Origin of the sequence: Prevotella sp. oral taxon 475 (assembly GCF_018127805.1) — a bacterium.
Lineage (GTDB): Bacteria > Bacteroidota > Bacteroidia > Bacteroidales > Bacteroidaceae > Prevotella.
Map to the genome: position 1 here is coordinate 346,028 of NZ_CP072334.1, position 230,686 is coordinate 576,713.

Genomic DNA, 230,686 nt, shown 5'->3' on the forward strand with positions numbered 1-230,686 from the left:
TTCTTTTCATACGTTGGGTTGTTTACTGTTCTTAGATGGTTATTGCCAGTCGAAACGAGAATGATAATATGAATATTCTCCCTCAATCTCTTCATCCTCTTCCCATTCTTCTTCGGTGGAATTCTCGGCGCGATGACGGATGGTGGCACAAATAAAGCCCTCGCTCTCATACGGAATCACGTTGCACTGCGGCGGGATGTAGGGCAGCGTCGTCCATTCGGCGACTGTCCGTTGTTGTTCTTGTCTGTTCATAAATCTCTAATATTTAAAAGGTGAAAAATCGGCGTTGTTGCTCTTTCCGTCCCTTGGCTCATGGGCACGAAAAAAGAAGCAAAGGCCACTCCGAAGAGCCCTTTGCTAATGGGGGTTGCGCCCGCTTCGCGCGCGCGTAAGAGAAAGTGAAAAAGTCTTACACTACAATAGGTGCGAACATTGTGTGTGTGTGTGTGTGTGTGTGTGTGTGTGTGTGTTTAAGGTAGTCATTTTCTGGGAGACTACCAAAGAAAAGGCGTTAAAAGATGCAGAAAAGTTCGCCCTTTTCTGCCCTTCGTTCTGCCGATATGTCAACACATTTTGTTTCACGGGGGCAAAGGTAAGGGTTTTATTTGAAACCTGCAAGACCATGGCGGGAAGTTTAGTCTTGGAAGTAAACACGGTTGACCCGATTGCTGATGCCTGTGAGCACTTCGTAGGGGATGGTGTCAAGGGCGGCAGAGAGGGTGGTCACGGGCAGCGCGTCGCCGAAAATTTCTACGCGGTCGCCCTCGCGGCAGGCAATGTCGGTGACGTCGATCATCGCTACATCCATGCAGATGTTGCCCACGTAGGGAGCAGGAAGCCCGTTCACCAAGCAGTGGCAGCGGCGATTGCCCAGATGGCGGTTCAGTCCGTCGGCATAACCAATGGGGATGGCGGCGATGAGACTGTCGCGCTCGAGGCGTTCGCGGCGACTGTAACCCACGGTCTCGCCGGCCTTGACGCGACGCAACTGGAGAATGGTGGTGCGCAGAGTGCAGACGTTGTGAAGGGTTTTTCCCGTGCGAGGGTCGATGCCATAGAGGCCTAAGCCCAGACGGCACATGTCGAGCTGGCGTTGGGGAAAGTGCTCGATGCCGGCGGAATTGTCGATGTGGCGGAGAATGCGGTGCTCGAAGGCCGACTGGATGAGCCGACTGGCGCGGTCGAATCGGCTGAACTGGAGATCGGAAAAGGCATCGAAAGCATCGTCGTCGGCTCCGACGAAGTGTGAGAAGACCGACCGCGGGATGAGCGCGTTCTGATTGTGGAGCCGAGCAATGAGCCGGTCGATGTCGTCTTCGGGATGAAAGCCCAGCCGATGCATGCCGGTGTCGAGCTTAATGTGCACGGGAAAGCCGGTGATACCTTCGCGTTCGGCAGCGCGGATGAGGGCTTCGAGGAGGCGGAAGCTGTAAACTTCGGGCTCGAGGTCGTGGTCGAAGAGCGTTTTGAAGGCCGTCATCTCGGGGTTCATCACGATAATGTTGCTGGTGATGCCGTTTCGGCGCAGGGTGGCCCCTTCGTCGGCCACGGCCACGGCGAGATAATCTACGCGGTGGTCTTGCAAAGTCTTGGCAATCTCAACGGCTCCGGCACCATATCCGTCGGCCTTGATCATGCAGACGAGCTTCGTGCGGGGTTTCATCAGAGAACGATAGTGGTTGAGATTGTCGACAAGAGCCGTGAGATTCACCTCGAGCGTGGTTTCATGCACCTTGCGAACAAGCAGTTCAGCCAGTCGGTCGAAACCGAAACTGCGCGCACCCTTCAGCAGAATCACCTCGTCGTGCAGATCGTGGAAGGCCTCGCTGCGGATGAAGTCGTCGACACTGCGGAAGAAATGAGCCTCTTTCACGTCGATATGCTTGCGGGCGGCGGTGATGGCCGTGCCGATACCGATGATTTTCTCTACGCCGCGCTTCTGCGCCAAAGCCGAAACCTCGGTGTAGAGCCGGGCAGCGGGGATGCCGCTCTGCTGGATGTCGCTGAGGATGAGTGTGCGGAGGCGACCTTGATGGTCGGGGCGGCGATTCATGAAGTCGAGCGCAATGTCGAGCGAATTGATGTCCGAGTTGTACGAATCGTTGATGAGTGTGCATCCCTTCTGTCCTTCTTTCACCTCGAGTCGCATGGCTACGGGCTCGAGTCGGGCCATTCGCTGGGCCAGGACGTCGGCCTCCAGTCCCAGATGCAGGCAGATAGCGGCGCAGACAAAGGAATTGACCGTTGACGCTTCGTCGATGAAAGGCAACTCGTAGCTTCCGGCTTCACCTTTATATATATAGGAGACGCGCGTGCGAGTTTCGCCTTTCTCGGTCTGCTCGATGAAGAAAGCCGCGCTTGGGTCTTTCCTCGACCAGGCCAGCGTCTCGCCCTTGAAGTGTTGTTCGCCCATCACGGCGGTCACCGTTTCATCGTCGGCGTTGTACACCATCACGTCGGCATCCTTGAAGAGCCGCAGCTTTTCGCGGCATTTCTCTTCCTGCGAAGCGAAATTTTCCTGATGGGCCGTCCCCAGATTGGTGAGCACGGCGATGGTGGGTTGAATGATGTCGCGCAGGGTTCGCATCTCGCCTTTCTGACTGATGCCCGCCTCGAACACGCCGATCTCCGAGTGACGATTGAGCAGCCACACCGAGAGCGGTACGCCGATCTGCGAATTGTAACTGCGCGGACTGCGGGTCACCACCATCCCCGGCGAGAGAAGCTGATAGAGCCACTCCTTGACCATCGTCTTACCGTTGCTCCCGGTGATGCCCACCACGGGGATGGTGAATTCGTCTCGATGACGTTCGGCCAATCGTTGCAGAGCTTTCCGCGTGGAGAGCACCTGGAGAAAGTTGGCCTCCGGGTAGCGTTCCGCAGTCTCCTCGGGCACACGTTCCACCACGAAGTTGCGCACGCCGCGGGCATAAAGCTCGGGGATGTAGCGGTGACCATCGTTCCGGGCCGACCGCAATGCGAAAAAAAGCGTCTCTTCCGGGAAACACAACGAACGACTGTCTGTGAGAATAAACCTCACCTCGGTTTCGCAACCGCCAAATCGATGAGCCCCCATCAACGTGGCCACTCTTTCAATAGAATACGTCATCTTTGTCTTGATTGTTCTTTCCTGCAAAGGTAGTGCAACTTGTGAGAACTGCAAAATAAATGTCTCCCTCAAAAAAGAGTTCTTTTCTTGTTTCTCGACAAGTGCGTTTTTCGTCCTGGAAATGCTCAAGCGAGCTTGGCATGGCTCATTGGGCTTTACAAAAGAGTTGCAGAATCCCTCGGGGTTCCTGCAACTCTCTTGTCTGTTCTGCGCCGCGACCGTTAGACCAACGGACCGGCGGGACTGTAACTGCGCGCTCCCAGCTCTTTGTCGAGCATGTAGATGCCGTAGCCGTTGTCTTTAATCATCTTGAGATTGTCGATGATGGTTTTTACGTTTTCCTCTTCTTCCACCTGCTCGTCGATAAACCACTTGAGCATGCTCTGCGTGGCATAATCGTTCTCGGCGGAGGTCAAGGCGAATAGTTTGTTAATGCTTTCGGTGATGCTCTGCTCGTGGCGTAGGGAATTTTCAAACACCTCGACCACCGATTTCCACTCCGTGGGAACGGCCTCTATCGGGCGCAGATCTACCTTCCCGTTGCGTGAAATCACGTAGTTGAAGAGTATCTTGGCGTGGTCTTGTTCCTCCTTGAATTGCACTTCGAACCATTTTCCCATACCGGGTTGACCCTGTGCATGGCAGTAAGCCGCCATCGATAAATACAAATAAGCCGACCACATCTCGGCATTGATCTGGGCATTGAGAGCCTCTTCGATTTTCTTTTTCAACATAATGTTTTGTTTTTGTGTGTAAATATGTTCTCTGTGAGCACGTCTTCGTCGGGCAGGATGCCCTCTTCGGTCTTTCCACCGGTTGTTTTTTCTTCCTGATGCCTACCTTATTCCATCGGCACCTCCAGCTGCATACCGGCTCGAAGTCCCTCGAACTTCGCCACAGGTCTGAGCTGCATCTTCCAGTGCCGCGGCTCTTTCTGTCGGCCCCTGCCGGCGTTTGTCGCTGCCGCCGCACCGAAATAGGGCCTAATGGCCGACACCCGCATGGGGATGCGCAAACCGAACGCCCGGCAATACACCTGTAAGGTGTCGCCCTCTGCAAAATAAGAGCGTTGCTTCTCATTGAGCCTGAATGTGCCCCAAAGGTTGTCGAGCAGGGCAATGGTCATCAATGGAGCGCAGGGCGCGAGCTGTTCGCCCTTCTTGGCCATGATCTCACTCACCTCGCCCTCCACTTTTGTGATGACGGCCACGATCTGTGGCCCCTTCAGACCACTCCTTCCGGAATGCTGATGACACCGCATCTCGTCGTAAACGAGCTTGGTGGCGATGGCTTGCGCCTGAAAAGTCTTGTAGTCGGCAAAGGCCCTGTCGCGCAATTGAGCCGGAACCCGCCCCCGGAGAAACTGTCGTTGCACCTCCCGATAAGCCTTCTGTGCCTGCTCCTCGGCCGCTTTTGCCTGTTGCCAGCGTCCGTAGGCCCGGTCGAGGGCCCGGTTTCCCGTGCGATGCGGATGCAGCGTGGCAGCCAAAAGCTCCAATGTCTCGTCCTCGGGCATGGGCGTATCGTCGGTTTTGAAGAGCAACAGCGTGTCGCCCACTTCTACATAGTCGCCCTCTTTCACCCGAACCTCGATCACTCCTCCGCTCTGCTGCGTTCGAACGGCGTATTGCAGCACCTCGATTTGACCCTGCACCGTCCGCTCTCGGGGCCAAAACGCGAAGCAGACGGCAACGCAGCCTCCCGCCAAAGCCGCTGCAACGGCCATTGCCGCCACCGCTTTCCTTGCCGAATGTCTGCCTTTCGTCTTCATTCTTGTGGTCTGTTCGTCTGCCGTTCTCCCAGTTTCCATGGGTTCGCGTCCCTCGGAAAGAGAGCCCTTTTCGTTACGAAAAAGCTCTGTCTCCTTCGTCTTTGCAGAGGAGGACAGGCGAAGATACCTTATTTATATATACCAACTGATTATTTAAACGTGAAACTTCTTGAACCAATCATGTTGCCATCCACGAAGATACTCACCTGATAGGTTCCGCCCACCAAGGCCTGCGACACGTTCCAAAACAGAGTTACGGGCGTTTCCTCGCCGTTGTACTCCACGCTTTTCTTCATCGAATATTGCAGATTACGGTTCTCATAGGCAAACGAGCCGCCACCGTTGAGCAGTCCGCCCGTAGGTGTTTGGATGCGCACGAAGACCTCTTTCATGCCGCTGGCTGCCGTCACGTTGCGGGTGATGCTGAAGCTCACCTGTATGGCAGTGGCCTTATCGATGCGGTCGGTGTTTTTGCCGCGTTTGTTTTTGGCCGTCATCGTGATGCCCGTAGCGTCCAACTGCGCTGCGATGGCCACCTTCTCCGAGAGCGATTTCTTCTCGGTGCTGAGTCCCTCTATCTGCCGTGTGGCCTCCTCGTATTGCCCTTTCACACGCGTGTTTTCTTGTGTGAGAGAAGCATTGAGGCGATTGAGCGAGTCGATCTCCAAAACATAGCTTCGCAATACCGCCCTGACCGTAGCCAGTTCGCGCTTCAAGCGAGTGATTTCGCGGGCATCCGTGCTCTTTACCCGTCGTAGTTCGTCCAACAGTCGTTGTGTTTTCTCCTGCTCGGCTGTGATTTGTGCCACGATAGAGTCGTTGTTGATTTGCGTCTTCATCTCGCTGTATTGATTGGCAAACTGCTGGTATTCGTTTTCCATTTCTTTTTTGTCCAGCTCTGCCAACTCTTTCATGGCGGCGTTTTCCTCTTTTTGCTTGTTCAGACTCACGGTGAGATAGGCCACCCCACCCGCCAAAACGAGCAGCAGGATGATGCCGGGAATCCATATTTTTTTGTTCATAAATCGGTCTGATTTTTAGTGTTCGACTTCGCAAAGTTAAAGACTTTCAAGAAGACGGCAAAGAAAAACCCTGGCGTCAAACATTTAATAACTTAATTTTTTCATGTTTACGCCCGTTCAGAATCATCCATCCTTCTATCAGGATGGAGCTATTTCGCACGTGAAAACGAAGAGGAGATGAGCCGAAAGTTGTAAACAACCCTATCGGGATTGGTTTGTTGCCAGCCTTTCCCTACCAACCGGTTAACCACCATGTAGTTGTTAGCACAAAAATAAGAAAGGCTTGCTTTGAGCTGCGGTAAATATTTGATTGTGAGTAGGTTACGAAGCATGTTTCAAAAGCTAAGAAAACGCATGGCGAAAGCTAAGAAAACGCCCTGCAAAAACTAAGAGAATGGAGTGCGAAAGCTAAGAGATGGAAATTCCGTCTCTTCATGCAAATGAAATCGATGATGTCGAAACGATTTTCTGAACCTTATTCATATAGGTGAGTTCGGGAGAATTGTAGGAAGGCTACAAAGAAGACATCGTGTCTGAATTCTCCCATTTTAGTATTTTTCCTCTTTTCATTGGCAGAAAACAATCTTGTTTTCAACGATTTAAAGGGAAAAGAGGTGAAAATCGATAAGAAACTTCTGAGTTTGGATAGGTTTTGCTATTTTTGTCCTATATTTTCATTACAAAACAACAAGGAAATGGCAAAAACGGAGGTAAAACCGGCAAACGGTAAGCTGGGCATCATGGTTGTGGGCTGTGGTGCCGTGTCGACCACTTTTATAACAGGTGTCTTGATGGCCCGAAAAGGACTGGCTAAGCCCGTGGGCTCGATGACTCAGTATGACAAAATACGAGTGGGTAGGGGCGCAGACAAGAAATATCTGCGCTATGGAGACATCGTTCCGCTGGCCCAACTCGACGATATCGTCTTCGGCACATGGGATGTCTATCCGCAAAACGCTTATCAGGCAGCGATATATGCCGAGGTGCTGCAAGAAAAAGATATCGAGCCCGTGCGCGACGAACTGGAAAACATCGTGCCGATGAAGGCCGCCTTCGATAAAAACTTTGCCAAACGCCTTGACGGAGATAACGTGAAGCAAGGCTTGACACGATGGGAGATGGTGGAAGAGCTGCGCCGCGACATCCGGAACTTTAAACAAGAGAACGATTGCCAACGTGTGGTGGTGGTGTGGGCAGCTTCTACCGAGATTTTCGTTCCTTACGAAGAGCCGGTGCATGGCACGCTCGATGCACTGGAAAAGGCCATGAAGGCTGATGATCGGGAACACATCGCGCCCTCGATGTGCTATGCCTATGCCGCGCTGTCGGAGGAAGCCCCGTTTGTGATGGGGGCTCCTAACACCACGGTAGACATTCCTGCCATGTGGCAATTGGCCGAGAAAACGCGCATGCCGATTGCCGGAAAGGATTTTAAAACGGGGCAGACGCTGGTGAAGAGTGGCTTCGCTCCTATCATCGGAACGCGCTGTTTGGGACTGAATGGATGGTTCTCGACCAATATTCTGGGCAATCGCGATGGGTTAGTGCTCGACGAACCGGCCAACTTCCGCACCAAAGAGGTGAGCAAACTCTCTACCTTGGAAACCATTCTACAGGCCGACCATCAACCCGATCTGTACGGAGAGGTCTATCATAAAGTGCGCATCAACTATTATCCGCCCCGCAACGACAACAAAGAGGGCTGGGATAATATCGATATTTTCGGATGGATGGGCTACCCCATGCAAATCAAAATCAACTTCCTTTGTCGCGACTCGATCCTCGCTGCGCCGCTGGTGCTCGACCTGGCACTCCTGTCCGACCTGGCTGCACGTGCCGGTCGGTTCGGCATTCAACGCTTCTTGAGCTTCTTTCTCAAAAGTCCGATGCACGATTTCACCCAAAACGAGGAGCCCGTCAACCATCTCTTCCAGCAGTATACCCTGCTGAAGAATGCCATTAGAGAGATGGGCGGCTACGAGCCCGACGAGGAAATGGACTGAATCTCCGCTGCGAACGCTCTGCCACAACCAGCCTTATACTCTCTGAAAACAGGGGGATAGAAAAACAGAAGATACGAGAAAACGTCTTTTGCAACGCATCAAGGAAGAATCGTTTTGGGGATATTGAAAGGCCAAAACGATTCTTTCATCCTGTCGTTTCTATGGCGTTGATTTCATATCAGGGTATGCATGTTTGTTAATTGTTTGCGTGTTCAGTATAAAAATATTAATTTTGCACGGAAACAAAAGGGCGAAAGCCTGCTGCAATACTACCTGCCCGTTTCTCCACGACAGAGAGAAGGAGCGGGCCGAACAATAAAGATGAACTGATAAAACATGTCTGAAAGAAAAGTAAGAGTGCGCTTTGCACCCAGTCCTACAGGGGCTTTGCATATCGGAGGCGTAAGAACCGCCCTCTACAACTATCTCTTTGCCCGTCAGCACGGTGGCGATTTGGTGTTCCGTATCGAAGATACCGATTCTCAGCGCTTCGTGCCCGGAGCGGAAGAATATATCATCGAAGCCTTCAGATGGTTGGGCATCAAGTTTGACGAAGGTGTGAGTTTCGGCGGAGAATACGGTCCGTATCGACAGAGCGAACGCAAGCATATCTATAAAAAATATGTAGACCAACTGTTGAACGACGGGAAAGCTTACATCGCTTTCGATACGCCCGAGGAGCTGGAAGCCAAGCGCAGCGAGATACAAAACTTTCAATACGACGCACAGACACGCGGCAAGATGCGCAATTCGCTCACGATGACGCGCGAAGAGGTGGAGAGCTTGATGGCCGACGGTACGCAATATGTGGTGCGTTTCAAGGTGGAGCCGGGAGAAGATGTGCATGTCAACGACCTGATTCGCGGAGAGGTTGTCATCAAGAGCGACATCTTAGACGACAAGGTGCTCTACAAAAGTGCCGACCATCTGCCTACCTATCACCTTGCCAACATTGTGGACGACCATCTGATGTGCATCTCCCACGTCATCCGCGGCGAAGAATGGCTGCCCAGTGCGCCGCTGCATGTGTTGCTCTACGAGGCCTTTGGCTGGGCCGATACGATGCCGCAGTTTGCTCATCTGCCGCTTTTGCTGAAGCCGGAAGGCAAGGGCAAACTCTCGAAACGCGATGGCGATCGACTCGGATTCCCCGTCTTCCCCTTGGAATGGCACGACCCCAAGACGGGCGAAGTGTCGTCGGGCTATCGCGAAAGCGGCTATTTTCCCGAGGCGGTGGTCAACTTCCTGGCCCTGTTGGGCTGGAATCCGGGAACGGAGCAGGAGCTTTTCTCGCTCGACGAGTTGGTGAAAGCCTTCGATATCAGTCGCTGTTCGAAGGCCGGAGCCAAGTTCGACTATCAGAAAGGCATCTGGTTCAACCACGAATACATTCTGCACAAGAGCAACGAAGAGATCGCCCACCTGTTTGCACCGGTGGTGGCCAACAATGGCATTGACGAGCCCATGGAGCGCATCATCCAGGTGGTGGGCCTCATGAAAGATCGTGTGAACTTCGTAAAAGAACTGTGGCCGCTGTGCTCGTTCTTCTTCATTGCACCGCTCTCTTACGACGAGAAGACGGTGAAGAAGCGTTGGAAGGAGAACTCGGCGCAGGTGATGGCCGAACTGGGGGATGTGTTGGAGCGTCTGACCGACTTCTCTCTCGAGCATCAAGAGCACGAGGTGCTGGCCTGGGTGGAGAGCAAAGGTTATCGACTGGGCGATGTGATGAATGCCTTCCGTCTGGCTTTGGTGGGCGAGGGGAAAGGTCCCGGCATGTTCGACATCAGTGCTTTCCTGGGCAAAGAAGAAACGTTGCGCCGCTTGAGAAGAGCCATCGAAATTTTGAAATAACCCGTTTCAATCCACACAAGCCCAAACAACGTGTACCATCTTGTTATCTATCTCTATCTATGGGGCGTGGCCGTGGCATCGCTCTTTAGTGCCAAGGTGCGGAAAATGTGGCGCGGAGAGCGGCAGGCGTTCGGCATTCTTCGAGAGAAAGTAGACCCCGAGGCCAGCTATCTTTGGTTTCATGCCGCCTCGTTGGGCGAGTTTGAACAGGGCCGACCACTCATCGAGCGTCTTCGGAAACAATATCCCGACTATAAAATCCTGCTCACCTTCTTCTCGCCCTCGGGTTACGAAGTGCGGAAAGACTATCCCGGGGCCGACATCATTTGCTATCTGCCTCTTGATACGCCCCTCAACGCCCGGAAGTTTCTTCGGCTGGTGCATCCCAAGGCCGCGTTTTTCATTAAATACGAGTTCTGGTACAATTATCTGCACATTCTTCAATGGCACGGCATTCCTGCTTATAGCGTGAGTAGTATTTTCCGCGCAGAGCAGGTGTTTTTTAAGTGGTATGGTCGGAGTTACGCCCGCGTGCTGAACTGTTTCACCCATTTTTTTGTACAGAACGAGCAGAGTCGACAACTTCTTCGTGAGAAATTCGGCTTCGATCATATCACGGTGACGGGCGACACGCGCTTCGATCGTGTGTTGCAAATCAAGGAAGCCAGTCGGCAGTTGCCCCTTATCGAAGCCTTTTGTCAGGGCCGACCTACCTTCGTGGCCGGCAGTAGCTGGGGTCCCGACGAAGAGGTGTTGATCCCTTATTTCAACCGTTCCTCCCGTTGGAAGCTCATCATCGCGCCCCATGTGATAGACGAGAGGCATCTGCAAGAAATCTCCTCGCGCGTAAAAGGTCGTGTGGTGCGTTATACACAGACCACGACCGAGGAGGCTGCGCAGGCCGATTGTCTCGTGATCGATTGCTTCGGACTGCTTTCTTCCATCTATCGCTATGGTCGAGTGGCCTATGTCGGCGGCGGATTCGGCACCGGTATCCACAACGTTCTCGAAGCCGCGGTGTGGGGCGTGCCCGTGATTTTTGGGCCCAACAACGGTCGGTTCCAAGAGGCACAAGGACTGATGGCGGCGCAAGGGGGATTCGAAATCAAGACGAAAACCGATTTTGAAACATTGATGAAGACGTGGGAGAACGACGAGAACCTGCTCGCCGAGGCCGGGAAACACGCCGCAACCTTTGTCCATTCTTTGGCCGGAGCCACCGAAAAGATTCTCCAGGAATTGACCTTAGAGAATGGATCATTGAGAATAAAGACTTAAGAAAAGGTGAACCGGCGAGGCTTCCAACTACTTGGAAACCTCAAACGGGAGAGAAAATAACGTTTCCAACTACTTGGAAACCCAGAATGGACGAAAAATGAGCTTTCCAACTACTTGGAAAACTCAAAAACGACAGAAAATGATGTTCTAACTACTCGGAAGCCTCAAAAATGAGAAGAACAAAGCTTCCAACTACTTGGAAGCCTCGGAAAGCCGGAAAAAATGTCGTCGCCCCGGAGCGACGGCTCTAAAATGAGAAAAATAACGTTTCGCCCCGAGCGACCACTCATGATTGAATCCGTTTGGCGTTTCGCCCCGGAGCGATGGCCCAAAAATAAGAAAAACAAGGCTTCGCTTCCGAGCGACGGTTCATTTCAGTGCCGTTTTTGCGTTTCGCCCCGGGCGAAGCCTCGGAATGAGACCGGAGAATACTTCGAAATAAAAAGAAACAAAATAGAAAAGTCATGCTCACAAAAGAAGTAAACGGACGAAAACCCTCATGGGGCAGCGATTGTTATTTTGCCGAGAACGCCACGTTGGCCGGCGATGTCACGCTGGGCAACGACTGTTCGGTGTGGTTCTGCGCCGTGTTGCGCGCCGATGTGGCTGGGATTCGTATCGGAAACCGGGTGAATGTGCAGGACGGAGCCTGCATCCACGAGTCGCACAACACACCGGTGATCATCGAAGACGATGTTTCCATCGGTCATAACGCTACCGTCCACGGCTGTACCCTGCGCCGCGGCAGTCTCATCGGTATGGGAGCCGTGGTGCTCGACGGAGCTGACGTCGGTCCGGGAGCCATCATCGCCGCTGGAGCCGTTGTGTTGCAAGGCACCCGAGTGGGAGCCGGCGAACTCTGGGCAGGCGTTCCGGCAAGATTCGTCAAGCAGGTAGTCGAGGGGCAGGCCGAAGAGTTCGCTCTGCATTACCAGGAGATCAAACAATGGTATGAAACGAGATGAATCGGCGAGAATCCTCGCCCCACATCTTCGAAGGGGGACGATGCACTCCTTAAAATATCCTTACTTTCAAGTCTTCGCTGCGGTTTTTCAGAATTAAGGCGTATCTTTGCAATGTCCGCTCACGGATCATTCTAAACGATTCAATAAGATGGAAATACAAGATTTGGAAAAAATGATTAGAGAAAAAGAGGGCGCACTCTCTCTGGCCTTTCCGGCTCTGATGCGCAAAGTATATGTATGGATGACACTTGCGTTGGTCATCACAGGCATCGTAGCCTATGGCGTGGCCAGTTCTCCGGTGCTGATGAGCACGATTTTCAGTAGCCGTGCGGTGCCGCTCGTGTTGCTTTTCAGCGAGCTGGCTCTGGTTTTCGGCATCAGTCGCTGGATAGGTCGGCTCTCGCTCACCCAAGCCACGTTGCTCTTCATCCTCTATTCGGCCCTCAACGGAGCTACGCTCTCGGTGATCTTCTACTTTTATCATCCGCTGATCATCACGAAAGTGTTCTTCATCACTGCCGCCACGTTCGGCGCGATGGCTACTTTCGGCTATTTTACCAAGGCCGATCTCTCGGGCATTGGCAAGATGCTGTTCATGGCTCTGATAGGGCTCATCATCGCTTCAGTGGTGAACCTCTTCCTCCAAAGCGACGGTATGGGTTACATTCTGAGCTATGTTGGCGTGTTGGTGTTCGTCGGTCTCACAGCGTGGGACTCGCAAAAAATCAAGACGATGTTGGCTCAGTGCGAGGATATGAACGAAGAAGCCCAGAAGATAGCTCTGCTTGGCTCGCTCACACTCTATCTCGATTTTATCAACCTCTTCCTCTATCTCCTTCGCATCTTCGGTCGAGAAAGATAAGCTCTATCATGAAAAGAGGACCCGTTGGATAGGAAAGAAAAGAACAAAAAGGAGAAAGAGAAACGGCATTCCTCGCTTTTTTATTAACTTTGCATCATTGTAAGTACAACGCTCTGCGCAACAAAGAGACACGGATTTTCTAACAACAAAATAACAAACATAGCTATGGAATTTTTAACTGATGAGAAACTCGTCATTGTCGGTGCAGCCGGCATGATTGGTTCAAACATGGCACAAACGGCTGCCATGCTCGGTTTAACCCCCAACATCTGCCTCTACGACGTGTACGAACCGGGATTGGCCGGCGTCACCGAGGAGATGCGCCACTGCGGTTTCGAGGGTGTCGACTTCACTTACACCACCGATGTGAAAGAAGCGTTCAAGGATGCAAAGTACATCATCTCGTCGGGCGGTGCTCCTCGAAAGGAAGGTATGACACGCGAAGACCTGCTCAAAGGCAACGCCGGCGTAGCAGAACAGTTGGGTAAAGACATCAAAGCCTACTGTCCGGACGTGAAACACGTAGTGATTATCTTCAATCCGGCCGACATTACAGGCTTGGTAACACTCATTTGGTCGGGTTTGAAGCCCTCGCAGGTATCGACTTTGGCCGCACTCGACTCTATTCGTCTGCAAAGCGAACTGGCTAAGCACTTCGGTGTAGCACAAAGCGACGTGACGGGATGCCGCACCTACGGTGGTCATGGAGAAGCAATGGCCGTGTTTGCCTCCACCGCTCGGGTGCAGGGAACACCGTTACTCGACCTCATTGGTACACCGAAACTCACGCAGGAGCAGTGGGCCGAAATCAAACACAAGACCGTTCAGGGTGGTTCGAACATCATTAAGTTGCGCGGTCGCAGTTCGTTCCAAAGCCCGGCTTACGTCTCGGTGAAGATGATTGAAGCTGCTATGGGCGGCGAAGAGTTTGCTTGGCCCGCAGGACGTTACGTTTCTTTCGCCGGCATCGACCACATTATGATGGCCATGGAAGTAAGCATCACCGAGAAAGGTTCGGCTTATGAAGAGGTGATAGGCACCGCAGAGGAAATGGCCGACCTCAAGAAGAGCTACGAACATCTCGTCAAGATGCGTGAGGAGGTGATCTCCTTGGGTGTACTTCCTCCCGTTGAGAAGTGGGGCGAAATCAATCCCAATTTGAAATAAGCCTTCCGTAGGTTTCAAACAAACAAAGAGCCACAAGAAGAAATCCTTTCTTCGTGTGACTCTTTTTAGTCACTCAGCAAACATCCCATCCCTATTCTCTCTTCCTATGAAACCATTCTGCTTTGTCATTGCCCTGCTCATGACCTCTATCTGTCAGCCTCTGCAAGCACAGGAACAAAATTTCTTTACGCAAAAGAATGAAGAACGTGTTAAGAGACAAAAGAAAGAGAAGACCCGTGACTGGGGTATTGCCTTGAATACGGGTCAAATTGAAATCTTTCCCGACGAGACACCGACAATGGAAGGCAATGGGGCCAACATGGCTATCGAGTTTTCGGTGGATTATTATCTCACCCGCCATCTATCCGTCTCGGGCGGACTGTATTACGAACCCATGAAGATATTTACGGGTTACAACCACGGCGACGGACTGCTTAAGCGCAATACGGCAGGTCTTCGAGTAGGAGTGAAGTACTATCCGCTCCACCCACGATGGATTGTTCAACCCTTTATCGGTGGTGCCCTCTACACCAACGTTCTCAATATTGACACCCGAGAGCGGCGCAGCAATCTCGAATTGCCGCCTTACGGACGGGCAATACTCGACTATCGCGTTAAAGCCTCCGCCCTGTCTGTGGCTCCGCAGATCGGTTGCGAACTGCGTTTCTTAAGCAGTATCTCGTTCTTCGTGACCTGGGACTACCGTTTCGGACTCTACGGTTACAATCGAGCCGACCTGCGTTTCACTGAAGGCTTGTGGGCAGGGCGACACGAACAATCTGCATTTAACAACGACCGAACGATTCTTAGTTTCGGTTTGAAGATAGATTCCCCCACGCGAGACATCACCAAGACCGGTGCTTCGCTTCTCGAATCCTTATTCAAACTCTTCACACCCGCCGAACAGTCGATGTTCAAACAGCGTCGACCACCCGTCGACCTCTAATCTCCTTCGCGGTTGTGGTTATACCTTTCAGGCCAGATATGCAAGGCATAGGTGTAGCCATAACGGTCGTAGAGACGCGAAAGGCGGGTGACGCGCCCCACAAAGGCAGCATAGTCCTTACGCGAAGCAGGCATCCATTGCACCTCGGCAAGAGCCGCCATACGTGGCAACACCATGTATTCGGCTTGCGCAGTGGTGGGAACATACTCGGTCCAGAGGTTTCCTTGCACGCCGATGATGTGGTTGGTGATGTCGGCCGACACCGTATCGGGGCGCGGATTGAAGCTATACACTTGCTCCACGGGTAGGTAACCGCCGATTGCTTGCGGCTCGTGGAGCGTGTTTTTCGTCTGATAATAATCGAAATAAGCATATCTACCCGGGCAAGTGATCACATTGTGCCCCGCCTTTGCCGCCTTGGTCCACGTTGATAGGTAACGTCGACTGAGCACGATGGTCGACTTGGCCAGTTCGCCTTCCAGTATTTCGTCCCAACCAATCATCGTTTTACCTTTTTGGTTGATGTATTGTTCCATGCGCTTGGTGAAGTATTGTTGCAAGTGTTTGGTGTCGATGCCTTGTTCTTTAGCTTTGTCTTGGCAGCGTTTGCACTGTTGCCATCGTGTAGAAGGCGCCTCGTCGCCCCCGATGTTGAAGTAGGCCGAGGGGAAGATCTGTCCCAATTCGTCGATGATGTCTTGCAAAACGGTATAGACGCGCTCGTTGCCCACACAGAGCACATCGTGATGAACGCCCCAGTTATGACTTACTCTATAAGGTCCGCCGGTGCATCCCAGTTCGGGATAAGCGGCCAGCAGTGCCCGGGTATGCCCAGGAATGTCAATCTCGGGTATCACTTCGATGTGTCTTTGTCGGGCATATTCCACGATTTGCCGCATCTCTTCTTGAGTATAAAAGCCACCATGCGGTTGATGATCGTCCACATCCGAGTTGTGCCCCACAACCGTTCCGCTTCGCCAAGCACCAACTTCCATCAGCTTAGGATACTTCTTGATTTCAATACGCCAACCTTGATCCTCGCTCAGATGCCAATGAAAGACGTTCATGTTGTGTAAGGCCATCAGGTCGATAAAGCGCTTAACAAAGGTTACGGGAAAGAAATGTCGACCGCAATCGAGCATCATACCGCGATAGGGCAGCAAGGGAGCATCGACAATTTGCACAGCAGGCAGCTCCACCTGTGATGCCGATACGGGTTCACCCTTGTCGTTAACGGTTACGGGTAAGGCCTTGCGTAGGGTCTGTATGCCATAGAAAACGCCTGCCGAAGTACTTCCTGCAATGGTTATTTGCTGATGGTTCACCACTATGCGGTAGGCCTCTTTGCCCACCATCTTACGATCTATCATCAGCACAATGCGGTTTTCAGCTTTGGGCATAGTGGTGGTGCAAGAGGTTTTTAGGCCAATAGCGTCTTGAATATATTCAGCCAAGAAATGAGCGTTGTGCTGCATCAGTTCGTCGGTCGATGTGCAGACGATGGCAGTTTTCTCGTTGAACACGAAGGGCTTACCTTTCATTGTTGTGATAGACTGAGGCAAAGGCACTACGTTATAATCGACCGTTGCCGAATGAGCAGTGATGGACAACAGTCCAAGAACTGCAATAAGGAAGAAATGTTTGCGTATCATCAGTTGATGGTTAATTTTTTTTGATGGGATGAGTTTTCTCCGCACTCATCTTGAATTCTATTTTTGCACCTTTCATCAGCTCGCTATGCTTGATGAATGAGCCACTGTATGGTTTCCCATTCAGCAAGAATTGCGATACATAGACATGTGTGGAGCTGTTTTGCGGGGCGGCAATGTGGATGGTTTTTCCATTGGGAAGGTGCAAGGTGGCTTGCCTAAACAGCGGACTGCCCACAGCATATTCGCCACTAATGGGTGATAAAGGATAGAAACCCAAAGCAGAGAATACGTACCAAGCAGACATCTGTCCATTGTCTTCGTCGCCACAATAGCCGTCGGGGCGTGGCGCATAAAGTCGCGACATGATGGTTCGCACAAGGCGTTGCGTCTTCCACGGCTGACAGAAGGCGTAGAGATAGGGCACGTGATGCATAGGTTCGTTCAGATGGGCGTATTGTCCCATGTCGGCATTCTGCATCTCGCGGATGAGATGAATGATGCCACGCTTATAATAAGAAATGTCGTAACGCTGGGTTTGCGAGAACACCGAGTCGAGTTTTTCCACAAACTTTGCCTCTCCGCCCATCAGCTTTTGCAATCCGGGGATGTCGTGCGGAACAAACCAAGTGTATTGCCAGCTGTTGCCTTCGGTAAAGTGTTCGCCCCAACGATAGGGATCGAAGGGAGTCAAGAAACGCCCTTTGCTGTCTTTGGGGCGCATCAATCCGATGCTCTTGTCGAACAAGTGGCGATAGTTGAGGCTTCTTTGACGAAAGGTTTCTTGCTCTTTCTTGGGGCGGTTCAGTGCATGGGCCAGACGATAGATGCAAAAGTCGTCGTAGGCATACTCCAACGTGCGCGACACGTTTTGGTTAATGTCCACATCGCAAGGCACATATCCCAGTGTATTGTATTGGGCAAACCCCTTCCTGCCAACCGAACTAACCGGTCCAACGCTGTTGGTGCTTTTGCAGATGGCCTCGTAAAGCAGATCGATGTCGAACCCGCGAATGCCTTTGAGGTAAGCATCGGCGATGACCGATGCCGAATGTTGACCAATCATACAGTCGCGATGACCAGGGCTGAACCATTCAGGCAGCCATCCGCTTTCCTTATAGACGTTTTCCAACCCGCGTAAAATCTCGGTCACGATGTTGGGATACATCAGGTTGAGAAAAGGGAATTGCGCCCTGAATGTGTCCCAAAAGCCATTGTCGGCATACAGGATGCCAGGCATGATGCGCCCATTATAGGGACTGTAATGCAGGGTGTCGCCCTTAGCATCTATCTCGTAGAACTTGCGCGGGAAGATCAACATGCGATAAAGACAGGTATAGAAGGTGCGCATCTCATCGTCGGTGCCGCCCCTCACGCTAACTTTGGCCAATTCCGCGTCCCAGGTTTGTTCGGCCTTTGCCTTCACTTCATCGAAGCTTTTATTGCCAATCTCTTGCAAATTCACCTCTGCTTGTTTCTCGCTTATGTACGAAGTGGCGATGTGCATCTCTACGGTTTCGCCCCGTTTCAGGTCGAAACCCACCACGGCTCCCACGTGTGGCCCCTGCTGTTCGCGCTCGCCATCCAGCAGTTGCTTGTCTTTCCAGATGATGGCATTGAGGAAAGGGCGGTTGAAGGTGATCACGAAGAAGTTTTTAAACCCCGTGCCTACGCCGCCATTGTTCTTAGTAGAATAGCCCACGATACGCCTTTCTTCCGGTATCAGCCTGACATACGACCCACCATCGCAGGCATCTATCACCACGTATGCACTGTCGCCGCCGTTAAACTGCATCCTGAATGCCGCTGCACGCTCGGTGGGTGTCAGCTCCACATGGGCTTGCGCATCGCCCAGATAGGCGTGATAATAGTGCGGAAGGGCAATTTCTGTTTTGTGTGAGAACCAACTGCGGCGGCGTTCTTCGGTAAAGTTGTCGCGCCGCGTTATGGGCATGACCGATAGCTGACCGTAATCGTTGATCCAGAGGCTGGCTTGATGGGTCTGCTTAAAGCCGTAGAGGTAGTTGTCTTGGTAGGTATACAGAAAGCCATTGCCCAGTTTTCCCGTGTGTGGTGCCCAGTTGTTCATGCCGAAAGGCAGGCAAACGGTTGGGTAGGTGTTGCCATTAGAGAGTTCCATGCTCGAATGTGTGCCCATCAATGGGTTGACATAGCGGGTGAATCCCTCGGCATGACACCATGCCGTGACAGCAGAGGCCAAGAGAAAGGAGAAGAGTTTTTTGCGTAAATGAATCATATATTGAGTGGTTAATGGGACGAATGGAACGAGATGACCAACAGCTTAGCATACATCCTCATCTCGGGCAGCTGTCATCTCTTAGCTTTTGCATCGCGTTTTCTTAGCTTTCGCATGGCATTTTCTTAGCTTTTGCCATTCGTTTTCTTAGCTTTCGCCATTTGTTTTCTTAGCGTTGGGTATATCAACTGTTTTGGGGCAGACAACCGCTTGCCACGTTGCGGGTTGTCTCGAACACGAGGAAGGGCTGTTTAGTCTTCTTTTCCTATCTGCGTCCAGCTTTTCACCCGATACCGTATGCCCTTCAACTTGCCTGTACGTTTGAGGCTTCCGCGGCCGTTCCAGCCGAGCGACACCTTATTATATATACCGTTTTCGAAGGCATAGCTCACGCCATCGTCTTCGAACAGCAACGTGTTGCGGGGTTGCTTGCCATAAACGCGGCAGTGCAAGATGAATGTCGTTTGGGGCGTTAGGCAGTCTACGGGTTCGGATAGGGGCAGAATGGTGCCTTCGCGCACAAAGAGCGGCAGTTCGTCGAGGCCGAAACGCACGGTGTGCGTTCGTCCGCCTTCGAGTCTTTCGTTGGTGTTGAAGTTATACCAGCGGCCCTCGGGCAGGTAGACGGTTCGCTCGTTGCCTTTGGTCACAATGGGACAGGCCAGCAAATCATCGCCAATAAGAAACTGGTTGTCTATCTCCGCCACCGCCTTGTCTGTTGGATAGTTCAGCACCAAGGGCTTGAAAGGAGGCGTACCCTCCATGCGATAGCGAGCGAATTGGGCGTAGAGGTAGGGCACAAGCGACATGCGGAAGTTGAGTAAGCGGCGCACAGTGTCTTCGTTCTTTGTGGCCGTAGACAAGAATTGGCCTTCATTGTTCAGCTGTTTGTCGAATTGCAGCCATGCAGGATAGCGCAAATACCAGCCGTTGAAGAGGGTTTGGGCAGATAGTACGGCCACTTGCACACGGCGGAAGAAGTCTTCTTCGTCGGCCGACTCGCGCACTTCGGGCGACCACAGCAGGCCTGTCAGTCCGGCGTTGCACACCATGCGTACGTAGTCTTCCAAGTCGTAGGTGTCGCTATAAACCGAGACGGGATAGGGAGCGGCCAACGCTCCCGAGGCGCGAACGTCTAAACAGGTTCGCATGCCGTGTTTGCGAAAAACGCCATAAAGGGTTTTCTGATACAGCAAACCAAAGAGCTGGTGCATCTGTTCGCCGTCGATGCCCGAGGGGAAGGTTGTCAATTCGGGGAAACTCCAGTTGAGGTCGCCCCGCGTGATGTTAGAATTGTCGCACTCGTCCATCTTAAATGCGGCGATGCCTTTTTGTACAAAGCAAGTGTCGTGGTAGGCGGCGAAGATGCGTTGGGCGGTAGAGTCGGCAAAGTCGGGCACCAATCCGTTCCACACCAAATGGCTCCCCGACTTGGATCGAAGCCGTGGATGCAGGGGCGATGATGGGTGAACAAAGGCGTGTTCCCACAAGTTGAGCTTGTAACCCATGGCGCGTGTGCGACTGATGAGTTCGCTGGGGTTGGGAAACATCTCGTTGTTCCACACGTACGAACACGAGTAGGCTCGTGTCTGCCACTTGGGTTCTAATCCAATTACGTCGCAGGGGATGTGCTTGTCTCTTAAATAATGGGCTATGCGGTAGGCATCTTCCTGTTTCGAATCGGTTTTCAAACGAAACTTCATGCCCAGTCCCCAAAGTGCAGGCAGGCTTCCTCCACCGGCAAAAAGGTTGTATCGGCGAAGCGCCGAGTTCATGTCGGGACCGGCAAACACCAGTACGCTAACCCCCTTTGCGCCTGGAATATCTACCTGTACGCGTGGCTTTGAACCGCTTTGTGCCGACGAACGGTACAGCTCGTCGGTAGAGAACTTTGCCTTTTGGTTGTCTGGCAGGGGTGTATAGTCGGTGTTTTTTCGGTTTGTGCCGATATAGAAAGTTGTATATCTTGCCGTGTTAATCAGTACGGCATACCCCTTGTTGGAGATATAGAACGGCTGTGGCGCATGGGTATAGCCCAGGTCTTTCAGGGGATGATCGTTCACCAAGGGACGCTTTTTCTTGTTGTTCTGCACAAACGAGCCCATCTGTAACCCGAAGCCATAGATGTTTTCGTCGGCCGAAAGCGGAAGGTCTACTACGCATCCGCGAGCATTCACCTCGATGTGCACACTCTCTTTGGCAAAGGGATTGGCCTCAGCGGGCATCTCGCGCAGTTGTTTTGCCACGGGTTCTTTATATCGTAGAGGCGTATGGGCGTCTTCTTGCCCGGCGGTAACGATATAGATGCCCGGCTCTATCTGCCGGAAGGTCTGCCCCGAAGCAGCCAAACCCAGCATCCAAGTCCATACAAGGATGATTTTTCTCATAGCCATTGGTTCGATGTATATAGTTGGTTGATTCGTTTTCTTATTGCTTTTCTCGGAAAGAAAGTGCTCTCGACGAGTGCGGAACAACCGCAGTGCATCATGGGAGGTCGTCAGTCGGAGGATGGGAAACTCTTAGACGATATGCGGGAAGCCATCAGACGCAGCCCGAGAGATGGCCTCCCGCATACGAAAACACTCATACGTCTATTCCCATCCGGGGTTTTGCACCAGATTGGCATTGGCCTCCCTGTCGCGTTTGGGTATGGGATACCATATCTTATAGCTTTGGAAGTTGTCTTTAACGGCTTGTGCGTGCTTGGTGTTGTAGTGAAATACATTAGGTTTCACATTGCCTTCATTGCTGGTTTTGAGGCTTTGCACCACGCTTTGCAGGCGTCCCCAACGAATAAGGTCCATTCTTCGCCAGCCTTCGGCGCACAGTTCACGCGAGCGTTCGTCCTTCAATTCGTCCATGAAGTTGCCTTTGTGGTAGGCCGTTGCCAAGTTTGCTGCCACCGAAGCGTTGTTGCCGGCGGCACGTAGACGGATGGGTTCGAGCAGTTTTCGGGCTCCGGCTTCATCGCCAGTCTTGTAGGTTGCCTCGGCATACATTAATAAAATGTCGGCAAAACGGATGATGGGGAAGTTGAGTACGCTCGATGCCGCAGGTATGCCGGCGGCCAAACGCGCGGCGGGCGAACTCTGTCGGAACTTCGTGAGGAAGGTGTTGGTGCCGGCTTGGTAAAGACCCGACGGCACATAATATTCTACGCCCAAGATGTTTACCTTGTTTTTGGTGTTTGCTCCGCCTATGTTTTGCTTGTAGCGCACATCCGTTTTGCTGTAAAGGCTTATTAGTTCGCCCATAGCGGGGAACCAACCTGCACCGCCACCGTCTTGTGTGATGTTGCCCACGGTGCCCGTAAGGTGGGCAAACACGAAATACTTGGGTGCTTCCTTGCCGAAGGTAGCCACCATGATGGCCTCTTTAGCCTGCTCGGCTTTCAGCACGGGACGGTCGGCAATGAAGTTATAGGCATATTCAGGGTTCAGGATATACTTGCCATGTGCGTAGATGTCGGCACAAAGCGTCTTGGCTTCTGCATACAGCGCGGGACTGTCCACCCAGTCGAAGGAGTTGAGCGGGAAGTCGAGGTCGGCCCCAACGTTGTTCTCTTTGCAGGCCGCTAAATAGAGATACACTTTGGCCAGCATAGCAGCGGCAGTGTATTTGTTGGCGCGCGAGTCGTATGTGTTGCGTTCGGGCAATCCCTCGTAAGCGCTCTTTAAGTCGTTGATGATAAGTTCATACACGTCTTTTAAACTCGAGCGGGGTGTCAATTCGCTGTCGTTCACCGACTTTTGCAAAGGAACACCGCCCCAGAACCATGCCAAGTAGGTGTAGTAGAATCCGCGAAGGAAACGTGCTTCCAACACAACCTCTTTGCGGCGAGCTTCACTCATGTCTGCCACGTTGGGTGCATTCTCTATCACACCGTTGGCTCTGTATATGCCAGCGTAAAGCGCAAACCATGCATCGGCCAGGAAACGCGACTCTGAATTGTACGTATAGTTGCAGAAGGGCTTAATATCTGCAATGCCGATAAAGTCGGTTCGACCAATCATTTCGTCGCATCCCAGTTGTGTCAGTAAGTGGATGTTGCGCGAGAACAGGGCGTGCGGTGCCTGGTTTTGTATGGCATTGGCGTTCAGCGCATCGTAAGCACCCGTCAATGCTTTCTCGGTGTTGCTGGCGTTGGCAAAGAGCGTGTTGCCCTCGGCAAACGAATATACTTTCTCGTCAAGGAAATCGCCGCAGCTGCACAGCAGCGTGAGCGACAGGCATACTGCCATTATCTTAGTATTCATGATGCTATATGTGTTTAGAAGTTGATGTTAATACCGAATGCGAACGAACGACTACGAGGATAGGTAACGTTGTCTAAGCCTGTGATGAGCTTGTTGTGGTAAGACACTTCGGGGTCGAAACCGGTGTATTTGGTCAGCACAAACAGGTTATCGGCTGAGAACGAGAGCTGGCAAGCCGTTATTTTTAGGGGCTTCAGCAGGCTTTGAGGTAAGCTGTAAGCAAAGGTAAGGTTTTGTAAGCGCAAGAAAGAAGCATCTTCAACGTAGTAAGACGACACGTCGTTCTTTCTCGGCGAGTTGATGGCGGGATAGCGATTGGTAGGGTTCGTCTCGGTCCAGCGGTTGTGGTAGTATTCGGCCGCCACGTTGTAGTGAGCCGAATAGCCTTCGAATTTCCAACGGGAGATGTTGAGCACCTCGTTGCCATAGCTGTAATTGAAGAAGAATGAGAGCGAGAAGTTCTTATATTCGAAGCTGTTGAGCAGTCCGCCAAAGAACTTAGGCTCGCCGCGCGAGATGAAAGTCTTGTCGTTGACGGGGTCCACTTCGTTGTCGCCGTTCAGACTTTTGTATTTCAAGTCGCCAGGTTTCACCTTGATGCCTTTGATGCTCACCACACCGGGCTTGAGGTTGCCATGATCGTCGAAGTCTTCTTTTTGGTAAACACCATCCCAAACATAGCCCCATGCGCCTCCAATGGGTGAACCTACCTTCAGTCGCGACACTTCGTTGATGGTGCCGTCGTTGATGTTCACGGGTATGGTCGACACTTTGCCAAGCGAAAGTATCTTGTTGCGGTTGGTGCTGATGTTAAAGGTGGTGCGCCATTTAAAGTTGCGGGCGTTGATGTTGAGTGAATTGATGGAGAGCTCCACGCCTTTGTTTTCCACCTCGCCGATGTTCTGCCACTGCTTGTAAGACCCGCTTTGACCGGGTACGTCGCCTTGGAGCAACATGTCGGAGGTGCGCTTATAATAGATGTCGAATGCCAAACTGAGACGATGTTTCAACAGACTTACGTCCAATCCCAGGTCGTATTGGGCGGTAGATTCCCATTTCAGGTTGGGGTTGGCTCGTTCGGAAGGAGCCAATCCCAGAATGGCGGCATCGTTCAGGTTGAGATAGTAGGTGTTGTCTAATCGTTGAAGGGAGCGATAGGGCGTGATGCGGTCGTTGCCCGAAACACCCGCGCTGAGGCGAAGCTTCAACTCGTCGATGGTCTTCACACCTTTAAGGAATGACTCGTTGTGGGCTTTCCAGGCCAAGGCTATCGATGGGAAAGTGGCGTACTTGTTGTCGGCACCGAACTTCGACGATCCATCGCGACGCAGAGTGACGGTGGTGAGGTAGCGATCTTTAAACGAATAGAATAATCGACCAAACTCCGACATACGCGTTTGACGATACTTGTTGGTAGAGGGTTTGCGCATAGCGGCACCTCCTTGCTGCAAGTCGAACACGGGATTGTAGGTTTGCACAGGGAAATTCTCGGCCGTTACGTTCAGGTTGGCCCACACATAACTGCTGGTTTCAAAGCCCAGCATGGCTGTTAGACTGTGTCCGGAAAAACTCTTAACATAGGTGGCTGTCGTGGTGCTTTGCCACTGCTCGGTGGTTGTTTCCAACACGTTGGCCAGTCCGTTGCGGGCATATCCCCACGATGTGCTTGAAGGGTACCACTCTTCTGATTTAGAGAAGGTTAGACCTGTATTGAGATCTGTACGTAGAGTAAGGCCTGACAAAGGTTTATATTGCACAAAACCATTGGCAAGGATGCGCGTGAGAGGCGTTTTCTTGTACGAGTCGAATAGTGTTTGTGCAGGGTTTGAGACGTTGCCATTATCGGGATCGCCTGGATCTACTTTAAAGTTGAAGGGCTTGTAAACGAACATCGCTTCCAACCAGCCATTGTATTGGAGTCCGCCTCCCATGCTCACCGGGCCATAGAGTTCGGTGCGAGCAATGGTAGCGTTTCCGCCTATGCGTAGCTTGTCGGTAGGAGCGTATTCCACCTTAAAGCGTCCCGTATAGCGCGTGAAGCTGTTGTTGCGGGCAATGGCGTTCTGTTTAAGGTATTCTCCACTGAGCGAATAAAGCAACGAGTTGGACTTACTGCTGCCGTTAATGCTGAGGTTGTAGTTCTGTGAGAAGCCCGTATGCAGGAGCTCGCGTTGCCAATCGTGCGAGGTATTGTCTTCAAATTCCTTTCCAAAGATGCGTGCGCGGTCGGGTTTGCCGTCGCCATTGGTGTCCACTCCCCATTCAAGACTATTGGGGAAGCGCGAGAAACGATAGTCGGCAAACTCTTGTCCTTGCAGCATCTCAACGTGTTTTGTGGCCTTGCTAAGACCAAAACGTGCATCGAAATTCACCTCGGTCTTATTATATTGCCCTTTCTTCGTGGTGATAACGATTACTCCGTTTGCTCCTGCCGAACCATAAATGGCCGTAGCCGACGCGTCTTTAAGCACTTGAACAGACTCGATGTCGGCTGGATTGAGGCCTGCAAGTGGGTTAAATGTGGCGCGACCCGATATGGAGGAGGTTGCCACTTCGCCGTTGTTCACGTCGATCAATGTGCCGTCTATCACATAAAGCGGTTGCGTTCCGGCATTGATGGAGTTGTTTCCGCGGATAACCACGTTTACATCACCACCCAATTCGCCCGACGAAGCCGTTACGTTAACACCTGCTACCTTACCCGCCATCGAGTTAAGCAACGATGCCGAATTAGATTTGCGCAGGTCTTGCATGTCTATCGACCCCACAGAGCCTGTTAGATCTTTCTTCAACATCGAGCCATAGCCGATAACCACCACCTGTCCTAGGTCTTTAGCATCGGGTTCTAACACGATGTACATGCTTTTGGCCTTGCCCACCTGTTGGTGAACGGCCTTCATTCCAATACTCGAGAACACCAGTACGGCCTTCTGTCCTGATACCGAAAGGCTGAAATGGCCATCCTGGTTGGTGACAGTTCCGTTGGATGTGTTCTCTTCCATCACGGTTACACCCAGTAAAGGTGTTCGCGTGTCGTCTACCACTGTACCCTCAATCGTGTGTTGGGCAAGTGCGTTTAAACTAGTAGTAACGAATACTACCCATGCTAAAAGAATTTTTTTCATATAGATTGCTACTTAGTAATTACATTGTTATCTGCTTGGTGATGATAGTCTTGCGCTCGTTGCCAATCTTCATCGTGATGTTAAGGGGCATGATTGTGGGCAAGTGGGTTATGCTCCATTCGTAGGGAAAGGCCATGCGCTTGTCCATCTGCGCCTTCGCGCTACCTGCTTGGCAGGTTAAACTTGCCGTGTACCCTTTTGTTAATGGCGTGTTGATGTATCCATAGAGCGAATCCCAGCCAAAAGGCGACCGTATGCGGAAGAGGTATAGCCTGTGGTTTGGATCTAGTTGCACCGTCTTAAACCCATTGCTAATGGGCGAAAAGGTGTAAGTTGGTAGCGATTTAGCTAAGGGCAACGACACGAACGTTATGCCCTTGGGTGCGATAGTGGCGGTAAGTGCGTTTTGGTTCAGGGCACGTTCTTCGCTCACAACCGAGTTGGTTTGTGCAAAGTAGTGCTCGGTAGCCATGCCGTTAGGCGATACCAGCGGTGTGTTTAAGCGCAAGCTTACGTTCAGCGCGCTATCTTTCTCGTTCATCAGAATGAGCCAAAGGTTGTTGGCAGACACTGCCGAGAGCCAGTTTACGTGGGTGGACGATAGCTTTAACAGGTTTTGTGGCATATAAAGTTGTACGTCGCGGTCGTGCAGGATGTAGCCTTTCTCGCCGCCATACACCCTGTTGTTGAACCACACAAAACCTTCTTGCTTCCCATAGGGAAAGCCAATGGCTCCCTTAGAGCGTTGTGTTGCCTCGGTAAGTAGGTAATCTAGCACGAAGGCGAGGTGCGAGGGGATGTGGTGATAATAGAGAGAAGTGACGTCGGGACCCTTGTAAGGATAAACCGAATCCAGCGGGAGGTCGGTGTAGCCTGCGGCATAATAACCCGGATAAGAGGCGAAACGACCAATAACGGCGTTGCGCGCATACGTCTCGAACAGCCTGTTGCCACACAAACCGCTAAGCCGCAAAAGCGAAGGAGCCCATGTAGACATGAATGTGTGGTTGATATTGCCCTCGCGGTTAAAGAAGGTCATGGGCTGTTCAAAACCCAGTCCTACGGGCGAAAGTGCTTGTTGACTTACCTTTTTCTCGCTTACGTCGCCCACTTTGCGCGGATAGCCCAGCTTGTAAGGCTTGTCTTTCTTCCAAAACACATTGGCATTGCCCACATATTTGCCTCCTTGATGGATGAGGATGGTGTCGTTGCCGATAGGGGGATAAGTGCGGATGCCCGCGATAGTGAAGTGTGCGGCGTAGGCAGAGGCCGCAAGTAAGGCCTTGTCTTTGCATACATCATAGAGGTCGAGCAGGTCGAACCACTGTGGATAAGCCTGCGCATGGTAGAACATCCAGGGCAAAATGGGCTTCGCGGGGTTGTTGTATAGTGCCGTCTGCAGCTCGTGGTTGGCCCCGATGGTGGCTTTCACCAACCATTTGTCTTCTTTAGTGAGTCGGAAGGCGGCCAAGTCGTCTGCCCAAGTCTGGTCTACGCCATAGCCTTTGCTGTATCTGGGTTTGCCTTCGGGCATGGCAATGTCGGCCAGCCACGGGTTATTATGGCCCAAAAGTCGGTGTAGTGCCTCGAAGTGAGCCGTGTTGTATTGCGACCCAAACGGCGAGAATGTGTTTATTGAGGTTTGTGTTTGCGGGTCGTTTGTATGGGGATAGCCCCATCTGAACCCCTTTCGCGAGAGCATGTACTCGATGGCAGGTAGGGCGCGTGTGGTGTATAGTTGTTCGTCTTGGGTAATGACGGCGGCCGAAACCAGTGCCAAAGGTGCGGCCTGAACCACTTCCGTGCGTACGTTTGGGTTGCTTTCGATGTCTAGGAATCCCCTCATGGCGGCATCCCAGCCTGCTGCCTCATCGTTCTTTATTAAGTTGATGGTGTGGAAAACGGCATCGGTGAGCGGTGTTGTTTGTACTCTGTAATCGCGAACGGCAAACACACTGTCCGACAAGTATTGCAGGGTGTTGTGCCATTGCAGCGGCAATAGCCCCAGTTTGAAGTGGGTTGTAAGTTTTTCGCCTTTCTTCTTGTACGAGTCTTTTTCGCCCAGTATGGGCGAAAAGGCCACGGGTTGCACCTGGTTGGCTGCGTTTTTAAGCGATAAGCCCATATCGTATATACCCCAATTGCGTTTCAGATGCTGGGGGTTGGGTGCCAAGAAACAGCTTAGGTTGCCTGTCTCGATGATGCTAACGGGCTGTGGCGTGAGGGTTATAGGCAAGAGATTGGGGGTGGCTGGCAGACGTTTGAACTGGTAAAGGGGCGAAAGCAGAACATTCGTCACTGCATTTTCTGCTTGTGGCTGAAAGGCTTCGAAAGCTAAACTGTAATATTGTGGCGTGCGTGCAACATATTCTAAATGCACGTCCACTACGTGGCTGTTGGCATGTAAAGTCCATGTAGAGGCTATTGTGTCGTTATCGGTCGACACATACCATACGCGTAGCGTGTTTTGGCCAGCCTTTTCGTGGCGGAAGATGTGCATTGGACAAACCTTACCTGCTAGAAATGGGTTTTGCAAGTGGGCCTGCTCAAATACGGGATAGGTGTTGTTGCCCACGCGAAGCAATGGTGCTTGCCCGCCCGACCATAGTGGAAAGATGGAGTTGTAGCCCAATTGGGGCCGTGCCGACTTAATGATGTACAAGCGGTTGTGAGGTTGGGGGCTGTCCCAGCAGCGCCATTGCCCCTTTGTGTGTACCGATATGTGTTGCACCAATTGGTTGTTTGCCGTATGAATACGGAGCCTTAACAGGCCGTTTGAGATTTCATCAGCCACAGGCGAACTTGTGTTGAGCAACGCAAGGGCGTTTTGTGCCATTGTTGTTGACGGCTTTTCCAGGGGCGTGGGGATGGGTTGTATCTCGTATTTCGTAAGCTGTTTGTAGGTCATTTGGTTGGGGTCGAGGCCTTCGTCACGTGTAAACAGCACGGCATCAACACGCGCATAGTTGGCCGCCACATCGCAAGCCCGCAATACATGTAGCCCTTCGCCCAGTTCAATGGTGCCTACTTGTTCCCAGCGATAGCCTTCCATGCCGTGTCGGCCTTGGAGAGAGAGTTGTATGGTGTCTACCATCAGACGCGAAATGCGGGTTCGTGGTGCCTTGGTATGGAAATCTTTCGTGCGACTCCAAAACACATAACGTCCGCTTTGAGGCACTTCGAATACGGTTGTGGCATGCGCAGCACCGCTACCGCCCGCCGTAACGATGAGCACGGCCTTATTGAAAGCTTCGACATCTTTCTCTACTTTCCAGCCACCCACATACTGAAAGCGTTCTGCTTCCAGCATATAGGTTTGCCCTTTTAGTGGTAAGGCCAACCATATAGCCAATAAACAAGCTGCTGTTTTTAGCATAATTACACCTTATTATATATGTCTTAGTTTCACTATCTCGATGCCAAAGGGGGCTACAACGCCTGTTTTCAAACACTGCCCACGGGCGTTTGTTAGGCGCATTTGTGTGGGGCGGTTGGTGCTGTTCATAACGATGGCATAGCCATGACTGCCTTTTGTGGAACGTGCAACAAGCAATTCGAGGTTGGCATTATGGCACGAAAGGCTATCGTTGCCAATGGTTAGCTCCACGTTTTCGCCGTCGATAGTGCCCGCAGAGAAACCCAGAACCTTGTGTGGCCCAACCTTTGGCGTTACGAAACCTCGCGGAAAGGATATGCGCCCCTTGCTGCGTAGTTCGGCTTCGGCCACAAGATAGTCGGTTAGCCAGCCCAATTGCCACCATGCGTGTTGCGGATAGGGTAAGGCAACCTTGTTGAAATGTGCCCAATAATAGGCTGCAATGCCCGATTCGGGTTCAACAAAGCGGTCGCGGCCATTGGCCGAGGCGCGTGCCATGTCGAGGAAAAGCATATCGCCCGTTTGCTGATAAAGCCTGACGAACATGCCTGCGAAGCTTGAAAGGAGGATTGGTCCTTGCGGATTGGCCGACCCAATAACGCCGATATGTTCGCATGCCAGTCCTGCTTGGGTGTATTGTAGAGGGTTGAGGCTGTGCCCTTCTTTATCTTTAATGGGAGTTACGTCGGCCGGATGGGTGTATATATAGGTGGTGAAATAGCGTGCCATGTCAAGAGCAGCATCTTTATAGCGCACATCGCCCGTTAGTTGGTGCATGTCGAGCAGAGCCTGAACCGACATGGCCGTGGCAAAATCGGGTGCAAAGCGCGTGTCGCCGCATACGCCAACCAAGGCTGTTGGGCGCACGGCATGCGCTATAAACCAGTTGGCACCCCGCATGGCGGCTTGCAAGTACTTGTCGTCGCCCAGCATTTTATAGGCCACATACAGGCCGTAGAACGTGGGACGAAGGTCTTTTAGGTCGGGCAAGATGTCGGTTTCGTCTTTTAAGCTTACGCCCAAAGGCCAGCTGCCGTCTTGCCTTTGCATAGCCAGCAATAGGTTGGCCGATGTACGCAGACTTACTTGCAGAGCGGTGTCGTGGGGCTCGAACAGCAACATGTTTGCCACATCAATGAGCGAATAATAGGTAATGGCGATGGGTTCGATGTGTTCGCCCCATTCTTCCACCCAACGCTTACTCTTCCACAAGAAGTATTGCCCTTGCGGTGCACCTGCGTATTTGCCTGTGGCAAACTGTTGTTTTAGTTTGAAGTTACGCACGTAGGGTAGCAGGTTGTTAGCCAATACCGTGTCGTTGGCCATGCGCACCGTCATCCACATGGCCCCGTAGTCGGCGTTTTTCATGGCATCGCTGTTTGCGCCATGCACGCCTCCACGATAATCTTGTGCGCTAATTGACACGCCTTCGCACTCTGCCTTTCGGAAAAGCTTTGCCGATTGGGTACGCATATAGTGGTAAATCTTGTTTATGCGGGCTGTGAGTGGTTGCTCGTTGGTGGCCTTACGCATAGCATCGAAGCTGTACATGCCATAAACCACTTGCTTATAAACGTCGTACCAGCCCTTGTTAGAGAGGATGATACGATAGGCAAAATGCAGCTTCTGCCCTTTCTTTAAGGTTGATTTTGGTGTTCCTAGCACAGGATAATATAACTGGGGACTAAGTTTTCCCTCGGCATCCATAGCACCATAGCCCACGTTCCATTGGGCATGTGTGTTCTCTCCGTTGAGGTAAGGCTTGCGTGGAAATTGTTTTTCGGGTGCAATGCCTATGGTTAAGCCTTGTGTTTGCATGATAGACACGGGCGTTGTGGCGCACTTGTCTTGGTATACAACGGGCTTGTTGGGCATTCCGTGTTCGTAAACGTAGGCCGAAACGAAGTCGGGATTTACCCATTCGGCATGCACGTAACCGGGTATTACGGCCTTAAACCCCATTTGGGGCTTGGCGATGGGTAGGCTTGGGGTGGACAACGAGTAGCAGCCATCTTGTTTTGGCACGAGGGTTTGGTTTACGAAGAGGGAGTTTCCGTTGACCGAGAAACGCAGATACACATCGGCCCATTGGCTTTCGGCCTTTAATGTGAGCGGTTGGCGCGACAGAACATGATATGTTTGCAGCTTAACGTGCGTGCCGGCCGTGAGCAGCGACACGTTGGTGATGTTGTTTAGCCATGCCCGCCGTGGGTAAATAAAGTTGTCTTCGATGAAATGTATGTTGTGCGTAGTTTTGAAAGTGTCGATTACTTGCGGCTTAAAATCCGTGCCGGCAACGAACAGATGCTGCCCGCTAAGGGGCAAGCGCACCTGGCCGTGCGTGGTGGGCACAACCAGGGTGTTGTCGGTTGGGCGATAAACAATTTGCTTTGGCGTGCGTGCATGGAGCAAAGCACATGCAGAAAGCAACAGGCCTAGGGCTAGGGTAATGCTTCTTTGCGTCATGATTATATGAATTGAATGCCCATCAAGGCCACAGCCGCATTGGGCGAAGCGTTAGATAGGCGTATTTCCAAACGGTTGGTGGTGATGCCTTGCCCCTCGAACAGCACATCTATCATGGCCTGATAGTTATTGGTAATGGTGATATGCGTGTTGGGCGAGGCAATCATCTCAATACCGTCTGCACATTGGGGCATGCGGTTGTCGGCGTGTCCCCATTGAACGGTTTCCATCGGATGGTCGTAATCCACATCGGTAAACAGCTTAATGCCCTTTATCTGCCGTTCGTTTTCCCACGTAAAGGTTAGCGTGGGCTGCTTATCGTGCAAGGCTGCAACCCATGCGTTGGGCTTGTTTACGGGCCGATAGGGCGGCGCAAGCAGGTTTTCGGGAGCGAAACAACGCAAACCGGGCGTTATTTTCATGGCGATGTTGTAGGCCTTTTCGCGCCTTTCGGGACACCAGAACTCAAAACGCTCTACGCCGATGTGGGCAGGCGGTTCTTGTTTGCCCCAGTTGGACACGGCCGGAAGGCACTTGTTGAAGGTTGCCATTACGCCGCTAACGATGCTGTTGCATGCTTGCAGTGCCACATTTTCGTTCTTTATGAAGCACACAAAGGCGTAGCAGTCTGAGGGGATGTGGCATTTAAAGGCTAATGTAACCTCTTGTTCGCCCGCATGCAATGGCAGCTCAAAGGTTTCTAACGTTTGGTCGGGGGTGTGATTAAAGGTCTTGCTGCTGATGCGTAGCTCCACTTGCAGGCTTGTTTCTTGGCCGGCTCGGAGCCAAAGGCTGATGTTGGGCATTGCACCTTTGCTTATCGGGAGCATCTGTGCTGTCGAATGCACCAGTGTTTTCCACTCGCCACTGGGTGGCAGTTGGTCTAAAACCAATGTCGACGATGCCTTGATGGTGGCTGTTTGCAGGGCGTTGTTGGCTATCTGCACATCGGTTTGAGGCAGGTAAACGCCATTGCGCGTGAGCAAGGTTTGCAATTTGGCCATGTGTTGCTCGTCCATCAGCTCGTCTGGCGCGCAATGATGGTGTATGCAATATGCTGCGGCTGTTCCCACGGCTTCGCCACCAGCGGCACAAGTGGCCATCACGCGTGTTGAGGCAAAGGCCACGTGGGTGGCGCTAATGATGCGCCCAGCCAGGAAAAGGTTGTCTAAATGAGGTGTGATGTAACAACGGTAGGGAATGGGGTAGATACCCTTGGCATGCCATTGCGTACAGGCTTTCTTCTCTTTGCTAAACACGCCGTCGGCCGGATGTAGGTCGAGCGACCATCCACCAAAAGCCACAGTATCGGGTTGCATGCGTTGCTCAATGATGTCTTGTTGGGTAAGCATGTAATAGCCCACGAACCGCCTGCTCTCGCGTTTGCCTGGAATGGTGCCGGCCCATTCTAAGGTAAGGTTGCGCGATTCGGGAAAGCGGCCGGAGTTCTTGATGTAGTTCCAAATGCCGTACACCACACTGAGCAGCCGATATTTCACCTCTTCGGTATCTTTAATGGTGTCTAGTCGGCCTCCATATTCAATCCACCAGTATTTGCAGCCTGCTTCTTTGGTTGAGAAATACTCGGGATTGTGTATCTTGTTGATGCTGCTTTCCACTTCGTTGATGCTAAGTGCAAAATGTGGGGGAACGTATTGCACGGGCTTTCCTGCATCTTTAGTGTAGAAGAAGATGGTATGTCCCAGTTTTTCGCCATACGTCTCTTTATTGGGGGCAAACTTCTCGCCAAACTCTTCGGCGTCTTCTGCGCCTTGCCGATAGTGTGCCCCGGCCATGTAGGCCAACAGCCCGTCGCCCGTTGCATCACAAAACAGTTTTGCATGAAAGTGGTAGCGAGTTTCGTTCTGCGGGTTATAGGCCGTTACGCGGGCAATGTTTCGCGGGCCTTTTTTCTCCATGTCGTAGACCACCGTGTTGAGAAACAACGATATGTTCTTTTCGGCTAGTACCTTATCTAATAATACGGTATCGAAGATAACGGGGTTTCCCTCCTTGTTGCGGTAGGTGTTTTCAACCAACAATTCGTTTAGTAGTCCACCTTCTCTTGCCCAACGGTTGTTGTTGCCCATGTGTGATGTTGCGCCTAATACCCATAGGCGTACTTCGCTCGATGCGTTTCCGCCCAGCACAGGTCGGTCTTGCACCAAGGCAACGTGCAGTCCTTGTCGGGCAGCGGCTATGGCGGCGCATACGCCAGCCATGCCGCCACCGGCTACAAGCAGGTCGGCGGCCACGTGTTGCGTGTGTTGTGTGCGCTTATTGTTTTCAAATAGTTCTTCAATCATTGCTAGTTCTTGTTTTCATTGTTTTTTAATGCTCCATGTTAAGGCCGCTCCAATGAGCATAAAGCAAGCCCCAGTGCCTGCAACAAGCATGGTATGTCCCTCGGAGAGCAGTCCTAGCAGAGCGATGGCAAGGCCGATAAAGAATATTCCCAGGCCTATGATGCGCTTGCTGTATGTGTTTTCGCTTTTGGCTTCGGCTTGTGCCTGTGCCGTTAGGGTGTTGCGCTTGGCGTTGTTGGCTTGTTCCCATGCGGCATATTCGGCGTAGCGGTTACTGGTTTTACCGGTCAGTATAAAATAAATCTCGAAGGCTGCGAGCATGATGATGGGCAAGGCGCAGCCGAAAACCATTTCGCCTGTGCGACTAAATGTAAAGCCCGTTAGGGCTGGCACCGCGAACTTGAACAGCGCATTAACCACCAATGTGGTGATGGTGGTGGCCAATATCGTTGAACCCGTTTGCCGGCGCGAGAACAAAGTCCATATAACGGGCAGGTAAAGTGGAACGCCCGTGAGGGCTGCAAGGCTGATTACCACGTTGACAACGCCGCCCATGTGCTGTATGAGCAGGGCTATGAGTATGCTTATAACCCCAAAGGCCACGGTGGAAAGGCGCGCCACAAGCATAAGTCGCCGCTGCGAACTGTGCGGATACAGGCGTTTGTAAAGGTCGTTGGTTACTACGCCCGACGCAATGTTGAGTTTGGAGTTCATCGCACTGGTGGTGGCGAATATCATTCCGCCTATCATCAGCCCTAATATGCCCTTTGGCAACACTTCTTTGCACATCATGAGATAAGCACCTTCGCTCTCCATTACGCCCAAAGAGGGATTAAGCAGGTAGTAGACCATTGGTGGAAGCATCCACAATATGGGGCTAACAAAGTATAAAGCAGCGAAAAACCAACCCACACGCTTGGCATCGGTGGTGGTGCGAACGCAAGTGAAGCGTTGCACGTAGGCCCAGTTTCCGCCAAGGAAGATGGCGTTGTAAAGTCCGAATGCGAGGATGAAAAGTAGTGGATATTCGTTGGCGGTGAGTTGGAAGTATCGCTCGGGCAGTTGCGAGAGGAGTGCATGTAGGCCATCAACGCGTTCGAGCGACAGCGGAACCACAATGATGATGGCTGCCATGAGGATGATGAACTGCAAGACATCGGTGGAAACAACGGCCCAAAGTCCGCCTGCCGACACGTAGAGTATGCAGAATGCGCCCAAGAGAATGATGCAGAGGTTGAGGTCGAGGCCAGTAGATACCTCTACAATCTTGGCTACGGGATAGAGAAAAGACGCCGTAAGGAAGAGTGAGATGAAGAGAAACAGAAAGGTATAGGTTTTCTGAACATGTACGCCTAAACGTTTGTCGATGTATTCGGCCACGGTGAGCGAGCCTGTTCGGTGCCAACGGGGGGCAATACACGTGCCCACGAGCAGTCCTGCCAAGGCCATTGTCCATTGTATGCTGATCGCAACCCAGCCATGCAGGTAGGCAACAGAGCCCCAAACGACAAAAGTGCCGGCCGAGAAAAAGCTCATGAAGAGCGACAGACCACTGGTTTGCCAAGGAACGGCACCGCCTGCGGCAAAGAAAGAGGTCATGTTCTTGCCTTGTTTGGCAAAGGCCATGCCTGCCGAAAGTACGCCGATGGTGAGCAAAGCCACCATAATGAAGTCGAGTAGGGTCATAACGATAGGTTGAATCGTTTTAGGTTTGAAAATTACAAAGACAAAGTTACGGCAGGACGTCAACAAATGTTCTGCCGTGATGAAATATCACCGCAAACGTTTGCGGCGTTCCGATGGAAATGTCTGTGTCATGGTGAGCGTTGTCAAGAATACAGTCTAAGAAGTTATCCTGAACTGATGTTTTCAGAAGGGATGATGATTTCCTGCTGTGTGGGTGAGCACCTCTTACGTTGTGGGAGATGCTCTCCGAATCCTCGGGAGATGACCTCCGGACCCTCGGGAGATGATCTCCCGCACATCTTGAGATGGTCAGCCTCTATTCCGCACTGGGTAGAGCACTTTATTTTCCTTCTTTCCTCTTGTCGACCGGAAGTGTCGAATGTCTCACGTTGAGTTTGCCCTCGAGCACGATGGTCTCTACCGGTATGCCAGGCTCTCTCATCTGCTGCAGGAGGCGTAAGGCTGCCGTTCTGCCCAACTCGAAGGTAGGCTGCGACACACTGGTCAGTTCCATAATCCGCCCGATGGGCGATTCGGAGAATCCTGCTACTGCAACATCTTCGGGAATGCGTATTCCACGACGACGCAACTCGAGCATACAGCCGATGGCAATCGGGTCGTTCACGGTAAAAATGGCATCGGGCCGTTGTCGCAGACTCATCAAATAGTCTATTCCGGCCTTGGCTCTGTCTTGCTGAATGCCGACGTGCATCACCAGACTGTCACGAACGGGAAGATGATAGGTCTCGAGTGCGTCGAGATAGCCCTGCAATCGTTCTTTTGTCACAGCGAGATGCTCGTTCCCGGCCAAGTGGGCGATATGGCGGTATCCACATTTTATGAGGTGTTCTACCACCTTGAAGGCCCACTTCCTGTCGTCGAGAATCACCTGTGTGGCCCGGAGATCGGGCAAAACGCGGTTCACAAAGACGATGGGCATGCCTTCCGCTATCAAACGCGTGTAGAGATCGATGTTGCGGGCGTCCTTAGTCACCGACACAATCAGCCCCTCTACCATGCTCGACTCGAGCATCTCGATGTTGCGACGCTCAAGTGTGGACGATTCATTCGACTGACAAATCAACACCTGATAGCCCTGCGCGTTGAACACTTCTTGGATACCGATGATGATTTCGGGGAAGAAAAACGTGATGAACTCAGGCACCACGACACCAATCATATTGTTGCGCCGTTTCAGCAGATTGCGAGCGTGAATGTTGGGCTTATAATTCAGTTCGCGAGCCTTGTTCATCACCAAGTTGCGCGTATGCTCACTGATCTCGTGGCTACCATTGAGCGAACGCGATACCGTGGCAACCGAGATGCCGAGTGCCTGAGCTATATCTTTGATGGTGGGTTTGCGGACCGACATAAGCGTAAGAATTTCCGAATTTATAGATGACCTTGAAGGCAGGTTTTCAACTGTTCGTAGGAGCGTTGGGGGTCGAACGATTGGATGAACCGGTGTCCGGTATGCGCAATACGGTGGCGTAGCGCATCGTCTTCGATCAACCGACAAACGTTGACAGCCAGCGCATCAGCATCGCCAACCGGAGAGATGAGAGCCGTTTTGCCCTGTCGGGCCATCTCGAGATAGCCCCGATTGTCGGTACAAGCCACGGCACAACCGCACAACATGGCTTCTCCCAGGGTCAATCCCCAGCCTTCCACCTTACTGGCTCCCACGTAAATGGCGGCAGAATTATAAAGTTGGTTGAGCAATGCCCGCTCCGGACAGCGATGATAGGTGCATCCCGGTGGCAGAGCGGGTGGTGGATAAACGCCGAAGAAGCTCACCTGGAGTGTTGGAACATGTTCGCGCACGCGCTGAAGAGCGGCAAAGAGTGTGGGCAAGTCTTTGCGTGGATCTTCGTGATAAAGGCAAACCAGATGCTGTGCCGTGCGTTCTTCTACGGGTATCGATAGGCGAAACGCTTCCGCATCGAACCCATTGGGCACGTAAATAGCCTTCTCGCCGCAATCTTCCACGATCTTTTGGAGCCAGCGAGAAATGACAAACTTCTTCATCGGGAGATGATAACTCTCGATGACCTGTGCGTCGGTGTAAGCCCAGTTCTCAAAATCCTGAATCAAATAGAAAAGGTTTTCTCCTTTCTTTGCCCGTTTGTTGCGGTGCAAAGAGAGAGCCGTCTCGATGGCGGTAGCCACTACCGCAGCTTTTTTGTCCAATCGACAGGCATCCAACCGCCACACCCAGCGTTCGCGGATGCGACTATCCAGTGGAAACCAGCGGGTTTTATACTGCCTCGTCAGGCGTTTATAAAAGAAGTTGAGCCCATAGAGCAGCGTGTGTACGAGGTCGAAACGACGATGGTCGTTGATTCGCGGATAGACCAGTTCGACGGAAATGCCGTCGGCAGCGAGCTTGTTGGCATACTCGAAAACCACTTTAAAGCCACCCACGGGCACTGTTCCGCGTCCGGGCAGCAGGAAAATCACTTTCTTCAAGATGTTGATGTTGAATGTATTACTTGCAAAGATACGCAATCTCCCTCACAGTTCCGACCGATGATATACAAAAAGGCCCATATCCTTTTGTCCTCGCGGATGAAGATATGGGCAGAGAATTAGAGAGTTAGATAAAGTATTAAGTTAAATGTCTATATCCAAACCCACTCCCAACACTTTGTTGGTGCGTGTGAAGCGGTCGGTATTTTGTAGTTCGGTTTGCACGAGCGGCTGTTTTCGAGTGACGATCTGCTGAGTGTAAGCCTTGTCGAAATGCTCGTAGTTGGTCCAGAAATAAGCAACGTTCAGTTTCATATTCTTGGCCAAACGCACTTGTGCTCCGAAGCCGATAGAGTAGCTACTGGTGACGAAACTCATGTCCGTGAGATACGAGCCATCACCTAAGCTGTAGTGCGTTCTTTGTCCTCCCGCGCTCAACATGATGTTCGGTGTGACATCCCATTCCACTCCGGCGAGAAATTCCTGTGTGTTTCCACCGAGAAGTTTCTGTTTGTCGTTGGCCATTCGGGCACTTTTGTCGAAGTAATAGTGGTAAGAACCCATCACGCGCAGATTGTCGAGAATGGAGTATTGCGTTCCGACGGTCCAAAGTCCGGGCAGATCGCTGGGCGTATTCACGCCATGCTTGAACAGGCCGGTATCGTCTACTTTCGTATCGTTCTCGATATTGAGGTGCGTATTGAACTCAACGCGTGTGCCAAAATTCCATTTCCCCACCTTATAATCCAGTCCGACGATGGGCGTTACGCCCCATCCCGTTTGGGTGCATTCCAAGTGCCGATCTTTCACCTGTCCTTGTTGCGCTGTCATAGCCTGAGCACCAGCGGTGGCCTGAGCAGCTCCGGCTTGATATCGGGCTTTCAATGTGGCATTGGTTTCTTTCTCGGCGAGAGCCGTTAAGGCAGCAGCCTGCGTATTAAGTTGTGCTGCACGCGCGCCGAAATAGTCGAAGAGCACCTCATTTCGCCCTGCGATGTTCGCCGTGATGCCGGTGATGCTTCCCGTGTACTTATTATATACGTAGTTGAAACGCATTCCGGCGTAGGCGGCCAGATGGTCGTTGAACCGATAGGTAGTTCCGAGTTGCAGTCCGAAGATATACTGCTGACCTTTGAGATAGCTGTTCACCGAGTAGGCTGGTGTAGAACTGGTCAGTCCAGCAGTAGCCAACGAAGCAGGGATGAGGGCGATTTGCCGTTCGAAAGATCCGAGTCCGTCGTTGAAACTGGCCTTTCCGCCGCCTCCAATCAAGCCGAATCCTACTTGGAATCCCCATTTCTCGTAGTTCAGCGCGCCTTGGAACGAAGGCAGAATGGGCACCGATGCTTTTCCCACAAAGGTTTTTACTCCATTGGCATCGCCGCCATTGAGTTTGAACGGTTCGTAGAACGGTGTGGCATTAGCTGCCGGAACCTTCACACCGCTCTCAATGGTGCGGGTTTGATAGGCATTTTGGAAGTTGAACGACAGATGCCATCCTTTCTCCAAAAACGCCACTCCGGCAGGGTTGCTATACACACCATCGATGGCAATCACACCGTCGCGGGCGAAGTTGCGGTTAAAGGCGATGTTCTGATTTGTGTTGGTCAGCAATCCGCCAGCGAAGGCAGGACTGCACGTTAAGCCTAACACTGCGGTCGTGATGACCGTTTTCAAAGAGCGATTTTTAAAATTGCGATTCATTTTGTTGGTTGCAAAGTTATTATAATTGTTCTATTGTTCAGTAAAAGTCTATCTGTATTTAACGTAAATTAGAGATAGACACCTTATAAAAGGTGTCATCGTGGCACTCATCCTTTCTTCAGTTCCGGATAAGAAATGCGGGTGTGATAGATGGATTTGAGTCTTTCCAGCATCACGGCCTTGGCCACGGCAATATCGCGGAACGTGATGGGGCATTCTTTAAAGTGGCCTTCCTCGAGCTGAGTGTTCACCAATTTCTCGATGAGTGCACTGATGTTCTCTTCCGTATACTCGGAAAGCGAACGCGAAGCAGCCTCGACCGTGTCGGCCATCATCAAGATGGCCTGTTCGCGGGTGAAGGGATCGGGACCAGGATAAGAGAAATCGCGGATGTCTACGTCCTCGTCGGGATGTTCGTTTTTATAGTTGATGTAGAAATACTTGGCTACGCCCGTGCCATGATGGGTGAGAATGAACTCGCGGATGATAGGAGGTAAATTTTCTTTCTCGGCCATTTTCACGCCCTCGGTCACGTGTTCGATGATGATGCGTGCGCTTTCTTTGTAGGGCAAGCCCTTGTGTGGGTTGACGCCGGCTTGGTTTTCGGTGAAGAACACGGGGTTTTTCATCTTGCCGATGTCGTGATAGAGCGCGCCGGTGCGTACCAAAAGACTATCTGCCCCGATGCGATTGGCAATCTCGGCGGCCAGATTTCCCACCATAATTGAGTGTTGAAAGGTGCCCGGAGCCACTTCGCTCATTTTTCTGAGCAGTCCCTTGTTGGTGTTAGAGAGTTCGAAGAGCGTCACATTAGACGTAAAACCGAAAGTGCGTTCGATGACATACATCAGCGGATAGGCCAGCAACAGCAGCACGCCGTTCACCGCAAAATGAGTGTACATACTGGCATCGAAGTTGTCGATGTCGCCCGTCTGCATGAGCTGCAACGAGAAGAACACCAGAGCATTGGCCAGTGTTACGAAGAGGGCGGTCTTGAAAAGCTGCGCCCGCCCGCTCAGATCGCTCAGCGAATAGATCGCCACCAGTCCGCTTACCAGTTGAATAATGATGAACTCGTACTGATATTTCACGGCGATGGCACAGATCAACATCGTCACCACATGAGTGGTGAAAGCCGTTCGCGAGTCCATAAACACGCGGATAAACATCGGTCCGATGGCAAAGGGGATGATATACACGCTGAGAATGCTGTGTTCCATGAAGAGCGAAACCAGCAACGGATAGACCGTGATCATGACATAGAGCATCACCGCGCTGCGCCATTTATAGAAATAATGTGGACGGAACAGCACCACATAGCAGGTAAAGAGCAAGAGCAGAGTCAGCACAAAGATGGTTTGACCCAGGATGGTGAGTTTCATTTCGCCTTTCGACACATTGCGCCGGGCCAGTTCCTTCTCTAAGGAAGAGAGCACACGATAGGTGTAATCGCTGACAATCTCGCCCCGGTCGACGATTTTTTGTCCCGTAAGCACCATTCCGCTGGCCAACGGAATACTGCCCAAGAGGTCGTTGAGTTCGGTGTTGCTTCGATCCCTGTCATAGGTCATGTTAGGCTGAATGTAGCCCACCACGTCCGTTTGTTGAAGGAGTATGCGATATTCGGCCAGCACCTCGTCTTTCAACAGTTGTTCGTAGGCCCCCATCGTGCTGTAGATGCAGTTGATGGGGATGCTTTGCACTCGCTTTCCGCTGATCACCCGCACCATATTAGCCGAGTCTTTGGCCATCTTGTTGTACTGCGGCGTGCTGATGATTCCGGCCTGATAGAGCCGGTGCAACCGATCTATCAGGGTGTGCATGCCCCCCTTTGACAGACCAGGAATGCCGTTGGGAAAATCTTTCCTGAGCTGTTCGATCTGTTGCTTCTCCACTTCCTTGTCGTAGTTGTAGTAGGGTTGGAAGAGCTGCAACATCGAGTCCTGCTCCTTTTTGATCACCTCGTCGGTTTTATACACCGGAAAGTCGAACTTCGCTATCAGTGAGCCATACATCCAAGGCTTATCCACATCGTAGCGCATCTGTGGTGCACTGTTGCGCGGAAGTCCGCCCACCACCACAAACAGAGATACCAAGACAAACCCCACCAACCACAAACTGCGGTGCAGGGTGCGTCCTTTGGCGATACTGATTTTATCCATTCCTTTCCCGATTAACGTTATTTATCGGGCGCGAAAATACGAAAAAAGAGGCAGACACCGAAGAAAACCCCTCACTTTTACCCCCTTTCTCTTTGAGGAGAGCAGGGTAGGAGTAGAGGAATAGGGAGAGAAACAGCAAACCGTGAGCAGAAGAGTCGTGCGTGAGTTCAAGCAACCCGGCAAGCCCTATGCGGTTGTTTGTGCAAAAATAGTCGAGGCTTATCTCGAGCGTCGTCAACGTCTGATTGCTAAGAGGTTACGAAGAACGTTTTAAAAGCTAAGAAAACGAGGTGCAAAAGCTAAGAGATGACACTTCAAAAACTAAGGAAATGGAGCGTAAAAGCTAAGAGATCGGAATGAGGTGGTGTAACAAGCTCATGATCAAGCATAAACGAAGGTGGAGCGGAAGATGAGAAAAAGAGAGGGAAAGGACTTCTGATTGTCGATTTTTATGTATACTTTTGTCGATGAAACCAATATTTATACACAGATGAAAGAAAGAGACAGTCGAATTGAAACGCTGAAAATGTTGATTTCGAGCAAAGAGATGAGCAGTCAGGAGGAACTTTTGAAGGCTCTCTCCGCCGAGGGGTTCCACATCACGCAGGCCACGCTGAGCCGAGATTTAAAGCAACTCAAAGTGGCAAAGGCAGCCACGATGAATGGCAAATACATTTATGTGTTGCCCAATGAAACGATGTATCGACGCGTGCCTTCGCCCCGCACGGCACGCGAGATGCTGCAGACGTCGGGTTTTCTCTCGGTGAATTTTTCGGGAAACATGGGAGTGATCAAAACCAAACCCGGCTATGCCAGTTCGATAGCCTACAACATAGATAACGGAAACATCGATGCCATTCTGGGAACCATCGCCGGTAACGATACCATTCTCATCGTTACGCGCGAGAATTGCACCCGAGAGGAGATTTTTCAGGGGTTACAAGAGGTGATTGCCAAGATGTAATGGCGCGGGATGCGCTGAAAAAAGGGAAAACACAAAGCGGGCTTGCACACATCGGGATGGGCTGTGCGGTAAATTTGTTAATAACGCTAAAACCCACTTAACACGAAAGCCTAAATAGAGAATACAGAGGATTTTTGCATATTTTTGTGACGATTTTTAAATTTAGCAATACAATTATGGAAGAATCAATAAAGGCTATCGGGCAGCGACTCAAGGGGCTGCGCGAGGTGTTGAACATCCCGGCAGAGGAGGTGGCCGACCTTTGCGGCATCTCTTTGGAGCATTATCTGAAGATGGAAGACGGCACGGCCGACCCTTCTGTCTACCGACTGGCCAAGATTTCGAAACGTTATGGCATCGACCTCGACGTGCTGCTCTTCGGCGAGGAGCCGCGCATGAGTGCCTATTATCTCACCCGAAAGGGCAGCGGACTGGGCGTGGAACGGGGCAATGACTATAAATATGAGAGTCTGGCCAGCGGCTTTCGCGGTCGGAAAGTAGAGCCGTTCCTGGCCTATGTAGACCCGTTGCCCGACGGAAAGAAGTATAGCAAAAACACGCACAGCGGGCAGGAATTCGACTATATCTTAGAGGGCGAGCTGGAATTGACGCTCGGCGAGAAGGTGCTCGTGCTGAAAGCAGGCGATAGCATTTACTTCGATGCCTCGCAACCCCACCGCATGCAGGCCCTGGGAGGTAAGACGGTGAAGTTTTTATGTGTAATCGTTTGAAAGGGAAAACACGCATGATAGAAAGGTTTTTAAAGCAGACGTCGTTCGTTTCGACGGAAGATTATCGAGATAATTTAGAGTTTATTGTTCCCGAAAACTTCAATTTCGCCTACGACGTGATGGATGTCTGGGCAGCGGAAAAACCCGAGAAGACGGCCCTGATCTGGACCAACGACGAGGGAGAGGAGCGTTTTTTCTCTTTCGCCGACCTCAAAGCGGAAACCGACCGGGCCGCGGCCTACTTTCTCTCACTGGGCATTGGGCGGGGCGACTGTGTGATGCTGATTCTCAAAAGGCGATATGAGTGGTGGATTTCGATGCTGGCTCTGCATAAGATCGGGGCCGTTGCGATTCCTGCTACGCACATGCTCACTACGCACGACATCGTCTATCGCAACACGAGTGCCGGCATCAAGGCCATTGTCTGCGTGGGCGAGGAGTATGTTTTGACGCAGGTGCAGGGGGCTATGCCCGAGAGTAAGACGGTGGAAGTGCTGGTGAGCATCGGTCCGATGGTGCCCGAGGGTTTTCACGACTGGCACAAAGAGATAGCTGCCGCACCGCCTTTTGTGCGGCCCGAGCCTACGAGCAACGACGATATGATGCTGATGTACTTCACCAGCGGTACGAGCGGAGAACCCAAAATGGTGGCACACGATTTTCTTTATCCCATCGGACATATTCCTACAGGCGTTTTCTGGCACAATCTCAACGAGGAGAGCATCCATCTCACCGTGGCCGACACGGGCTGGGGGAAGGCTGTTTGGGGGAAACTCTATGGGCAGTGGTTTGCCGGGGCGGCCGTGTTTGTGTTTGATCACGAAAAGTTTGCGGCCGATAAAATCCTCCGATGCATCGAGAAATACCGCATCACGTCGTTCTGCGCACCGCCGACGGTTTATCGGTTTCTCATCCACGAAGATTTCAATCGTTACGATCTTTCCTCGCTACAATATTGCACCACGGCCGGAGAAGCACTCAATGCTGCCGTGTATCGCAAATTTTTCGAGCGCACAGGCATCCGACTCATGGAAGGTTTCGGGCAGACCGAGACTTGTATGACCCTCGGAACGATGCCCTGGATGGAACCTAAACCAGGGTCGATGGGTATGCCCAATGCACAGTATGACATCGATTTGGTACGCCCGGATGGCACCTCTTGCGAGGACGGAGAGAAGGGGCAGATTGTTGTTCGCATCGGTAAGAGCAAACCTTTGGGACTCTTCAAGGAGTATTATCGCGACGAAGCACTCACCCGTCAGGCCTGGCACGACGGCGTGTATTATACCGGCGACATCGCCTGGCGCGACGAAGATGGATATTACTGGTTTGTGGGAAGAGCCGACGATGTGATCAAAAGCAGTGGCTATCGCATCGGTCCGTTTGAAGTGGAGAGTGCGCTCATGACACATCCCGCCGTGGTGGAATGTGCCATTACGGGTGTTCCCGACGATATTCGCGGCATGGTGGTGAAGGCAACCGTGGTGCTGCACGACCAATGGAAGCCTCAAGCGGGCGACCAATTGGTACGCGAGCTCCAGGAACACGTCAAACACGAGACGGCTCCCTATAAGTATCCACGCATCGTTGAGTTTGTCGACGAATTGCCCAAAACCATCAGCGGGAAAATCAGACGCGTCGAAATCAGAGAAAAAGATAGAAAGAATTGATTCCTAAGAATAGGGAATGGATCATTAAGAATTGCGTATCGACCATTATCATGGTCAATTCTCATAGATCAATTAAAAAAAAGCGGGCTCCGGTTTTCACAAACCAGAGCCCGCTATCTTCTATGAGAAGTCGAATAGATGAAATGATTTTTTTACTTAACAGTGGCAAATTCCACTACTTAACAGTGACAAAACTTGTTACTTAACAGTGACGGTGATAACACCGGTTTTCTTGTCTTTGTCGGTCACGGTGATGGTCGTTGTTCCCGCTTTCACGCCGGTGATAGTGACGATCTTATCTTTCACTGTGGCTGTGGCAGTTTTGGCATCTTTAGAAACAACGGTATAAGGAGCCGTTCCGCTCTTCACTTCTACGTTAACGGTTTTCTTTGTGTCTACAGAAACCGCCTCCTTGTCGAACGAGAGAACCGATGCAGCATCTTTGACCACGATACTCAGGCTCGCCATCTTTTTGTTCTTGTCGGTGACGGTCAGCGTAGCTTGTCCTTTTTTCACGCCCGTCACAGTGACAACATCCTTGGTTACAACAGCCGTTGCTGTCTTTGCGTCGGAGGTTTGGGCAGTGTAGGGAGCCACTCCGCCACCTACTCTCACATCCGTTTTCTTGCCTTCAACCACCTCAATGCTGCTTTTGTCGAACTTGAGCTGGCTTACCACCGGCTTGTTGTCGTCTTTACTGCACGAGAAAAACATCATTGAAGAAAGGCAACATAGGCCCATTGTCATAGATTTAAACAGAGTTACTGTCTTCATTTTGTTGATTTTTGAGTTAAACTTATTGTTGATATTCACCCCTATAAACGCAGAATCACAGGAACTTGCACGGTAGTGGTGTTAAAAAAAGTAATATTCGGAGAGTCGCTATATAATTAATGTATAGAGAAAAGTTTTGAAGATGCACTTTCGATGCCTTTGAGAAAGTATTTTCTATCTTCGCCGTAGAAACCCAATCGTAAGAAACAGATATGAAAACCATCGACCAACGGCTCGACGCCCTTCGCGAACGGATGCGCCGAGAACATCTCGCGGCATTCATCTTTCCCAGTACCGACCCACACAGCGGCGAATATGTGCCCGACCATTGGAAAGGGCGCGAGTGGATTTCGGGCTTCAGTGGATCGGCAGGCACGGCTGTCGTCACGCAGACTGCCGCCGCTCTGTGGACAGACTCTCGCTATTTCATTGCCGCCGAAGAACAATTGACCGGCACAGAGTTTCGCCTCATGAAGCAGCGAATGGCCGGTACGCCCTCCATTGCCCAGTGGCTGGCAGAAGAACTGCGCGAGAGCGACAGCACCGAAGTGGGACTCGATGGAATGACCAACACCTACCAGGAGGTGTGCGAACTGAAACAGGATCTTCGGAAGCGGGGCGGATTCACTGTCAGAACCAACTTCGACCCTCTCGAAACACTATGGAAAGACCGCCCCGAGATTCCTACCCGGCCTGTAGAAATGCAACCGATAGAACTCTCCGGCGAAGAAACACGTTCCAAACTCAAGAGAATTCGTCAAGCCTTGCGCAGCCTTCATGCCGATGGAACCCTCCTTTCTACTCTCGACGACATTGCCTGGACTCTCAATCTGCGAGGTTGCGACGTGCATTGTAATCCTGTCTTCGTGGCCTATCTGCTCATTTCATCCCATCGCACGACGTTATATATAAATAAGGTGAAGCTCTCGGCCGAGATCTTGTCTTATCTAACGGAGCAAGGAGTGGATGTCGACGATTACGAAAATGTGGCCGACGGACTTCGGCATTATAGCGAATATAACATCCTGATCGATCCCACCGCCACCTGTTATACCCTTGCTCGGCAAGTGGCTTGTCAGGAAGTGATATTCGAAACATCACCCGTGGCCGAGATGAAAGCTGTGAAAAACGAGGCCGAGATACGTGGCTTCCGCCAGGCGATGCTTAAAGATGGCATTGCGATGGTTAAGTTTCTGCGGTGGCTTCAGCCGGCAGTTAAGGCTGGAGGACAGACCGAAAGGACACTCGACGAGAAACTCACGTCGCTGCGTGCCAGTCAACCGCTCTTCCGAGGGGTCTCATTTGACACCATCGTGGGCTACGAAGCCCATGGTGCTATCGTGCATTACGAAGCTACTGCCGAGACGGATGCGGTTGTAGAGCCTCGCGGATGGGTGCTCATCGACAGCGGAGCACAGTATGAAGACGGTACGACCGACATCACACGGACCATCGCCTTGGGCCCGATTACCGATGAGCAGCGGCGTGTCTATACGCTGGTTCTGAAAGGATTTCTGCAATTGGCGATGTGCAAATTTCCAGACGGTACCACCGGAACGCAACTCGACATCCTGGCAAGGCAGGCTTTGTGGCGCGAGGGTTTGAACTATTTTCATGGTACCGGCCATGGTGTCGGTGCCTATCTCAACGTGCATGAAGGACCGCAACAGGTGCGAATGGAGTGGCGACCGGCTGCTTTTCATGCCGGTATGACCATCACGGACGAACCCGGCGTTTATCTTCCGGGGCGTTTCGGCGTGCGTATCGAAAACACATTGCTCACCATTCCCGGGAAGACAACCGAGTTTGGTGCATTCCTTGAGTTCGATTCGCTTACCCTGTGTCCCATCGACACCACGCCCATTATCGTCTCTCTGCTCAGCGACGACGAATTGGCGTTCTTCAATCACTATCATCGCCGAGTGGAGGAGGTTCTTTCTCCACACCTCGAACCGGAAGAACAAGTCTGGCTAAAAGAAGCCACGAAGCCGTTGACGCGATGAGAGCGGGAAGTAGAGGCAGATGGTGCCGTTGATAAAAGCAAGCTGCCACGACCACATCTTCTTGGTGGAAAATCGATTCTTAAAGAGAACTTGAAACGCATTTTCCTTACTTTTGTAAGGTAGAGTGCGTTTTTCTGTTGACTTTTTATTACTTTTGCACTTTATGAAAAAATGAGTTCTGTCGGTATCTGGGACAGACTCTGGTTGAACAGTAATAACTGTCGTTATAGAAAATGAAGAAGAAAGAAACGCTTTTGGTTGCCTTCCTGGTTGCGGGTATTTCCATTCCCGCCTTGTCAAGTACGTTCGGATTGCTCGAGCAGTCGTGGTTCTTGCGTAAGAAGAAGAGAGAGGTTCCGGCTCCGTCGGCCTATCATAAGCTCACGGGCCGTGACACACTGGCTTTGCAAGGACTGATGAACGTCATCAAGAAAGACGATCAATATTATCTTGAGATACCGAAACAACTGCTCGGCAGGCAGTTCTTGGTATCGAATAAACTGCTCCAGGTGCCGGCCGAACTGAACGAAGCTGGTGTGAACAAAGGTATTAACTACGAGAATAAAACTATTGTCTTGGAATGGGAACGCCAACTCGGTCGGCTCAATATTCGCGAACAACGCCCCACGCCCGAAGTGATGGAAGGACAGGCGATGGCTCTTTCGGTGCGCGATAATTATATTAATCCGCTCATAGCCAGTCTGAAAGTGGAGGGAGTGAGTCGAGATTCGGCTTCGGTGGTGGTGAAAGTCACCGACCTCTTCAACGGTAAGGACAATAGTCTGAACGATGTTTTTAATCTCATCAACCTCGGTACAAGTGCCAATAGCGAACTCTCGCGCATCCTGAGTATGAAGGCTTACGAGGGAAACGTGGCGGCCACGTCGGAGCTGACCACAGTAGTACACGAGGGAAAGAGTAAGACTCATATTACGGTGGTGGTGAGCTCGTCGCTCATTCTGCTGCCCGAGCATCCCATGGCGGGTAGAGTAGAGAGTCAGCGAGTGGGCTATTTCACTACGCCTCGTTTGCAGTATGGCGACGATCAGCCCGAGGTGACCACTCGAAACTACATCACCCGTTGGCGATTGGAGCCTATCGACACCGCGGCCTATCTGCGTGGCGAACTGGTTGAGCCACGTCAGCCCATCACTTTTTATATCGACCGCACTGTTCCTCGCAATCTGCGTCCCTATATTGAACGTGGTATTCTGGATTGGAACCGCGCCTTCGAGCGGGCCGGCTTTAAGAATGCCGTTCAGGTGAAGGCGTATACCGACAGTATGGCGGCCGAGGGTGACGACGTGAAATACTCCGTCCTGACGTACGATGCCTCTGAGAAAGCCAACGCCATGGGGCCTTCTGTTATCGATCCGCGTACGGGTGAGATTCTCAAAGCTGATGTTATCTGGTGGCATAACGTGCGGTCGTTGCTCAAGGAGTGGTTGATGGTGCAGACCTCTGCCTACGACCCGGCCGCGCGCCAACCCGTTCTACCCGACAGTCTCATCGGAGCCGCCGCGCGTTTTGTGGCCTGCCACGAGGTGGGACACTCGCTGGGACTGCGGCACAACATGCGTGCCTCTGACGCTTACCCCACTGATTCGCTGCGTTCTCCCCACTTCACCCGTCGCATGGGTGGGACCTCGGCCTCTATCATGGATTATGCGCGTTTCAACTACGTGGCACAACCCGGTGACGGCGTGAAGGTTACGACTCCTGCCATTGGCCCTTACGACCTCATGGCCATAGAATGGGGTTATCGTTGGTTCCCCAATGAAGAGCAAGCCGATCAACCTCTCTTTACATTTTTGCAAAAACATCAGAGTAGAGAATATCGCTACAGTGAGGCGCAAAACCAGCGGACGGCCATCGATCCACGCGCCTTGAGCGAGGACTTGGGTGATGATGCGATGCGATCGGCCCGATATGGTATCGCTAACCTTAAACGTATCGTGCCCAACATCGTGAAATGGACGACGACGGGCCGACCGGGTCAAACCTATGATGATGCCTCGCGTCTCTACGCCGCCATCATCTTCCAATGGAGTCTCTACGCTTATCACGTGCTGGCCAACGTGGGTGGCATGTACATCGAGAACACTACTGTGGGTGATGGGCAGCGAACCTTCAGCTTCGTGCCCCGCGAACGGCAGGAACGAGCTGTGCAATTCCTGATGGATGAGGTGCTCAGTGCTCAACCCTGGCTCTTCGCCGCGCCCCTCACGCAATATACCTACATCAATCGTCGCACTCCGGTGGGTGTGCAAGAGATGTCGCCAGCCTATTCGCTCACCAATCAGCAGAGCTACATTCTGTGGGATTTGTTGGATAACAACCGACTGGTACGCATGCTCGAGAACGAGCGACAGAATGGTTCTGCACAGGCCTTCACCGCCATCGAACTCGTCGACCGGCTCCACCGTCACATCTTCCGCTCCACTATCGCCGGTCGTAACCCCGACATTGCCGAACGCAGTTTGCAGAAAAACTTTGTCGATGCCCTCATCACCGCAGCTGCTGAGCAAGAGGGTGTCAAGCTAAATAAAAAACTTGCTGCCGGGTCTGTCTCACGATACGGCACCTCAGCCAACGAGCCCTGCACGCTGTTCCATCCCCGCGAGCTGAGCAGTGCGTCGCGCATCATCGAGCTTACCGGCAGTCAGGCTACCCGTGTGAGCGATGCCATTAGCGTAAAACGCGGCGAACTACTTCGCATTCTCCAACTGCTGCGCTCGCGTCTGACCACAGCCAATACCGCTGCCCGCCTGCACTACGAAGATGTGTCGCTTCGCATCCAAACCGCTCTGGGGTTGCGCAAGTAAAGAAAGGGAACGTAGGCTCATAGAATAAAGAATGGGCAACACGGCCTACGAGACGACTAAAACCGGCAAAAGAAATGGATAAAACGGTCTATGAGATGGGAAAATGAGTCTGAAATAAGTTCTCCAACCTCCGGGATAAAAAATCTTACCCCGCATCATTCAAACAAACAGCATAAACGATATGAAACAACTGACGATTCTTCTCCTTCTGGCCCTTGCGCCGAATCTGTGGGCGCAACGTGTCATCACAGGCGTGGTGGTGGAAGCTAACGCCAATAACGACCCGCTGCCTGGTGCCACCATCTCAGTAGCTGTGCCCGGCGCGAAGGTCCAAACAGGAGCCGTGACCGATTATGAAGGTCGGTTTACCCTCTCCGTGGATGCGAAAGTGAACCGTTTCACCGTGCGCTACTTAGGCTACGAAACCCAGGAAGTACTCCTCGTCGACGGACAGAATCACTATCGCATACAACTAAAATCCGATGCCCGAACTGTGAACGAAGTGGTTGTGACGGGCTATCAGAAAATCGACCGCCGCAAACTCACCGCCGCCGTCACCTCGGTAGACATCTCCACCGAGAAAGTAGGTGCCGTGAAAAGTATCGACCAAGCCCTGTCGGGACAAATCGCCGGGCTGACGGCAGTCACTGCTTCGGGCGCACCGGGTGCACCGGTGAAGATTCGCATCCGCGGAACAGCCTCGCTCAACGGATCGCAGGAGCCTCTTTGGGTGCTCGACGGAATGCCCCTTGAAGGAACTGATATTCCCACCATGGAAGACCTTAAAGACATCGACAACATCTACCAAACCTCAGTGGCTGGCATCAACCCTGCCGACATAGAGAATATCACTGTGCTGAAAGATGCTGCTGCAACGGCCATCTACGGTGCGCGAGCCGCTAATGGCGTGATTGTGATCACTACTAAACGCGGGCGAGATGGACGGCCGGCAGTCACCTACTCAGCCAAGCTCACCCACTCGCCCCGAACGAGTCTCGACCGGCTCAACCTGCTCACGGCCGACGAGAAAGTGAACCTCGAACTCGAACTCCTTCGCAGTCCTTACACCTATCGCGAGGGCAAGGGCGGCGTGGCCCAGATTCTTTCCGCCCTTGGCGAAACGGCAGCTTACAAAGGGGGAGGATGGGCCGCACTGAGCTCCACGGCACAACAGCAAATCAATGCTCTGCGTGGTATTGACACCCCATGGAATGAGATTCTCTTCCGTCCTGTGACGAATCAGGAACACCACGTAAGCCTATCGGGTGGTAGCGAGCGAGCCGACTACTATACCTCGTTGGGCTACTACGACGAAATGGGCACTGTGCGTGGCGTGAGCAACGACCGGTTCAACCTGACGCTCAAAACCAATTACCGCGTCAACCGGATGCTTCGACTCGGTGCCTCCGTCTTTGCCAACCGTCGTAAGCAACGCAGTTACCTCACCGACACGAACGGTTTTACCAATCCCGTGTACTACTCGCGACAGGCCAATCCCTACTTTCAGCCCTTCGATGCCGCCGGCAACTACCGTTACGACACCAATATTCAAGGTCGTGAAGATTCTTCGCTCGACTTCAATATCTTTGAAGAACGAGCCAACACCTCGAACCGCCGCACCGACCGCTCGCTGATGCTCATTCTTGACGCTGAACTCAAGCTGAACAGCAGCCTCAAGTTTACCACGCAGCTGGGTTATCAGCAGGACGGCTACTCGCTCGAACGCTATGCCGGCGAGAACAGCTACGCCATGCGCAAGGAAAAACTCTTCGCCACCTACGCCTATCCCGACGGCAAGCGCACCTTTCTACCTACGGGTGGCATGCACAAGCAGACGGAGGGACATAGTCGGCAGTGGACCTGGAAGGCGATGGCCGAGTTTGCCCGTCGGTTTGACACCGTGCACGACCTCGAATTGATGGCCGGAACAGAGGTGCGCCGCCTGAAAAGCTCGTCGCTCTACTCGGCCGCCTACGGCTATGATGCTCGCACACTCACCACGCAACCCGTGCTTTTCCCCACCGAAGATCTGGCTCGGCAATATCCCCTCCACCGCGAAACCTATCAGGAAAACGCCTATGTTTCGTGGTTTGCCACGGGCTCGTACACGTTGTTGGCGCGTTACACCCTGGGCGGAAGCATTCGATGGGACGGCTCAGACGTATTCGGAGTGGCCAAGAAATATCGCTTTCTGCCGCTCTACTCTGTGAGCGGACTGTGGCGCATCTCCAACGAACCCTTCTTACGCAAGACCCGCGCCACGAAGTGGATCGACAATCTTGCCCTGCGTCTCTCCTACGGTTTGCAAGGCAACATCGACAAGAACACCTCGCCCTATCTTATCGGCACGTTCAGTCGCACAGCCGTTCTGCCCGGCTATATCGAGACCAATATCACCGCTGAGACGGCTCCCAACCCCAATCTGCGTTGGGAGAAGACGAGCAATATCAACCTCGGACTCGACCTCAGTCTGCTGGACAACGCCGTAAATCTGACGCTCGACTATTATTATCGAAAGAGTACCGACCTTATCGGAACGCGTATGTTACCGCTCGAAACGGGCTTTTCCTCTACGATTATCAACTGGGCCAGCATGAAGAATGAGGGTCTCGAAGTAGCTCTTTCCACACGTCCGCTCCGCACAAAGCACTTCACCTGGCACGCCAGTGTGAATTTGGGCTTCAACACCAACCGTGTATTGCGTGAGACGGTGGCTCAGAACGCCACCTATCCCGGGCGTGAAGGCTATCCTGTGGGAGCCATTTTCGCCTACCGAACGGCCGGTCTCGATGCCGATGGCTACCCCCTTTTCCTTACCGCCGATGGGCAAAAGGTAACAGCTCAACAGCTACTCAAACTCAACGCCCACGGAGCCAGCACGCTCACCGCCGAACAGCAACGCGCTCAATATCAATATATGGGTACGGCCGACCCGAAAGTTTCCGGCGGACTGACCCAGACCTTTGATTACCGCGACTGGCAGTTGGGCCTGAACTTCATCTTCAATCTTGGTATGAAGGTACGCGTGCAACCTACCTATTCGCCGGCCAACTACGACCGTGGGCTCAACACCAACCGCGACATTCTCCGCCGTTGGACCTCCGCTCATTCCACCGGCACCTTCCCCGCGCTGATGACTGCCGGTGCACGCGCGGCCGAATACATCCGCTACTCCGAGTTCAACCTATATAGTATGCTCGACACCTGGGTACGCAACAACAGCTACGGTCGTCTGCAAAGTCTGCGTCTGGGTTACAAGCTGCCCCGAGTTTGGCTCTCGAAGGTGGGCATCCGCAGTGCGTCGCTCTCGGTCGAAGCTCGCAATCTGTTCGTCATTGCCAGCAATTACGACAACTATCTCGACCCCGAGACGATGGGAAACCCCTTTGCTCAGCCGTTATCCAAGAGTTTTATCTTTGGGGTGAACGTGCAGTTCTGATACCGAGTGGCGGAGACTCCCTGATACTTCTGTCAGTGACAGAACGGCTGCGGAGATTCCCTAATGGATGCTGTCAACGACAGAACCCTCCCTCCAAGAAAATGAATGATCAATTGTCAATTATCCATTCTCCATTATGAAAAGTTTTCGATTAGTCCTTTTCCTTTGTCTCGTGGGTGTGATGAGCTCGTGCGACAAGTTTCTCGACATTCGTCCTACGGGCAGAGTCATCGCCGAAACCGGCGAAGAATATCGGGCATTGCTCACCACCGAGTATAAGAACTTTCCCGAAGACCGAGGCCTGGTCTCCTTTCGCAGTGACGAGATGACGCTCGATGCCTCCACCACCAGCAGCGAAGATCTCAGTGCCTTCTTCGATCTTTGGGCTTGGAACGACCAAGCCCCGCAGGCCACCACCGTCTCCCTGGGTTGGCGTCGATACTATCACGCCATCTACATTGCCAACACCCTCATCGCCAACCGCTACACCATGACGCAGATTTCCGAGCCCGACCGTCGGCAACTCGTTGGTGAAGCCTACATGATGCGTGCCTATTGCCACTTCCTATTGGCCAATCTTTACGCCCCGCCCTACACTACGGTGCGTCCCGACACAGCCCGAGCCGTTCCGCTCATGCTCTCGGCAGACGTGAATCTGGTGCCCAAGAGCAGCTCGTTGGCCGAAGTCTACACCCAGGTAGAACGCGATATAGACAGTGCTGCCATACTGATGAACAAAGTAGAGTGGCCCACAGGTCTCAATTACCGTTTCAACACCATCTCGGCAAAGGCCCTCAAAGCTCGGCTCGCCCTGTATCAAGCCGACTGGACGGGAGCACTCGCCGCTGCGCAACAAGTGATCGCCGCCCATCCTGCCCTGGAAGATCTCACCCTCTCTTCGGCTCTGCTGCCCACCAGTTATAAGTCGGCCGAGAATATTGTAGCCCTCGAACAAGTGATGACACCCACCTACGCCCGTGCCGGTCGCGTTTCAGACGAGTTGTTGGCCCTCTATCGGTCGGGCGACCGCCGCAAAGCCCATTACTTCAACGCCGTCTCCTCCACCACCACTCTGCTGCGGAAAGGCGGTGGAGGCGAACAGCACAGCACTTTCCGATCGGCCGAGTTCTATCTCATCGCTGCAGAAGCCGCTGCCCAACTCGGATCGCTCGCCCAGGCCCGCGATTACCTCAAGACCCTGATGAAGAAACGTTACACAGCCGCCTTCTACACCCTCCACGCCACCGCTGTAGACGCTCTCTCGCAGGCCGACCTCATCAACTACATCTACGACGAACGCGCTCGCGAACTCGCCTTCGAAGGCCATCGATGGTTCGACTTGCGCCGCACTACCCGTCCGCTCTTGCAAAAGACCTACGGCACCAACACCTACACCCTTGCCCCCAACGACCGGCGCTACACCCTACGATTCCCCACCGAAGCCCTCGAGGCCAACCCCGGAATCGAAAAGCTTGAACACTGACATCAACGCCAAACGTCGCACCTCGCGACGCTGGGCGTATACAATTATTATATTTCACAAACCATCAATTGAAGGAGAACAGAGTATGAAAAGAATCCTACTGAGTTTAAGTCTTGCCCTTGTGGCATCCGCCCTGCAAGCCACATCGTTCGGAACCCTGAAGTGGACGAAAATCGTCGAAGCCTTCGACCTGTCCAGTAAGGCCGTCCGTACAGCCCCCGTAGCCGTCTCCAGCGACGGAAGCACCTACGTAGCCGGAGCCTTCAACACCGAGATCCTCTTCGGAGGGAAGGAGTTGGAGAACATCGCCACCAGTGCTTTCATCGGCAAACTCGATGCCGCCGGCAACGAATGCTGGGCTGTCGCCCTCAAAGGAGCCGCCCGCATCACCGCCATCACCGCCGATGGCGACGGCAATGTCTATGCCGTGGGTACCTTTGCCAAAGCGGTGAAGCTCACCAATGCGGTCAACAACACCGAAGTAACCATCAATGGGAAAACCGATGACGATAACCGCACATCGTTCTTCCTTGTCAAATACGACAAAGACGGCAAGCTTCTGGCCCACAAAACCGTCGTTCCGGCCGTGAAAAGCGACATCGCCAACTCGGGCATGTACTACGAAGACGCCGAAGCCACCTACTTCCTATCCAATAAAGTGATGTGGGCCAACAACCGTCTTTACTTCTCTGCCGAGTACACCGGCCAGAGCACGCTCGACGGCAAAAACCTCGAAGGCAGCTATTTTCTCTATGCCGGCTTCATGTACGTCAGCATTCCCCGCATGGGCGTCTACTCGGTAGATGCTGCCACCTTGAGGAATCTCAAAGAAGAGCTGGCCCTCACCTTCGACAACGCCGGTGCAGAGAACATGACACGCCCCGAAAGCGTTAACTTCACTGTGGCCGACAGCAAACTCTACGCCGCTTTCGTGGCTACGGGAAAGGTAAAACTCACCTCGCCCAACAAAACCGAATCCTTCTCTTTCGGCGAGACCAGCGGAAAAAGAGAGCACGGTTTTATCTTCTCCGAAGTCTCTGCTGCTACGACCTTCAACACCGCTTTCCACTCCACCTTCACCGACGTGGAAACCAACTACAACCTCCTGAGCGCCATGACTGCCGACAACGACAATGTCTACGTGGGCGGAACGTTCAACCAACCCGCTGTTTTCGGTATGAACAAAACCTTTAAAGGCGGGTCGGACATCTTCGTGGCAGCCATCAGCCGCAGCACCAATGCCGTGCGTTGGGTAGCCACCAGCAACTTCGACGACGGCGATGCCAAGAAAAATCGCGAAGTGCTCACCAGTCTGGTAGCCGTAGACGGCAAACTGCTCGCAGCCGCTTATGCCGAAGAAACCACCCATCACACACCCTCTATCGCCCTGGTTTACGCCGTGAAAGCTGACGGAACCTTGCGCAAAGGTGATGACTCCTTCGTTTATGCCCTGGCCAATAACCACAACCAAATTGTCTCAGCAACGCAAAACAGCACAATGATCACCTACTCGGCTTTCGATGTCGACGAGACCACCGGCGTGCGTACCGTCACCGACGATGCTGCTGTGACGCGTCAGGGACAGCTCTTCAGCTTCTCACGTCCCCTTGATGCGCAGGTATACGACCTGCAAGGCACCCTTCTACTCAGTGAGAAAGCCACGCGCAGCCTCTCTGTTGCCACGTTGCCTCAAGGCGTATACGTGCTGAAAACCGGCACAGCCAATCTCAAATTCGCCAAATAAGCCAATGAAGTGACAATCGAGACTGAACAATGGCCCATTGAGCAGAGAACCTGAAACTCATAAAGGCTCAACCCAAAAAGAACTGATACGCCGTGTGCGTGATCAGTTCTTTTTTTGTTGCAGTTGCTCTTCTCCATCCATTCTTGATGGTCAATGCTCAGATCTCCATTCCCATCGCTTTCCCAACTCTTAGCTTTTGAGTGGCAAAAGCTAAGAAAACGCGATGCGAAAGCTAAGTAAATGGCGTGTAAAAGCTAAGCGTTTGAAAACGGTTTTATAAACTATTGGTTTTCAAACAATTGTAGAATGTTCGAAAAACAGCCCCCATCTCTGTGGCGATGAAGCAGAGATCCACTTTCGATGAAAAACGACAGCCTGTAAAAATTAGCCTAAAAACTTGTTCGTTAAGAAAATAAGATGTAATTTTGCACCCGCGTTTTATAACGTCAACCCAAGAAATCGAAAAAGTTAAACATTAAAAAATAAAAAGACAAAACATGATTATTGTACCCGTAAAAGATGGCGAGAACATCGAGAGAGCTTTGAAAAAGTTCAAGAGAAAGTTTGAAAAAACAGGCGTAGTGAAAGAGCTTCGTGCTCGTCAGCAGTTCGACAAACCCTCTGTACTTAAAAGACTCAAGATGGAACGGGCTGTCTACGTGCAGAAGCTCCGTACAATGGAAGACTAATTTGTCGCTGAAAAATTTGGAAGTCTGAACGCTTTTTCGTAAATTCGTTGCCGAAATACTTTTATTCCCTCGGCAATGCGTATGATGATAGATGCGTTTTTAGACTATTTGCAGTTTGAACTGAACCGCTCTGCACTCACCGTATTGAGTTACGGAGACGATTTGCGTGCGTTCGAAACGCATTTCAAGAACAAAGATACACAGCTCTCCTGGGAGACGGTAGACGCCGACATCATTCGTGATTGGATGGAGAGCATGATGGACAAAGGATGCAATGCCACCTCGGTCAACAGACGACTGAGCGCATTGCGTTCTTTTTATCGTTTTGCTCTGATGCGAGGATGGGTAGAGAAAAGCCCGATGCAGAAAGTGGTAGGGCCGAAACGAGCGCGCCCGCTGCCGCAGTTTGTGCGCGAAAAAGAGATGAACCGGTTGCTCGACGACATCCCCTGCGGCGAGAGCTTCAAAGAAGTGTTGGCCTATACCATGATTCTCACCTTTTATACTACAGGCATACGACTGGCAGAATTGGTGGGACTCGACAATCCCGATGTGGATTTCGTTAATCAAGTGATGAAGGTGACGGGCAAACGCAGCAAACAACGGCTCATCCCCTTTGGCGAAGAACTGGCAAACGGGTTGAAACGCTACATCGCATTGCGCGACAAGATCGCACCCAGGCAGAGTAGTGCCCTCTTCGTTACAGAAGATGGAGCGCGGGTGACAAGAAGCCTGGTGCAACGAAAGGTGCAAGAGGGACTTTCGAAAGTAACCACGTTGAAGAAAAAATCGCCGCATGTGCTGCGTCATACCTTTGCCACGGCGATGCTGAACCATGAAGCCGGACTGGAGAGCGTTAAGAAACTGCTGGGGCACGAGAGTCTCTCTACCACCGAAATCTATACGCACACCACCTTCGAGCAGTTGAAGAAAGTTTACAATCAAGCCCATCCACGGGCATAACCTTTAAAAATAGGAGGACATATGATGGAAATCAAAATTCAAGCGATCCATTTTGATGCTACGGAACAGTTGCAGGCCTTTATCGAAAAGAAAGTGATGAAACTGGAAAAAGCCTACGAGCAGATACAGAAAGTGGAGGTTTCACTGAAAGTAGTCAAGCCCGCTACGGCCATGAATAAACAGGCGAGCGTCTCGGTGGTGCTTCCCGGTAATAACGTCTTTGTGGAAAAAATCTGCGACACCTTTGAAGAAAGCATCGATCAGTGTGTCGACTCGCTGAAAGTGCAGCTCACTAAAATAAAGGAAAAACAGCGCGAGCACTAAAAAAACATTCGAAAAGTTTTGGCGAGTAAAAAATATTCTCTACCTTTGCAGCCGTCTTTAGAACATGTCCTACGTGCTTTGCCAGACGGCTGCAAGGGATTTGCCTCTTTAGCTCAGTTGGCCAGAGCACGTGATTTGTAATCTCGGGGTCGTTGGTTCGAATCCGACAAGAGGCTCAAGGTCGCGAAACGCGTTCTGACACATTATTAATAAAATAACGGGTGGTTACCAGAGTGGCCAAATGGGGCAGACTGTAAATCTGCTGTCTTTCGACTTCGGTGGTTCGAATCCATCACCACCCACTTCAGTAGAAGTTTCAAAAAAGCTTCTTTTCATTCTGAATGCAGACCGTTGCCTGTATGTCGTGAGGAGAGATGCTAAAATGCGGAAATAGCTCAGTTGATAGAGCACTAGCCTTCCAAGCTGGGGGTCGCGGGTTTGAGCCCCGTTTTCCGCTCTAACCAATGCTGTAATAGCTCAGTGGTAGAGCACTTCCTTGGTAAGGAAGAGGTCCTGAGTTCAACTCTCAGTTACAGCTCTATCACGGGTTCTTTTTGCATTGGAAAACCATTTGATAAATCAATTCATAAATAAAAAACAAAAGCTATGGCTAAAGAGACATTTGTGCGTACCAAACCGCATGTAAACATTGGTACTATTGGTCACGTAGACCACGGTAAGACCACCTTGACCGCTGCCATTTCTAAGGTTCTCCATGAGAAGGGCTTCGGTTCTGAAGAGATTAAGTCTTTCGACCAGATTGACAACGCCCCCGAAGAAAAAGAGCGTGGTATCACCATCAACACCGCTCACATCGAGTACGAAACGGCTAACCGCCACTATGCACACGTTGACTGTCCGGGTCACGCCGACTATGTGAAGAACATGGTAACGGGTGCTGCTCAGATGGACGGTGCCATTATCGTAGTTGCTGCCACTGACGGTCCTATGCCTCAGACTCGCGAACACGTGTTGCTCGCTCGTCAGGTAAACGTTCCGAAGTTGGTTGTTTTCCTGAACAAGTGCGATATGGTGGAAGACGAAGAAATGTTGGAACTCGTTGAGATGGAAATGCGCGAGCTGCTCGATCAGTACGAGTACGATGGCGACAATACTCCTATCATCCGTGGTTCTGCCCTTGGTGCACTAAACGGTGTTGACAAGTGGGTTGATTCGGTAATGCAATTGATGGATGCCGTTGATACTTGGATTCCTCTGCCTCCTCGTGAAGTGGACAAACCTTTCTTGATGCCTGTTGAAGACGTGTTCTCGATCACTGGTCGTGGTACCGTTGCTACGGGTCGTATCGAAACGGGTAAAGTGAAAGTGGGCGACGAAGTTGAGTTGCTCGGTCTCGGTGAAGACAAGAAGTGCGTTGTAACAGGTGTTGAAATGTTCCGCAAGCTGCTCGAAGAGGGTGAAGCTGGTGACAACGTAGGTCTGTTGCTCCGTGGTATCGATAAGAATGAAATCAAGCGCGGTATGGTGCTTTGCCATCCGGGTCAGATCAAACCTCACAAGAAGTTCAAGGCTTCTGTATACGTTCTGAAGAAAGAAGAAGGTGGTCGTCATACACCATTCGGTAACAAGTATCGTCCTCAGTTCTATCTGCGTACGATGGACTGTACCGGTGAAATCACTCTTCCCGAAGGCGTAGAGATGGTAATGCCTGGCGATAACGTAGAGATCACAGTAGATCTTATCTACGCAGTTGCCCTGAATGTAGGTCTCCGTTTCGCTATCCGCGAAGGTGGACGTACGGTAGGTGCAGGCCAGATTACCGAAATTATTGAATAATCATAGCTTCGGCTATATTCAATATCGGGATTCCCGTAACTCGGGTTGCGGGAATCTTTTTACGGGAATAGCTCAGTTGGTAGAGCATCGGTCTCCAAAACCGAGGGTCGTGGGTTCGAGTCCTCCTTCCCGTGCAAACAAGAAGATAATATGTTTAAAAAGATAGTAAACTATAGCAAGGCTTGTTACAGCGAGCTTGCGCATAATACTACTTGGCCTACGCGTGCCGAACTTACTCACAGTGCAATGGTTGTATTATCTGCTTCCCTTGTCATTGCAGTTGTGGTGTTCATTATGGATAGCGCGTTTAGGTTTGTTATGGGTACGGTCTATCCACATTAATCGCTTAGAGGAAAGATGGCAGAGACATTGAAAAATTGGTATGTGCTTCGTGCTGTTAGTGGAAAAGAAGCCAAGGTGAAAGAATACATCGAGGCGGAAATGAAACATAACCCGTTGCTCCAGTCGCGTGTTTTTCAGGTTTTGATACCTATGGAGAAGCAGGCGTCGTTGCGTAATGGCAAACGTGTTGAGAAAGAGAAGATCAGTCTTCCCGGATACGTGTTTGTCGAAGCCGACTTAAAAGGAGAGGTGGCACATGCTTTGAGATTCATGCCGAATGTTCTGGGTTTCCTTGGCGGTTTGGATTCGCCCTCACCCGTACCACAATCTGATATCAACCGTATGCTTGGAGCTGCAGAGAACACGGAGTTGGAAAATGGTATTGCCATTCCTTACGTCGTGGACGAAACAGTGAAAGTGGTAGATGGACCTTTTAGCGGTTTCTCTGGTATCATCGAAGAGGTGAACGCCGAGAAGCATAAGCTGAAAGTGATGGTCAAGATCTTTGGACGTAAAACGCCCTTGGAGTTAGGTTTTATGCAAGTTGAAAAAGAAGGCTGACGTGCAGTTACGGGCACAGAGAGTCTTCAAAAATCCAAATTTTAATATCAACAAAAATGGCTAAAGAAGTTGCTGGATTAATCAAATTACAGATTAAAGGTGGCGCTGCGAATCCTTCACCTCCCGTAGGTCCCGCTTTGGGTTCTAAGGGTATCAACATTATGGGATTCTGCAAAGAGTTCAACGCCAGAACCCAGGATAAGGCGGGAAAGGTTATTCCGGTCGTTATCACTTACTATACGGATAAGTCATTCAGCTTTGAGCTTAAAACTCCTCCCGCAGCAGTGCAGTTGAAAGAAATTGCTAAGGTGAAGAGTGGCTCTGCTCAGCCAAATCGTCAGAAGGTAGCTTCTGTGACATGGGAGCAGATCAAGGTGATCGCTGAAGATAAAATGAAAGACTTGAACTGTTTTACGGTGGAGTCTGCCATGAAGCTTATCGCTGGAACAGCAAGAAGTATGGGTATCACTGTCAACGGGGAGTTCCCTGGTAAATAATTAAACTTCAATTAAGAAAATGAGTAAACTGACAAAAAAGCAAAAATCAGTAGCTGATAAGATTGAAGCAGGGAAGGCCTATACGTTGAAAGAGGCTGCAGAGTTGGTCAAAGAAGTTACGACAACTCAGTTTGATGCTTCTGTCGATATCGACGTTCGTTTAGGCGTTGACCCGCGTAAGGCCAATCAGATGGTTCGCGGTGTGGTGACGTTGCCCAATGGAACCGGTAAGGTTACTCGTGTTCTCTGCTTGTGTACGCCGGACGCTGAGGCTGCAGCCAAGGAGGCCGGAGCCGACTATGTAGGTCTTGACGAGTATATCGAAAAGATCAAAGGCGGTTGGACCGACATCGATGTCATTATTACTATGCCTTCTTGTATGGGTAAGGTCGGCTCTGTAGGTCGTATTCTCGGTCCTCGCGGACTCATGCCTAACCCCAAGAGCGGTACGGTAACAATGGATGTAGCTAAGGCAGTAAAAGATATTAAGGCCGGTAAGATCGATTTTAAAGTTGACAAGGCGGGTATCATCCATACGTCAATCGGTAAAGTGTCTTTCACACCTGAGCAGATCTATCAGAATGCAAAGGAATTCGTTTCTACTGTAGTCAAACTGAAGCCTGCTGCTGCTAAAGGTACATATCTCAAGAGTATCTTTATTTCAAGCACAATGAGTAAGGGTATCAAGATTGATCCGAAATCAGTTGAATAACTCTAAAAGTTTTGTAAAATGAAGAAAGAAGTAAAAGATACTATCATTGTAGAACTTGGTAAGAAGCTGAAAGAGTATCCTCATTTCTATCTTGTAGATCTTGCCGGGCTTAACGCTGAGGCAACAACCAAGTTGCGCGCAACTTGCTTCAAGAGGGAAATTAAGCTTTCTGTTGTGAAGAATACCCTTCTGCACAAAGCTTTTGAGGCTTCAGATATTGATTTCGAACCTTTGTACGGCACCTTGAAAGGAACGACTGCAATCATGTTCACCACGGTTGCTAACGAACCTGCAAAACTGCTGAAGGACTATAAGAAAGAGGGGATTCCCGCTCTCAAGGCAGCATACGCTGAAGAAAGCTTCTACGTAGGAGCCGACAAACTTGACGAGCTGGTAGCTCTTAAGAGCAAGAACGAAGTTATCGCCGATATTGTGGCCTTGCTGCAATCACCCGCAAAGAACGTTATCTCTGCTCTTCAATCAGGTGGCAATACCATTCATGGTGTGCTTAAAACCTTGGGCGAACGTCCTGAATAATTCGTTGAACCTTCCTCTTGTGGCATAGATGAAACAGTGTTCCTGAGGGAGTTCAATTAAAAGTCAATCAACAATACTTATATTAAAAACAATTAAAACTTAGAATAAAATGGCAGATATTAAAGCTATCGCTGAAGAATTGGTAAATTTGACAGTAAAGGAAGTAAACGAGTTGGCAACAGTCCTCAAGGACGAGTATGGTATTGAGCCCGCCGCTGCAGCTGTTGCTGTTGCTGCTGGTCCCGCAGCTGGTGGTGCAGCAGGTGGCGCAGAAGAGAAATCGTCGTTCGACGTAGTTCTCGTTGATGCTGGTGCTGCTAAACTTCAGGTAGTAAAGGCTGTTAAAGAAGCTTGCGGTTTGGGTCTGAAGGAAGCCAAAGAGCTTGTAGACGGAGTTCCCTCTACCTTGAAGGAAGGTATGTCTAAGGACGAGGCTGAGAACCTGAAGAAGGCTATTGAGGAAGCTGGTGCCAAGGTTGAGCTGAAATAAGCTGAGCCACAACGCTAAATACGGTTAGGATTTGCCCGGTAGGTGAGTCCTAACCTTTTTGTGTCTTTTCTATTGTTGAATGGCACTTCTTATTCCTACCACACATTATATAATATAATATTGAATGGCTTCAAAAATTGTTGATAACAGAGTAAATTTCGCCAGCGTTCACAATCCGATGCCCTATCCGGATTTCCTCGATGTGCAGTTAAAGTCTTTCAAGGACTTCTTACAGTTAGACACGCCCCCCGAGGAACGCAAGAACGACGGTTTGTATAAGGTTTTCGCAGAGAACTTCCCCATAACCGACACACGGAACAATTTCGTTCTTGAGTTCCTTGACTACTATATCGACCCGCCGCGTTACACCATCGACGAGTGTCTCGAACGCGGCCTTACGTATAGCGTGCCTTTGAAGGCTAAGATGAAGCTATACTGCACCGACCCCGATCACGAAGACTTCGGCACCTTTATCCAAGACGTTTTCTTGGGTACGATTCCCTATATGACCTCAAACGGCACCTTTGTTATCAACGGTGCCGAGCGTGTAGTGGTGTCGCAGCTGCACCGTTCGCCCGGTGTTTTCTTCGGTCAAGGCGTGCATGCCAACGGAACAATGCTCTATTCGGCGCGTATCATCCCCTTCAAGGGTTCGTGGATTGAGTTCGCTACCGACATCAACAACGTGATGTATGCCTACATCGACCGTAAGAAAAAGTTGCCCGTAACGACGCTTTTGCGTGCCATCGGCTACGAAAACGACCGCGACATCCTGCAAATCTTCGACCTTGCCGAAGAGGTTAAGGTGAATAAGAAGAACATGAAGGAGGCTCTTGGCAAACGCCTTGCTGCTCGTGTGCTGAAGAGTTGGAATGAAGACTTCGTTGACGAAGATACTGGCGAAGTTGTATCCATTGAGCGAAACGAGGTGATTATGGAGCGCGAAACGGAAATTACCGAAGAAAACGTTGGCGAGATTCTCGACAGCGGCGTTTCTACCGTGCTACTTCACAAGGACGCCGACGCAGCCAACAAGTTCTCGATCATCTTCAACACGTTGGCCAAAGACCCCAGCAACTCTGAAAAAGAGGCTGTGCTGTACATCTATCGTCAGCTCCGCAATGCCGATCCTGCCGACGATGCCAGTGCAAGGGAAGTATTCCAAAACCTCTTCTTCTCCGACAAGCGATACGACTTGGGCGAAGTAGGACGCTACCGCATCAACAAAAAGCTGGGGCTTGACACTGATATGGACACCCGCGTGCTGACCAAAGACGATATTATTGAGATTATCAAGTATCTCATTCAGTTGGTTAACTCTAACGCTACAGTTGACGATATCGACCACTTGAGCAACCGTCGTGTACGTACCGTGGGCGAACAGCTGGCCAACCAATTCTCTATAGGATTGGCTCGTATGAGCCGTACCATTCGCGAACGCATGAATGTACGCGACAATGAGGTGTTCACACCCACCGATTTGATTAACGCCAAAACCATTTCTAGCGTTATCAACTCGTTCTTCGGCACCAACCCCCTCTCGCAATTCATGGACCAAACCAACCCCCTAGCCGAGGTTACGCACAAGCGCCGCCTTTCGGCTCTCGGTCCTGGTGGTCTTTCTCGCGAACGTGCAGGTTTCGAAGTGCGCGACGTCCACTATACGCACTATGGACGCCTTTGTCCCATCGAGAGTCCTGAAGGTCCCAACATCGGACTTATTTCTTCACTTTGCGTATACGCCAACATCAACGAACTTGGTTTTATCGAAACGCCTTATCGTAATGTTAACAATGGCGTCGTAGATCTCGACAATAAGAATCTGGTATATCTCACCGCCGAGGAGGAAGAAGATCACATCATCGGACAGGGGAACGCACCGTTGAACGAAGACGGAACCTTTATCCGCGAGGTGGTTAAATGCCGCCAGGATGCCGACTTCCCAGTAGCTGCACCCTCCGAGGTAGACCTCATGGACGTGTCGCCTCAGCAGATTGCATCTGTATCTGCAAGCCTCATCCCCTTCTTGGAGCACGACGACGGTCACCGCGCATTGATGGGATGTAACATGATGCGCCAGGCAGTACCCCTACTCCACAACGATGCGCCCATCGTAGGTACAGGCTTAGAGAAGCAAGTTTGCGAAGACTCGCGTACCATGATTACAGCCGAAGGCGATGGTGTTATCGACTATGTTGACGCCACCACCATCCGTATTCTATACGATCGCACCGAAGACGAAGAGTATGTAAGCTTCGAACCCGCATTGAAAGAATACCGAGTGCCCAAGTTCCGCCGTACAAACCAAAACATGACCATCGATCTTCGCCCCATCTGCGTGAAGGGGCAACGTGTTAAGGCTGGCGATATACTTACCGAAGGCTATGCCACCGAGAATGGAGAACTGGCCCTTGGCCGTAACCTTCTCGTGGCTTACATGCCGTGGAAGGGTTACAACTACGAAGACGCCATCGTGCTTTCCGAGCGCTTGGTACGCGACGACGTGCTCACTTCGGTTCACGTTGACGAATATTCACTCGACGTTCGCGAAACCAAACGTGGTGTAGAAGAGTTTACTAGCGACATCCCCAACGTGAGCGAAGAGGCCACAAAAGACCTCGACGACAATGGTGTGGTACGTGTTGGTGCACGTATTGAGCCAGGCGACATCCTCATTGGTAAGATTTCGCCAAAGGGAGAAAGCGATCCTTCACCCGAAGAAAAGCTGCTTCGTGCCATCTTCGGCGATAAGGCTGGCGACGTTAAAGACTCGTCACTCAAGGCTAACCCCTCGCTCAGTGGTGTAGTTATCGACAAGAAATTGTTCTCGCGTGCCATTAAGACCCGCGAATCGAAGAAGCAAGACAAGGTTATTCTTGCCAAGATAGACGAAGAATACGAGGCTAAGAACGAAGACCTCAAGGACATTCTGGTAGACAAACTCCTCGAACTCACCGAAGACAAGGTGTCGCAGGGCGTTAAAGACTATACAGGTGCCGAAATTATCAATAAGGGTAGCAAGTTCACCGCGGCAACGCTCAAGAACTTGGAATACGATGGCATTCAGTCTAGCGACTGGACCGACGATGCCCATACGAACGATTTGATACAAAAGCTCATCATGAACTACATCCGCAAGTACAAGCTGTTGGATGCAGAGCTTAAGCGTCGCAAGTTCGCCATCACCATTGGCGACGAACTGCCCTCGGGTATTCTCCAAATGGCCAAGGTGTATGTTGCCAAGAAACGCAAGATTGGCGTGGGTGATAAGCTGGCCGGACGACATGGTAACAAGGGTATCGTTTCTAAGGTAGTGCGCATGGAAGACATGCCATTCCTCGAAGACGGACGTCCAGTCGACCTCGTACTCAACCCCTTGGGTGTGCCTTCGCGTATGAACTTGGGACAGATTTTCGAGGCCATTCTCGGTGCTGCCGGTAAAAACTTGGGCGTGAAATTCGCTACACCCATCTTCGACGGTGCCAAACTTGAAGACCTTTCCGAGTGGACCGACAAGGCAGGATTGCCACGTCTCTGCTCCACTTACCTCTATGACGGCGAGACGGGTGAGAAGTTCGACCAGCCTGCTACCGTGGGCGTAACCTACTTCTTGAAACTTGGCCACATGGTTGAAGACAAGATGCACGCCCGCTCCATCGGTCCATATTCGCTCATCACGCAGCAACCGCTTGGTGGTAAAGCGCAGTTTGGTGGACAGCGTTTCGGAGAAATGGAGGTTTGGGCCATCGAGGCCTTCGGTGCAAGTCACATCCTTCAAGAAATCCTCACCATCAAGTCCGACGACGTTGTTGGCCGTTCCAAGGCTTACGAGGCAATCGTCAAAGGCGAGCCGATGCCCACACCAGGCATCCCCGAGTCGCTCAACGTGCTGCTGCACGAGCTTCGCGGTCTGGGATTGAGCATCAAGATGGATTAATTCACACCCTTAATTGAAAAAGTAAAATGGCTTTTAAGAAAGATACAAAGGTAAAGAACAATTTCACGAAGATTACCATCGGATTGGCTTCGCCCGAAGAAATCTTGGAAAATTCGTATGGTGAGGTTACCAAACCCGAAACCATTAACTACCGTACATACAAGCCCGAGCGCGATGGTCTTTTCTGCGAACGCATCTTCGGTCCTACAAAGGATTACGAATGTGCCTGCGGAAAATACAAGCGCATACGTTACAAGGGCATCGTCTGTGACCGTTGCGGCGTTGAAGTGACCGAGAAAAAGGTGCGCCGCGAACGTTCAGGACATATCGAACTCGTAGTACCCGTGGCTCATATCTGGTACTTCCGTTCGCTTCCTAACAAAATTGGCTACCTCTTGGGCCTACCCACGAAGAAGCTCGATACCGTGGTGTACTACGAAAAGTACATCGTTATCAAGCCTGGTGTGCTAGAAGGACGCAAAGATAGCGAAGGAGAAGACCTTAACGGATCGCATCAAATGGACTTGCTTTCCGAAGACGAGTACCTCAACATACTCGAAACTCAGGTAGACCCCAACAACGAATTCCTCGACGATTCCGATCCCAATAAATTCATTGCTAAGATGGGTGCCGAGGCCGTTTACGACCTCTTGGCCGGCTTAGACCTCGATGCACTGTCTTACGAACTGCGCGATCGCGCCAATAACGACTCCAGCCAACAACGCAAGACCGAGGCTCTGAAGCGTTTGCAGGTGGTAGAAGCTTTCCGTTCTAGCACCGAAATCAACCGCCCAGAGTGGATGATCCTCAAGATTATTCCCGTTATTCCGCCCGAATTGCGCCCACTCGTGCCGCTGGATGGTGGCCGTTTCGCCACATCCGACCTCAACGACCTCTATCGCCGCGTTATCATTCGTAACAACCGTTTGAAGCGTTTGGTTGAGATTAAGGCTCCCGAGGTGATCCTCCGCAACGAGAAGCGTATGCTGCAAGAGGCTGTCGACAGTCTGTTCGACAACTCGCGCAAGAGCTCAGCCGTGAAGAGCGAGAGCAACAGACCGCTTAAGTCGCTCTCCGATTCACTCAAAGGTAAGGCCGGACGTTTCCGCCAAAACCTCTTGGGTAAGCGTGTAGACTATTCAGCACGTTCGGTTATCGTCGTTGGTCCCGAATTGAAGATGGGCGAATGCGGTCTGCCCAAACTCATGGCAGCCGAACTTTACAAGCCGTTTATCATCCGCAAGCTTATCGAGCGCGGAATTGTTAAGACGGTGAAGAGTGCCAAGAAGATTGTAGACCGCCGCGAACCCGTTATCTGGGACATCCTAGAAAACGTGATGAAGGGCCACCCTGTGCTCCTCAACCGTGCCCCTACACTTCACCGCCTTGGTATTCAGGCCTTCCAACCCAAGCTTATCGAGGGTAAGGCCATTCAGCTTCACCCCTTGGCTTGTACTGCGTTCAACGCCGACTTTGACGGCGACCAGATGGCCGTTCACCTTCCGTTGAGCAACGAGGCCATTCTCGAGGCACAGGTGCTGATGCTGCAAAGCCACAACATTCTTAACCCCGCCAATGGTGCGCCTATCACTGTGCCTTCGCAAGACATGGTGCTCGGACTCTATTATATCACCAAGATACGCCCAGGCGCAAAGGGTTCGGGACTCACTTTCTACGGTCCCGAAGAGGCCATCATCGCCAACAACGAAGGCCGATGCGACCTGCACGCCCCCGTTAAGGTAGTGGTGACCGATCTTGTTGACGGAAAACTACAGCCCCGAATGGTAGAAACCTCCGTAGGGCGCGTTATCGTAAACGGCATTATCCCCGAGGAGGTAGGTTATTTCAACGACATCATCTCGAAGAAAACCCTGCGTGGCATCATCGCCGATGTTATTAAGAGTGTGGGTATGGCCCGCGCTTGCGAGTTCCTCGATGGCATCAAGAACTTGGGTTACCGCATGGCATACGTTGCCGGACTGTCGTTCAACCTCGACGACATCATCATCCCGAGCGAGAAAGAAGAGATTGTTAAGCGTGGTAACGAAGAGGTACGCCAGATTACCGAGAACTATAACATGGGTTTCATCACCGATACCGAACGCTATAACCAGGTTATCGACACGTGGACGCACGTAAACAACGACTTGGGTAACGTACTCATGAAGCAGATGACCGAGGCCGACCAAGGCTTTAACGCCGTGTTCATGATGCTCGACTCGGGTGCCCGTGGTTCGAAAGACCAGATTAAGCAGCTCTCAGGTATGCGTGGTCTGATGGCCAAGCCACAAAAGGCGGGCGCCGAAGGACAACAGATTATCGAAAACCCCATCCTCTCCAACTTTAAAGAGGGTATGTCGGTGCTAGAATACTTTATTTCTTCGCACGGTGCACGTAAGGGTCTTGCCGACACGGCTATGAAAACGGCCGACGCCGGATACCTCACGCGCCGTCTGGTTGACGTTTCGCACGACGTGATTATCAACGAAGAAGACTGCGGAACGCTGCGCGGACTGGTTTGCACCGCCCTTAAAAACGGCGACGAGATCATCTCTACGCTCTACGAACGCATCCTCGGGCGCGTTTCTGTGCACGATATCATCCATCCCACAACGGGCGAATTGATCGTTTCCGCTGGCGAAGAGATAACCGAACCCATTGCACGCATCATCGACGAGTCGCCTATCGAGAGCGTTGAAATTCGCTCGGTGCTCACTTGCGAAAGCAAGCATGGCGTCTGCATGAAGTGCTACGGCCGCAACTTGGCCACTAGCCGAATGGTGCAAATGGGCGAAGCCGTGGGTGTTATCGCTGCCCAAGCTATCGGTGAGCCGGGTACGCAGCTAACCCTTCGTACGTTCCACGCGGGTGGTGTGGCTGGTAACGCAGCCGCCAACGCCTCTATCGTGGCTAAGAACGACTCGCGTATCGAGTTCGACGAATTGCGTACCGTACCCTTCGTAGAAGATACCGACGAGGGCGAGCGCAACTGCGAGATGGTAGTAAGCCGTCTGGCCGAAATCCGTTTCGTAGATCCTAACACCTCTATCGTACTCTCTACGCTCAACGTTCCTTATGGTGCGTCGCTCTACAACAAGCACGGCGAAGTAGTTAAGAAAGGTACGCTCATCGCCAAGTGGGACCCCTTCAACGCTGTTATCGTGTCCGAGTATGCGGGTACGTTGAAGTTCCACGATGTTGTGGAAGGTGTGACCTTCCGTGCAGAAACCGACGAGACCACGGGACTTACCGAAAAGATTATCACCGACGCCAAAGACCGTTCGAAGGTGCCTACTTGCGACATCGTGGCGGCCAATGGCGAAGTGCTCGGCACATACAACTTCCCTGTGGGTGGCCACGTGGTAGTTGAAGACGGAGCCAAGATCAAGACGGGTACAACCCTCGTTAAGATTCCTCGTGCCGTAGGTGGTGCCGGCGATATCACGGGTGGTTTGCCCCGTGTTACCGAGCTTTTTGAAGCACGCAACCCCTCCAACCCCGCCGTTGTGTCCGAAATCGATGGTGAAGTTACTATGGGTAAGGTGAAACGTGGTAATCGCGAAATCATTGTCACTTCTAAGACGGGCGACCAAAAGAAATACCTCGTCAGCCTCTCGAAGCAAATCCTGGTGCAAGAACACGATGCCGTTCGCGCTGGCACACCACTCTCCGACGGTGTGATAACGCCCAACGACATTCTGGCCATCAAGGGTCCCACGGCTGTGCAAGAGTATATCGTCAACGAGGTGCAAGACGTTTACCGCCTGCAAGGTGTGAAGATCAACGACAAGCACTTCGAGATTATCGTACGTCAGATGATGCGCAAGGTGCAAATCAACGACCCAGGCGACACCACTTTCCTCGAACAGGAATTGGTAGACAAGCTCGACTTCTCGGAAGAGAACGACCGCATCTGGGGTAAGAAGGTGGTAACCGATGCCGGCGACAGCGAAACCATGCGCGCAGGACAAATCGTTACGGCTCGTCGTTTGCGCGATGAGAACTCTCTCCTCAAGCGTCGCGACCTCCGTCCCGTGCAAGTTCGTGATGCCGTACCTGCTACTTCAACTCAGATTTTGCAAGGTATCACCCGTGCGGCTCTACAAACGAAGAGTTTCATGAGTGCCGCATCGTTCCAGGAAACCACCAAGGTACTCAACGAAGCCGCCATCCGTGGAAAGGTAGACCGCCTCGAAGGAATGAAAGAAAACGTTATTTGCGGACACCTCGTACCTGCCGGAACGGGGCTTCGTCAATGGGACCGCATCATCGTCGGCTCAAAAGAAGAGTACGACCGTATGCAGGCTAACCGCAAGAACGTGATCGATTATTCCGAGAAAGAAGCAACAGCGCAAGAGTAAACCTGCGGTATCCATCATTCAATTCCGCCTTTCAAGGCGCGTATGATCAAAAGAAGGCCATCGGCAATATTGCCGATGGCCTTCTTTTGATCATACCACTCTTGCAGACAGTTGAAGAAGGGTTAGCGGATTTCGTTAAGTGGCTTCATCACGAATTCGCGTTCGTGCATCAACGGGTGTGGAATTTTCAGGTCAGGCTCATCGATACACAGGTCGTCATAAAGAAGAATGTCGATGTCGATAGGTCGGTCGTGATACGAACCGTCTGTGCTTTTTTGGCGACGCCCCAGCAAGAGCTCTATCTTTTGTGTGACGCAGAGCACCTGTCGGGGCGTAAGTGTTGTGCTGCAACATACGGCAGCGTTGAGAAAAGGATGTGGGGAGGAAAATCCCCAGGGAGCAGTTTCGTGGTAGGAAGACTGCCGTTCGACGGGGCCGACGAGTTTTGCGAGCCACTCAATGGCCCGACCGAGAGTTTGTTCGCGGTTTCCCAGGTTGGCCCCCAAGCTGAAATAGACGCGGTGGAGCATCAATCGTCGAGGATGAGCAGAGCGTCGCCGAAGCAACCGAATCGATAACCGTTCTCCACAGCCTGCCGATAAGCCTCCATCACGAGGTCATAGCCGCCGAAAGCAGCAGTAGCCATGAGCAAGGTGGAGAAGGGATGATAGAAGTTAGCAATCATCGTGTCGGCCAATCCAAAGTCGTAGGGAGGGAAGATAAATCGATTGGTCCATCCGTTATATTCTTTGAGCATATTGTCGGTGCCCACAGCCGTTTCGGTAGCTTTCAAGACACTTGTACCGACGGCGCAGATGTGCCGACCATTAGCCTTAGCACGATTAACGATGGAACAGGCATCAGCATCGATACGCATCGCTTCGGAGTCCACTTTGTGCTTGGTAAGGTCTTCCACTTCAATGTCATGGAAGTTGCCCAGTCCGCAATGCAGCGTAATGAAAGCAGCTTCGATGCCTTTGATTTCCAATCGTTTCATGAGTTCTCGACTGAAGTGCAGTCCCGTAGCGGGGGCTGTAACGGCTCCTTCCCGCTGGGCGTAGATCGTTTGGAAGTCCTCCATATCTTCTTCAGTGCCATGGTGATTGTTGCGCGCATCGATGATATAGCGTGGCAGAGGCGACTCGCCCAGGGCGAAAAGCGAGCGTTTAAACTCGTCGTGCGGGCAATCATAGAGGAAGCGAAGGGTGCGTCCGCGACTGGTTGTATTGTCGATCACCTCGGCCACCATCGTACTACTGTCGTCGAAGAAGAGCTTATTGCCGATTCTAATCTTCCTGGCCGGCTCCACCAATACATCCCAAAGACGCATCTCTTCGTTGAGTTCGCGCAGGAGGAAGACCTCAATCTTCGAGTCAGTCTTCTCTTTCATGCCGTAGAGTCGGGCGGGGAACACCTTCGTGTCATTGAAGATAAAGGTATCACCTTCGCTAAAATAGTTGATGACATCACGAAACTGTATGAACTCTCCCTGGATGGGTTTTCCTTTTTTATCCTTTCTAAAGAGGTCGATCTTACCGCTTTTTCTGTGCAATACCATCAAGCGGCACTCGTCGCGACGGGTCATGCGCAGAGTTTCTTTCTTCCCTTTCTCATTTTCTACCTCGTGATAGATGCTGTGTGGGTATAGGGCGATTTGCTCTTCGGGCAGTTCGAACTTGAATTGTGAGAGTTTCATATCTTTAATGTGTTTTGAGGGGTGAGTGTTCTATGGGTTGAGCATCGAGCCATTCCTGAAAGGCATCGAGAGAGATACAGTGGTCCACGCCTATCTCTCCCACTCGTGTGCGGCGCAAGGCGGTGAGATAGGCACCGCTATGGAGAGCCTTTCCCACATCGCGTGCCAAGGCTCGAATATAGGTACCCTTACCGCAGACGATGCGAAGAGAGAGCAGCATGCTATCGGCATCGAAGTCGAGAATTTCTATTTCGTCTATTTGCAGCGTCTTGGCGGCGAGTTCCACGTCTTTTCCTTTTCGTTTTAGGTCGTAGGCCCGGTTGCCGTTCACTTTACAAGCACTGTAGGAAGGCGGCACCTGTTGTATCTCGCCAATAAAATTTTTCAGCACTTCGGCGATAGCCTCGCGGGTAATGTGTGCCGTTTCGAAGGTAGCATCAACGGGATGTTCCAGGTCATAGCTCGGCGTGGTAGCCCCCAGTTGCAGTGTTGCTACATACTCCTTGGTGTGCGCCTGCAGTTCGGCAATGCGTTTGGTCGCCTTTCCCGTGCACAGAATGAGCACGCCTGTAGCCAGCGGATCGAGTGTCCCGGCGTGCCCGATTTTCACCCGTTTCACGCCCAGTTTGCGCGAAAGGAGATAACGCACCCGAGCCAAGGCACCGAAACTGGTCATCTCGTAGGGCTTGTCGATAGCAATAATTTCTCCTGCGTTGAAGTCCATCAGTCGATCATGGTAAGCGTATGACCCGAGAGAAGCCACGCGATGATGGCCCCTCCGACGATAATGCGGTAGACGCCAAAGGCGCGGAAACCATATTTTGTGAGGTAAGCAATGAATCCCTTGATGGCCAGCAACGCCACCAAAAAGGCCACTCCGCAGCCCAGGAGCAACGTGCCGGCATGTGAAGCCAGAATGCTATAGTCGCCGTTTTCGTGCATTTGCAGAAACAACTTAAGCAGTTCCAAGCACGTTGCGGCAAACATTGTAGGAACAGCCAGGAAGAACGAAAACTCGGCCGCATCCTTACGGGTAAGCTTTTGGGCCATTCCGCCCACGATGGTTGCCATCGAACGCGACACGCCGGGTATCATCGCCAGGCACTGAAACAGGCCGATGGCAAAGGCGCGGCGCGTAGTCAGTCGAGCACTTGCCGACCCCTGGCCGAACAGCCCATCGCAGAACAGCATAAAAACACCGCCTACCACCAACATCACCGCCACCACCATGACGTTGCCCAGAAGTACATCGATATATTTGTTGCAGAGCCCGCCAATCACCACCGCCGGGATAAAAGCCACCAGCAGCTTATGATAAAAATTCCATTTGTGCAACAGTTGTTGTACGGGCGTGCTGCCTTCGGGTGCCGGAGAAGTATCCAACCGGAAGAAACGCTGCCAATAAAGCACCACCACCGCTAAGATAGCACCAAACTGAATGATCACATCGAACGCCTTGACAAAGGCGTCGCTCTCGATGCCCAACAAGGCTTGAGCGATGATCATGTGTCCTGTAGACGACACGGGGAGGAACTCTGTCAGTCCCTCCACCACTGCAATGATAATGGTTTGAAGAATGTCCATGCGCCGTTAGTCTTCCGTCTCGTTGTCTTTAGGTTTGCGGATAACGGCATAGATGATGGAGACGAAGCCCACCAAGCAGACCATCGGAGCCACCGTGATGCGCTTGAAGCTGAAGATGTCGGGGTTGAATGCCGCATCGGTAGAGCCTGCTCCACCCATCAAAATGAAGCCCAAGACGATGATGAGCACGCCTATGGCCAACAAGATAAAGTTTGTTTTGTCGAAAGCGAAATTTCTTTTATCCATTTCTTATTACGTTGATGTTGTACGAAAACCGTTTTCCGGCCGTTCTCCCGCAGACTTGTTCCCTTTACAGAGAGGCCTTTTCTGAGACGAGAAGCGTAGGAGTCTTGCCCCTTGATGACGCTTTATTAGATAGAGAGGCTCATCTCATGCAGCAACGATGCAGCCGATCTGTCAGATTTTATACAGCTCGCCCGCCTTCATCCGCAAGAATTTGTTTACCGAGATGCCGGCGCAGAGAGCGGTGATGAGTACGCCAAAGAGCAGAATAGAGCCGCCGGTCACTGCCAAAACGTCCCACGTAACGACGTTGAACAAGCCCTCTTCGTAGCGCGACAGGGCATAGATGCAACTGCCCAAGATGCCGATAGCCAGCAAGGCGGCCACCACACCGATGCCCACGGCCTGCATGACGAATGGCCTACGGATGAATCCCCACGACGCTCCCACCAGTTTCATGGTGTGGATAGAGAACCTGCGGGCGTAGATGCTGAGCCGAACCGTGTTGTTGATGAGTGAGAACGACACGAAAGTGAGCAGTCCAGCCAGCACCAATAAGACTAAGCTCACCTTCCCCAGGGTGTTGTTCACACTCTCGATGAGGTCTTGCTGATAAGTGATTTCCGAGACCTTGGGATAGGCTTTCAGCTCTTTCGAAATCCATTTCAGCGAGTCGTTATTCGCATAATCGCCCCTGAGCGTTAGGTCAATAGAAGAGAGAAAAGGGTTATCTCCCCCGATAAACTCGGAGGGATCGCTGCCCATGGCGGCTGTTTGCTCTTTGAGGGCCTGCTCTTTACTGATGAAAGATAGGTTTTTGATGTAAGGGCGCGTCTTCAAGCGGGTGCAGAGCAAGCGTGCTTCAGGGTTGGTCATGTCTTGCTCCAGCATCATAGTGACAACCAGATTCTCCTTTACATAATTGGTAAGATGGCGTGTTGTGAACACAGACAGCACAACAACACCCAACAGGATCAGCACCAACGACGTACTGATGCACAGCGTAATCACCTGCAATCCGTAGCGGTTGCGAGCCTTGTTTGGTTTCTTTTTCATTTTAAAAAGGCACTATTACACCTAATTTCCTTGCAAAGGAACAAAAAAAACTCTGACGATTCGAGAGATTAACAACGATTAACCACCCCGCCTGATGAGTTCTATGGATCCTTCTTCATTTTCAAACCCTCTGACTCGGGAGGTAAAACAGCCCCCATCCCCTTCAATGAGGACTCCCGGACAAGACTAACCCCAATGAGGTTGAGGGAGCTTACCTCTCAAAAGCTAAGCTTTCGCCATGCGTTTTCTTAGCTTTTGCATCCCATTTTCTTAGCTTTTAGATGGCATTTTCTTAGCTTTTGCAAACTGTTTGCTAAGAGCCTGATTCTCAATAGATTGAAAAGGTGTTCGAATAGCCTTGGTTGCTACGCTGAAGGGCGTTGCGTTGAGGTGGCGTATGGGGGCGGAGAATGGGGTGGGGGATGAAAAAAGAGAGGAAGGATGATTTTTTCAAGCATTTAATTTCTACTTTTGCACAGATAAGTTTTTGAATTAAAAAAATGCGAATGATGAAAACAATAGGTATATTTCGAGCCACCATGGCTCTTTGGGCCTTCTTTTCACTCGGTTCTGTCACCGTCGGTGCACAACCGAAAGACGAGGGCGACCCCGACCTGCAATATGCTACCACGCTGCTGAAGCCCGGCACGCAGGCCCCAGACTTTACGCTGCCGACGGCCGATGGTGGGAGTTTTAGTTTGCACAGTTTGAGAGGCCAATACGTCGTGCTGGACTTTTGGGCCTCGTGGTGTCCTGATTGCCGCAAAGATGCACCGCAGGTTGTGGCGATGTATCACAAGTTGAAAAGTAAAGGAGTGGCTTTTGTGGGCATCTCTTTCGATGTAGATGCCGCGCAATGGAAGGCTGCCATCGAGAAATATGGTATGACCTACACGCATGTGAGCGAACTCAAGAAGATGCGTGAGGCCGACATCGCTAAGGCTTACGGCGTGAAGTGGATTCCGTCTCTTTATCTCATCGACCCGCAAGGACGAGTGGTGATGGGCACAGTGATGTCGGAGAAGTTGGAAAAAAGGCTTGATGCGGTTGTGAAAAAATCTCGGCGATGAATCAGAACGTTAGAAAAGTAATCTTTGTGCTTATGTCATTTTGGAGTAGTATCTTCGGAGCCACGGCTCAAACGGCGTTCACCAATGTGAATGCAGAGGACTTTGAGCAGGCGTTGAAAAAAGATTCGGTGCAGCTGTTGGATGTGCGCACGCAGGAAGAGTTTGACGAAGGCCATCTGAAAGGAGCCTTGTTGCTGGATGTTTTCAGAACCGACTTCCTGGCAGAGGCCACTGCCCGGCTCAGAAAAGACTGGCCCGTGGCGGTGTATTGCCGAAGTGGTAAGCGCAGTGCGTCGGCCGCACAACTGTTGACGACGAAGGGTTATCGGGTGATGAACCTCAAAGGGGGCATCATGGCTTGGATTTCCGAGGGTAAACCGCTGGTGCGTTGAAATAAAAATGGTGGAGTGAGAACGGCTCGTTACTGAGGCGTAAGAGAAGAATGGGGAGGCGTGGAGGTGTCGGCCACAAGGCTCCTGCCTGCCACATAGCCCGTGGTCCAGGCGGCTTGGAGGTTGAATCCGCCGGTAATGGCATCGATGTCTAACACTTCTCCGGCAAAAAACAAATGTCGACACACCTTGCTCTCGAGCGTGTTGAGATGGAGATGGCTGAGGGCAATGCCGCCACAGGTGACGAATTCGTCGCGAAAGGTGCCCTTGCCCGTCACCTCATAACGGTCATTGGTGAGCGTTTCTACCAGTCGGTGCAGGTTTTTCTTGCCCAGTTCGTCGCAACGGCGGTCGGGCTCCAGTCCCAGTTTGTCTAACAGATAAAGCCACAAACGTGTGGCAAGACCGTAAGGACGTAAGCCCGAGAGTTGCTTTTGAGGGTGAGAAAGGAGGAGGCGTTGCAGCGTTTCTGTTGCAGTCGGCGTATGGGTTTGCCCGATCCAGTTGATGGAAAGCGGAAAGCGATAGTTCTGCTCGCTGACGTAGCGCGCGGCGTAGGACGAGAGTTTGAGGATGGCCGGACCGCTGACACCCCAGTGAGTGATGAGCAACGAGCCCGTGGCACGCAGTTTTGTGCCGGGAATAGAGGCTGTTGCACCCTCTGCCACCAAACCCATGAGCGAGCGAAAGGCGGCACTGGCGATGTTGAACGTGAAGAGCGAGGGGACGGGAGGAATAATGGCATGGCCCAGGTGAGCCAGGTATTGCAGGCTCTCCGCCCGTGGCGAACCGCCCGTTGTGATGGCTACTCGATGAAAAACACGCCTCTGCCCATTTGTGAAAGATAGTTGGAGCAGACCGTCTTCCTGCGGCTGCAACGCACAAAGGCTCTGCCTTGTTTGCACTTTTACGCCCAATCGGTGGGCTGTTTGCACCAGACAATCGATGATGCTTTGCGAGGATTGCGACTGCGGAAAGACGCATTCGTCGGTCTGTGTGACGAGTTTCACACCATGCGTCTCAAACCATCTGTGGGCGTCTTCGTGATTAAAGACGTTGAAAAGTCGCTTCATGAGTTTGTCGCCGCGAGGGTAGGCATTTTTCAAATCTTTGATTTGGGCGAACGAATTGGTGAGGTTGCATCGGCCGCCACCCGAGAGACCCACCTTCGCCAGCACTTTCTGGCTTTTCTCGAAGATCGTGACGTGGGCCGCCGGATGGGCTTCTTTTGCGGCAATGGCGGCGAAAAAACCCGCTGCTCCGCCACCGACGATAGCCATCTTCAGGGGCGATGGGTGCATGTTGGGTTGAATTGTCATCTTCTTTTTCTTTTCTTTGCGGAGGGCGAAGATACGAAGAAACAGACGGGCTGACAAGCAAACGATGCGTTTTTCCGTTCTTTTTCCTAACTTTGCAAGGGCTCTTTCCCTCTCTCTTGACAGGCGTATGCCTATCGAAAAGCAGAGTGGGGGAGCGCGGAAAAGGGCCTTTGTGCAATGACAAGACAAGAAAGCTGATGATCGACCAGGCTACCATAGAAAAGATTAAAGAGGCTGCCAACATCGTGGATGTGGTGTCCGAATTCGTAACGCTTCGAAAAGCCGGAGCCAACTATAAGGGGTTGTGCCCCTTTCACAACGAAAAGACGCCCTCGTTCATGGTGTCGCCAGCGCGGGGGATGTGCCATTGCTTCGGCTGCGGCAAGGGAGGCACGCCCGTGAGCTTCATCATGGAGCACGAACAGATGACTTATCCCGAGGCACTGAGATGGTTGGCGGCTAAATATCACATCGAGATTCGGGAGCGCGAACTCACCGACGAGGAACGACGGGAGCAAAGCGAACGAGAGAGTATGCTGATTGTGAACAGTTGGGCGGCAGACTTTTTCGAGCAAACGCTGCACCATCATGTGGACGGAGTGGCCATTGGGTTGGCCTATTTTCGCAGTCGGGGATTCAGAGACGACATCATCCGGCGGTTTCGGCTGGGTTATGACCTGCCCGACCGCGAACTCTTGGCTCGCACGGCCACGGATAAGGGCTATCGCGAGGAGTTTCTCGTGAAGACCGGACTGTGTTATCGCCGCGACAGCGATGGGCGGGCGATCGATCGTTTCGCCGGGCGCGTCGTCTTTCCCTGGTTGGGTGTGAGCGGAAAGGTGGTGGGCTTCGGCGGTAGACTGCTCGACGCGCGTACCAAAGGCGTGCAACAGAAATACGTCAACTCGCCCGACTCGGAGATCTATCACAAAGACCATGAACTATATGGCATCTTTCAAGCTAAGAAAGCAATCGCCAAGCACGACTGTGTCTACATGGTGGAGGGCTATACCGATGTGATCTCGATGCATCAGTGCGGCATTGAGAATGTAGTGGCTAACTCGGGCACGGCTCTTAGCATTCATCAGATTCACACGCTGCACCGCTTCACTTCGAACATCGTTCTGCTCTACGACGGCGATGAGGCGGGCATCCACGCTGCTATGCGCGGAACAGACATGCTGCTGGCCGAGGGAATGAACGTCAAAGTGCTGCTCTTCCCCGACGGAGACGATCCCGATAGCTTCGCCCGAAAACACACCGCCGAGGAGTTTATACGATATATCGCCGAGCATCAAACCGATTTTATCGAATACAAAACGAAACTGCTTCTGAATGAAGTGACCGACCCCACGAAGCAATCGGAAGCGATCGCCTCGATTGTGAAGAGTATCTCTCTCGTCACCGACCACGTGTTGCGTTCCAAGTACTTGCACGAATGCGCCATCACGCAAGGACTTCCTGAGGGAACGCTCATCAATACGATGAACGAATTTATCAGCGAAGCCCGAGGCCGGCAGTCTTCTGAGAATCGACAGCGCAGAGAACAGGCGCTCGTGGCCAACCTGCAAGAGTCTCTCGTCTCGGCCACGCCTTTGGGTCAAGCCAGTAAAGTGGAGCGGATGTTGGTGCAACTCATCATTCGGCACGGCGAAAAAATCATCCTCCGTAACGTGGAAGACGAGGCCGGCAACCGCCATAACCTCACCGTGGCCCAATATATTCAATACGATTTGAGTTCCGACGGGCTCAGCTTTCAAGACCCCGTCTTCAATCGTATCCTCTCTCAGGCCGTGGAACGGTGTGCCTATCCCGGATTCGAAGCCGAACCCTACTTCGTGCATCACGACGATGTGGACATCAGTCGCCTGGCCACCCAGCTCTCTGTAGATCCTTATCAGCTCTCCGTCCCCCAAAAAGAGACTCCTGATGACCTCGACGAAGATGCCCGTGTCTTGGCCGAGAAGACCCGAGAAGAGGAACTCCGCCAGCAAACGCTCCACCTGGTGCTCGACTTTCGCATGGACTATGTAGAACATCATCTCAAGGCTCTACAGGCTGCCATCGCCCAATCTGCCAGTCAGCCCGAACGATTGATGCAGCTGATGACTGAATATAAAGACATGCAGCTCATCCGAAATCAATTAGCTAAACGCTTAGGCAACGAAATCATCACCTGAACGGTTCGTCCTTATCACAGAAACGACTGCGGAGAATCAAGCAATGCTTTCTCTTCGTGAGGAACAACTCGCAGGCATTCTTCCTCGTCAACTGGTCAACTTGTCACCTCGTCAACTCGTTAACTCATCACCTCGTCAACGAAACATGCACTACTTCCACACCATCTTTCTCATCGTCTATATCGGCACTACCCTCGGCGTGATGACGAAAGTGCTGATGGACCACCGGCAGCCCGCCAAGACCATGGCCTGGCTTCTGGTGCTCACGTTTGTGCCGATCGTGGGCATCGTGCTCTACTTCTTCTTCGGACAAAACACCCGACGAGAGCGACTCGTGAGTCAACGCAGCATGGATCGACTCACCAAACGCAGCATGCTCGAATACGCCGGACAAGGGCAACTCCAACTGCCACAGGCGCATCGCGAAATCATCAACCTCTTTACCAATCTCAATCTCGCCCTACCTTATAAAGATAACGACGTAGAGGTGTTTACCAACGGGCACGACTTCTTTCTCGATCTGCTCAGAGAGATCGGGCGCGCTCGGCACCATATCCACCTCGGCACCTACATTATCGAAGACGATGCCTTGGGAAGACTCGTGGCCGATGCGCTCATCGACAAAGCCCGACAGGGCGTAGAAGTGCGCCTTCTCTACGACGACGTAGGCTGTTGGAGCGTGCGCAACGCCTTCTTCGAGCGAATGATGCGCGAGGGAATTCAGGTGCAGGCATTCATGCCCGTGAGATTCCCCATGTTTACCAGTAAGATGAACTACCGCAACCACCGCAAACTCTGTATCATCGACGGGCGAACCGGATACATCGGCGGGATGAACATCGCCTTGCGATACGTCAAAGGCACGCGGCGGCAGGAGTGGCGCGACACGCATCTCCGATTGCGCGGCGGAGCGGTCTACGGCATTCAGCGTGCCTTCCTGGTAGATTGGTATTTCATGGCTCGAACGCTCATCACCGATCAAGCCTATTATCCCGAACTCTCGCCCCACATTCGCAACCACTGCATCGCACAGGTGGTGACGAGTAGTCCCGTCTCGCCCTGGCCCGACATCATGCAGGGCTACATGCGTATCTTGCTCGAGGCGAAGGAATATGTCTACATGGAGTCGCCCTACTTTCTGCCCACCGAACCCATTCTTTTCGCCATGCGCACCGCCAGTCAGGCAGGTGTAGACATCCGACTGATGCTTCCGGCCCGGAGCGATTCGCGCATCATCGAGTGGGCCGGCCGATCGTACACCCAAGCCGCTCTCGAAGCCGGAGTAAAAGTGTGCTTCTATTGCGCCGGATTCAATCACAGCAAATTGCTCGTCTGCGACGATTCGCTTTGTACCTGCGGCTCGACCAACGTCGACTTCCGTAGCTTTGAAAACAACTTCGAGGCCAACGTCTTCTTCTACGACCGCGACATGGCTCTGCGCCTCAAAAAAGTCTACCTCGACGACGAAGCCGAATGCATCGTCCTCGACAACCCCGACATCTTCGCCCATCGCCCCTTCCTGGCTCGGCTCTGGGAGTCGCTCATCCGTCTACTCTCCCCCCTGCTCTGAATTCAACCCCGAAAAGAGCAAAGAAAAAAGCGAGCGTATCATTATTTTTGATGATACACTCGCTTTTTCTTTTTGTATCTCCTACAATGCGGCAGTTTGGGAAGCGAAAAAGATTTTGGTACCGAAAATCTCGGATTTTCGAGCAGAAAAAGGATTTTGGTGCACAGAATCTCGGATTTTCGAGCAGAAAAAAGATTTTGGTGCACAGAATCTCGGATTTTCGAGCAAAAAAAGATTTTGATGCACAGAATCTCGGATTTTCGAGCAAAAAAAGATTTTGATGCACAGAATCTCGGATTTTCGAGCAAAAAAAAGATTTTGATGCACAGAATCTCGGATTTTGGAGCAGAAAAAGGATTTTGGTGCACAGAATCTCAGATTTTCGAGCAGAAAAAAGATTTTGATGCACAGAATCTCGGATTCTGAGTAGCAAAAAAGATTTTTATGCACAAAAGGCCGCCGTTTGGGAAGGAAATGAAGGTTGGGCGAACCATCGGATCAAAAAAAAGAGAGCGTATCAGAATTCCGATACGCTCTCTTCTTCTTGATGGTTACTTCTCTTGATGCGCCTGAAGGATGTCGTTGCACAAGAGATGGGATTGAATCATCATCCGCGGAATGTGGAACGGACCTTTGAAGAGATTGCCTTTGGCGGGCTGCGCCACCGTTCCGTCGCGATGCAGATAGCCATACCACTCGCCGTATTCCGGGTCGGGGAAGTGGGCGTAGGTCCACTCGCTGACTAATTGGTGCCGTTCCCGGTATTTCTCCTCGCCCGTGGCCAGATAGGCATAGAGCATGGCGATGATGGTTTCGGTTTGCGGCCACCAGAACTTCATGTCCTGCGAGTAATCCTGCGGCGGAAGATGGCGGCAGTCGCGGAAGTTGATGATGCCGCCATACTGCTCATCCCAGCCCCAGGCCCACGACCAGTCGAGAATTTGCAGTCCGAGTTGTTTGAGTTGTTCGTCCCAGCCTCTGTGTCGAGCCTCTTCCAAGATGAACCATGCCGTCTCGATGCAGTGGCCGGGGTTAATGGTGCGGCCCATTCCGGTGTCGATAAATTCGCCGTTGGGGCCTACGGTTTCGAGTAGGGCTTTGAACTCGGGATGGAGAAAATGGGTTTGCAGGGTGTTGATCGAACGGTCGATTTGTGCCGTGAGTATCTCGCTGTCGATCGCCTTACGCAGGCGGGCTGCGGTGTTGATGAGAATCATCGTGAGCGAATGTCCCTGACAGGCCAAGGCGGGCAGATATTTGGGCGCGAGCAGACCTGGAGTGTTGGCATAACGTTGCACGAGCGAGAAGAGTTCGAGGGCGCGCTCGGCATACGTCCTCTCACCCGAGGCGATGGCGTATTCGGCCATGGCGATGATGGCGAAGCACTCTGAGAAGAGGTAGCGGCGGAGGCGCAGCGGCGTTCCGTCGGCTGTTACTTCGAAATACATTCGCCCGTCGGGTGCGGTGCAATGGTCGAGAAGGAAGTCGATACAGCTTTTCGAGGCCTCGAGCCATTCCTCGTTTGGCTGGATGTGGTTGTAGGCTGCGGCGGCGATGAATCCGAATCGGCCTTGAAACCACACGCTTTTGGTGGGGTCGATCAGACTTCCGTCGCGATCGACGCAGGTGTAGAGGCCGCCGTGTTCGCGGTCCATTCCGTGTTGCATCCAAAAGGGCATGATGTCGTTCACCAGGTCGTCGCGGTAACGTTGTGCCCATTGCTTGAAGTAATTCATCCTGAATAATTGAGCGTTGAGAATTAAATGGTGTTGCATCGTTCGAAGAAGCCGATGGCTTCGAGTTCGCGTCGCATCTGGGCTTCTTCTTCGTCGGTAAGGTTGCGGAAGGGTTTGCGGTTGGGACCGAGGTCAAATCCGATGAGTTTCATGATGCGTTTGCCGCCGACGATGTTTCCACGATAGCGACAGATCACATTGATCACGGCCTGAGCAAAGTTTTGGTGTTGGCGTGCGGCCTCGAGGTCGCCTTGGTTCCAGGCCTCGATGATGGCTACGAGTTCGCGTCCGTTATAGTTGGTCGTTCCGCCGATGCCGCCCTGCGCGCCACCTTGTGCCAGGGAGGGTAGGATGGTTTCGTCTTGTCCGTGAAGCAGGTCGAATTTTCCGCCTCCGTACATCCGGCATTGGTTATACTCGTAGAGGCTTTCGTAGGTATATTTGATGCCGGCAAAGTTGGGGATGCGCCCGTCTACGGCCTCGAGCAGTTCGGTCATGGGCAGAAAAGCTCCGTTGAAGGCAGGGATATGGTAGTAGTAGAACGGTAGGTGCGGGGCGGATGCGGCGATGGTCTCGCAATATTTCACGAGTTCTTCCACTCGTGCGATTTTAGGGAACGGCGGAGCCATGGCTCCCACACCCCAGGCTCCTATCTCCTGGGCATGCCGTGCCAGGGTGGCACTTTCTTTGAGACAACAGCTGCCCACGTGGACGATGACTTTAAAATCTTTGGGGGCTGCACCGATCCATCGTTCGGCCAGTTGCATGCGTTCGTCGGTGGTCAGCATGTAGCCCTCGCCCGACGAGCCGTTGATAAATACTCCCTTCAATCCATTCTTCACCAACATGGTGGCGTAACGGTCGATGGGTTCGAAATTCACTTCGCCGTTGGCGTGAAAGGGGGTGAACGGCGCGTCGATTAAACCAATAATTTTTTCCATCCTTTTTCTAATTGAGCATTGGCAATGGAACATTGACAATGTTATGGTGAATAACTATTTTTCTTTTTCTTCGTTTGAGTTCTTCCAAGTGATCGGAAACTGAAGAGCCTTCTCAATGAGGGGCTGTTGAATGATCCGAGACCTCGGATCGTTTGTTCTTCTCCTTTTTTAAGCTTTCCGAGTAGTTGGAAGCTTCGTTCTTTCCATTGAAGGATCATTTAGCCGTTTCCTCTTTAAGAGGCAGACGCATCCATAGAACCTTCAATCTCTTGTAGGCCGCAGGAGGGCGAGTTGAAGGATGAGGGCGAGCGACACGATGGCTCCGAGACAGGCAAACCCCAAACCGAGATGACCTCCGTCGGTCCAACGTCCCAAGAGTTGCGTCACGGCGGCTCCGGCAAACACGCCCGTCATATTCATGATGCCATAAGCCGTGGCGCGATGGGCCGGCGAGACAAATTGGCAGAGGATGGGCATGTTGTTGGCATCGAAAATGCCATAGCCCAAACCGAAAAGGAGTCCGGCTCCTACCACGCTTACCACGCTATGCCCCAAACCCAGGAGCAGCAACGAGGGGATGGTGAGCCCCAAACCGATGGCACTGGTGTAGATTCGACCTCGCAAATGGCGTTGCACCCATCGGTCGGAAAGGATTCCGCCGAGAATCACACCCACAAATGAGGAAAGGGAAATGGTGATCGTCGAGAGCGGACCGGCTTGCGTCATGTCGAGCGATAGATTCTCGGCGAAGAGCGTAGGCAGCCAGTTCTTTGTGGCCCAACCCGGCAAACTGGGCACGGCGAAGTAGAAAAGAATTACCCAAAAGGCCCAGTTGGAGAGCACCACGCTGAGTCCGCCCCACAAGCTTTGCCGCTCCTGACCCTCTTGGCGCGTCTGTACGCTGCATGCAGGGTTTTCGTTGAGGAGGAAGGTCAGCACCAACGAGTAGAGCACGCCCACGAGTCCGAGCGAGAAGAACGTCTGATTCCACGAGAAATGATGGGCCAGGTTGGCTCCGAATCCGCCCAATCCCTGCCCCACGTAGAGTCCGGTCATGTGCACACCGATGGCCAATGAGCGCGAACGACCCGTGTGCCAGTCGGCTATCAGAGCCAAAGCCGATGGAATGTACAGAGCTTCGCTCACACCCATCAAGGCGCGTAGCACGTAAAGCTGCTCAAAACTGGTGGCGAATCCCATCGAGAGAGTCACTGCCGACCAGACAAACAAACTGCCCACCACAAGCCACTTCCGACTGACTTTGTCGGCGATCACGCCGGCAAACGGACTGAAACAGCCATACACCCACATAAACACGGCCATCAATGCGCCGAAGGTCTCGGCCTTGTTCAGTTCGACGATGTCGGCTTTTATGGCACCTTGCATCGTGGAGAGCATTTGTCGGTCCATGTAGTTCAACAAGGCCACCACCCAAAGCAGGGCTACGACCAACCAAGGATAATATTTTCGATGTGTCATTTTTTTAAGTTGACGAGTTGAGGAGTTGACGAGTTAATAAGTTGAGGAGTTGACGAGTTAATGAGTTGAGAAGTTGACGAGTTAATGAGTTGAGAAGTTGACAAGGATATATCTTTTACTAACTACTTATTCCTTCTCTACTTACTCCTCACCCGCACAATCTCCGGTGTGCGGATGCCGGGCTTCAGTTCGCCACCCACAACATACACCCAGCCATCGTGATAGGCCAAGGCACAGCCGGCGCGCGCCAAGCAAGGGTCTTGCAGCAGTTCGTGCCAGGAACCATTCTTGTAGAGTAATGCACGACGATTGAACCGATACCACTCGGGAGCGTGTGTGAGATAGCCCTCAGGCAGCCGATTCAATGCCGCCAGAAACACCTCCTTGTTCACGCCGCCCACTGCCAGCACGTCGCCCGAAGGCAGACCGATGGCCGCTGCTCCACCCAGGAACACCTCCTCGTTCTGCTCATCAACGGGTGCCGCAAGAGGGCTCCATTCCCCTTTCTCCGTCAGCAAGAGTCCGCCCAAAGCCAACTCTGCCGCATGCGTTTCCGTCTTAGGAGCGAATCCACCCCAAACGGCCAGCCCACCATTTTCCAGCTGAGCCGCCACCGGTTGCACCCGAGCGATACCCGGCATCTCGGTCTCCTCCGTCCAACCGTTCTCGAGACAAGTCATGTCCAACGACCAAACCCGCCGCGAAGCCTTCCCGTCGCAGTTTCCGCCCAGCACAAACACCTTCTGGCCTACAGCCACTCCGGCCATATTATCTAAAGCATGGGGCAGCGAAGGCAGCGAGTCTATCGTCACGTCGGCAGCATCCGCCTCGTTGTTCGTTCCGTTTTTCAGTTCGCCTCGGAGTCTGATCACCGTCGTCAAGCTCCCCTTGGCATTGTTTCCGCCGATAAAAAGCAGCGAATTCTCATACACCACACTTACGCCATAGGCCGCCGGAGCAGGCAGCTCGCCCACCTTTCGCCACGCAAGTCGAGGCTTCTGGCCCAGTCTTGCCGCATAAATGGCTTGGTAATATCGTTTCTCTCCGCCCTCGGCCACAGGTTTCTCGGGGAAATTACAGCCGCCCGATACATACAGCCAGCCATTCATAACCCCACAGAAACACGCCGACACGCCTTTCTCATACCCCTGTTCGGTGCAGGGAAAGCCTTCCATCTTTTGGAGCGCCATCGTTGTTTGTGCCATTGTTTTTATTGAAAAAGGATTGATCAAGAGAGATAAAATAACAATAAATTTCAGTTGCATCGGTCTATCTTTTAATCGTATCTTGTTTAATCCTCGGTAAATAATAATAATTTTTAGTTATATCGACCACAAAGATACTCTAAAATACATAAACCAACAAGGCCTTTCTGCTTTTTCGCATGTCTTTTTTTCTTCTGTTGAATAAGCAACCTCGATTTTCAAACGGACCGAACAGGGTACAAACACGAAAAAAGCCCCTTGTGATAAGGAGCTTTTCTCGTGCGCATACCTCTTTGATCGGTATAGCGATAGGGTTGGTTTTATTGCGAAACGAATTCGATTCTCTTGTTGAGTTGGTCGAGTTGGTTTTGCGTTTTCGACATTTTCTCTTCCAGTTTCTTCAACTTTTTCCTTTGGTTATCCAGTCTTTTATTGGCCTTTGTCACCTTTTTCAGTTGTTTGGCCCGTTCTTTGGCCGCCTTGGCCACAGCCGCAGCGTTCTCGGTGGAGTAGGTAATCACCTGTGTCGCGTCAGCATTGGCATTCACTTCAGTAGCCTCAGCCTGATACTTATCAAGCTTAGCCAGCTCTTTTTCGTAACAGATTTTCAGCGCGTTCAACTTAGTTGTCAGCTTCAACACCTCCTGCCGGGCTTTCAGATTCTTGATTTCCGAATCGTTTGCTGCCCGACCTGTCATCCCCAAACAAAGCATCATGAGCGATGCAAATATCCATTTCTTCATTTTCTTGAACTTGTTTAATGATACACTCTCGTCTTTTATACGTTGCAAAATTACAATAATTTCATGACATTCACCACCTTATTTTATATAAGATATAAGATGCAGTTCCTTTTTTGACGTAGAACAAGGTCTGTGCCCTCCGTCTATTCCACCGGAACCAGTCCCTCGATGTAGCGGCAAAGGATAGAGATGCCCTTCTCGTTCTCGCCTCCTTGCGGGATAATGAGGTCTGCATAGCGTTTGGTAGGCTCGATAAACTGCTCATGCATGGGCTTGAGCACCTCGAGATAGCGTTCCACCACCATCGAAACCGTTCGTCCGCGATCGATCGTGTCTCGCTGAATGTTGCGTATCAGACGCTCGTCCGGATCGGCGTCGACAAAGATTTTCAGATCCATAATATCCCGTAGCCGTTTGTTGAGCAGCGTCATGATGCCCTCAATGATAATCACCGGCTTCGGTTCGATGTGGATCGTCTCCTTCAGACGGTTGCACAGCAGATACGAATAGGTGGGTTGTTCTACGGCCATTCCGTTGCGAAGGTCGTTCACCTGTTTGGTCAGCAGTTTCCAGTCGAAGGCATCGGGATGGTCGAAATTGATGGCATGGCGTTCTTCCTCGGTCATGTCCGAAGTGTCGTTGTAGTAAGAATCGAGTGGAACCACGGCCACATAATGCGGTGGAAGGGCCTCGGCAATCTTTTTTACAACGGTTGTTTTGCCCGAACCGGTTCCTCCGGCGATGCCGATAATGGTTGTCTTGTGCATAAGTTGGGGGATTAATGAGTGGTTTCTAAAGCACCTCTTTGAACATCTTCTCGTATCTCTCGGCTTTCGCTTCCAGCTTCATCGGATAGGCACGCGAACTGCTGGGCATGCGATAGAGCCGCATCTCGCGCCCGTCGTCTTCGAATGTGAACGGCACATACTGTCCCACGGCCGGCAGTTGGGAGATGTTGAATCGGGTCATCAGCACGTTGGTGGCCAACTGTCCCGTAGTGACTACCGCTCGGCATTGGGGGATTCGCCTGAGCAATGCGGCCAAATCGGTAGCCTCCACCACCTCCAAATCTTTGTCGGCAGCCGTCCCTGTGGTGCGTCTCACAGCCGTAGCCGTGTCGAAAATGCCCACCCCGAGGCGCTCTAAGAAAGGTTTCAGCTCGTCTAATCGGAACGTCTTGCGCTCCTTATCCACAAAATATTCCTTATCGTGGAAGAACACCTGTCCGTAGATACGCCACATATCGTTGATGAAGTTGGGGTAGTAGAAGTGCATGCACCACCGCTTTTGTGCCGGCGGAAAACTGCCGAGCATCAGCAGTTTGCATCCTTCGGGCAGAAACGGACTGAGTGGATGGCGTTCGACGGGCAGTGTGTGTTGCGGTTCTTGCAGAGTGTGTTGTGTCATCTCTTCGTACTTTTGCTTGGAGAGAGCATCACTTTTGCTCTTTCACCAAATAGACCGCCACGGGCAAATGGTCGCTGAATCCGTCGAGCCACACGCCACCCGCCGTGGTGCGCTTGGGCGAACCCTTATACTTCCCTTCGGTTTGGAAGAGATAGTCGCGCTTGAAGATTTGGTGTTTCCAATATTTCAGTGTCGCAAAATCTTTCGTTCCGTGTCGGTTCAACAAGTTGGGCGAGAGCAGAATCTGGTCGAACAGGTTCCACGCCCCCTGATAGAGCAACGTGCCCACGCCCTCTTTCACCAAGATGTTATACCAAGGGTTGTACATCTCGTCGTTCCCCACCTCGTCGATCTGGCCCTTTCCGCCCAGAGCCTCGCAGATACTTTTGTCGATAGGATCGTCGTTCATATCGCCCATCACCAGCACTTTGCAGGCAGAGTCTTCGCGCAGCAGCGAGTCTTTGATAGCTCTGATTTGCCGTGCACCCTGTTCGCGATAGAAGCTATCGCTGAATCTACTGGGCAAATGGCACACTACCACCGCCACAGGCTCGCCGGCCAGCGTGCCGCAGATGGTGAGAAAGCCACGCGTCAAGAAGTCGCTGTCTTTTGCCAGCGTTTGAATATAAGGCACCAGTTTCACCGTACGCACGGAGAACAGCGAGGGGTTATAGAGCAGGGCGCAGTCGATGCCGCGGCGGTCGGGCCCCTCTACGTGCACATATCGGTAGCCGCGTTGTGCCAGTTGAGGCTGAGCGGTGAGGTCGTCGAGCACCTTGTGGTTCTCCACCTCAGCCAGTCCGACGAACGCGCAACCCACGTTCGGTAGCACATCCGTACCCAAATCGGCCAGTGCGCGCGCCATATTGTGCAACTTGTGCGTATATTTCATCCCGTTCCATCGATACGATCCGGTGGGCAGAAACTCATAATCCCGTTTCCCCTCGTCGTGACACGTGTCGAAAAGGTTCTCCATATTGTAAAAGCCCACACCGTAGACAGAAAACTTTTTCTGTGCCGACAGCGCCGAGACGGCCAACAGAGCCACCGTCAAGACCCATACTCGTTTGATTGTTCTCATCTTCTTTCTGATTCGTTTTTCGGTCGATGCCTCTCTCGTTGCTCAGTTTGCAGAAGGCAGCATCTATCCCGGCAGTGCGGGCCTTCCCATTTTCTGCGTGTGAGAGAAAGCGTTTGTCGTATGCAAATATCGTCAATTAATTTGAGAAATCAAGGTCGAACCACAAGAATTTCATTCGCTTCGAACATCAGGTAAAAGAGCGTTGCTTCTGCAAAAGCTAAGAAAACGTTGTGCGAAAACTAAGAAAATGGAGGTCAAAAGCTAAGAAAACGCAAGGCAAAAGCTAAGAAAATGCAGCCGGCTTTCTATGCTTCTGATTTTCAATGTTTTATGAAATACTTCCGGAAGACTCGGACGGTCCTTTCGCAAAGGGCCGCAAGCAGAACCTTTCCACTCTTAGAAAGAGATGTCGAGACCGGCATCGACGGTGGTGTAATTCTTGCGGACGGGCACGATGGGAGCCGTGTCGTAGATGAGGCGATAGGTGCCACGAACGCCGATCTTTGGCGTAATGCGATAGAGTAGGTCGGCGGCACCACCCCATCGGGCACTCTTGAGATAGCCGTCGGGCTTGCCTTGATGAATGGCTGTGGTAGTGAGCTCCCACCGGTCTCCGAGCGAATGTCTGAAACTCAGCGATAAATGACTTTTCACGCTGCGGCTATAGGCATGCGGGTTGGTGCCTGTGGGCGGATCGGGATAGGCCCATTTCTCAAACTCATAGAAAAATCCTACGGCTGCAAAGAGCAGACAATGGGTGGAGTTCACGATTCGGTAGCGCGATTGTAAACCGGTAGAAACCTTGAACGTCATCCCTCTACTGCCTGCCCATTGCGACTCTACGTAAGGATAAACCTCAAAGGCATGGTGCAGCAAATAGCGATATTCGGCGTGAACATGCCCGCCGCTCACGGTGATTTGCTTGCCATAGGTGGCAAATTCGAGTTTGTTGATGAGATTCACCACGCGGTTTCGTCCTATCAATAGGTTGAGATTGGCCGTGTTTTTAAGGGTGAGCACATTCTCTTTCTCGGTTTTGAAATCGAGAACGGGCTGCAAGGAGCCCTGAATCGTTTTCGTACTGTCGATGTTCATCGTTAAATTCTCCGAGAAAAGCATCTGTGCTTGTGCCGGAAATGATGCGACAAGACCGAATAAGAGATAAAGACATCGTTGCCTGATGGTCGACTTTTGCTTACCTGTTGTTCCGAATCGTCTTGCCAAACGGTTGTTAAGACGACGGCTTTCTGGCTTCTTGGGGGCTCTCAACCCTGTTGCTTGTTCCTGAATCATTCTTTTTTTGCTTTCTGTTATTATTCGTTTTTGTTGATTTTCGCTGCAAAGATAAGGGTATTTCGTTGGATAAACGGACGTTGGTGGCGATATGACCAAGTGTCGTTGTTTCGTCTCTCCGCACTCCTGTACAGGAGGCAGATGCCAAGTTGTCAAGTTCTCTGCGAGAGATTCTTCCCCCTTTTCTCTTCTCCTCCACTACCTTTTTGCGTCAAGAACTTAACATTCTTTATATATTTTCTTTTCCCTCTTGACGCAAGTTTTCCTAAACTTGCCATTTAAAAGGCAAACATAACTTAACGAGACGAGATATGAAAAGAAAACAACTCTGGCTCATAGCCTTGGCAATGATCGTTGCGGGAACGGGATTTCAATCCTGCCGCGATGAGAACAATGACGATAGCCTGTCTTATCCTACAGCTCTCGTCACCGTAAAGCCCAATACGACCAACTCGTCGTTTACGATGCAACTCAACGACTCGGTGGTGTTGCTGCCCGCTAACATCAAAGAGGCACCCTTCGGAAGTAAAGAGGTGAGGGCACTGGTCAACTATACTCTTGCCGAAGAGAATACGGCCCACAGCGGAAAGATGGTGAACATCAACTGGATCGATAGCATCCGCACCAAGAATATGGCTCCGACGCTGGGCGATAAGAATACGGCTACCTATGGAACCGACCCTCTCGAGGTGGTGAACGACTGGGTGAGCATTGCCGAAGACGGATACCTCACCCTGCGCTTTAGAACGAGATGGGGAGTGGGGGTTCGGCATTTGGTGAATCTTGTGCCCACCGGCGATCAGAAAGATCCCTACCAAGTGACGTTCTTTCACAACGCACAGAAAGATCTCTACGGACGAGTGGGAGATGGTATCGTGGCTTTCCGGCTCGATCGATTGCCCGATACGAAAGGTAAAACCGTGTGGCTCACCTTGAAATGGAACTCTTATAGTGGAATGAAAATGGCCAAATTCAAATACTGCACCCGAAAGGAGACCCACGCTTCTCACACCCACATGGCGGCAATGACGGCACCGGTGCAGACCAACAGAATAGACTGAAAGTGCATTTTTTCATCGGAGACAAAGAAAAACAGTTGGTAAAACGTATGCATGACGGCGAAAACGCGGCCATGAAGGAGTTCTACACGCTGTATATCGACTATCTCACAGGGGTTTGTGCACGCTATATCGATCAGGATGACGACCTGAAAGATGTCCTTCAAGATGGCATTGTTAAGATCATTACACGCATCCGGGAGTTTAACTACAGAGGACCTGGTTCGCTACAGGCCTGGGCCACGCGGATTGTGGTGAATCAATCGCTCTCGTTTCTGAAGAATCGACAACGCAACGGCTTTGCTTCGCTCGTGGCAGATGTGCCCGACGAGAAAGAAATAGACGATCCGCCCATACGCGATGTGCCCGCAGAGGTGATTCATCAAATGGTGAGAGAACTGCCCGAAGGCTATCGAATGGTGTTCAACCTCTTCGTCTTCGAGAACAAAAGTCACCAGGAGATTGCCCAGCTTCTGGGCATTAAGAAAGATAGTTCGGCCTCCCAGCTGCACAGAGCTAAGAATCTGCTGGCCCGAAAAATAGAAATGTATAACCATTCAATGGAACCACGATGAAAGAACAATGGAGAAAAGAGTTGCAAGAGAAGCTGGCCGACTATCGACAGACGGCCCCCTTGCTGTCGTGGGAAGAGATAGAAGAAAGGATAACACCCGCGTTGGGTCAGCCAAAGCCGCGCCGAGGGCTCGCTAACAGATGGGCGGCAGCGGCAGTGGCTCTGCTGGTGGGCGGCGCAACAGTGCTGCTCTTGCATCGCAACGGTGAAAACTTGAACGCTTATCAAGGTGCATCGACGTCGCAGATGGGCCTCAACGTACCGCAAACAGAAATCAATCATCTGCCGGGAGGGCAGATCGCAGCGGCAGAAAAAACGCAACGACCGAACATAGAGAGTAACATTAGGACACAAACCGCTATCGATGAAGACGCTTGGGCAGAGGTTCCGGTCGAGGAAACAGGGGCAAACACCGCTGCCATAACCCGTACCGAGACAACCGAATCTGCCGAAACCTCCAAAAACAGTACTGACAATCGGGGGCAGACTCCCCCCAAATGCAACGCCGAGGCTCACGTTTCGCCCGGCAATCCTTTCCTCTCTAAACACCAACAGAGAGGAACCGCCTCTTCGCTCACCGCTAAAGTGTATGTCTCGGGGGCGATGATGGCATCCAATGGAAGCAATGCCGTGAGGCATGCGCTGGGACAGGCCAATGCCATCGGTGTGGTTTATGATTCGGAAATGAATGAACCCGCCGACCGAGAACTGAAAAATCAATCCGCACAATCTTCTCAAGAGGTGCACCATCGGCAGCCCGTTCGCTTCGGAATGTCGGTTCGCTACGCCTTGAACCGCAGATGGAGCGTGGAGGGAGGTCTGACTTATAGCAGGCATTACTCTGAGATAACGAAGAAATCGGGGCAATATGCCAGTGAAACTCAACAAACACTCCACTTCATCGGTATTCCGCTGAACGCCAACTACCGGATATGGGGCAACAAACGCTTCCAAATCTATGCCTCGGCAGGGGCAATGGGCGAGAAGATGGTGAGCGGAAAGACCCGCACAAAGGCTCGATATGCTGACACATCGGCCGAAAACGAGACTACCGAAAAGGTGAAAATGCCAGAGATACAGCTCTCGGTGAACGCCGGTATCGGGGCCGAATGCCAACTCGATAAGGTCTTCAGTGTGTACGTAGAGCCGGGTGTGAGCCACCATTTCAAGAACGGCAACAATCTGGCCACTATCTATAAAGATCGTCCTACCAACTTCAATCTCAACATCGGCTTAAGATGTTCGCTGAGATAAATGGCTTTACCGCATTCAGCTTGTTTCGGACTGACTTTATTTTCGTACCTTTGCAGCCGAGACTTAATCAGGTAAAGATATGATATTACTGAGTTTTGATACCGAGGAGTTCGACGTTCCGCGCGAACATGGCATAGATATTTCGCTGGAAGAGGGAGTATGCGTCTCGGTAGAAGGTACCCGTCGCATTCTGGATTGTTTGAAAGCGAACGGCGTAAAGGCCACTTTCTTCTGCACAGGCAACTTTGCTCAGCAGGCTCCAGCCACACTTCGCCGCATTATTGACGAGGGACACGAAGTGGCTTGCCACGGAGTGGACCATTGGAGACCTAAGACTGACGACGTGTTGCAGTCGAAACAGATTCTCGAAGACGTGACTGGCCTACCGATGAAAGGCTATCGGCAGCCCCGTATGTTCCCTGTGAGTGACGAAGATATTCAAAATGCCGGCTTCTTATACAACTCTTCGCTCAATCCGGCTTTTATTCCAGGACGTTATATGCACCTCACCACACCCCGAACATGGTTTATGCAGGGCGATGTGATGCAGATTCCGGCCTCGGTGACTCCCCTTTTACGCTTCCCCCTCTTTTGGTTGTCCTTGCATAATCTGCCCCAATGGCTCTATCATGCCATGGTTCGGCGTGTATTACGGCACGATGGCTACTTCGTTACCTATTTCCATCCCTGGGAATTTTACGACCTTCAGGCACATTCCGAGTACAGAATGCCATTTATTATCCGCCATCACAGCGGGTGGGAGATGGTAAACAGGCTCGACCGACTCGTAAAAATGCTGAAGAATCGAGGCGAAGAGTTCATCACCTACGCTGAATTTGTTCAACGAAAACACCCTGTACGATGACGAAATTGGCTCTTGTTCTGCCTTGTTACAATGAGGAGGAAGTGCTTGAGACATCCGTTGCACGTCTCACCGAGTTGCTTCGCGGTTTGATTTCCGACGGAACACTCCACCCGGACAGTATGATGGTGTTCGTCAACGATGGTAGTCGCGATCGCACTTGGCAACTCATTGTGCGCGCCAGCAGGTCGAATCGTCTCGTTCGAGGCATTCATCTGACACGAAACGTGGGGCATCAGAACGCCATCATGGCCGGAATGCTCACCGCACGGACGTGGGCTGACGTGGTGATTACCATCGATGCCGACCTGCAAGACGATCTCTCGGCCATCCCTCGCATGCTGGAACACTATCGCGAAGGTAGCGATATTGTCTACGGCGTGAAGGTTTCGCGTCGTGCCGACCCTGTTTTCAAACGGCTATCGGCCATGGCTTTCTACCGATTACAACAGAAAATGGGGGTAGACAGCGTGTTTAATCATGCCGACTTCCGACTGATGAGTCGCCGAGCACTTGACATATTGGCCGACTATGGTGAGCGAAACCTCTATCTACGCGGACTGATCCCGTTGATAGGACTCCCGTCTGCCACCGTAGACGACGTGATTAGCGAGCGCACGGCAGGCACATCCAAATACACGCTCAAACGAATGCTCTCGCTGGCACTTGACGGAATCACCTCGTTTTCAGTTCGTCCCATTTACGGCATCCTCTATTTGGGGTGTTTCTTTCTGTTGCTCAGTCTGTTCATCGGTTTCTATGTACTGCACGCTCTCATTGTTCACACAGCCTATCCGGGCTGGGCTTCGCTCATGCTCAGCATGTGGTTCATCGGTGGTATTGTGCTTCTTTCCATCGGTGTGGTGGGTGTTTACGTGGGAAAAATCTACACCGAGGCGAAGCATCGTCCGTTGTTCAACATCCAAGAGATCGTGGGTGGAGAAGAAGATTCCGAACTTTAAGGAAAAAGCTTTTTCGTAGTAAGGAGTGAAAGAATAAGGAGAAAAAGAGTAAGTAGCAAGAAAGAAAAGAGTAAGGAGGGAAGTCATCAGAAGTAAGGAGATCGTCATAAAAAGACATTCTCTTGCTCTTGATGACTTCTCTCTTTCCTCTTTATCACTTCCTCCTCTTCTTCTTACAACCGACTCCTCCCCTCCTTACACGTAAAGATGATTTCTAAAACGTATCTAATTGAGAAAGAAGAAGTTACCTTATGATACAAACTAAACAGGTAACAATTTGGAAACGAGCGAAGTGCTTTCTGTCGCATGTTTCTACATCAACAAAGAACGCTTGTTATTCTATTTGCAAAGATAATCATTTACTTTGAATAACAAGCGTTTTTGATAAGATTTTCGTTCATTTGCGTCATCATTGAGTTTTTTGGTGATTGGAAATAGAGAAGAGCTAGCTTTTATATACCTCTTCCTCTTTTCTTCTTTTTCTTGGCTTGGTTTCTGAGTTTTCGTTGCCATACCGTCTCAGCATAATCATCGCCATGTGTCTGTGGATTGATAAGTCCACCTGCTCCCGAAATTATTTCTTCAGCAGCATTCAAGACAGTGCTTGCTACATTTCCTACGGCTTGTGCAATAGGTGAAGTTTCGTTTGCTTTTGTAGGCGGTGTGTACGAACGGCTGGGAGGAACAAGTTGATAGGCTGTATCCGGTTGGGGTTTGCTCTTTTCCTGCTCGTGCGCCATTATTTGAGCTTTTGTCATTATCTCCTTTGTTTCGGCTTTATTGCCTGCTTCAAAGTTCTTTTGCAAAGAACGGTAGCCGAACTCCCTGCCGATTTCGGAAGCCTTGAAACATTGCCCGCCAAAGGAGAACTTCAAACCGTATACTTTGCCCTGCTTATTCTTCAAGCGTTCGATAGTTATACCACTCTTGTTAAGGTCGTAGAGAAACATGGAGTGTCCCGTGATGCCTGTGCCTTTGTATTTTTCAAGTAGAGCATAGCAAATCTTCTGTATTTGTTGCTTGGTCTGTTCTCTCGTAGGATTGGCTTTTGTTTTCTGATGCTTCCTCTCCGCCCTGACCTCCTTTGCGATAGTCAAGCCTTTCGAGCGGCTGATTTCCTCCGCCACTCTTGCTGCCCTGTTGCTTACAAAAGTGGTATCATAGACCTCCCCATACAGGCTGATGCGGTTGGCAATGATATGGATATGTCTGTTGTCGGTGTCCTTGTGTGCTACCGCCACCCATTGGTGTTTGTCAAGTCCCATTTGTTTGGCAAACAGATGGGCTATCCTCATAAGTTCTGACACAGGTAGCTTTCTTTCGTCTTGTGGTGCGATACCAATTTCAATGCGGAGGAACTTGTTCCTGCAACGTGTGTTGTAATCGCTGACCACTTTCATTTCTTCATAGATAGCCTTCGGTTCTCTGCTGCAAAGGTTATGGAAGGCAAGCCGACTGCCGAGCTTGCCCTCTCTGAAAATATAATCCAAAGCCGTGCTTCCGTGCGCTATTGCCTTACACTTTCCTATCATTCTCCATTAGATTTAAGAGTTTAATAGCCCTTTCCTCAATGCGGTATTTTTGATTGAAGAAACGCTTAAATGCTTCCCTTGCCAGATAAGAAAGACTTTGGGTAATCAGTACCCATGCATCATCCTTTACCTTGATAAGATTGGAAATATGTGAGAAGAAGTAGGCCGCTCGTCTGAGTAGTTCGATGGCTTCCCTTTCATTGTCGGTCATCTTGGGAACAGCTGCCACTTCACCGTTAAGGAGTATCTCACGGCAGTAGTCTGAGAACTTCCGCCCTGTACTTTCCGCCTTTGACTTGATACGTTGCTTTTCCTCTAAAGTACATCTTGCCTTGATGAACTCCGTCTTGTTCATCCTCGCTTCTTCCTTACCTCGTTGCTGCCACTTGGCAGTCTTTCTATTATATCTGTTCATATAAGTTTCTTTGAAAGTTAATCATCGTAGATGATTTGTTATTGCTTAATTTCTGAACACTGACCGATGAGAACGGAGTGATTACGATCTAATCTTCCCGACAATTAAACGAGGGGAGCAAGCGCAGTTTGTGGGTACAAACTGACGTCTTGCAATGTCAGCTAACGTTCCATTTACGCATAAAGCGTTTTGTCGTCCAAAAATGAATGCTATGCATTCAGAAGATTAACTGTGTTCGTGGCATTCCCACCATTCAATGTGTTCAGTAAAAATCTATTGTTGGTACTACCCTAAAACGGTCGAGGATTTTGAGTGAAAGGGGCGTTCCTTTTTCTAAAAACCCTCGACCATTTTTCTGTTGTTTACAGCTTCCTCCATTTCTCTACATCCTCACCGTATTCCTCCAAATGGTTGCGCACGATGTTCTCCACGAAACTTGAGAGGTTGCTGCCCCTGTCACCCAACCTGCGCACGATGAGGTTCGCACGTTCCTGTGTTTCCTTACTCAGGTAAACCGCTTTTCTCTCGCTTAGCTTTGCGGGAACGAGGAACGCTTGCTTGTATGCTTCGAGTGTCTCTTTTCTCATCTTGGCACTGATGCGTCTTTGAACGGTTGCATTCTCTGTATGCTGTGCAGGCTCGGATGGCGTGGCATGCTCTATGATATGCTCTGTTTCTTGTTGTTTTTGCTCTTGAGTATTTCTCTTTCCTTTTGCCCGAAACTCAGCGACGGTCTGTTCACTTGAACTTTTAGCTGGGCTTATACCAAAAGTTTCTCCGATGAAACGATCTATTTCTTCTATGTTTCTTTTTTCCTTTTTCATCACTCTATCTTATTTTAAGTCTGACTTGTTTTACCGTTTCCAAACTTTTTCATCCTTCTTCTTACTACATACTATTCTGTGATAAGTAATTGATAATCAGTAATGCTTGATAGTGTAGGGCGATACTACGCATTTTACTACATTTGGCTACTACAAGTTTGAAGGAATGGAGATGGGGAAGCTTTCCCCGTTGCTTATACTTGCCTGCATCTGCGTTCTTTTTCATTATTCCCTTGAATTGGTTTCCAAGAGTGAAGTTAGGGTGAGAATGCGTAACTTCCAAGCATTCAGAGTCTTCTTGCATAATGTTGCACCTGTCTGCTGTAAAATTCTTAGGGAAACGGGCAGGCAAGAAGAGCATTTATTGCCTCATTAAGCAAAAAATGGGTGACAGGAAAGAAAGGTTAGCAGAAATATGATTGCCGTTGTTTGCTTTCAGATGCACTCTTTTGCTTTGATTACCTTATTAACCTCATTTGTGCAGTGGTAAGAACATCAATCTGTCTCTTTTGTCCTTGTCATAGCGCTACAAGCTGCCACTTGAATGAAAAGCGATAGAATGAGAAATATCCGATATTAATTTTGCATCGAAAAAAGAAGACGGGGCAGGAAAACGCAAATGCGAACCGATGATGCAGATTGCCCTTTTCCTTATTCTTCCCTACACTTCCCTGCTGTTCTCCACTACTTTGAGAGGTGCACGCACGCCATTATCTTTGCCGATGGAAACAGGAAAAATTTGAAATAACAAATAATAACAAAATATGATTATGAATTATTATGTCATTACGGAAACCAATTGGGCAAAGCTTCGGGATGAAATTTTGAGCCTTGCGGAATGCTGTCACAAGGCTTTTGGAGAGAAGAGTAAGCACACGGACTGGCTGTACAACAGAGAAGTGTGCCGGCTGTTGAACATCAGCAAGCGCACCTTGCAGCATTATCGCGATACGAGTGTGCTGCCGTTTACGCAAATCGGGCACAAGTGCTATTACAAGCGCGAGGATGTGGAAAGTTTGCTACTTTCAAAGACGAATAACTCTAAAAACAGACAGATATGATGGAAACTGCAAGAGATTTGAACATGGAGACGGACGAGATACAGCTGGTCGTCTCGGCATTGAGAGGTGTGGGGAAACGGATCATGGAAGTGGCACAGACACACAAGCCACTCTTTGCTGGCGAACATTTCCTCACGGGCAAGGAAGTGTGCGAGCGGCTGTATATCAGTCCCCGTACCTTGCAGGACTACCGCGACAGAAAAATTATCCCCTACACGCAATTTGCAGGGAAGATACTCTACAAGACTTCGGACTTGGAAAGGATGCTGGAGAAGAATTATAAGGGTATTTAGAGAACTATCGAAGGGTACAACGATTTTCCAAGGAGATAAACAACTATTGCATTTGTTATTGAACTTAAAAATATAAAGTTGGAATGACACTATTAAATAGAATACGAACAATTGCTTTATTAATTATAAAATCCTTAACTTTGTAGAATAAATGGTTTCTAAAGTAAGTCGTTATGTGTAATTTATTTCCAGACGAGCAAGTGGCAGTTGATTTTTCCGTCAAAATACCCATTTTTATAGGAAAAAATAAAAAGACCTATTATATTGGGAAAGAGAAAGGTATCCTTAAAAAGTATGAGGGTAATGCCTTTTCAGGCTATGAGTTTCATACCATACATGGATTTGTCTATTTTCTGTCGAAAAATAAAGATAAATATCCCACCGAGAGCTATAATGCAGTATTTTATCTTCAATTGGAGAAGGAACAAGAACTAACTTTAGAAGCAATCCAAAGTTGTAAGAAAAAACTGCTTGTCGGAAAACATCCATCTGTTTCAAAAATTGTTTCTTCTTGGTATAATGGATTTCAATACAAACAGGAAAAACAAAACGAATCAGGAACCATTGTACAATATGGACTGCGCCCGCCTCAAATCGGTGCATTACATTCAATCTTAGCACACTGGAGTATTTCAAACAAATCAGCTTTGGTTGTAATGCCGACTGGGACTGGAAAAACAGAAACGATGCTCTGTCTATCAATAGCAAATCAAAATGAAAAAACATTAGTTATCGTCCCGACAGATTCATTACGAACACAAATCTCTAATAAATTTATTGAACTGGGTATTCTTAAAACAGAACCATTTGAAATTGTTGCAAATTCAGTCCTTTATCCAAAGGTTTCTGTACTTAAAACGACCATTGAAACAGTAGAGGATGCAAAGAAGATATTAGATGCCAATGTAATTGTTTCCACACCTCAAATTCTGACAAACCTCCTCAAAACAGGGAAAAGTAATATTTTAAATCTGATAGTTCAGCAATGTAATAATTTGATTGTAGATGAGGCACATCATATCGCAGCAAAAACTTGGAAAGAAATAAAGTTAAAATTTGAAGTCGCAGAAAAACCTGTATTGCTATTCACAGCAACCCCATTCAGAAATGATGGTGGTCGTATTGAAGGAGAAATCATATATAACTATCCTCTGTCTTTGGCACAAAGAGACAAGTATTATGAAAAAATCACATTTATCCCTATCGTAGATTTTAATCCCGCAACGGCCGATGAAAAGATTGCAGAAAAGGCTATTAACACACTAAAAAGAGATCTTGAAGCCGGATATGACCATATTTTAATGGCTCGTGTTGATGAGAGAAAAAAAGCAGAAGAAATTTACGAACAGATATATAAAAAACACTCAAAGTATTCTCCAGTCTTAATTCATAGTGGAATATCAAAAGTATCACAGCGAGAAATACTTGAAGGAATTAAAGAAAAACGACACCGAATTATTGTTTGTGTAGATATGCTTGGAGAAGGATTCGACCTTCCCCAATTAAAAATTTGTGCAATGCACGAAATGCACAAAAATATAACAACATCCTTCCAGTTCATTGGGAGGTTTACACGGACAACAGGAAGTAATCTTGGAACAGCGACTGTTATTGCTAATATCGTTGACAATAGATTTAAAGGTGTGTTAAATGAACTATATCGTAAAGATTCGGATTGGGATAAAATCATAAGCCAATCAAATGAAGATATTATCGGGAGCATTGTTAAAGAAGAAAGTTTCTTTAAGAACTTTTCGGACGTACCGATACCACACAAAATACCTCTACGGAACATTATGCCAGCTATGAGCACTGTGGTATTTAAACTTTATGATAGCAATGTCTTTTGGCATCCTGAAAAGTATATTGATTATTTCAAAAATAAAAAATATGAAACTGTTGCTGTTGAACATACTAAAAAGAATTTGCAAGTAATCATTGCACGTAACACGGAAAAAGTTGCTTGGGGAAAAATCGACGACCTGATTAATACGGAATACGACTTGTATATTGCATATTTGAACCCAGAGCAGAAACTTTTATATATCAACAGTTCAAATAATGGGTCTACTCATGATAAACTTGCAGAAGCATTAGTTGGTAAAAATATTTCTTTATACAATGAAAGTGATATATACAGGGTCTTGCATAATGTTTTTCAGTTGGAGTTGTTTAATCTTGGATTAAAATCACACTTGGATGGACCTATTAGTTTTACAATGTATGCAGGAAATGGAATTGTCAAAGGATTAAGCGAGATAGACAAAGGAATGCATAGTTCAAATTTATTTGGAACAGGATATGAAGACGGAGAAAAAATAACTATTGGATGTTCTAATAAGGGGCGTGTATGGACAAAGTTGGTTAAATCTATACCGGATTATTGTGAATGGTGTGATAAGATAGGAAGTAAATTGCTAGATGAAAGGATTGATACAAAAAATATTTTTGATTTTATTCAAAAGCCCGAAAGAATATCAACTTTTCCCTCGGGAAAAGTTCCAATATCAATCAAATGGAATGAGAAGTTTTACTATGACCCTCTATCAGCGATTGATGACTCCAACTTGCTAATAGACCATAACATCGAGTTAGTAGCCTATACCTCCAATACTATTGATTTTGATATTATCACGGGAAATAGTATATCTTCATATAAGTTGGAATTAGATGAAGATAAGAATGGTCGAGGATATAAATATAGCCTCATAAAAGGAAATCCAATTATTGTAAGTCAAAGAAAAGAAAGTAAAGACATTATAGATTTATTCTTTGAGTATCCCCCTATCATATGGTTTCAAGACAATTCAAAAATGTACAATGATTTATTTTTCTTGTTCAACTATAAGTCCCCTATTTTCGATACGAAAAAGATATTGGTGTATAATTGGGACGGCGTCGATATTACTAAAGAATCGCAGAAAAAAACGAAACAGGAAGATTCGATACAGTATAGAATACTTGAGCTATTGAAGAAAGAATCGGAGTATGATATTATTTTTGACGATGACGATGCAAATGAGGCAAGCGATATCATCGCAATAAAAGGATATCAGTCAGAACATAACAAACTTATATTTGAATTATATCATTGTAAATTTTCTTCCAACAAGAAACCTGGAGGGCGGTTGAAAGATTTATATGAAGTATGTGGGCAAGCACAAAGAAGTTATCATTGGAGGCATAATGCTATAGAGTTATTAAAGCATATGAACCGTAGAAATAGCACTCGACTTACGCAAGGAGGACCTTCACGCTTTGAAAAAGGTGGTGATAATGAATTACTGATAATCCAAAATATGCTATCATCGAGTTATTGCGATATTGAATTCCATATATATGTAGTTCAACCAGGAATAGAAAAGAATAAATTAGTCAACAGCCCAGGTTCATTGTCACTACTTGGCGCAACGGACTTGTTGTTAAAGAGAACGGGGAATGAATTTTATATAATCACTAACGAATAAATGAAAGTCGATAATATATTGAACAAGATACTGCAAATAGAGCATGGTTTTCAGCACATCATTGATGGAGCCGACGAATTCCTTTCTACATACTCAAAAGAACAGTGCTTTGAATTTGCACTTGAATTGTTAAAGCACGAAGCCTATCAAGCACGAATGTTAGCAACAACGATATTGGGTAGATTGGCAGCAGAGAATAATAATGCCCTTTACTTTCTGAAAGAGCGAATAAGCACCGATGAAAATTGGCGTGTGCAGGAAATGCTTGCAAAGGCCTTCGATGAAGTTTGCAAACACAGAGGATATGAAACGTCCTTACCTCTCATAGAAGAGTGGATAAATGACGATAATCCGAATGTTGTCCGTGCTGTAACAGAGGGATTGAGAATTTGGACAAGTCGCCCGTATTTCAAAGAAAAACCATCGGTAGCTATTGCTCTAATCAGTAAGCACAAAGCACATGAGAGCGAATATCTTCGGAAATCCGTGGGAAACGCTTTGAAAGATATAAGCAAGAAACATCGTGAATTGATACGAGCCGAAGTATAGCAATGGGATTTATCCAATCCACGAGTTCTGTTTACTTATAAACTTGCAACTAAGTTGTTGAAATAAAGATTGCAATGAATAAAGCGATTCTCTTTATATTCTCTGGACTGCCAGCAGTAGGAAAATCCACGCTTGCAAAGTCTGTTGTAAAGTATTTCGAAGCGGTTTACCTACGCATTGATACCATTGAACAAGGTTTGAAAGACTTATGCCATATCGATATTGAGGGGGAAGGCTATCGGCTGGCATATCGTATGGCAGCCGACAATCTGCAATTGGGCAACAATGTAGTGGCTGATTGCTGCAACCCTATTGAACTGACAAGGCGAGAATGGGAAGATGTTGCTGTCAATAACAACTGCCGTTTCGTAAACATTGAGGTTGTTTGTTCGGATAAGACAGAACACAAAAAGCGTGCAGAACAGAGAAATGCAGAAGTAGCAAATATGAAACTACCTGTGTGGAACGACATAGAAAACCGAGAATATCACGAGTGGCACAAAAACCGCATCATCATTGACACAGCAGGAAAGACCATTAAACAATGCCAAACCGAACTAAAAGAAAAGGTTGCCGATAGTCTTTCGCAAAAAGGAGATGGTCAAGAATATGAAAGCATAGACGATTCGCTGAAAGCAACCATCATAGAAAAGCTCTGTTATACAAAATTTGTGTATGACAGAATAAACCGAAAGCTCGGACTTTATCTATCGCCACAAGAAATAGAAAGTTTTATTTCAGACATTATCATGCATACAGACACGAATCATTTCCTGAAAAAAGGAAAGAACTATTATATAACTAATGATACAGAACATATCCGTATCACCGTTAACTCTTGTACATTCAGAGTTATTTCAACTGATAAAATATAAAAAAAAACAATGGCACGAGCAACAACAAAAGTGGATTTAATAACATCTGCTAATGGACAATTTGAGAAGATGTGGAAGCTCATAGACAGTATGAGCGAAGAGCTACAGACAGCAACCTTTGCAGAAAAAATGGCTGCAATGGGCAAAGAAGCACATTGGAGTAGGGACAAAAATCTGCGCGATGTACTTGTTCATCTGTATGAATGGCATCAGTTGTTACTGAATTGGATAAACTCCAATCGTGAGGGAGAATGCAAATCTTTTCTTCCTGAGCCTTATAATTGGAAAACATATCCAGTAATGAACGTGGAGTTTTGGAAGAAACATCAAAACACATCGCTATCAGATGCAAAGGCAATGTTAAAAGAAAGCCATCAACAAGTAATGGAATTGATTGCAACTTTCTCTGACAACGAACTCTTTAACAAGGGCATATTCGATTGGACGGGCACCTCTACGCTTGGTTCTTATAGTGTTTCAGCAACTTCAAGCCATTATGATTGGGCGATAAAGAAAATAAAAGTACATATTAAAACACAATAAACAAACAATAGAAATCTTATAATAAGGCTAATAAAGAAACGTGGAAGATAAGAAAAAAGTATGGAACTACAAACAAAACGCCTGCTATTGAGAGCATGGAAAGAAAGCGATGCTGAAGCATTATACAAGTATGCACGGAATCCGAACGTTGGTCCTATTGCTGGTTGGCCACCGCATACAAGTGTAGAGAACAGTCGTGAAATTATAAAGGCAGTACTCTCTGCTCCTGAAACCTATGCGGTTGTGTTGAAAGAAACTGGCGAAGCTGTCGGCAGCATTGGGATAATGACCGCAAGAAGTGAAATCCACAGTGCAAAAATGGTAGACAATGAGTGTGAAATAGGTTATTGGATTGGTGAGCCCTATTGGGGACAAGGCTTGATTCCTGAAGCTGTAAACGAATTGCTTCGGTATGCTTTTGAGAACTTACGGCAAACTACGGTTTGGTGTGGGTACTACGACGGAAACAAGAAATCGAAACGAGCACAAGAGAAATGCGGATTCGTTTACAGCCATACAGAAGAAAATAAACCTGTTCCATTGCTGAACGAAGTTCGCACAGAACACTTCACAAAAATCAGCCAGCAAGAATGGCGAACTACCTCCCTCGTCGCCATGAACGAAGTAGATGTTCACAAAAAACAACAAAACATGAAAGAAAAGTCTATCATATCTCATCAAGCCGACGGGCAAACATTCTTGGAAGTCCTTTCAGAAAAACAATTCATCGGCTGTGTGCAAGACGCCTTAGACTTGATAGGCGAATTCTTCGGGCAGTATTACGATGGAATAATAATCCACGAGCATAACATTTCTCCCCACTTCTTCGAACTAAAAACAAGACTCGCGGGCGATATTCTTTAAAAGTTCTCTAACTATCGCCTTCGCCTTGCCATCGTCGGCGATTGGTCGAAATATACCAGCCATAGTCTCGCCGCTTTCATCGTCGAAAGTAACAGAGGTCGCATGGTAAATTTCGCCACCTCAACCGAAGAAGCTGTGGCGTTATTATCGAGGTTTAAGTAAACTACTAAAACAGAAATCGATGCAATCAACCTGTTTAGAACATTACACACACTAACATTAAAGGGAAAATAAACGATGGAAGATTATTATAACGTGAGTTCGATATAAGAAGTTTCTCCAATATATTATCTATAAGGCACTTAGAGATGTAATAAACTCCAAAATAAAGAAATAATCTTGTAATTCGAGTATTTATTACCACTTAAAAGAGTTATAGAGTTTTATTTTATCTAATCAAGTCTATTTTAAGAAGAATTGATTATAACCTAATATGATTATAATCAATAAGAAACGGAATATTTTCATTCAATTCTTATATCGAACTCACGTTATTATAAGACAAATAAGGAAGCATGGAATGCAAGAACAAAAATTCATTTGCACTCTTCATTTTACGACTTGGATAAATTCAAGAAAGAGGTAAAGTCTGTTCCCGACTTGGATTTGTCTTTGTTGGGAGACATTCGGGGAAAGTCTATTCTGCATCTTCAATGTCATTTCGGCATGGATACGCTGTCCCTGTCAAAGATGGGAGCCAATGTCGTGGGAGTGGATTTCTCGGAAGAGGCTATACAAACGGCAAAGTCTTTGAATGAGGAATTAGGACTGAATGCACAATTCTGCTGCTGCAACATCTACGATGCACCTGTCGTGCTGCAAGGACAACAGTTTGATATTGTATATACATCTTACGGTGTTGTTAATTGGTTGCCCGACTTAACCCAATGGGGACATGTAATTTCACAAATGCTGAAAGACTGTGGAAGGTTCGTTATAGTGGAATTTCACCCCGTATTATGGATGTTCAATGAAGATTTTTCTCAAGTCCGATATGCTTATTCGCGCAAAGAACCTTACGTTGTGGAAGAAGCAACCTACACAGATTCGGAAAATGACAATCGGCAAAAGACTGTTACGTGGAATCACGGGGCTGGCTATAGTGCTGAATGGTTTGCTCTGTAATGGTTTGCAGATAAAGTCTTTCGAAGAGTATGATTACTCGCTTTTCAACCTGTTCGGGAACATGATTGCCGAAAAGAACGGAACGTTCAAAATCGCAGGAAAGAATGGTGAGATACCGATGCTGTTTTCTGTTGTTGCCGTGAAACCTCCAAGATGAAGGAAAATTTGATAAGAAAGAAACGGCATGACTATTGAGAAAAGGTCGTGAGATATAAAGAACTTGTTCCATTAAGTACAGAGCAAGTTCTTTCTGTTTAATCTGCTTCAAGTTCCGTTGTTTATCGGATAAATTAATTTATTTTTTCTTAAACTACTTTATTGTATGGAGTTAGATAAACTCGGAATTACCTGTATCTCTTCATAATGTATTTCAGCCTTGGAGTCTCAATTACTTCATTGATTTCAAACCCAAGTTTCTCATAAATCCTCTTTGCTTTTTGGTTGAAATCAAAGACCGTTAGGGAAATACTTTTAATATTATCATCCTCAAGAATGAAATCTACAAATCTTTTTAGGGCCTCAGTCCCAAAGCCCAATCCTGTTTTTCGGGAATCTATTACAAATCTACCTATGTGTATGTTATCCTTGCCAATTCGTACTTCTTGTATCATTCCGATAAATTCCCCTTGGTTGAATATCGAAAACACATTTCCCAAGTCCTTTATTTTATCATAGTCCAGCGGGTAAGAAATTTTGGGACCCATCCATTGCTCCTGAAACTCTTTTCCTTGTTCATTGGACCATTCACATAAAAGCAAGGCATTGTCTTTATTTATTCCCTTTTCAATTCTAATATCCCTCATCTCGTTAAAAGTTTCGGTTATATTGCAAAGATATACAAATTGTTTGAAATATAAAACAAGCATCGCCTTGCTTTTCGATGCAAAAGTTGCAAACTGTAGTTTGTTGTAGTAATAGCGATTTCTCCTTTCTGACTACACAATGCCAATCCTTTTTCTTTCACCGTATTATCCCTCCTTGTAGTAATGTAGTAAGATAATATCGGTGAAAGAAAAAAGTGTATCAATTGATACTGCCACTTCCGTATAGAAATATCTGTTTTACCATAGGTGTGGGGTGTTGTAACTCTTGGCAGATGTGTTTTCTGAACAAGTGGGCTTCCATGCTGTCCAATTGATAAGACAAAGCGATGATGATTGTGAGTGGATAAAGCGGAGCATATCCTCGCAGTCGTCCGTTCACATAGACTTCCTGCTCCCCTGTATCCCTTTCGTCGGGTTGCAGGGGAGAGACTTTTAGTAGAAGTTGCAGACGATAATTGAGCTTCCTCCATGTTACACTAAAGAAATCTACCAGTTCACTCTCTGTCATGGCTATATCGCCTTTGCCTTTGCGAATGATTTGCATCTTGTCGCCCCACTCGAAATAGCTGCACTCTCTTTTTGTCTGATGGTGATTGACATTCATACGGCTTCCTCCCTTATTTCTTCTTTTTGATGTTTCCTTATCAATCTGTCCATATCCTCCGAAATCTTATTATCGGTAACCTGTGCGTAGATTTGAGTACTGGATATAGAGGCGTGCCCCATCATCTTGGCAATGCTTTCGATAGGTATCCCTGCACTTAAACTCATCGTGCCGAATGTGTGCCTCGCCATGTGGTAGGACAACCGTTCTCTGATGCCACAAGCCTTGCCCACAATGCTCAGCTTTGCACTCATCACGCTACGGCTACAAGCACAGTGAAAAATAAAGTCGTCACCTTTTTCTTTCACCGTCTGCATTTCTTTCATGCTGGGTTGTTCTTCCTTACATTGATTGATGATGGCCTCCGCTATCGGGTGCAGGGGTACAATAAACTCCACCTTTGTCTTCTGCCTTTCTTTACGGATATATTTCTGTCCGTCGGCTGCCGTTTGAATATGTCCAAATTGCAAATGTTCCATATCAGCAATAGCCAAGCCCGTAAAGCATGAGAAGATAAACATCCGTCTTGCTTGTTCTGCCTCTTCATCGTTTACTCTCAATGCCATGAGTTTGGCAACATCGCTCTTTTGCAGAAAGCGTATCTTCTGTTCCGCTTTCTCGTACTTGGAATTCTCAAAGGGATTGCAACGGATTAACCTCTGACTGACCGCACAGTACATCAGCCTACTCAGCCAACAAAGGTAACGATTTAGGGTAGCTGTTGCCAAACCTCGTCTTTTCAGATAGAAACGGTATTCTTCAAACAAGTCTTCCGTTATAGTGGCTATGACTATATCCGTCATTCCCTTATCCTTTACAAACTCTGTAAGTAACTTGTCTGAATAGAGAAGATTCTGATAAGTGCTTTTTGCTCTTGATTTACCCACGCACTCTTTAACGGATTGCAGTTCTGTCTTGCTCATGGCAAGAAGTGTTGTCGGTGTGGTGGCTATTCCCTGCAAACGGTTTTTAAGCAGTTCCACACTTACCACTCCGTCCTTTATCAGAATATCCTGATAGGTCTTCTCTACAAGTTCCTTAAACTCGCCGATTCTTTGATTGGTCTTCTTGTCGGTTGTCAGTCCTTGTTTGCTGTTCCACTCGGAGGACTTGCATTCCTCGCCTGTGGTAATGGCGGTACTCTTTCCGTCTATGGTGATACGGCAGAGAATGGCGGTCTTGCCGTCTGCCTTTGTTTTCTGTCTGTTGATATAGAATAGTGTCTTGAATGTACTTCTCATAGTCTTGTTGTTTTAATTTCTGGAATGAATGCATAAGAATATACAAAGTATAAAGATTAGATAGCCAACTGCATATCTTCAGTGAAAGAAATGAAACGGTTAAACTCCTCAAAGAGTTTCTGTGGTGTAACCTTTGCATAACGTTCGGTCATACTTACGTTCGTATGTCCGAGCATCTTACTCACCGTTTCGATTGGAACGCCCTGCTCTAAGGTGATAAGTGTGGCAAAGGTATGTCTTGCCATGTGCGAGGTAAAGGGAAAAGAAATACCTGCCCGTAGTCGCAAGGCTTTAAGACAGGACTGATAAGTGGAATATTTGATGAAAGGCAGCAGTGTTTCCCTTTCATCGCTGTGCATTTTCTCAATTAAGCGAACTGCTTCCGGCAACAATTTGATACGACAAAGCACACCCGTCTTCTGTCGGTTGAACTTCAACCACAAACTACCTGCATCATCACGAACAAGATGCTTCTTGCTTAGTTCCATCAAATCACAATAAGCTGCACCGGTATAACAGGCGAAGAGAAACACATCACGAGCAGTTCCCATTTCCTCTTCCAATTCATCAAAGCAGATTGCTTTCAGTTTGTTCAATGCTTCTTGGTCAAGTGCCTTGGGCGCTTTCTTCTCCCCGCGTTCTATATGGACTTTGTCAAACAGAAGCGTATCAGCCAACCCCTCACGATAAGCCAACCTGCAGACGGTCTTCAAATCTGCTGCAACTCTGAAGAATGTGCTTTGCTGATGACCGAGTTCGCCAAGACAAAATGCTTGTAATTCGTAGATAAAGTTTTCTGTCAGCTGCGAGAAAGCCAAATCCGAAACATGATACTTCCTCTGAATAAACTCCTGTAACCTTTTCCGAGTGGAATGATAGGCGTACATAGACCCTTCCTTGATGTCTATACCGATATGGCTTTCTTTCTCCTTGATGAGCATATCCAACCTTTCGATGAGCATGCATCGTGCCTGCACACTCCCTTGAAACAGTTCCTTTACATCGGTTGCATCAAATGGCTGCCCTTTGGCAATCAACGATTGAGAGGCAGATTGAATGGAAAGCAGCAGGTTCTCCAATCTCCCATTAACCTCCACCGCCTCACGGCTCTTGCCATCCATTCTGCTCTCACGTGGATTCCATAAGTCGGGATTGCAGGAGAGCTTACAACTGAACTGCGCAATACTCCTTCCAAGAGTTATCCGCCCCATAATCGGAGCTTTCCCCAACTTGTCCAAACTGCTCTTTTTAAGGTAGAGCAACACCTTCATTTTCTCTGTTTTCATACGCTTTAATATTTGTGGGTAAAATTACCCGAATTAAAGCGTTCCTCACATACGCAGAAAACTGCCGACCAAAGCAACAACCACATGAGCGAAAATATTTCAGTTACCGAATGCTACACCATCGTTACCAACATCAAAACAAGGTAACACTCTGGTAACTGAACTTCTGCCTAAATCTGCATATTTCTGCCCTTTACAAACAGAGCAATATCATGCTAATTTGTGCATTCCCTCCTCATTATCAGTTAGTTTGTGCCAACTCCTATACTTCTTCATTTTCATTGATTAGTTACTACTTACTACTTCCCTCCTTACAACCGAAAAGCTAAGGTTTTACACTCTATTTTCTTAGCTTTTGCGATGTGTTTTCTTAGCTTTCACACCTCAAAAGCTAAGAGAATAAAATTCGGTGTCTCAGATGTTTGAGTATCAACGGTTTACAATATTAAAATTAACGGGAATCGTTGTTCTCTCAATCGAATAGCTTGGGGGCGATGCAGAGTGGAAGGTTGCTTTCTGCAATTTAGGGCATTCCCTATCTCATCGTGGGGAAAATCCTCTTGACAGATGTGCCGAAAGCCATAATTTTGCAGCTGTAAACGGGACGCAACGCCACCCAACGACAGGCAAGGCCAAGATACGCTCCGACGGAGAGAAGGCAGTCATCCCCTAAAAACAGTAAGACGATGAGAGGAAACAGATGGATAGCAACGATGAGTGTTGCGATATGGCTTAGCAGTTGCGGCACCTATACAGGTTCAGGGATCTATGTCGGTGCCACGTTAGGTTCTGTTTTGGGGAGTGCCATTGGCGGAATCGGCGGCGGAGCCAGAGGTTCTGACATCGGAACGATTGTCGGTATGGCCGCCGGAGCAGCCGTAGGGACGGCAATAGACGCACAAGCCGAAGCAAAAGAACGGCAAGGAGCCGACGAACGCTACGAGCGCAGAAAGCCTGAAGGCAGCCGTGCACACGAGGAAGATGACGCTTACTATCACAAAAAATCCGATCGTGAACCCCAAACGGTGATAGACGAGAGCGGGTTTGATGCGCAAAACGGCGGTGACGACCGTTTGTACGATTTCACCGGCGTAGAATATACGGGCGATTATAGTGCACAACGTCCCACAACGGCTCCCTTTTCGCAGGCAGAAATAAGCCCCGTGCCGAGCATAGAACACCCGTTTGCACTGGAAATACGCAACGCCCGCTTCGTAGATGCCAATCAAGACAGGGCCATCTCTCGCGGAGAGCTTTGCAAAGTGATCTTCGAGGTGTGGAACAACGGTAGAGAAACGATCTATGATGTTCAGCCCTTGGTTGAAGAGATCGGCCGAAAGAGCCATCTATACATCTCGCCCGGCATTCACATTGAGAAGATAGAGGCTGGCAAAGCCATCCGATACACCGCGCTGGTGCAGGCAGCTAAACGCTTGAAGGCGGGCAGTGTGAAGATTTGCGTCTCGGTGTTGCAGGGCAATGGAAATGTTGTTTCCAAGGTCACGGAATTCAATATACCCACCCATCGGTGAGAACAGGATATACAGAGAGTATTGAATAGAAGAAAAAGAGAATTGGAAGTGTGGGGCGGATGCTTGCGTCTGCCCCAACTAAAAAGGCATTAGAGAGTATACGAATACCCAAAAAGAGAGTCGAATTACACACACAAGAGAGTTATTTTACAATAGAAAGAATCCACTGGCAAGTAGGCCCCGAGCCCTTGTCGGTGGTTTTTGTTTTGACAGAGGTTCCCCTTACGGATGGTGTTAGGAGACAGATCGTAGGGGCATCGGACAATCCCCACAAATGATGAGCGAGTTTTTTAGTCGGAAATGGCTATCTTTGCATCCCCTAACGGTGCAGCGTGCACCGCAAGAAATAGCGATGAGATTAGACAAAACAAAAACATTCAAGCTCTCCACTTTCTTCTGTCTGTACTTGGCACAGGCCGTTCCGATGAGCTTTTTCACCACGGCTTTGCAGGTGATCATGCGCGAACAGCAATTCTCGCTCTCGGCCATCGCCCTGTTGCAGTTGGTCAAACTGCCGTGGATACTGAAGATGTTGTGGTCGCCGATGATCGATAGGGCGTGCACAACCACACGAGGCTACAAACGATTGATTGTGGGTAGCGAGGTGGTTTACGCCCTTTTGATTCTTCTGGCGGGCGTGCTCAACCTGCAAATCAACGTCGGCACGATTGTTGTACTGGTGCTATTGTCGCTCGTTGCCTCGGCAACGCAAGATATAGGGACGGACGCTTTGGTCATCCTTTCTTCGCAAAAACGCGAGAAAGCCTTGCTCAACAGTATGCAGTCGATGGGTAGTTTCGGCGGAAGTTTGGTGGGTAGCGGCCTACTTTTGATGGTGTTGCACCGCTACGGCTGGAACATGGTGACGCAATGCCTCAGCGTGTTTGTGCTGGTGGCAGTGGTTCCGCTGCTCTTGAATAAGAATATCCAATTGCAAAAACCCAAAGACACGCGCCAACGGGCTCGCTGGAGCGATTTTGTTTGGTTCTTTACGCAGCGCGGTATCTGGCGGCAAATTGTCTTCTTAGCCCTCTATTATATGGGCATCATCGGCATTATGTCTACGTTAAAACCCTATATGGTAGACTTAGGCTACTCGATGCGCGAGATAGGAGTGATGAATGGGGTCGTAGGAGTGGCCTCTGCTTTTGTCGTTTCCTATCCTGCGGGAATGCTGGTGCGGCATTTCGGCTATGGGCGCACTCGGGTTTTCTTCGCTATTGTGATGCTCGTAGCCACGTCGTTCTTTGTCGTTCTCTCGCTCGGAAGGCCCTCTACGCCTTGGCTCATCGCTGCCATCGCCCTGTTATGGGCCAGTTATGGCATGGCTACGGTGGTGGTTTATACGTCTGCTATGCAGCATGTGCGACAGGGAAAAGAAGGAACCGACTTCACCGTTCAAACCGTTTTGACACATCTCACGGGCATTGTGGCGGCCGTTTTCAGTGGGATGGTGGCCGATAGGCTGGGTTATACGGCGATGTTCTCCCTGCAAACACTATTGGCTTTGGCCGCTTTGATATACGTCGTTTTAGCCTTTGGAAAAAGAAAAGCACTATGACCAACGAACAGATACTACAAAAATACAACACGCCTGTGCCGCGTTATACAAGCTATCCACCTGCCAACAGCTTCGAAACGTTCAGCAACGAGGCCTATATAAAAGAGGTAGAAGCCTCCAACGATGCACCCAACAATCATCTTTCTTTCTACATCCATGTGCCGTTCTGCCGGCATCTGTGCCACTATTGCGGCTGCAACTCGCTGCCGATGGCGAAAGATGAGACCGTAGAAGCCTATTTTCAGGCCTTGCATCAAGAGCTGGACATCTTGCTGCCATACCTCAATAAGAGTCGGAAAATCTCTCAAATACACTACGGCGGAGGAAGTCCGTCGTCCATACCACTGCATTATATCAAAGCGTTGAACGAGCATTTGCTCTCAGCTTTCGACACCATCGATCGGCCGGAGATAGCCATCGAATGCCATCCGGGCTATCTTTCTCAGGAGGATTGGACGTTTCTCACCGACTGCGGATTCACCCGTTACAGTTTGGGAATTCAGGATTTCAACGATAAGGTGTTAGAAACGGTCAACCGTCGACCCTCTCTCCTGCCCGTGGAAACCATTCTCGACATCCTGCGAGGCAGCGGAGCGCGAGTGAATCTCGACTTTATTTATGGCCTTCCGGGCCAATCTGCCGACAGCTTCGAACAGACAATCGAGCGGGCTATCTCACTGCATCCCGACCGCTTGGTCACTTTCAGTTATGCACATGTGCCGTGGTTGTATAAGAGTCAGTTGATTTTGGAGCGGGCCGGACTGCCCCATAACGACGAGAAAGTGCAGATGTTCGCTCGTGTTTCTAGGCTTCTCACCCATTCAGGTTACTGTCATATCGGCATGGATCACTTCGTTTTGCCCGACGACGACTTGCAAAAAGCTTTGGAAACGCATCAACTTCATCGCAATTTTCAAGGCTATTGTCCGCGCAGAATCACAGCCCAGGTCTATGCCTTGGGTGTTTCCGGCATCAGTCAATTGGACGGAGCGTATGCCCAAAATACCAAAAACGTTCGCCAATACATCACGCAACTCTCCGCTCATCAGCTCTGTATCGAGCGCGGTTATGCCCTGAACGCCCGGCAAAGGGTGGCCCGCGAGGTGATAGAAAGTTTAATGTGCAACAACCGCATTTCGTGGAACGACCTGTCGCAACGTCTCCATCTCGCTCCCGAAGAGGTGAAAGTAGCCATGCACTACGACGAAAACCGCTTGCAGGAGATGGCCCATGACGGACTCATCGTTTTCGATTCGCAACACATCGCTATGACTTCGGTTGGTTCGCCTTTCGTTCGTAACGTAGCGGCAGCCCTCGATCCGATGATGGTGAACACCGATAAGAGATTCTCGAAACCCGTATAACAACAAGAGAAATGGAAACGATACAACCTCAAAAGGTGGACACCGTCGTGGTGGGAGCCGGACTCACAGGACTCACAACAGCCCATACGCTGCGGCAAAAAGGCATCGACGTATGGGTGATAGAGAAGGAAAACCGCATCGGCGGACAGATTCGCACCTATCAGGAAGCGGGATTTACGTTTGAGAGCGGCCCTAATACCGGCGTCATTGCCAACCCCGAAGTGGCCGAACTCTTCAGCTCGCTCGAGCCCTTTGGCTGCCGATTGATCACTGCCAACGAAGAGGCCCGGCAACGATGGATCTGGAAACGTGGGCAGTTTCACCTGCTTCCCGTGGGCCTGAAGGGCAGCATTTACACCTCGCTCTTCAGTTGGTATGACAAGTTTCGCATTCTTGGCGAGCCTTTTCGAGCCAAAGGCACCGATCCCGATGAGAGCGTTGCCCAGTTGGTGGCCCGCAGATTGGGCCGCTCTTACGTCGATTATGCCGTCGACCCATTCATCGGTGGCATCTACGCCGGCGACCCCTCGCAGCTCGTTACACGCTTTGCCCTGCCCAAACTCTACAATCTTGAGCAGACCTACGGTAGTTTTATACGCGGTGCCATCGCAAAGATGCGCGAGCCAAAAAGCCCCCGCGACCGATTGGCCACCCGTGAAGTGTTCTCCGTCGAGGGCGGTTTGGAGCAGTTGATCGCCGCCTTGGGCCGAGCCGCTGGTCCCGAACGCATCGTGCTCGGCGCGCAAAACACCTGCATTACGCCTGTTGAGGAAGGTTGGAAAGTAGCTTGGCAGCGTGCAGACGGCACTCCACAAGCATTGCATTGTCGGCAGGTCGTCACCACCATCGGAGCCTACGCCCTGCCATCGCTCCTGCCTTTCGTCTCCAAGGAGCAGATCATGCCGCTCACACAGCTGCGTTATGCCCCCATTATACAGGTATCGGTAGGGATCAAAGACGTGCGTGGGAGAAGCCATCGAGCCTTTGGCGGACTGGTTCCCTCCTGCGAACACCGCCCCGTTCTGGGCGTTCTCTTCCCCTCGTCGTGCTTTGCGGGTCGCGCTCCGCAAGGAGGTGAGGTTTATTCGTTCTTCCTTGGCGGCATCCGTCATCCCGAAATGTTCGACAAAAGTGATGCCGACATCACGCAAATCATCCTGACTGAGCTTCGCGAAATGCTCGCCTTGCCGGCCGATATGCACCCCGCCCTCATTCGTATCTTTCGCCATCGCCATGCCATTCCGCAGTACGAGCAGAGCAGTAACGAGCGTTTGGCCGCCATCAAGACTCTCGAACGTCAGTTCGACGGACTTACCATCGCCGGCAATCTGCGTGATGGCATCGGCATGGCAGACAGAATCAAGCAGGGTTGCACCCTCTTTTAAAATAAAGAAAGAAGAAAAGACGGCCTGCAAAAGCTAAGAAAACGAGTTGCAAAAGCTAAGGAAATGCACGGCGAAAGCTAAGAAAATGAGCGTCAAAAGCTAAGGTTTTGAAAAACATTTTGCAAGGCCTTGAGAGTCAGACGCTTGCAAAGCGTGTTTCCGTTATCTGTTTTCTCCTGCCGTCACGGTATCGAAATGCGTCTCTGCCCACGCCAATAAGATGTCGAGATTGGGCATGAGCGATTGCCCAACAGGGGTAAGCGAATATTCCACACGAGGCGGAACCTCGGGGTAGAGCTTACGGTGAACGAGATGACAACTTTCCAAATTCTTCAGCGTTTGCGAGAGCATCTTTTGCGAACAGTCGGGAATGCTGCGGTCCAATTCGCTGAAACGCATCGTGCCCGTTGTGTTTTGATGCAACTCATAGAGCACCAATAGGCTCCATTTGTTGCTAAAACGACTCACCACCTGTCGGATAGGACAAGTGGGATAAAGGTTTTTCTTTTCTTTCATGTTGCAAAGATAGGGCAGGCGAATAGAGAGAAAACCGTTTTTCCGTCTGTCGATTGCCCATCATTTGGTGCAAAGGTAACAATAGTTTCTTTTCGTAAGTGTATTCATTCTCCCCAATTTTATTATAAGGTTAATCTTTATTAAATGTGTTTTCGGTGTTGTCACTGTCTGTCTAATTCCTACCCAGAGGTAAGCACCTCACCTCCTTGTAACTCTCTTGCACCGCATCTCAAAAGCAACTATCTTTGCACCACAAAGATCAACCATCTTAAAAGACAAGAAAAATGAGTAAAAAAGTAGCAGTAGTAGCCGTCAATCCGGTGAATGGTCTGGGTCTTTTCAGTTATTTGGAGACCTTTTTTGAAAACAAAATCGACTATCGCGTATTTGCCGTTTACGACGACGTGAATATCCGAACCAACTCGGGTGTTGCCTTGAAAGTCGACGACGTGATTGCCCATCTCGTGGGCAAGAGCAATGAATATGATGCTCTTATCTTTGCCTGCGGCGACGCTGTGCCGGTGTTTGCCCAAAATATGGACAAACCTTACAACCAAATGCTGTTGCAGGTGATCAAAGAGTTCGGGCAGTCGGGTAAACTCCTTATCGGTCATTGCGGTGCAGGCGTGTTCTTCGATATGGCCGAAGTGGATACCGGACGCCAGGTGGCGTGTCATCCTTACGTAAAAGATGCGGTGAAGAACGGTGTCTACAGCGATGCACCTTACGTCGTAGATGGAACTCTTTTCACTGCCGCCGAAGAAAATGAGCTGCATCTGATGCTGCCAGAAGTGGTGAAAGCTCTGCAATAAGTTCAGGCTCTGCACAGCGAAAAGCAGAGCATCCATCCGCAGAGGACGGAACTCCGTATCGCTAAAACAAACTTCGTATAACGGAAATGCCCGTTGCCAACAGTCGGCAACGGGCGTTTTTCATGCTGCATTTGGGCTTCGTATTCAATTTTTTACACTATCTTTGTACCAACAAAACCTAAAAAAACAATCTCCACACAATGAAGACGACCCTCAAAACTACATTTATTACTCTCCTTTTTAGCCTCTTGGGCAGTGCCATGGCTCAGGCAGGAAGTGGCGAAAAGACCTTTCCTGTAGACTATGTGAGTACGCTTGTGGGCACACAATCGAGCTATCAACTTTCCACCGGCAACACCTATCCAGCCATTGCCTTGCCATGGGGCATGAATTTTTGGGTTCCTCAGACCGGGAAAATGGGCGATGGATGGGTGTATACCTATGGAGCCGAGAAGATAAGAGGCCTGAAACAGACGCATCAACCCAGTCCGTGGATCAATGATTACGGGCAATTCGCCGTGATGCCTACCACCGGACGACTGGTGTTCGATGAAGAACGACGGGCGAGTTGGTTCTCTCATAAAGCCGAAACGGCACGTCCTTACTATTATCAAGTATATCTTGCCGACCACGATGTGACAGCAGAGATGGCTCCGACAGAGAGAGCTGTGGTGATGAGAATGACTTTTCCACAGACCGATAGTGCCTCGTTCGTAGTGGATGCCTTCGACAATGGGTCGTTTGTGAAGGTGATTCCGGCAGAGCAAAAGATAGTGGGCTTCACCACAAAGAACAGCGGTGGCGTGCCAGAAGGCTTTAAAAACTACTTTGTGATGCAGTTCGATCGTCCCTTCGACTATGTCTATGCCGTGCGAGACGGCATCATCACACCATCCGATTCGGCTCTATGCAACCACGCCGGAGCCATTGTCGGCTTCAAAACCACTCGGCAAGGCGAGCGCGTTTGTGTGCGTATCGCCTCATCGTTTATCAGTGAAGAGCAAGCATGGCGCAACCTGAAAGAGGTAGGAAACGCCACGTTGGAAGAGGTGAAAGCAAGAGGTCGGCAACGATGGAACGAGATGTTGGGACGCATCGAGGTGCAGGATGACGATATAGACCATCTTCGCACGTTCTATTCTTGTCTCTATCGCTCGTTGCTTTTCCCCCGACAGCTTTTCGAATACGATGCTTCGGGCCGACCGTTGCATAGAAGTCCCTACAACGGAGCGGTGCTTCCGGGACGCATGTACACCGACACGGGCTTTTGGGACACCTTTCGCAGTCTTTTTCCGCTACTCAATCTCCTTTATCCCGAGGTGAGTCGAGGTGTTCAGGAAGGCTTGAAGAATGCCTATCAAGAGAGCGGTTTCCTACCCGAATGGGCCAGTCCGGGCCACCGAAACTGTATGGTAGGCAACAATTCGGCATCCATTGTGGCCGACGCTTACCTCTGCGGATTGCACGAAAGCGATGCCGAGACGCTTTGGAAGGCCGTGACTCATGGAGCCAACGCCGTGCATCCCTCTGTGAAATCGACAGGAAGATGGGGCTATGAGCTTTACAATCGACTGGGATTTGTGCCTTATGATGTGAAGATTAACGAAAGTGTGGCACGCACATTAGAGTATGCTTACGACGACTGGTGCATCTTTCAGCTGGGCAAAGCCTTGGGAAAGACCAAGCGCGAGTTGGAACCTTACCGCAGAAGAGCCCTCAATTATCGCAACGTTTTCGATCCGCAGACCCGCTTGATGAGGGGCCGGAACAGCGACGGAACTTTCCAATCGCCCTTCAATCCCTTCAAATGGGGCGACGCTTTTACCGAGGGAAACAGTTGGCATTACACCTGGTCGGTGTTTCACGACCCAAAAGGGCTCATTCGTCTCATGGGCGGCAATGCCGCGTTCAACGCCATGCTCGACTCCGTTTTCAACCTTCCGCCCCTCTTCGATGCCAGTTATTACGGACAGGTGATTCACGAAATACGCGAGATGCAACTCATGAATATGGGCAATTATGCCCATGGCAATCAGCCCATTCAGCATGCCATCTATCTCTATAACTACTCGGGCGAACCCTGGAAAACGCAGTATTGGGTGCGCGAAGTGATGAATCGGCTCTACACCGCTGCTCCCGACGGCTATTGCGGCGATGAAGACAACGGACAAACCTCGGCTTGGTATGTCTTCTCAGCCCTGGGTTTCTACCCCGTATGTCCGGGTAGTGGACAGTATGTCTTAGGCTCTCCCTATTTCAAACGCATCGTTCTGCATCTGCCCGGAGGAAAAACCACCGAGATTTCCGCTCCGAACAACAGTCCGAATAACCGATATGTGGCCGAACTTTTCCTCAATGGGCAGCCCTATACACACAATTACGTCACCCGAAACGAACTTCTTGCGGGCGCATCGCTTAGGTTCCGGCTCTCACCCACGCCTAATCGGCAGCGCGGAACAGCCGCCGCAGATGCTCCTTACTCTTTCTCCGAATAGCATCTTAGAACCCTTTGTTGATGGGACGAGACGAGAACGCTTTCCCATCTCTTAGCTTTTGGCCTGCATTTTCTTAGCTTTCGCCATGCGTTTTCTTAGCTTTTGCACGCCAAAAGCTAAGAGATAGAGAAGAGGGTTTGATCCTTCCAACTCTTCAGGTTTGGCCAAGAGAGCTAAAAAGGTTAATTTTGTATGGTTTTTCGAAGCAAGAACGGGTTGTTTTTGCAGACCCTTAGTGGGATGAGGCCAGAGAAACGAATCCATTTTAAACAAACAAAAACATGACCGAAGAAAGAACTCTGATGCATCATGTGGTGGCCTTTGTCACGGTAGCCATATGGGGTTCCACGTTCATCTCTACCAAACTGTTGATTCATGCCGGGTTGTCGCCTGCGCAAATCTTTACGTTACGTTTTCTCATAGCCTATGTGCTGATGCTCGTTGTGGGGCTTTGGGGGCCGCGTGGGTTAGGTGGCCGCCGACTGTTGAGCGACAGTTGGCAAGACGAAGCCTGCATGATGTTGCTCGGAATCACAGGAGGTTCGGCATTTTTCCTTTTCCAAAACGAAGCCTTGGCCTTCTCTACGGCCACCAATGTGTCGTTGATCGTCTGCTCGTGCCCGTTGTTCACGATGATTTTGTTACGTCTTTTTTATGCAGACACCTCTCTGGGGCGGTGGCAAGTGTTAGGAACGGTCTTCTCTTTCGTAGGGATGGCTGTGGTGGTGCTTAACGGGCAGTTTGTACTCAACCTCTCTCCCTTGGGCGATTTCTTAGCCCTTTGCGCTTGTTTGGCGTGGGCGGTCTACTCGCTCGTCATCAAACGCATGAACAAACGTTACAATAGCTTCTTCATCACCCGCAAAGTGTTTTTCTACGGACTGCTGACGATGTTGCCCTATTACGCCTTTGTGCCTCGGTTTCCCCAGTGGCAACTGTTGCTTCGACCGGAGATTGTGGCGCATTTGCTCTTTCTGGGCGTACTGGCCTCGATGGTTTGCTTCCTGACATGGACGTGGGTGATGGGTAAACTCGGAGCGATGCGCGCCACCAACTATATCTACGTCAACCCCATTACCACGATTGTGTTTGCCGCTTGGGTGCTGCATGAAACCATCACCGCTTATTTCATCGTCGGAACACTGCTCATCCTGCTGGGACTTTTCCTCAGCGGAAAGATTCAAAACCGATGAATGCTCTGCTCGTTCTGCTGCTCTCGGTCTTTACCTTGGTGCAACTCAACTGCGAAAATCTTTTCGACTGCACCCACGACCCGCAGAAAGCCGATCAGGAATTCTTGCCCGATGCCGCCAAACATTGGACGGTGGCGCGGTATTGGAAGAAACTGAACCGCATCGGTCAGGAGATTATCGCCTGCGGAGGCGAAGGTTCTGTCTGGGCATTGCCCGATGTGGTGGCTTTGTGCGAGGTGGAAAACGACAGCGTTATGCGTGATCTCACGCGCCGTTCCTTGCTTCGCACCGCCCGATACGAATATGTGATGACCCATTCGCCCGACCGTCGAGGCATCAACGTGGCCCTTTTGTATTCGCCTTTCACCTTTTCGCTGCTCAAGAGTTATGCCTTGCGCATACCACCGATGGCCGGAAGACCGCCCACGCGCGACATTTTGTATGTCAAAGGCCTCACCGCGGCGGTAGATACCCTGCATCTCTTCGTGCTGCATGCCCCGAGTAAGGCCGGCGGAGAGGTCGAGACGCGCCCGTTTCGTATAGCGGTGGCGCGAAGATTGTGCCAATCGGTCGACTCGATTCGCCGTCTCGAGCCCCACGCCCGCATCCTTGTGGTAGGCGATTTCAACGACGATGGCAAGGCCGAATCGCTCCAACTGATGGCTCAAAGCGGACTGACCGACGTTTCTCTCAATGCCTGTGGCACGCACGGAGCTAAAGGAACCTATCGTTATCAAGGCGAGTGGAGCTGCTTAGACCATGTTTTTGCCTCTTCCGAAATCGCGGATAAGGGTGTGAGCTGCACCATCTTCGATGCTCCTTTCTTGCTGGAAGCGGATGAAAAGTATGGAGGCTGGCGACCGTGGCGCACATATTTCGGTCCTAAATACCAAGGTGGATTCAGCGATCACCTGCCCTTGGTGGTGCGGTTGGGCGTGTCTTCTTCTGCTTCTTCTAACCCGTTGGAATCCACAGAATAACAGAGCCCTTTTCAATAGCTAAGAAAACGCACTGCGAAAGCTAAGAAAATGCAGACTCATCTCTTAGTTTTTGGCTTGCGTTTTCTTAGCTTTTGAAAAACGTCTTCCTGGTGTGAAGAAAATAAAGGCTCCGAATGAGGAGGACGATAGGAATAGGGAGGGTATCTTTCACCTTATTATATATAAGGTTGTTGGGGAAACAGTCCATTGACAAAATGGACAGAGCGTGTATCAAGCCGCATAAAGATGAGAGCAAAACGGAGAGTACCCGGTGGTTGAAACAGCCTCTTGGATGGGCTTTACATCCCCCTCTTATTTCGTCAAACGTTTGAAAGAGCAGTTTCACACCCGGCTGAACGAGGTGCAAAGCGAAATGCTGTGGATGCAGAAACACTTGAAAGAGAGGGCAAAAAGAGAAGAGGGCCGTTCCCATTTGGGAAACAGCCCTCTTCCAACCTTTATGGTATGGCGTATTATTGAATGGCGTCTGTCAGTTCAGCACCAGCCTTGAATTTAGCCACTTTCTTAGCGGCAATCTTGATTTTCTGCTTGGTAGCGGGGTTGATACCTTCGCGTGCGGGACGCTCGTTCACGCTAAACGTGCCGAAGCCAACCAGCTGTACTTTGTCACCTGCTACGAGAGCTGCTTTCAATGCACCTACGCATGCGTCTAATGCTTTCTTCGAATCAGCTTTGCTCAAGCCCGAGCCAGCTGCGATTTTGTCGATCAATTCAGTTTTGTTCATATTATTTGAATTATAAAGTGATAAATGTTAGTCCTTTTATCTGGTTTTGCTGACAAATATAGAGCATTACTTTTAAAGGACAAACAAAAAATAAAAAAAAGTCAAGAGATTTTTGAAATTTTGTCGTTAGACGGCCCTTTTTATGCCCATTGACGGATATTTTTAGTACTTTTGCGCGCACAAAAACGCTAAAAAACGACTGTATAGAAATGGGCAACATACCTACTGTAACGAAGAATCTGCTGATCGTCAACGTGCTGGCTTATTTGGCGACGGTGGTTCTGAAAACTTCGCTTGGCATTGACTTGAACGACCTGCTCGGACTCCACTTTTTTATGGCGTCGGACTTTAGGGTGTATCAGCTCTTTACCTATATGTTTATGCACGGCGGACTGGCTCACATCTTCTTTAATATGTTTGCCCTGTGGATGTTCGGCGTGGTGGTGGAGCGCGTTTGGGGACCAAGAAAATTTCTGTTCTATTATCTTTCGTGCGGAGTGGGGGCCGGATTGATGCAGGAATTGGCGCAGTTTGTAGAGATTTATCTCGACTTCAACGCGCAGGCACCTATCGGTGTGGCCGATGCTTTTGCGTTGATGCGGCATTATACGACGCAGCTCAACGGGCTTACCACGGTGGGCGCATCGGGTGCTATCTATGCCATTCTGTTGGCTTTTGGTATGATTTTCCCCGAAAACAGAATCTTTATCTTTCCTCTCCCCATCCCGATCAAGGCCAAATGGTTCGTGGTGTTTTACGCCGTTTTGGAGCTTTATCAGGCCATGACAGGAGCAGGCGGCAACGTGGCGCACCTTGCTCACCTGGGCGGAATGGTGTTTGGCTTCTTCATGATTCGCTATTGGCAGCGACATCCCTCGCAAAACTATAGACAAACGGGGGGAGGCAATGTGTTCGAAAAGATGAAGGAGACTTTTGGTAAGTACAACCAAACAGGGCAACAACCCTTCGAACAGGAGCCGCAACGCGAGAGCGACTGGGACTATAACGCCCGTAAAAAGAGAGAACAGGAGGAGATAGACCGTATATTGGACAAAATACGGAAGAGCGGATACGACAGTCTGACGAGGGATGAGAAGCAAAGACTCTTCGATCAAAGTAAGAAAAAATAAGACGACGGTATGCTGGAAAACATGAAGAAATGGACTGCTCAGCTGATGGGAGGAGCCAACGTGGCAACTATTCTCGTGATGCTGGTAGTGGGCTATTCGGACAGACTCAATCCCATTGACTACCCTTTCCTCTCTACGCTGGGACTGGCGTTCCCCGTTTTCTTAGTCATCAACTGCGCTTTTCTTGTTTTCTGGGCTTTCTTCAAACTGCGTGGCTGCATCCTTCCGCTGGTGGGCTTCATCGTTTGCTATGCACCCGTGCGCACGTACGTACCTTTTAATATCACGAAAACAGCACCCGAAGGAGCTATCAAGGTGATGTCTTACAATGTTTTTCTCTTTGGCGGCGGTGGAGTGCCTGATGAAGAACGTTGGAAAATGCTCGATTACATCAAGCAACAGAATGCCGATATTCTCTGTCTTCAAGAGGCCAACTTGGGCGGTCCCTTTCAAAAGACAATCGATTCGCTGTTCAATTCTATCTACGCTTATCAGGATTTTAGAGACAAAGGCATCACGGGCGATCGACTGGCGTTCTATAGCAAATATCCCATTCTTGGGGCCCGAAAGATTGAATACCCGGCTTCAGACAATTTTAGTATGGCCTATCTGTTGGATTTGGGCAGCGATACGGTGATTGTTATCAATAATCATTTCGCTACAACCGGACTCACCGAGGAGCAACGGCAGAACTTCAAAACCATGATGAAAGGCGAAATGCAGGCGGGACAAGTGAAGAACGAATCGAAAAAGCTGGTGCACAAGTTGAGCGAATATGCTCAGATAAGAGCTCCGCAGGTGGAAGCCGTGGCGCAGTTTGTGCGTGAACACAGGAATAGAAGCGTGATTCTCTGCGGCGATTTTAACGACAGTCCGATTTCTTTTGCACGGCATCGGTTGGCCAAAGAACTCACCGACTGCTACGTGGAGAGCGGTAACGGGCCAGGTATCAGCTATCATCGCAATAGCTTTTATGTGCGGATAGATTACATCATGTGTTCTCCCGACTGGCAACCGTATGGCTGCCAGGTAGACAACAGAATTAAAACCTCTGACCATTACCCCATTTTTTGCTGGTTGAAAAAGCTCCGCAAATAGCTAAAAATTGACAATAAGCGGAACAAAGTTTTCCGTTACTCCTAAAAAATAATTATCTTTGCACGGTTGTATCGTCACAGAAAAACAATAAAACAAAAATAAAGTAAAAATGCAAAACAAAGGTATCGTTATTGTAACTGCCGTCTTGTTGACGCTTGCAAGTATCTTCTACCTGTCGTTCTCCTTTGCTACCAGCTACTATGACAAGCAGGCCGCAGAGCTGAAAGACCCCATTGCCCAACAGAACTACAAAGACTCTGTGAAGTATCTTGGCATCTATTCTTATCAAAAATGCTTGGAAACACAGATTGGTCTCGGTCTGGACCTGAAGGGGGGAATGAACGTTATCTTGGAGATTAGCGTGCCGGATGTCATCGAAACGCTGGCAGACCACAAAAGCAATGCTGCTTTCTTGAAATCGTTGGAAGAGGCTAAAAAGGAAGAGGAAACCAGTCAGAGTGACTTTATATCCCTCTTTATCAAATACTACAAACAGAATGCACCGGGCCATCAACTGGCCGAACTCTTTGCTACGCAACAGCTCCAGGGAAAGGTTTCGCCGCAAAGCAGCGACTCGCAGGTGGAAAAGGTGTTGCGCCAAGAGGTGCAGGCGGCTATCGACAACTCGTTTAATGTGGTTCGCACGCGTATCGATAAGTTTGGTGTGGTTCAGCCCAATATTCAAAAACTCGAAGGCCAAGAAGGACGTATCATGGTGGAAATGCCGGGCGTACGTGAGCCGGAGAGAGTGCGTAAATTGCTGCAGGGCTCGGCTAACTTGGAGTTCTGGGAGACGTTCAACGCCTCGGAAATTATTCCTTACTTAACTCAGCTCGATGCTCGTCTGGCCAACGAAGGCTCGTCGGACACGGCCGCGGTAGACACTGCGGCTGCAAAAGCCAAGGCTGAAAAGGAAGTGGCTGCCGCGAAAGACAATGCTCCGAAATTTAAACTCAATACAGACGATAAGAAGACTGCGGCTGTAAAACAACAAAGCAGCGACGCACAGACCGCTGCTGCCTTGAAGGCGCACCCGCTCTTGGCACGCTTACAAACCACGGGTGGCAACGCCTTGAGCGTGGTGGGTTATGCCAACGTTCGCGATACGGCGGCCATCAACAAACTCATCTATGGCGATGTGGCCAAACAAGTGTTGCCGTCCGACCTGAAACTGCTCTGGAGTGCGAAACCTGCAGACGGTTTGAACGTCAAGAATATTTTCGAACTGCACGCCTTGAAGGTAACGACTACCAACGGACGAGCTCCGATGGAGGGCGACGTTATCACCGATGCGAGCGACGAATTCAATCATATGAGCGGTGCCCCTGAGGTGAACATGCGAATGAACTCGGACGGTGCGCGTCGCTGGGCGGCACTTACGAAAGCTAATGTTGGTCGTGCCATTGCCATTGTTCTCGACGATGCCGTATACAGTGCACCGCGTGTGAACGGCGAAATCGATGGTGGTTCGTCTTCCATTAGCGGAAACTTCACCATCGAAGACACCAAAGACCTGGCCAATACGCTGAAATCGGGTCGTATGCCGGCACCTGCCCGCATTGTGCAAGAAGAGGTGGTGGGCCCCACGCTCGGTGCCCAATCCATCCAGCAAGGTATCGAATCGTTCGCCATCGCCTTTGTTGTGCTCATGGCCTACATGATCTTGATGTACGGTTTTACACCCGGAATGATGGCCAACATGGCCCTCATCGTCAATCTGTTCTTCACGTTGGGCATCCTCACCTCTTTCCAGGCGGCCCTCACGATGTCGGGAATTGCCGGAATGGTGCTCTCGTTGGGTACGGCGGTAGATGCCAACGTGCTCATCTATGAACGAACGAAAGAAGAACTGGCTGCAGGAAAGGGCATCAAACAAGCCATCCGCGAGGGCTATGGCAATGCCTTCTCGGCTATCTTCGACTCCAACTTGACCAGTATTATCACCGGAATCATCCTCTATGTCTTTGGAACTGGGCCTATTCGAGGCTTTGCCACGACACTCATCATCGGTATCGTCTGCTCGTTCTTCACAGCTGTTTACCTCACACGTTTGGTTTACGAGTATCAGATGAAGAAAGACCGCTGGCTCGGACTTACCTTTACAACCGGTTTTTCGAAAAACTTCATGCAGAACGTGCGCTTCCCCTTCATGAGCATTTATAAGAAAACGTTTGCGTTGGTGGTTGTGCTGATCGTTGTATTCGTGGTGAGCTTCTTCACTCGCGGACTGAGTCGGAGCATCGACTTCACCGGTGGTCGCAACTACGTCGTGACCTTCGAAAAGCAAGTTCAGCCCGAGCAGGTGCGCTCCATCCTCTCCAATGCCTTCCCTGGCTGTACCACCGGCGCGCTGGCATTGGGAACTGACCACAAGACGATTCGTATCTCGACCAACTATAAGATAGAGAGCAATAGCCCAACAGTGGACGACGAGGCCGAAACCATCCTCTACAACGCATTGAAGAAGGCCGGACTGGTTTCGCAGAAGAATGTCGAAGCCTTCAAGAACCCCGATATCCGCCAAGGCGGTTCCATCATCAGCAGTACGAAAGTGGGCCCATCGGTAGCGAAAGACATCACCTACGGAGCCATCATCAGCGTATTCTTCGCCTTGATAGCGATCTTCGTCTACATTCTTATTCGTTTCCGCAACATCGCTTTCTCGGTAGGTTCCACTGTGGCACTGGCCATTGACACCACCATCGTCATCGGATTCTACTCGTTGCTGTGGGGATTCATGCCCTTCTCGCTGGAGATCGACCAAACCTTCATCGGTGCCATCCTCACCGTCATCGGTTATTCGATTAACGACAAGGTAGTGGTGTTCGACCGAATCCGCGAGAACATGCACCTGCACCAGAAGCAAGACTTCCGCAGTTTGTTCAACGACAGCATCAACCAGACCCTTGCCCGCACCATCAACACCTCGTTCTCGACGCTCATCGTGTTGCTCTGCATCCTCTTCCTTGGCGGCGAGAGCATCCAGAGCTTTGCCTTTGCGATGAGTCTTGGTGTCGTCTTTGGAACGCTCTCTTCCATCTTTATCGCGGCTCCCATCGCCTTCCTCACGCTGGGCAAGACGCAGAAGAGCCGTCCGCTCGAGGCCGAACTGGCTGTGTAAGCAAAGATCCTGTGCCGCCAATACGCGGTATGTCGAAATCGGGATTAGTTCCCTATCATTCGAAAGACGGACAAAGTGAATCTTTCACTTTGTCCGTCTTTTTGATGTCTGTTGGGGATTATTGTCGAAAAGAAGAGAAGGAAAATGAAGTTCGATCTCCTTAGCTCTTATCCTTTAGGCCGGAAAAGAATCTTCTATGCTCAAACTCTTAAGATTTCATGTAGAGAATCTTTTTTGATGCTCAGAATCTCAGAATTTCGTGCAGAAAAACTTTTTTGATGCACAGAATCTCAGGATTTCGTGCAGAAAATCTTTTTTGATACTCAGAATCTCAGGATTTCGTGCAGAAAACCTCTTTTGATGCACAGAATCTCAGGATTTCGTGCAGAAAAACTTTTTTGATACTCAGAATCTCAGGATTTCGTGCAGAAAATCTTTTTTGATGCCCAGAATCTCAGGATTTCGTGCAGAAAATCTTTTTTGATGCCCAGAATCTCAGGATTTCGTGCAGAAAATCTTTTTTGATGCCCAGAACCTCAGAGTTTCGTGCAAAAAATCTTTTGGGGGATCAAAATCTTTAAGGTTTCGTATAGGAAAAGTTTCTTCCCTACTCAAACTCTCAGGGTTTGAGTAGGGAAGATCAAATGAGAGCTCTAATCAGTTCCTTTTTCTATAGGGAACATGAAGAGGGGGCAGAAAAGGAAGTATTACGGGTGTGTGGGGGTGTTTTTCTAAGTGGTACTTCCACCGGGAATCGAACCCGGATCAAAGGTTTAGGAAACCTACGTTCTATCCATTGAACTATGGAAGCGGCGTGCGAGACACGGCTGCAAAGGTACGGCAAAAGATGTAGACGGCAAAATCTGTGTTTGCTTTTGTTCCTGAGCCGATGTGTTTTCTCGCTACGGAGGAGAAGTCGGGTGGGTATTATTCTTCTGCCTGTCCAAAGAGGGTGGCACTGGTGCTACCGGTGATTCTCACTTTGACGTATTGGCCGATGTGGTGGTCACCTTTGTCGAAGACGACCATTTTGTTTTGCTCGGTCCGCCCGCAAAGCTGTTCGCGACTGCGTTTGCTGGGGCCTTCTACCAGGACTTCACGCAGCCGTCCTTCTTCGCGACGGTTGGCTTGGGCAGAGTTCTCGTTCTGAACTTGAATGAGTTCGTTCAATCGGCGAATCTTCACCTCTTCGGGAACATTGTCGGGAAGATGCTTGGAGGCGTAGGTTCCGGGGCGTTCGCTGTATTTAAACATGAAGGCAGAGTCGTAGCCTACGGTGCGCATGATGTCGAGGGAGAGTTGGTGGTCGGCCTCCTCTTCGCCGTGGTAGCCCACGAAGATGTCGGTAGAGATACCGCAGTCGGGCACGATTTCTCGAATGGCACGAACGCGACTGAGGTACCATTCTACGGTGTATTTGCGGTTCATGAGCCGGAGCACTTTGTCCGACCCGCTTTGGATGGGCAGGTGGATGTGGCGGCAGACATTCGGTTCTTGAGCGATGACGTGGAGAGTTTCGTCGCTCATGTCTTTGGGATGAGGCGTGGAGAAGCGGATGCGCATGGTGGGAACGGATCGAGCAATGGTGCGGAGAAGCTGGGGGAAGTCGACTGTGGCGTGACCGTTTTGGAATCGATAGCTATTCACGTTTTGCCCAAGTAGAGTGACTTCTTTGTAACCTTGGCGTTGCAACTGGCGAACTTCGTTGAGGATGCTTTCGACATCGCGGGAGCGTTCTCTGCCGCGGGTGTAGGGCACGATGCAGTAGTGACAGAAGTTATCGCAGCCGCGCATGATGCTGACGAACCCGCTGACCTTGGCCAGTGCAACGCGCTGGGGAAGGATGTCGCGGTAGGTTTCGGTTCGGGAGAGGGCGATGTCGATGGCTTTGTTGCCGGCTTCAGCTTGCGCCATCATGTCGGGGAGGTTCAGATAGGAGTCAGGACCAGCTACGAGCTGAGCGTGATGGTTCTCGAGAAGATCTTCTTTCACGCGTTCGGCCATGCAACCGAGTACGCCAAGAATCACCTTCCGACCTTTCTTCTGCTCGGCATGCAAGGTGTCCAGGCGGGCGTAGATTTTGTTTTCGGCGTTTTCTCTCACGCTGCACGTGTTCATGAAGATGGCATCGGCCTCCGCTTCGTGCTCGCAGAGTTCGTATCCGGCCATCTGCATGACCGAGGCGACTACTTCGCTGTCTGCCACATTCATCTGGCAACCGTATGTTTCTATATAAAGCTTTTTCATTATTCTTTGATTTTGGATGCAAAGGTACGAAATATTTTCACAACGACTGTGGCTGCTTCTGCCGGATGGAATGAGAAAACGGGAGGCTCTGACTCGTATTACAGCGTTCTTTTATACCTTTGCTACCATGAAAACGCTTATGCTCGAGAATCTGTCGGTGGGATATGATGACGGGGGAAGAGAACCCCGCGTGGTGCTTTCGGGCATTAACGCAACCCTGCGGGCCGGCGAACTGACGGTCTTAGTGGGTGGCAACGGTCGAGGGAAGTCTACTTTGCTACGAACGCTGACAGGGTTTCAGAAGGCGCTGGCTGGTAGAACGATCTATCGAGAACAACCGATGGAGGTGGGGATCGACTTCACCAGACTATCTGTTTCTCAACGGGCGCGGATGGTGGGTGTAGTACTCACGGCGCAGACGGCGGTGAGAAATCTCTCTGTAGGGGAGGTGGTGGCCTTGGGTCGCTCGCCCTACACCGATTTTTGGGGCGGATTATCCGCGGGAGACAGAGAGGTTGTGACTCGCGCTCTCCATCTGGTGGGCATCGAGGAACTGAGACATCGACGGGTGCAGACGCTGAGCGATGGTGAGCGACAGAAGATGATGATTGCTAAAGCCTTGGCTCAGCAGACGCCGGTGATAATGCTTGACGAACCGACGGCCTTTCTCGACTTCCGGAGTAAAGTGGATGTTCTGCGGCTTCTCCGAGGATTGGCGCACGATACAGGGAGGATTGTTCTGCTCTCTACCCACGATTTGGAGCAAGCCATACCGCTATCGGACAAGCTGTGGGTGATTCGAGATGACAACACGTTGGTCGTAACCTCTGTCGAGGAGCAGGGACTGCTGCGCGAACCGACAGAGAGCGAGAGTTATACACGGCAGTTGCTGCAATTGTTTGCTCCCGAAACGACCGTGTCGAGGTGAACCACGTATCGGTTCTTTCTCTTTTATAAAAAAGAAACCTGTCAGGCAAGAGAGCCCGACAGGTGAGAGGGAAGGTGAGAGTGGCCTTTGTTTGGGCGTTCGCTTTCCGAACGAACAAAATAGGGAACGGCTCTCTCGATAATTGTTTCTTAATCCTTTTGTCGACAGAATTCGGCGTAAATCTTCGCCGCTATTTCTTTCATCTTTGCTTCAGGAAGTGTCAGTTTCTCGCGTTTAAAGTCGGCATCGGCCTCTGAGTTCAGCGGGATGAGATGGATGTGGGCATGCGGAACTTCAAGGCCCAACACCACTTCTGCCACTTTGATGCAAGAAAGCACCGCCTTGACTGCCTTTGCTACGCGTTTGGCAAAGACGTGAAAGGCAGCCAATTCGTCGTCGTTCATGTCGAAGATGTAGTCTACCTCGCGTCGCGGAATCACCAACGTATGCCCTTCGACAAGCGGATGGATGTCGAGAAAGGCATAGAAATGCTCGCTCTCTGCGCATTTGTAACTGGGAATCTCACCCGCCGCAATCTTACTGAATAGGTCCATAACGAATGTTGTTAAGTGAGTCTTGCCTGTTGCAGCCTTCTTGGCAAACTTCGAGGCAAGCGTATCGTTTTTTTCTTGTTGTCAGTGGAAGAGTTATCCCACTGTAATCTTGTCGATTCTCAGCTTGATGGTGCCTCGCGGAATGGTGATTTCCACCTCGTCGCCCTCCTTTTTGTTGAGCAGTCCCTGTGCGATCGGTGTCGTGATGGCGATCTTCCCTTCCTTTAGGTTGGCTTCGTTTTCGCTCACGATGGTGTAGCACATCTTAGCTTGGGTGGCAAGATTGGTCATCTCTACTTTGGAAAGAATCTGCACGGCATCTGCGCTGAGACGCGAAGTGTCTACGATTTTCGCCTCGTTGATGGCCAATTTCATTCTGTTGATGCGGTCTTCCAGATGGGCCTGTGCCTCTTTTGCCGCCTCATACTCCGAGTTCTCACTCAAGTCGCCTTTGTCTCTTGCTTCTGCAATAGCCGCTGACGCCTTCGGACGCTCTATCGATTCGAGTCGTTGCAAATCTGCTACGAGTTTCTCGTAGCCTTCTTGTGACATGTAAGCCATATTCTTTAAAACTTTAAAATGTTTGTCGTTTTGTTTTCCGGTGACAGTAAAATAATAAATCCCGACAGCCATCTGTTGCCGGAATTTGTTACTCTAAAGTCTTGATTATGATTGTTTTCGCTGCAAAGATAGGCATTATTTCCATATGGGCCAACTTTTAATTGCTAAATATTCTTATGCCCATTTCTCAGCGAAAGCACCACAGTCGCGTTCTTTTATCAGTCAAGACGAAATAAAAACGAAGAGGTGAATGCTCGCTCTTGTCGAACGCAGCACCCACCTCCTCTTATCTTTTAATACTTTTATCGAAGTGTCACAGGGACGATAGCTAAGCGGCAGTCCCTATTTTCGGAGTATATCAGAAGTTAGACACATTCTGTTTGTCCCACCAAACCCGTGTTCCGCCGATGTCGCCTCTGAATTGTGTACTGGAATTTTCCTTGTTCAGTAGGTCGATACCCTTCTGCAATTCCGCGTTGTTGGTGTTGATGGCCACCGTCGAGTAGATGAGTCGGCGAATCTGTTCGTTGGTGTCGATAGTACCTTCGCTACTGTTCACCCGATTGGGGAAGAGCTTCGGATATCCTGTTCGACGATATTCGGCCCAAGCCTCGGTAGAGAGCGGGAAGTTGGCAATCCACTTTTGGGTGATGATGCGTTGCAGTTTCTCTTCGTTTGTAGCACTGTTGTCCCATTTTACGGAGAGCGTATTCATTGCAGCATGATTGTTGGCAGAGTTGGCCGGGTCGACATAGTTGGTTTGTATGGTTGTTCCGTTGATGTAAGCCGTGATGTCCGCATTGCTGATACTGGTAATACCGGCATAGACGCCCTTGTATTTCACCTCGTTTTGGATGGACACCTTGATGCCCTCTTCATAGAGATCTTTTGCCGTTCCGCCCATATTCCAGCCTCGTAGCGCACCTTCTGCACGCAGGAAGTAAGCTTCGGCCACCTTCATGACCGGCAACGGAGTAGCATAATCGCACACAATCGACGAGTAATTGGTCCATGCGTTGGGCTTATTGGGTAGATTGGAACCGCCGCGGATGCCGAGATACTTCGTATTCTTGGCTACAACAACAGCGTTGTTCACCTTCACATCATCCGCATTCTTTTTCATATACAGAGCGATGCGTGGGTCATTGAATCCCTCCATGATCGTAACCAGGCTGGCATTCATGCCGCAGTCGCCCCAAGCAAACATTCGTGTGAGTTCGTTGCTCAAGCCATGGTCGATCAGAATGTCTCTGTCCGATGCCGTGAGCACGCCGCCGGCTACAGCTTCTTCAGCCTTTTGTTTGGCCAAAGCAGGATTGGCCTTCACGATGCGCATGGCATAACGTAGCTTAAACTGATTGGCCACCTTGATCCAAAGTTGTTTATCGCCATTGCACCAATAGTCGAATGCCTTCATTTGGTCGGCAGTCGAAGTGCCATGTTGGAAACCTTGAATAGCATCGTCAAGCAGTTTGAAGATTTCTGTGTAGACATCTTCCTGCTTGTCGTAGGCGAAAGACACGCCATTGCTTGCGATAACCGACTTATAAGCAATGGGTCCGTAGGCATCGGTAGCGTTTGCAGTGGCATAAGCCTGAACAACGCGCATCACAGCGGCGAAGTCCGAGATACCCTTTTCATCGCAAGCCTTGATCAGACGACGCGTATTATTAAAGATGTGCAAGTAATAATTCTCATACATACCCCCGCAAAAACCTCGGTTGAGCTTATAGTCGGCGTTGCCGTTACCACTGAAGTTGTGCGGCGTCATGAAGTAACCGCCAAAGAGGTCTATGCTCAAGTTGGTCCAAAATTGGAACATATTCTGGTGGGGAGCATAAACATAGGTCATCGGCTCTATGAACTGTGCTGCGAAAGGCAAGTTGCTAGGATCTACTTCATACTGGTTCGTATTGAGATCGTTGAAATCTCCCGTACATCCGCCGAGCGTTATTCCGCTTGACACAAACAAGGCGGAAGCCGCAGCGAGTGTAATAATTCTATTATATTTCATAGGATGTCGTATTTTAGAAGTTAAATTTTAAGTTCAGACCGAAGCTCCGAGACGAAGGAAGGGTAAACATGTCCACTCCCTGCCAGCCGTTTCCGGTTCCGAGAGACACGTCCGGATCCATCGGAGCATCTTTATAGAAGAAGAAAAGGTTACGACCGATGAGCGAAGCAGTGAGGTTTTTGCCATAGCCCAGAAGGTTACGGAAGGTGTAACCCAACGAAAGTTCACGCATCCGCACGTTGGTAGCCTTGTAAACATACAGTTCGTTGGCATACTGAGAGTTGAAATTGGTGGCTCCCACGGTGGTATAGAACTTCTTCGCGTCGTATTCCACTCCTTCGAACACAACCTTACCGGCATTGCGAGCTGCTCCCGAGCGTTCGGAAACTCCCCAACCATCGAGCGTAGCCTCCGTCATGGAGAGCACCTTTCCACCCAACTTACTGTCGATGAGGAACGACAGCGTGAAGTCTTTATAGTTAAAGGTATTGCTCCAGCCCATGTTTACTTTGGCATTCATGTCGCCCACGTACTTCATATCTTTCATTCCGTCGCCGCCCAGACTGGGAGCACCGCTGTTGACCACCGGTTTCCCATCGCTGCCGCGTTTGATTTGCCGCACGTAAAGGTCGCCATAGTGTCCGCCCTTTTTGAGAATCACCTTCGCACCGCCATAGTCTGCGAGTGTCAGTCCATCAGAGAGTCCGTCGACAAGCTCCTTTATCTTATTCGAGTTATAGGCCATGTTGAAGCGAGTCACCCAGCTGAAGTCCTTATTGAAGTCCTGTCGCCACGAAGCACTGAGTTCAAAGCCGCTGTTTTGCACGTTGCCGGCATTTACATATTGCTGGCGGAGCCCCGTTTCCCAAGGAGCTTCCACGGCAAAGAACTGGTTCTTGGTGTTGGTTTTATAATAGGTGAGATTCACTTCCAGACGATTATCGAAGAACATACCGTCCAAGCCCACCTCGATAGAGTGGCTCTTTTCCGGTTTCAACGTAGTGAACGGAGCCTTAGAAGGCGGAGTGAGTGAACCTAAAGAGCCCAATGTGTATCTGGGGTTGCTCATAAATACGGGCACATCGTTACCCACGATAGAGTAAGAAGCACGAATCTTGAGCATGTTTACTTGCTTTCCGAAGTGAACAAACTTGTCGAGCAGCACACTGGTGCCCACAGAAGGATAGAAAAACGACATTCCGTTGGTGAAAGCCAGTGCCGACGACCAGTCGTTGCGGGCCGTAACATCCACGAAGAGTGCGTCTTTATAGCCGAACTGTGCCGTTGCAAAGATGGCGTTCAGGCGTTTATCGGTGCGTGAGGGAACGACAGACATCTGGTAATAGTTGGACGGCATGAAGACATTCGGATAATAAGCATTGCCCGAGGGTTTGCCATCCGTCATCACAAACTTAGAGTGTCCCCAGCCGATGAGATAGTTTCCTGTGCCCTTGGTTTTGGTAAAGCTGGTACCGGCGGTCACCGACAAGGCATAGATGTCTTTCCAAGTGTGGTTGTAAGAAGCGAGAAGGTCGCCGTAGAACTGTTCGTTGAACGTCTGTGAGTCCTTCATTGTGCCCATTTTATCACGTCCTCCCTCGCTCGAGGCATGCTGATTGAGCACCCAATGGTCGTCTCCGCGTTCGTAGCGCAGACGTCCTGTGAGCGACAGGCCTGCCATGATGTCGTATTTCACGGTTGCGCCGAAGTCGTAACGGTTGCGATCGTTGATGGGCACTTGTCGGTTCGTCATCCAATACGGGTTGGAGAACTGCTCTTGGGCCACATTGGTCCATCGTTGCACGTTTGTATTGAGGGTGGGATCGTAGGCTTCGAATTTGTTTTTGTATCCATCCCAGTCTTCACCTCTTGGGAAGAGATAGGCACCCGTGAGCGGATTGCTCAGGAAACCCGAGGCAGCCTGGTTCTTGATGTGCTGTTTGTTCAATCCTGCGCTTACGTCTACGTGGATGTTGTCAAGCACATTGAAGCCCACTTTTGCCAAAAGATTGTGGCTATTGTAAGTATTGCCCGGTGTGATGCCGTTAGAGCGCACATTGGCATAGGAGAAATAAGAAGAAATCTTTTCTGTTCCGCCTGCGATAGCAATCGAATTGTTCGTGGTGAAGCCCGTGCGGAAGAAGTCTTTGGCATAGTTTTTAGCTGCAGTGCCCAACGGGTTGCCCCAGCTAAAGGTGCCGCTGTTGCTCATGCCATACTGGTTTTGGAACTTCGGTAGCACCAATGGCGTTTCCATCGTCGTGTTGCTCGACACCGTGATGCCCACTTTGCCCGCCTGGGCCGACTTGGTTGTAATCATGATGGCACCGTTAGCGGCCACTGCTCCGTAAAGGGCTGCAGCCGAAGCACCCTTCAAAAGCGTGATCTGAGCAATGTCATCCGGATTGATGGTAGACATGGCATCGCCTCCGTCATGACCTCCGCCATAGTTTCCGCTTACCTGCGAATCGGAGATATTCATCATCAAAGGCACACCATCGAGTACAATCAGCGGCTGGTTGCTACCGCTAATCGACTTGCTTCCACGGAACAGAATTTTCGAGGCTCCGCCTGCACCCGTCGAGTTGGGCGTAATCGAGAGGCCTGCGCTCTTTCCCTGAAGCGAGTTGATCATGTTGATGTTCTTGATTTCGTTCACGTCTTTTCCGCCAACGGTCTGTGCGGCATAAGCAAGCGACTTGGCTTCGCGCTTGATGCCTAAGGCTGTGACCACCACTTCGGTCAAAACCTCCGAGTCGTCGTTGAGTGTGAAGTCGAGTTCGCGTCCGTTCCACACGGCCTCTGCACTTTTAAAGCCGATGAACGAAACCTGAATCACCGCTCCCGCTTTGACGTTAGAGAGCGAGAAATTGCCTTCCACATCCGTTGTTGTGCCGCGCTGTGTGCCCTTCACAACCACGGAAGCACCGGTCACAGGTTCACCTTTGGCATCTCTTACCACACCTTTGCATACACTGTTTTGTTGTGATGCCTGCGGTAAAGGCATACCATGGGCCCCTGCAAACGCTGCGTTTGCAGACAATGCCGACAAAGCCAGCATGAGGCCTACAATTTTCAATGGTCTATACATAAACACGTTTTTTATAGGTTTGTAATAATATGAGTGTCGATTGTTGTTGTAGATTGTTTGTTGCGACAGCGTTATGGTTGCTGTTATAGGACGATAAAAGTACGACTTTTCTGAAAAGGGAGACGAACGAAGACGACTAAAATTACAGGATTCTCTTATTTTTATACAAATTAAACATAAAACACGTGTAAATTAGTGGTGGTTAACACGCCAAAGTGCGCTCCATGCCGAGTGCTCGCTCTACTACTACTTACCCCTCTTCTTCTAACAACACTCCATCTCTTAGCTTTTGCATCTTGTTTTCTTAGCTTTCGCCGTGCGTTTTCTTAGCTTTTAGCGTGCCAAAGCTAAGAGATGGAAACGTGTTTTGTAACTCGTTGATTAACAGATGGATAGAAAGGCGTTGTGGAAGTCTGGCTTTTCCGTCGTTTTTTGCTACCTTTGCATGGGGCGAAACGAGCCATAGATGGCACCGAGGGACGAGTTTTCCGAAGTCGTAAAGCGTTAAATGATGTTAGACTTTCGGTGTAGTCCTATTGTTATCGGCAGTTTTCTTCGATATGATTAATAGAAGCCTATTTCTCGACGATGCTTCCTTAAACACTTGCACACGATGGACAATCTTTACCGCGAACTACTGTTGGTGGCCAAAGACAGCGAATTGGCTTTCAATGGCTTTATGCACAGGTTTTCCAATGTGCTCTATTGTCATGCCTATGGCATTCTGGGGAGTCGCGAGATGGCAGAAGAGGTGGTGAGCGACACGTTTTTCGAGGCTTGGAAAACTCGGAAACACCTTGTGGAGATGGACAACGTGCGTGGCTGGCTCAGTAGGGTGGTCTATCGAAAATCGGTAGACTATCTGCGGCGAGAGAAGAAACGGCTGAAGCCTATCCATGTGGAAGACTTCGGGATAGAGGCTTTCTCTTTTCCCGATATGTGCACACCGTGCGACACACTCATCTCTTCCGAAGAACTCTCTGCCATCAACGCCGCCATCGAAACACTGCCCCCGAAGTGCAAGTACGTGTTTTTCCTGGCCAAAGTGGAACGTTTACCCTATCAGGAGATTGCCGAGATGCTGAGCATTTCTCTCTCCACGGTGAACTATCACGTCAATTATGCCCTTCAGGCATTGAAAAACCGACTTCTCAAACAGCACGACGAGGAGAGACAATTCAAAAAGAAAGAACGATGAACAAGAACATAGACGACCTGAAATTCGGCTCTTCCCCGGAGGAAACGTTGCTGGAGGATTTTCTCTTGCGCAGCGAGCCGCGCCAGATAGACACCACCGGCTTGATGGGAAAGGCCTATGCCAAGATTGCGATGCAGAAGAAACGGACGCGACGCAGACGGACTTTTCTTGCCGCAGCGGTAGTTCTGCCTCTTGTCTTTTGCGCTGTTTGGATGGCCCTGCTGTGGCCTCTTGGTGGGCCGAAAGGAGACGGACGGATGCAGCCGGCTACCCATCGGGCACCGATGATGCTGCAAGCGGAGGTGAGACCGGGAGACACAATGCACCTAACGCTGCCCGATGGCACGCGGGTGATGGCCAATTCGCGTACGCGCATCTCGTGGCCGGAGGCCTTTTGCGGAGCTACACGCGACGTATATATCAAAGGTGAAGCCTATTTTGAGGTGGCCCACGACGGTGCTTGCCCGTTTGTGATTCACACGGGGCAGTTTGATGTGCGGGTGTTGGGTACGAAATTCTGTGTGGACAACTATGATGAGCAGGCTGCAAAGGTGGTGCTTGTGGAGGGCTCTGTCGAGGTGGAGACGCGCAATAACGACCGAGTGCGGATCCGTCCGAACGAGAAACTCCGCGTCTGTGGCGGTCAGTTTGTCTCCCGCGAGTCTGTCTCCACTGCCGATGAACTTTGTTGGTTGCAGGGCATGATTCGTCTGCAAGGCGACGAATTGGGCCGCGTGGCGCAGCGTTTGGAATATTATTACGGTAAGAAAATCGTTGTCGATCAACGCCTGCAACATCAACGGCTTTACGGAAAACTCCTTATTCGCAATTCCGTCTCTACTGTTCTCTCCAATCTTTGCAGTATTGCTGGCGCGCGGGTGGTGGCCGATGGGCATTCTGTTACACTGCAAGGCGGCGAGGGAGCCTGACAAAGGGGAGGATGAAAAACAATTCAATTCTTTCCAATTCTTGCAAAATTGGAAAGAATTGGATAACTTTGCGGTAACCCTCAAATGGCAGAACACGATGAATAAGATAGAAAAAGCACCGCAGGTTAGTCTGGAGGAGATGGTGAAGACGATGCTGGAAGAAAGGCATTCGGAGCTTGTTGATCAATGAATTTCTAACCTGGGGAGGTTATTTAAATAAGGTGAAGAACAGAAAATGGGGAAGAAGACGTGAAAAAAATTATGATTTTTCTGTAAAAAAGTTCTTTTCCGACCTATAGATTTAAAAAAATCTTTCGTCTCTATCTATAGAAGCGCGTCGCATCAGGCTGTCGGCGCAGAAGCAATCTGCTATCAATCATTATTCATATATCTAAATCACATACCACATGCGAGAGAAATTCAGACAAGAAACAAGGCGTTGGCAACTGTTGCAACGCTCTGTGTCGGCATTGCTGTTGATGGCACCTTTGGGAATGTTTGCTGCTCCCACGGGCTCCGATCGGTTGGCGAATGTTTGTTATTCTGTTGCCGCAGAGCAACAGACAGTGGGCAGTGTGCTCGGTTATATCGAGAAGAATAGCAACTATGTCTTCTTGTATAATGCAGAGGTTCAAAAACTGCTGAACAATAAAGTGTCTGTGGCACTGGGCAATCGACCCGCGATGGACATTTTGAAAGATCTTTGTAGGGCTGCGGGATTGACTTTCCGTACATCGGGAAATCAAATCACCCTGACAGCGGACAAGCATTCGTCGACATCGAAAAGCGAAAAGACGGGACAACGAACCATCTCGGGAACGGTGACCGACGCTGCCGGAGAACCTATCGTCGGAGCTACCATCTCGGAGAAAGGAGGACGCAACGGCGCAACAACCAATATCAACGGAGAGTTCTCTCTGGAGGTGAATACCGATAATCTGCTCACCATTTCTTACGTGGGATTTACTCCGCAGACGCTGAAACCGCGCGAGGGTATGCACGTTACGCTGAAAGAAGAGGCGAAAGGATTGGACGAAGTGGTGGTGATCGGCTATGGTACCAAGAAAAAGGCGAACCTCATTGGGGCGGTTAGTTTGGTAACTTCCGATGAACTGAAAGACCGTCCTGTAAGCAGTGTTGGTCAGATGTTGCAGGGTCAAGTGCCCAACCTCAATATTTCGTTCGGCTCGGGTATGCCCGGCGAAGCTACCAAACTGAACATCCGTGGAGCCACTTCGCTGAAGAATACGGGTGCTCCACTGGTGCTCATCGATGGTGTTGAGGGTGACATCGATAGGATCAATCCCAACGATATCGAGTCGATTTCGGTTTTGAAGGATGCCGCTTCGGCCGCCATCTACGGAGCTCGTGCTGGCTTTGGCGTGATTATCATCACGACGAAATCTAACAAAGACGGTCAGGCACACATTACTTATAATGGACGGTTTAGCTTCTCTGCTCCTACGACGAAAACCCAATTCATGACCAATGGTTATGAAACTGCTAAGTTGGTAGATACGTTCTTCAATGCTACCTCGGGCAGCAGTTATTCTAAACTCACAGCCGACGACTACAAAGAACTGGAAGCTCGCCGGTATGACACGGTGGAAAACCCTGCTCGTCCCTGGGTAAAGGTGGGTACAGATGGTCGTTATCACTACTACGGAAACTTCGATTGGTACAACTATCTCTTCGATTTTTCACAGCCCACATGGAGCCATAACCTCAGTATCAATGGCGGTAACAGCAAGATGAACTACATGTTGAGTGGCGGAATGAACGATAGAGATGGCGTTTATGCCCTCAGTAACGATAAATATCGTACGCGTACGCTCATGGCGAAGTTCAATGCGGAGGTCACTCCCTGGTTGAGCATCTTCAGTAGTGCGTCGTTGTTCAAGTCGAAATACCATCAGGCAGGTTATGACTTCGAAGGAGGCGGCAACGTGGGCAACCTTACTTTCCACGCCATGCCTTGGCTCGTACCCGTCAATCCCGATGGAACGAACGTCTATACGTTGCCCAATACCAGCGATAAACCTGCCGATGGATTCGCTGCGATGCTGCGTACCGGCAATGGCTTTACCTCGGTGAACAAGACCGAACAGACCTATGCCGTGGGCGGTGTCTTAAAGTTGATGGAGGGATTGGAGCTGACCGGTAAGATGACTTATCGCACTTTCGTGAAGGATAAGTTGGCACGTACGGCCAATTTCCAATACTCCGAGCGACCGAGCGTGATTCAAACGGCTAATACTGGCTTCTTTGGCAATCGCCTGAAGGATGGCAGAACGACGAGTGATATTTACGTTTACGACCTTTATGGCAACTATCACAAGACTTTTGCAGAGGCTCATAACCTCACCGTTATGGCGGGTATGAACTACGAAAAGGGAAGTTTCAAATGGGTAGAACCCTCGGGCAACGACCTGCTCTCTGAAACACTGAACGACCTGGCCTTGTCTGTAGGAGCCAAAAATGTGAAGGCTTGGCGCAACGAATACGCACTGCTGGGTTACTTCGGACGATTGAGCTACGACTATTTAGGTAAGTATATTGCCGAAGTCAACATGCGTTACGACGGCACTTCGCGTTTTAAGAGCAGCGATAGATGGGGCTTCTTCCCCTCGATGGCTTTGGGTTGGCGCATCAGTGAAGAGCAGTTCTTCACCTCATTAAAGCCCACCATCAGCAACTTGAAGCTACGTTTCTCGGTAGGTTCGCTGGGCAATCAGGTGACGGATGGTTACACCAATCCTTACTATCCCTATATTCGTACGATCTCATTGGAGAACACCACGAAGTTCAATTATATCTTTGACAACGCCCAAACCGTCTATGCCAAGATCGGTGCACCCGTCTCTGGCAGTCTGACTTGGGAGACTGTAGTGACCAAAAATGTGGGTCTCGACCTCGGTTTGCTCAACAACCGACTCGGACTTACCCTTGATGTCTATCGCCGTAACACCAAAGACATGTTGGCAACATCGCTCACGCTGCCTGCCGTTTATGGTTATTCGGTTCCTTTAGAGAACAATGGCGAACTGCGCACTACGGGTTTCGAACTCGCTGTTAGCTGGAACGATAAGTTCCTTTTGGCCGGAAAGCCTTTCTATTATGGTGTCACTGCGAGTCTGGCCGACAGTAAATCGAAACTCGTCAAGTATAAAGGCAACGAAACAAAGGTGCTTGGCAGTTACTATGAAGGTATGGAATGGGGCGAAATTTGGGGCTATCGGGTAGAAGGAATCTACCAAACCGATGCTGAAGTAGCGGCCCGTGGCGTCGACCAATCTTTCTTAGGAAGCAAGTTTAGCAACAAAGCCGGCGACTTGATCTTTTCCGATTTGGATGGAAACAATAAGATCAACAATGGCAAAGGCACGCTCGAAGACCATGGCGACCTGGTGAAACTGGGTAATTCTCAGCCCAGATACCACTACGGTTTCTCGCTCAATCTCTCTTGGTATGGTTTCGATATGTCGATGTTCTGGCAGGGAATAGGTAAGCAACATGTCTATCCCGGCGACAACAACATGATGTTCTGGGGTCCGTATGCACGTGCTTACAGTTCGTTTATCCCCAAAGATTTCCCCGAAAAGGTGTGGTCTACGGAGAATCCCAATGCTTATTTCCCACGTGCCGGACAAGATCAGGCTCGCTGGTTTACCATGAGCAAGGTGAACGATCGCTATCTACAGAACGTGGCTTATTGCCGTTTGAAGAACTTCACTGTGGGTTATACCCTGCCCAAGACGCTGACAAAGAAGGCTTATCTTGAAAAGGTGCGCCTCTACTTCAGTGGCGAAAACCTTCTTACCACCACGAAGTTGAAGAGCGACTACTTAGATCCCGAGCAGATGACAACCGACAGAAACGGTCGCGTTTATCCCTTCTCGAAGACGTTCTCCTTCGGACTTGACGTTTCATTTTAAAGCTATCCCATCATGAAAAAGCTATTTATAACTCCATGTCTGGTTGCAGCGGCGTTGCTGACGAGCTGTAATCTCGACTTGGTTCCGCAAGATAAGCTTGCCGATACCAACTATTTCAATAATCGGGCAGAGCTGGAAGCCTTCACCAACGGTTTCTATTCCAGCATCCCGGAGGCTGCAACTCTGTATGGAGAGACGGCCGACATCATCATCCCCTCTACATTAACGTCCGAAGTTCTCGGAACTCGCACCGTGCCAGGTTCGGGCGGTGGATGGAGCTGGACGACCCTTTCAGACATCAATACCTTCTTGCAGGGATCCAATCGTTGTCCCGATGAGGCCGCTCGGAAGGAGTATCAGGGTCTGGCACGTTTCTTCCGGGCCTACTTCTACTTTGATAAAGTGAAGCATTTTGGCGAAGTTCCCTGGTTCGACGAGCCGTTATCCTCTACCGATGGCCGACTTTACGCACCGCGAACAGCCCGCAACGAGTTGATGACCAAGATAAAAGAAGATCTCGATAACGCCATCGACAACCTGCCAACAGCCAAGAGTACCTACCGCGTCACCAAGTGGACCGCTTTGGCTTTGAAGTCGCGCGTCTTCCTTTACGAGGGCACTTATCGCAAGTATCACGGCATAGCCGGTTACGAACAGTACCTCAATGAAGCGGCATCGGCAGCAGAAGCCTTCATCGACAACAGTCCTTACGGCATTTATAACGAAGGTTCGCAGCCCTATCGCGACCTCTTTGCCTCGGACAATGCAAAGAACACGGAAGTGATTTTGGCCCGCAACTTCAACCTGAAGCTCAACATCGTGCACAGTGCCAACCAGTATTTCTTTGCCGCAGGCACGTCTCCCGGCGTGAATAAGAAGATTGTGGACAGCTATTTGATGAAAAACGGCACGCGGTTTACCGACTTAGCCGGCTATCAAACCAGGCAGTTCTACGCCGAAACGCAGAACCGTGACCCACGTCTTTCGCAGACAATCGTTACCCCGGGCTTCACCCGTATCGGCAGTTCGACGGTGCTTCCGCCCGACTTCTCCGCAGCCACCACGGCCTATCAGATCATCAAATGGGTGAGCGATACTAAATCAGACGGTTACAACAAGTCGCACAACGACATGATCATCTTCCGTTCTGCCGAGGTGTATCTCAACTTTGCAGAGGCCAAAGCCGAGCTGGGCACATTGACACAGACCGACTTAGACAAGTCCATCAAGAAGATACGCGACCGTGTGGGCATGCCCAACCTCAGTCTCACGGCGGCCAATGCCAACCCCGACCCCTATCTCTCGGCAGCCGAAACGGGCTATCCCAATGTGAGCGGGGCCAACAAAGGCATCATCTTAGAGATTCGTCGTGAGCGCACCATCGAGCTTTTGGCAGAAGGATTCCGCTACGACGACCTGATGAGATGGAAGGAAGGAAAAGCCTTTGAGAAGCAATTCAAGGGCATGTACATTCCCGCTCTCGACCCCGTGAAGCACTATGTAGTGTGCGATCTCAACGGAAACGGCACGATAGACAACAACGATATCTGTATCTACGATGGCTCGTTGCCCAGCAAAACCACATATACAGAGCTGGCACCCATCAGGTATTTCCGTAAGTTGAACACAGAAATCCGTTTATCCGGAGGCACAAGCGGCGGCAACATCATCGTGCATGACATTGCCAACGGTGCTCGCACCTGGAACGAAAACCGCGATTATCTCTATCCCATCCCGCAAGATCAGATTACGCTCTACGGCGGTGTGATACAGCAGAACCCCAATTGGTAACCCCTATTTACGGCGGGTGGGACCATCGAAAGGGCTCGATGCCCTGCGATGCGCCTACCCGCCGTTTTCTATCAAGTTCATTCACACATTCAGGAAAACAGAAAAAAGGCTATCGTTCGTCACGAAAGCGAACGGGCGAAGCCACTCGAAAATTCATCGATTCAACAACTTATTTATATATATATTTACAATGCGACATTTTCTTCACCCCTCTCTCATCCTCTCCACCCTTGCCTTTTGTGCCCTGCCCATGATGGGATGCGGTGGCAGCAACGGGTCTACGGGGAACATTCCCAACTTCCAACCCAAACCCGAAACGGAGACCTACAAGTATGAAAAACCCGCCGGCACACTGCGGCTGATGACCTACAACAGCTACTACTGCAAGAGCAACACAGGCGCACCCGCCTTTACCGACGAGAATACGCGAGCCTTTGGCGAGGTGATTAAGGCCCTGAATCCCGACGTTATCGCCATTCAAGAGCTCGACAGTGCCAGCCGTGAGCGTTTCAAGCGTTATCTTCTGCAAGACATCCAGCGAGTGGCGGGCAGCGACTACGAGATTGTTTTCGGTTCGGCAGCCAAGTACGACGGTGGTAAAATCGGCTGTGGTGTGATGTATAAAAAGAGCTTGCAGCCCAAGTCCATCCGTCAGGTAGAACTTCCTGGCAAAGAGGCGCGCAAGCTGGTTATCATCTCTTTCCCGCAGTTCACCTTCGTTGGCACGCACCTCGACTTAGAGGCGCGCCATCGGCAGAGCAGCATCGACCTGCTGCAACACGAGCTGCCGGCCTATGACACGACTCCCATCTTCTTTGCAGGCGACCTCAACGATAGTCCCACATGGAAGCCGGAAGACTCTGCTTTCCCCAAGATACAAACGCTTTTCAACATCATCAGTGCCACGACGGGCAGTCTTCCCGGTCAGCCCAACGTCACGATCGACTACGTATTGGTGGACAAAAAGCACGCCTCGCAGGTGGAAGTGAAGCAGACCAGCGTCGTATCGAAACTTCAGATCGATGGCACAACGAAAGACATCTCCACCGTTTCCGACCATTATCCCGTCTTTGTAGATGTCAAGTTGAAGTAGTTGTACGTCGACAAGTTGACACCTCATTTTTCAAAAGATAAGCTTTTGACCTTCAAAACATGGTCTTTTGACTGTCAAAACACGGTCTTTTGACCTTCAAAAGATAAGCTTTTGCAAGGCGATGTTTTATTGATAGCGTAAGTATCGTTCAATCAGCAATTTACAAATATATTTCTCACGATGATTCGACACACGGTTTTTCGTCTTCTCTTCCTCGTTTTGTGCTGCGCATTCGGTGCCCCTGCACATGCCGATCGCTTCGATGGCGTGCGGCAGTTGTTGGCCCGTCGGTTCCCATCGCTGCGCGATAAAGTGACGTTCGGCGAGCTGTCTAGCTCAGGAAAAGAAGCCTTCTCGATGAAGACGCAGAACGGGCGTCTTCTCATCCGGGCCAATTCGGCCTCTGCCGCAGCCGTGGGGCTCAATCATTATCTCAACCACTTCTGCCACGCCAGTCTGTCTCACAATGCCGACAATCTGCCCGCCACGTTGCGCATCGTGCCCATACAGGGTGAAGTGCGAGTGGAAACGGCGTTCCGCTATCGCTATGCACTCAACTATTGCACCTATAATTACACCTATTCTTTTTACAACTGGGCCGACTTCGAACGAGAAATCGACTGGATGGCCCTTAACGGCATCAACCTGATGTTGGCCCCGATGGGGATGGAAAAAGTGTGGGCCGAGACGCTGCGGCAGCTTGGATTCAGTGAGAAAGACATAGCGCGATTCATCCCCGGGCCCGGTTATACGGCGTGGTGGCTCATGGGCAACCTCGAAGGATGGGGCGGACCGATGAGTCAACCCTTGATAGAGGCGCGCTATCGGTTGCAGAAAAAGATGCTGGCTCGCATGCGTTCGTTGGGCATCGAGCCCGTTGTGCAGGGCTTTCCGGGGCTTGTGCCCACGTTTTTCAAGGAAAAATATCCGCGGGCCAGGCTCATTCCGCAGGGCAAGTGGGGCAGTTTCGACCGTCCGTCGGTGCTATTGCCCGGCGATACGCTCTATCATCGGGTAGCAAAAGCCTATTATGAAAGCCTCATCAAGTGCTACGGTCGCCACTTCGAGTTCCTTGGCGGCGACCTCTTTCACGAAGGCGGCAACACCACCGGCGTCGATGTAGCACGCACGGCGGCAGAGGTTCAACGCACCATGCTCTCCTATTTTCCCCGCGCCAAATGGGTATTGCAAGGCTGGAACAAAAATCCCTCGCCGCAGTTGCTCTCAGGACTCGACAAGCAACACGTGCTCTTGGTGAACCTCAGCGGCGAGATTGCCGCCTCGTGGGAAAGCTCGGGTGAGTTTGGCGGTACACCTTGGTTGTGGGGAAGCGTGAATCACTTTGGCGGAAAAACCGATATGGGCGGTCAGTTGCCCGTCCTCATTGGCGAGCCACACCGTGCTTGGGCGCAGACAAAAGGGCATGCGATGCAGGGAATCGGCATTCTGCCCGAAGGAATCACGAGCAATCCCGTGGTCTACGACCTGGCTCTGAAAACCGCCTGGTACCCTTCTTCTCCTGATTTGGACACGATGCTGCGAGCTTACATCGGCTATCGCTACGGGCACAGCAGCGAAACGCTCTTCCAGGCCTGGCGCATCTTGGCCCGTTCGGTCTATGGCGAGTTCAAAATCAAGGGCGAAGGCACGTTCGAGTCGATCTTTTGTGCCCGTCCCGGGCTACAGGTCACCAGCGTATCCACCTGGGGTCCCAAGCAAATGCAGTACAACCCGGCGGAGTTGAACAAGGCTTTGGGGCTCTTCCGCAAGGCAGCCGACGAATATATGGGCAGCGAAACCTATCGATACGACCTCGTAGACCTGGCCCGACAGGTAATGGCCAATCATGCTCGCAGCGTGTATGCCGCGGCCATGCAGGCCTATCGCGAGAAGAACCGAGACGTCTTGCTGCAGAAGGGCGAACAGTTTATCGCCTTGTTGCAGCTGCAAGACAGCTTGTTGCAAACCAATCGACACTTCCTTCTGGGGTCTTGGCTCAAGCAGGCCTCTCATTATGGCGTTACATCTGCCGACCGTCAGCAGGCTTTGCATAATGCCAAGATGCTCATCACCTACTGGGGGCCCGACGACCCCTCGACGCGTGTGCATGATTATGCCAACAAGGAGTGGGCCGGACTGCTGAAAACCTATTATCTACCGCGCTGGCGGGTGTTCTTCGATGCGCTCTATCAAACGGTGGAAACGGGCAACGTGCCCACTATCGACTTCTTTGCGATGGAGAAAAAATGGACGCAGGAAGAACAAAATGCTCCCACCGAGCCTGCGGGAGATGCTCTTGCTATGGTGGATAAGGTGCTTGCCTCTGTTGTTCGGCCCTATCAGAACGCGGCTCTCGACATCTCGCTCCGGGTGAACGATCTGCTCAGCCGGATGACTCTCGACGAAAAACTGGCCCAGATGCGGCATATCCACTTCAAACACTATAACACCGAGGGGCATGTCGACCTGCAAAAGCTGCGCAACAACCATACCGGCGGGATGAGTTTCGGCTGTTTCGAGGCTTTCCCCTACAGTTCTTCGCAATATCTGCGTGCTGCCACCACCATTCAACGCGAAGCCATCGACAGTTCGCGGTTGGGTATTCCCGTCATTCCCGTTATCGAAGGCATACACGGTGTGGTGCAAGACGGCTGCACCATCTTCCCCCAAGCCATTGCACAGGCAGCCACCTTCCATCCGCAATTGGTGTTCGGCATGGCCCGTCACATTGCTGCGGAGATGCGCGCCATCGGTGCCCGGCAGGTGTTAGCTCCCGACTTGGACATCGCTCGTGAGCTGCGGTGGGGCAGAGTGGAAGAAACCTTCGGCGAAGATCCTTACCTCATCTCGCAAATGGCTTGTAGTTATGCGCAAGGCATACAGAGCCAGGGCGGAATTCCTACGCTCAAACACTTCGTGGGGCATGGAACGCCGCAGGGCGGACTGAACTTGGCCTCGGTGAAAGGTGGTCGGCGAGAACTGATGGATCTCTATGCGCGACCCTTCGAATACGTGATTCGGAGAACGAAACCCGGGTCGGTGATGAACTGTTACAGTTCGTACGACAACGAAGCCATCACCGCCTCGCCCTATTTCTTGCGAACGTTGCTGCGAGACAGTTTGAAATTTCGCGGCTATATCTATTCAGACTGGGGCTCTGTACCCATGCTTCGCTACTTCCATCATACTGCCGAGAGCGAAGAAGAGGCTGCCAGGCAGGCCATTCAGGCCGGGGTAGACTTGGAAGCGGGGAGCGATTATTACCGAACGGCCCGCTCGCAGATCGCCGCCGGTAGACTGAGCGAGGCTCTTATCGACAGTGCTGCGGCGCATGTGCTCACGGCTAAGTTTGCTGCTGGGCTTTTCGACGAGGCGCTCGACGACACTTTGCATTGGCGGAAGAACATTCACACGCCCGAAGCCATTGCCACGGCGAAGCAGTTGGCCGACGAGAGCATCGTGATGTTGGAGAACCGAAATGGGCTGTTGCCCTTAGACGTGGCCCGTCTGCGGTCGATTGCCGTCGTTGGGCCCAATGCGGCGCAGGTGCAGTTTGGAGATTACTCGTGGACGGCCGACAATCGGCACGGCATCACGCCGCTCGAGGGCATCCGCCGATGGGTGGGCCAGCGCGTGAAGGTGAACTATGCACGGGGCTGCGACTACTATTCGCAAAATGCCGACTCGATTTCTGCCGCTGTGAGAGCTGCCGCTGCCAGCGATCTCACTGTCGTGGTGGTGGGAACACAGAGCATGCTGCTGGCCAGAGCCTCGCAACCCTCTACCAGCGGCGAGGGTTATGACCTCTCTGAACTCACGCTGCCTGGCGTTCAGCAACAACTCATCGACAGCATAGCCGCCACTGGGAAACCTTTCGTGGTGGTATTGGTAACGGGAAGACCGCTCATCGTAGAGCCTTTCCGGCATGTGGCCGGTGCATTGCTGGTGCAATGGTATGGCGGCGAACAGGCCGGAGCGGCCTTGGCAGAGGTTCTCTTCGGGCAGATAGCCCCCTCGGGTCGGCTGCCGGTCTCGTTTCCCAAGAGTGTAGGTCAGTTGCCGGTGTTCTACAACTATCTGCCCACCGACAAAGGCTATTATAATAAGAAAGGAACGCGTGAGGTTCCGGGGCGCGATTACGTCTTTTCCGATCCTTATGCGGCTTATCCCTTCGGTCATGGCTTGACCTATACCACCTTTTCTTATCGCCGCCCGTCGTTGTCGGATCGGCATGTCACCGAGAAAGACACGGTGGAGGTGTGCTTCTTCGTGAAGAACACAGGTCGGCGCGCTGGGAAAGAGGTGGTGCAGCTCTATGTACGCGATATGAAAAGTTCGGTAGCCACGCCCGTGAAGCAGCTCTTCGGCTTCGAGAAAATCAGTCTGCAACCAGGAGAAGAGCGGCAGCTGAGGTTCCGTCTTCCCGTGTGCGACCTCTATCTGCACAACCAACGCATGGAGCGAGTGGTAGAACCGGGCGACTTCGAATTGCAAATCGGAGCCTCGTCGGCCGACATCCGTCTGCGAGATACGTTGCGCGTGTTGGGTAAGGAGACCTCGGATGCCGAACGAACGGCAGCTGTCAACACAACAAACGTGACGAAACCGACGGGGCGGATGCTGCAGATCCGCGGTTGTGTGCGCAATGTTCAGGCTTTCCCAATGGCCCATGTGCGCGTTCAGGCGGGGTCGAATGTGACTTATACCCAACAGAACGGCGAATATCGTATTGCGGCTGCAGTGGGCCAGCGTTTGCAATTTGTCTTGAAAGGCTATCGAACGGAGACGCTGACCGTGCGCGAGGGGGGCATCTTCGACGTGGAACTCACCGCCGAAACGCCTTGATGCTTCTTTGCTGAACCCAACCCAACGGAACGCTACGAACGATGAACAAGAGACTTTTTATTCTATGTTGGCTCTTTGCCTGTGGGCTGTCTGCTGCGGCCCAGGGGCAAAGAGCCTTTCGCCTTTTCTATGCTGATAGCGGAAAGATGCGTCTCATGGCGACTCTTCCTGCGTATCCCACGGGTCGGGCCGTGCTCTATTGTCCCGGAACGGCCCGACCAGGAGAAACTGAGAACGTATGCAACGAGCGGGCTGATTTCTTCGCTCGCCTCGGCATGGCCTGCTTCCAACTCTTCTATCGTAGGCCCGATGCTACGGCAGAGGCTTTTGTCGATGATGCCCAACAGGCTATGCGGCTCATCCGAGACAGTGCGCAGGCATGGCATCTCAACCCCGACGATATAGGAATGATGGGCGATGGTGCCGGCGGATTTGTGGTGGCGCGGCTCTGCACAGAGAGTCGGTGGGCAGAACGCCCCGATTTTGCCATCCTGCTTTCGCCCATTCTCTCGATGGATGCTCGCGATCGGGCGCGTCGTGCTGCTCTCAATCCTTTCTGCGACCGAGGATTCGACCCCGCTACGCCGCTCAACAATCGACTCCCATTTACGCTTCGGCCTCACCTTACGCCGCCCGCACTCCTCCTCGCCACGATCGACTCTCCGTTTCTCTCGCCCGTCAACAACGCGCTGGCCTACTATGCTGCGATGCAGAAAGTGGGCAACCGCTGCGCTCTCCACGTCTATGGGCAGGGTTCTGTCAGGCTTTGGCCTGCCAACGACAACCCGCTGAGCCGCGAAATGCAGCAGACGCTCTCCTCATGGCTTGCCTCGCTGCCCTCGCCACAGCCTGGTGCGGTGCGCGTGGCTTGCATCGGCAACAGCATCACCGAGGGGATGGGCATCCCGCTGAGCAGCGTCTACGGCTATCCCGCCCGTCTGCAACAGCTCTTGGGGCCGAGATTCTATGTGCGCAACTTCGGTGTGAGTTCGCGAACGATGCTCAACCTCGGCGATCGACCTTATATGCGTGAGCTGGCTTGGCGCGATGCGCGCGATTTTCGGCCTGATGTGGTCATCGTGAAACTGGGTACGAACGATAGTAAGGAGGAGAATTGGCGATATGGAACTCACTTCGAGGCCGATCTCCAGGCGATGGTCGACACGTTGAAGTCGCTGCCCTCGCATCCGCGAATCGTTCTGGCCACGCCTATTCCTGCTTTCAAACCCACTTGGACCATTAACGACAGTGTGCTCGTTCATGCCATTACGCCCGTCATGCGCCGGGTGGCCAAGCGGCGAGGCTGCCTTTTCCTCGACTTGCATCGTCTTTCTGGGCTTACCGAGGGCGATATGCAGGTAGACGGTATTCATCCCACGGCTTCCGGTGCCGATAAGATCGCACAGGTTGTAGCCTCTTTTATCGTTGACAATTGGTAATGGACTGTTGGAGGTTACTGAACTGTTCAGTAACGCCACGGAGGCAAAAATGTGGCTACTGAACTGTTCAAAACCACCGCGGAGACAAAAATGATGCTTCTGAACTGTTCAGAACGGCCGCGGAGACAAAAATAGTGCTACTGAACTGTTCAAAACCATCGCGGAGAGAAAAATGGTGCTTCTGAACTGTTCAGTAACGCCGCGGAGGCAAAAATGGTGCTACTGAACTGTTCAGTGGCACCTTTTTTTCAGAATAAAACTCTACCTTTGCAGAAGATGGACTGCATTCGGCTATATCCAAGTCTGCTTATATGGCACTCGTTTGCACCATCTTTGCAGAAGATGGACAGCACTCGGTCAGTCCACCGTCAATCTAAAAACTTACAGAGAAATGGCAAAGGTATATCAATTCATGGCCGACGGATTCGAAGACATTGAGGCGTTGGCTCCCGTAGACATCCTGCGCAGAGGCGGGGTAGAAGTGAACATGGTCAGTGTAACGGGACGCAGGATCGTAGAGTCGGCTCACGGCGTGGGCGTGCAAGCTGATTGGCTTTTGGAAGAAGCCCGTTTGGACGATGCCGACCTGCTGCTCTTGCCTGGCGGAATGCCCGGAGCCGCTCATCTCAACGAGCATGCCGGCGTGCGCGAAGCGCTGCTTCGACAGGCCCACGAGGGTAAGCGCATCGCAGCGATCTGCGCTGCTCCGATGGTGTTAGGCAGTTTGGGATTGCTCAAAGGCAGGCGAGCTACGTGTTATCCAGGCTTCGAATCTTATCTCGATGGTGCAGAGTACACCGCCGAACTTGTCACCGTCGACCGCAATATCGTCACCGCCGAGGGACCGGCCGCCGTTCTACCTTACGCCTATCGATTGCTCGCACTCTTTGTAGGCGAAGAAAAAACACGCGAGATAGAAGACGGCATGCGATTCACACACCTCATGGAAGGCTGCCGGTGAGCAAAGGCCTATGCATAAAAATAAAAAGGAGAGATGGACTACGCAATCATTGTAGCAGGCGGAAAGGGCCTGCGGATGGGAGCAGACGTGCCGAAGCAGTTCTTGCCCTTAGGCGGACTGCCGGTGTTGATGCGAACGATAGAATGTTTCCGGCAGTACAGCTCGGCGTTGCAGCTCGTGCTGGTTCTGCCTGCAGAGCAACAGATGTATTGGCAACAACTATGTTGCGAGCATCGATTCGAGGTGCCCTGCCAACTGGTTGAGGGCGGACCAACGCGATTCCACTCTGTGAAGAACGCCTTGGCGGCCATTCCTCCGTCGGAAACCGGCTTTGTTGCGGTGCACGATGGCGTCCGACCGTTCCCCTCGCTCCAAGTCATTCGTCGCTGCTTCGACGTCGTCCGCGAAGCAAAGGCCGTCGTCCCAGTGACAGAGGTTGTGGAGACATTGCGCCGCATCGAGGCCGACGGAACCAGTACCACCGTCCCACGCGAATTCTATCGGAGTGTGCAGACGCCGCAGACGTTCCATCTTCCGTTGCTTCGCCGCGCCTACGAGCAGCTCTATCGTCCCTCCTTCACCGATGATGCCTCGGTGGTAGAATCGCTCGGCCATCGCATCACGCTCGTGGAAGGAAACCGCGAAAACATCAAAATCACCACCCCCCTCGACCTCAAGGTGGGGGAAGAAATTCTGAAAGAGTTGACACGCTAACAAATGGACGAATTGAAAGGGGTATCTCCTTGTCAACTCATCCACTTATGAGCTAAAACAGTAGATCTCTTGTTAACTCGTTCGCTAAGACAATGCTCGACCAAGATATTACCTATCTTCCCGGTGTCGGACCTCACCGCAAAGAGATATTGAGCAAAGAGCTCAACATCCACACCTTTGGCGACCTCCTCGAATACTATCCCTACAAATACGTCGATCGCAGTCGCCTCTACCGCATCGCCGATTTGCAAGGAACGCAGCCCTTCGTCCAGATAAAAGGGCAGATCCTGAGCTTTGAAGAGTTCGTCATGGGCGTACGTAAGAAGCGGATTGTGGCCCACTTCACCGATGGCACCGGCATCGTAGATCTCGTCTGGTTTCAGTCTACCAAATACGTCGCCACCACCTACAAAGTCAATACCGACTACATCGTTTTCGGCAAGCCCAGCCTCTATGGCGGTAGATATCAGTTCGCTCACCCCGACATCGATCCCGCCGACACCCTGCAACTCTCCGATATGGGCCTGCAACCCTACTACGGCACGACCGAACGCATGAAAAAAGCCGGGATCCTCTCGCGCACCCTCGAACGTCTCACCAAAAGTCTTCTCCAACGCCTCCCTGCGCCCCTCCCCGAAACCCTTCCCCCCTTCATCACCGCCCCGCTCCATCTCATCTCCCGCAACGACGCCTGTCATCAGATCCATTACCCCCGCAGCACCGCCCAACTCCAACAGGCCCAGCTCCGCCTCAAGTTCGAAGAGCTCTTTTACGTCCAGCTCAATATCCTGCGCTACGCCAGCCATCACCGTCGTCAATATCGCGGCTACCGATTCACAAAAATCGGCCCCCATTTCCACCATTTCTACACCCACAATTTACCGTTCGAGCTCACCGGAGCCCAGAAACGCGTCATGCACGAGATACGCCGCGACATGGACAGCGGTCATCAGATGAACCGGCTCCTGCAAGGCGATGTTGGTTCAGGCAAAACCCTCGTCGCCCTCATGTCGATGCTCATTGCCGTAGACAACGGATTTCAGGCCTGCCTGATGGCCCCCACCGAAATCCTCGCCGAGCAGCATCTTGTCACCATCCGCCAGATGCTCGCCGGCAGCAGCGTGCGTGCCGAGCTGCTCACCGGAATTGTTAAAGGCAAACAGCGGCAGACCTTGCTCTCCGACCTCGTTGCTGGAGAGATACACATTCTCGTCGGCACCCACGCCCTGATTGAAGACAGCGTTCAGTTCTCCCGTCTCGGACTGGCTGTCATCGACGAACAACACCGTTTCGGCGTCAAGCAGCGCGCCAAACTCTGGGAGAAAAGTTCCACCCCTCCGCACGTACTTGTGATGACCGCCACGCCCATTCCTCGAACGCTGGCCATGACCCTCTACGGCGACCTCGACGTCAGCATCATCGATGAGCTTCCGCCCGGTCGCAAACCCATCCAAACCCTTCACAAATACGATCACCAGACCACCAGCCTCTACGCCGGCATTCGGCAACAAATTGCCCAAGGCAGACAAGTCTACATCGTCTATCCCCTCATCAAAGAAAGTGAGAAAAGCGATCTCAAAAACCTCGAAGAAGGCTACGAAGCCCTCAAAACCATCTTCCCTGGCATGCGAATGAGCAAAATACACGGAAAAATGAAAGCCAAAGAGAAAGAAGCCGAGATGCAACGTTTCGTCGCCGGCGAAACCCAGATCCTCGTCGCCACGACCGTTATCGAAGTCGGCGTCAACGTCCCCAACGCCTCCGTGATGGTCATCCTCGACGCCCAACGCTTCGGCCTCTCCCAGCTGCACCAGCTCCGCGGTCGCGTCGGTCGTGGGGCCGACCAAAGTTATTGCATCCTCGTCACCGGTCGTCAGCTCTCCGCCGAAACCCGAAAGCGCATCGACATCATGTGCGAGACCAACGACGGATTCCGCATCGCTGAAGCCGATCTCAAACTCCGCGGTCCCGGCGATCTCGAAGGAACCCAACAAAGCGGAATCGCCTTCGACCTCAAAATCGCCGACATCGCCCGCGACGGCCACCTCGTGCAGCTTGCCCGCGACGAAGCCCGCAAAGTGGTAGAAGCCGATCCCGACTGCAACCGCCCCGAAAACGCCATCCTTTGGAACCGGCTCAAACAGCTCCGACGCGACCACATCGACTGGGCCGCCATCAGCTGACAACATCCTCCCAAAAACATCGGCATTCCTTGCCTCTTTTCACATTTTTGCTACCTTTGCAAAGACCCTCTAAAGACAAAACGCCATTAACAATCGAAAACAGAAATGAAAAAGCCTATACACCTCATCTGCATCCTGTTCTTCACATTCACCTTCTCCTCGTGCGAGAATAGAGAAAAGCAAGCCGACAAACTCGCCGAGCAATTCATGCTCAAAAATCTAAACGACCCCAGCTCCTACCAGCTCGTAGAGCGCGGGCCCATCGATTCGCTCTATTCTCAGTATCGTTTCACCGATGAAGCACAGCATCTCGTCGACCGAATGAAGCAAATTGCCGATTCGGCCGCCCGCTACTCTGCCTCCGTCTCCACCGTACCCAAGGCCCAGCGGCTCATCGCCGACGGTCAGCGGTTGCTCCGCCGCTACCGCGAAAAACAAAAGACGTTCCCATCCCGCTTCCTCGGCTTCGCCTATACCGTTCGGTTTCGCGCCCGCAACGACAAGGGAGCCATCGTGCGCAGCTATGTTGTCTTCCGGCTCAGTCCCGATGCAGATAAAATCACCATCGAAGACGGCGACCTCAACATCGTCTCCCTTTTCTCCTCCGAAGTTCTCAGCAAAAATCTCTCACGCACACCTTAATCTCTCTGCACTGCTCTGTTCACTTTAGAGCAGATCCTCGAAAACGGCGATTTTTAGAGTCAACCATTAGATGGATCTCTAAAAATCGCCGTTTTGTATCTCATGCGTAGAAAAACCTAAAAAGAATCATTGATGTTTGAATGCTTTTGGATGGAAAAGATAGAAATTCCATCAGATAAAAGGCCTAAATAGACAAACAAAGCTCCAGATCCAACGGATTTCGGGCTATTCTGCCGGAAATGTTAAGGGCTACAACGGATTTTTAACGCCTCCGTTGGGAATGTTAAGGGCGACATCGGATTTTTAACGCTGCCGTCGGAAATGTTAAGGGCGACATCGGCGCCTTAACATTTACGCTATAGCGAGGCGGAAAATCCTTTGGATTTAGAGCATTGAAAGTATAGCAAGATCAAAAATCTATCGGATTTAGCGATAGAACGTTATAGCGAAATGGAAAATCCTTTGGATTTGGAGTATTGAAAGGGTAGCGAAATAGAAAATCTATCGGACTTGACGATAGAACGATGTAACGAAGTAAACAGTCAGACGGATTTTGTAGATAAAGATAAATGCGAGGCATAAAAATCAATGATTTTTATGCCTCGCGTAAAAAACAGCACGCTATTGGTAGGAAAAACAGGGCTGTCGAGGAATAGCGTAGGTGGAATTTAGAAGAGTTGGAGGATCTTTTTCACCGTGCCCCTTCCATCTCTAACGATATGGAGTCCGCGACCGGGCTGCGGAAGGCGGATGCCGCCGAGGTCATAATATTCCGTCGGTACGGAAGAGGTGGTTTCGTTGGCAGAAATATGAGTAGCGACGGAAGTCCATATCAAGTCATACTCGTTGGACTGCGGGTCGCCTTTGAGTAGCTGACTGACATGGGTAATCAGTCCCTCGGCATTGCGTGTAAAGGTACGCTCTTCGCTTTTTTCTTCTTGCACAGGGGCTGGCTGGCTATACACCTTTTCATAACAAGTAGTATAGAGGTGCCGGCAGGGGGTGCCGTAGGCTCCGGCCAGCAGACTGCCAACGGGTAAGAGGGCTTCGAAGCTTATCTGGTTGGAGATCGATGAGAAGAAGGAACGGATAGCGTTGTTGTCGTTAGCAGTGTCGTATTCGTAGCGTTCTTCGCTGAGGAGATGTCCGTCCTGGGTGGTTTTCACGGCTGTGATGTCGCCGTTGTGCCAGGTGATGTCTACGAGGGTGACACTGCTGCTTTGGCTGTTGGTGCGCTTGATGCCGACGAGCTGTCGCTGTGTGTCATAGGTGTACTCGAAGAGGTAGTTGTCGGCATTTCCGTTGATATTGACGAGGTCTTTCACGATGAGCCCGTTTTTTAGGGTGGAAGTCCAGGTGTCTTGTAGGGTAGGGGTGTTGGAAGACATGCTTTTCATCACGATCTGTGTGGCGGTGTAGGTAAAGGTGGAGGTAGTGGTTTCTTCCTGAGCCGTTCCTGCATCATCGACCTGGGTGTAGGAGCGGATTTTGCCGTCGGGCTGATAAGTGATGTTGGTTTCGTCGGCTCCGTATTTGATTTGAATGAGTCTTTTCTCGGTTTGTGCCATGGCGACTGATCCCGAGAGGACGATGCCAAAGGCGAGGGTGTAAATTTTCTTCATTGAGATGTTTTTTTCTTTGATTTTTTTATTTCTCGAATGGATAAAGGAGGAGAGGCCCTCGGGTTTGAGTGGCCTCTCCTGATGAGGGATTGCGCTTTCTTCGATTTCGGCTCGGAGGCCGACTGTCGACAAGATGGCGCGAGCGGTTTTACTTCAACTTGGCGTAACCGTAACGAGCCGAGCAGCAGAGTTCTTCCTCGATGCGGATGAGCTGGTTGTATTTCGCCATACGGTCGGTGCGGCTCAGCGATCCGGTCTTGATCTGCCCGGAGTTGGTGGCTACGGCGATGTCGGCGATGGTGGTGTCTTCGGTCTCGCCCGAGCGGTGGGATGTCACCGTGGTGTAACCTGCGCGATGGGCCATCTCAATGGCTTCGAGGGTCTCGGTGAGCGAGCCGATTTGGTTCACCTTGATGAGGATGGAGTTGGCGGCTCCCATTTTGATACCCTTCTCGAGGAATTTTACGTTGGTGACGAAGAGGTCGTCGCCTACGAGCTGGCAGCGATCGCCGATAGCCTCGGTGAGCTTTACCCAATTGTCCCAGTCGTTCTCATCCAAGCCGTCTTCGATAGAGTCGATGGGGTATTTGGTGATGAGTTCTTCGAGATACTTGATTTGCTCGGCTGCGGTGAGCTTTTTGCCGTTGGGATCTTTAGGCATTCCGTTTTTGAGTTGGCGATAGTCGTAGAACCATTCGCCGTTTTCTTGTACGGCAAACTCGGATGCGGCGCAGTCCATTGCAATCTTGACGTCTTTACCGGGTTCGTAACCGGCATCTTTGATCGATTTCATAATGGTGTCGAGCGCGTCTTCGATACCGTCGAACTTAGGTGCGAAACCGCCTTCGTCGCCAACGGCAGTGGAGAGGCCACGGGCTTTCAGGTTCTTAGCCAGGGCGTGGAATACTTCGGCTCCCATGCGGATGGCTTCTTTCTCGTTGGCGGCACCTACGGGACGGATCATGAATTCCTGGAAGGCGATGGGGGCGTCGGAGTGCGCTCCGCCGTTGATGATGTTCATCATCGGAACGGGCAGCACGTAGGTGTTTACACCGCCGATATAACGGTAGAGGGGCATCTCCAGGGCTTTAGCTGCGGTGTGCGCTACGGCCAGGGATACGCCAAGGATAGCATTGGCACCGAGCTTGCTCTTGGTGGGAGTTCCGTCAAGCTCGAGCATTTTGTAGTCGATTTTGCGCTGCTGGCATACACACATACCTTTCAAGGCAGGTGCAATGATATTGTTCACATTCTCTACGGCTTTGAGAACGCCTTTGCCGAGGTAACGGCCTTTGTCACCATCGCGGAGCTCGAGTGCTTCGTTTTCGCCCGTGGATGCGCCCGATGGTACACTCGCACGACCCATTACGCCGTTATCCAATGTTACTTCTACCTCTACGGTAGGATTGCCTCTTGAATCGAGAATCTCTCTCGCATGTACTTTTTCAATTACCATAATAGAAAATTTATTTGAATGAAAATGATTGATGTATCCGATACAAATACCCTGCAAAGTTAACGCTTATTTTGCAAAGGCGGAAGGTTTTTGATGGGAAAATAGATGCACGCGAAGGGAGGATCACAAGACGGTGTTCTGTGTACTCTGTTTTTGTCTTTTTATGTGTGGTAAATGGGTTGATGGAATCTCTCAATTGTCAACGAAAATGAGGACTGTGCACAGTTATGACCATCGCTACGTACAGCTACGACCACCTCCGCATGTAGCTACGGTCACCTCCGTGTACAGTTATGATCACCTCCGCACGTAGCTACGGTCACCTCTGTGTACAGTTATGATCATCTCCGCACGTAGCTATGACAATCGCCGCTATGCGCAGTCATTATCTCAAGTGATAATTGAAAATCGGTTGCAAGGAAAGACTGTAGTAAAAAAGAGAATTGATAGCGCACACCGAGCAATCAGTTCTCTTTTATTCTGCATGAACCTAATGAGCAAAACAACGATCATCGTCACTCATATTTATCCATTCTTCTTATAACTCCATACGGCCCAGGATGCCATTGCGGTTCCCATGACGGTAAGAATGGAGAGGGGAAGGAAGAGGCCTGAAAGGTGAGTGCCGCGGATGAAGATGGAGCGAGCGGCATCAATGTAGTGCCGGATAGGGTCGACATAGGTGAGCATCTGCGCCCAATGAGGCATGCTACGAACAGGAGTGAAAAGTCCACTGAGCAGCATCAGACACACCATCACGAACCACATCACGAGCATGGCTTGTTGTAGGGACTGGCTGTAGTTGGAGACGATGAGTCCGATGCTGCTGAATACTACGGCCAGCAATATAGCAAAGAGGTAGAGTAGGGTGATGTTGCCCACTGGCGTGATGTCGTAGACAAGCCAGGCAAGAAAAAGACAGAGAGTGAAGTCAATGAGAGCGATGCACCAATAAGGTAAGAGCTTGGCCAGGATGAACCGACTTTTCCGAACAGGAGTGACGTTGATTTGTTCGATAGTTCCCGTTTCTTTTTCTCCAACGATGTTCAACGCAGGCAGGAAGCCGCACATCATGACCATTACCATAGCCATGAGTGCCGGAATCATATTCACTTTGTAGCTCTCGTGACGGTTGTACAGTCGGTGAGTGGTGATTTTTTGTAAGGTGGGTGGCGGTAGAGGATCGTTAGCAAGTTGGGTGGTGGCGATGATGTTGGTGAGATAAGCTGCGCCGATGTTTCCCTTGGTGCCGTTCACCGCATTGGCAGCGATGAGCAGAGGGGCCGCTTTGCGGTTGACGAGATGACGGGCGAAGTGCGGTGGAATGACGAGGATGAGGTCGGTCTTGCCCTGTTCCATGCTCAGCAACGCGTGCGGATAGGAGGACGACAGACCGCGGAATCGGAAATGAGGGGAAACTTCAAGGCGTTGAATCAGTTGGCGCGAGAGGGTGGAGTGGTCGTTGTCTACGACGCAGACACCGATGTCGCGCACTTCCATACTCGTGATCCAAGGGGCCACGCACATGATGATGACAGGGAACAATAGGATGAGACGCATCACGAAGGTGTTGCGGCGTATCTGTATCCATTCTTTTTGTAAGAGATATTTGAACATATTGTTGAGGAAGGGAGGAAAGAGAATGTAAGGAGGGAAAAGGAGTAAGAGAATCACTCCAGTCGGGTTTTGAATCTTTTCAATGCGATCATCAGGATCAGAACGCTCATGATTGAGAGGATGCCGACTTCTTTCGCTACCATCTGCAACGGCACACCCATCACCATCAGTTTGCGAATGGCGGAGATGAACCAACGGGCCGGAATCACAGTCGACACCCATTGCAACGGCGCAGGCATGCTTTCGATGGGATAAATCATGCCCGAGAGCAACAAACTGGGCAAGAGCATCAGCATGCCCGAGATAAGAAGAGCCTGCAATTGTGTGCGGGCCACCACGCTGATGAGCAATCCCAAGGAGAGAGCCAAGAGGATGTAAAGCAGGCAGAGAGAAAGGATGGCGAGGAGATTCCCTGCAACAGGCACTTGCAGCACAACGTTGGAGATGACGAGAATGAAGCCCAGAATAAGGATGGACAGCAGCAGATAGGGAACAGCTTTGGCTATCAGCATCATGAAAGGGCGAACGGGTGAGACGAGCAACACTTCCATCGTGCCGCGTTCTTTCTCGCGGACGATGCTCACCGAGGTCATCATTGCACAGATGAGTAACAGCAGAGTGCCCATGATACCGGGAACAAAGTTGTAGGCACTTTTCATCTGCGGGTTGTAAAGCAGGCGAGTAACGACGGAGGGAGTCTGTTCGGGAGGAAATGTTGAAGCCTCTTCTGCCAGTTCAGCCGACACAATCTGTGTAGCATAAGCTCCTTGTTGGGTTGCCTGATTGGGGTCGGCACCGTCGAGAATCAGCTGTACCTGCGCGCCCTTCTCATAACGACTGCTGCCCAAGCGAGGAGCGAACACCACGGCGAGGTCGGCTTCCTGATTGCGGATCAGTCGCTCGGCCGCCGCCGCGGTGGGCACACGATGGGTGAGGAGAAAGTATTCTGAAGCGTCGAGTCGAGCCAGTATGCGTTGTGCCACGTCGTCTGCCGTACTTGTTACAGCCACCACGCGCACATCTTTTACGTCGGTAGAGAGGGCGAAACCGAAGAGCAGCATCATTACCAGGGGCATACCGAAGAGGATCAGCATCGTTCGGCGGTCGCGCAAGATATGTTTCAGTTCTTTTCCAACAAATGCAACAAATAGCTTCATGTCTTTTTTTTCTTTTTGTTTTGAGAACCAATCGGGATAGACTACTATTCTCCTCGTTCGGCCTTCCGGGCCAAAAGCGTGAACACCTCTCCCAAATCACCTTTCGCGAACTGTCTCTTCAGTTCGTCCGGCGTGCCCAATGCCCGTATCTTTCCATCCACCATGATAGAGATTCGGTCGCAATATTCGGCCTCGTCCATATAGTGTGTCGTAACGAAGACAGTGATGCCGTTGGCCGCCGCCTCGTAGATGAGTTGCCAAAACTGCCATCGTGTAGTGGCATCGACGCCGCCTGTGGGTTCGTCGAGGAAGACCACCTCGGGCGAATGGAGAATACTCACCATGAAAGCCAACCGTTGTTTGTAGCCCAACGGTAAGGTCTGCACGCGGCGATCGGCATAAGAGGTGATGTCAAGGCGGTGCAACAAGCGTTGGGTTTTCTGTCGGATGTCTTCGGCCTTCATGCCGTAGATGCCGCCGAAGAGGCGGATATTCTCGCGCACAGTAAGGTCGGCGTAGAGCGAAAACTTCTGACTCATATATCCAATGCGCTTTTTGATCTCCTCGTGTTGCGTGTAAACGTCGAGACTGGCCACTGTTGCCGTGCCCCCAGTGGGCCTACTCAGACCCGAGAGAATGCGCATGGCAGTGGTCTTTCCGGCTCCGTTGGCACCGAGAAAGCCGAAGACTTCGCCACGACGCACACTGAACGAGATGTCGTCTACGGCTCGAAACATCCCGAAACTCTTCACCAAATGCGACACCGTGATGACCTCATCAGCCGTCGAACATCCCTCTGTTGTCTCCTGCCGCAGCTCTTTGGCCTCCTCGGGGCATACCATTGGCACCGCCCCCGCAAAAGAAGCACTTGTTGGTAGGGGCATTTCCACCCGCAGGTCGCACCGTTTGATCTCGTCTTCGTAGGGAGTAGCCACCAGGGTAGTGATGCCTCGGTGTTTGAGTTGGGAAAGCATCTCCCAGAATTCGGTGCGCGAAACGGGGTCGACCCCTGTGGTGGGCTCGTCCAGCAGTAACACCTCCGGGCGATGAATCAGGGCGCAACTCAAGGCCAGTTTCTGCTTCATACCACCCGAGAGAGCCCCGGCACGGCGGTGTTGGAAGCGTTCTATCTGTCCGTAAATCTCTTTTACGTCGTCGTATCCCTGGGCGATGGTGGTGCCGAAGAGAGTGGCAAAGAAGCTTAGGTTTTCTTTTACGGTGAGATCGGGATAGAGACTGAACTGTCCAGGCATATATCCCACGCGGCGGCGGATGATCTTGGCCTGGCGAACCACGTCAAGGCCGTCGACTGTGGCCGTGCCTTGGTCTGGCAGAAGCAGTGTGGCCAGGATGCGGAACAGGGTAGACTTGCCCGTCCCGTCCGGCCCGACGAGGGCGCAGAGAGAGCCCTGCGGAACGGCGAACGAGAGGTGGTTCAAGGCGCAGACCTGTCCGTAGCTTTTGGAAAGCCCTGTCACTTCGATGGCGTTCATAGCTTCAGCTCTCCGTATAGGCCTATCTTCAAAAGTCCGTCGTTGTGTACGAAGACCTTGATGGCATAGACCTGATTGGCGCGTTCGTCGTCGGTGAGGATGGTTTTGGGCGTGAACTCGGCCCGATGGCTCACCCACACCACGCGTCCGGCGTAGCTTCTGCGTGCGCCGTCGCCGTAATCGGCAAATACCTTTACCTTTTGTCCCAGTCGCACTTGTGCGAGGTGGCGCGAGGTGATGTAAGCCCGGAGGAACATCTTTCTTGTGTCGGCCACTTTGAAGAGCGGTCTGCCGACGGTGGCCAATTCGCCCTGTTCGGCGTATTTCTCGAGCACCGTACCCGTGATGGGCGATGAGATGCGACATCGGCGCAACTGATCCGTCACCTGCCGGCGTTGCATCTCGGCCCCGTTAGCCTCGCTCTCCAAGCTTCGCCGGCCCATCTCTAAGGTAGAGATTTGCGCCTCGAGCTGCCTACTCAGCACCGAAACGGCATTCTCGGCATCGTCCATCTGCTTGCGGGTGGCAGCTCCGTCGGCCAGCAGAGCAGCCGTTCGGGCTCGTTCGTGCTGCGCTTTGGCTAACTGTTGACGTGTGGCGGCGATCTGAACATCGAGGTGGGGTTGTCGCCGAACAATACTTTCTCGCGTGGCTCCTATCTGTTGGGCCTTGAGTTGTAGTTGAACGGTATCTACGAGGCCCACCTGCTGACCGGCCACTACGCTGCGTCCTTCGTCGACATCGAGGGCGACGAGCCGACCGTTGGCTTCTGCCGAGACGGTCACCTCCGTGGCTTCGAAGATGCCGGTGGCATCGAATGCCGGCTGATGGGGGCCGCATGACACGAAGGCAAGGGCCAGAGCGACAGCGTTCATCATTCTTTGTTTCATCATCTATTGGTTTTATGGTTTTCGAAGCTTCCCAAGATTGGGAAGGCTTGTTTTCTTCTTTTTCGAGATTTCCCAAAGTTGGGAATAGCTGTTTGGGCTATTTCCAGGACTTCCCCATGTTGGGACGAGCTGTTTTTCTTCTTTTCGGGGTTTCCCAACGTTGGGAAAGGTTGTTTTTGTTATTTCCGAAGCGTCCCAAAGTTGGGACGTTCTCATCGGCTCATTTCCAGCTCATACTGAGCCTGCAACCATTCAATTTCGTGTGTAGAACGGGCGATGCGGGCCGTGTTCTCGCGGGTAATCTCTTGGAGCAGACGATGGATGTCGATGGTGCCGTGAAGCAGTTGCGCCTCGGCAGCCCGTCTCACCCGTGTTCGAAGGGCGAGAATCTCATCGTCGGTCTGCATCCATCTTCTTCGGGCCTCGATGCGTTCGCGGTACTGAGTCTGCTCCAGTTGGTTGTTGAAGAAGAAGATCTGCCGTGCATTCTCGGCCTCGGCGCGTTGCACCTCTATTCGGCGCAGGTTGTTGCGCAAGGTATATGCACTGCCGATGCTCCACGAAAGGCGCACGCCCAGCAGAGCATTGAACGAGGGTCGGCGGCGCGTCATGTCATCGAAGAGGTTGAAACCGGGTCGCCCGTAGTAGCCCTGGGCAAACAGACCCAGTGTGGGCAGGAGCTGCGAGCGCAGACTTCGTTCTTGGGCATCGGCCAAACGCAACCGACGATCGATGAGAGCGAGCTCGGGACGAACAGTCTTGCCAGCGTCTTCCTCGATAGGAAGCGGCGGCTTTTCCAAACTGTCTATCTGCGCCACGCCGCAAAACAGAGCGAGCATCTTGCCCGTTGCGCGACGAAGGGAGAGGAGTTCGTCGCCCGTCTGAACAGCTCCGAGTCGTTCAACCCTTACCTGGTCTACGTCGCTCTGCATGGCCACGCCGCGCCGCAACATACGTTCGAGCCGATCTTCGTTGCTTTGGAGCAGTTGTTGCAGGTCGAGATTGAGGCGTATTCGCTCGTCCACCAGCAGCAAGGCGAAGAACAAATCTCTCACCCGCAACTGCACCTGGTAGAGGCCCACTTCGTTTTGTGCCGCCTCGACACTGGCCTCCCTCCGGGCCACATCGGCTCCTCGGGCCATCCGTTGTCCGTCCCACAACGTCTGGGTGACCTCCATTTGTAGGCGATACTGTTCCTTTGGCATCCCTTGAATACTGTAACCGCTCATCGAGAGCAACGTCTTCATCTGTTCGGGAAACTGCGCTGCGCGGTTTTGAATCGAGCCCTGTGCAGACAGTTGCACCTGTGGCAGCCAGCCCTTCTTCACGTTGGCCACGGTATATTCGGCCCCACGGCGAATCAAGTCGTAGCGTTGGATGAGCGGATAATTCAGTCGTGCCATCTCTAAGCATTGGTTCAGCGAGGTCTGCGCCTTGCTTTCCGCCGCCCAGCCTGTCAGCAAAAGAAATATCAGAAAGAAGTCTCTCATTGTCAATCGATTTTGTTTGATAAGGCAAAGGTAGGCCGAAGATGTTGCAGGAGCATTATCTTTTGTGGCTGTAAAATGTTCTTTTGGTGCACAATTTCTCGCTTCCTCCGGCTCGATCTCCCCCTTTTCGTTATCTTTGCATCAAAAAATAATGAGTATGACGGGCAGAGAAAAGGTGGAGACGCTCACCATCGAAGAGATCAGAAGCAGACTAAGCCACGAGGTAGACGAAGAAAGTCTGCCTGTCTTGATCGACGGACTGGCTGTCTTAGGCAAGGGTCGAAACCTCTTTGGCATAGCGGTGAAGACGAAAAGTCCGTATCGATTGCCGGGACTTCGCTTCGGATTGCTCACCCGAGGCTCGGTAGACCTGACGCTCAACCTTATCACCCGTCACGTCGAAGCCCCCTCGCTGGCGTTCTTCGGCGACGGTTCTATCCTTCAGCTCGAAGAGGTGGCCTCCGAAAGCGAGGTGCAGGGCATGATGGTTGAACCCAGTCTGCTTCAGCAAATCTTTCCCCACCAACCGCCCTCTGTCTTCAACGGTCAGCTGCAAGACTTCTTCGTGCCCGTAGAAACCGACCGACGCGAGCAGATAGAGTGCCTCTTTCGCGCCCTTTCTCTCACGGTGAACGAAGCCGTTTACAACCGCGAGGTGGCACAGCATCTCATCGCCGCCCTGGTGCATGCCTACAGCGAGGCCTACGAGGTGCAAGCCGACAAACCGCAAAATGCTTGTACGCGCGAGCGGGAACTCTTCAATCGGTTCATCCACTTGGTCAACGAGCATGGCAAACGCCAACACACCCTCGACTTTTATGCCGACCGTCTCTGTATCACTCAGCGTTATTTGAGCAGGGTGGTGCAACAGGTGAGCGACGTACATGCCAAGGAATGGATCGACCGAGCCCTGATCACCGAGGCGAAAGTGATGTTGAAACACAGCAGTAGGCCCGTTGCTGCCATTGCCGAAGAACTGCATTTTGCCAATCCCAGCTTTTTCAATAAGTTTTTCAAGCGGCTTGTCGGTGTTACGCCCAACGCCTTTCGGAATGGTTGAAAACCTCTGTTCCGTTTCCGGAAACAAGAACATCAAGAAGCCACCCCACAAAATACGACATGTTGTGGGGTGGCTTCTTTTCTGCGTTATCAGAGAGGAACCTTTCTGATTTCTTCAAGTAGGAGAGGCACTCTCGCTGTGAAGAGGGAGAGCGAGTTTATTTTTCGGTGAAGAGTGTCTGTATCACCGTCTGTCCAACAGCCTTCAGTGTGTGGCGATCGATGTGCTCAAGGTTATCGTCGAGCGTGTGCCAGGTGGGCCCGAAGGAGCTCTGAGTGCAGTCGGGATAAAAGGCAATCAGGTCGATTGTGGGGATGTTGGCGATGCGATTGAGGGGAACATGATCGTCGGTTATCATTCCACCGTCGGCCTTGGGAAAGTAACTGCCGAAGCCTGCAGCACGAGCGGCCCGCCACACCTTCTTGACAATCTCGGGAGCAAACTGCATCGAGAACCCTTCGCGGTAGAATCGGGCTCCTTGTCCACCCACCATGTCGAGCAGAATGCCGTAGCGCGCTTCGTAGCCTGCGGGCAGATGGGCGGCAAAATATTGCGCCCCTAAGGCCCAGGTATCTTCGCTATCCTGGCTATTAGCCCACTGTGGCGTGCCCCAGTCTTCGGCATCAAGACACACAAAGTCTACGCCGATCGTCAATCCGCCCGAGAGATGCAACTGTCGGGCGATCTCCAGCATCACGGCCACACCGCTGGCACCATCGTTGGCCCCGTCGATGGGTTTGCGCCAGTGAGTGCTATCGGGATCGTTGTCGGCCCAAGGGCGTGTGTCCCAGTGGGCGCAGAGCAGGATTCGGGTAGTGGCGGCAGGCCGATAGCGGGCAATGATGTTGCGACTGTTCAGCATCGTGCCGTCGTAGCCACGCAGACGGGCATGCTGACTGCTGACTTCGCAGCCATACTCGCTGAACTTTCGCGCTATCCAATCGCCGCAACGGTCGTGCGCCGACGTGTTCATCGCCCGCGGACCGAAAGCGCATTGCGCTCCGACGAAGGCATAAGCCGAATCGGCATCAAAGCTGGGGCCTACGGGATGGAGCCGTTCGGCGGCGGCTTCGGCCTCTTCGGCAGACCGATCGGCAGGCGACAGCCATCCCATGGCAAAGGCTACGACAAGGGCAAGGAGAATCATGAGGAAGAGAAGGATGAGTTTTTTCATTTTCTTGGGTGAATGTTGTGTGATGAGCGGGAGGAAGAATCAGGCGGTGGTGCAGGCTGCTTGTTCCTGCACTTGGCGCATCACGCGCAGCCAATTGCCGCCCCAGATGCGCTCGATGTCGGCCTCGCTGTATCGGCGGCGCAGCAGTTGAAGGGTGAAGTTGATGAGTTCGGAGGCATCGGCCAGGCCTCGCACGCCGCCATCGCCGTCGAAATCGGTCCCCAACCCCACGTGTTCGATTCCCATCACATGGATGGCGTGCTCGAGATGGGCCATGGCATCAAGGATACAGGCCTCGCCCTGCGTGCGAAGGAAGCCATGGTAGAGTGTGATATGTGCCACCCCACCTTTCGAAGCCAGCGCGCGCAGCTGGTCGTCGGTGAGATTGCGTGGAACGTCGCACAGAGCTTTGCAGTTGCTGTGACTGCAAACGATGGGCAACCGGCTGATGTCGAGGGCATCGTAAAAACTTTTTTCGCCGCCATGACTCAGGTCTACCATGATGCCGCAACGATTCATTTCGGCGATAACCTCAGCCCCGAAGCGGCTCACACCGTTGTGTGTGTGGTTGCCGCGAGCACTGTCGCAGAGATCGTTATCGCCGTTGTGGCAGAGCGTGATGTAGGTGATGCCGCGGCGGGCGAAGTGAGAAACATTGGCCAGGTCGTGTTCCAGGGCCAGTCCGTTCTCGATTCCCAGAACGATACTCTTCCGTCCCGCGCGTTTGTTGGCCGCAAGTTGTTCGGGCGTTCGAGCCAAAGCCACATAGGCAGCGTTGGCTTTCACGATGTCTTCTATCTTGTCGAAAATAAGATCGGCATAGGCTTTGGGACCGGCCACGTCGAAAGCTACCTTCTCGCAGAAGGACTCTCCGGCTTTGGGTTGCGGCAGATAGGCCACCATCGTGGTGGCATCCAGGCGTCCTTCGGTCATCTTGTGGAGGTCGACCAGCAAGCGTGGGTCGCGGCGGTCGAAGTGAACGTCGAGCGGAAAGAACATCGGCGTGTCGCAATGGGTGTCGAGCGTGAGAATGCGACTGTGCAACTGCTTGGCGCGGGCAAAGAGGCGGGCCTGCTCTACCAGCCATGTGAAGAGCGGAAGACCCTGCTGGCCCATCCACTCCGGGTGCCACTGAACGCCGAGAAGAGGCTTGCACTCGGTACTCTCCATGGCCTCGGGCACGCCGTCTGCCGAGGCTGCGGTGAACCGAAACCGATCGCCCGTGCGGCAGACGGCCTGGTGGTGGAAGGAGTTGACAAAGAGCCGGTCGGTCCCGTAGAGGTCGTGTAGGAGCGATGTAGGGTCGAGATGCACCGTGTGGGTGGCGTGATGGCGCGGCGCATCCTGTGAATGTCGCACCAAAGAGGTCGGCTCTGTGGGGAGAATCCCACGAAGAAGGGTGGCCGAGAGTTGGCTGCGTGCGTCCTGGGTGAGTGTCTCTTCGATGTCCTGAGCCACCTCTCCGCCCAATGCCATGGCCAGTGTTTGCATGCCACGGCAGATACCCAACATCGGGATCTGCCGGTGATAGGCCAATCGGGTGAGGAGAAGTTCGGGCAAATCGCGCTCCGAATTGATGCCGTGCAGTTTGGGAGAAGGTTCTGCTCCGCCCCAAAGCGGATTATAATCGGCTCCGCCCGTGAGCACCAATGCATCGAGAGATTCGAGCGTGCGGAGAAGAACAGCCGTGTCGGCAATGGGTGGAAGGAGCACGGGTGTGCCCCCGGCATCCACAATTTGGCGGTAATACCGGTCGAGAAGCAAGGCCCGACCGTCGTCGTAGTTGGCCGTCAGACCGATCAACGGCCGATTGTCGGCCGGCGGATAAGCGGCGTAAATTTGGTCGAGATGCGACTGTAAATCGAATTCGTTCATTTCTTATGGATCGTTTGGAGTAAGACACCCCGATGGGGCTTTCCGGATTTCGGGGCAGGAAAGGCAGGCTCTTTTTCTTGTCTTTCCATCTTCTTGAGAATCATGCGGTTACAAAGTCGTCTGCAAAAGCTAAGAAAACGCCTTACAAAAGCTAAGAAAACGCAATGCAAAAGCTAAGAGATGGCGGGGCAAAAGCTAAGAGATGAAGATGCGGAAGAGGTGGATGCAGGAGAGGAAGGCTCTCTTTCCGCCTCTCAGGAGGAGCGTTTTCGGCATTCGTTCTTTCTAAAAGAGCCTCTCGCCAACGGGGTGAACAGATGTCAGGAGTTGGCGTCCGGGTCGACGAGAATCTCTCGTTTGATGCTTTGTTCCAACGAGATGAGCGTCTCGGTGGAGACTACGCCCGGGATGGTTTGAAGCTGATTGTTGAGCAAGTCCATCAGTTGTTCGTTGTCTTTGGCGTACAATTTGATGAGCATCGTGTACGAACCGGTGGTGAAATGGCACTCCACGATTTCGGGAATCTTCTCCAGTCGGGTCACCACATCTTTATACATGCTTCCGCGTTCAAGGTTCAGACCGATGTAGGTGCAAGTGCTGTAACCCAAACTCTTGGGGTTTACGTCGAATCGGCTCCCCGTGATCACGCCATTTTCGATGAGATGCTGCACGCGCTGATGGATGGCGGCCCGCGAAACGCCGCATTCGGCTGCTACATCTTTAAACGGGATGCGTGCGTTTTGCGACAAGATGTTCAAGATTTTCTTGTCAAGACTGTCTATTTTATCCATGTTTTGTCTTTTTAGAATTTACCTTTTCTATATCGTAAGGTTTACAATTTGAAAGCAAAAGTAGGTATTAAAAATGATACGAACAACAAAAAGATAGGAAAATCGCTCTTTCTTCTGACAATAAGGCATCAAAGAGATAGAAAAATGCGGTGGGTCATGGATCGTTGTTTCGCAAACAAACTCCGGTTTTCTTCTTCGAAAAAGGCAGAAAAAAGCGATGGCGTTGCACCCTTTCTTTCATCAAAAGATGGGGGAAACAACGCCATCGGGGCTGTGTCGCGGGCTTTTCTGGCTTCTCGTTAGTGAAGAAACCCGCTTTGTTTTAAGGTTGGTGGCTTGTCTTCATAGGGAAGATGCCCGCAGATCTTATTTCTTTTTGCGGGGCGAAGCTTTCTTCACAACCTTGTTTGCAGGGGCTTTCGTCTCGGGTGCGTTCTGCACTTCGGGCATGGAAGGCTTGAAGCTGATCAGTTCGACGGTGAAAATCAGTGTTGAGAAAGGCTTGATTTGTCCGGTCTGATGCTGTCCGTAGGCCAGTTCCTGCGGGATGTAGAGTTCCCATTTGCTGCCGACAGGCATCAATTGTAGCGCCTCTGTCCAGCCCTGTATCACCTTATCGCAACGGAAAGAAGACGTGTCGGGGTTGCGTTTGTAGCTGCTGTCGAAGATGGTTCCATCGATAAGCTTGCCTTCATACTTCACAACGGCTTCGTCGGTGGCCTTCGGTTTCTCGCCCGTTCCGGCTACCAACACTTTGTATTGCAGTCCGCTGGGCAGTGTCACCACGCCTTCTTTCTTGGCATTGTCGGCCAACCACTGCACGTTCGCGTTCTTATAAGCCGTTACAACAGCTTCTTTCACTTCCTGGCGACGATTCTCGAAGAACTTCTGTGCAGCCGAATCGGTGTAGACGCTGTTGTCTTTTTGCAGGGCGGCAATAAAACCCCGATTGAAGAATTCGGCCGAAATGGAGTCTTTCGTACCCTCTAAACCATCCTGTACCGAGGGTAGGATGCGCTGTTGCGCCATGCCGGCAATCTGCATTCCGGCCATGTAGGCAACGAAAGCGGGATCTTGCTGGCTCTCCATCGCCTTTTGATAGCCGCGCACAAACGATTCGAGATAGGCCGTATCCACCTTGTACTGCTGCTGAATGAAAGGAATCAGCCCTTGTGTGGCGGTCTTTCCGGCGGCATAGCTCATCGAGTCGGACGAGGTTTTCAACACTGTGGCAGCGGGTTGCACTGCCTGTTTGGTCTCTTTCTTCTTTCCTGCCATGGCAGAAAATAAAGAAGCACTCGCCATGAAGACGAGTGCTAAGGTCATTGTCTTTTTCATTATTTTTCGATAGAAACAAGTTCGATCTTGAAAATCAGAGCCGAGAAGGGCTTGATCTGTGCCTGTTCGCGTTCGCCATAGGCGAGTTCTTGCGGGATGTACACTTCCCATACACTGCCAACGGGCATGTGGGTGAGCACTTCAGTCCAGCCTTTGATCACTTGATTGGCTCTCAGCGTTACGGGTTCGCCACGGGTATAAGAGCTGTCAAAGACTTTTCCGTCGATGGTTTTGCCCTCGTAGTGCACTTTTACGTTAGAGGTGTCGGTGGGGATAGCACCGCTTCCCTCCTTGATCACTTTGTATTGAACGCCGCCTTTGAGGGTTTTCACGCCCGGTTTGGTTTTGTTGGCTGCCAGGAACTTTTCTCCGGCTACCTTGTTGGGGCCGTATTCTTTCTCCATGTTCTTGGCTTTGATTTGCTGCATCTTGGTTTGTGCCACTTCCATAGCCTTTTCCATAGGCATCAAAGCTTTCTTTCCGGTGGTGCCGGCAATGAAACCAGCCATGAAATTCTTCAAAGAGATGGTCTTAGTGGAGTCTTCTCCGAAGAGTTCATGATTGATACCCTTTACCATTTGGTTGGAAATCTGCTGTCCGATTTGGATTCCGGCATAGTAGGCAGCCTTCTTTTTGTCGTCGCCGGCATTGGCTCCGTCGTTCAAACCTTTCACAAAGTCGGCCATATAGGCGGTGTCTACGCCCATACGCGAAACCATGTATTCTTTGAGACCTTGGGTTTGAGAAAGTCCCATGGCGTAACTCATCGAGTCTACATCACTCTTGAGGTCGGCCTTAGGAGTGGAGTTGCCGCAAGAATAAAGCGTTGCAGCAACGATAGCCATAGCGGCTACGATTGTCATTTTCTTCATTTGTATATTTGTTTTGTTGAATGGACACGTTTGATGGAGGAACTACAGCACTTCGATGAGCTCTACATCGAACACCAAAGCGGCAAAGGGCGGAATGGAACTGCCTGCGCCGCGTTCGCCATAACCTAAGTGGTAGGGGATGAAGAAGCGATACTTGGCCCCTTCTTTCATCAGTTGCAGGCCCTCGGTCCAACCGGCGATGACTCCGTTTAGCGGGAAGGTGGCGGGTGCACCACGCTGAATGGAACTGTCGAACATCGTTCCGTCTACGAGCATGCCTTCGTAATGGCATTTCACTTGGTCGGTGGCTTTGGGGCTTTTTCCGTTTCCCTCTTTGAGAATCTGATATTGCAAGCCGCTGGGAAGGGTAACGATGCCTTCTTTCTTGGCATTCTCTGCCAGATAGTTTTCGCCTTGTTCTTTGGCCACTTTGCCTTTCTCGGCGGCAGCAGAACGTTGTTTTTCTTCTTGCTTTTGGAAGAAGTCTTGCACGATTTGTTGTGCTTCGCGTTCGTCCAACTCGAGCTTCGAACCTGCCAATACGTCTTTGATGGCGCGTGCAAAGCAGTCGATGTTCAGGTTGTCTGCACCCATCTGTGAGAGTTGTCGCCCGATACCGAGCCCTAAAGCATAGCTCACTTTATCCATAAATCTTCGTTTATTGTTTGTTTCTGATGTTTGTTTGCTGGCACAAAGTTACAACTATTTACCCTATTTGGTCTACGTTTTAAGGAAAAAACGCTATTTTTGGGCAAAGCAAAACATAGAGTGATGACTGCAAAGATGAAGAAAATCGTATTCCTTACGGGAGCGGGGATGTCGGTAGAGAGCGGATTCAAGACGTTCAGAGGGGCTGATGGACTGTGGGAGAACTTCCCCGTTCAGCAGGTGGCAACGCATGAAGGATGGCTGGCCGACCCTACTTTGGTGACGAACTTTTATAATGACTTGCGCCAAAAGCTGTTCCTCTCGCAGCCCAACGAGGGGCACCGACTCATTGCGCAGCTGGAGAGTCGCTTTCGGGTGACGGTAGTAACGCAGAACGTTGACAATCTGCACGAACGGGCTGGCTCGTCGAGGGTGATTCATCTGCATGGCGAATTGGCGAAGGTTTGTTCTTCGGCCGACCCTTACAATCCGCGTTTCCGCCGACAGCTTACGTCCGAAACGGCTCGTGTGGTACCTGGAACGTTGGCAGAGGACGGGTCGCTGCTGCGTCCTTTCATTGTGTTCTTTGGCGAGGCGGTGCCGATGATCGAACCGGCCATCGAGGAAACCATCGAGGCTGATGTGTTTGTCGTCGTGGGTACGTCGTTGAATGTCTATCCGGCAGCAGGGCTTCTCCATCATGTTCCACCCCAGGTGCCGGTCTTTATCATCGACCCCGACCCCATCAGCACTCGCCATCGCCGGCCGATGACGCAATTACAGATGGGGGCTTCGCAGGGCATGCGCGAACTGACGGATCGGTTTTTCGCACTCGAAAATGGACCGAGCCTTTAGGTCCCTATCAGCCAGGGAACGCAGTGGCGGATTTCAATGGGAAGGGTTTCTATGGTAGCCGAACGGTTGGTGAGTCGCAGCCGAACGAGACAGGCGCGGGTGTTGAGAGGGCGAGACTGGTCGAAGATGAAGTTGCCGATGCTGTAGTAGATACGGCTTCCACGATAGTCTTCGATGGTTTGCAGCGTGTGGCTGTGATGGCCAACGAGGAGATCGGTTCCGGCTTCCACCAATTGGTGGGCCAGTTGCCGTTGTGCGGCGGTGGGTTGGAGTTCATGTTCGCGCCCCCAATGCAGGCACACGATGAGATAGGCTTGTGGATGCTCCATCCGCAGACGACGAACGCGAGTCAGGAGCGAGTCTTCCGGTTCTTGACTTACGCAAGGTCGATGGGGCAGATAAGCGTAGTTTTCGAGTGGTAGGCGCAACGAGGCGATCAGATAGACGGGGCGCGGATGAGCGGAGAGCTTCACCGGGGCAGCAGCTTCTGCCATCGTCTGGCCCGCTCCCACGGGCGTCATCCCGGCCTGAGAGATGTTGTGGCGCGTGTCTTGCAGGGCTTGCCGACCTTGATCGATGCTGTGATTGTTGGCCAGGTTGAGGTGGGTGAATCCGTATCGGCGTAGCACCGAGAGCCACTCGGGCTCGGCCCGAAAGACGAATCGCTTGAACACGGGTTCTCGGATGCGGGTGGCGGGGCACTCGAGGTTGCCTATCACGAGATTCGACGTGGCCAGAACATGTTGCACGCCGAGACTAAAGAGACTCTCTACGCCTCCTCGGGCGATGGGCCGACGCACGCCTCGGTCGAGCAGAATATCGCCCGTGAAGGTGATGGTGAGGGTATCGCTCTTGATTGAGGAGGAAGGACCGGAGAGAGTAGGAGGTGAAGAGAGTAAAGAGAAAAGGAAGTGGAGGAGCAAAGGAGTGAAAAGGAGTGAAGGAGTGAAAAGGAGTGAAGACATTACCTTATAATAATAGTATGGAAAAATAAAACTTTTATGGTTTCCTCGTTCTGCAGCTGCAGAAGCATCGTTTGGGGGTGTTCTGCCTTTCTGTAGGTGCAGAAAGGCATTCTGCCGGCGGTTCTATCGTTCTGCAGGTGTAGAAACATATTCCACTTCCGGTTCTATGTGTCTCTCCGGGGGAAAGTGCATTTCGTTGCCGGTTCTACGTTTCCCTCCCGGGGGAAGTGCATTCTGTTGCTGGTTCTACGTTTCCCTTCCGGTAGAAAAAGCATTCCATTGCTGATTCTACGTTTCCCTCCCGGGGGAAAGTGCATTCCGTTGCCGGTTCTGCATTTCCCCCCGGGGGGAAGCTTTTGGATGTTCTGCCAAGCGGCGGGTTAGCATCCCGAACTATAGAAAATTTCTTCGTTGTCGGCAGGCTGTTGCTCCAATGGCACGAGGATGTCGTTCATCCAACGAGGCAGGCCCAGGAGGGGCTTTTGGTGCAGGCGTTCTTGCCATTCTTCGTCGGTGAGGCGGGGTTCGTCGATCGATTGTTCGAACTCGCGATAGGAGAGCACAGCCCCGCGCATGAGGTAGAACTCGCCGCCGATGGGCACGACGACGTAGAGCTGATGGGCCGGACCGGTGGCTTCGTAGAGGATAGAAGGATGGGGGTTGTTGGGAGCGTTGGCGGTGTAGACGTCGGCCACGATGGCCACCGATTTGTCGGCACCGGAGATGTCGTCCCAACCGGAGAGATATTCTTCGTCGTTGCGGGCCAGGTCGAGCGAGATGTTCTCGCACTGCGAACCGATGATCTCGATAGATTTGTATTCTTCGTCGTCTAACAGACCGGTGCCGGCGAGTTCTTTCCGACTGACGTTCAGCAGAAACTCGGCCATCTCCCGCACACGTTCGGTGGTTCGACGGGCCTTATCGGTCATCAGGTCAAAGCGGCGCAGCAGACTGTCGAGGTGTTCGGTCAGGGCCACGGCTCGGCTCCAGAAGGCCACGTTGGGTTCGACGTAACCTTTAACTACCGGTTCCGGCGGACCGCCCGAGCCGCACTCGGCCCCCATCGGCTGTTTGGCATAGAGGATGGCGTCGTGCTTCAGCTCGGCCCATGAAGCCAGGGCCGTGTTCAGGTTTTTCTTCTCCCACGCAGATGTCTGCATAAAATAAGGGGCACGGAGCACGGGGCGGTTCATCTCCCGCAGGGCGTCGATCCAGCGCGTGGCCAGGGTTTGCTGCCAGTCGATTTGTCCCATGCGCACCCGCATGCTGTCGAGCGTAGGGCGGAATCCCTCCCAACGGCGGTCTTCCTCTCGTTCGTCAAGGAGGATTCGCTCGGCGGCGGGGCAGCCCAGGGCGGCAAAGACGTCGAGCCCGGCGGGAACAGCTCGATGGGCAGGGTCGTTGCGGGAGTCGACCATCTCGTTGAGCACTTCAGCGTCGGGCATGTAACGTTGCGGCATGAGGTTGATTTTGTGCCGACTTGTGGCCTCGAATTTCGGTCGGATGCGCGTCTGCCGTTCCGAGAGTTGCTCCACCTGTGTGCGCAGGTCGGCCATCAACGTAGAGTTGGAGAGCATCCATTCGATCTCGCCCCCCGGTAGCAGACCCTGCAGGATGGTGTACACCTGCGGGATGGTGATGTTGTCGGGCTCGCCGAAGAGATACGTCATCGGCTCGAAGAGCTGGTTATAGAGGCGTTGCATCTTCTCGTTCCGACCGATCGTCCAGGCCAGCAAAGCCGCCCGTTTGAGCTGATCGGGCTTGTCGGTGCCGAAGGGAACGGTCTGCAACCACATCATCGTGCGGAAGTAGCGTTGGATACGCGCTGAACGGGTGTAGTGGCCGCGCGGACGGAAAAGCGAATAGGGAAACAGCACAGGACCGGGATAGCCCAGAAATTCCGACAGCGTGTTCTCGGCTCTGTTCACCCTGGCCACCTCCTCCTCCACGATGCGGCGGTAGGCGGGGCGCGTTCCGGCAGGCACTCGACCCGTTTCCAACGTCAAGGCTATGGCGAAATAGGCCTGAGCGTATTCGGCGGCGCGGCGGGTTTCGGCTCCGAGCCGCGGACGGGTCAGGAGTTCGGTCATGCGGTTGAACATACCCTGACAGAAGAGCGTGGTGAGTGAGTCGAGCCGTCGTTCCTCGACGTCGCGCAAGACGTTGTCGAAGTAGAAGTGGAAGAGTTGCAGGTAGAGATCGGTCGTGACGAAGCTGGGGAAGTCGGTGTAGTCGTTTTTCTCGTAGATGTGGAAGAGTTGCAGCTTTGTGTCGGGTACGATGGCAAAGCCGTTGCGGGCGAGGGCGGATTGAAGTCGCGGGTCGAACTCTTCGAGTTGGAAAGGATTGAGTAACAGATCGAGGTTCACAATGTGCCCTTTTGCCGGCTGAGCCTTTTCTCGAAGGAGGCGAGCTTCCTGTTGGCGGATGCGGTCGACGAAGGCCTGCTCTGCCGGGAGCAGCTTGAGAGGCGGCTGACCGTAATCCTCTTTCGGATCGTCGGTGAGTGTTGCGCCCGTTTGTGGGTTGTCCATCCGTTCCCAGGTAATCGAGTCATACCATGACGTCTGTGCATAGATGCTGCGCAGGTCGGCCTCTTTAAAGATATAGCCCTTGCGTGCTGCAAAACCATTACGCAGCACTCGCAGTTCGGCCAACGAGAGCCGAGACAGGTCCATTTTTGTATCGATGTGCTTGTAAAACTGCTCAATGTCGAGCTTTCCCTTGCCCGGTAGAATCACCTGCTTGGGCTTCTCCTGTGCCCACAGACTCATGCCCGCAGCCATTGCGAGCGTAAACAGCATTCCTTTTTTCATAAATAGAGAATTGATCATTGAATGTTGATGGATAAGTGGAACTCTGCCCAGTAGGTATGCGTGCGCCTGTTCCTTCCTCATTCGTCTTCCGACTCAAAGACTCTCAGAGCCTCTTCCCGTCCCACTTTCACCACTAAGAAGCGGACGAATCCCAGTCCAAAGCCCTGCCAGCGATATTCGGCCACAACGTATAGGCCGTCTCGCGTGGTTTCCAGGCTGCGCACCCGCCCGGCTACGAAGCGGAAGTCTTGCAAAATGCCGCCCAACTTCGAACCGAGCCAAAGTGGTCGCACCCGCCCCTTGTAGTTTTTGAAGATAAATAGGCGACGACCTCTCTGCCGATAGAATCGCGTTTGATTCACCACCCCCACCAGGGCGTCCACTCGTCCGTCGCCGTCTACATCGCCCGTGCAGAATCGATAGACGGGATGCGGCAGCGACCAGCGGTGAAGCATGGAGTCCGTGGAGAGTGTGAGGAAGTAGAGGCTGTCGGTCTGCTTTTCCAAACCAAACGTTTGCGTCCGCCCTGCTGTCATCCAGCCCAGGAGCAGAGCAAGAAGACCCATCCGCTTCGCCACTCTCCGCATGCTGCTTGCAAATATAGTATCTTTTCCGCACATTCCGGCAGGCACCCGCAACTCGATGCGCTGCCTGTCGGCGGTATCTATATCGTGAACGGTAAGAAATTTGTGAAACTCCAATCCACACAGCCATGATGAAAAAAGCTTATTACACCCCGCAGATACAACTTGTAGACATCAAAGATTTGTACGACGTGTTGGGCGGACTGCCCATCCCCATCTCGCGCCATGGTGCGGCCGGCGACGGCGGCGATGCCAAGGCCGGCGATTTCTTCGACGAGGAGGAAGAAGAGCCCTTCGAGCAGCAACCTTGGCAAAATGCCGGATATTAGGTGCGTCTTGATGACTCCTGCCGATTGCACACCTGGTGGAAATTGATGGAGATGATCGCCCGTTGTGCGGGAGAGCATCACAACAGATGCGGGAGATCATCGCACGATAGACGGGAGATGACCTCCCGAACCTCCGGAAGTCATCTCCCGCATCACCAAAGGTCATCTCCCGTCAAGACAGATACCACTTGATGGAAAAACAAACACGAGTTTGGGAATGCCTCGTTGAGGGCTCCCGAACTCGCTTTTTTGATCTCCCTTTTTCGGGTAAAAGCTCTGGATGGTTTCGCGAAATCCTCGTCCCAACTTTGGGAAACCTCGAAAACGCCGAAAACTGGGCTTCCCAACTTTGGGAAGGGCAGAAGAGAAGAAAAAGAAACGGTCCCAAGGTTGGGAAGGGCAGAAAACAAGAAAAACAGAGTTTCCCAATTTTGGGAAACATGGAAAATGCAGAGAATAGGCCTTCCCAAAGTCGGGACGCGTATTTCTCGCAGATTTTACCTAAATTTGCAGTCGTTATCAACCACCAAGAATGACGAACGATGCACTGGAGTTTGCCCTTTTCGGCAACACCTATCAAGAGAAAAACGAACAGGCCATTCGACAGACGCTGTGCTGCCTGGCGAGCCACGGCGCGCGGGTGCACATCGACCGTCCCTTCTACCGCTGGCTGGTGCAGGAGGGATTGATGGAGCATGAGGCCGATACCTTCGATGGCGACCGCTTCTCGGCTCATTTCGCCCTCTCCTTGGGCGGAGACGGCACTTTTCTCAAAGCCGCCGGGCGGGTGGGGGCCAAGCCTATTCCCATTGTGGGCATCAATATGGGGCGACTGGGTTTCTTGGCCGACGTGATGCCCGACGAGGTGGAGGGTGCGCTCGGCGAGATTTTTGCCGGACAATTCTCCTTAGAGGCGCATGCTGTGATCGAGGTGGAGGTGGATGGCGAGACCTTCGACGGCAATCCTTTTGCTGTGAACGACGTGGCAGTGCTCAAACGAGACAATGCGGCCATGATTTCGATTCACGCCAACATCAACGGCGAGGAACTGGTGACCTATCAGGCCGACGGACTGATCGTGGCCACGCCGGCGGGGTCTACAGCCTATAACCTGTCGAACGGTGGCCCTATCATTGTGCCTGGCACCCACAGCTTCATCCTCACGCCGGTGGCTCCGCATAGTCTCAATGTACGTCCCATCGTGGTGAGCGATGATGTCTGCATCGAACTGCGGGTGGAGAGTAGGTCGCACTGCTACCTTGTGGCTGTAGACGGTCGGAGCCGACCTCTGACCGAGGGCACCACCATTCGCTTGCGCAAAGCTCCCTATGCCGTGCAACTGGTGCGCCGGCAGGGACAGAGCTATTTCGCCACGCTGAGAAATAAAATGATGTGGGGGGCCGACCGCCGAACACCGTTCTAAACTCTCGCAGTCGCACTTTTCGCCCATAGAAACGAGGAGGCTCAACGAGAGGTAGGACATCGATCGGAGACTCCGACCCGTAAAGAACAATTGCAACGATGGTTTTCTTAGAACTTTTTTATACCTTCTTCATCATCGGACTCTTTGGGTTCGGCGGCGGCTATGGCATGCTCTCGCTCATTCAAACCCAAACGGTGGTGCAGCACCATTGGCTCAGTTCGGCCGAATTTACCAATATCGTAGCCATCTCGCAAATGACGCCCGGTCCTATCGGTATCAACGCCGCCACTTATTGCGGCTATGTGGCCGTGCAGAACGCAGGGATGGGTACACCTCTGGCCGTGCTGGGCAGCGTCGTGGCTACGCTGGCCTTGGTGCTGCCGTCGTTCATCCTGATGGTGCTCATCAGTAAGATGTTTATGAAATACATGGACACGAAGCCCGTGCAGAGCATCTTCGCCGGGCTCCGACCCGCTGTCGTAGGACTGCTTGCCGCTGCAGCCTTGCTGTTGATGACGACCGACAACTTTGGTTCGCCCTCGCACAGTCCGTGGCAGTTTGGTGTGAGCCTCTTTCTCTTTGTCGCCACTTTTGTGGGTACGAAGTTCCTCCACATCCATCCCATCCGGATGATGGGCTATGCTGCCATCGCCGGTCTGCTCCTGCTGTATGAGTGATGGATGAGGAGAGGGTAGGAGCGTTATATCTTTCTGATGAAATAAAAAATAAGAGGCCTTTCTCGAAGAGAGAAAGGCCTCGTTTAGGGTTGTTGTCAAATGCAAAGATAGGAATTATTCGTTGCAAAATGGCACTAAAGTGTTTGAAGAAATCGGTCGAAAACGTCTTGATAGCCGTTGAAAACACTGATGTCTACCTCGCCGTGGATGCCTCGCACGCGTCCGTCGGGGCAGAGCTGCCAGTAGAGCAGGTGCACGTCGGGCTTGTATTCGCCATAACGAGCGATCCAAATATCATAATTGCGCTTGAGGTCGGGAGCCAAGGGTAGATAGCGATTGACGAATTGCTGACTGATGTAGAGCACCGGTCGTCGCCCGGTCTGTCTACGAACAATGGAGAGCCAGGTGCGAACACGAGCAAAGAGCTCGGCTGCACCGCCGATGCGATGAATTTGTTGAGGAGTGGGTTCGACATCGAGCACCGGTGGGAGGTCGCCTCGACGGAAATAGGAGCGGCGCAGAAAATGACGGGCTTGCGCTGCAGCCGGAGTGTGAATGGAGAAGAAATGATAGGAGCCTACACGAAAACCGTGAGCGCGAGCTGCGCGATAGTCGGCGCGATAGAAAGGATTGAGGAGTGTGGTGCCCTCGGTCGACTTGATATAAAGAAAGGAAATGGGATAGTCTACCCGTCCGTGGATGGCTTTCCGGCTGGCGTTGCCCAGATGCGTGATGCGAAGTTGGGACCAATGGATGGGATATCGACGACCGCCGACGAGATGCTGATACTTGGAGATATCGATGCCGTAGATGCGTTCGGTGGTGTAGGTGAGTCGTTCGCCGAGGAAACGCCCGTTGCGAAACTCTCCCACACGTAGTTTGTGCTGTGGCGTAAAGGCGAAACCGTGGCCATTGAGAGCGTCTCTTTCCCATCGCCCCTCGCTGTAGCTGCCGTCTGGTGCGAGTAGCGAGCCATGTCCGCAGGCGCGCATCTCTCGGTCGAAGCAACCGCGATAGAGGCCCGCGGCATCCTCGCGACTCCCGCTCACCAGCGTATCAGCATTCCAAGTGCCTGCGATTTGCCGACCTTGTGCATCGGTGCAGAGGCCTGGTCCTTGCCGCCGACCATGGTTCCAATGTCCGGCATATATCACACTGTCTTTCACCAACAGCACGCCGTAGCCATGATAGCGGCCGTGTTGCAGCGCACCTTGATAGAGCGTGTCGCCGCGTTGCAAGAGAGCCTGACCGGTTTGTCCTTCATCGAGGGTACGCACGCGGAGTTGGCACGAGGCCAAGAGACTCATACCGAGAAAGAGGAGGAAGACAAAGGGGAGACGAATTCTTTTCATAGTTTGTCTGAAAGAACAGGATGAGAGATGAAACGACCATCGGAAATCCATCCCACAAAACCACCTGTAGGCGTAAAAACAGGCGACCCGCCGGGGAAGAGCACTTCACCGGAAGGGCAAATACTGTCACGGCGAAAGTGAACGGGAATGACAACGGCCTGTACGGGAGCCTTTTTGGCGGAACTTGCGAGGGGATGAGAGGGGAGGAAAAGTAGTCCGGGATAAGAGGCCACGAGCTTTTCGCCCTTGGTGGCGACCGCCCATGGCAGCGGCGAGAGCGGTTGAACGCCAGGAGGAGTCTGCTCGTCGGCAGTTTGCAACAGCACCCATCCCTGTTGTGTATCTGTCGCTCTCGGTTTCATGACAAAGTTCCCGCCAGCCGTCATCACCTTATATATATAGTGCACACGGTGTACAGGAGGAACGTCGGGCGAGAAACGACGCAGCTGTAGAAGTAGAGCCGCCGTGCGGGCAACAGATCCTCGCTGCTGAAGAGCTCGCTCGGCGATGTCCGTGTAGCCCTCGTCCTGCACGCTGTGCACCCGCAGATATTCTTCCATTTCGGTCAACTGCTTCTTCATCCGGCGATGTTCGGCCTCTAAATTCTGTATCGTCCGCAGTCGCACCTGTCGCCATCCTTTGCCCGAAAGTGTATCATGCCAACTGCCCGAGGGAGCCTCCGTCAGCAATGTGCCATGGCAAGAGGGAATGAGAGGATAGCGGTTCACCCACCAACCCACCTTTCGGTGCGGGCGCATCAATGTGGAATCGGGCGCAAGAGCAGGCAAGACGAGAGAGGAATCCGGGCCAATGCCAGCGAAGAACACCTGCTGTCCACTCGTCGGCGTGAGCGTTTCGTAGCGAATGCACTCCACAAGGGCCACGCTCCGCTCCATTTCCTCGCGCGAATAAAAGAAATGCCACCAGCCATACATCGCCGCAGCTGCAAGCAGTAGGCAGACTGCCGCGACCCATCTCACACCCTTTCCTCTCCAGTTTCTTTTCTGTTTCATTTTCGAATAGCTTGTTCGCAGTCATCCTCTTCCGGTCTCTCTTCTGTGAATGGAAATCCGGCAGAAGTACGTTTTGTCTTGGGGTGCAAAGGTAAGGCAAATCATCCGGATGCGGCAGGTTTCCTCCGACTAATTTGTAGGTCCTCAACCCGCTCTGATAGAAAGGTCTACGGCTGTGCCGCATGCCAGTTTCCATCCCTTTTCCTTGGCTTTCTTGCATAAAAGCCGTACTTTTGCAGCGAATTTTTTAGCAAAGAAATATGTCATACAATTTATTGAAAGGCAAGCGCGGCGTGATCTTTGGTGCGCTGAACGACTTGTCCATCGCATGGAAAGTGGCTGAACGTTGCGCCGAAGAAGGGGCTAACATCGTGCTGAGCAACACCGAAATGGCTCTGCGCATGGGTGAACTTGATGCGCTATCCAAGAAAATCAACGCACCGATTGTTGCTGCCGACGCCACTAACTACGACGATTTGGAGAACGTTTTCGTTAAAGCGCAAGAGCTTTTGGGCGGAAAGATCGACTTCGTGCTCCACTCCATCGGTATGAGTCCTAACGTTCGCAAACGTCGAACCTATGATGATCTCGACTACAACTGGCTCAACAAGACGCTCGACATCTCTGCCATCTCGTTCCATAAGATGCTTCAGGCTGCCAAGAAGGTAGATGCCATTGCCGAATATGGTTCGGTAGTAGCCCTCACCTATATCGCTTCGCATCGCACTTTCTTCGGTTACAACGACATGGCCGATGCAAAGAGTCTGTTGGAGAGCATCGCCCGCAGCTTCGGTTACATCTATGGACGCGAGAAAAATGTGCGAATCAACACCATTTCGCAGTCGCCCACACCCACAACAGCAGGAAAAGGCATCAAGGATATCGACAATATGATGGATTTCTCCGATAAGATGTCGCCTTTGGGAAATGCTTCTGCCTTGGAGTGTGCCGACTATTGCGTGACGCTTTTCAGCGATCTCACTCGTAAAGTAACCATGCAGACGCTCTTCCATGATGGCGGTTTCTCGAACATGGGCATGAGTTTGCGTGCCATGAACCAGTATAGCAAAGACCTCGCACCCTACGAAGACGAAAACGGAAAGGTGATTTACGGATAAAAAGACTGATCCCTGCCCCTCTTTTAGGAGAGATATGAAAAAGCAGGTGTCGAGAAATGCATTTCTGGGCACCTGCTTTTTTCGTGCACTCCTCTGTGTTATTGTGTATGTCGCACCGAACTGTTATTCAGCAATTGCTTTACCTTTGCCACGATTTGCTCGTCTAAGAGTTCGTTGTCGTGCAAAAGTTGCTCAACGTTATAGCGGTCGTAGAGAGCCTTTTTGATGCCCAGGCAGAGCACCTTCATATCTGTGGGCCCGTAGAAGCGGGCGATGCGTTCGCCGAACCCTCCATCGATGCAGCCGTCTTCCAGTGTCACCACCAACCGATGCTCGGCTTTGAGACGCTCGAGCAGAGCCTCGTCGACGCCTGTCAGATAGCGTGGATTGATCAGTGTGGCCTCAATGCCCTCGTCGGCCAAAGCCTTTGTCACCGTCTCTCCTTTCTGAAAGAAGTTGCCCACGGCAATGATCGCCACCTCCGAGCCCCATCTTTGCACCTTGAAACGGTTGAGTTGCGAATAGTCTTCCTCGTAAGTCTCGTTGCTATGCACGGTCTCTCCCGCCGGAACACGGATGGCAACGGCATACTGTTCCTGCCGGATGGCCCATCGTTCCATGGCGATGAGCTCTTCGAAAGTGGTGGGAGCCAGATAGACGAGGTTAGGGATATGACTGAACATGGGGATATCGAAGAAGCAGATATGCGTGAAGTCGTTCATCCCGAAGACCGATGCACCCAGCACGTTGATGACCGCCGGATTACCGTTCACGCAGAGGTCTTGAGCCAGTTGGTCGTAGGTGCGCTGCAAAAAGGTGGCAAACGTGCTGAACACCGGTCGTGCTCCGCGTTTCGCCATGCCCGAGGCCAGTGCCACAGCTTCCTCTTCAGCAATGCCCACATCGATGTATTGGCGGCCCATCTGCCGACGTTGTTCGGGTCCGAAGCCCAATGCCATGGGTACGCCCGCCGAGATAGCCACGAGTGTCGGGTCGGTTTTCATCTCCTCCATGAGGAAGTTTCCCAGCAGGAAAGGCGTGTATTCGCCTCCGCCCTTTTCTTTTGTCTGTCCCGTGGCCAGGTCGAACGGTGCGCAGTAGTGCCAGTGTTCCTTGTCGTTCACGGCCGGTTCGTAGCCGTGTCCCTTCTCCGTCTGGATGTGCACCACGGTGGGGCGCGGCGTGTCTTTTACCTGGCGGAACAGCTCCACCAGAGCCTTCACGTCGTTGCCCTGTTCAAGATAGTGGTAATCGAAACCGAAAGCGCGAAAGAGATTCAGTTCCGCTTGTCCTCGGGTGTTACGCAACAGTTTGAGATTCGCATAGATGCCGCCGTGGTTTTCGGCAATACTCATCTCGTTATCGTTCACGACGACGATGATGTTCGTACCGATTTCGGCCGCCGTATCCAAGCCTTCGAAAGCCTCGCCGCCGCTCAAACTCCCGTCGCCGATAAAGGCAATGACATTCTCCTTTCCGCCCAAGACGTCGCGTCCTTTCTGCAAACCTGTGGCCAGGGCAATGGAAGTAGAGGTGTGCCCCACCTCGAAATTGTCGTAAACGGGCGACTCCAGAGGCGAACTATAGCCTGAAATGGCATCCAGAGCCTCGTCGTCGAGAAATCCCTTGGCGCGTCCTGTGAGCACCTTGTGTGGGTAACTCTGGTGCGAAACATCGAAAACGAGCTTATCTTCGGGCGTATCGAACACATAGTGCAGGGCCACAATGGCCTCTGTCGCACCGAGATTCGGCCCCACATGTCCGCCATGATGACTCACGCGATGCAACACTGCGGCCCGTACTTCTTCAGCCACTCCCTTTAATTCTTCTACATTCAGTGCCCGCAAATCTTTGGGCGAATCGATTTTTTCAAGATACATCTTTCTGCCTTTCTTTATTATATATCATGTGTCAATCCTGACGTTGCCACAAAGGTACGCCGTAAATAGCGAACAAAACCTCTCACCGCAGCCGTTTTTATACATTTTTATAGGGCGGCATTCATTTTGAAGAACGTTATTCTGACAGCGTAAGCACGCTTCGTTTGTCGACCTTATTCTACCAACCGACCTACTCTTACAAGTTGTTGGTTAACGCCAACTCACGTGCTCTTCCTCTGCCCGCTCCTTCCTCTTTCCCTCCTTCCTAATCCATCTCTTAGCTTTTAGGGTGTAAAAGCTAAGAGATGGACTTGCATTTTCTTAGCTTTTGCACGTCATTTTCTTAGCTTTTGCCATCCCGTGTCTTAACGTCTTTATACTCAACGCCTTCCGTAGGCAGAGAGAAAGGAGGGAGAGGGCTACGGCCAACTTTCCCCTTTTTGCAGGAAAAGATTGTGAATTTTATCGTAACTTTGCATAGAAATTCTTGTATTCAAGGGGCCACGGTCTTGTTTTTCACAAGAGAGAAAAGAGCCGCCTCTTCCTACTGACAATCGAAGGAGATTTCCATTGATAATGAAGAGTTGTATCATCATAGGCAGCGGACTGGGCGGACTGTCGTGCGGTGTGATCCTCGCACGCAACGGTTACCGAGTGACGGTGCTTGAACAAGGCACACAGGCGGGCGGATGTCTTCAATGTTTCCACCGCGGCGGGGCGAAGTTCGAAACGGGAATGCACTTCATCGGTAGTGCCGATGAGGGGCAGACGTTATACCGTCTCATGCGTTATCTCGGTCTGGGAGACATCCCTCTCACCCGGCTCGATAAGAGTGGATACGACCATATTTGGCTGGGCGGACACGAATTCAAACTGGCCAACGGGCGAGAGGCCTTTGTCGAGACCCTCGCCGCCCACTTTCCCAAGGAGAAAGACGGCCTGTACCGTTACTTTTCGCTGGTAGAACAGGTGGCTAACGCCTCTTCGCTCCACTCGCTGCGCCATGCCGAGAACGATGCTGTGCTGAACACCGAGTTTCAGATACGCAGCATAGACGAGGTGATCGACAGTGTGATTGCCGACCCGATGCTACGCCGCGTGCTCGTGGGCAACCTTCCTTTATATGCCGCCGAGCGAGGGAAAACACCTTTTTCTACCCATGCTTTCATCACCGATTTCTACAATCGCAGTGCATTTCGCATTGCCGGGGGCAGCGATGTCATCACACGTTCGTTGGTAAAGACCATCGAGGGTCTGGGCGGAGCTGTGCTCACGCGTCGCAAGGCGGTGCAGGTGGTGTGCGATGAGAGTCGTGCTACGGGCGTGATCACAGCCGATGGAGAATGCCATCCGGCCGACCTTGTGATCTCGGCGGTGCATCCCAATCGCCTGCTCGAGATGCTCAAGGGCAACCATCTCTTACGCCCGGCCTACTGCCGACGTCTCTTGGCCGTGCCGAACACTGTGGGTGGTTTTGCCGTCTACATGAAGTTCAAACCCGAAAGCATGCCCTACAGCAATCACAACTTCTACGGTTATGCTTCTGACACGCCTTGGGGGTGCGAGCATTACAGAGAAGAGGAGTGGCCCAAGGGCTATCTTTACATGCACATGTGCCCCGAAAAAGCTGCGGGAGAAGGGCGTGACGACGTGCCGAAGTGGGCCCAGTGCGGCGAATTGCTCAGTTATATGCAGTTTGAAGACGTGGCACGTTGGTCGGGAACGGCTATCGGTCGCCGCGGAGCCGACTACGAAGCGTTCAAGCAAGACCGGGCCGAACGGCTCATCTCCTTAGCCGAACGGCAGCATCCGGGCCTGCGTAGCTGTATTGAAAACTACTGGACGTCTACCCCGCTAACCTATTTCGACTACACCGGAACCGAGCGCGGGGGGATGTATGGCGTAGCAAAAGACATCACAAAAGGGGCTGCCTGCCACGTGCAATACAAAACTCGCATTCCCAATCTCCTGCTCACGGGGCAGAATATCAACTCGCACGGTATGCTGGGAGTGCTGGTTGGATCGGTGGTTACGTGCAGCGAACTGCTCACTTCCGAAGAGATTTACCGACAAATCAGGGAAAACGAGGGAGAGAAAGCATAACATGAAAGAAGAGATACTCATCATCGGAGGCGGCTTAGGCGGACTCATGACCGGAGCATTGCTCGCCAAAGAGGGCTTCGTCGTTACCGTTTTGGAGAAGAACGGCACTGTCGGCGGTGGTCTGCAAACCTTCCATCGTCACGGCATTGCCTTCGAAACGGGCATGCATATCTTAGGCGGCTTTCGCCCGGGAGGCAGTCTTCGCCGCATCTGTACTTATTTAGGCGTGATGGATAGCTTGCAGTTGCGCCCCGTAGATGCCGACTGTATGGATCAAATCACCTATGCCTCGGATGGTGCAACCTATCGAATCGCCGCCGGGCGAGAAGGCTTCGTCGAGAGTTTGGCTGCCTATTTCCCCACAGAAAAAGAGAATCTGCGCCGATATGTCGACCGGATGTATGCCCTTACCCAAGAACTCGACCTCTTTTATCTGCGTTCTTCAGAGGAATCCTTCCATCCATACAGCGACGAATTCACCATGCCGGCCGATCGCTTCATCGCTCGTTACATCGCCCACCCTAAGCTACGCGACATCCTGGCTTATATGAATCCGATGTATGGAGGCGTTGCCGGACATACGCCGGCTTACGTTCACGCGCTCATCAATGTGCTTTATATCAACGGAACCGACCGTTTTGTAGGCGGTTCGCAGCAATTGGCCACCGCTCTTTGCCGGGTCATCGAGAGCGAAGGCGGACAGGTGATACCCCTGGCACAGGCCGAACGCATCGAGACGACCGACCGAATGGTGAGTTGTGTGCACACAAAGGACGGGCGAAAGTTCTCTGCCCGTTATTACATCTCTGCCGTTCACCCCGACGAGATGTTGCGCATTGCCGACACATCGGCCTTTCCCAAGGCTTACGCAAACCGTCTTCGGTCGATCCCCAGCACCTATTCCACCTTCAGTCTGTTCGTCGAACTGCATCCCAAAGCCTTTCCTTACATCAACCACACCTGTTATTATCAGCAGGATTACGACAAGATTTGGAACCTGGCTCACTATGATGAGCAGACCTTTCCTTATGGATTCATGTACATGACGCCGCCAACGCCCCAGCAAACGCCATGGGCCAGTCATCTTATCGTGAACTGCCTGATGCCCTTCGAGGCCGTTTCGCCGTGGGAAGACAGTTATATCGGGCGGCGCGACGACAGTTATCGGGCCTGGAAAAAGCGGCAAGAGGAACGCATCATCGACCGGATGGAAGAGCTGCACCCCCACTTTCGGCAGGCCGTCAAGCAGGTTTGGTCGGGCAGTCCGCTCACCATTCGCGACTATTATCATACCACTCGCGGAGCCATCTACGGCTATTCCAAAGACTGCAACAATCTTTTGCTCTCGCAGGTGCCCGTTGTCACCAAGGTGCGCAACCTTTTTCTCACCGGTCAGTGCGTGGGTTTGCACGGCATTTGCGGCGTTCCGCTTTCGGCCATTACCACCGCCGAGGCCATTGTAGGGCGCAATGTCATCATCAGAAAGCTATAAACGGATGAAACGAAACTTACTCCTGCTGTTGCTCTTGACCGCCCTCCATGCCACAGCCCAGATACAAATATGGAAGGGAACATGCGAAAAAGCTCCGCAAGTGACCCTCACCCCCTATCTGCCCGAGGGCAAAACTGTGAGCCGAACGGCCGTCATTGTATGTCCGGGCGGCAGCTATCACTGGCTCGACATGCAGACCGAAGGCATCGAAGTGGCCCAATGGCTCAACCGAAACGGCATCGCCGCCTTCGTGCTTCGCTATCGTGTGGCGGGCGTTTGGGCCTATATCTCCCACTATCGCCTGCTGTTCAGAGGGCACAGACAGCCCGATATGCTGCGCGATGTGCAACGTTCCATCCAATTGGTGCGCCAGAACGCTGCCCAATGGGGCATCGATGCTGAAAAGATAGGTGTGATGGGCTTCTCTGCCGGCGGACATTTGGCGATGGCATCGGCCGTGTTCAGCGGCACCAACTTCCTCGCTCCGCTGGGCATCAGACCGCAAGTGACGCTTCGTCCCAACTTCGTTGTGCCTCTCTACCCTGTGGTGACGCTTGCCGACAAGCGTTGGGTGCACAAGCGTTCGCGAAAGGGCATCCTGGGCGAATGGGGCAAATACAACCGCCGAATGCGCGATTCGCTCTCACTCGAACGGCATATCCCGGCAGGATGTCCGCCCGTTTTCCTGGTCAACTGCCAAGACGACCCCATCGTTAAATACGGAAATAGTCTGCTGCTCGACTCTGCTCTCACTGCCAAAGGCATCACCCACCGGTATCTTCTCTACAAAACCGGCGGCCACGGCTTCGGAGCCAGCGACACAAAAGGCACGCCCGAGTGTCGGCAATGGCGGCAAGCGTTTCTCGATTGGCTCAAAGAAACGGGCTTTTAGCTGAGCCGGAAGAGTTGGTTATCAGAGCCTCCGCGTCCGAAGGGCAGGGCTTTGTGCCGGGCTTTTTTATTCGTTTTGGGTCGAGTTGATAACTCGTTGAGCAACAATCGTTTATCGATCGCATGGCAAAAGCTAAGCTTTTGTACGCCGAAAGCTAAGAAAACGATGCCCAAAAGCTAAGAAAACGCAAGGCAAAAGCTAAGCTTTTAGAAATCGATGCCTTCAGGGCCTGAAAATAGAAACAAAAAAAGCAATCATCTCACGTAAAGAAAACATCGATGATGAACAACGATATAGAATTTCAATCGCCCCTGGAAATCAAACGTTTCCAGGAAGAGCTGCTGCAAAAACAGCTGCGTTATCTGCAAGAACACTCGCGCTACTATCGCCGGATGTTCGAAGAGCAGAGCATCGACATCGGTAGAATCAGCTGTATCGAACACCTGGCCGCCCTTCCTTTTACAGAAAAGAAAGACTTACAGCTCTTTAACGACGACTTTCTTTGTGTGCCCAAGCACCGCATCATCGACTATATCACCACCTCGGGAACGCTGGGAGATCCCGTGACCTTTGGCTGCACAGATGCCGACCTGGAACGTTTGGCTTTCAATGAGGCCAAGTCGTTTGCCTGTGCAGGTCTCACTCCAGACAGCATCGTGCAACTGATGACCACCCTCGACAAGCGGTTTATGGCCGGCATGGCCTACTTTCTGGGGCTCCGCCGCTTAGGTGCCGGCGTGATCAGGGTGGGCAATGGCATCCCCGAACTGCAATGGGACACGATCCGTCGCATGCGTCCCGATACGCTGATGTGTGTCCCCTCGTTCATCCTTCGCCTCATCGAGTATGCCGAAGAGCATGACATCGACTACCGCCACTCGTCGGTTCGCCGCATCATCGGTATCGGCGAGGGGCTCCGACGGCAAGATTTCTCACTCAATCTTCTGGGGCAGCGCATCCGGGAAAAATGGCCTGAGGTGCAGCTTTTTGCCACTTACTCGAGCACAGAGATGGGAGCCACCTTCTCAGAATGCGGCTTCGGACAGGGCGGACATGTACATCCGGAGCTGATTATCGTGGAAATCATCGGCGAAGACAATCTTCCCGTATCGCCGGGACAGGCCGGAGAGGTGGTCGTCACTACCCTCGGGGTGGAGGCAATGCCGCTGTTGCGATTCCGAACAGGCGACATCGCCGCCATGCGCACCGAGCAATGCCCGTGCGGACGATGGGCCTATAGGCTCACTCCGCTCGTGGGACGCAAGAATAACATGATTAAACTGAAGGGTACAACGCTCTATCCGCCGGCCATTAACGATGTGCTCGACAACACGCCTTACGTGGAATGCTACGTGGTAGTGGTGCGTTCGTCGGTCGCCGGCACGGATGAGGTGATTGTAAAAGTGGCCCTTAAAACGCCCTGTGCGGACGAAAAGAGCCGAGAAGAACTCATCAAGACGCTGAAAGACAGCTTCCGCTCGCGCATCCGCGTGGCTCCCATCGTGGAATTGCTGCCCGTAGAGGAGGTGAGACGTATCAATTTCCCGGCCAAAAGTAGAAAACCGGTGAAGTTTATCGACGAAAGAAACAATGCCGAAATGCAATGATTGCCTTATGAACGACCTGTTGACAGAGACCGAATTCGACGACATCCGCCCTTATCGGGATGCCGAAGTGGCGGAAGCTATGCAGCGAATAGCCGATAGTAGATGGCTCCCACAGTTGGCTGCGTTCGTCTTTCCCGACTTGAACGTAGAAGAGGTGGCCCGTCTATTGCGACAAATCGACACCACCAGGGCCTTCCAACGCCGGGTGATGTATCACTTCAACGAGCAGGTGATGAGGCGCAGCATCGAGCATTTCAGCTGCAACGGTCTGCAACGACTCGACCCCTTGCATCCCTATCTCTTTGTGAGCAACCACCGAGACATCGTTCTCGATGCCTCGCTTCTTCAGAATGCATTGGTGGATCATGGCTTCGAGACAAGTGAAATTACCTTCGGGGCCAATCTCATGTGCGATCCTTTGGTGATCGATATTGGTCGGAGCAACAAGATGTTTCGGGTGGAACGCGGTGGAGATGCTCGTGAATTTTATCGCAGTTCGCTACATCTCTCGCGCTATATCCGACATGTCATCACTCAAAAGCGAGCGTCTGTGTGGATCGCACAACGTAATGGACGCACGAAAGACGGCATCGACCAAACCGAACAGGGGCTCATCAAGATGTTTATGCAGTCTGCCGATGACGAGAAAGTGGCTTCCCTGGCGGCGTTGAACATTGTTCCGGTGGCCGTGAGCTATGAGTGGGAACCGTGCGATCTGCTGAAAGCCGCCGAGATGGCTCGCTCTCGGCATGGCAAATATGTGAAACAGCCGGGCGAAGACATCCATAGCATCCTCACAGGCATCAACCAACAGAAGGGGAAAGTTCACTTCGAGGTATGCCCTCCGCTGACATCCGAGGAGCTTTCGCCTCTCTCTGCCCTCCCGTTGAACGAGGCTACGCGACGCATTGCCGAACTGATCGACCGCCGTATCATCGAGGCCTACCGACTGATGCCTACTCATCGACTGGCCTACAGCATGCTTCACCCGGAGGAAAAGCCGGATTGGGTGGCTGATGAAGGGCTCAAAGAGATGTTGATACGTAGGATGCAGACGCTCGAAGAGGCCGAAATGCGCGACATCTTCTTGCAGATCTACGCTCACCCGGTTGTTTCTAAACTCAAGTTTTCATATCCCTTGTCATGACAACTCGACTTCTTCTGCGCCTGTACGACTTCCTTCAGTCGCACCGATTCTTGCGTCTGGCTCTTCTTACAGCGGTGATGGTCGCTGCCGTTGCTTCGGCTTTGCAGTTGCGTTTCAAAGAAGATATCAGCGATTTTCTGCCCAACGATCCCACCTATCGCCGCTCGATGGATCTCTATCGGCAAACCAACGTCGCCGATAGAATCTTCGTTGTCTTTCGAATGAAGGACACTTCGCAGGTGGATGTCGACCGAATCGTGCAAGCTGTAACCCTCTTCGAGCAGCAGGCAAAGGCCAAACGTTGGACCATCACGGCCCGGATGGACTATGAAAGGATGCTCCGTGTGGCGGATTTTGTATACCGCAACGCGCCGTTGCTGATGAACGAGGAAGACTATGCTCGCATGTCGCGACGGATGAACGCTGATAGCATCGCCGCTGCAGTGAGACATGACAAGGAGATGTTGCTCTTTCCGACGGGCGATTGGCTGTCTCGAAATATTCAAAAAGATCCGCTCGGCTTGTTCACTCCTATCCTCGAGCGACTGCAAACCTCGGGGCGTGCGATGCGATATGAACTGAATGACGGTTGCATCTTTGCTCCGGGAGGTCGTTTTGCCATAGCAATGGTTGACTCGCCGTTCGGTTCCAGCGAGACCGATCGGAACAATCAGCTTATCGAAGAGATAGATGCTGCCGCACGAAAGGTGGAAGCGCAGTTGCAGAACGTGCAGATCACCACCACCGGAGCACCCGTCATCGCCGTAGAAAATGCCCGACAAATCAAGACCGACAGTCTGTGGGCAGTAGGCATTGCGGCAGTTTTGATCTTGGGTTTGCTGGTCTATACCCTGCGGCGAGTGCGTTATCTCTCGCTCATTGCCCTCTCTTTGGCCTTCGGTTGGGTGGTGGCGATGGGTGGAATAGCCCTTGTCAGCCGTGAGGTTTCTATCATTGTGTTGGGCATTGCTTCTGTGATTATTGGCATTGCCGTGAACTATCCCCTGCATTTTGTTACCCATCTGGGACACTGTCCCTCGCCGCGCACCACGCTGGAAGAGATTGCCGAGCCACTCGTTGTAGGCAATATCACCACCGTTGGAGCCTTTTGTGCGCTCATTCCGCTGGATTCTACCGCCCTGCGCGACCTGGGTTTGTTTGCCGCTTTCATGCTTGTGGGCACTATTTGCTTTGTGGTGGTGTTTCTGCCTCATCTTTGTGGGCGGGCGAAAGACAAACCTTTGGCGACGTGCGACAAGGATTCGCCATTGGAAGAGGCCGAACAACCAACCGACGACACGCCGTTCACCCCCTCCTATCCCCGCAACAGATACCTGGCCGCGGGGCTTGTGGTGGCTACCATCGTGCTGGGTTACTTCAGTTGGTCGACCCAATTCGACACCGACATGCAGAAAATCAATTACCTCAAGGATGCACAGAAAAGTCTTTTGTTGGAATTGGGGCACATGCGAAACGAACTTCCCGGCACCACACAGGTGTATTTCGCTGCCACGGGGCAGACGGTTGAAGAGGCACTTGAGCGCAGTGCGCAGGCCTTTCCCTCGCTGCTTATTGCAGGAAAGGCCGAACAACAGCGGCGAATCGACCGCTGGAACGACTTCGTTGTTCGTTATCGACCCTTGCTCAAAGAGCGTTTGGCTGCGGAGGCCTTTGCCAATGGATTTTCGAAAGAGGCCTTTGCCGACTTCAACGCTGTGCTCGACACCCGCTATCGGCCTCAAGTCGTGAGCTATTTCGCACCGCTCACCGCCAATTCTTTGGGCAATCGCATCGTGGGAAACACCGTTGTCAACATCCTTAACGTGCCTTCTGCGCAGGCAGACAGCTTGATGGCAGCCTACAACAACGCGGCTAATGGCGATGGGCAATGGGCTTTTGATGTACAAAGCATGAACTCGGCCATTGCAACGACGCTGTCTCAGCACTTCAACTACATCGGATGGGTGTGCGGAGCCATTGTGTTTGTTTTCCTTTGGCTGTCTTTTCGCCGGATAGAACTTACTCTTATCGCCTTCCTACCCATGGTTGTGTCGTGGATTTGGATTCTCGGAACGATGCATTTACTGGATATGCGCTTCAATTTGGTGAACATCATTCTGGCCACCTTTATCTTCGGACAAGGCGACGACTATAGTATCTTCATCACCGAAGGTCTGATTTACGAGCAGAAACACCGTCGGCGTATGCTCGCTTCTTACAAACGCAGCATCTTTTTATCGGCTGCCATCATGTTTATCGGTATGGGTTCGCTCGTCGTAGCTCGGCATCCCGCGTTGCACTCTCTGGGCGAAATCACCATCGTAGGCATGGCATCGGTGGTGGTGCTCACCTATCTCATCCCCCCGATGCTCTTCGGTTGGCTTTATACCAATAGCGATGGCATGGCTCGACCTTTGCCTATCACCCTCGTTCGTCTGCTGAGCACAGCTTGGGCAGCGGCAGTCTATCTTCTACAGGTGTTCTATGGCTGTTTGCTGGGCATGTGGCTGTTTGTGCTACATCGGAAGACGGTGCATCGAATGGGCATTTTTCATCGCCAGAAATACCACTTTTTCCGTTTCGACATTCAGCATCTGCCAGGCGTAAAGACTGAGATATGTTATGATGGGGAAGAAAACTTCGACCGTCCGGCAGTGATCATCTGCAATCATCAGTCTATTCTCGACCCGGTATGCCTGATGGCACTTTCGCCCCACATCCTTATCTCTATCGGGAGTCGAGTGTGGCACCACCCCTTGGTGGCCCGTGTGCTGCGGTTTGCCGATTTTATTCCCACCGAAAACGGTTCGGAAGCCATTCTCTCGCTTTGTAGGAAGCATGTGAAAAACGGGTATAGCATCGCCATCTTTCCTGAAGGCGAACGGGTGACGACGAGTTCGATCAGTCGATTTCATAACGGAGCTTTCGCTTTGGCAAAAGAGTTGAACGTCGATATTCTGCCCGTTTATCTCTACGGACTGCGCAAACTGATGCCTTGCCATTCGCCGGTTTGCTATCGTGGAAAGCTAATCATCCGCGTGGGAAAACGCATTACGCAGGCCGAACTGCAACAGATGGGCAACACGACGCTGGAGGTGAAACGGGCCGTTTATCGCCGTTACGTAGACGAATACAATGCGTTCCCGGCCGAAAGATAGCGCATTTTTCCTCTCAAAGTCCGTCGTTTTCTCCTTCTTTGGCTCCTGTTTGTGTGCTGTTTGTAAGTTGTTTTATATCAATGGCTTAGAAAGCGATTTCTAAAAGCTAAGAAAACGCAGGGTAAAAGCTAAGAAAATGGAATGAAAAAGCTAAGCTTTCGCCTAGCGAAAGCTTAGCTTTTGAGAAATAGGGTCTTACGGCTGTGCAGCCGCTTGGTAGACGATGGACGTTTTGCTTGTGGTCGTCGGGCTGCAGATGACTGGCGGGACGGACTATCCCACTTGGCTGCCCGGTTTCACTTTCCGTAGCAACGAGGTGACGCTGAGGTCGCCATTGAAGTCTTCGGCCGAAAGAATCATCCCCTGACTCTCGATGCCCATCAGCTTGCGAGGTGCGAGATTGGCGATGAAAAGCACATCCTTTCCTATGAGTTCTTCGGGCTCGTAGAACTTCGCAATGCCGCTAACGATAGTTCGATCGGTGCCGCTGCCATCGTCGAGGGTGAACTTCAGCAGTTTGTTGGCTTTCTTCACCTTTTCGCAGGCCTTGATATGGCCCACGCGGAGGTCGAGTTTCTCAAAGTCGGAAAAGTCGATGACGGGTTTGATCTCTTTGGCTCTGTAGGCCGCTTCCTCGTTGGCGCGTTTCGTAGCCTCTAACTTCTGCCGTTGCGCTTCGATGGTTTCGTCTTCGATTTTCTCGAAAAGCAGTTCGGGTTCTGCCAGTTGGTAGCCGGGTTTGAGTATCTCAGTGTTGCTCAGTTCGTCCCAGTTGAAACGGTCGAGGTTTAGCATTCGTCGCAGTTTGGCACTGCTAAAAGGCAAGAAAGGCTCGAAGGCGATGGAGAGATGGGCCACCAATTGCAGCGAGATATACAAGATTGTTTCTACGCGTTTGGGGTCGGTTTTCCATACTTTCCAGGGTTCGCACTCGGTGATATATCGATTTCCGATGCGCGCAAGGTTCATGGCTTCTTTCTGTGCATCGCGGAATTTGAACACGTCGAGCAGACTTTCCACCTTTGTTTTCACTTCTTTCAATTCGTTCAAGGCCTGTCTGTCCGCTTCAAGAAGTTCTCCGCAGGCAGGCACAATGCCGTTGAAATATTTCTTTGTGAGCTGAAGTGCGCGGTTAACGAAGTTTCCATACACCGCCACCAGTTCGTTATTGTTGCGCTCTTGAAAGTCTTTCCACGTAAAATTGTTATCTTTCGTCTCGGGTGCGTTGGCTGTCAGCACATAGCGAAGCACGTCTTGCTTACCGGGAAAGTCAACTAAATACTCGTGAAGCCACACGGCCCAGTTCTTGGAAGTAGAGATTTTGTCGTCTTCTAAGTTCAAAAACTCGTTGGCAGGAACGTTTTCCGGCAAGATATAACCACCGTGTGCTTTGAGCATTACGGGAAAAACGATGCAATGAAAGACGATGTTGTCTTTACCGATGAAGTGAATCAAGCGCGTATCGGGAGCCTTCCACCACTGCTCCCAGCTATCGGGCAGGAGCTCTTTGGTATTGGAAATGTAGCCGATAGGGGCGTCGAACCACACGTAGAGTACCTTTCCGTCGGCTCCTTCCACCGGAACGGGGATGCCCCAGTCGAGATCTCGCGTCATAGCTCGAGGCTGAAGGTCGAGGTCGAGCCAGCTTTTGCACTGCCCATAGACGTTGGAACGCCACTCCTGATGCCCCTCTAAGATCCATGTTTTGAGCCACTCCTGATACTCGTTGAGCGGCAAATACCAGTTCTTGGTCTTCTTCAGAACTGGCGAAGAACCGCTGATGGTAGACCGTGGATGGAGCAATTCGGTGGGAGAGAGGTCTCTTCCGCATTTCTCGCACTGGTCTCCATACGCCCCTTCATTGTGGCAATGCGGGCATTCGCCTGTGATATAGCGATCGGCGAGGAACTGTTTGGCCTCCTCGTCGTAGTATTGTTCGGTTTCTTTTTCCAGCAGTTTCCCCTCTTCATAGAGCTTGCGGAAGAAGTCGCTGGCCAGCTGATGGTGTGTCTTCGAGGTGGTTCGGCTATAGATATCGAAAGAGATACCGAAGTCTTCGAAGCTCTTTTTAATCATCGAATGGTAGCGATCCACAATATCTTGCGGTGTAACGCCCTCTTTGCGGGCTCTGATGGTGATGGGAACGCCATGTTCGTCGGAGCCGCCGATAAAGATCACGTCTTGGTTTTTCAACCTCAGATAACGCACATAGATATCTGCGGGCACGTATACGCCGGCCAAATGTCCGATGTGCACACCGCCATTGGCATAGGGAAGAGCTGCAGTAACGGTGGTGCGCTGATAGTTTTTCTGTTCCATCGATCTTTCTTTTAATGAAATTTTGCCTGCAAAAGTACGATTTTTCTGTGGAAAACCGTCATGAAACCGTGCGGGATTGAGGAAGAAAAGTACATCTTTCAAAACAAGAAAAAACCGCTTGAAGCGCAGCGTAGGGCTTCAAGCGGCTGTCGATGGAGGAGTGTTTCAGTTGTCGTTCTCCCGATCGTACTCTAAGTGGAAGCCCACAACTGCCTCTATTCCCTTGCGGAACATATTCAAGGGCATGTTTTCGTTGGGTGAGTGGATGGCATTCGACTCCAGACCGAAGCCCATCAGAACCGTCTTTACGCCCAAAATCCGCTCGAACGTAGAGATGATAGGGATGCTACCCCCTAAGCGCACGGCCAGCGGACGCTTGCCGAACACCGCCTCAATGCCCCGTTCGGCTGCTTTGTAGGCGGGCATATCGATGGGGCAGACGTAGCCTTGTCCGCCGTGAAGGAACTTGATATCCACCTTCACCGAGCGGGGAGCAACGCGTTTGAAATAGTCGATCACCAGTTGTCCCACCTCCTGATAGTCCTGATTCGGCACCAATCGGCACGACAATTTGGCATAAGCCTTCGAGGCAATGACGGTTTTTGCCCCGTCGCCGGTATAGCCTCCCCAGATTCCGCACACGTCGAACGAAGGTCGGAAGCCCGTTCTCTCAATGGTGCTATAGCCCTTTTCGCCGGTCAGTTCGTCCACATCAATCGCTTGTTTGTAAGCGTCGAGGTCGAGTGGGATAGCGGCCAGCATCTCGCGTTCTTCGGTTGTGGGTTCCTCCACCTTGTCGTAGAAACCGGGAAAGAGGATCCGTCCGTCTTCGTTGGTTACATTGGCGATGAGTTGACACAGAACGTTGATGGGGTTGGCGATGGCTCCACCGTAGTGACCCGAGTGCACATCGCGATTCGGACCGGTTACTTCTATCTGCCAATAGGCGATGCCGCGCAGACCGGTGGTGAGTGTCGGTACATTTTCGGCTATCATACTGGTGTCTGAAACGAGGATAACGTCGCACTTTAAGAGTTCTTGATGCTCCTCGATAAAGGCACCCAGACTGGGCGAACCCACTTCTTCCTCACCCTCGAGAATGAATTTGATGTTGTGTTTGAGCAGCCCTTGCTTGGCTACATATTCAAAAGCCTTGGCCTGAATGAAAGATTGGCCTTTGTCGTCGTCGGCTCCGCGGGCCCAGATATGCCCGTCGCGCACCTCCGCTTCAAAAGGTTCGCTCTTCCAAAGTTCGAACGGTTCGGCCGGCATCACGTCGTAATGCCCGTAGATGAGCACCGTCTTGGCGTTGGGATCTACCATCTTTTCGCCGTAGACCATGGGGTTTCCAGCCGATGGCATCACCTCGGCGCGGTCGGCACCGGCCATCAACAGCAGTTCTTTCCACCGTTCGGCACAGCGCAACATGTCGGGTTTGTGTGCCTGTTGGGCACTGACACTGGGGATGCGAATCAGGCTGAAGAGCTCTTGCAGCATCCTTTCCTCGTTTTCTTGGATATACTTTTTGATCATAAGTTGGGGTTGATGATTGTTGAGTGATTGAGTCATGGAAGATACCAAATGGGCCCATCGACTGTCTTTGGATGTTCTCCGCGCTTTTCTCTCCTTTTATATATAGGGGTGATGAGCAGATGAGGGCGGAGATGAAGCGGCTTTTTCGATGGACAGGGTAAAGTTAGTGTTTTTACGGATAGGATGTTTGTTTTACAGAAACTTTAACTTTTAAGTCATTCGCAGAGGGCTTCTCGTTGCAGTAGTACCCTTTTTCTCGGGCAGATTTGGTTTCTTTTCTGACTAAGTTAGGGGATTGGGAGTAGGTTTCGGCCTGTTTCAACCTCTAACTGGGAGAGATTGGATAGACCAAGACCTATGGCCTTGTTTTCTCTCTACGTACCGTAGACATGGTAGGCGCGCTTCGCTTGCCAACCTTGCTCTACCAACAGGCCAACCGCTATGCGGTTGTTTGCGCAAAGATATTGGAGAGAGAGCTCGAACAAACAAGAAAACAGACGCATCGCGTAGCGATTGTTTGCGTAAGGGTATGTAAGGTCTGTCAACAAGCAAAGTAAGTATTTGATTGTCAAGGTGTTATAAAACGAATTTCAAAAGCTAAGATAATGGCGTGCAAAAGCTAAGAAAACGCAAGGCAAAAGCTAAGAGATGGGCATGCAAAAGCTTAGCTTTTGAGTAGTAAGGAGGGAAGTAGTAAGTAGTAAGGAGGGGAGGAGTAAGTAGTAAGGAGGGGAGGAGTAGGTGGTAAGGGGGGAAGTAGTAAGTAGTAAGGAGGGGAGGAGTAAAGAGAAATAGGATTGTTTTTTATGGCGAAATAGCACAAACTCAACTGTAAAAGAGCTTAAAAACTAAGAAAATCTGTGTAACTTTGCAGGCAATTGCGGGTGCCGATACACTGACCATCGGTGGTTTCGGTATTCTCATCTCTGACATAAGACAATCAATCATCTGAAAAAACAACATGAAAAAGCTATTTGCTGTGGCCCTCGCCTTTGTGGCAGGCCTGTCGGTGCAGGCACAAAACGTGCAGTTGCACTACGACTTCGGTCATCTCAACGACAATCTCTCTACACGTCCTCACCTCACAACGACGGTGGAAATGTTCAAACCCGACCGGTGGGGAAACACGTTTTTCTTTGTCGATATGGACTATGCCGATAATGGCGTGGCAGCTGCCTATTGGGAGATTTCGCGCGAATTGAAGTTTTGGAAAGCTCCCCTGGCCGTGCATGTAGAGTATAACGGCGGACTGGGCAAGGGCGTAGGCTCGTATAAAGATGCTTATCTGGCAGGTGCCACTTATAGCTGGGACGAACAAAACTTCAATTCGGGCTTTACGTTCACGCCGATGTACAAGTTCCTTGCGAAGCAAAGACAGAGCCATTCGTGGCAACTCACCGCTACTTGGTATCTACATTTTGCCAAACATCTCTTCACTTTCAATGGCTTTGTCGACCTTTGGGGAGATCGTCGCTTCGACAACGGTCGGAACCTCTGCGTCCTGATCACCGAACCGCAGTTCTGGTTCAACCTGAATCACCTCAAAGGTGTGCCCGATGACTTGAAACTGAGCCTGGGAACTGAGTGGGAAATCAGCAATAACTTTGTCAATCAAAACCATCGCTGGTACTGGCTGCCCACGTTAGCAGCGAAATGGACCTTCTAATATTGATCCACTCCATCCATGTCTTTCTATTCTCTCTTGGGCTTCGACCCCAAAAAACATCAACTCCGCACGGAGTTGACCGCTGGCATCACCACGTTTCTCACCATGAGTTACATCCTGGCGGTGAACCCCGACATACTGAGTGCTGCCCAAATGGATAAAGGGGCGGTGTTCACGGCTACGGCTTTGGCCTCTGCTTTGGGCACGCTCTTTATCGCTTTTCTGGCCAAACTGCCCTTTGCACAGGCCCCCGGTATGGGTATCAACGCCTTTTTTGCTTTCACCTTGGTAAAAGCAATGGGCTATTCTTGGGAGGCTGCACTGGCGGCAGTCTTTGTAGAAGGATTGATTTTCATTCTTCTCACTGCGCTCAACATCCGTGAGCAAATCGTGAAGTGTATCCCCCGGAATCTGCGATTTGCCATCTCGGGCGGACTGGGCCTTTTTATTGCTTTCATTGGACTGAAGAACGCCGGCCTTATCGTGGCCAATGAGGCTACGTTCGTTACGCTCGGGGCTTTCACGCCTACGGTTGTGCTGGCTTGTATCGGTATCATCATGAGTGGGGCACTCATCGTTTTGAAAGTGCGCGGTGCGCTATTCTATAGCATTCTGATCTGTACGATCATCGGAATCCCGATGGGCATCACGCAGATCCCCCAGGGCTTTATGCCCGTTTCGATGCCCCACAGCATCGCACCCACCTTTCTCAAACTCGACTTTCGTGCGTTGCTCAATGCCGACATGGTGCTCACCATCTTCGTGTTGGTGTTTATCGACATCTTCAACACCCTGGGAACGCTCATCGGAACGGCTGCCAAAACCGATATGATGGACGAAAATGGCAACGTGAAGAATATCCGACAGGCGCTGATGGCCGATGCTATCGCTACCTCTACGGGAGCATTGCTCGGTACATCCACCGTGACTACCTTCGTAGAGAGTGCTGCGGGCGTGGCCGAGGGTGGGCGAACGGGACTCACTGCCTTGACAACAGCCGCGCTTTTCCTTGTGGCCCTGTTCCTGGCTCCGGTGTTTCTCGTCATCCCGTCGGCAGCCACTACGGGCGCACTGGTGTTGGTGGGCGTCTTTATGCTGGAGTCGATCAAGAAAATCGACCTGCAAGACATCTCGGAAGCTTTGCCTTGCTTCATCACCGTGTTGACGATGGTGCTCACTTACAGCATTGCCGAGGGCATGGCGTTGGGGTTGATCAGCTATACATTGGTGAAACTGTTGAGCGGACACTATCGTGATGTCAATCTAACCCTTTTTATCGTCAGCGGATTGCTCATTCTTCGGTATGTTTTTCAATAACATCAAACGCTTGTTGGCAGGGGCGATGCTGTGCATGGCTCTTGCCGCCGAGAGTCAAGGCCTGTTTGTCGGTAGCTACAACATCCGATATAAGAACGACGGAGACGCTCAAAAAGGCTTTCTTTGGGACAAGAGATGTCAGGTGATTTGCGATCAAGTCAACTTTGAATCGCCCGACGTTTTCGGTGCGCAAGAGGTGTTGGCAGAGCAATTGCACGATCTCTTGTGCCGTCTTCCACGCTATCGCTATATCGGTGTGGGGCGAGATGATGGTCGGGAGGCAGGCGAGTATGCTGCCATCTTCTATCGATACGATCAAGTGGAACGGCTCGAAGAGGGGCATTTTTGGCTTTCCCAAACGCCAGATGTGCCTTCGTTGGGATGGGATGCAGCCTGCATTCGCATTTGCACTTGGGGCAAATTCAGACAGAAAGATACGGGGTGGACGTTCTATTTCTTCAATCTGCACACCGACCATGTGGGCGTAACGGCACGCCGAGAGGCTGCCAAATTAGTGCTGAAGAAGATCAGAGAGATGGCCGGACCGGGGGTTCCTGTGATTCTTACGGGCGACTTCAATGTGGATCAGACCGACGAGACCTATGCGCTCTTTACTCGCTCGGGACTTCTTGACGACTCGTACACGCTGGCCCGACAGCGTTTTGCCGAGAATGGAACGTTTAATAGCTTCGACCCGAGTCTGAAAACCGACAGTCGTATCGACCATATCTTTGTGTCAAAAGGTTTTCAGGTGCCGGCCTATGCTGTGCTGCCCAACTTCTATTGGACGGAGGACAAGGCTTCTTCGTTACAGAAAGGGGCTGATGCTCCGCAGCAAATCAACCTCAGTAGGCATACCCTTCGCCCTGCTTCCGACCATTATCCGGTTTTTGTCAGACTGTTGTGGCAGGGCCAACGCTCAGTGAGATGAAACGAAAAGATGGAGAAAAGGCTCCATCTTTTTGATTTTTATAAAGGATGTCTTTGGCTTTTGCAGACAGACATCAGGCCTTGATGGGTGACATCGATCTTTGTGATGAATTGGCAAGAGAGGTTGACTTGATGGGGCTTACACCTTATTATATATATGAAAAACACTCCAAGCGGGGATAAAGGAAAACGATTTGCAGGAACGAAGTACAGATTTTTTACCCCTTAAAGGAAAAGAATAAATTAAAAAATATCTAATTTGGTGTTTTTGATTCTAAAAAATAAGTCTATCTTTGCCCCATAAGCAACTAAAAACCGCCTGCATGAAAAAACTGATAATAATGCTATGGGTGCTCTGTCTTTCTGTTGTAGGACAGGCAAAAGAGGAGCGCGTGATCAATGGCGACGAGCAAATAGAAGCCTATATCGGCTTGTTGAAGGGCAAACGAGTGATGCTTTTCTCTAATCATACGGGTATGATAGGAGATCAACATGTGCTGGATGTGTTGTTGGAACGAGGGATAAAGGTGGTCGGAATCTTCTCGCCCGAACACGGCTTTCGTGGAAATGCAGACGCAGGAGAACATGTGGGCAACTCTGTCGATGGGAAAACCGGCGTGGTGATACATTCGCTCTATAACGGAAAAGATGGGCGGCCCGATGAGAATTTGCTGCGAAAGGCAGATGTCTTGGTCGTTGATATACAAGATGTAGGGCTTCGGTTCTATACCTATTATATCTCTATGATGCGCCTGATGGAGGTCTGTGCGCAGACCAAAACCAAGGTTTTGGTGCTCGACCGGCCCAATCCTAACGGCTTTTATGTAGACGGTCCTGTGCTGGACATGCGGCATCGGTCGGGTGTTGGCGCGCTTCCTATCCCCGTTGTACACGGTATGACGCTGGGCGAATTGGCACAAATGATGAACGGAGAGGGCTGGTTGGAGGGCGGAAAACATTGTCGCCTGACGGTGATCCGCTGCCTGAACTATACCCATCAAACGCGCTACGTCCTGCCGATCGCCCCATCTCCCAATCTGCCTAACATGCAATCGATTTATCTCTATCCATCGGTCTGTCTCTTCGAGGGCACGGATGTGAGTCTCGGTCGTGGAACAACGCAGCCTTTTCAGCAATATGGGCATCCGCAGATGGTGGGCTATTCGCACCATTTTACACCACGAAGCATGCCCGGAGCGAAAACGCCGCCACAGCAAGACCAATGCTGTTATGGCGTGGATTTGAGCCACATGAGTCAGGAAGAAATACAAAGACGCGGGTTCGACCTCTCGTATGTCATCAACGCCTACCGCAACCTCAACATCGGCGAACGCTTCTTTACGCCCTTCTTTGAAAAACTTGTGGGAGTGGACTACATCCGACCGATGATTGCAGAAGGGTGTAGTAACGAAGAGATACGCGCCCAATGGCAGGCAGAGGTGGATCAGTTTAAAACTCGCCGCCGACCCTATCTACTTTACAAAGAATAAACTTGTTACATCTTTTATCTCCTTCTATATGACACCAATAACCATCCTAGCAACCGTGTTAGCCTATTTCGCCGTTTTGTTCCTTGTTTCGAGCATCGCCCGACGCAATGTGGATAATGCCGCTTTCTTCACTGGTAGTCGCCAAAGCAAGTGGTACATGGTGGCTTTTGCCATGATTGGGGCCAGCATCTCAGGCGTAACGTACGTTTCTGTACCAGGTATGGTGTCGCAAAGTGGCTTTGGCTACCTGCAATTGGTATTGGGATTTATCGCTGGTCAGCTTATCGTGGCCTTCGTTCTCACACCGTTGTTCTATCGTTTGCAGCTCACTTCGGTTTACGAATACCTGCGTAACCGTTTTGGACAGCAAGCTTACCACACGGGAGCATGGTTCTTCTTCATCTCGAAGATGCTTGGAGCGGCCGTTCGTCTTTTCCTCGTATGCTTCACTTTACAGCTTCTGGCTTTCGGTCCATTGGGCATCCCCTTCTGGGTTAACGTGGCCTTGTCTGTAGGTTGCGTGTGGTTTTACACCCATAAGGGTGGCGTTAAGTCGGTAATTTGGGCCGACCTGATAAAGACCACCTGTCTTATCGTGTCGGTGGCACTGTGCATTTGGTTCATCGCGGACGATTTACAGCTGTCGTTCGGCGGCGTGGTGAGTCACATTAGCCAAAGCGACATGAGCCGCATGTTCTTCTTCGACGACGTTAACAACAAGCAATTCTTCTTCAAACAGTTCTTTGCCGGCATCTTCACCACCATCGCCATGACCGGTTTAGACCAAGATATGATGCAGCGCAACCTAAGTTGTCGCAACAGTCGCGAGTCTCAAAAGAACATGGTGATTAGCATTCTGCTGCAATTCATCGTGGTTGCGGCCTTCCTGATGTTAGGTGTGCTGCTCTACGAAGAGGCTGCACGCCACGGCGTAACGGCTACAGGCGACCAGCTTTTCCCCACCATCGCCACAGGAGGCTTGCTTCCGGGCGTTGTTGGCGTGCTGTTCATCGTTGGTTTGTCAGCTTCGGCCTATAATGCAGCAGGCTCGGCGCTCACCGCACTCACCACTTCGTTCACCGTAGACATACTCGGGGCTGGCAAACGCAGCGAAAGCGAAGTTACCCGAATGCGAAAACGGGTGCACATAGGCATGGCCGTAGTGATGGGCTTGTCTATTATCGTGTTCAATGTGCTGAACAACACCAGCGTGGTAGATGCCGTTTACACCCTAGCCAGCTACACCTACGGACCTATATTGGGCCTCTTCGCCTTTGGCATACTTGTAAAGCGACCTGTGCGCGACCGCTGGATACCCCTTGTGGCCTTGGCTTCGCCCCTGCTCTGTTGGGTGCTCGACCGCCATTCAGAGGCCTGGTTCAACGGCTATCATTTCAGTTACGAGTTGTTGATACTCAACGCCCTGTTCACCTTCGTGGGTCTTTGCCTGCTCATCAAGCGAGGCGAGGCCGCTCAAAAAATATAGCAAAAGATGGTTAGAAGCAACTGTCAACAGTATTGGTTCTATCAAATCCATCAGCCACATCAGTTCCATCAAGTCACATCAGAAAGGAGATAAAGATGTTTAGACGCAACATATCAATCGTAGCCCTTTGCCTTGCTGCCCTCTCTACATGGGCGCAGCAGGTAGCTCCAACGACCTTTGCACCCCGCTGCGACCAGCCGTTGGTAACCAACATGTCGGTTCCCACTACGCCCACACAGGGCCTTTCGGGCAGACACATCGCCGTTTGGCATAGTCATGGCCGATATTATGAGCGCACACTAGACCGCTGGGAGTGGCAGCGCGCACGTCTATTGCAAACCGTAGAAGACCTCTACACGCAGAGTTACGTGCTGCCTTTCCTCGTGCCCATGCTCGAAAATGCAGGCGCAAACGTGCTTGTGCCGCGCGAAAGAGATTGGAATACGAATGAAGTGGTGGTAGACAACGATGCCAACACACTGTCGCCACACACCATATATAAAGAGCGCAACGGCCAACAGGCATGGCAACAGGGACAGGGTGAAGGTTTTGCCTACCGCCATAAGGTGTACACCAACTTTCAAAATCCCTTCCGCGATGGTACGTTTCGCAGCGTGCAATCGATAAAGAAGGGGCAAGAGAGCCTTGCCGAATGGGTGCCCAACGTGCCAAAGACTGGCGAATATGCCGTTTATGTATCGTATAAAACCGTGCCTGGAAGCACCTCCACGGCCCATTACACGGTGCATCACCAAGGTGGAGAAAGTCATTTCCGCGTGAACCAACAGATGGGTGGCGGAACATGGATTTACCTCGGCAAGTTTGTTTTTGACGAGAAAGCAGGCCAACAGCATCGTGTTAGCCTAAGCAACAACACGGGAAAAGTGGGCGAATTGGTGACGGCCGACGGTGTGAAGTTTGGTGGTGGCATGGGTAATATCGGTAGGCCCGACATTAGCGGCTATCCTCGCTTCACCGAGGCAGCACGCTATTGGCTGCAATGGGCTGGCGTGCCAGACTGTGTTTACTCTGCTTCGCGTGGCGAGAACGACTACACCGACGACTATAAAAGTCGTGGAATGTGGGTCAACTGGCTTGCAGGCGGGTCGGAATGTTACCCCGATGGACAGGGACTTAACGTGCCCATCGACCTCTCTTTAGCCTTCCACAGTGATGCCGGAACCACCAAAGACGACCGCACCATCGGTACATTAGGCATCTATTACAGCCAATCTTACGACAGCGTGTTTGCCAATGGCGCCTCGCGACATCTCTGCAAAGACCTTACCGAGAGCGTACAAAACAGCATATTAAACGACATTCGCGCACTATACGAACCCCTTTGGAACAGTCGTGGCAGTCGCGACGCCTCGTATTTCGAAGCTCGCACACCCCGCGTTCCCGCTATGTTGCTCGAATTACTTTCGCATCAAAACTTCGCCGACATGCGTTATGGCCTCGACCCGCGCTTCCGTTTCACCGTAAGTAGGGCCATCTATAAGGGCATGTTACGCTTTATCTGCGCCCAAAGGGGACAAACACCCGTGGTTGCACCACTGCCCGTAGACCATCTTTCGGCATCGCTTAAAGGCACCGATCAGGTGGAACTGACGTGGAAAGCCGTGGCCGACACACTCGAACCCACGGCTATGCCCGACCGATACATTGTTTATACCCGTCTGGGTAACGGCGCATTCGACAACGGCAAGGTGGTAAAACGCAACCGCTATGTGGCTCGCATACCCTCCGACGTGGTGTGCAGCTTCCGCGTTGAGGCGGTGAACAAGGGCGGAAAGAGCTTCCCCTCCGAAACAATGGCTGTGGCACGATGCTCGGCCTGCATGGGTAAAAAGGCCTTGGTGGTAAATGGTTTCGACCGTGTTTCTGCCCCAGCCGACTTCGTTGCGCCTGCTCCTGCCGACACATTGTATGCTGGATTCCTCGATCACATCGACCACGGCGTGCCTTATCTGCAAGACATCAGCTACACAGGAAGCCAAAAAGAGTTTAACCGAAGCCTGCCTTGGCTCGACGACGACTCGGGTGGATATGGCGATAGCTATGGAAACGAAGAGACGAAGGTGATTGCCGGAAACACGTTCGACTATCCCGCACTACACGGCGAGGCCATCTTGAAGGCGGGTTTGAGCTTCGAATCGTGTGCCAACGAGTGCCTCGACAAGGCGAAAGACGGATACGCCTTTGTTGATTATATACTAGGTAAGCAATGCCAAACCAAGATGGGACGTGGCAATGTGCACCCCTTGATGTTTAAGACCTTCGATGCGAAGGTGCAAAAAACATTGGCGGAGTATGCCCAACGTGGCGTTCACCTGTTTGTTTCGGGTGCATACGTGGCCAGCGACCTTTGGTGCAACCCCTTGGCTAAGCCCTTAGAGAGCGACCAACGTTTTGCTGCCGAGGTGCTGAAATATAAGTGGCGCAACTCGCGCGCTGCCCTCACAGGAAGCGTTCGCATGGTGCGCTCACCACTAGAACTGGGTGTGGGCGAGATGAACTACGCCAACACGCTGAACTCGGAACAATATATAGTGGAGTCGCCTGATGCCCTCGAGGCGGCCGACTCAACGGGATATACCGTGATGCGCTATCCCGAGAACAACCTCAGTGCAGCCGTTGCCTCGCAAGGCAGCTATAAGACGTTCGTCATGGGCTTCCCCTTCGAGAGCATCACACAGGCCTTCTGTCGCGAGAAACTGATGAAAACCATCGTCGATTTCTTTATGCGCCAGCCCCACGAAGACATTACGCACGACTCGAAACAGGATGAGAAAAAGGCCAGACACATCACTTCGTTTACCGGAGAGGTGAAAAGTGTAAACCCGCCAACGAAGAAATAAGGCGTGGTCAGTAACAAAATATCATTAAAATGTAATGCAGGGATGGGAAAATAGGCTTGAAAGGCTGAATAAGGTGAGAAGGTGAAAAAATGCCTAACATCATCTATGCATTTGGCTTAACTCCTTAACTCCATAACTCCTTAACTCCTCAAAACAACTCATAAACTTATAAACTCATAACGATATGAAGAAAATAACTTGTTTCGTACCTTATATAGACGAGGCTCAGGCTGGTAAAACATTGTCGGCCTTGCGTGCTTCACAGTTGGTAGACAAGGTTGTTTGCCTTGACCAACCTGTGTTTAAGTCGGAAACCATCCGTCGAATAGCCGCCGAGAGCAATGCCGATTACGCCTTGGTTTATACCAAGAGCACCACGCTAGAACTGGGATACATGGCCCTAGAACGCCTTTTGCAGATTGCACAAGACACCGATGCAGGCCTAGTTTACGCCGATCATTACCAAGTAAAGGGTAACGAACAGGTTAAAGCGCCCGTTATCGACTATCAAAAGGGTTCGTTAAGAGATGATTTCGACTTTGGTTCGGTGCTCTTCTTCAATGCTGCCGCCCTCAAAGAAAGCGTGCAACGCATGACAGACACCTACCAACACGCTGGTCTTTACGACCTACGGTTGAAGCTCAGTCAACGCTACTCGCTGGTACACGCGAACGAATACTTGTACAGCGAGGTAGAGGAAGACAACAGAAAGAGCGGCGAAAAGCAGTTTGATTATGTTGACCCACGCAACCGCGACCGCCAAATTGAGATGGAAAAGGCATGCACTCAACACCTGAAAGAGATTGGAGGATACCTCGAACCTCACTTCAAAGACATCGACTTCAACCAAGGTGAGTTCGAAGTAGAGGCATCGGTAATTATCCCCGTTCGTAATAGGGTGGCCACTGTTGGTGCCGCCATCGAGTCGGTATTGAAACAACAGACCAAGTTTAAGTTCAACCTCATCGTCATCGACAATCATAGCACCGACGGAACAACCGAAGCCATCGACGCGTTTAAGGCCGACGGGCGCGTGGTGCACCTTGTTCCCGAACGCAACGACCTTGGCATTGGCGGCTGTTGGAACTATGGCGTGAACTCCGCTCACTGTGGAAAGTTCGCCGTTCAGCTAGACAGTGACGACCTATATAAGGACGAACATACGTTGCAAACTATCGTCGACGCCTTCTATGAGCAAAAGTGCGCCATGGTGATAGGTTCATATATGATGACCGATTTCGACCTGAACGAACTTCCCCCTGGCGTTATCGACCACAAAGAGTGGACGCCCGACAACGGCCGAAACAACGCCTTGCGCATCAACGGACTGGGTGCTCCCCGCGCTTTCTATACTCCTGTGTTGCGAGCTATTGGCTTACCCAACACCAGTTATGGTGAAGACTACGCCATGGGACTAAACATTTCGCGCCATTATCAAATTGGACGCATCTACGATGTACTTTACCTGTGTCGCCGTTGGGGTGGAAACTCTGATGCTGCATTGAGCATCGAGAAGGTAAATGCCAACAACCTGTACAAGGATAGGATAAGAACGTGGGAGTTGGAAGCACGTATTGCGGCCAACAAACAACGCTAAAAAAGACAATAATAGGTACTAAGATAAAAAGAATGACAGGAAAACATCCTTGCATTAATCCGCCTGCCGTCTTCACAAAGAGGGCAGGACGGATAGCAAGGTAAAAGATGTGGTCCGCAAATTAAGCGCCTAACCACAAGTTTGGTCTTTCAAATCGCAAGTACCAACACCTCTCGACGCAACCGAAAATTTGCGTAGACAAAGTAGCGAAAGCAATATAACGAAGCAATATCAGCAAAATGAAGAATGTAACAAAGAACATAAACCCATGGCTATGGATACCCACGCTCTACTTTGCAGAGGGTATTCCTTACTTCATAGTCAACAATATCTCGGTGATTTTGTTCACTCGCATGGGTGTGCCCAATGGCGAGATGGCCCTCTTCACCAGTCTTATTTACTTCCCCTGGGTGATTAAGCCCCTGTGGAGTCCCTTTGTAGACATCCTACGCACTAAACGTTGGTGGATTGTCATGATGCAAATTGTGATGAGTATAGCCTTCATCTTGCTCACGTTCTCCATTCCGCATCCCTCGCCCGACGTTATTTCGGCTACCGCTACACCTGTTAGCCTCTTCACTTTCACGCTGATACTCTTCGTTATAACCGCCTTTGCCTCGGCCACACACGACATAGCGGCCGACGGTTTCTACATGCTTGCCCTCAACCAACAGCAACAATCCTTCTTCGTTGGCATTCGAAGCACCTTCTATCGACTATCGTCCATCTTCGGGCAAGGCGTATTGGTGTATGTTGCAGGCGTGTTAGAAACCCGAACGGGCAACATTCCATGGGCTTGGACCATCACCATGGCCATCACGGCCGTGATGTTTAGCGGCATCACCATCTATCACACGTTCTTTGTTCCGCGTGCCAAAGAAGACGCAGAGAAAGATGCTGAAAACCCCACGGACAAGGAAACGCAGAAACGAAGCACAGCCGAGGAAATATTCGACGAGTTCGCACGCACGTTCAGTCTTTACTTCAAGAAGCCTGGTGTGTTGCTCGCCATCGTCTTTATGCTACTCTATCGCTTGCCCGAAGCGTTCTTGCTCAAGATGGTTAGCCCCTTCTTGCTAGACAAGCGGGTCAATGGCGGACTGGCATTAAGTACCGAGGACGTTGGCTTTGTTTATGGAACCATTGGCGTTATCTTCCTCACCGTGGGCGGAATTATTGGTGGCATGGCCGCTTCTCGTTGGGGATTGAAGAAGAGTCTTTGGCCAATGGCTGCCTGCATGACGCTGCCTTGCTTCACCTTTGTGTACCTAAGCATGGCCATGCCCACCAATTTGGTGGTTATTAGCGTATGTGTTGCCATCGAACAGTTTGGCTATGGCTTCGGCTTCACAGCCTACATGCTCTACATGATGTACTTTGCAGAAGGCGAATTTAAGACTGCCCACTATGCCATCTGCACCGCTTTCATGGCTGCAAGTATGATGATTCCTGGCATGGTGGCGGGATATCTGCAAGAGCTATTGGGCTACGAACACTTCTTTTGGATGGTTATCATCTGCTGTATTGCCACTGTGGGCGTTACGCTAACGATTAAAGTAGACCCCGAATATGGACGTAAACGCATAACGAAAAATGAAAAATAAAACCCTCCTTACCATCGTCCTAGCGCTCGCAGCTATGTTTGTCCACACCCAAATGTGGGCAAAGAAAACGGTGCTAACGGGTATCGACGTGCTTACGCAACAGAAATTCAAATGCTTGCAGGGCAAACGCGTGGGATTGATAACCAACCCCACAGGCGTAAATGCCAACCTCGTATCTACCGTCGATGTGCTGAAAGCCGCCCCGGGTGTAAACCTCGTGGCCCTGTATGGTCCTGAACATGGTGTACGTGGCGACATCCATGCGGGCGATAAGATAGAAACGGCGCGCGATGCAAAGACAGGATTGCCCGTGTTTTCGCTCTACGGCAAAACACGGAAACCAACACCCGAGATGCTAAAAGACGTTGATGTGCTGGTGTACGACATTCAAGACATCGGTTGTCGTTCGTTTACCTTCATCAGCACCATGGGTCTGGCCATGGAAGCAGCGGCCGAAAACGATAAGGAATTTGTGGTATTAGACCGCCCAAACCCACTTGGCGGACTGAAAATAGAGGGAAATATCACCGACGACGACTGCATATCGTTCGTCAGTCAGTTTAAGATACCTTATATATATGGACTAACTTGCGGCGAATTGGCACGTATGCTCAACGATGAAGGCATGATCAAAGGTGGCGTTCGCTGCAAACTGACGGTGGTAAAGATGAAAAACTGGAAGCGAACGATGGGCTATGCCGACACGGGTTTGCAATGGATTGCCTCGTCGCCACATATCCCACAGGCCGTAACCTCCTATTACTACCCCACAAGTGGCATTCTTGGTGAACTGGGGTATCTGTCTATCGGCGTGGGATATACCATCCCTTTCCAAATGTTTGCAGCACCTTGGATAGATGCCGTGCAGCTTGCCGACGCCATGAACGCCCATCAACTTCCCGGCGTTACCTTCCGTCCCATCTACCTCAAGCCCTTTTACAGCGTGGGTAAGGGCGAACTGTTGCAGGGCGTACAGATGCACATCACCGACTTCCAACGCGTTGAGCTAACGCCCATGCAGTTTGTTTTCATCGAAGAAGTGGCGCGCCTATATCCCAAGCACGCTGTTTTGGCGCACGCCGACGTTAAGCGCTTCGACATGTTCGACAAGGTGTCGGGATCTAAACAAGTGCGCATCAAGATGGCTATGCACAACCGTTGGGCCGACCTCAAACCTTTCTGGGATAAGGATGTGGCCCAATTCCGCACGCTTTCAAAGAAATATTATCTATATAAATAACCCCAAACACCCGACCTATGGAAAAGAATAAGACCACTAGTAGGATTTTATCCATCGACATTTTGCGTGGTTTGACCATCGCGGGCATGATAACCGTGAACAATCCAGGCAGTTGGAGTTACATGTATGCACCGCTCGAGCATGCCGAATGGAACGGTCTGACACCCACCGACCTCGTTTTTCCCTTCTTCATGTGCGTGATGGGGATGTGCATCTACATCGCCATGAGCAAGTTTAACTTTGCTTGCAACCGTGCCACCGTGTACAAGATATTAAAACGTATGGTGCTAATCTACCTCGTAGGTTTGGCCATTGGTTGGTTCGCCAAGTTCTGCTACCGCTGGAATAATCCACAAGAGGGGGCCGATTTCTTCTCCCAACTGTGGTACATGGTATGGTCGTTCGACAAAATTCGCTTAACGGGTGTACTGGCAAGACTCGCCGTTTGCTATGGCATAACGGCGTTGTTGGCCATCACCGTGCGGCATAAGCATCTGCCCTACATTGTTGGCGGACTGTTGGTAGCCTATTTTGTGATATTGATGGCAGGCAACGGGTTCGCCTACGACGAAACAAATATCCTCTCGATTGTAGACCGCGCAGTGCTTACCGATGCCCACATGTATCACGACAACGGCATCGATCCCGAAGGTTTGCTGAGCACCCTACCCTCGATAGCTCACACCCTGTTGGGCTTTATCATTGGCGGCATGCTCTTCCGCAAAGCTGACGCAGGCGTGCAACAACTCGACGCACGTGCCAATATCACCCTAACCAAGGTTGTTCCCCTTTTCGTTGTGGGCACATCGTTGCTATTTGCAGGCTATTTGCTTAGCTATGGTTGCCCCATCAACAAGAAAGTGTGGTCGCCCACCTTCGTATTGGTAACCTGCGGACTAGCCTCCATGCTCTTAGCCCTATTTACTTGGATTATCGACGTTAAGGGCAAAAAGAAGTGGAGCAAGTTCTTCGAAGTGTTTGGCGTTAATCCGCTCTTCCTATTTGTGCTGAGCGACTTCTTCGCCATTGTCTTCGGCGCATTCACCTTCCCCGTAGGTGAAAAACAGATGAATGTCATTGGCTTCGTCTACTCGCAGCTGTTATCGCCCATCTTCGGCCAATACGGTGGTTCGTTGGTCTATTCGCTGCTCTTTATCGCCCTCAATTGGGTTATTGGTTATCAACTATATAAGAAGAAAATATACATTAAGTTGTGAGAATTTGAATTTTGACGTTTTTGAGTTTTGAAGTTCATGAGTTGTGGACAAATTGTTTTAGACCAACCAAAATAATTACCCTATCATCAACTAGAATAAAAAGCAACTTAAAACTCACAAACCCAAGCATTCATCAACTCAAAAACTCGAAAGCCATTGGCTTAACTCCTTAAACGCCATAATCCCTTAACTCCCAAGACAGAATCAGTAAACTTGTAAACTAAAAAAACTCATAAACTCATGCAATATATTCTCATTGCCGACAGTGGCTCTACTAAAACAGACTGGTGTGTAGTGCAAAACGGACAGCAACAGGGCCGATATGAAACCAAGGGAATGAACCCTTTCTTTCAGACACAGGTCCAAATGGAAGAGGAGATACGCCAAAACCTCTTACCCCAACTGCCCAACGAACAGCCCACAGCAGTGTTTTTCTATGGTGCAGGATGCACGCCCGAGAAGTCGCCATTGGTGAAAGAGAGTCTCGAACGCTGCTTTCCTGGCGCAACCACCATTGAGGTCAACTCCGACCTCTTGGCTGCCGCCCGTTCCCTTTGCGGTTACCAGCCTGGCATCGCCTGCATTCTGGGCACAGGTTCAAACTCGTGTTTCTACGATGGTAAGGGTATTTCGTTCAACGTTCCCGCATTAGGCTTCATCCTAGGCGATGAAGGTAGCGGTGCCAACCTTGGCAAAAGGCTCGTAGGCGACATACTTAAAAACCAATTCCCAGGTGACTTAAAGACGGCGTTCTTTGAAGAATTCGACACCAGTATGGCAGATATCATCGACCGTGTTTACCGTCAACCCTTCCCAAGTAGGTTCCTTGCAGGCTTCAGTCCGTTCCTTTCGCGCCATCGCGAGCATCCAGCAGTACACCAATTGTTGGTTAACGCCTTCAAATCGTTTATTCGCCGAAACGTGATGCAGTACGATTACAACAAGCACACCATGAACTGTATTGGCTCTATTGCCGACGTTTACCGCAACGAAGTGGCTGAAGCAGCACAGATTTTGGGCGTTACCTTGGGGCAGATAAAGAAAAGCCCGATGGAGGGATTGGTAACTTATCACTCATAATCCCAACCATCGCCCCTCTCTCCAAAGGTGGAGAGAAGAAGTATTCAGTGCAACCACATAATGTGGCCACAAAGCAAACAAACACAGCAAGCAAAGCTATCATAAGTAAATAAATATAGAATACAAAGCCATCACACAGCATATCGATCCCCTCTACCCTTTGAGAGGGGCGAACGGGGTGAGGCTTCACATCTATTACATTATGTCATTCACAAAGATAACCGAGCAGCCGTCGCTCTATAACAACCTCGAAACAAAGACGGCAGAAGAACTTCTGAGAGACATCAACACCGAAGACCGAAAGGTGGCAGAGGCTGTTGAGAAGACCATTCCACAAGTGGCGAAGCTCGTAGAACTAATTGTGCCCCGCATGAAACGCGGTGGACGCATCTTTTATATGGGTGCAGGAACAAGCGGAAGATTGGGCGTGCTAGACGCTAGCGAGCTTCCCCCAACCTTCGGCGTACCCAAAACGCTGGTCATCGGCCTTATCGCAGGTGGCGACACGGCGCTTCGCAATGCCGTTGAAAATGCCGAAGACGATGAGGAACGCGGATGGGACGAGCTCACCGAGTTTAACATTAACGAGAAAGACACCGTTATTGGCATTGCCGCTTCGGGTACAACGCCCTACGTGGTGGGTGCTCTTCGATGCGCAAGAGAGCATGGAATACTCACCGCTTGCATCACTAGCAACCCCGATTCGCCTATGGCAGCCGAGTCGGATGTGGCTATCGAGATGGTTGTAGGTCCCGAATACGTTACGGGAAGCTCGCGAATGAAGTCGGGAACGGGTCAAAAGATGATTCTCAACATGATTTCAACCGCCGTGATGATACAGCTTGGTCGCGTTAAAGGCAACAAGATGGTGAACATGCAGCTTAGCAACAAGAAACTGGTTGACCGTGGAACGCGCATGCTCGTTGAGATGCTTGGTTTGGAATACGGCAAAGCCAAGAACCTACTTTTGCTCCATGGGTCGGTAGAAAAGGCCTTGGAAGAATACAAACGCCCTCACGAATAACCCCCAAACGCAAATAAACGATGTTCAGGATTTTGTTTTCGGCTCTCTGTGCTTTTGCCCTTAACGCCTCGGCTAACAACATTCCCACGGCTTCACCCGAAGAAGTGGGCATGAGTTTGGCACGTCTGCGCGCTGCCGACGAAGTTATTCTGCGCGCCATTCGCGACCATCGCACACCTGGTGCAGTGCTTGCTGTGGTGCGCCGCGGAAAAATGGCCTACCTTAAAGCCTATGGCAATAGGCAAACCTACCCCACCACGCAACCCATGACCACCCAAACGGTGTTCGACATGGCATCGTGTACCAAGCCCATGGCTACGGCCATAGCGGCCATGTTACTAGTAGAGCGGGGTAAGCTGCGCCTTTCCGACCCCGTTAGCACTTATCTGCCCGAGTTTAAAAACTGGCATGGCGAGGGTAAAGACAGTGTAACGATACGCGTGGAAGACCTGCTGACACACACTTCAGGACTACCGCCTTACGCCCCGGTAAAGACATTGGCCGAGGCCAACGGCAAGCCCAACCCCGCCAAACTGATGGCATACATCGCACGCTGCAAACGCGATTTTAAGCCACATACCGACATGCAGTACAGCTGCCTGAACTATATCACCCTGCAAAACATCGTTGAACGCATCACGGGACAATCGCTCCGCACCTTCGCTGCCAACAATATCTTCATCCCATTGGGTATGAAGCACACCGATTTCTTGCCCTGCGCACCCGACAAAAGCGGTAAGCTGGCCAACACATCACAGCCTCGCTGGGTGACCAACGGCGAACAAGCAAGCCTCACGCCCATAGCTCCCACCGAGCGACAACCCAACGGAACGGTGAAACAAGGTCAGGTACACGACCCCTTGGCATGCACACTTAATGGTGGCGTGTCGGGTAATGCGGGCCTATTTTCCTCTGCCGAAGACGTGGCTACGCTTTGCGCCATGCTCCAAAACGGAGGTGAATGGGGCGGAAAACGCATCCTTAGTCCGCTAACGGTGAAGGCCATGCGCTCTATTCCACAAAATTTCAACAGCTTTGGGCGTAGCCTTGGCTGGGATGTAAGTTCGGCATACGCCTCCAATCAAGGCGATTTGCTTAGCGACGAAGCCTACGGACATACGGGCTACACAGGCACATCGATCGTTATCGACCCTGTTAACGACCTCTCCATCATCTTACTTTGCAACAGCGTTCACCCCGTAGACACCACCAATGTGATACGTCTGCGCGCCCAAGTGGCCAATGCCGTGGCCGCAAGCATCACCAACGAGGCTGCCGCTTTCCCTGGTTATTACTACGCTAGGATGCGTACTTTCGAGGCCGAACCACCCATCCGCTCTACCGATATTGTGATGTTGGGCAACAGCCTTACCGAAGGTGGTCGCGATTGGGCAGAAAAATTGGGCAAGCCCAACGTGCGCAATCGTGGCATTAGTGGTGATGTGGCGATGGGTATTGATGCTCGTCTGTTCCAAATTACGCCCCACAAACCTGCTAAAATATTCTTACTCGTCGGCATTAACGATGTAAGCCACGACCTCACCGTAGACAGCATCGTTACCAATATACGTTTGCTGGTAGACCATATACACGCCCAATCACCCAAAACTAAATTGGTGTTACAAAGCCTTCTACCCATACGCGAGAGCACAGGGCGATGGAAACGCCTGCAAGGCAAAACCGACATGATACCCCAAATCAATGCGCGCCTCGAAGCGTTGGCACGCGAAAAGGGGCTCACTTTCATCAATCTCTTCCCCCACTTCACCGAACCAGGCACCAATGTGCTACGTTCCGAGCTAACCTACGATGGGCTGCACCTCAGCAAGGCAGGCTACGACGTATGGGTGAAGTTGTTGAAACCCCATCTATAAAGAAGGTTCGGCGCAAAAGACAACCGCTCTTCCCATCCGCTTCGTTCAATGTTGCTCTATGAGAAAAGCTCCTATGCCTTGTCATTCCCAAGCGATGACAAGGCATTTTTTGTCATTGGGTTGAACGAAAATCCTCAATAACTTTTGTGCAAGCTACCGTGTAACGATGGATGGGTTAACCCTAACTCACATCTGTGATCATGTATAGAAAATCGTTTCAGTCATATCGGTTTTGCCTGTCTGGAGAGACGGGTTCGCAAAAGCTAAGCTTTCGCATGCCCATCTCTTAGCTTTTGCAGGGCGTTTTCTTAGCTTTTGCACCCTAAAAGCTAAGAGATGGGAAACTGGAGCGTATTTTTGCTCCCCGTCGAGCTTATAGACAGGCTGCGATAGGACTGTTAGCAGGAGGAAATATAACCATTTTTAGGTATTGCTTTGTGTCGGTTGAATGACTAACTTTGCACACATATTGTATTGTTGGGGAAAACAGCATGTTTAGAATCCACCTCATCATCCTGTTGTTCTTCGGGATGACCACTTCAGTATTGGCTCAAGGCGTCACCCTTTCGGGTGTAGTAACATCGCAGAAAGACGGGCAAGCGATAGAGTTTGCCACGGTGTTGCTGAAAGAAAGCGGACTTTGGGGTGTGTCAGACCGCAAAGGGCGATTCACGATCAAAAACGTGCCGACGGGCAAGACTACGCTCACGGTACGGTGTTTGGGCTTTGCCACGCGTCAACTCACCGTTGTCGCGGGCGAGAACACGGGTTCTGTGCCCATCCGTTTGGATGAAGACAATCTCAAACTCAATGAAGTGGAAGTGGTGGCCACCCGTAAACGCGATGAGGCCACAACCTCTTACACCATCGACCGCATGGCGTTGGACAACCGGCAGGTGCTCAATCTGGGCGACATCATGAGTCTGTTGCCGGGCGGGAAAACCTGGAATAGCACGTTGATGGACAACAGTCGCATCGCCCTGCGCAGCGATGGAGGCGAGAAAGGTAACGCCTCCTTCGGCACAGCGATAGAGGTAGACGGCGTAAGACTGAACAACAACGCCACACCGGGCGAGACCTTGGGGGCCGGAACGCGCACCGTGGGTACGTCGAACATCGAAAGCGTGGAGGTGGTCACGGGCATCCCGTCGGTAGAATACGGCGATTTGAGCAACGGTATCGTCAAGGTGAATACACGACGGGGCAAGTCGCCTTTCGTGGTGGAGGGCAAACTGAGCCAGCACACACGGCAAATAGCCTTGAACAAAGGCTTCGACTTAGGGCGAAACGCGGGACTTCTCAATCTGTCTCTCGAGCATGCACGATCGTTTTCAGACGTCGCCTCGCCCCATACGGCCTACCAACGCAACGCTTTCTCGCTGCACTACATGAACGTTTTCCTACGCACGGGGATGCCGTTGACGCTCAACGTCGGACTGACGGGCAACGTGGGGGGATATAATTCGAAAGCAGACCCCGACCAAAACCTGGAGAGCTATGAGAAAAGACGCGACAATGCCTGGAGCGGGAATCTGTCGTTGGAATGGTTGCTGAATAGGAAATGGTTGACAAGTCTTTCGCTCAAAGCCTCTCTTTCGTATGCAGACCGCTTCTACGAAGACTATTCGCACACGAGCAGTGCTTCCACTCAGGCTTATATTCACACCTTGGAGGAGGGCTATTTCGTCGCGGCCGACTACGATAAAAATCCCACGTCGAACATCATTCTCGGGCCCACGGGCTACTGGTATGTACGCAGTTTCAACGACTCTAAGCCTCTTAGCTACGACCTCAAGCTAAAGGCCGATTGGACCAAACGCTTCGGCAGAGTGATGAGCAAGGCCCTTCTCGGGGCCGATTTCTCGGGAAGCAACAACCACGGACAGGGCACTTACTATGAGCATCCACGCTATACGCCCACGTGGAGACCCTTTCGATACAGCGATCAGCCTACAATGAACAACCTGGGGCTCTACGTTGAAGAGAAGATCGGCGTGCCTGTGGTGGCCGGTTCCACCTTTGAAATAACGGCAGGACTGCGCAACGATCTCACCTTCATCAGCGGTTCGGCTTATGGAACGGCATCGACGCTCTCGCCACGCACCAACGCTCGCTATATCTTTTGGCAGGGAAGACAGGCTTGGATCAGCGATCTGAGTCTGCATGCAGGGTGGGGCAAGTCGGTGAAATTGCCCTCTTTCCAAGTGCTTTACCCCACAACCAGTTATCAAGATCGGCTCGCTTTTACGCCGGGAAGCACCGCTGCCAACAAGGCTTACTATGCCTATCACACCCATCCGTCGAAAGCCGTGTACAATCCCGACCTCAAATGGCAATCTACTCATCAAGTGGACGTGGGCTTCGAAGCCCGAGTGCGCGGCACACGCATCAACGTTTCGGCTTTCTATCACAAAACGTTCAACCCCTATATGGCCACCGTTGTCTACACGCCCTACAGCTATAAATACACCTCTCAGGCCGCTTTAGAGAGGATAGGCATCCCTTCGGCCCACCGGAAATATAGCATCGACCGGCAGACGGGCATCGTTACGGTGACCGATGTCACAGGTGCCAAACCGCCGGTGCAGCTCGATTACAAGGTGCGCAACAGCTATTTGGTGAATCGGAAGTACGAAAACGGATCGCCCACAGAGCGTTACGGCTTGGAATGGATGGTGGATTTCACACCCATTAAGGCCCTTCGCACGTCGTTAAGACTGGATGGCAATTGTTATTTCTACAAGGGATTAGACGAGAAACTCTTTGCCGACATGCCTGCAGGAGTAGGTTCTACGATGAGTAATGGGCAACCTTACAGTTACATCGGCTATTATCGAGGTAGCAGTAACACCTCTACCGCCAACACGGCAAGTGCCTCTGTGAGCAACGGAAGCCTCTCTCGACAGGTCAATCTCAATGCCACCGTCACCACACACATCCCCCGAATCAGGATGATTGTTTCGCTAAGGGTGGAGAGTTCGCTGTATCAGTACAATCGTTCGCTGAGCGAACTGCGGCACGGAACTCGCGGATATGCCGTCGAAAAGGGCGAAGACTTCTTCGGAAAACCCTATACCCGCGATGTGAGAGATCGCTTTGTGGTGGTCTATCCCGAGTATTATGCCACCTGGGATGCCCCCGATCGACTGATACCTTTTGCCGAAAAGTTTGCTTGGGCAAAAGAGAACGACCGGCGATTGTACAACGACCTGGCCCGATTGGTAGTGCGTTCGAACTATGCTTATATGATGAATCCCAACCGGGTATCGAGTTATTGCGCTGCCACCATCAGTGCCACGAAAGAGATTGGCGACCATATCTCGGTGTCGTTCTATGCCAATAACTTCTGGGACACCCAGCAAAAGGTGCGCTCTTCACAAACGGGACTGGAGACATCTCTCTATGGCAGCGGTTATGTTCCATCGTTTTACTATGGTCTTTCGCTACGATTGAAACTCTGATTCCAACCCCTTGAAACCTCAAAAAGAAAGATGACACATCGTTATATATATAATAAGGTATACCCTCTCTTGCTTTTGGGCCTGCTCTTACTGCCAGTAGGCACCGCGTGCAGCTATGAAGAGCAGATGGAAACCTGTCCGGTGAGTGTGGCGTTGGTGTATCCGGCCAACACCATCGAGCCCTATCGCGGTGCAAGAGTGGAACTGAAAGACGCCACGGCCTCGATTTTTGTCGACTCGACCGATGCCTATGGGGTGGCACATTTCCGCGTTCCGCCCGGCATTTACGAGACAACGAGTTCGTCGACGCTCATCACCACCGATTGGAAATACTTCTTCAACGGGGTGAAAAGCATGATCATCATCTCGCCCGATAGCACCAATCGATTGCGATTGGAGCTGAGAATGTCGAAGAAAAGAATTGTTCATTAACGAAAATAGAAACCATCAAACCCAATGATTATGAAGAAAATTGTATGTTTAACGCTGGCCTTTGCTGCCCTTTTGCTACTTCCCCGTGCAGCGTATGCCGAGGAAGAAGGCACCATTGAGGTGTCTTACCTTGTGGTTGTAGGGAGCGGAGGTAGTCAAACGGAGTTGGCTTTGGGTGACAATCCCATGCTTTCGTTCAAAAACGATAGCGTCATTGTGACCTGCAACAGCAAGGAAATTATGTTCAATCTGTCTGAAGTGACCGACTATCACTTCATCACCAAAAAGGTGACAACGGGCATCAGCCACACGCCGAGCTTGTCCGACGCCACGGCCGAGCCTACTTTTACCCCCGATGATGCCACTTTCTCGGGATTGAAAGCGGGTACCCGAATTCTCGTTTTTACGACAAACGGACAGCTCGTGACCACCATCCAGGCCGCAGAAGACGGTACGGCAAAGGTGAATCTTTCTCATCTGCCACGGGGTATCTACATCTTACGTGCACCCGGAAAGAGCTTTAAAATACTGAATCGATAACAAAATCCATCGCCTCTCTCTACAGGGAAGAGGCTAAAAAACGAAAAATAACGATGAAAAAATTTCTACTTTCTCTGCTCACCGCCACCGTTTTTGCCACTGGCAGTTGGGCACAAACCTGGAATATGGTTGTTACTCGTGAAGACGGAACCCAGGAAGTCATTCCCACCACGAAGGTGAAGAGCGTGAGTTTTCAGCTCCCCGACCAAAACGCCGACCAGCTCATCATCAAAGAAATCTACTGTGGCGGTTGCCCATTGGATGAAGGCGACGGCTATTTTCAGAAAGACAAAGGTTTTATTATCTATAACAACAGTTCGAAAGTCGTTGTAGCCAACAACTTAGCGGTAGCCATCGTCTCGCCGTTTAACTCCTATATCAAGACTAACAATTGGTATGTGGGGGGTAAACTCTCCTATGCCGACCAGCAATACATACCTGCCATTCATGGTATCTGGTGGTTTCAGTCGGCTTTGATTGTGCAACCTTATTCGCAAGTGGTAGTGAGCTGTCAGGGTAGTGTAGACAACACACAGACCTACAGCAAGTCTGTCAACTACGCCAACAAAGACTATTACG

166 protein-coding genes, 6 tRNA genes and 5 pseudogenes (2 of these 177 cut by a window edge) are annotated in these 230,686 nt (G+C 51.2%); 103 read left to right on the forward strand and 74 right to left on the reverse strand.

Annotated elements, in window-relative coordinates:
- The 6 genes from J5A66_RS01325 to J5A66_RS01350 form a co-directional block, all read right to left on the reverse strand.
- Window positions 1-10: the 5' end (the start) of a fimbrillin family protein gene (locus J5A66_RS01325; protein WP_211790699.1), read on the reverse strand. 1,757 nt of this gene lie to the left of the window's left edge; 10 of the gene's 1,767 nt are visible here — the first part of the coding sequence; it begins with the start codon at window positions 8-10; its stop codon lies off the left edge, out of view.
- Between the two features lie 29 nt (window positions 11-39).
- Window positions 40-252 (reverse strand): hypothetical protein, encoded by a 213-nt coding sequence (locus J5A66_RS01330; protein ID WP_211790700.1) that lies wholly within the window; start codon window positions 250-252, stop codon window positions 40-42.
- A gap of 382 nt (window positions 253-634) precedes the next feature.
- On the reverse strand, window positions 635-3,109 hold the full coding sequence (locus tag J5A66_RS01335) for a bifunctional UDP-N-acetylmuramoyl-tripeptide:D-alanyl-D-alanine ligase/alanine racemase (protein ID WP_211790701.1): 2,475 nt from the start codon (window positions 3,107-3,109) through the stop codon (window positions 635-637).
- A 221-nt stretch (window positions 3,110-3,330) separates the two neighbouring features.
- Complete coding sequence (locus J5A66_RS01340; protein WP_211790702.1) at window positions 3,331-3,843, reverse strand: ferritin; 513 nt, start codon at window positions 3,841-3,843, stop codon at window positions 3,331-3,333.
- A gap of 107 nt (window positions 3,844-3,950) precedes the next feature.
- Window positions 3,951-4,880, reverse strand: coding sequence for an HlyD family secretion protein (locus J5A66_RS01345; RefSeq protein WP_211790703.1), 930 nt, complete (start codon window positions 4,878-4,880; stop codon window positions 3,951-3,953).
- 149 nt (window positions 4,881-5,029) lie between these two features.
- The gene (locus J5A66_RS01350; RefSeq protein ID WP_211790704.1) at window positions 5,030-5,902 is read right to left on the reverse strand and encodes a hypothetical protein; all 873 of its coding nucleotides are present in this window, start codon (window positions 5,900-5,902) and stop codon (window positions 5,030-5,032) included.
- Window positions 5,903-6,597: 695 nt separating this feature from the next.
- Between J5A66_RS01350 and J5A66_RS01355 the strand changes: the two genes are divergently transcribed.
- The 7 genes from J5A66_RS01355 to J5A66_RS01385 all read left to right on the forward strand — a co-directional run bounded on the left by J5A66_RS01355 (window position 6,598) and on the right by J5A66_RS01385 (window position 14,977).
- Window positions 6,598-7,905, forward strand: a complete 1,308-nt coding sequence (locus J5A66_RS01355) for an inositol-3-phosphate synthase (protein WP_211790705.1) — start codon at window positions 6,598-6,600, stop codon at window positions 7,903-7,905.
- Between the two features lie 336 nt (window positions 7,906-8,241).
- Window positions 8,242-9,759, forward strand: coding sequence for a glutamate--tRNA ligase (gene gltX, locus J5A66_RS01360; protein ID WP_211790706.1), 1,518 nt, complete (start codon window positions 8,242-8,244; stop codon window positions 9,757-9,759).
- A gap of 30 nt (window positions 9,760-9,789) precedes the next feature.
- Window positions 9,790-11,037, forward strand: coding sequence for a 3-deoxy-D-manno-octulosonic acid transferase (locus tag J5A66_RS01365; protein ID WP_211790707.1), 1,248 nt, complete (start codon window positions 9,790-9,792; stop codon window positions 11,035-11,037).
- 464 nt (window positions 11,038-11,501) lie between these two features.
- Window positions 11,502-12,002 (forward strand): gamma carbonic anhydrase family protein, encoded by a 501-nt coding sequence (locus tag J5A66_RS01370; RefSeq protein WP_211790708.1) that lies wholly within the window; start codon window positions 11,502-11,504, stop codon window positions 12,000-12,002.
- A gap of 148 nt (window positions 12,003-12,150) precedes the next feature.
- Window positions 12,151-12,864: a Bax inhibitor-1/YccA family protein gene (locus J5A66_RS01375; RefSeq protein WP_211790709.1), complete on the forward strand. Its 714-nt coding sequence runs from the start codon at window positions 12,151-12,153 to the stop codon at window positions 12,862-12,864.
- A 165-nt stretch (window positions 12,865-13,029) separates the two neighbouring features.
- Entirely contained in the window at window positions 13,030-14,031 is a 1,002-nt protein-coding gene (locus tag J5A66_RS01380) for a malate dehydrogenase (RefSeq protein WP_211790710.1), read from the forward strand.
- 106 nt (window positions 14,032-14,137) lie between these two features.
- Window positions 14,138-14,977, forward strand: a complete 840-nt coding sequence (locus tag J5A66_RS01385; protein ID WP_211790711.1) for a hypothetical protein — start codon at window positions 14,138-14,140, stop codon at window positions 14,975-14,977.
- Here the strand turns inward: J5A66_RS01385 and J5A66_RS01390 are convergent.
- The 13 genes from J5A66_RS01390 to J5A66_RS01450 form a co-directional block, all read right to left on the reverse strand.
- Window positions 14,974-16,629: a beta-N-acetylhexosaminidase gene (locus J5A66_RS01390; protein WP_211790712.1), complete on the reverse strand. Its 1,656-nt coding sequence runs from the start codon at window positions 16,627-16,629 to the stop codon at window positions 14,974-14,976. The two genes, J5A66_RS01385 and J5A66_RS01390, sit on opposite strands and share 4 nt — an antisense overlap.
- A gap of 10 nt (window positions 16,630-16,639) precedes the next feature.
- The gene (locus J5A66_RS01395) at window positions 16,640-18,883 is read right to left on the reverse strand and encodes a GH92 family glycosyl hydrolase (RefSeq protein WP_211790713.1); all 2,244 of its coding nucleotides are present in this window, start codon (window positions 18,881-18,883) and stop codon (window positions 16,640-16,642) included.
- Window positions 18,884-19,134: 251 nt separating this feature from the next.
- A complete protein-coding gene (locus tag J5A66_RS01400; protein ID WP_211790714.1) occupies window positions 19,135-21,270 on the reverse strand; it encodes a TIM-barrel domain-containing protein in 2,136 nt (711 codons plus the stop codon).
- 204 nt (window positions 21,271-21,474) lie between these two features.
- Window positions 21,475-23,139 (reverse strand): RagB/SusD family nutrient uptake outer membrane protein, encoded by a 1,665-nt coding sequence (locus J5A66_RS01405; protein WP_211790715.1) that lies wholly within the window; start codon window positions 23,137-23,139, stop codon window positions 21,475-21,477.
- 14 nt (window positions 23,140-23,153) lie between these two features.
- Complete coding sequence (locus J5A66_RS01410; RefSeq protein WP_211790716.1) at window positions 23,154-26,264, reverse strand: TonB-dependent receptor; 3,111 nt, start codon at window positions 26,262-26,264, stop codon at window positions 23,154-23,156.
- Window positions 26,265-26,283: 19 nt separating this feature from the next.
- Window positions 26,284-29,574: a hypothetical protein gene (locus J5A66_RS01415; RefSeq protein WP_249109995.1), complete on the reverse strand. Its 3,291-nt coding sequence runs from the start codon at window positions 29,572-29,574 to the stop codon at window positions 26,284-26,286.
- A 78-nt stretch (window positions 29,575-29,652) separates the two neighbouring features.
- Window positions 29,653-32,106, reverse strand: coding sequence for a hypothetical protein (locus J5A66_RS01420; protein ID WP_211790718.1), 2,454 nt, complete (start codon window positions 32,104-32,106; stop codon window positions 29,653-29,655).
- A gap of 2 nt (window positions 32,107-32,108) precedes the next feature.
- Window positions 32,109-34,412: an FAD-dependent oxidoreductase gene (locus J5A66_RS01425; RefSeq protein ID WP_211790719.1), complete on the reverse strand. Its 2,304-nt coding sequence runs from the start codon at window positions 34,410-34,412 to the stop codon at window positions 32,109-32,111.
- 15 nt (window positions 34,413-34,427) lie between these two features.
- On the reverse strand, window positions 34,428-36,098 hold the full coding sequence (locus J5A66_RS01430; protein WP_211790720.1) for a sodium:solute symporter family protein: 1,671 nt from the start codon (window positions 36,096-36,098) through the stop codon (window positions 34,428-34,430).
- A 340-nt stretch (window positions 36,099-36,438) separates the two neighbouring features.
- Window positions 36,439-37,470 (reverse strand): LacI family DNA-binding transcriptional regulator, encoded by a 1,032-nt coding sequence (locus J5A66_RS01435; protein ID WP_211790721.1) that lies wholly within the window; start codon window positions 37,468-37,470, stop codon window positions 36,439-36,441.
- Between the two features lie 20 nt (window positions 37,471-37,490).
- Window positions 37,491-38,558 carry a glycosyltransferase family 4 protein gene (locus tag J5A66_RS01440; RefSeq protein ID WP_249110038.1) on the reverse strand — a complete coding sequence of 356 codons (1,068 nt, stop codon included), beginning with the start codon at window positions 38,556-38,558 and terminating at the stop codon, window positions 37,491-37,493.
- 153 nt (window positions 38,559-38,711) lie between these two features.
- Entirely contained in the window at window positions 38,712-40,271 is a 1,560-nt protein-coding gene (locus J5A66_RS01445) for a hypothetical protein (protein WP_249109996.1), read from the reverse strand.
- Window positions 40,272-40,378: 107 nt separating this feature from the next.
- The gene (locus tag J5A66_RS01450; protein WP_211790722.1) at window positions 40,379-42,433 is read right to left on the reverse strand and encodes an HD family phosphohydrolase; all 2,055 of its coding nucleotides are present in this window, start codon (window positions 42,431-42,433) and stop codon (window positions 40,379-40,381) included.
- 490 nt (window positions 42,434-42,923) lie between these two features.
- Between J5A66_RS01450 and argR the strand changes: the two genes are divergently transcribed.
- The 3 genes from argR (at window position 42,924) to J5A66_RS01465 (ending at window position 45,798) form a co-directional block, all read left to right on the forward strand.
- Window positions 42,924-43,397, forward strand: a complete 474-nt coding sequence (gene argR / locus J5A66_RS01455) for an arginine repressor (RefSeq protein ID WP_211790723.1) — start codon at window positions 42,924-42,926, stop codon at window positions 43,395-43,397.
- 176 nt (window positions 43,398-43,573) lie between these two features.
- Window positions 43,574-44,128 carry a helix-turn-helix domain-containing protein gene (locus J5A66_RS01460; protein WP_211790724.1) on the forward strand — a complete coding sequence of 185 codons (555 nt, stop codon included), beginning with the start codon at window positions 43,574-43,576 and terminating at the stop codon, window positions 44,126-44,128.
- Between the two features lie 14 nt (window positions 44,129-44,142).
- Entirely contained in the window at window positions 44,143-45,798 is a 1,656-nt protein-coding gene (locus J5A66_RS01465) for an AMP-binding protein (RefSeq protein ID WP_211790725.1), read from the forward strand.
- A gap of 198 nt (window positions 45,799-45,996) precedes the next feature.
- Here J5A66_RS01465 and J5A66_RS01470 read toward each other — a convergent pair whose 3' ends face one another.
- Window positions 45,997-46,572, reverse strand: a complete 576-nt coding sequence (locus J5A66_RS01470) for a pilus assembly protein N-terminal domain-containing protein (protein WP_211790726.1) — start codon at window positions 46,570-46,572, stop codon at window positions 45,997-45,999.
- Window positions 46,573-46,784: 212 nt separating this feature from the next.
- On the opposite strand from J5A66_RS01470, the gene J5A66_RS01475 reads away from it, so the two are divergent.
- The 22 genes from J5A66_RS01475 (at window position 46,785) to rpoC (ending at window position 73,276) form a co-directional block, all read left to right on the forward strand.
- On the forward strand, window positions 46,785-48,575 hold the full coding sequence (locus J5A66_RS01475) for an aminopeptidase P family protein (RefSeq protein WP_211790727.1): 1,791 nt from the start codon (window positions 46,785-46,787) through the stop codon (window positions 48,573-48,575).
- Between the two features lie 233 nt (window positions 48,576-48,808).
- A complete protein-coding gene (locus J5A66_RS01480; protein ID WP_211790728.1) occupies window positions 48,809-51,400 on the forward strand; it encodes a zinc-dependent metalloprotease in 2,592 nt (863 codons plus the stop codon).
- Window positions 51,401-51,581: 181 nt separating this feature from the next.
- Window positions 51,582-54,839 (forward strand): SusC/RagA family TonB-linked outer membrane protein, encoded by a 3,258-nt coding sequence (locus J5A66_RS01485; RefSeq protein WP_211790729.1) that lies wholly within the window; start codon window positions 51,582-51,584, stop codon window positions 54,837-54,839.
- Window positions 54,840-54,975: 136 nt separating this feature from the next.
- The gene (locus J5A66_RS01490) at window positions 54,976-56,322 is read left to right on the forward strand and encodes a RagB/SusD family nutrient uptake outer membrane protein (protein WP_211790730.1); all 1,347 of its coding nucleotides are present in this window, start codon (window positions 54,976-54,978) and stop codon (window positions 56,320-56,322) included.
- A gap of 85 nt (window positions 56,323-56,407) precedes the next feature.
- Entirely contained in the window at window positions 56,408-58,066 is a 1,659-nt protein-coding gene (locus J5A66_RS01495; protein ID WP_211790731.1) for a hypothetical protein, read from the forward strand.
- A 497-nt stretch (window positions 58,067-58,563) separates the two neighbouring features.
- Window positions 58,564-58,755 (forward strand): 30S ribosomal protein S21, encoded by a 192-nt coding sequence (gene rpsU, locus J5A66_RS01500; protein ID WP_211790732.1) that lies wholly within the window; start codon window positions 58,564-58,566, stop codon window positions 58,753-58,755.
- Between the two features lie 81 nt (window positions 58,756-58,836).
- Entirely contained in the window at window positions 58,837-59,718 is an 882-nt protein-coding gene (locus J5A66_RS01505; protein WP_211790733.1) for a tyrosine-type recombinase/integrase, read from the forward strand.
- A 24-nt stretch (window positions 59,719-59,742) separates the two neighbouring features.
- The gene (hpf, locus tag J5A66_RS01510) at window positions 59,743-60,042 is read left to right on the forward strand and encodes a ribosome hibernation-promoting factor, HPF/YfiA family (protein WP_211791389.1); all 300 of its coding nucleotides are present in this window, start codon (window positions 59,743-59,745) and stop codon (window positions 60,040-60,042) included.
- Window positions 60,043-60,144: 102 nt separating this feature from the next.
- A tRNA-Thr gene (locus J5A66_RS01515) sits at window positions 60,145-60,218 on the forward strand.
- Window positions 60,219-60,261: 43 nt separating this feature from the next.
- Window positions 60,262-60,344 (forward strand) — tRNA-Tyr (locus J5A66_RS01520).
- Window positions 60,345-60,426: 82 nt separating this feature from the next.
- Window positions 60,427-60,499, forward strand: a tRNA-Gly gene (locus tag J5A66_RS01525).
- Between the two features lie 9 nt (window positions 60,500-60,508).
- Window positions 60,509-60,580 (forward strand) — tRNA-Thr (locus J5A66_RS01530).
- Window positions 60,581-60,648: 68 nt separating this feature from the next.
- The gene (gene tuf / locus J5A66_RS01535; protein ID WP_211790734.1) at window positions 60,649-61,839 is read left to right on the forward strand and encodes an elongation factor Tu; all 1,191 of its coding nucleotides are present in this window, start codon (window positions 60,649-60,651) and stop codon (window positions 61,837-61,839) included.
- A 61-nt stretch (window positions 61,840-61,900) separates the two neighbouring features.
- A tRNA-Trp gene (locus J5A66_RS01540) sits at window positions 61,901-61,973 on the forward strand.
- A 16-nt stretch (window positions 61,974-61,989) separates the two neighbouring features.
- On the forward strand, window positions 61,990-62,181 hold the full coding sequence (secE, locus tag J5A66_RS10235) for a preprotein translocase subunit SecE (RefSeq protein WP_211790735.1): 192 nt from the start codon (window positions 61,990-61,992) through the stop codon (window positions 62,179-62,181).
- Window positions 62,182-62,196: 15 nt separating this feature from the next.
- Window positions 62,197-62,742: a transcription termination/antitermination protein NusG gene (nusG, locus tag J5A66_RS01550; protein ID WP_211790736.1), complete on the forward strand. Its 546-nt coding sequence runs from the start codon at window positions 62,197-62,199 to the stop codon at window positions 62,740-62,742.
- Between the two features lie 56 nt (window positions 62,743-62,798).
- Complete coding sequence (rplK, locus tag J5A66_RS01555; RefSeq protein WP_211790737.1) at window positions 62,799-63,239, forward strand: 50S ribosomal protein L11; 441 nt, start codon at window positions 62,799-62,801, stop codon at window positions 63,237-63,239.
- A gap of 19 nt (window positions 63,240-63,258) precedes the next feature.
- Window positions 63,259-63,951, forward strand: coding sequence for a 50S ribosomal protein L1 (gene rplA / locus J5A66_RS01560; RefSeq protein ID WP_211790738.1), 693 nt, complete (start codon window positions 63,259-63,261; stop codon window positions 63,949-63,951).
- Window positions 63,952-63,969: 18 nt separating this feature from the next.
- Window positions 63,970-64,488 carry a 50S ribosomal protein L10 gene (gene rplJ, locus J5A66_RS01565; RefSeq protein WP_211790739.1) on the forward strand — a complete coding sequence of 173 codons (519 nt, stop codon included), beginning with the start codon at window positions 63,970-63,972 and terminating at the stop codon, window positions 64,486-64,488.
- A gap of 109 nt (window positions 64,489-64,597) precedes the next feature.
- Window positions 64,598-64,978 carry a 50S ribosomal protein L7/L12 gene (gene rplL, locus J5A66_RS01570; RefSeq protein WP_211790740.1) on the forward strand — a complete coding sequence of 127 codons (381 nt, stop codon included), beginning with the start codon at window positions 64,598-64,600 and terminating at the stop codon, window positions 64,976-64,978.
- A gap of 124 nt (window positions 64,979-65,102) precedes the next feature.
- Window positions 65,103-68,915, forward strand: coding sequence for a DNA-directed RNA polymerase subunit beta (rpoB, locus tag J5A66_RS01575; RefSeq protein ID WP_211790741.1), 3,813 nt, complete (start codon window positions 65,103-65,105; stop codon window positions 68,913-68,915).
- Window positions 68,916-68,941: 26 nt separating this feature from the next.
- On the forward strand, window positions 68,942-73,276 hold the full coding sequence (gene rpoC, locus J5A66_RS01580; protein ID WP_211790742.1) for a DNA-directed RNA polymerase subunit beta': 4,335 nt from the start codon (window positions 68,942-68,944) through the stop codon (window positions 73,274-73,276).
- A gap of 122 nt (window positions 73,277-73,398) precedes the next feature.
- Here the strand turns inward: rpoC and folK are convergent, their stop codons facing one another.
- The 6 genes from folK to J5A66_RS01610 all read right to left on the reverse strand — a co-directional run bounded on the left by folK (window position 73,399) and on the right by J5A66_RS01610 (window position 77,855).
- Window positions 73,399-73,806 (reverse strand): 2-amino-4-hydroxy-6-hydroxymethyldihydropteridine diphosphokinase, encoded by a 408-nt coding sequence (gene folK, locus J5A66_RS01585; protein ID WP_211790743.1) that lies wholly within the window; start codon window positions 73,804-73,806, stop codon window positions 73,399-73,401.
- Window positions 73,806-74,972: a tRNA preQ1(34) S-adenosylmethionine ribosyltransferase-isomerase QueA gene (queA, locus tag J5A66_RS01590; protein WP_211790744.1), complete on the reverse strand. Its 1,167-nt coding sequence runs from the start codon at window positions 74,970-74,972 to the stop codon at window positions 73,806-73,808. Before queA ends, folK begins: the two co-directional genes overlap by 1 nt.
- A gap of 4 nt (window positions 74,973-74,976) precedes the next feature.
- Entirely contained in the window at window positions 74,977-75,696 is a 720-nt protein-coding gene (truB, locus tag J5A66_RS01595) for a tRNA pseudouridine(55) synthase TruB (RefSeq protein ID WP_211790745.1), read from the reverse strand.
- A complete protein-coding gene (locus tag J5A66_RS01600) occupies window positions 75,696-76,556 on the reverse strand; it encodes an undecaprenyl-diphosphate phosphatase (RefSeq protein ID WP_211790746.1) in 861 nt (286 codons plus the stop codon). Before J5A66_RS01600 ends, truB begins: the two co-directional genes overlap by 1 nt.
- Window positions 76,557-76,562: 6 nt before the next feature.
- Window positions 76,563-76,802 (reverse strand): DUF3098 domain-containing protein, encoded by a 240-nt coding sequence (locus tag J5A66_RS01605; protein ID WP_211790747.1) that lies wholly within the window; start codon window positions 76,800-76,802, stop codon window positions 76,563-76,565.
- Window positions 76,803-76,973: 171 nt separating this feature from the next.
- Window positions 76,974-77,855, reverse strand: a complete 882-nt coding sequence (locus tag J5A66_RS01610) for an ABC transporter permease (protein ID WP_211790748.1) — start codon at window positions 77,853-77,855, stop codon at window positions 76,974-76,976.
- Between the two features lie 506 nt (window positions 77,856-78,361).
- On the opposite strand from J5A66_RS01610, the gene J5A66_RS01615 reads away from it, so the two are divergent.
- Together J5A66_RS01615 and J5A66_RS01620 are read left to right on the forward strand one after the other, a co-directional pair.
- The gene (locus J5A66_RS01615) at window positions 78,362-78,925 is read left to right on the forward strand and encodes a peroxiredoxin family protein (RefSeq protein WP_371742861.1); all 564 of its coding nucleotides are present in this window, start codon (window positions 78,362-78,364) and stop codon (window positions 78,923-78,925) included.
- Window positions 78,922-79,317 carry a rhodanese-like domain-containing protein gene (locus tag J5A66_RS01620; RefSeq protein WP_211790749.1) on the forward strand — a complete coding sequence of 132 codons (396 nt, stop codon included), beginning with the start codon at window positions 78,922-78,924 and terminating at the stop codon, window positions 79,315-79,317. Before J5A66_RS01615 ends, J5A66_RS01620 begins: the two co-directional genes overlap by 4 nt.
- A 29-nt stretch (window positions 79,318-79,346) precedes the next feature.
- Here J5A66_RS01620 and J5A66_RS01625 read toward each other — a convergent pair whose 3' ends face one another.
- Window positions 79,347-80,636, reverse strand: coding sequence for an NAD(P)/FAD-dependent oxidoreductase (locus J5A66_RS01625; protein WP_249109998.1), 1,290 nt, complete (start codon window positions 80,634-80,636; stop codon window positions 79,347-79,349).
- Between the two features lie 197 nt (window positions 80,637-80,833).
- On the opposite strand from J5A66_RS01625, the gene dnaG reads away from it, so the two are divergent.
- Together dnaG and cls are read left to right on the forward strand one after the other, a co-directional pair.
- Window positions 80,834-82,816, forward strand: coding sequence for a DNA primase (gene dnaG / locus J5A66_RS01630; protein WP_211790750.1), 1,983 nt, complete (start codon window positions 80,834-80,836; stop codon window positions 82,814-82,816).
- Window positions 82,817-82,961: 145 nt separating this feature from the next.
- Complete coding sequence (gene cls / locus J5A66_RS01635) at window positions 82,962-84,386, forward strand: cardiolipin synthase (protein WP_211790751.1); 1,425 nt, start codon at window positions 82,962-82,964, stop codon at window positions 84,384-84,386.
- A 551-nt stretch (window positions 84,387-84,937) separates the two neighbouring features.
- On the opposite strand, the gene J5A66_RS01640 is transcribed toward cls, so the two are convergent.
- From J5A66_RS01640 to J5A66_RS01680, 9 genes are all read right to left on the reverse strand, one after another.
- Entirely contained in the window at window positions 84,938-86,161 is a 1,224-nt protein-coding gene (locus tag J5A66_RS01640; RefSeq protein ID WP_371742862.1) for an AGE family epimerase/isomerase, read from the reverse strand.
- A complete protein-coding gene (locus tag J5A66_RS01645) occupies window positions 86,146-87,063 on the reverse strand; it encodes a dihydrodipicolinate synthase family protein (protein WP_211790752.1) in 918 nt (305 codons plus the stop codon). The genes J5A66_RS01640 and J5A66_RS01645 overlap by 16 nt, the downstream gene beginning before the upstream one ends.
- Before the next feature lie 261 nt (window positions 87,064-87,324).
- On the reverse strand, window positions 87,325-88,542 hold the full coding sequence (locus J5A66_RS01650; RefSeq protein WP_211790753.1) for an MFS transporter: 1,218 nt from the start codon (window positions 88,540-88,542) through the stop codon (window positions 87,325-87,327).
- Window positions 88,543-88,679: 137 nt separating this feature from the next.
- Window positions 88,680-89,747 (reverse strand): cyclically-permuted mutarotase family protein, encoded by a 1,068-nt coding sequence (locus J5A66_RS01655; protein ID WP_211790754.1) that lies wholly within the window; start codon window positions 89,745-89,747, stop codon window positions 88,680-88,682.
- Between the two features lie 320 nt (window positions 89,748-90,067).
- The gene (locus tag J5A66_RS01660; RefSeq protein WP_211790755.1) at window positions 90,068-90,490 is read right to left on the reverse strand and encodes a SlyB protein; all 423 of its coding nucleotides are present in this window, start codon (window positions 90,488-90,490) and stop codon (window positions 90,068-90,070) included.
- A gap of 143 nt (window positions 90,491-90,633) precedes the next feature.
- Complete coding sequence (gene udk, locus J5A66_RS01665) at window positions 90,634-91,257, reverse strand: uridine kinase (RefSeq protein ID WP_211790756.1); 624 nt, start codon at window positions 91,255-91,257, stop codon at window positions 90,634-90,636.
- 25 nt (window positions 91,258-91,282) lie between these two features.
- Complete coding sequence (locus tag J5A66_RS01670; protein ID WP_211790757.1) at window positions 91,283-91,897, reverse strand: uracil-DNA glycosylase family protein; 615 nt, start codon at window positions 91,895-91,897, stop codon at window positions 91,283-91,285.
- Between the two features lie 28 nt (window positions 91,898-91,925).
- Complete coding sequence (locus J5A66_RS01675) at window positions 91,926-92,978, reverse strand: endonuclease/exonuclease/phosphatase family protein (RefSeq protein WP_211790758.1); 1,053 nt, start codon at window positions 92,976-92,978, stop codon at window positions 91,926-91,928.
- 396 nt (window positions 92,979-93,374) lie between these two features.
- Window positions 93,375-94,271 carry a hypothetical protein gene (locus J5A66_RS01680; protein ID WP_211790759.1) on the reverse strand — a complete coding sequence of 299 codons (897 nt, stop codon included), beginning with the start codon at window positions 94,269-94,271 and terminating at the stop codon, window positions 93,375-93,377.
- Between the two features lie 311 nt (window positions 94,272-94,582).
- Here J5A66_RS01680 and J5A66_RS01685 point away from each other — a divergent pair, with 311 nt between their 5' ends.
- The 5 genes from J5A66_RS01685 (at window position 94,583) to J5A66_RS01705 (ending at window position 98,981) form a co-directional block, all read left to right on the forward strand.
- Window positions 94,583-95,332 carry a NigD-like protein gene (locus J5A66_RS01685; protein WP_211790760.1) on the forward strand — a complete coding sequence of 250 codons (750 nt, stop codon included), beginning with the start codon at window positions 94,583-94,585 and terminating at the stop codon, window positions 95,330-95,332.
- Between the two features lie 2 nt (window positions 95,333-95,334).
- Window positions 95,335-95,904: an RNA polymerase sigma factor gene (locus J5A66_RS01690; protein ID WP_211790761.1), complete on the forward strand. Its 570-nt coding sequence runs from the start codon at window positions 95,335-95,337 to the stop codon at window positions 95,902-95,904.
- Window positions 95,901-97,157 carry an outer membrane beta-barrel protein gene (locus J5A66_RS01695; RefSeq protein WP_211790762.1) on the forward strand — a complete coding sequence of 419 codons (1,257 nt, stop codon included), beginning with the start codon at window positions 95,901-95,903 and terminating at the stop codon, window positions 97,155-97,157. The genes J5A66_RS01690 and J5A66_RS01695 overlap by 4 nt, the downstream gene beginning before the upstream one ends.
- Before the next feature lie 79 nt (window positions 97,158-97,236).
- Window positions 97,237-98,022 carry a polysaccharide deacetylase family protein gene (locus tag J5A66_RS01700; protein ID WP_211790763.1) on the forward strand — a complete coding sequence of 262 codons (786 nt, stop codon included), beginning with the start codon at window positions 97,237-97,239 and terminating at the stop codon, window positions 98,020-98,022.
- Window positions 98,019-98,981, forward strand: a complete 963-nt coding sequence (locus J5A66_RS01705) for a glycosyltransferase family 2 protein (RefSeq protein WP_211790764.1) — start codon at window positions 98,019-98,021, stop codon at window positions 98,979-98,981. Before J5A66_RS01700 ends, J5A66_RS01705 begins: the two co-directional genes overlap by 4 nt.
- A 452-nt stretch (window positions 98,982-99,433) precedes the next feature.
- Here J5A66_RS01705 and J5A66_RS01710 read toward each other — a convergent pair whose 3' ends face one another.
- From J5A66_RS01710 to J5A66_RS10240, 4 genes and pseudogenes are all read right to left on the reverse strand, one after another.
- Window positions 99,434-100,513 carry a relaxase/mobilization nuclease domain-containing protein gene (locus J5A66_RS01710; protein ID WP_211790765.1) on the reverse strand — a complete coding sequence of 360 codons (1,080 nt, stop codon included), beginning with the start codon at window positions 100,511-100,513 and terminating at the stop codon, window positions 99,434-99,436.
- On the reverse strand, window positions 100,497-100,928 hold the full coding sequence (locus J5A66_RS01715; protein ID WP_021590387.1) for a hypothetical protein: 432 nt from the start codon (window positions 100,926-100,928) through the stop codon (window positions 100,497-100,499). The genes J5A66_RS01710 and J5A66_RS01715 overlap by 17 nt, the downstream gene beginning before the upstream one ends.
- Before the next feature lie 362 nt (window positions 100,929-101,290).
- Window positions 101,291-101,752, reverse strand: coding sequence for a DUF3408 domain-containing protein (locus J5A66_RS01720; RefSeq protein WP_211790766.1), 462 nt, complete (start codon window positions 101,750-101,752; stop codon window positions 101,291-101,293).
- A 172-nt stretch (window positions 101,753-101,924) separates the two neighbouring features.
- Window positions 101,925-102,113 (reverse strand): annotated as a pseudogene (locus tag J5A66_RS10240) (hypothetical protein); the annotation flags it as partial.
- 409 nt (window positions 102,114-102,522) lie between these two features.
- Here J5A66_RS10240 and J5A66_RS01725 point away from each other — a divergent pair.
- The 9 genes and pseudogenes from J5A66_RS01725 (at window position 102,523) to J5A66_RS01765 (ending at window position 110,686) form a co-directional block, all read left to right on the forward strand.
- A complete protein-coding gene (locus J5A66_RS01725) occupies window positions 102,523-102,813 on the forward strand; it encodes a helix-turn-helix domain-containing protein (protein WP_036874273.1) in 291 nt (96 codons plus the stop codon).
- Window positions 102,810-103,106, forward strand: coding sequence for a helix-turn-helix domain-containing protein (locus J5A66_RS01730; RefSeq protein ID WP_021590404.1), 297 nt, complete (start codon window positions 102,810-102,812; stop codon window positions 103,104-103,106). The genes J5A66_RS01725 and J5A66_RS01730 overlap by 4 nt, the downstream gene beginning before the upstream one ends.
- 173 nt (window positions 103,107-103,279) lie before the next feature.
- The gene (locus J5A66_RS01735; protein WP_021590382.1) at window positions 103,280-106,573 is read left to right on the forward strand and encodes a DEAD/DEAH box helicase; all 3,294 of its coding nucleotides are present in this window, start codon (window positions 103,280-103,282) and stop codon (window positions 106,571-106,573) included.
- Window positions 106,574-107,188: pseudogene (locus J5A66_RS01740) on the forward strand (DNA alkylation repair protein).
- An 8-nt stretch (window positions 107,189-107,196) separates the two neighbouring features.
- A complete protein-coding gene (locus J5A66_RS01745) occupies window positions 107,197-107,997 on the forward strand; it encodes a DUF3781 domain-containing protein (RefSeq protein ID WP_021590411.1) in 801 nt (266 codons plus the stop codon).
- 9 nt (window positions 107,998-108,006) lie between these two features.
- Window positions 108,007-108,540: a ClbS/DfsB family four-helix bundle protein gene (locus J5A66_RS01750; protein ID WP_004363257.1), complete on the forward strand. Its 534-nt coding sequence runs from the start codon at window positions 108,007-108,009 to the stop codon at window positions 108,538-108,540.
- Window positions 108,541-108,600: 60 nt separating this feature from the next.
- Window positions 108,601-109,137 (forward strand): annotated as a pseudogene (locus J5A66_RS01755) (GNAT family N-acetyltransferase); the annotation flags it as partial.
- 150 nt (window positions 109,138-109,287) lie between these two features.
- Window positions 109,288-109,566, forward strand: a pseudogene (locus tag J5A66_RS01760) (DUF4180 domain-containing protein); the annotation flags it as partial.
- Between the two features lie 315 nt (window positions 109,567-109,881).
- A pseudogene (locus tag J5A66_RS01765) lies at window positions 109,882-110,686 on the forward strand (class I SAM-dependent methyltransferase).
- 187 nt (window positions 110,687-110,873) lie between these two features.
- Here J5A66_RS01765 and J5A66_RS01770 read toward each other — a convergent pair.
- From J5A66_RS01770 to J5A66_RS01785, 4 genes are all read right to left on the reverse strand, one after another.
- Complete coding sequence (locus J5A66_RS01770; protein ID WP_044122971.1) at window positions 110,874-111,332, reverse strand: GNAT family N-acetyltransferase; 459 nt, start codon at window positions 111,330-111,332, stop codon at window positions 110,874-110,876.
- Between the two features lie 220 nt (window positions 111,333-111,552).
- The gene (locus J5A66_RS01775) at window positions 111,553-111,957 is read right to left on the reverse strand and encodes a hypothetical protein (RefSeq protein ID WP_021590380.1); all 405 of its coding nucleotides are present in this window, start codon (window positions 111,955-111,957) and stop codon (window positions 111,553-111,555) included.
- Window positions 111,954-113,198 carry a site-specific integrase gene (locus tag J5A66_RS01780; RefSeq protein ID WP_021590367.1) on the reverse strand — a complete coding sequence of 415 codons (1,245 nt, stop codon included), beginning with the start codon at window positions 113,196-113,198 and terminating at the stop codon, window positions 111,954-111,956. The genes J5A66_RS01775 and J5A66_RS01780 overlap by 4 nt, the downstream gene beginning before the upstream one ends.
- A gap of 56 nt (window positions 113,199-113,254) precedes the next feature.
- Window positions 113,255-114,484: a site-specific integrase gene (locus J5A66_RS01785; protein WP_021590409.1), complete on the reverse strand. Its 1,230-nt coding sequence runs from the start codon at window positions 114,482-114,484 to the stop codon at window positions 113,255-113,257.
- A gap of 686 nt (window positions 114,485-115,170) precedes the next feature.
- Here J5A66_RS01785 and J5A66_RS01790 point away from each other — a divergent pair.
- From J5A66_RS01790 to hemG, 4 genes are all read left to right on the forward strand, one after another.
- Window positions 115,171-116,016 carry a hypothetical protein gene (locus J5A66_RS01790; protein ID WP_211790767.1) on the forward strand — a complete coding sequence of 282 codons (846 nt, stop codon included), beginning with the start codon at window positions 115,171-115,173 and terminating at the stop codon, window positions 116,014-116,016.
- A 352-nt stretch (window positions 116,017-116,368) separates the two neighbouring features.
- Window positions 116,369-117,577 (forward strand): MFS transporter, encoded by a 1,209-nt coding sequence (locus J5A66_RS01795; protein WP_211790768.1) that lies wholly within the window; start codon window positions 116,369-116,371, stop codon window positions 117,575-117,577.
- A complete protein-coding gene (gene hemN, locus J5A66_RS01800) occupies window positions 117,574-118,941 on the forward strand; it encodes an oxygen-independent coproporphyrinogen III oxidase (RefSeq protein ID WP_211790769.1) in 1,368 nt (455 codons plus the stop codon). The genes J5A66_RS01795 and hemN overlap by 4 nt, the downstream gene beginning before the upstream one ends.
- A gap of 11 nt (window positions 118,942-118,952) precedes the next feature.
- Entirely contained in the window at window positions 118,953-120,326 is a 1,374-nt protein-coding gene (gene hemG, locus J5A66_RS01805) for a protoporphyrinogen oxidase (protein WP_211790770.1), read from the forward strand.
- Window positions 120,327-120,488: 162 nt separating this feature from the next.
- Here hemG and J5A66_RS01810 read toward each other — a convergent pair whose 3' ends face one another.
- Window positions 120,489-120,842, reverse strand: coding sequence for a helix-turn-helix domain-containing protein (locus J5A66_RS01810; RefSeq protein WP_211790771.1), 354 nt, complete (start codon window positions 120,840-120,842; stop codon window positions 120,489-120,491).
- 284 nt (window positions 120,843-121,126) lie between these two features.
- Here J5A66_RS01810 and J5A66_RS01815 point away from each other — a divergent pair, with 284 nt between their 5' ends.
- Both J5A66_RS01815 and J5A66_RS01820 read left to right on the forward strand, forming a co-directional pair.
- On the forward strand, window positions 121,127-121,654 hold the full coding sequence (locus J5A66_RS01815; RefSeq protein ID WP_211790772.1) for a DJ-1/PfpI family protein: 528 nt from the start codon (window positions 121,127-121,129) through the stop codon (window positions 121,652-121,654).
- Window positions 121,655-121,854: 200 nt separating this feature from the next.
- Complete coding sequence (locus J5A66_RS01820; RefSeq protein WP_211790773.1) at window positions 121,855-124,149, forward strand: GH92 family glycosyl hydrolase; 2,295 nt, start codon at window positions 121,855-121,857, stop codon at window positions 124,147-124,149.
- Between the two features lie 51 nt (window positions 124,150-124,200).
- On the opposite strand, the gene J5A66_RS01825 is transcribed toward J5A66_RS01820, so the two are convergent.
- On the reverse strand, window positions 124,201-124,413 hold the full coding sequence (locus tag J5A66_RS01825; protein ID WP_211790774.1) for a hypothetical protein: 213 nt from the start codon (window positions 124,411-124,413) through the stop codon (window positions 124,201-124,203).
- 17 nt (window positions 124,414-124,430) lie between these two features.
- Here J5A66_RS01825 and J5A66_RS01830 point away from each other — a divergent pair, with 17 nt between their 5' ends.
- Together J5A66_RS01830 and J5A66_RS01835 are read left to right on the forward strand one after the other, a co-directional pair.
- Complete coding sequence (locus J5A66_RS01830; RefSeq protein WP_211790775.1) at window positions 124,431-125,342, forward strand: DMT family transporter; 912 nt, start codon at window positions 124,431-124,433, stop codon at window positions 125,340-125,342.
- Entirely contained in the window at window positions 125,339-126,322 is a 984-nt protein-coding gene (locus J5A66_RS01835; protein WP_211790776.1) for an endonuclease/exonuclease/phosphatase family protein, read from the forward strand. Before J5A66_RS01830 ends, J5A66_RS01835 begins: the two co-directional genes overlap by 4 nt.
- A 473-nt stretch (window positions 126,323-126,795) precedes the next feature.
- Here the strand turns inward: J5A66_RS01835 and J5A66_RS01840 are convergent, their stop codons facing one another.
- Window positions 126,796-127,068, reverse strand: coding sequence for an HU family DNA-binding protein (locus J5A66_RS01840; RefSeq protein ID WP_211790777.1), 273 nt, complete (start codon window positions 127,066-127,068; stop codon window positions 126,796-126,798).
- A gap of 209 nt (window positions 127,069-127,277) precedes the next feature.
- Between J5A66_RS01840 and J5A66_RS01845 the strand changes: the two genes are divergently transcribed.
- The 3 genes from J5A66_RS01845 (at window position 127,278) to secDF (ending at window position 132,417) form a co-directional block, all read left to right on the forward strand.
- On the forward strand, window positions 127,278-128,198 hold the full coding sequence (locus J5A66_RS01845; protein WP_211790778.1) for a rhomboid family intramembrane serine protease: 921 nt from the start codon (window positions 127,278-127,280) through the stop codon (window positions 128,196-128,198).
- 9 nt (window positions 128,199-128,207) lie between these two features.
- Complete coding sequence (locus tag J5A66_RS01850; protein WP_211790779.1) at window positions 128,208-129,296, forward strand: endonuclease/exonuclease/phosphatase family protein; 1,089 nt, start codon at window positions 128,208-128,210, stop codon at window positions 129,294-129,296.
- Window positions 129,297-129,405: 109 nt separating this feature from the next.
- Window positions 129,406-132,417, forward strand: a complete 3,012-nt coding sequence (secDF, locus tag J5A66_RS01855) for a protein translocase subunit SecDF (RefSeq protein WP_211790780.1) — start codon at window positions 129,406-129,408, stop codon at window positions 132,415-132,417.
- Window positions 132,418-133,153: 736 nt separating this feature from the next.
- Here the strand turns inward: secDF and J5A66_RS01860 are convergent.
- Window positions 133,154-133,228 (reverse strand) — tRNA-Arg (locus J5A66_RS01860).
- 116 nt (window positions 133,229-133,344) lie between these two features.
- Window positions 133,345-134,664, reverse strand: a complete 1,320-nt coding sequence (gene miaB, locus J5A66_RS01865; protein ID WP_211790781.1) for a tRNA (N6-isopentenyl adenosine(37)-C2)-methylthiotransferase MiaB — start codon at window positions 134,662-134,664, stop codon at window positions 133,345-133,347.
- A 139-nt stretch (window positions 134,665-134,803) separates the two neighbouring features.
- On the opposite strand from miaB, the gene J5A66_RS01870 reads away from it, so the two are divergent.
- A complete protein-coding gene (locus J5A66_RS01870; protein WP_249110001.1) occupies window positions 134,804-135,592 on the forward strand; it encodes an ABC transporter ATP-binding protein in 789 nt (262 codons plus the stop codon).
- Window positions 135,593-135,741: 149 nt separating this feature from the next.
- Here the strand turns inward: J5A66_RS01870 and J5A66_RS01875 are convergent, their stop codons facing one another.
- The 4 genes from J5A66_RS01875 to J5A66_RS01890 all read right to left on the reverse strand — a co-directional run bounded on the left by J5A66_RS01875 (window position 135,742) and on the right by J5A66_RS01890 (window position 141,728).
- Window positions 135,742-136,146, reverse strand: a complete 405-nt coding sequence (locus J5A66_RS01875) for an HIT family protein (RefSeq protein ID WP_211790783.1) — start codon at window positions 136,144-136,146, stop codon at window positions 135,742-135,744.
- A 93-nt stretch (window positions 136,147-136,239) separates the two neighbouring features.
- Window positions 136,240-136,707 carry a transcription elongation factor GreA gene (gene greA, locus J5A66_RS01880; RefSeq protein WP_211790784.1) on the reverse strand — a complete coding sequence of 156 codons (468 nt, stop codon included), beginning with the start codon at window positions 136,705-136,707 and terminating at the stop codon, window positions 136,240-136,242.
- A 358-nt stretch (window positions 136,708-137,065) separates the two neighbouring features.
- Complete coding sequence (locus J5A66_RS01885) at window positions 137,066-138,721, reverse strand: SusD/RagB family nutrient-binding outer membrane lipoprotein (RefSeq protein WP_211790785.1); 1,656 nt, start codon at window positions 138,719-138,721, stop codon at window positions 137,066-137,068.
- Window positions 138,722-138,734: 13 nt separating this feature from the next.
- Window positions 138,735-141,728, reverse strand: coding sequence for a SusC/RagA family TonB-linked outer membrane protein (locus J5A66_RS01890; RefSeq protein ID WP_371742872.1), 2,994 nt, complete (start codon window positions 141,726-141,728; stop codon window positions 138,735-138,737).
- Window positions 141,729-142,425: 697 nt separating this feature from the next.
- Here J5A66_RS01890 and J5A66_RS01895 point away from each other — a divergent pair.
- The 11 genes from J5A66_RS01895 to J5A66_RS01945 all read left to right on the forward strand — a co-directional run bounded on the left by J5A66_RS01895 (window position 142,426) and on the right by J5A66_RS01945 (window position 161,542).
- Window positions 142,426-143,010 carry an RNA polymerase sigma factor gene (locus tag J5A66_RS01895; RefSeq protein ID WP_211790787.1) on the forward strand — a complete coding sequence of 195 codons (585 nt, stop codon included), beginning with the start codon at window positions 142,426-142,428 and terminating at the stop codon, window positions 143,008-143,010.
- Window positions 143,007-143,939, forward strand: coding sequence for a FecR family protein (locus tag J5A66_RS01900; protein ID WP_211790788.1), 933 nt, complete (start codon window positions 143,007-143,009; stop codon window positions 143,937-143,939). Before J5A66_RS01895 ends, J5A66_RS01900 begins: the two co-directional genes overlap by 4 nt.
- A 407-nt stretch (window positions 143,940-144,346) precedes the next feature.
- Complete coding sequence (locus J5A66_RS01905; RefSeq protein WP_211790789.1) at window positions 144,347-147,874, forward strand: TonB-dependent receptor; 3,528 nt, start codon at window positions 144,347-144,349, stop codon at window positions 147,872-147,874.
- A 12-nt stretch (window positions 147,875-147,886) separates the two neighbouring features.
- Window positions 147,887-149,665: a RagB/SusD family nutrient uptake outer membrane protein gene (locus tag J5A66_RS01910; RefSeq protein WP_211790790.1), complete on the forward strand. Its 1,779-nt coding sequence runs from the start codon at window positions 147,887-147,889 to the stop codon at window positions 149,663-149,665.
- A gap of 190 nt (window positions 149,666-149,855) precedes the next feature.
- Window positions 149,856-150,758: an endonuclease/exonuclease/phosphatase family protein gene (locus tag J5A66_RS01915; protein WP_211790791.1), complete on the forward strand. Its 903-nt coding sequence runs from the start codon at window positions 149,856-149,858 to the stop codon at window positions 150,756-150,758.
- A 180-nt stretch (window positions 150,759-150,938) separates the two neighbouring features.
- The gene (locus J5A66_RS01920; RefSeq protein ID WP_211790792.1) at window positions 150,939-155,603 is read left to right on the forward strand and encodes an alpha-N-acetylglucosaminidase TIM-barrel domain-containing protein; all 4,665 of its coding nucleotides are present in this window, start codon (window positions 150,939-150,941) and stop codon (window positions 155,601-155,603) included.
- A gap of 41 nt (window positions 155,604-155,644) precedes the next feature.
- Window positions 155,645-157,042, forward strand: a complete 1,398-nt coding sequence (locus J5A66_RS01925; protein ID WP_211790793.1) for a GDSL-type esterase/lipase family protein — start codon at window positions 155,645-155,647, stop codon at window positions 157,040-157,042.
- A gap of 391 nt (window positions 157,043-157,433) precedes the next feature.
- Window positions 157,434-158,003, forward strand: coding sequence for a DJ-1 family glyoxalase III (locus J5A66_RS01930; protein WP_211790794.1), 570 nt, complete (start codon window positions 157,434-157,436; stop codon window positions 158,001-158,003).
- 33 nt (window positions 158,004-158,036) lie between these two features.
- Complete coding sequence (locus tag J5A66_RS01935; protein WP_211790795.1) at window positions 158,037-158,717, forward strand: 2-C-methyl-D-erythritol 4-phosphate cytidylyltransferase; 681 nt, start codon at window positions 158,037-158,039, stop codon at window positions 158,715-158,717.
- Between the two features lie 92 nt (window positions 158,718-158,809).
- A complete protein-coding gene (gene recG / locus J5A66_RS01940; RefSeq protein ID WP_211790796.1) occupies window positions 158,810-160,900 on the forward strand; it encodes an ATP-dependent DNA helicase RecG in 2,091 nt (696 codons plus the stop codon).
- A 105-nt stretch (window positions 160,901-161,005) separates the two neighbouring features.
- Window positions 161,006-161,542 (forward strand): hypothetical protein, encoded by a 537-nt coding sequence (locus tag J5A66_RS01945; protein ID WP_211790797.1) that lies wholly within the window; start codon window positions 161,006-161,008, stop codon window positions 161,540-161,542.
- 668 nt (window positions 161,543-162,210) lie between these two features.
- Here J5A66_RS01945 and J5A66_RS01950 read toward each other — a convergent pair.
- The 7 genes from J5A66_RS01950 to J5A66_RS01980 form a co-directional block, all read right to left on the reverse strand.
- The gene (locus tag J5A66_RS01950; RefSeq protein WP_211790798.1) at window positions 162,211-163,164 is read right to left on the reverse strand and encodes a DUF4595 domain-containing protein; all 954 of its coding nucleotides are present in this window, start codon (window positions 163,162-163,164) and stop codon (window positions 162,211-162,213) included.
- A 148-nt stretch (window positions 163,165-163,312) separates the two neighbouring features.
- Complete coding sequence (eno, locus tag J5A66_RS01955) at window positions 163,313-164,620, reverse strand: phosphopyruvate hydratase (RefSeq protein WP_211790799.1); 1,308 nt, start codon at window positions 164,618-164,620, stop codon at window positions 163,313-163,315.
- Between the two features lie 525 nt (window positions 164,621-165,145).
- The gene (locus J5A66_RS01960; RefSeq protein WP_211790800.1) at window positions 165,146-166,237 is read right to left on the reverse strand and encodes an ABC transporter permease; all 1,092 of its coding nucleotides are present in this window, start codon (window positions 166,235-166,237) and stop codon (window positions 165,146-165,148) included.
- 53 nt (window positions 166,238-166,290) lie between these two features.
- The gene (locus tag J5A66_RS01965; protein ID WP_211790801.1) at window positions 166,291-167,394 is read right to left on the reverse strand and encodes an ABC transporter permease; all 1,104 of its coding nucleotides are present in this window, start codon (window positions 167,392-167,394) and stop codon (window positions 166,291-166,293) included.
- A 44-nt stretch (window positions 167,395-167,438) separates the two neighbouring features.
- Window positions 167,439-168,887, reverse strand: coding sequence for an ATP-binding cassette domain-containing protein (locus J5A66_RS01970; protein WP_211790802.1), 1,449 nt, complete (start codon window positions 168,885-168,887; stop codon window positions 167,439-167,441).
- Window positions 168,884-169,777, reverse strand: coding sequence for an HlyD family secretion protein (locus tag J5A66_RS01975; RefSeq protein ID WP_211791393.1), 894 nt, complete (start codon window positions 169,775-169,777; stop codon window positions 168,884-168,886). Before J5A66_RS01975 ends, J5A66_RS01970 begins: the two co-directional genes overlap by 4 nt.
- 212 nt (window positions 169,778-169,989) lie before the next feature.
- Window positions 169,990-171,267, reverse strand: a complete 1,278-nt coding sequence (locus tag J5A66_RS01980) for a TolC family protein (protein WP_211790803.1) — start codon at window positions 171,265-171,267, stop codon at window positions 169,990-169,992.
- A gap of 151 nt (window positions 171,268-171,418) precedes the next feature.
- Here J5A66_RS01980 and J5A66_RS01985 point away from each other — a divergent pair, with 151 nt between their 5' ends.
- Window positions 171,419-172,327, forward strand: coding sequence for an AraC family transcriptional regulator (locus J5A66_RS01985; protein WP_249110003.1), 909 nt, complete (start codon window positions 171,419-171,421; stop codon window positions 172,325-172,327).
- A gap of 157 nt (window positions 172,328-172,484) precedes the next feature.
- Here J5A66_RS01985 and J5A66_RS01990 read toward each other — a convergent pair whose 3' ends face one another.
- The 6 genes from J5A66_RS01990 to J5A66_RS02015 all read right to left on the reverse strand — a co-directional run bounded on the left by J5A66_RS01990 (window position 172,485) and on the right by J5A66_RS02015 (window position 179,025).
- Complete coding sequence (locus J5A66_RS01990) at window positions 172,485-173,501, reverse strand: M28 family peptidase (RefSeq protein ID WP_211790804.1); 1,017 nt, start codon at window positions 173,499-173,501, stop codon at window positions 172,485-172,487.
- A gap of 39 nt (window positions 173,502-173,540) precedes the next feature.
- Window positions 173,541-175,376 (reverse strand): gamma-glutamyl-gamma-aminobutyrate hydrolase family protein, encoded by a 1,836-nt coding sequence (locus J5A66_RS01995; RefSeq protein ID WP_211790805.1) that lies wholly within the window; start codon window positions 175,374-175,376, stop codon window positions 173,541-173,543.
- Between the two features lie 320 nt (window positions 175,377-175,696).
- The gene (locus J5A66_RS02000; protein ID WP_211790806.1) at window positions 175,697-176,167 is read right to left on the reverse strand and encodes an Lrp/AsnC family transcriptional regulator; all 471 of its coding nucleotides are present in this window, start codon (window positions 176,165-176,167) and stop codon (window positions 175,697-175,699) included.
- Between the two features lie 366 nt (window positions 176,168-176,533).
- Window positions 176,534-177,505, reverse strand: coding sequence for an FKBP-type peptidyl-prolyl cis-trans isomerase (locus J5A66_RS02005; protein WP_211790807.1), 972 nt, complete (start codon window positions 177,503-177,505; stop codon window positions 176,534-176,536).
- Window positions 177,505-178,377 carry an FKBP-type peptidyl-prolyl cis-trans isomerase gene (locus J5A66_RS02010; RefSeq protein ID WP_211790808.1) on the reverse strand — a complete coding sequence of 291 codons (873 nt, stop codon included), beginning with the start codon at window positions 178,375-178,377 and terminating at the stop codon, window positions 177,505-177,507. The genes J5A66_RS02005 and J5A66_RS02010 overlap by 1 nt, the downstream gene beginning before the upstream one ends.
- A gap of 42 nt (window positions 178,378-178,419) precedes the next feature.
- Window positions 178,420-179,025, reverse strand: a complete 606-nt coding sequence (locus J5A66_RS02015; protein WP_211790809.1) for an FKBP-type peptidyl-prolyl cis-trans isomerase — start codon at window positions 179,023-179,025, stop codon at window positions 178,420-178,422.
- A gap of 135 nt (window positions 179,026-179,160) precedes the next feature.
- Here J5A66_RS02015 and J5A66_RS02020 point away from each other — a divergent pair, with 135 nt between their 5' ends.
- Window positions 179,161-179,880, forward strand: coding sequence for a Sir2 family NAD-dependent protein deacetylase (locus J5A66_RS02020; RefSeq protein ID WP_211790810.1), 720 nt, complete (start codon window positions 179,161-179,163; stop codon window positions 179,878-179,880).
- Here the strand turns inward: J5A66_RS02020 and J5A66_RS02025 are convergent.
- The 3 genes from J5A66_RS02025 to J5A66_RS02035 form a co-directional block, all read right to left on the reverse strand.
- Window positions 179,877-180,845 carry a CapA family protein gene (locus J5A66_RS02025; protein ID WP_211790811.1) on the reverse strand — a complete coding sequence of 323 codons (969 nt, stop codon included), beginning with the start codon at window positions 180,843-180,845 and terminating at the stop codon, window positions 179,877-179,879. The genes J5A66_RS02020 and J5A66_RS02025 overlap by 4 nt on opposite strands.
- Window positions 180,846-181,225: 380 nt before the next feature.
- On the reverse strand, window positions 181,226-183,661 hold the full coding sequence (locus J5A66_RS02030; protein ID WP_211790812.1) for a DUF3160 domain-containing protein: 2,436 nt from the start codon (window positions 183,659-183,661) through the stop codon (window positions 181,226-181,228).
- 77 nt (window positions 183,662-183,738) lie between these two features.
- Complete coding sequence (locus J5A66_RS02035; protein ID WP_371742863.1) at window positions 183,739-184,362, reverse strand: hypothetical protein; 624 nt, start codon at window positions 184,360-184,362, stop codon at window positions 183,739-183,741.
- 11 nt (window positions 184,363-184,373) lie between these two features.
- Here J5A66_RS02035 and J5A66_RS02040 point away from each other — a divergent pair, with 11 nt between their 5' ends.
- The 4 genes from J5A66_RS02040 (at window position 184,374) to J5A66_RS02055 (ending at window position 186,674) form a co-directional block, all read left to right on the forward strand.
- Window positions 184,374-184,574 carry a hypothetical protein gene (locus J5A66_RS02040; RefSeq protein WP_211790813.1) on the forward strand — a complete coding sequence of 67 codons (201 nt, stop codon included), beginning with the start codon at window positions 184,374-184,376 and terminating at the stop codon, window positions 184,572-184,574.
- A gap of 191 nt (window positions 184,575-184,765) precedes the next feature.
- Entirely contained in the window at window positions 184,766-185,110 is a 345-nt protein-coding gene (locus J5A66_RS02045) for a hypothetical protein (protein WP_211790814.1), read from the forward strand.
- Entirely contained in the window at window positions 185,107-185,997 is an 891-nt protein-coding gene (locus J5A66_RS02050; RefSeq protein ID WP_211790815.1) for an NAD kinase, read from the forward strand. Before J5A66_RS02045 ends, J5A66_RS02050 begins: the two co-directional genes overlap by 4 nt.
- A 98-nt stretch (window positions 185,998-186,095) precedes the next feature.
- On the forward strand, window positions 186,096-186,674 hold the full coding sequence (locus tag J5A66_RS02055) for a chromate transporter (protein ID WP_211790816.1): 579 nt from the start codon (window positions 186,096-186,098) through the stop codon (window positions 186,672-186,674).
- A 134-nt stretch (window positions 186,675-186,808) separates the two neighbouring features.
- Here J5A66_RS02055 and J5A66_RS02060 read toward each other — a convergent pair whose 3' ends face one another.
- Together J5A66_RS02060 and J5A66_RS02065 are read right to left on the reverse strand one after the other, a co-directional pair.
- On the reverse strand, window positions 186,809-188,026 hold the full coding sequence (locus tag J5A66_RS02060) for a GH25 family lysozyme (RefSeq protein ID WP_211790817.1): 1,218 nt from the start codon (window positions 188,024-188,026) through the stop codon (window positions 186,809-186,811).
- Complete coding sequence (locus tag J5A66_RS02065; RefSeq protein ID WP_211790818.1) at window positions 188,023-189,039, reverse strand: hypothetical protein; 1,017 nt, start codon at window positions 189,037-189,039, stop codon at window positions 188,023-188,025. The genes J5A66_RS02060 and J5A66_RS02065 overlap by 4 nt, the downstream gene beginning before the upstream one ends.
- Before the next feature lie 260 nt (window positions 189,040-189,299).
- Between J5A66_RS02065 and J5A66_RS02070 the strand changes: the two genes are divergently transcribed.
- Window positions 189,300-190,157, forward strand: a complete 858-nt coding sequence (locus J5A66_RS02070) for an enoyl-ACP reductase (protein ID WP_211790819.1) — start codon at window positions 189,300-189,302, stop codon at window positions 190,155-190,157.
- Between the two features lie 98 nt (window positions 190,158-190,255).
- On the opposite strand, the gene J5A66_RS02075 is transcribed toward J5A66_RS02070, so the two are convergent.
- Window positions 190,256-192,037 (reverse strand): 1-deoxy-D-xylulose-5-phosphate synthase, encoded by a 1,782-nt coding sequence (locus tag J5A66_RS02075; RefSeq protein WP_211790820.1) that lies wholly within the window; start codon window positions 192,035-192,037, stop codon window positions 190,256-190,258.
- Window positions 192,038-192,613: 576 nt separating this feature from the next.
- Between J5A66_RS02075 and J5A66_RS02080 the strand changes: the two genes are divergently transcribed.
- From J5A66_RS02080 to J5A66_RS02105, 6 genes are all read left to right on the forward strand, one after another.
- Window positions 192,614-194,140, forward strand: coding sequence for an NAD(P)/FAD-dependent oxidoreductase (locus J5A66_RS02080; protein ID WP_211790821.1), 1,527 nt, complete (start codon window positions 192,614-192,616; stop codon window positions 194,138-194,140).
- 1 nt (window position 194,141) lies between these two features.
- Window positions 194,142-195,632, forward strand: a complete 1,491-nt coding sequence (locus J5A66_RS02085; RefSeq protein WP_211790822.1) for an NAD(P)/FAD-dependent oxidoreductase — start codon at window positions 194,142-194,144, stop codon at window positions 195,630-195,632.
- A gap of 4 nt (window positions 195,633-195,636) precedes the next feature.
- Window positions 195,637-196,524, forward strand: a complete 888-nt coding sequence (locus J5A66_RS02090; protein WP_211790823.1) for an alpha/beta hydrolase — start codon at window positions 195,637-195,639, stop codon at window positions 196,522-196,524.
- Window positions 196,525-196,805: 281 nt separating this feature from the next.
- Window positions 196,806-198,131: a phenylacetate--CoA ligase family protein gene (locus J5A66_RS02095; protein WP_211791396.1), complete on the forward strand. Its 1,326-nt coding sequence runs from the start codon at window positions 196,806-196,808 to the stop codon at window positions 198,129-198,131.
- On the forward strand, window positions 198,115-199,278 hold the full coding sequence (locus J5A66_RS02100) for a 1-acyl-sn-glycerol-3-phosphate acyltransferase (RefSeq protein ID WP_249110004.1): 1,164 nt from the start codon (window positions 198,115-198,117) through the stop codon (window positions 199,276-199,278). Before J5A66_RS02095 ends, J5A66_RS02100 begins: the two co-directional genes overlap by 17 nt.
- Window positions 199,275-202,436, forward strand: a complete 3,162-nt coding sequence (locus tag J5A66_RS02105; protein WP_211790824.1) for a 1-acyl-sn-glycerol-3-phosphate acyltransferase — start codon at window positions 199,275-199,277, stop codon at window positions 202,434-202,436. The genes J5A66_RS02100 and J5A66_RS02105 overlap by 4 nt, the downstream gene beginning before the upstream one ends.
- Window positions 202,437-202,709: 273 nt before the next feature.
- Here J5A66_RS02105 and metG read toward each other — a convergent pair whose 3' ends face one another.
- Window positions 202,710-204,755, reverse strand: coding sequence for a methionine--tRNA ligase (gene metG, locus J5A66_RS02110; protein ID WP_211790825.1), 2,046 nt, complete (start codon window positions 204,753-204,755; stop codon window positions 202,710-202,712).
- Window positions 204,756-204,920: 165 nt separating this feature from the next.
- Window positions 204,921-206,288, reverse strand: a complete 1,368-nt coding sequence (locus J5A66_RS02115; RefSeq protein ID WP_211790826.1) for a dipeptidase — start codon at window positions 206,286-206,288, stop codon at window positions 204,921-204,923.
- Window positions 206,289-207,249: 961 nt separating this feature from the next.
- Here J5A66_RS02115 and J5A66_RS02120 point away from each other — a divergent pair.
- From J5A66_RS02120 to J5A66_RS02200, 17 genes are all read left to right on the forward strand, one after another.
- The gene (locus J5A66_RS02120; protein ID WP_211790827.1) at window positions 207,250-207,954 is read left to right on the forward strand and encodes a DUF5020 family protein; all 705 of its coding nucleotides are present in this window, start codon (window positions 207,250-207,252) and stop codon (window positions 207,952-207,954) included.
- An 18-nt stretch (window positions 207,955-207,972) separates the two neighbouring features.
- Window positions 207,973-209,271, forward strand: coding sequence for an NCS2 family permease (locus tag J5A66_RS02125; RefSeq protein ID WP_211790828.1), 1,299 nt, complete (start codon window positions 207,973-207,975; stop codon window positions 209,269-209,271).
- Entirely contained in the window at window positions 209,258-210,202 is a 945-nt protein-coding gene (locus J5A66_RS02130; protein ID WP_211790829.1) for an endonuclease/exonuclease/phosphatase family protein, read from the forward strand. Before J5A66_RS02125 ends, J5A66_RS02130 begins: the two co-directional genes overlap by 14 nt.
- Window positions 210,203-210,524: 322 nt before the next feature.
- Window positions 210,525-211,691, forward strand: coding sequence for an exo-beta-N-acetylmuramidase NamZ domain-containing protein (locus J5A66_RS02135; RefSeq protein ID WP_211790830.1), 1,167 nt, complete (start codon window positions 210,525-210,527; stop codon window positions 211,689-211,691).
- A 28-nt stretch (window positions 211,692-211,719) separates the two neighbouring features.
- Window positions 211,720-213,177, forward strand: coding sequence for a sodium:solute symporter (locus J5A66_RS02140; RefSeq protein WP_211790831.1), 1,458 nt, complete (start codon window positions 211,720-211,722; stop codon window positions 213,175-213,177).
- A 95-nt stretch (window positions 213,178-213,272) separates the two neighbouring features.
- On the forward strand, window positions 213,273-216,038 hold the full coding sequence (locus J5A66_RS02145) for a xanthan lyase (protein WP_211790832.1): 2,766 nt from the start codon (window positions 213,273-213,275) through the stop codon (window positions 216,036-216,038).
- A 184-nt stretch (window positions 216,039-216,222) separates the two neighbouring features.
- On the forward strand, window positions 216,223-217,635 hold the full coding sequence (locus J5A66_RS02150) for a glycosyltransferase family A protein (protein WP_211790833.1): 1,413 nt from the start codon (window positions 216,223-216,225) through the stop codon (window positions 217,633-217,635).
- Between the two features lie 239 nt (window positions 217,636-217,874).
- A complete protein-coding gene (locus J5A66_RS02155) occupies window positions 217,875-219,239 on the forward strand; it encodes an MFS transporter (protein WP_211790834.1) in 1,365 nt (454 codons plus the stop codon).
- Window positions 219,229-220,479: an exo-beta-N-acetylmuramidase NamZ domain-containing protein gene (locus J5A66_RS02160; RefSeq protein WP_211790835.1), complete on the forward strand. Its 1,251-nt coding sequence runs from the start codon at window positions 219,229-219,231 to the stop codon at window positions 220,477-220,479. Before J5A66_RS02155 ends, J5A66_RS02160 begins: the two co-directional genes overlap by 11 nt.
- Before the next feature lie 17 nt (window positions 220,480-220,496).
- A complete protein-coding gene (locus J5A66_RS02165; RefSeq protein WP_211790836.1) occupies window positions 220,497-221,696 on the forward strand; it encodes an acyltransferase family protein in 1,200 nt (399 codons plus the stop codon).
- Between the two features lie 240 nt (window positions 221,697-221,936).
- Window positions 221,937-222,776 (forward strand): ATPase, encoded by an 840-nt coding sequence (locus J5A66_RS02170; protein ID WP_211790837.1) that lies wholly within the window; start codon window positions 221,937-221,939, stop codon window positions 222,774-222,776.
- 202 nt (window positions 222,777-222,978) lie between these two features.
- A complete protein-coding gene (murQ, locus tag J5A66_RS02175; protein WP_009236512.1) occupies window positions 222,979-223,800 on the forward strand; it encodes an N-acetylmuramic acid 6-phosphate etherase in 822 nt (273 codons plus the stop codon).
- Between the two features lie 20 nt (window positions 223,801-223,820).
- Window positions 223,821-225,674 (forward strand): serine hydrolase, encoded by a 1,854-nt coding sequence (locus tag J5A66_RS02180; RefSeq protein ID WP_211790838.1) that lies wholly within the window; start codon window positions 223,821-223,823, stop codon window positions 225,672-225,674.
- 491 nt (window positions 225,675-226,165) lie between these two features.
- Window positions 226,166-229,135 (forward strand): TonB-dependent receptor, encoded by a 2,970-nt coding sequence (locus J5A66_RS02185; RefSeq protein WP_211790839.1) that lies wholly within the window; start codon window positions 226,166-226,168, stop codon window positions 229,133-229,135.
- A 30-nt stretch (window positions 229,136-229,165) separates the two neighbouring features.
- Window positions 229,166-229,567, forward strand: coding sequence for a hypothetical protein (locus J5A66_RS02190; RefSeq protein ID WP_211790840.1), 402 nt, complete (start codon window positions 229,166-229,168; stop codon window positions 229,565-229,567).
- 30 nt (window positions 229,568-229,597) lie between these two features.
- The gene (locus J5A66_RS02195; protein ID WP_211790841.1) at window positions 229,598-230,107 is read left to right on the forward strand and encodes a T9SS type A sorting domain-containing protein; all 510 of its coding nucleotides are present in this window, start codon (window positions 229,598-229,600) and stop codon (window positions 230,105-230,107) included.
- A 53-nt stretch (window positions 230,108-230,160) separates the two neighbouring features.
- Window positions 230,161-230,686, forward strand: the 5' end (the start) of a protein-coding gene (locus J5A66_RS02200) for a DUF4876 domain-containing protein (protein WP_211790842.1). Its footprint extends 596 nt past the window's final position; only the first 526 of its 1,122 coding nucleotides appear in the window; its start codon is at window positions 230,161-230,163; the stop codon falls past the right edge of the window.

Coding starts and splice junctions, on each gene's coding strand:
- J5A66_RS01330 (WP_211790700.1), bottom strand. CDS start 252: ATGAACAGACAAGAACAACAACGGACAGTCGCCGAATGGACGACGCTG.
- J5A66_RS01335 (WP_211790701.1), bottom strand. CDS start 3,109: ATGACGTATTCTATTGAAAGAGTGGCCACGTTGATGGGGGCTCATCGA.
- J5A66_RS01340 (WP_211790702.1), bottom strand. CDS start 3,843: ATGTTGAAAAAGAAAATCGAAGAGGCTCTCAATGCCCAGATCAATGCC.
- J5A66_RS01345 (WP_211790703.1), bottom strand. CDS start 4,880: ATGAAGACGAAAGGCAGACATTCGGCAAGGAAAGCGGTGGCGGCAATG.
- J5A66_RS01350 (WP_211790704.1), bottom strand. CDS start 5,902: ATGAACAAAAAAATATGGATTCCCGGCATCATCCTGCTGCTCGTTTTG.
- J5A66_RS01355 (WP_211790705.1), top strand. CDS start 6,598: ATGGCAAAAACGGAGGTAAAACCGGCAAACGGTAAGCTGGGCATCATG.
- gltX (WP_211790706.1), top strand. CDS start 8,242: ATGTCTGAAAGAAAAGTAAGAGTGCGCTTTGCACCCAGTCCTACAGGG.
- J5A66_RS01370 (WP_211790708.1), top strand. CDS start 11,502: ATGCTCACAAAAGAAGTAAACGGACGAAAACCCTCATGGGGCAGCGAT.
- J5A66_RS01375 (WP_211790709.1), top strand. CDS start 12,151: ATGGAAATACAAGATTTGGAAAAAATGATTAGAGAAAAAGAGGGCGCA.
- J5A66_RS01380 (WP_211790710.1), top strand. CDS start 13,030: ATGGAATTTTTAACTGATGAGAAACTCGTCATTGTCGGTGCAGCCGGC.
- J5A66_RS01385 (WP_211790711.1), top strand. CDS start 14,138: ATGAAACCATTCTGCTTTGTCATTGCCCTGCTCATGACCTCTATCTGT.
- J5A66_RS01390 (WP_211790712.1), bottom strand. CDS start 16,629: ATGATACGCAAACATTTCTTCCTTATTGCAGTTCTTGGACTGTTGTCC.
- J5A66_RS01395 (WP_211790713.1), bottom strand. CDS start 18,883: ATGATTCATTTACGCAAAAAACTCTTCTCCTTTCTCTTGGCCTCTGCT.
- J5A66_RS01400 (WP_211790714.1), bottom strand. CDS start 21,270: ATGAGAAAAATCATCCTTGTATGGACTTGGATGCTGGGTTTGGCTGCT.
- J5A66_RS01405 (WP_211790715.1), bottom strand. CDS start 23,139: ATGAATACTAAGATAATGGCAGTATGCCTGTCGCTCACGCTGCTGTGC.
- J5A66_RS01410 (WP_211790716.1), bottom strand. CDS start 26,264: ATGAAAAAAATTCTTTTAGCATGGGTAGTATTCGTTACTACTAGTTTA.
- J5A66_RS01415 (WP_249109995.1), bottom strand. CDS start 29,574: ATGCTGGAAGCAGAACGCTTTCAGTATGTGGGTGGCTGGAAAGTAGAG.
- J5A66_RS01420 (WP_211790718.1), bottom strand. CDS start 32,106: ATGACGCAAAGAAGCATTACCCTAGCCCTAGGCCTGTTGCTTTCTGCA.
- J5A66_RS01425 (WP_211790719.1), bottom strand. CDS start 34,412: ATGATTGAAGAACTATTTGAAAACAATAAGCGCACACAACACACGCAA.
- J5A66_RS01430 (WP_211790720.1), bottom strand. CDS start 36,098: ATGACCCTACTCGACTTCATTATGGTGGCTTTGCTCACCATCGGCGTA.
- J5A66_RS01435 (WP_211790721.1), bottom strand. CDS start 37,470: ATGTCGGTCCGCAAACCCACCATCAAAGATATAGCTCAGGCACTCGGC.
- J5A66_RS01445 (WP_249109996.1), bottom strand. CDS start 40,271: ATGAATCGCAATTTTAAAAATCGCTCTTTGAAAACGGTCATCACGACC.
- J5A66_RS01450 (WP_211790722.1), bottom strand. CDS start 42,433: ATGGATAAAATCAGTATCGCCAAAGGACGCACCCTGCACCGCAGTTTG.
- argR (WP_211790723.1), top strand. CDS start 42,924: ATGAAAGAAAGAGACAGTCGAATTGAAACGCTGAAAATGTTGATTTCG.
- J5A66_RS01460 (WP_211790724.1), top strand. CDS start 43,574: ATGGAAGAATCAATAAAGGCTATCGGGCAGCGACTCAAGGGGCTGCGC.
- J5A66_RS01465 (WP_211790725.1), top strand. CDS start 44,143: ATGATAGAAAGGTTTTTAAAGCAGACGTCGTTCGTTTCGACGGAAGAT.
- J5A66_RS01470 (WP_211790726.1), bottom strand. CDS start 46,572: ATGAAGACAGTAACTCTGTTTAAATCTATGACAATGGGCCTATGTTGC.
- J5A66_RS01475 (WP_211790727.1), top strand. CDS start 46,785: ATGAAAACCATCGACCAACGGCTCGACGCCCTTCGCGAACGGATGCGC.
- J5A66_RS01480 (WP_211790728.1), top strand. CDS start 48,809: ATGAAGAAGAAAGAAACGCTTTTGGTTGCCTTCCTGGTTGCGGGTATT.
- J5A66_RS01485 (WP_211790729.1), top strand. CDS start 51,582: ATGAAACAACTGACGATTCTTCTCCTTCTGGCCCTTGCGCCGAATCTG.
- J5A66_RS01490 (WP_211790730.1), top strand. CDS start 54,976: ATGAAAAGTTTTCGATTAGTCCTTTTCCTTTGTCTCGTGGGTGTGATG.
- J5A66_RS01495 (WP_211790731.1), top strand. CDS start 56,408: ATGAAAAGAATCCTACTGAGTTTAAGTCTTGCCCTTGTGGCATCCGCC.
- rpsU (WP_211790732.1), top strand. CDS start 58,564: ATGATTATTGTACCCGTAAAAGATGGCGAGAACATCGAGAGAGCTTTG.
- J5A66_RS01505 (WP_211790733.1), top strand. CDS start 58,837: ATGATGATAGATGCGTTTTTAGACTATTTGCAGTTTGAACTGAACCGC.
- hpf (WP_211791389.1), top strand. CDS start 59,743: ATGGAAATCAAAATTCAAGCGATCCATTTTGATGCTACGGAACAGTTG.
- tuf (WP_211790734.1), top strand. CDS start 60,649: ATGGCTAAAGAGACATTTGTGCGTACCAAACCGCATGTAAACATTGGT.
- secE (WP_211790735.1), top strand. CDS start 61,990: ATGTTTAAAAAGATAGTAAACTATAGCAAGGCTTGTTACAGCGAGCTT.
- nusG (WP_211790736.1), top strand. CDS start 62,197: ATGGCAGAGACATTGAAAAATTGGTATGTGCTTCGTGCTGTTAGTGGA.
- rplK (WP_211790737.1), top strand. CDS start 62,799: ATGGCTAAAGAAGTTGCTGGATTAATCAAATTACAGATTAAAGGTGGC.
- rplA (WP_211790738.1), top strand. CDS start 63,259: ATGAGTAAACTGACAAAAAAGCAAAAATCAGTAGCTGATAAGATTGAA.
- rplJ (WP_211790739.1), top strand. CDS start 63,970: ATGAAGAAAGAAGTAAAAGATACTATCATTGTAGAACTTGGTAAGAAG.
- rplL (WP_211790740.1), top strand. CDS start 64,598: ATGGCAGATATTAAAGCTATCGCTGAAGAATTGGTAAATTTGACAGTA.
- rpoB (WP_211790741.1), top strand. CDS start 65,103: ATGGCTTCAAAAATTGTTGATAACAGAGTAAATTTCGCCAGCGTTCAC.
- rpoC (WP_211790742.1), top strand. CDS start 68,942: ATGGCTTTTAAGAAAGATACAAAGGTAAAGAACAATTTCACGAAGATT.
- folK (WP_211790743.1), bottom strand. CDS start 73,806: ATGCTCCACCGCGTCTATTTCAGCTTGGGGGCCAACCTGGGAAACCGC.
- queA (WP_211790744.1), bottom strand. CDS start 74,972: ATGAAACTCTCACAATTCAAGTTCGAACTGCCCGAAGAGCAAATCGCC.
- truB (WP_211790745.1), bottom strand. CDS start 75,696: ATGGACTTCAACGCAGGAGAAATTATTGCTATCGACAAGCCCTACGAG.
- J5A66_RS01600 (WP_211790746.1), bottom strand. CDS start 76,556: ATGGACATTCTTCAAACCATTATCATTGCAGTGGTGGAGGGACTGACA.
- J5A66_RS01605 (WP_211790747.1), bottom strand. CDS start 76,802: ATGGATAAAAGAAATTTCGCTTTCGACAAAACAAACTTTATCTTGTTG.
- J5A66_RS01610 (WP_211790748.1), bottom strand. CDS start 77,855: ATGAAAAAGAAACCAAACAAGGCTCGCAACCGCTACGGATTGCAGGTG.
- J5A66_RS01615 (WP_371742861.1), top strand. CDS start 78,362: ATGATGAAAACAATAGGTATATTTCGAGCCACCATGGCTCTTTGGGCC.
- J5A66_RS01620 (WP_211790749.1), top strand. CDS start 78,922: ATGAATCAGAACGTTAGAAAAGTAATCTTTGTGCTTATGTCATTTTGG.
- J5A66_RS01625 (WP_249109998.1), bottom strand. CDS start 80,636: ATGACAATTCAACCCAACATGCACCCATCGCCCCTGAAGATGGCTATC.
- dnaG (WP_211790750.1), top strand. CDS start 80,834: ATGATCGACCAGGCTACCATAGAAAAGATTAAAGAGGCTGCCAACATC.
- cls (WP_211790751.1), top strand. CDS start 82,962: ATGCACTACTTCCACACCATCTTTCTCATCGTCTATATCGGCACTACC.
- J5A66_RS01640 (WP_371742862.1), bottom strand. CDS start 86,161: ATGCAACACCATTTAATTCTCAACGCTCAATTATTCAGGATGAATTAC.
- J5A66_RS01645 (WP_211790752.1), bottom strand. CDS start 87,063: ATGGAAAAAATTATTGGTTTAATCGACGCGCCGTTCACCCCCTTTCAC.
- J5A66_RS01650 (WP_211790753.1), bottom strand. CDS start 88,542: ATGACACATCGAAAATATTATCCTTGGTTGGTCGTAGCCCTGCTTTGG.
- J5A66_RS01655 (WP_211790754.1), bottom strand. CDS start 89,747: ATGGCACAAACAACGATGGCGCTCCAAAAGATGGAAGGCTTTCCCTGC.
- J5A66_RS01660 (WP_211790755.1), bottom strand. CDS start 90,490: ATGAAGAAATGGATATTTGCATCGCTCATGATGCTTTGTTTGGGGATG.
- udk (WP_211790756.1), bottom strand. CDS start 91,257: ATGCACAAGACAACCATTATCGGCATCGCCGGAGGAACCGGTTCGGGC.
- J5A66_RS01670 (WP_211790757.1), bottom strand. CDS start 91,897: ATGACACAACACACTCTGCAAGAACCGCAACACACACTGCCCGTCGAA.
- J5A66_RS01675 (WP_211790758.1), bottom strand. CDS start 92,978: ATGAGAACAATCAAACGAGTATGGGTCTTGACGGTGGCTCTGTTGGCC.
- J5A66_RS01680 (WP_211790759.1), bottom strand. CDS start 94,271: ATGATTCAGGAACAAGCAACAGGGTTGAGAGCCCCCAAGAAGCCAGAA.
- J5A66_RS01685 (WP_211790760.1), top strand. CDS start 94,583: ATGAAAAGAAAACAACTCTGGCTCATAGCCTTGGCAATGATCGTTGCG.
- J5A66_RS01695 (WP_211790762.1), top strand. CDS start 95,901: ATGAAAGAACAATGGAGAAAAGAGTTGCAAGAGAAGCTGGCCGACTAT.
- J5A66_RS01700 (WP_211790763.1), top strand. CDS start 97,237: ATGATATTACTGAGTTTTGATACCGAGGAGTTCGACGTTCCGCGCGAA.
- J5A66_RS01705 (WP_211790764.1), top strand. CDS start 98,019: ATGACGAAATTGGCTCTTGTTCTGCCTTGTTACAATGAGGAGGAAGTG.
- J5A66_RS01710 (WP_211790765.1), bottom strand. CDS start 100,513: ATGATAGGAAAGTGTAAGGCAATAGCGCACGGAAGCACGGCTTTGGAT.
- J5A66_RS01715 (WP_021590387.1), bottom strand. CDS start 100,928: ATGAACAGATATAATAGAAAGACTGCCAAGTGGCAGCAACGAGGTAAG.
- J5A66_RS01720 (WP_211790766.1), bottom strand. CDS start 101,752: ATGAAAAAGGAAAAAAGAAACATAGAAGAAATAGATCGTTTCATCGGA.
- J5A66_RS01725 (WP_036874273.1), top strand. CDS start 102,523: ATGAATTATTATGTCATTACGGAAACCAATTGGGCAAAGCTTCGGGAT.
- J5A66_RS01730 (WP_021590404.1), top strand. CDS start 102,810: ATGATGGAAACTGCAAGAGATTTGAACATGGAGACGGACGAGATACAG.
- J5A66_RS01735 (WP_021590382.1), top strand. CDS start 103,280: ATGTGTAATTTATTTCCAGACGAGCAAGTGGCAGTTGATTTTTCCGTC.
- J5A66_RS01745 (WP_021590411.1), top strand. CDS start 107,197: ATGAATAAAGCGATTCTCTTTATATTCTCTGGACTGCCAGCAGTAGGA.
- J5A66_RS01750 (WP_004363257.1), top strand. CDS start 108,007: ATGGCACGAGCAACAACAAAAGTGGATTTAATAACATCTGCTAATGGA.
- J5A66_RS01770 (WP_044122971.1), bottom strand. CDS start 111,332: ATGAGGGATATTAGAATTGAAAAGGGAATAAATAAAGACAATGCCTTG.
- J5A66_RS01775 (WP_021590380.1), bottom strand. CDS start 111,957: ATGAATGTCAATCACCATCAGACAAAAAGAGAGTGCAGCTATTTCGAG.
- J5A66_RS01780 (WP_021590367.1), bottom strand. CDS start 113,198: ATGAGAAGTACATTCAAGACACTATTCTATATCAACAGACAGAAAACA.
- J5A66_RS01785 (WP_021590409.1), bottom strand. CDS start 114,484: ATGAAAACAGAGAAAATGAAGGTGTTGCTCTACCTTAAAAAGAGCAGT.
- J5A66_RS01790 (WP_211790767.1), top strand. CDS start 115,171: ATGAGAGGAAACAGATGGATAGCAACGATGAGTGTTGCGATATGGCTT.
- J5A66_RS01795 (WP_211790768.1), top strand. CDS start 116,369: ATGAGATTAGACAAAACAAAAACATTCAAGCTCTCCACTTTCTTCTGT.
- hemN (WP_211790769.1), top strand. CDS start 117,574: ATGACCAACGAACAGATACTACAAAAATACAACACGCCTGTGCCGCGT.
- hemG (WP_211790770.1), top strand. CDS start 118,953: ATGGAAACGATACAACCTCAAAAGGTGGACACCGTCGTGGTGGGAGCC.
- J5A66_RS01810 (WP_211790771.1), bottom strand. CDS start 120,842: ATGAAAGAAAAGAAAAACCTTTATCCCACTTGTCCTATCCGACAGGTG.
- J5A66_RS01815 (WP_211790772.1), top strand. CDS start 121,127: ATGAGTAAAAAAGTAGCAGTAGTAGCCGTCAATCCGGTGAATGGTCTG.
- J5A66_RS01820 (WP_211790773.1), top strand. CDS start 121,855: ATGAAGACGACCCTCAAAACTACATTTATTACTCTCCTTTTTAGCCTC.
- J5A66_RS01825 (WP_211790774.1), bottom strand. CDS start 124,413: ATGGATTCGTTTCTCTGGCCTCATCCCACTAAGGGTCTGCAAAAACAA.
- J5A66_RS01830 (WP_211790775.1), top strand. CDS start 124,431: ATGACCGAAGAAAGAACTCTGATGCATCATGTGGTGGCCTTTGTCACG.
- J5A66_RS01835 (WP_211790776.1), top strand. CDS start 125,339: ATGAATGCTCTGCTCGTTCTGCTGCTCTCGGTCTTTACCTTGGTGCAA.
- J5A66_RS01840 (WP_211790777.1), bottom strand. CDS start 127,068: ATGAACAAAACTGAATTGATCGACAAAATCGCAGCTGGCTCGGGCTTG.
- J5A66_RS01845 (WP_211790778.1), top strand. CDS start 127,278: ATGGGCAACATACCTACTGTAACGAAGAATCTGCTGATCGTCAACGTG.
- J5A66_RS01850 (WP_211790779.1), top strand. CDS start 128,208: ATGCTGGAAAACATGAAGAAATGGACTGCTCAGCTGATGGGAGGAGCC.
- secDF (WP_211790780.1), top strand. CDS start 129,406: ATGCAAAACAAAGGTATCGTTATTGTAACTGCCGTCTTGTTGACGCTT.
- miaB (WP_211790781.1), bottom strand. CDS start 134,664: ATGAAAAAGCTTTATATAGAAACATACGGTTGCCAGATGAATGTGGCA.
- J5A66_RS01870 (WP_249110001.1), top strand. CDS start 134,804: ATGCTCGAGAATCTGTCGGTGGGATATGATGACGGGGGAAGAGAACCC.
- J5A66_RS01875 (WP_211790783.1), bottom strand. CDS start 136,146: ATGGACCTATTCAGTAAGATTGCGGCGGGTGAGATTCCCAGTTACAAA.
- greA (WP_211790784.1), bottom strand. CDS start 136,707: ATGGCTTACATGTCACAAGAAGGCTACGAGAAACTCGTAGCAGATTTG.
- J5A66_RS01885 (WP_211790785.1), bottom strand. CDS start 138,721: ATGAAATATAATAGAATTATTACACTCGCTGCGGCTTCCGCCTTGTTT.
- J5A66_RS01890 (WP_371742872.1), bottom strand. CDS start 141,728: ATGCCTTTACCGCAGGCATCACAACAAAACAGTGTATGCAAAGGTGTG.
- J5A66_RS01895 (WP_211790787.1), top strand. CDS start 142,426: ATGGACAATCTTTACCGCGAACTACTGTTGGTGGCCAAAGACAGCGAA.
- J5A66_RS01900 (WP_211790788.1), top strand. CDS start 143,007: ATGAACAAGAACATAGACGACCTGAAATTCGGCTCTTCCCCGGAGGAA.
- J5A66_RS01905 (WP_211790789.1), top strand. CDS start 144,347: ATGCGAGAGAAATTCAGACAAGAAACAAGGCGTTGGCAACTGTTGCAA.
- J5A66_RS01910 (WP_211790790.1), top strand. CDS start 147,887: ATGAAAAAGCTATTTATAACTCCATGTCTGGTTGCAGCGGCGTTGCTG.
- J5A66_RS01915 (WP_211790791.1), top strand. CDS start 149,856: ATGCGACATTTTCTTCACCCCTCTCTCATCCTCTCCACCCTTGCCTTT.
- J5A66_RS01920 (WP_211790792.1), top strand. CDS start 150,939: ATGATTCGACACACGGTTTTTCGTCTTCTCTTCCTCGTTTTGTGCTGC.
- J5A66_RS01925 (WP_211790793.1), top strand. CDS start 155,645: ATGAACAAGAGACTTTTTATTCTATGTTGGCTCTTTGCCTGTGGGCTG.
- J5A66_RS01930 (WP_211790794.1), top strand. CDS start 157,434: ATGGCAAAGGTATATCAATTCATGGCCGACGGATTCGAAGACATTGAG.
- J5A66_RS01935 (WP_211790795.1), top strand. CDS start 158,037: ATGGACTACGCAATCATTGTAGCAGGCGGAAAGGGCCTGCGGATGGGA.
- recG (WP_211790796.1), top strand. CDS start 158,810: ATGCTCGACCAAGATATTACCTATCTTCCCGGTGTCGGACCTCACCGC.
- J5A66_RS01945 (WP_211790797.1), top strand. CDS start 161,006: ATGAAAAAGCCTATACACCTCATCTGCATCCTGTTCTTCACATTCACC.
- J5A66_RS01950 (WP_211790798.1), bottom strand. CDS start 163,164: ATGAAGAAAATTTACACCCTCGCCTTTGGCATCGTCCTCTCGGGATCA.
- eno (WP_211790799.1), bottom strand. CDS start 164,620: ATGGTAATTGAAAAAGTACATGCGAGAGAGATTCTCGATTCAAGAGGC.
- J5A66_RS01960 (WP_211790800.1), bottom strand. CDS start 166,237: ATGTTCAAATATCTCTTACAAAAAGAATGGATACAGATACGCCGCAAC.
- J5A66_RS01965 (WP_211790801.1), bottom strand. CDS start 167,394: ATGAAGCTATTTGTTGCATTTGTTGGAAAAGAACTGAAACATATCTTG.
- J5A66_RS01970 (WP_211790802.1), bottom strand. CDS start 168,887: ATGAACGCCATCGAAGTGACAGGGCTTTCCAAAAGCTACGGACAGGTC.
- J5A66_RS01975 (WP_211791393.1), bottom strand. CDS start 169,777: ATGAAACAAAGAATGATGAACGCTGTCGCTCTGGCCCTTGCCTTCGTG.
- J5A66_RS01980 (WP_211790803.1), bottom strand. CDS start 171,267: ATGAGAGACTTCTTTCTGATATTTCTTTTGCTGACAGGCTGGGCGGCG.
- J5A66_RS01985 (WP_249110003.1), top strand. CDS start 171,419: ATGAGTATGACGGGCAGAGAAAAGGTGGAGACGCTCACCATCGAAGAG.
- J5A66_RS01990 (WP_211790804.1), bottom strand. CDS start 173,501: ATGAAAAAACTCATCCTTCTCTTCCTCATGATTCTCCTTGCCCTTGTC.
- J5A66_RS01995 (WP_211790805.1), bottom strand. CDS start 175,376: ATGAACGAATTCGATTTACAGTCGCATCTCGACCAAATTTACGCCGCT.
- J5A66_RS02000 (WP_211790806.1), bottom strand. CDS start 176,167: ATGGATAAAATAGACAGTCTTGACAAGAAAATCTTGAACATCTTGTCG.
- J5A66_RS02005 (WP_211790807.1), bottom strand. CDS start 177,505: ATGAAAAAGACAATGACCTTAGCACTCGTCTTCATGGCGAGTGCTTCT.
- J5A66_RS02010 (WP_211790808.1), bottom strand. CDS start 178,377: ATGAAGAAAATGACAATCGTAGCCGCTATGGCTATCGTTGCTGCAACG.
- J5A66_RS02015 (WP_211790809.1), bottom strand. CDS start 179,025: ATGGATAAAGTGAGCTATGCTTTAGGGCTCGGTATCGGGCGACAACTC.
- J5A66_RS02020 (WP_211790810.1), top strand. CDS start 179,161: ATGAAGAAAATCGTATTCCTTACGGGAGCGGGGATGTCGGTAGAGAGC.
- J5A66_RS02025 (WP_211790811.1), bottom strand. CDS start 180,845: ATGTCTTCACTCCTTTTCACTCCTTCACTCCTTTTCACTCCTTTGCTC.
- J5A66_RS02030 (WP_211790812.1), bottom strand. CDS start 183,661: ATGAAAAAAGGAATGCTGTTTACGCTCGCAATGGCTGCGGGCATGAGT.
- J5A66_RS02040 (WP_211790813.1), top strand. CDS start 184,374: ATGATGAAAAAAGCTTATTACACCCCGCAGATACAACTTGTAGACATC.
- J5A66_RS02045 (WP_211790814.1), top strand. CDS start 184,766: ATGGAAAAACAAACACGAGTTTGGGAATGCCTCGTTGAGGGCTCCCGA.
- J5A66_RS02050 (WP_211790815.1), top strand. CDS start 185,107: ATGACGAACGATGCACTGGAGTTTGCCCTTTTCGGCAACACCTATCAA.
- J5A66_RS02055 (WP_211790816.1), top strand. CDS start 186,096: ATGGTTTTCTTAGAACTTTTTTATACCTTCTTCATCATCGGACTCTTT.
- J5A66_RS02060 (WP_211790817.1), bottom strand. CDS start 188,026: ATGAAAAGAATTCGTCTCCCCTTTGTCTTCCTCCTCTTTCTCGGTATG.
- J5A66_RS02065 (WP_211790818.1), bottom strand. CDS start 189,039: ATGAAACAGAAAAGAAACTGGAGAGGAAAGGGTGTGAGATGGGTCGCG.
- J5A66_RS02070 (WP_211790819.1), top strand. CDS start 189,300: ATGTCATACAATTTATTGAAAGGCAAGCGCGGCGTGATCTTTGGTGCG.
- J5A66_RS02075 (WP_211790820.1), bottom strand. CDS start 192,037: ATGTATCTTGAAAAAATCGATTCGCCCAAAGATTTGCGGGCACTGAAT.
- J5A66_RS02080 (WP_211790821.1), top strand. CDS start 192,614: ATGAAGAGTTGTATCATCATAGGCAGCGGACTGGGCGGACTGTCGTGC.
- J5A66_RS02085 (WP_211790822.1), top strand. CDS start 194,142: ATGAAAGAAGAGATACTCATCATCGGAGGCGGCTTAGGCGGACTCATG.
- J5A66_RS02090 (WP_211790823.1), top strand. CDS start 195,637: ATGAAACGAAACTTACTCCTGCTGTTGCTCTTGACCGCCCTCCATGCC.
- J5A66_RS02095 (WP_211791396.1), top strand. CDS start 196,806: ATGAACAACGATATAGAATTTCAATCGCCCCTGGAAATCAAACGTTTC.
- J5A66_RS02100 (WP_249110004.1), top strand. CDS start 198,115: ATGCCGAAATGCAATGATTGCCTTATGAACGACCTGTTGACAGAGACC.
- J5A66_RS02105 (WP_211790824.1), top strand. CDS start 199,275: ATGACAACTCGACTTCTTCTGCGCCTGTACGACTTCCTTCAGTCGCAC.
- metG (WP_211790825.1), bottom strand. CDS start 204,755: ATGGAACAGAAAAACTATCAGCGCACCACCGTTACTGCAGCTCTTCCC.
- J5A66_RS02115 (WP_211790826.1), bottom strand. CDS start 206,288: ATGATCAAAAAGTATATCCAAGAAAACGAGGAAAGGATGCTGCAAGAG.
- J5A66_RS02120 (WP_211790827.1), top strand. CDS start 207,250: ATGAAAAAGCTATTTGCTGTGGCCCTCGCCTTTGTGGCAGGCCTGTCG.
- J5A66_RS02125 (WP_211790828.1), top strand. CDS start 207,973: ATGTCTTTCTATTCTCTCTTGGGCTTCGACCCCAAAAAACATCAACTC.
- J5A66_RS02130 (WP_211790829.1), top strand. CDS start 209,258: ATGTTTTTCAATAACATCAAACGCTTGTTGGCAGGGGCGATGCTGTGC.
- J5A66_RS02135 (WP_211790830.1), top strand. CDS start 210,525: ATGAAAAAACTGATAATAATGCTATGGGTGCTCTGTCTTTCTGTTGTA.
- J5A66_RS02140 (WP_211790831.1), top strand. CDS start 211,720: ATGACACCAATAACCATCCTAGCAACCGTGTTAGCCTATTTCGCCGTT.
- J5A66_RS02145 (WP_211790832.1), top strand. CDS start 213,273: ATGTTTAGACGCAACATATCAATCGTAGCCCTTTGCCTTGCTGCCCTC.
- J5A66_RS02150 (WP_211790833.1), top strand. CDS start 216,223: ATGAAGAAAATAACTTGTTTCGTACCTTATATAGACGAGGCTCAGGCT.
- J5A66_RS02155 (WP_211790834.1), top strand. CDS start 217,875: ATGAAGAATGTAACAAAGAACATAAACCCATGGCTATGGATACCCACG.
- J5A66_RS02160 (WP_211790835.1), top strand. CDS start 219,229: ATGAAAAATAAAACCCTCCTTACCATCGTCCTAGCGCTCGCAGCTATG.
- J5A66_RS02165 (WP_211790836.1), top strand. CDS start 220,497: ATGGAAAAGAATAAGACCACTAGTAGGATTTTATCCATCGACATTTTG.
- J5A66_RS02170 (WP_211790837.1), top strand. CDS start 221,937: ATGCAATATATTCTCATTGCCGACAGTGGCTCTACTAAAACAGACTGG.
- murQ (WP_009236512.1), top strand. CDS start 222,979: ATGTCATTCACAAAGATAACCGAGCAGCCGTCGCTCTATAACAACCTC.
- J5A66_RS02180 (WP_211790838.1), top strand. CDS start 223,821: ATGTTCAGGATTTTGTTTTCGGCTCTCTGTGCTTTTGCCCTTAACGCC.
- J5A66_RS02185 (WP_211790839.1), top strand. CDS start 226,166: ATGTTTAGAATCCACCTCATCATCCTGTTGTTCTTCGGGATGACCACT.
- J5A66_RS02190 (WP_211790840.1), top strand. CDS start 229,166: ATGACACATCGTTATATATATAATAAGGTATACCCTCTCTTGCTTTTG.
- J5A66_RS02195 (WP_211790841.1), top strand. CDS start 229,598: ATGAAGAAAATTGTATGTTTAACGCTGGCCTTTGCTGCCCTTTTGCTA.